The 224,275-nt window shown below is 68.0% G+C and carries 220 protein-coding genes, 6 tRNA genes and 1 pseudogene (2 of these 227 running past the window's edge); 98 read left to right on the plus strand and 129 right to left on the minus strand.

Features of this window, described 5'->3' with window-relative positions; translation table 11 throughout:
• The 6 genes from ACIOTO_RS02975 to ACIOTO_RS03000 form a co-directional block, all read left to right on the plus strand.
• On the plus strand, positions 1–253 hold the 3' end of the coding sequence (locus ACIOTO_RS02975) for a GNAT family N-acetyltransferase (protein ID WP_400856400.1). It extends 263 nt beyond the left edge of the window; the window shows 253 of its 516 coding nt (coding positions 264–516); the start codon falls outside the window, past its left edge; its stop codon occupies positions 251–253.
• Positions 254–472: 219 nt separating this feature from the next.
• Entirely contained in the window at positions 473–1,612 is a 1,140-nt protein-coding gene (locus ACIOTO_RS02980) for an ABC transporter substrate-binding protein (RefSeq protein WP_400856401.1), read from the plus strand.
• Positions 1,609–2,547 (plus strand): ABC transporter permease, encoded by a 939-nt coding sequence (locus ACIOTO_RS02985; protein ID WP_400856402.1) that lies wholly within the window; start codon positions 1,609–1,611, stop codon positions 2,545–2,547. The genes ACIOTO_RS02980 and ACIOTO_RS02985 overlap by 4 nt, the downstream gene beginning before the upstream one ends.
• Positions 2,544–3,335 (plus strand): ABC transporter permease, encoded by a 792-nt coding sequence (locus ACIOTO_RS02990; RefSeq protein ID WP_400856403.1) that lies wholly within the window; start codon positions 2,544–2,546, stop codon positions 3,333–3,335. The genes ACIOTO_RS02985 and ACIOTO_RS02990 overlap by 4 nt, the downstream gene beginning before the upstream one ends.
• Positions 3,332–4,423, plus strand: coding sequence for an ABC transporter ATP-binding protein (locus ACIOTO_RS02995; protein WP_400856404.1), 1,092 nt, complete (start codon positions 3,332–3,334; stop codon positions 4,421–4,423). The genes ACIOTO_RS02990 and ACIOTO_RS02995 overlap by 4 nt, the downstream gene beginning before the upstream one ends.
• A gap of 85 nt (positions 4,424–4,508) precedes the next feature.
• On the plus strand, positions 4,509–4,688 hold the full coding sequence (locus ACIOTO_RS03000; RefSeq protein ID WP_372468491.1) for a YegP family protein: 180 nt from the start codon (positions 4,509–4,511) through the stop codon (positions 4,686–4,688).
• Positions 4,689–4,789: 101 nt separating this feature from the next.
• On the opposite strand, the gene ACIOTO_RS03005 is transcribed toward ACIOTO_RS03000, so the two are convergent.
• The 9 genes from ACIOTO_RS03005 to ACIOTO_RS03045 form a co-directional block, all read right to left on the minus strand.
• Positions 4,790–5,545, minus strand: a complete 756-nt coding sequence (locus ACIOTO_RS03005; protein ID WP_029263861.1) for an amino acid ABC transporter ATP-binding protein — start codon at positions 5,543–5,545, stop codon at positions 4,790–4,792.
• A complete protein-coding gene (locus ACIOTO_RS03010) occupies positions 5,542–6,339 on the minus strand; it encodes an amino acid ABC transporter permease (protein ID WP_029263860.1) in 798 nt (265 codons plus the stop codon). Before ACIOTO_RS03010 ends, ACIOTO_RS03005 begins: the two co-directional genes overlap by 4 nt.
• A 34-nt stretch (positions 6,340–6,373) precedes the next feature.
• On the minus strand, positions 6,374–7,027 hold the full coding sequence (locus ACIOTO_RS03015; RefSeq protein WP_400858069.1) for a basic amino acid ABC transporter substrate-binding protein: 654 nt from the start codon (positions 7,025–7,027) through the stop codon (positions 6,374–6,376).
• 338 nt (positions 7,028–7,365) lie between these two features.
• Entirely contained in the window at positions 7,366–7,668 is a 303-nt protein-coding gene (locus ACIOTO_RS03020; RefSeq protein WP_400856406.1) for a Dabb family protein, read from the minus strand.
• A complete protein-coding gene (locus ACIOTO_RS03025) occupies positions 7,665–7,961 on the minus strand; it encodes a glutaredoxin family protein (RefSeq protein WP_372468483.1) in 297 nt (98 codons plus the stop codon). Before ACIOTO_RS03025 ends, ACIOTO_RS03020 begins: the two co-directional genes overlap by 4 nt.
• Positions 7,958–8,260 carry a rhodanese-like domain-containing protein gene (locus ACIOTO_RS03030; protein WP_136042966.1) on the minus strand — a complete coding sequence of 101 codons (303 nt, stop codon included), beginning with the start codon at positions 8,258–8,260 and terminating at the stop codon, positions 7,958–7,960. The genes ACIOTO_RS03025 and ACIOTO_RS03030 overlap by 4 nt, the downstream gene beginning before the upstream one ends.
• A 78-nt stretch (positions 8,261–8,338) precedes the next feature.
• A complete protein-coding gene (locus tag ACIOTO_RS03035; RefSeq protein WP_003792170.1) occupies positions 8,339–8,437 on the minus strand; it encodes a 30S ribosomal protein bS22 in 99 nt (32 codons plus the stop codon).
• A 113-nt stretch (positions 8,438–8,550) separates the two neighbouring features.
• Positions 8,551–8,742: a helix-turn-helix domain-containing protein gene (locus ACIOTO_RS03040; RefSeq protein ID WP_017204627.1), complete on the minus strand. Its 192-nt coding sequence runs from the start codon at positions 8,740–8,742 to the stop codon at positions 8,551–8,553.
• A gap of 139 nt (positions 8,743–8,881) precedes the next feature.
• A complete protein-coding gene (locus ACIOTO_RS03045) occupies positions 8,882–9,814 on the minus strand; it encodes a TetR/AcrR family transcriptional regulator (RefSeq protein WP_400856407.1) in 933 nt (310 codons plus the stop codon).
• A gap of 102 nt (positions 9,815–9,916) precedes the next feature.
• On the opposite strand from ACIOTO_RS03045, the gene ACIOTO_RS03050 reads away from it, so the two are divergent.
• Positions 9,917–10,810 carry an ATP-binding cassette domain-containing protein gene (locus ACIOTO_RS03050; protein WP_400856408.1) on the plus strand — a complete coding sequence of 298 codons (894 nt, stop codon included), beginning with the start codon at positions 9,917–9,919 and terminating at the stop codon, positions 10,808–10,810.
• A complete protein-coding gene (locus ACIOTO_RS03055; RefSeq protein WP_400856409.1) occupies positions 10,807–11,634 on the plus strand; it encodes an ABC transporter permease in 828 nt (275 codons plus the stop codon). Before ACIOTO_RS03050 ends, ACIOTO_RS03055 begins: the two co-directional genes overlap by 4 nt.
• Before the next feature lie 15 nt (positions 11,635–11,649).
• Here ACIOTO_RS03055 and ACIOTO_RS03060 read toward each other — a convergent pair whose 3' ends face one another.
• Entirely contained in the window at positions 11,650–12,057 is a 408-nt protein-coding gene (locus ACIOTO_RS03060; protein ID WP_029263852.1) for a helix-turn-helix transcriptional regulator, read from the minus strand.
• A 106-nt stretch (positions 12,058–12,163) separates the two neighbouring features.
• Between ACIOTO_RS03060 and ACIOTO_RS03065 the strand changes: the two genes are divergently transcribed.
• The 4 genes from ACIOTO_RS03065 (at position 12,164) to ACIOTO_RS03080 (ending at position 16,686) form a co-directional block, all read left to right on the plus strand.
• On the plus strand, positions 12,164–13,594 hold the full coding sequence (locus ACIOTO_RS03065; RefSeq protein WP_029263851.1) for a TrkH family potassium uptake protein: 1,431 nt from the start codon (positions 12,164–12,166) through the stop codon (positions 13,592–13,594).
• On the plus strand, positions 13,587–14,258 hold the full coding sequence (locus ACIOTO_RS03070; RefSeq protein WP_029263850.1) for a TrkA family potassium uptake protein: 672 nt from the start codon (positions 13,587–13,589) through the stop codon (positions 14,256–14,258). The genes ACIOTO_RS03065 and ACIOTO_RS03070 overlap by 8 nt, the downstream gene beginning before the upstream one ends.
• A gap of 77 nt (positions 14,259–14,335) precedes the next feature.
• Positions 14,336–15,112: an ABC transporter ATP-binding protein gene (locus ACIOTO_RS03075; RefSeq protein WP_029263849.1), complete on the plus strand. Its 777-nt coding sequence runs from the start codon at positions 14,336–14,338 to the stop codon at positions 15,110–15,112.
• Entirely contained in the window at positions 15,094–16,686 is a 1,593-nt protein-coding gene (locus tag ACIOTO_RS03080) for a hypothetical protein (RefSeq protein WP_400856412.1), read from the plus strand. Before ACIOTO_RS03075 ends, ACIOTO_RS03080 begins: the two co-directional genes overlap by 19 nt.
• Positions 16,687–16,701: 15 nt before the next feature.
• On the opposite strand, the gene ACIOTO_RS03085 is transcribed toward ACIOTO_RS03080, so the two are convergent.
• Positions 16,702–16,989, minus strand: a complete 288-nt coding sequence (locus ACIOTO_RS03085) for a DUF1905 domain-containing protein (RefSeq protein WP_029263847.1) — start codon at positions 16,987–16,989, stop codon at positions 16,702–16,704.
• Positions 16,990–16,992: 3 nt separating this feature from the next.
• Positions 16,993–17,832: a pyrroline-5-carboxylate reductase gene (gene proC / locus ACIOTO_RS03090; RefSeq protein ID WP_400856413.1), complete on the minus strand. Its 840-nt coding sequence runs from the start codon at positions 17,830–17,832 to the stop codon at positions 16,993–16,995.
• 59 nt (positions 17,833–17,891) lie between these two features.
• Here proC and ACIOTO_RS03095 point away from each other — a divergent pair, with 59 nt between their 5' ends.
• On the plus strand, positions 17,892–18,863 hold the full coding sequence (locus ACIOTO_RS03095) for a cation diffusion facilitator family transporter (protein WP_400856415.1): 972 nt from the start codon (positions 17,892–17,894) through the stop codon (positions 18,861–18,863).
• Positions 18,864–18,877: 14 nt separating this feature from the next.
• Entirely contained in the window at positions 18,878–19,303 is a 426-nt protein-coding gene (locus ACIOTO_RS03100) for a hypothetical protein (protein ID WP_400856416.1), read from the plus strand.
• A gap of 32 nt (positions 19,304–19,335) precedes the next feature.
• On the opposite strand, the gene ACIOTO_RS03105 is transcribed toward ACIOTO_RS03100, so the two are convergent.
• A complete protein-coding gene (locus ACIOTO_RS03105) occupies positions 19,336–19,791 on the minus strand; it encodes a nucleoside deaminase (protein ID WP_400856418.1) in 456 nt (151 codons plus the stop codon).
• Between the two features lie 81 nt (positions 19,792–19,872).
• Between ACIOTO_RS03105 and upp the strand changes: the two genes are divergently transcribed.
• Complete coding sequence (gene upp, locus ACIOTO_RS03110; protein WP_372468470.1) at positions 19,873–20,505, plus strand: uracil phosphoribosyltransferase; 633 nt, start codon at positions 19,873–19,875, stop codon at positions 20,503–20,505.
• A gap of 59 nt (positions 20,506–20,564) precedes the next feature.
• Here upp and ACIOTO_RS03115 read toward each other — a convergent pair whose 3' ends face one another.
• The gene (locus ACIOTO_RS03115; protein WP_400856420.1) at positions 20,565–24,035 is read right to left on the minus strand and encodes a TM0106 family RecB-like putative nuclease; all 3,471 of its coding nucleotides are present in this window, start codon (positions 24,033–24,035) and stop codon (positions 20,565–20,567) included.
• 82 nt (positions 24,036–24,117) lie between these two features.
• Positions 24,118–24,936, minus strand: coding sequence for an ammonia-dependent NAD(+) synthetase (gene nadE, locus ACIOTO_RS03120; protein WP_400856422.1), 819 nt, complete (start codon positions 24,934–24,936; stop codon positions 24,118–24,120).
• Positions 24,937–25,045: 109 nt separating this feature from the next.
• Between nadE and ACIOTO_RS03125 the strand changes: the two genes are divergently transcribed.
• On the plus strand, positions 25,046–25,603 hold the full coding sequence (locus ACIOTO_RS03125) for a nucleoside phosphorylase (protein ID WP_400856424.1): 558 nt from the start codon (positions 25,046–25,048) through the stop codon (positions 25,601–25,603).
• A gap of 13 nt (positions 25,604–25,616) precedes the next feature.
• Here ACIOTO_RS03125 and ACIOTO_RS03130 read toward each other — a convergent pair whose 3' ends face one another.
• The 7 genes from ACIOTO_RS03130 to ACIOTO_RS03160 all read right to left on the minus strand — a co-directional run bounded on the left by ACIOTO_RS03130 (position 25,617) and on the right by ACIOTO_RS03160 (position 33,825).
• Positions 25,617–25,979 carry a hypothetical protein gene (locus ACIOTO_RS03130; protein ID WP_400856425.1) on the minus strand — a complete coding sequence of 121 codons (363 nt, stop codon included), beginning with the start codon at positions 25,977–25,979 and terminating at the stop codon, positions 25,617–25,619.
• A complete protein-coding gene (locus ACIOTO_RS03135) occupies positions 25,976–26,908 on the minus strand; it encodes a hypothetical protein (RefSeq protein ID WP_400856427.1) in 933 nt (310 codons plus the stop codon). The genes ACIOTO_RS03130 and ACIOTO_RS03135 overlap by 4 nt, the downstream gene beginning before the upstream one ends.
• A 49-nt stretch (positions 26,909–26,957) precedes the next feature.
• Complete coding sequence (locus tag ACIOTO_RS03140) at positions 26,958–29,945, minus strand: AAA family ATPase (protein WP_400856428.1); 2,988 nt, start codon at positions 29,943–29,945, stop codon at positions 26,958–26,960.
• On the minus strand, positions 29,946–31,115 hold the full coding sequence (locus ACIOTO_RS03145) for an exonuclease SbcCD subunit D (protein WP_400856430.1): 1,170 nt from the start codon (positions 31,113–31,115) through the stop codon (positions 29,946–29,948). It lies immediately after the preceding gene.
• A gap of 110 nt (positions 31,116–31,225) precedes the next feature.
• Positions 31,226–32,671 (minus strand): MFS transporter, encoded by a 1,446-nt coding sequence (locus ACIOTO_RS03150; RefSeq protein WP_400856431.1) that lies wholly within the window; start codon positions 32,669–32,671, stop codon positions 31,226–31,228.
• A gap of 310 nt (positions 32,672–32,981) precedes the next feature.
• Positions 32,982–33,464 (minus strand): DIP1984 family protein, encoded by a 483-nt coding sequence (locus tag ACIOTO_RS03155; RefSeq protein ID WP_400856434.1) that lies wholly within the window; start codon positions 33,462–33,464, stop codon positions 32,982–32,984.
• Positions 33,465–33,516: 52 nt separating this feature from the next.
• Positions 33,517–33,825, minus strand: coding sequence for a GNAT family N-acetyltransferase (locus ACIOTO_RS03160; RefSeq protein WP_029263834.1), 309 nt, complete (start codon positions 33,823–33,825; stop codon positions 33,517–33,519).
• 333 nt (positions 33,826–34,158) lie between these two features.
• Here ACIOTO_RS03160 and ACIOTO_RS03165 point away from each other — a divergent pair, with 333 nt between their 5' ends.
• From ACIOTO_RS03165 to ACIOTO_RS03175, 3 genes are read left to right on the plus strand one after another with little or no spacing between them, the layout of a single operon-like run.
• Positions 34,159–34,866 carry a winged helix-turn-helix domain-containing protein gene (locus ACIOTO_RS03165; protein WP_301112181.1) on the plus strand — a complete coding sequence of 236 codons (708 nt, stop codon included), beginning with the start codon at positions 34,159–34,161 and terminating at the stop codon, positions 34,864–34,866.
• A gap of 43 nt (positions 34,867–34,909) precedes the next feature.
• Positions 34,910–35,869 (plus strand): DNA-3-methyladenine glycosylase family protein, encoded by a 960-nt coding sequence (locus tag ACIOTO_RS03170; protein ID WP_400856435.1) that lies wholly within the window; start codon positions 34,910–34,912, stop codon positions 35,867–35,869.
• A gap of 23 nt (positions 35,870–35,892) precedes the next feature.
• Complete coding sequence (locus tag ACIOTO_RS03175) at positions 35,893–36,090, plus strand: hypothetical protein (RefSeq protein ID WP_029263831.1); 198 nt, start codon at positions 35,893–35,895, stop codon at positions 36,088–36,090.
• Positions 36,091–36,115: 25 nt separating this feature from the next.
• Here ACIOTO_RS03175 and ACIOTO_RS03180 read toward each other — a convergent pair whose 3' ends face one another.
• Genes ACIOTO_RS03180 through ACIOTO_RS03195 form a run of 4 tightly spaced genes read right to left on the minus strand, consistent with a single transcriptional unit; the run spans position 36,116 to position 39,931 of the window.
• Positions 36,116–36,871, minus strand: coding sequence for an ABC transporter ATP-binding protein (locus ACIOTO_RS03180; protein ID WP_372468459.1), 756 nt, complete (start codon positions 36,869–36,871; stop codon positions 36,116–36,118).
• Positions 36,868–37,911: an iron chelate uptake ABC transporter family permease subunit gene (locus ACIOTO_RS03185; RefSeq protein ID WP_400856437.1), complete on the minus strand. Its 1,044-nt coding sequence runs from the start codon at positions 37,909–37,911 to the stop codon at positions 36,868–36,870. The genes ACIOTO_RS03180 and ACIOTO_RS03185 overlap by 4 nt, the downstream gene beginning before the upstream one ends.
• Positions 37,904–38,890, minus strand: a complete 987-nt coding sequence (locus ACIOTO_RS03190) for an ABC transporter permease (RefSeq protein ID WP_400856438.1) — start codon at positions 38,888–38,890, stop codon at positions 37,904–37,906. Before ACIOTO_RS03190 ends, ACIOTO_RS03185 begins: the two co-directional genes overlap by 8 nt.
• Positions 38,891–38,938: 48 nt before the next feature.
• A complete protein-coding gene (locus tag ACIOTO_RS03195) occupies positions 38,939–39,931 on the minus strand; it encodes a siderophore ABC transporter substrate-binding protein (protein WP_400856439.1) in 993 nt (330 codons plus the stop codon).
• A 100-nt stretch (positions 39,932–40,031) separates the two neighbouring features.
• Here ACIOTO_RS03195 and ACIOTO_RS03200 point away from each other — a divergent pair, with 100 nt between their 5' ends.
• The 5 genes from ACIOTO_RS03200 (at position 40,032) to ACIOTO_RS03220 (ending at position 43,622) form a co-directional block, all read left to right on the plus strand.
• Positions 40,032–40,799, plus strand: a complete 768-nt coding sequence (locus ACIOTO_RS03200) for a siderophore-interacting protein (RefSeq protein ID WP_400856440.1) — start codon at positions 40,032–40,034, stop codon at positions 40,797–40,799.
• Positions 40,800–40,890: 91 nt separating this feature from the next.
• A complete protein-coding gene (locus ACIOTO_RS03205) occupies positions 40,891–41,277 on the plus strand; it encodes an MmcQ/YjbR family DNA-binding protein (RefSeq protein WP_372468457.1) in 387 nt (128 codons plus the stop codon).
• A 32-nt stretch (positions 41,278–41,309) separates the two neighbouring features.
• Positions 41,310–41,714, plus strand: coding sequence for a VOC family protein (locus ACIOTO_RS03210; RefSeq protein WP_400856441.1), 405 nt, complete (start codon positions 41,310–41,312; stop codon positions 41,712–41,714).
• Positions 41,715–41,989: 275 nt separating this feature from the next.
• Positions 41,990–43,159, plus strand: a complete 1,170-nt coding sequence (locus tag ACIOTO_RS03215) for an RtcB family protein (RefSeq protein ID WP_105711121.1) — start codon at positions 41,990–41,992, stop codon at positions 43,157–43,159.
• 196 nt (positions 43,160–43,355) lie between these two features.
• Positions 43,356–43,622: a hypothetical protein gene (locus ACIOTO_RS03220; protein ID WP_400858070.1), complete on the plus strand. Its 267-nt coding sequence runs from the start codon at positions 43,356–43,358 to the stop codon at positions 43,620–43,622.
• A 12-nt stretch (positions 43,623–43,634) separates the two neighbouring features.
• On the opposite strand, the gene ACIOTO_RS03225 is transcribed toward ACIOTO_RS03220, so the two are convergent.
• The 3 genes from ACIOTO_RS03225 to ACIOTO_RS03235 form a co-directional block, all read right to left on the minus strand.
• On the minus strand, positions 43,635–45,095 hold the full coding sequence (locus ACIOTO_RS03225) for an MFS transporter (RefSeq protein ID WP_091035471.1): 1,461 nt from the start codon (positions 45,093–45,095) through the stop codon (positions 43,635–43,637).
• Between the two features lie 56 nt (positions 45,096–45,151).
• Positions 45,152–46,492 carry a M20/M25/M40 family metallo-hydrolase gene (locus tag ACIOTO_RS03230; RefSeq protein WP_400856442.1) on the minus strand — a complete coding sequence of 447 codons (1,341 nt, stop codon included), beginning with the start codon at positions 46,490–46,492 and terminating at the stop codon, positions 45,152–45,154.
• Positions 46,493–46,560: 68 nt separating this feature from the next.
• Positions 46,561–47,382: a MerR family transcriptional regulator gene (locus ACIOTO_RS03235; RefSeq protein WP_400856444.1), complete on the minus strand. Its 822-nt coding sequence runs from the start codon at positions 47,380–47,382 to the stop codon at positions 46,561–46,563.
• A gap of 152 nt (positions 47,383–47,534) precedes the next feature.
• Between ACIOTO_RS03235 and ACIOTO_RS03240 the strand changes: the two genes are divergently transcribed.
• From ACIOTO_RS03240 to ACIOTO_RS03250, 3 genes are all read left to right on the plus strand, one after another.
• A complete protein-coding gene (locus ACIOTO_RS03240) occupies positions 47,535–48,272 on the plus strand; it encodes an SDR family oxidoreductase (RefSeq protein ID WP_400856446.1) in 738 nt (245 codons plus the stop codon).
• Between the two features lie 69 nt (positions 48,273–48,341).
• Complete coding sequence (locus ACIOTO_RS03245) at positions 48,342–48,608, plus strand: glutaredoxin domain-containing protein (RefSeq protein WP_105711117.1); 267 nt, start codon at positions 48,342–48,344, stop codon at positions 48,606–48,608.
• Positions 48,609–48,708: 100 nt separating this feature from the next.
• Positions 48,709–49,122 (plus strand): VOC family protein, encoded by a 414-nt coding sequence (locus ACIOTO_RS03250; RefSeq protein WP_105711116.1) that lies wholly within the window; start codon positions 48,709–48,711, stop codon positions 49,120–49,122.
• Positions 49,123–49,133: 11 nt separating this feature from the next.
• On the opposite strand, the gene ACIOTO_RS03255 is transcribed toward ACIOTO_RS03250, so the two are convergent.
• From ACIOTO_RS03255 to ACIOTO_RS03305, 11 genes are all read right to left on the minus strand, one after another.
• Positions 49,134–50,648, minus strand: coding sequence for a CdaR family transcriptional regulator (locus ACIOTO_RS03255; RefSeq protein WP_029263815.1), 1,515 nt, complete (start codon positions 50,646–50,648; stop codon positions 49,134–49,136).
• The gene (locus ACIOTO_RS03260) at positions 50,645–51,673 is read right to left on the minus strand and encodes a DUF917 family protein (protein ID WP_400856449.1); all 1,029 of its coding nucleotides are present in this window, start codon (positions 51,671–51,673) and stop codon (positions 50,645–50,647) included. The genes ACIOTO_RS03255 and ACIOTO_RS03260 overlap by 4 nt, the downstream gene beginning before the upstream one ends.
• A 10-nt stretch (positions 51,674–51,683) precedes the next feature.
• Positions 51,684–52,802, minus strand: coding sequence for a DUF917 domain-containing protein (locus ACIOTO_RS03265; protein WP_400856451.1), 1,119 nt, complete (start codon positions 52,800–52,802; stop codon positions 51,684–51,686).
• Positions 52,799–53,899 (minus strand): DUF917 domain-containing protein, encoded by a 1,101-nt coding sequence (locus ACIOTO_RS03270; protein WP_400856453.1) that lies wholly within the window; start codon positions 53,897–53,899, stop codon positions 52,799–52,801. Before ACIOTO_RS03270 ends, ACIOTO_RS03265 begins: the two co-directional genes overlap by 4 nt.
• A gap of 1 nt (position 53,900) precedes the next feature.
• Positions 53,901–55,448, minus strand: a complete 1,548-nt coding sequence (locus tag ACIOTO_RS03275) for a hydantoinase/oxoprolinase N-terminal domain-containing protein (RefSeq protein WP_029263811.1) — start codon at positions 55,446–55,448, stop codon at positions 53,901–53,903.
• Positions 55,449–55,488: 40 nt separating this feature from the next.
• Positions 55,489–56,826, minus strand: coding sequence for a purine-cytosine permease family protein (locus ACIOTO_RS03280; protein ID WP_400856455.1), 1,338 nt, complete (start codon positions 56,824–56,826; stop codon positions 55,489–55,491).
• A 243-nt stretch (positions 56,827–57,069) separates the two neighbouring features.
• Positions 57,070–58,473, minus strand: coding sequence for a threonine synthase (gene thrC / locus ACIOTO_RS03285; RefSeq protein WP_372468441.1), 1,404 nt, complete (start codon positions 58,471–58,473; stop codon positions 57,070–57,072).
• An 89-nt stretch (positions 58,474–58,562) separates the two neighbouring features.
• Positions 58,563–59,069, minus strand: coding sequence for a methylated-DNA--[protein]-cysteine S-methyltransferase (locus ACIOTO_RS03290; RefSeq protein ID WP_029263808.1), 507 nt, complete (start codon positions 59,067–59,069; stop codon positions 58,563–58,565).
• A 91-nt stretch (positions 59,070–59,160) separates the two neighbouring features.
• Positions 59,161–59,925, minus strand: coding sequence for a ribosomal RNA small subunit methyltransferase A (locus ACIOTO_RS03295; protein WP_400856456.1), 765 nt, complete (start codon positions 59,923–59,925; stop codon positions 59,161–59,163).
• A 225-nt stretch (positions 59,926–60,150) separates the two neighbouring features.
• Positions 60,151–60,753 carry a response regulator transcription factor gene (locus ACIOTO_RS03300; protein WP_105711110.1) on the minus strand — a complete coding sequence of 201 codons (603 nt, stop codon included), beginning with the start codon at positions 60,751–60,753 and terminating at the stop codon, positions 60,151–60,153.
• The gene (locus ACIOTO_RS03305; RefSeq protein ID WP_400856457.1) at positions 60,750–61,949 is read right to left on the minus strand and encodes a sensor histidine kinase; all 1,200 of its coding nucleotides are present in this window, start codon (positions 61,947–61,949) and stop codon (positions 60,750–60,752) included. The genes ACIOTO_RS03300 and ACIOTO_RS03305 overlap by 4 nt, the downstream gene beginning before the upstream one ends.
• Before the next feature lie 156 nt (positions 61,950–62,105).
• On the opposite strand from ACIOTO_RS03305, the gene ACIOTO_RS03310 reads away from it, so the two are divergent.
• The 5 genes from ACIOTO_RS03310 (at position 62,106) to ACIOTO_RS03330 (ending at position 65,635) form a co-directional block, all read left to right on the plus strand.
• The gene (locus ACIOTO_RS03310) at positions 62,106–62,648 is read left to right on the plus strand and encodes a small multidrug efflux protein (RefSeq protein ID WP_400856459.1); all 543 of its coding nucleotides are present in this window, start codon (positions 62,106–62,108) and stop codon (positions 62,646–62,648) included.
• A gap of 94 nt (positions 62,649–62,742) precedes the next feature.
• Positions 62,743–63,081: an ArsR/SmtB family transcription factor gene (locus ACIOTO_RS03315; RefSeq protein ID WP_400856460.1), complete on the plus strand. Its 339-nt coding sequence runs from the start codon at positions 62,743–62,745 to the stop codon at positions 63,079–63,081.
• Positions 63,081–63,749, plus strand: coding sequence for a cation transporter (locus ACIOTO_RS03320; RefSeq protein WP_400856462.1), 669 nt, complete (start codon positions 63,081–63,083; stop codon positions 63,747–63,749). The genes ACIOTO_RS03315 and ACIOTO_RS03320 overlap by 1 nt, the downstream gene beginning before the upstream one ends.
• Before the next feature lie 34 nt (positions 63,750–63,783).
• Positions 63,784–64,689 (plus strand): SDR family NAD(P)-dependent oxidoreductase, encoded by a 906-nt coding sequence (locus ACIOTO_RS03325; protein WP_400856464.1) that lies wholly within the window; start codon positions 63,784–63,786, stop codon positions 64,687–64,689.
• 40 nt (positions 64,690–64,729) lie between these two features.
• A complete protein-coding gene (locus tag ACIOTO_RS03330; protein ID WP_400856465.1) occupies positions 64,730–65,635 on the plus strand; it encodes an arginase family protein in 906 nt (301 codons plus the stop codon).
• Between the two features lie 18 nt (positions 65,636–65,653).
• Here the strand turns inward: ACIOTO_RS03330 and ACIOTO_RS03335 are convergent, their stop codons facing one another.
• The 3 genes from ACIOTO_RS03335 to ACIOTO_RS03345 all read right to left on the minus strand — a co-directional run bounded on the left by ACIOTO_RS03335 (position 65,654) and on the right by ACIOTO_RS03345 (position 68,896).
• Positions 65,654–66,934 (minus strand): hemolysin family protein, encoded by a 1,281-nt coding sequence (locus tag ACIOTO_RS03335; protein WP_400856466.1) that lies wholly within the window; start codon positions 66,932–66,934, stop codon positions 65,654–65,656.
• A gap of 91 nt (positions 66,935–67,025) precedes the next feature.
• Positions 67,026–68,048: a TerC family protein gene (locus ACIOTO_RS03340; RefSeq protein WP_400856468.1), complete on the minus strand. Its 1,023-nt coding sequence runs from the start codon at positions 68,046–68,048 to the stop codon at positions 67,026–67,028.
• A gap of 197 nt (positions 68,049–68,245) precedes the next feature.
• A complete protein-coding gene (locus ACIOTO_RS03345; protein WP_029273773.1) occupies positions 68,246–68,896 on the minus strand; it encodes a GntR family transcriptional regulator in 651 nt (216 codons plus the stop codon).
• 289 nt (positions 68,897–69,185) lie between these two features.
• Here ACIOTO_RS03345 and ACIOTO_RS03350 point away from each other — a divergent pair, with 289 nt between their 5' ends.
• The 8 genes from ACIOTO_RS03350 (at position 69,186) to ACIOTO_RS03385 (ending at position 77,039) form a co-directional block, all read left to right on the plus strand.
• The gene (locus ACIOTO_RS03350; RefSeq protein ID WP_400856470.1) at positions 69,186–70,286 is read left to right on the plus strand and encodes a fatty acid desaturase family protein; all 1,101 of its coding nucleotides are present in this window, start codon (positions 69,186–69,188) and stop codon (positions 70,284–70,286) included.
• Between the two features lie 83 nt (positions 70,287–70,369).
• Positions 70,370–71,317, plus strand: coding sequence for an ABC transporter ATP-binding protein (locus ACIOTO_RS03355; RefSeq protein WP_400856472.1), 948 nt, complete (start codon positions 70,370–70,372; stop codon positions 71,315–71,317).
• A complete protein-coding gene (locus ACIOTO_RS03360; protein WP_400856473.1) occupies positions 71,307–72,071 on the plus strand; it encodes an ABC transporter permease in 765 nt (254 codons plus the stop codon). The genes ACIOTO_RS03355 and ACIOTO_RS03360 overlap by 11 nt, the downstream gene beginning before the upstream one ends.
• A complete protein-coding gene (locus tag ACIOTO_RS03365; RefSeq protein WP_400856474.1) occupies positions 72,068–72,742 on the plus strand; it encodes a TetR/AcrR family transcriptional regulator in 675 nt (224 codons plus the stop codon). Before ACIOTO_RS03360 ends, ACIOTO_RS03365 begins: the two co-directional genes overlap by 4 nt.
• Before the next feature lie 53 nt (positions 72,743–72,795).
• On the plus strand, positions 72,796–75,063 hold the full coding sequence (locus ACIOTO_RS03370) for an FtsX-like permease family protein (protein ID WP_400856475.1): 2,268 nt from the start codon (positions 72,796–72,798) through the stop codon (positions 75,061–75,063).
• Between the two features lie 5 nt (positions 75,064–75,068).
• Positions 75,069–75,809 carry an ABC transporter ATP-binding protein gene (locus tag ACIOTO_RS03375; protein WP_400856477.1) on the plus strand — a complete coding sequence of 247 codons (741 nt, stop codon included), beginning with the start codon at positions 75,069–75,071 and terminating at the stop codon, positions 75,807–75,809.
• An 11-nt stretch (positions 75,810–75,820) separates the two neighbouring features.
• A complete protein-coding gene (locus tag ACIOTO_RS03380; protein ID WP_400856478.1) occupies positions 75,821–76,417 on the plus strand; it encodes a DUF1349 domain-containing protein in 597 nt (198 codons plus the stop codon).
• A gap of 97 nt (positions 76,418–76,514) precedes the next feature.
• Positions 76,515–77,039 (plus strand): hypothetical protein, encoded by a 525-nt coding sequence (locus ACIOTO_RS03385; RefSeq protein ID WP_400856479.1) that lies wholly within the window; start codon positions 76,515–76,517, stop codon positions 77,037–77,039.
• A 79-nt stretch (positions 77,040–77,118) separates the two neighbouring features.
• Here the strand turns inward: ACIOTO_RS03385 and ACIOTO_RS03390 are convergent, their stop codons facing one another.
• Both ACIOTO_RS03390 and ACIOTO_RS03395 read right to left on the minus strand, forming a co-directional pair.
• Positions 77,119–77,694: a VanZ family protein gene (locus tag ACIOTO_RS03390; RefSeq protein WP_400856480.1), complete on the minus strand. Its 576-nt coding sequence runs from the start codon at positions 77,692–77,694 to the stop codon at positions 77,119–77,121.
• A gap of 374 nt (positions 77,695–78,068) precedes the next feature.
• Positions 78,069–79,043, minus strand: coding sequence for an NAD(P)-dependent alcohol dehydrogenase (locus ACIOTO_RS03395; protein ID WP_400856481.1), 975 nt, complete (start codon positions 79,041–79,043; stop codon positions 78,069–78,071).
• 128 nt (positions 79,044–79,171) lie between these two features.
• Here ACIOTO_RS03395 and ACIOTO_RS03400 point away from each other — a divergent pair, with 128 nt between their 5' ends.
• The 6 genes from ACIOTO_RS03400 to ACIOTO_RS03425 all read left to right on the plus strand — a co-directional run bounded on the left by ACIOTO_RS03400 (position 79,172) and on the right by ACIOTO_RS03425 (position 84,311).
• Positions 79,172–79,774: a TetR/AcrR family transcriptional regulator gene (locus ACIOTO_RS03400; RefSeq protein WP_400856483.1), complete on the plus strand. Its 603-nt coding sequence runs from the start codon at positions 79,172–79,174 to the stop codon at positions 79,772–79,774.
• Between the two features lie 324 nt (positions 79,775–80,098).
• Positions 80,099–81,016 (plus strand): ATP-binding cassette domain-containing protein, encoded by a 918-nt coding sequence (locus ACIOTO_RS03405; RefSeq protein WP_400856484.1) that lies wholly within the window; start codon positions 80,099–80,101, stop codon positions 81,014–81,016.
• Positions 81,013–81,825 (plus strand): ABC transporter permease, encoded by an 813-nt coding sequence (locus ACIOTO_RS03410; protein ID WP_400856486.1) that lies wholly within the window; start codon positions 81,013–81,015, stop codon positions 81,823–81,825. Before ACIOTO_RS03405 ends, ACIOTO_RS03410 begins: the two co-directional genes overlap by 4 nt.
• Positions 81,826–82,222: 397 nt before the next feature.
• Positions 82,223–83,017, plus strand: coding sequence for a sensor histidine kinase (locus tag ACIOTO_RS03415; RefSeq protein ID WP_400856488.1), 795 nt, complete (start codon positions 82,223–82,225; stop codon positions 83,015–83,017).
• Complete coding sequence (locus ACIOTO_RS03420; RefSeq protein ID WP_400856490.1) at positions 82,998–83,669, plus strand: response regulator; 672 nt, start codon at positions 82,998–83,000, stop codon at positions 83,667–83,669. The genes ACIOTO_RS03415 and ACIOTO_RS03420 overlap by 20 nt, the downstream gene beginning before the upstream one ends.
• Positions 83,670–83,870: 201 nt before the next feature.
• On the plus strand, positions 83,871–84,311 hold the full coding sequence (locus ACIOTO_RS03425; RefSeq protein ID WP_400856491.1) for a hypothetical protein: 441 nt from the start codon (positions 83,871–83,873) through the stop codon (positions 84,309–84,311).
• A gap of 271 nt (positions 84,312–84,582) precedes the next feature.
• Here ACIOTO_RS03425 and ACIOTO_RS03430 read toward each other — a convergent pair whose 3' ends face one another.
• Complete coding sequence (locus tag ACIOTO_RS03430; protein WP_400856492.1) at positions 84,583–86,031, minus strand: MFS transporter; 1,449 nt, start codon at positions 86,029–86,031, stop codon at positions 84,583–84,585.
• A gap of 146 nt (positions 86,032–86,177) precedes the next feature.
• Between ACIOTO_RS03430 and ACIOTO_RS03435 the strand changes: the two genes are divergently transcribed.
• The 3 genes from ACIOTO_RS03435 to ACIOTO_RS03445 all read left to right on the plus strand — a co-directional run bounded on the left by ACIOTO_RS03435 (position 86,178) and on the right by ACIOTO_RS03445 (position 88,647).
• Positions 86,178–86,861 (plus strand): TetR/AcrR family transcriptional regulator, encoded by a 684-nt coding sequence (locus ACIOTO_RS03435; protein WP_363558437.1) that lies wholly within the window; start codon positions 86,178–86,180, stop codon positions 86,859–86,861.
• Positions 86,862–86,998: 137 nt separating this feature from the next.
• Positions 86,999–87,853, plus strand: coding sequence for an enoyl-CoA hydratase/isomerase family protein (locus tag ACIOTO_RS03440; RefSeq protein WP_247955618.1), 855 nt, complete (start codon positions 86,999–87,001; stop codon positions 87,851–87,853).
• A 5-nt stretch (positions 87,854–87,858) separates the two neighbouring features.
• On the plus strand, positions 87,859–88,647 hold the full coding sequence (locus ACIOTO_RS03445; RefSeq protein ID WP_400856493.1) for an alpha/beta fold hydrolase: 789 nt from the start codon (positions 87,859–87,861) through the stop codon (positions 88,645–88,647).
• 10 nt (positions 88,648–88,657) lie between these two features.
• On the opposite strand, the gene ACIOTO_RS03450 is transcribed toward ACIOTO_RS03445, so the two are convergent.
• The 3 genes from ACIOTO_RS03450 to ACIOTO_RS03460 all read right to left on the minus strand — a co-directional run bounded on the left by ACIOTO_RS03450 (position 88,658) and on the right by ACIOTO_RS03460 (position 92,393).
• The gene (locus ACIOTO_RS03450; RefSeq protein WP_400856494.1) at positions 88,658–89,869 is read right to left on the minus strand and encodes an amidohydrolase family protein; all 1,212 of its coding nucleotides are present in this window, start codon (positions 89,867–89,869) and stop codon (positions 88,658–88,660) included.
• 14 nt (positions 89,870–89,883) lie between these two features.
• Positions 89,884–91,287 carry an L-serine ammonia-lyase gene (locus ACIOTO_RS03455; protein ID WP_400856496.1) on the minus strand — a complete coding sequence of 468 codons (1,404 nt, stop codon included), beginning with the start codon at positions 91,285–91,287 and terminating at the stop codon, positions 89,884–89,886.
• 80 nt (positions 91,288–91,367) lie between these two features.
• Complete coding sequence (locus ACIOTO_RS03460) at positions 91,368–92,393, minus strand: Lrp/AsnC family transcriptional regulator (RefSeq protein ID WP_400856497.1); 1,026 nt, start codon at positions 92,391–92,393, stop codon at positions 91,368–91,370.
• Between the two features lie 15 nt (positions 92,394–92,408).
• Between ACIOTO_RS03460 and ACIOTO_RS03465 the strand changes: the two genes are divergently transcribed.
• The 5 genes from ACIOTO_RS03465 (at position 92,409) to hrpB (ending at position 100,542) form a co-directional block, all read left to right on the plus strand.
• Complete coding sequence (locus tag ACIOTO_RS03465; RefSeq protein ID WP_400856498.1) at positions 92,409–93,938, plus strand: MFS transporter; 1,530 nt, start codon at positions 92,409–92,411, stop codon at positions 93,936–93,938.
• 53 nt (positions 93,939–93,991) lie between these two features.
• The gene (locus tag ACIOTO_RS03470) at positions 93,992–95,155 is read left to right on the plus strand and encodes an amidohydrolase (protein ID WP_400856499.1); all 1,164 of its coding nucleotides are present in this window, start codon (positions 93,992–93,994) and stop codon (positions 95,153–95,155) included.
• Between the two features lie 604 nt (positions 95,156–95,759).
• A complete protein-coding gene (locus ACIOTO_RS03475) occupies positions 95,760–96,188 on the plus strand; it encodes a MarR family winged helix-turn-helix transcriptional regulator (RefSeq protein WP_029263791.1) in 429 nt (142 codons plus the stop codon).
• A 112-nt stretch (positions 96,189–96,300) separates the two neighbouring features.
• Positions 96,301–97,902: an SPFH domain-containing protein gene (locus ACIOTO_RS03480; protein WP_105711086.1), complete on the plus strand. Its 1,602-nt coding sequence runs from the start codon at positions 96,301–96,303 to the stop codon at positions 97,900–97,902.
• An 84-nt stretch (positions 97,903–97,986) separates the two neighbouring features.
• Entirely contained in the window at positions 97,987–100,542 is a 2,556-nt protein-coding gene (gene hrpB / locus ACIOTO_RS03485; RefSeq protein ID WP_400856501.1) for an ATP-dependent helicase HrpB, read from the plus strand.
• A 21-nt stretch (positions 100,543–100,563) separates the two neighbouring features.
• On the opposite strand, the gene ACIOTO_RS03490 is transcribed toward hrpB, so the two are convergent.
• From ACIOTO_RS03490 to ACIOTO_RS03505, 4 genes are all read right to left on the minus strand, one after another.
• The gene (locus ACIOTO_RS03490; RefSeq protein ID WP_400856502.1) at positions 100,564–101,298 is read right to left on the minus strand and encodes an ABC transporter permease; all 735 of its coding nucleotides are present in this window, start codon (positions 101,296–101,298) and stop codon (positions 100,564–100,566) included.
• The gene (locus tag ACIOTO_RS03495) at positions 101,295–102,077 is read right to left on the minus strand and encodes an ABC transporter ATP-binding protein (protein ID WP_400856503.1); all 783 of its coding nucleotides are present in this window, start codon (positions 102,075–102,077) and stop codon (positions 101,295–101,297) included. The genes ACIOTO_RS03490 and ACIOTO_RS03495 overlap by 4 nt, the downstream gene beginning before the upstream one ends.
• A 51-nt stretch (positions 102,078–102,128) precedes the next feature.
• Positions 102,129–102,884: an AAA family ATPase gene (locus tag ACIOTO_RS03500; RefSeq protein ID WP_400856505.1), complete on the minus strand. Its 756-nt coding sequence runs from the start codon at positions 102,882–102,884 to the stop codon at positions 102,129–102,131.
• 69 nt (positions 102,885–102,953) lie between these two features.
• Positions 102,954–104,450 (minus strand): L-serine ammonia-lyase, iron-sulfur-dependent, subunit alpha, encoded by a 1,497-nt coding sequence (locus tag ACIOTO_RS03505; RefSeq protein ID WP_105711082.1) that lies wholly within the window; start codon positions 104,448–104,450, stop codon positions 102,954–102,956.
• A gap of 125 nt (positions 104,451–104,575) precedes the next feature.
• On the opposite strand from ACIOTO_RS03505, the gene ACIOTO_RS03510 reads away from it, so the two are divergent.
• Positions 104,576–104,857, plus strand: a complete 282-nt coding sequence (locus ACIOTO_RS03510; protein ID WP_400856507.1) for a hypothetical protein — start codon at positions 104,576–104,578, stop codon at positions 104,855–104,857.
• 93 nt (positions 104,858–104,950) lie between these two features.
• Here the strand turns inward: ACIOTO_RS03510 and ACIOTO_RS03515 are convergent, their stop codons facing one another.
• A complete protein-coding gene (locus ACIOTO_RS03515; protein WP_400856510.1) occupies positions 104,951–106,681 on the minus strand; it encodes an L-aspartate oxidase in 1,731 nt (576 codons plus the stop codon).
• Positions 106,682–106,752: 71 nt separating this feature from the next.
• On the opposite strand from ACIOTO_RS03515, the gene ACIOTO_RS03520 reads away from it, so the two are divergent.
• Positions 106,753–107,688, plus strand: a complete 936-nt coding sequence (locus ACIOTO_RS03520; protein ID WP_400856511.1) for a LysR family transcriptional regulator — start codon at positions 106,753–106,755, stop codon at positions 107,686–107,688.
• Positions 107,689–107,802: 114 nt separating this feature from the next.
• Here the strand turns inward: ACIOTO_RS03520 and ACIOTO_RS03525 are convergent.
• Together ACIOTO_RS03525 and ACIOTO_RS03530 are read right to left on the minus strand one after the other, a co-directional pair.
• Positions 107,803–107,875 (minus strand) — tRNA-Arg (locus tag ACIOTO_RS03525).
• A 64-nt stretch (positions 107,876–107,939) separates the two neighbouring features.
• Positions 107,940–108,524: a hypothetical protein gene (locus ACIOTO_RS03530; protein WP_029263781.1), complete on the minus strand. Its 585-nt coding sequence runs from the start codon at positions 108,522–108,524 to the stop codon at positions 107,940–107,942.
• 131 nt (positions 108,525–108,655) lie between these two features.
• On the opposite strand from ACIOTO_RS03530, the gene ACIOTO_RS03535 reads away from it, so the two are divergent.
• Positions 108,656–109,495 carry an SDR family NAD(P)-dependent oxidoreductase gene (locus tag ACIOTO_RS03535; protein ID WP_400856512.1) on the plus strand — a complete coding sequence of 280 codons (840 nt, stop codon included), beginning with the start codon at positions 108,656–108,658 and terminating at the stop codon, positions 109,493–109,495.
• Between the two features lie 15 nt (positions 109,496–109,510).
• On the opposite strand, the gene ACIOTO_RS03540 is transcribed toward ACIOTO_RS03535, so the two are convergent.
• From ACIOTO_RS03540 to ACIOTO_RS03575, 8 genes are all read right to left on the minus strand, one after another.
• Entirely contained in the window at positions 109,511–110,371 is an 861-nt protein-coding gene (locus tag ACIOTO_RS03540) for a hypothetical protein (RefSeq protein WP_105711176.1), read from the minus strand.
• Entirely contained in the window at positions 110,371–110,616 is a 246-nt protein-coding gene (locus ACIOTO_RS03545; RefSeq protein WP_400856514.1) for a hypothetical protein, read from the minus strand. The genes ACIOTO_RS03540 and ACIOTO_RS03545 overlap by 1 nt, the downstream gene beginning before the upstream one ends.
• Positions 110,617–110,725: 109 nt before the next feature.
• Positions 110,726–111,391, minus strand: a complete 666-nt coding sequence (locus tag ACIOTO_RS03550; protein WP_400856516.1) for a GntR family transcriptional regulator — start codon at positions 111,389–111,391, stop codon at positions 110,726–110,728.
• A 124-nt stretch (positions 111,392–111,515) separates the two neighbouring features.
• Complete coding sequence (locus ACIOTO_RS03555) at positions 111,516–112,157, minus strand: NADPH-dependent F420 reductase (RefSeq protein WP_400856517.1); 642 nt, start codon at positions 112,155–112,157, stop codon at positions 111,516–111,518.
• Between the two features lie 68 nt (positions 112,158–112,225).
• Positions 112,226–113,167, minus strand: coding sequence for a GNAT family N-acetyltransferase (locus ACIOTO_RS03560; protein ID WP_400856519.1), 942 nt, complete (start codon positions 113,165–113,167; stop codon positions 112,226–112,228).
• A 16-nt stretch (positions 113,168–113,183) separates the two neighbouring features.
• Positions 113,184–113,618 (minus strand): Fe-S cluster assembly sulfur transfer protein SufU, encoded by a 435-nt coding sequence (gene sufU, locus ACIOTO_RS03565; protein ID WP_105711074.1) that lies wholly within the window; start codon positions 113,616–113,618, stop codon positions 113,184–113,186.
• Positions 113,615–114,922 carry an aminotransferase class V-fold PLP-dependent enzyme gene (locus ACIOTO_RS03570; protein WP_400856520.1) on the minus strand — a complete coding sequence of 436 codons (1,308 nt, stop codon included), beginning with the start codon at positions 114,920–114,922 and terminating at the stop codon, positions 113,615–113,617. The genes sufU and ACIOTO_RS03570 overlap by 4 nt, the downstream gene beginning before the upstream one ends.
• 42 nt (positions 114,923–114,964) lie before the next feature.
• Positions 114,965–115,345: a helix-turn-helix domain-containing protein gene (locus ACIOTO_RS03575; protein ID WP_029263772.1), complete on the minus strand. Its 381-nt coding sequence runs from the start codon at positions 115,343–115,345 to the stop codon at positions 114,965–114,967.
• 89 nt (positions 115,346–115,434) lie between these two features.
• On the opposite strand from ACIOTO_RS03575, the gene ACIOTO_RS03580 reads away from it, so the two are divergent.
• Both ACIOTO_RS03580 and ACIOTO_RS03585 read left to right on the plus strand, forming a co-directional pair.
• Entirely contained in the window at positions 115,435–115,827 is a 393-nt protein-coding gene (locus ACIOTO_RS03580) for a nuclear transport factor 2 family protein (RefSeq protein WP_400856522.1), read from the plus strand.
• Between the two features lie 56 nt (positions 115,828–115,883).
• Positions 115,884–116,531: a LysE family translocator gene (locus tag ACIOTO_RS03585; protein ID WP_400856524.1), complete on the plus strand. Its 648-nt coding sequence runs from the start codon at positions 115,884–115,886 to the stop codon at positions 116,529–116,531.
• 19 nt (positions 116,532–116,550) lie between these two features.
• On the opposite strand, the gene ACIOTO_RS03590 is transcribed toward ACIOTO_RS03585, so the two are convergent.
• Both ACIOTO_RS03590 and ACIOTO_RS03595 read right to left on the minus strand, forming a co-directional pair.
• On the minus strand, positions 116,551–117,351 hold the full coding sequence (locus ACIOTO_RS03590) for a DUF1206 domain-containing protein (protein ID WP_091035920.1): 801 nt from the start codon (positions 117,349–117,351) through the stop codon (positions 116,551–116,553).
• Positions 117,352–117,415: 64 nt separating this feature from the next.
• Positions 117,416–118,051, minus strand: a complete 636-nt coding sequence (locus ACIOTO_RS03595; RefSeq protein WP_400856526.1) for a GyrI-like domain-containing protein — start codon at positions 118,049–118,051, stop codon at positions 117,416–117,418.
• Positions 118,052–118,358: 307 nt separating this feature from the next.
• Between ACIOTO_RS03595 and chvE the strand changes: the two genes are divergently transcribed.
• The 5 genes from chvE to ACIOTO_RS03620 all read left to right on the plus strand — a co-directional run bounded on the left by chvE (position 118,359) and on the right by ACIOTO_RS03620 (position 124,283).
• A complete protein-coding gene (gene chvE, locus ACIOTO_RS03600) occupies positions 118,359–119,510 on the plus strand; it encodes a multiple monosaccharide ABC transporter substrate-binding protein (protein WP_400856527.1) in 1,152 nt (383 codons plus the stop codon).
• A gap of 64 nt (positions 119,511–119,574) precedes the next feature.
• Positions 119,575–121,116, plus strand: coding sequence for a multiple monosaccharide ABC transporter ATP-binding protein (gene mmsA, locus ACIOTO_RS03605; protein ID WP_105711069.1), 1,542 nt, complete (start codon positions 119,575–119,577; stop codon positions 121,114–121,116).
• A complete protein-coding gene (mmsB, locus tag ACIOTO_RS03610; RefSeq protein WP_105711068.1) occupies positions 121,113–122,291 on the plus strand; it encodes a multiple monosaccharide ABC transporter permease in 1,179 nt (392 codons plus the stop codon). The genes mmsA and mmsB overlap by 4 nt, the downstream gene beginning before the upstream one ends.
• A 37-nt stretch (positions 122,292–122,328) precedes the next feature.
• A complete protein-coding gene (locus ACIOTO_RS03615; protein ID WP_036304176.1) occupies positions 122,329–123,507 on the plus strand; it encodes an ROK family transcriptional regulator in 1,179 nt (392 codons plus the stop codon).
• Positions 123,504–124,283, plus strand: coding sequence for an ATP-binding cassette domain-containing protein (locus ACIOTO_RS03620; RefSeq protein WP_029263763.1), 780 nt, complete (start codon positions 123,504–123,506; stop codon positions 124,281–124,283). The genes ACIOTO_RS03615 and ACIOTO_RS03620 overlap by 4 nt, the downstream gene beginning before the upstream one ends.
• 27 nt (positions 124,284–124,310) lie before the next feature.
• Here ACIOTO_RS03620 and ACIOTO_RS03625 read toward each other — a convergent pair whose 3' ends face one another.
• The 4 genes from ACIOTO_RS03625 to ACIOTO_RS03640 all read right to left on the minus strand — a co-directional run bounded on the left by ACIOTO_RS03625 (position 124,311) and on the right by ACIOTO_RS03640 (position 127,430).
• On the minus strand, positions 124,311–125,174 hold the full coding sequence (locus ACIOTO_RS03625; RefSeq protein ID WP_400856529.1) for a GyrI-like domain-containing protein: 864 nt from the start codon (positions 125,172–125,174) through the stop codon (positions 124,311–124,313).
• Between the two features lie 93 nt (positions 125,175–125,267).
• Positions 125,268–125,402: a methionine/alanine import family NSS transporter small subunit gene (locus tag ACIOTO_RS03630; protein WP_400856530.1), complete on the minus strand. Its 135-nt coding sequence runs from the start codon at positions 125,400–125,402 to the stop codon at positions 125,268–125,270.
• Positions 125,399–127,021: a sodium-dependent transporter gene (locus ACIOTO_RS03635; RefSeq protein ID WP_400856531.1), complete on the minus strand. Its 1,623-nt coding sequence runs from the start codon at positions 127,019–127,021 to the stop codon at positions 125,399–125,401. The genes ACIOTO_RS03630 and ACIOTO_RS03635 overlap by 4 nt, the downstream gene beginning before the upstream one ends.
• A gap of 64 nt (positions 127,022–127,085) precedes the next feature.
• The gene (locus ACIOTO_RS03640) at positions 127,086–127,430 is read right to left on the minus strand and encodes a winged helix-turn-helix transcriptional regulator (protein WP_400856532.1); all 345 of its coding nucleotides are present in this window, start codon (positions 127,428–127,430) and stop codon (positions 127,086–127,088) included.
• Between the two features lie 111 nt (positions 127,431–127,541).
• Between ACIOTO_RS03640 and ACIOTO_RS03645 the strand changes: the two are divergent.
• The 3 genes and pseudogenes from ACIOTO_RS03645 to ACIOTO_RS03655 form a co-directional block, all read left to right on the plus strand.
• Positions 127,542–128,213, plus strand: a pseudogene (locus tag ACIOTO_RS03645) (NADPH-dependent F420 reductase); the annotation flags it as partial.
• 25 nt (positions 128,214–128,238) lie between these two features.
• Complete coding sequence (locus ACIOTO_RS03650) at positions 128,239–129,297, plus strand: LLM class flavin-dependent oxidoreductase (RefSeq protein WP_400856533.1); 1,059 nt, start codon at positions 128,239–128,241, stop codon at positions 129,295–129,297.
• A gap of 108 nt (positions 129,298–129,405) precedes the next feature.
• Positions 129,406–129,921, plus strand: coding sequence for a hypothetical protein (locus ACIOTO_RS03655; RefSeq protein WP_400856534.1), 516 nt, complete (start codon positions 129,406–129,408; stop codon positions 129,919–129,921).
• 16 nt (positions 129,922–129,937) lie between these two features.
• Here ACIOTO_RS03655 and ACIOTO_RS03660 read toward each other — a convergent pair whose 3' ends face one another.
• The 8 genes from ACIOTO_RS03660 to ACIOTO_RS03695 form a co-directional block, all read right to left on the minus strand.
• On the minus strand, positions 129,938–131,065 hold the full coding sequence (locus ACIOTO_RS03660; protein ID WP_400856535.1) for a dienelactone hydrolase family protein: 1,128 nt from the start codon (positions 131,063–131,065) through the stop codon (positions 129,938–129,940).
• 44 nt (positions 131,066–131,109) lie between these two features.
• Entirely contained in the window at positions 131,110–131,811 is a 702-nt protein-coding gene (locus ACIOTO_RS03665; RefSeq protein ID WP_400856536.1) for an RraA family protein, read from the minus strand.
• An 80-nt stretch (positions 131,812–131,891) separates the two neighbouring features.
• A complete protein-coding gene (locus ACIOTO_RS03670) occupies positions 131,892–133,277 on the minus strand; it encodes a sialidase family protein (protein ID WP_400856538.1) in 1,386 nt (461 codons plus the stop codon).
• Between the two features lie 49 nt (positions 133,278–133,326).
• Complete coding sequence (locus ACIOTO_RS03675; RefSeq protein ID WP_400856540.1) at positions 133,327–134,364, minus strand: sialidase family protein; 1,038 nt, start codon at positions 134,362–134,364, stop codon at positions 133,327–133,329.
• Positions 134,364–137,150 carry an FG-GAP repeat domain-containing protein gene (locus ACIOTO_RS03680; RefSeq protein ID WP_400856542.1) on the minus strand — a complete coding sequence of 929 codons (2,787 nt, stop codon included), beginning with the start codon at positions 137,148–137,150 and terminating at the stop codon, positions 134,364–134,366. Before ACIOTO_RS03680 ends, ACIOTO_RS03675 begins: the two co-directional genes overlap by 1 nt.
• Before the next feature lie 84 nt (positions 137,151–137,234).
• Positions 137,235–138,107: an SMP-30/gluconolactonase/LRE family protein gene (locus tag ACIOTO_RS03685; protein ID WP_400856545.1), complete on the minus strand. Its 873-nt coding sequence runs from the start codon at positions 138,105–138,107 to the stop codon at positions 137,235–137,237.
• A 10-nt stretch (positions 138,108–138,117) separates the two neighbouring features.
• Complete coding sequence (locus tag ACIOTO_RS03690; protein ID WP_400856547.1) at positions 138,118–139,056, minus strand: succinylglutamate desuccinylase/aspartoacylase family protein; 939 nt, start codon at positions 139,054–139,056, stop codon at positions 138,118–138,120.
• Positions 139,053–140,000: a dihydrodipicolinate synthase family protein gene (locus tag ACIOTO_RS03695; RefSeq protein ID WP_400858071.1), complete on the minus strand. Its 948-nt coding sequence runs from the start codon at positions 139,998–140,000 to the stop codon at positions 139,053–139,055. Before ACIOTO_RS03695 ends, ACIOTO_RS03690 begins: the two co-directional genes overlap by 4 nt.
• Before the next feature lie 129 nt (positions 140,001–140,129).
• Here ACIOTO_RS03695 and ACIOTO_RS03700 point away from each other — a divergent pair, with 129 nt between their 5' ends.
• On the plus strand, positions 140,130–141,218 hold the full coding sequence (locus ACIOTO_RS03700) for a pyridoxal-phosphate dependent enzyme (protein WP_400856549.1): 1,089 nt from the start codon (positions 140,130–140,132) through the stop codon (positions 141,216–141,218).
• Positions 141,215–141,979: an SDR family NAD(P)-dependent oxidoreductase gene (locus ACIOTO_RS03705; RefSeq protein ID WP_400856551.1), complete on the plus strand. Its 765-nt coding sequence runs from the start codon at positions 141,215–141,217 to the stop codon at positions 141,977–141,979. Before ACIOTO_RS03700 ends, ACIOTO_RS03705 begins: the two co-directional genes overlap by 4 nt.
• 7 nt (positions 141,980–141,986) lie before the next feature.
• Here the strand turns inward: ACIOTO_RS03705 and ACIOTO_RS03710 are convergent, their stop codons facing one another.
• From ACIOTO_RS03710 to ACIOTO_RS03755, 10 genes are all read right to left on the minus strand, one after another.
• Complete coding sequence (locus tag ACIOTO_RS03710) at positions 141,987–142,754, minus strand: IclR family transcriptional regulator (protein ID WP_400856553.1); 768 nt, start codon at positions 142,752–142,754, stop codon at positions 141,987–141,989.
• Positions 142,747–143,160 (minus strand): RidA family protein, encoded by a 414-nt coding sequence (locus ACIOTO_RS03715; protein ID WP_400856555.1) that lies wholly within the window; start codon positions 143,158–143,160, stop codon positions 142,747–142,749. Before ACIOTO_RS03715 ends, ACIOTO_RS03710 begins: the two co-directional genes overlap by 8 nt.
• Positions 143,153–144,655 carry a M81 family metallopeptidase gene (locus ACIOTO_RS03720; RefSeq protein ID WP_400856556.1) on the minus strand — a complete coding sequence of 501 codons (1,503 nt, stop codon included), beginning with the start codon at positions 144,653–144,655 and terminating at the stop codon, positions 143,153–143,155. Before ACIOTO_RS03720 ends, ACIOTO_RS03715 begins: the two co-directional genes overlap by 8 nt.
• Positions 144,652–145,590: an ABC transporter ATP-binding protein gene (locus ACIOTO_RS03725; protein ID WP_400856558.1), complete on the minus strand. Its 939-nt coding sequence runs from the start codon at positions 145,588–145,590 to the stop codon at positions 144,652–144,654. Before ACIOTO_RS03725 ends, ACIOTO_RS03720 begins: the two co-directional genes overlap by 4 nt.
• A 98-nt stretch (positions 145,591–145,688) precedes the next feature.
• Positions 145,689–146,708, minus strand: a complete 1,020-nt coding sequence (locus ACIOTO_RS03730) for an ABC transporter ATP-binding protein (RefSeq protein ID WP_400856560.1) — start codon at positions 146,706–146,708, stop codon at positions 145,689–145,691.
• Positions 146,708–147,619, minus strand: coding sequence for an ABC transporter permease (locus ACIOTO_RS03735; protein WP_400856561.1), 912 nt, complete (start codon positions 147,617–147,619; stop codon positions 146,708–146,710). The genes ACIOTO_RS03730 and ACIOTO_RS03735 overlap by 1 nt, the downstream gene beginning before the upstream one ends.
• A complete protein-coding gene (locus ACIOTO_RS03740) occupies positions 147,616–148,569 on the minus strand; it encodes an ABC transporter permease (protein ID WP_400856562.1) in 954 nt (317 codons plus the stop codon). The genes ACIOTO_RS03735 and ACIOTO_RS03740 overlap by 4 nt, the downstream gene beginning before the upstream one ends.
• 73 nt (positions 148,570–148,642) lie before the next feature.
• A complete protein-coding gene (locus ACIOTO_RS03745; protein WP_400856563.1) occupies positions 148,643–150,277 on the minus strand; it encodes an ABC transporter substrate-binding protein in 1,635 nt (544 codons plus the stop codon).
• Positions 150,278–150,432: 155 nt separating this feature from the next.
• Positions 150,433–151,107, minus strand: a complete 675-nt coding sequence (locus ACIOTO_RS03750) for a haloacid dehalogenase type II (RefSeq protein WP_400856565.1) — start codon at positions 151,105–151,107, stop codon at positions 150,433–150,435.
• A gap of 57 nt (positions 151,108–151,164) precedes the next feature.
• Positions 151,165–151,253, minus strand: a tRNA-Ser gene (locus ACIOTO_RS03755).
• 184 nt (positions 151,254–151,437) lie between these two features.
• Here ACIOTO_RS03755 and ACIOTO_RS03760 point away from each other — a divergent pair.
• The 5 genes from ACIOTO_RS03760 to ACIOTO_RS03780 all read left to right on the plus strand — a co-directional run bounded on the left by ACIOTO_RS03760 (position 151,438) and on the right by ACIOTO_RS03780 (position 158,772).
• Positions 151,438–152,148, plus strand: coding sequence for a potassium channel family protein (locus tag ACIOTO_RS03760; RefSeq protein ID WP_400856566.1), 711 nt, complete (start codon positions 151,438–151,440; stop codon positions 152,146–152,148).
• Positions 152,149–152,336: 188 nt separating this feature from the next.
• On the plus strand, positions 152,337–153,806 hold the full coding sequence (locus ACIOTO_RS03765; RefSeq protein ID WP_400856568.1) for a DUF2252 domain-containing protein: 1,470 nt from the start codon (positions 152,337–152,339) through the stop codon (positions 153,804–153,806).
• Positions 153,803–154,522, plus strand: coding sequence for an ion channel (locus tag ACIOTO_RS03770; RefSeq protein WP_400856569.1), 720 nt, complete (start codon positions 153,803–153,805; stop codon positions 154,520–154,522). The genes ACIOTO_RS03765 and ACIOTO_RS03770 overlap by 4 nt, the downstream gene beginning before the upstream one ends.
• Positions 154,519–156,132 (plus strand): MFS transporter, encoded by a 1,614-nt coding sequence (locus ACIOTO_RS03775; RefSeq protein ID WP_400856571.1) that lies wholly within the window; start codon positions 154,519–154,521, stop codon positions 156,130–156,132. Before ACIOTO_RS03770 ends, ACIOTO_RS03775 begins: the two co-directional genes overlap by 4 nt.
• Before the next feature lie 45 nt (positions 156,133–156,177).
• A complete protein-coding gene (locus tag ACIOTO_RS03780; protein WP_400856572.1) occupies positions 156,178–158,772 on the plus strand; it encodes a family 78 glycoside hydrolase catalytic domain in 2,595 nt (864 codons plus the stop codon).
• Positions 158,773–158,794: 22 nt separating this feature from the next.
• Here ACIOTO_RS03780 and ACIOTO_RS03785 read toward each other — a convergent pair whose 3' ends face one another.
• Positions 158,795–159,802, minus strand: coding sequence for a LacI family DNA-binding transcriptional regulator (locus ACIOTO_RS03785; RefSeq protein ID WP_400856574.1), 1,008 nt, complete (start codon positions 159,800–159,802; stop codon positions 158,795–158,797).
• Between the two features lie 142 nt (positions 159,803–159,944).
• Between ACIOTO_RS03785 and ACIOTO_RS03790 the strand changes: the two genes are divergently transcribed.
• The 6 genes from ACIOTO_RS03790 to ACIOTO_RS03815 all read left to right on the plus strand — a co-directional run bounded on the left by ACIOTO_RS03790 (position 159,945) and on the right by ACIOTO_RS03815 (position 167,392).
• Positions 159,945–160,343, plus strand: coding sequence for an L-rhamnose mutarotase (locus ACIOTO_RS03790; RefSeq protein WP_400856576.1), 399 nt, complete (start codon positions 159,945–159,947; stop codon positions 160,341–160,343).
• Positions 160,340–161,506 (plus strand): L-rhamnose isomerase, encoded by a 1,167-nt coding sequence (gene rhaI / locus ACIOTO_RS03795; RefSeq protein WP_262002198.1) that lies wholly within the window; start codon positions 160,340–160,342, stop codon positions 161,504–161,506. The genes ACIOTO_RS03790 and rhaI overlap by 4 nt, the downstream gene beginning before the upstream one ends.
• A 45-nt stretch (positions 161,507–161,551) precedes the next feature.
• Positions 161,552–162,961, plus strand: a complete 1,410-nt coding sequence (locus tag ACIOTO_RS03800) for a hypothetical protein (RefSeq protein WP_400856577.1) — start codon at positions 161,552–161,554, stop codon at positions 162,959–162,961.
• A 34-nt stretch (positions 162,962–162,995) separates the two neighbouring features.
• Positions 162,996–163,757, plus strand: a complete 762-nt coding sequence (locus tag ACIOTO_RS03805; RefSeq protein ID WP_400856579.1) for a DeoR/GlpR family DNA-binding transcription regulator — start codon at positions 162,996–162,998, stop codon at positions 163,755–163,757.
• A 94-nt stretch (positions 163,758–163,851) separates the two neighbouring features.
• On the plus strand, positions 163,852–165,888 hold the full coding sequence (locus tag ACIOTO_RS03810; RefSeq protein WP_400856580.1) for a bifunctional aldolase/short-chain dehydrogenase: 2,037 nt from the start codon (positions 163,852–163,854) through the stop codon (positions 165,886–165,888).
• A 106-nt stretch (positions 165,889–165,994) separates the two neighbouring features.
• Positions 165,995–167,392 (plus strand): rhamnulokinase family protein, encoded by a 1,398-nt coding sequence (locus tag ACIOTO_RS03815; protein WP_400856582.1) that lies wholly within the window; start codon positions 165,995–165,997, stop codon positions 167,390–167,392.
• 195 nt (positions 167,393–167,587) lie between these two features.
• On the opposite strand, the gene rhaS is transcribed toward ACIOTO_RS03815, so the two are convergent.
• Genes rhaS through ACIOTO_RS03835 form a run of 4 tightly spaced genes read right to left on the minus strand, consistent with a single transcriptional unit; the run spans position 167,588 to position 172,287 of the window.
• Complete coding sequence (rhaS, locus tag ACIOTO_RS03820) at positions 167,588–168,631, minus strand: rhamnose ABC transporter substrate-binding protein (protein WP_091035684.1); 1,044 nt, start codon at positions 168,629–168,631, stop codon at positions 167,588–167,590.
• A gap of 55 nt (positions 168,632–168,686) precedes the next feature.
• Positions 168,687–169,736 (minus strand): ABC transporter permease, encoded by a 1,050-nt coding sequence (locus ACIOTO_RS03825; protein ID WP_029263746.1) that lies wholly within the window; start codon positions 169,734–169,736, stop codon positions 168,687–168,689.
• On the minus strand, positions 169,733–170,761 hold the full coding sequence (locus tag ACIOTO_RS03830; RefSeq protein ID WP_029263745.1) for an ABC transporter permease: 1,029 nt from the start codon (positions 170,759–170,761) through the stop codon (positions 169,733–169,735). Before ACIOTO_RS03830 ends, ACIOTO_RS03825 begins: the two co-directional genes overlap by 4 nt.
• Positions 170,758–172,287: a sugar ABC transporter ATP-binding protein gene (locus ACIOTO_RS03835; RefSeq protein ID WP_029263744.1), complete on the minus strand. Its 1,530-nt coding sequence runs from the start codon at positions 172,285–172,287 to the stop codon at positions 170,758–170,760. Before ACIOTO_RS03835 ends, ACIOTO_RS03830 begins: the two co-directional genes overlap by 4 nt.
• Before the next feature lie 149 nt (positions 172,288–172,436).
• Between ACIOTO_RS03835 and ACIOTO_RS03840 the strand changes: the two genes are divergently transcribed.
• The 3 genes from ACIOTO_RS03840 to ACIOTO_RS03850 all read left to right on the plus strand — a co-directional run bounded on the left by ACIOTO_RS03840 (position 172,437) and on the right by ACIOTO_RS03850 (position 174,956).
• The gene (locus ACIOTO_RS03840) at positions 172,437–173,444 is read left to right on the plus strand and encodes a LacI family DNA-binding transcriptional regulator (RefSeq protein WP_029263743.1); all 1,008 of its coding nucleotides are present in this window, start codon (positions 172,437–172,439) and stop codon (positions 173,442–173,444) included.
• Positions 173,445–173,775: 331 nt separating this feature from the next.
• Entirely contained in the window at positions 173,776–174,738 is a 963-nt protein-coding gene (locus tag ACIOTO_RS03845) for a DUF2599 domain-containing protein (RefSeq protein ID WP_400856585.1), read from the plus strand.
• An 8-nt stretch (positions 174,739–174,746) separates the two neighbouring features.
• On the plus strand, positions 174,747–174,956 hold the full coding sequence (locus tag ACIOTO_RS03850; protein WP_215068034.1) for a hypothetical protein: 210 nt from the start codon (positions 174,747–174,749) through the stop codon (positions 174,954–174,956).
• A gap of 66 nt (positions 174,957–175,022) precedes the next feature.
• On the opposite strand, the gene ACIOTO_RS03855 is transcribed toward ACIOTO_RS03850, so the two are convergent.
• The 9 genes from ACIOTO_RS03855 to serS all read right to left on the minus strand — a co-directional run bounded on the left by ACIOTO_RS03855 (position 175,023) and on the right by serS (position 184,794).
• Positions 175,023–175,970: a carbohydrate ABC transporter permease gene (locus ACIOTO_RS03855; protein WP_400856588.1), complete on the minus strand. Its 948-nt coding sequence runs from the start codon at positions 175,968–175,970 to the stop codon at positions 175,023–175,025.
• Positions 175,967–176,932, minus strand: coding sequence for a carbohydrate ABC transporter permease (locus ACIOTO_RS03860; protein ID WP_400856589.1), 966 nt, complete (start codon positions 176,930–176,932; stop codon positions 175,967–175,969). The genes ACIOTO_RS03855 and ACIOTO_RS03860 overlap by 4 nt, the downstream gene beginning before the upstream one ends.
• 6 nt (positions 176,933–176,938) lie before the next feature.
• The gene (locus ACIOTO_RS03865) at positions 176,939–178,309 is read right to left on the minus strand and encodes an ABC transporter substrate-binding protein (RefSeq protein WP_400856591.1); all 1,371 of its coding nucleotides are present in this window, start codon (positions 178,307–178,309) and stop codon (positions 176,939–176,941) included.
• Between the two features lie 42 nt (positions 178,310–178,351).
• Complete coding sequence (locus ACIOTO_RS03870) at positions 178,352–179,995, minus strand: glycoside hydrolase family 13 protein (protein ID WP_400858072.1); 1,644 nt, start codon at positions 179,993–179,995, stop codon at positions 178,352–178,354.
• A 179-nt stretch (positions 179,996–180,174) separates the two neighbouring features.
• A complete protein-coding gene (locus tag ACIOTO_RS03875; RefSeq protein ID WP_400856593.1) occupies positions 180,175–181,179 on the minus strand; it encodes a LacI family DNA-binding transcriptional regulator in 1,005 nt (334 codons plus the stop codon).
• A 63-nt stretch (positions 181,180–181,242) separates the two neighbouring features.
• Positions 181,243–182,481 (minus strand): LCP family protein, encoded by a 1,239-nt coding sequence (locus tag ACIOTO_RS03880; RefSeq protein WP_400856595.1) that lies wholly within the window; start codon positions 182,479–182,481, stop codon positions 181,243–181,245.
• Positions 182,482–182,531: 50 nt separating this feature from the next.
• Positions 182,532–182,616 (minus strand) — tRNA-Ser (locus ACIOTO_RS03885).
• A 43-nt stretch (positions 182,617–182,659) separates the two neighbouring features.
• On the minus strand, positions 182,660–183,481 hold the full coding sequence (locus ACIOTO_RS03890) for an HAD family hydrolase (RefSeq protein ID WP_029263736.1): 822 nt from the start codon (positions 183,479–183,481) through the stop codon (positions 182,660–182,662).
• A complete protein-coding gene (gene serS / locus ACIOTO_RS03895; protein ID WP_400856597.1) occupies positions 183,478–184,794 on the minus strand; it encodes a serine--tRNA ligase in 1,317 nt (438 codons plus the stop codon). The genes ACIOTO_RS03890 and serS overlap by 4 nt, the downstream gene beginning before the upstream one ends.
• A 111-nt stretch (positions 184,795–184,905) precedes the next feature.
• Here serS and ACIOTO_RS03900 point away from each other — a divergent pair, with 111 nt between their 5' ends.
• Positions 184,906–185,286, plus strand: a complete 381-nt coding sequence (locus tag ACIOTO_RS03900) for a nuclear transport factor 2 family protein (protein WP_029263734.1) — start codon at positions 184,906–184,908, stop codon at positions 185,284–185,286.
• Positions 185,287–185,320: 34 nt separating this feature from the next.
• Here ACIOTO_RS03900 and ACIOTO_RS03905 read toward each other — a convergent pair whose 3' ends face one another.
• A complete protein-coding gene (locus ACIOTO_RS03905) occupies positions 185,321–185,851 on the minus strand; it encodes an RNA polymerase sigma factor (RefSeq protein WP_262002181.1) in 531 nt (176 codons plus the stop codon).
• An 82-nt stretch (positions 185,852–185,933) separates the two neighbouring features.
• Here ACIOTO_RS03905 and ACIOTO_RS03910 point away from each other — a divergent pair, with 82 nt between their 5' ends.
• Positions 185,934–186,932: a diacylglycerol kinase family protein gene (locus ACIOTO_RS03910; RefSeq protein ID WP_372468358.1), complete on the plus strand. Its 999-nt coding sequence runs from the start codon at positions 185,934–185,936 to the stop codon at positions 186,930–186,932.
• A 109-nt stretch (positions 186,933–187,041) separates the two neighbouring features.
• On the opposite strand, the gene ACIOTO_RS03915 is transcribed toward ACIOTO_RS03910, so the two are convergent.
• The 3 genes from ACIOTO_RS03915 to ACIOTO_RS03925 all read right to left on the minus strand — a co-directional run bounded on the left by ACIOTO_RS03915 (position 187,042) and on the right by ACIOTO_RS03925 (position 189,547).
• The gene (locus ACIOTO_RS03915) at positions 187,042–187,770 is read right to left on the minus strand and encodes a hypothetical protein (RefSeq protein ID WP_262002179.1); all 729 of its coding nucleotides are present in this window, start codon (positions 187,768–187,770) and stop codon (positions 187,042–187,044) included.
• A gap of 56 nt (positions 187,771–187,826) precedes the next feature.
• Positions 187,827–189,287 carry a cardiolipin synthase gene (gene cls, locus ACIOTO_RS03920; protein WP_400856601.1) on the minus strand — a complete coding sequence of 487 codons (1,461 nt, stop codon included), beginning with the start codon at positions 189,285–189,287 and terminating at the stop codon, positions 187,827–187,829.
• 86 nt (positions 189,288–189,373) lie between these two features.
• Positions 189,374–189,547, minus strand: a complete 174-nt coding sequence (locus tag ACIOTO_RS03925) for a hypothetical protein (RefSeq protein WP_168380830.1) — start codon at positions 189,545–189,547, stop codon at positions 189,374–189,376.
• A gap of 112 nt (positions 189,548–189,659) precedes the next feature.
• On the opposite strand from ACIOTO_RS03925, the gene ACIOTO_RS03930 reads away from it, so the two are divergent.
• On the plus strand, positions 189,660–190,784 hold the full coding sequence (locus tag ACIOTO_RS03930; RefSeq protein WP_262002178.1) for a DUF4192 domain-containing protein: 1,125 nt from the start codon (positions 189,660–189,662) through the stop codon (positions 190,782–190,784).
• 16 nt (positions 190,785–190,800) lie between these two features.
• Here ACIOTO_RS03930 and lysS read toward each other — a convergent pair whose 3' ends face one another.
• Complete coding sequence (gene lysS / locus ACIOTO_RS03935; protein ID WP_400856602.1) at positions 190,801–192,333, minus strand: lysine--tRNA ligase; 1,533 nt, start codon at positions 192,331–192,333, stop codon at positions 190,801–190,803.
• 80 nt (positions 192,334–192,413) lie between these two features.
• Between lysS and ACIOTO_RS03940 the strand changes: the two genes are divergently transcribed.
• Positions 192,414–194,282 carry a DUF2207 domain-containing protein gene (locus ACIOTO_RS03940; protein WP_400856604.1) on the plus strand — a complete coding sequence of 623 codons (1,869 nt, stop codon included), beginning with the start codon at positions 192,414–192,416 and terminating at the stop codon, positions 194,280–194,282.
• 13 nt (positions 194,283–194,295) lie between these two features.
• Here the strand turns inward: ACIOTO_RS03940 and ACIOTO_RS03945 are convergent, their stop codons facing one another.
• The 14 genes from ACIOTO_RS03945 to ACIOTO_RS04010 all read right to left on the minus strand — a co-directional run bounded on the left by ACIOTO_RS03945 (position 194,296) and on the right by ACIOTO_RS04010 (position 207,096).
• Positions 194,296–194,988 (minus strand): DUF2520 domain-containing protein, encoded by a 693-nt coding sequence (locus ACIOTO_RS03945; protein ID WP_029263726.1) that lies wholly within the window; start codon positions 194,986–194,988, stop codon positions 194,296–194,298.
• Positions 194,989–194,990: 2 nt separating this feature from the next.
• A complete protein-coding gene (locus tag ACIOTO_RS03950) occupies positions 194,991–197,015 on the minus strand; it encodes a PH domain-containing protein (RefSeq protein ID WP_400856606.1) in 2,025 nt (674 codons plus the stop codon).
• Entirely contained in the window at positions 197,012–197,593 is a 582-nt protein-coding gene (locus ACIOTO_RS03955; protein ID WP_091035741.1) for a PH domain-containing protein, read from the minus strand. The genes ACIOTO_RS03950 and ACIOTO_RS03955 overlap by 4 nt, the downstream gene beginning before the upstream one ends.
• Positions 197,544–198,026 carry a DUF3180 domain-containing protein gene (locus ACIOTO_RS03960; protein ID WP_091035744.1) on the minus strand — a complete coding sequence of 161 codons (483 nt, stop codon included), beginning with the start codon at positions 198,024–198,026 and terminating at the stop codon, positions 197,544–197,546. The genes ACIOTO_RS03955 and ACIOTO_RS03960 overlap by 50 nt, the downstream gene beginning before the upstream one ends.
• Positions 198,023–198,562 (minus strand): 2-amino-4-hydroxy-6-hydroxymethyldihydropteridine diphosphokinase, encoded by a 540-nt coding sequence (gene folK / locus ACIOTO_RS03965; protein WP_400856607.1) that lies wholly within the window; start codon positions 198,560–198,562, stop codon positions 198,023–198,025. The genes ACIOTO_RS03960 and folK overlap by 4 nt, the downstream gene beginning before the upstream one ends.
• The gene (gene folB / locus ACIOTO_RS03970; RefSeq protein WP_400856608.1) at positions 198,559–198,954 is read right to left on the minus strand and encodes a dihydroneopterin aldolase; all 396 of its coding nucleotides are present in this window, start codon (positions 198,952–198,954) and stop codon (positions 198,559–198,561) included. Before folB ends, folK begins: the two co-directional genes overlap by 4 nt.
• 44 nt (positions 198,955–198,998) lie before the next feature.
• Positions 198,999–199,808, minus strand: a complete 810-nt coding sequence (gene folP / locus ACIOTO_RS03975; protein ID WP_400856610.1) for a dihydropteroate synthase — start codon at positions 199,806–199,808, stop codon at positions 198,999–199,001.
• Positions 199,808–200,413, minus strand: coding sequence for a GTP cyclohydrolase I (gene folE / locus ACIOTO_RS03980; RefSeq protein WP_105711034.1), 606 nt, complete (start codon positions 200,411–200,413; stop codon positions 199,808–199,810). The genes folP and folE overlap by 1 nt, the downstream gene beginning before the upstream one ends.
• 1 nt (position 200,414) lies before the next feature.
• Positions 200,415–202,415 (minus strand): ATP-dependent zinc metalloprotease FtsH, encoded by a 2,001-nt coding sequence (ftsH, locus tag ACIOTO_RS03985; RefSeq protein ID WP_400856612.1) that lies wholly within the window; start codon positions 202,413–202,415, stop codon positions 200,415–200,417.
• Between the two features lie 71 nt (positions 202,416–202,486).
• Entirely contained in the window at positions 202,487–203,038 is a 552-nt protein-coding gene (gene hpt, locus ACIOTO_RS03990) for a hypoxanthine phosphoribosyltransferase (RefSeq protein ID WP_029262844.1), read from the minus strand.
• A 55-nt stretch (positions 203,039–203,093) separates the two neighbouring features.
• Positions 203,094–203,606: a hypothetical protein gene (locus ACIOTO_RS03995; RefSeq protein WP_400856614.1), complete on the minus strand. Its 513-nt coding sequence runs from the start codon at positions 203,604–203,606 to the stop codon at positions 203,094–203,096.
• An 819-nt stretch (positions 203,607–204,425) separates the two neighbouring features.
• The gene (locus tag ACIOTO_RS04000) at positions 204,426–204,878 is read right to left on the minus strand and encodes a hypothetical protein (protein ID WP_400856616.1); all 453 of its coding nucleotides are present in this window, start codon (positions 204,876–204,878) and stop codon (positions 204,426–204,428) included.
• 62 nt (positions 204,879–204,940) lie between these two features.
• The gene (locus ACIOTO_RS04005) at positions 204,941–206,830 is read right to left on the minus strand and encodes an alpha/beta hydrolase (RefSeq protein ID WP_400856617.1); all 1,890 of its coding nucleotides are present in this window, start codon (positions 206,828–206,830) and stop codon (positions 204,941–204,943) included.
• Positions 206,827–207,096 (minus strand): hypothetical protein, encoded by a 270-nt coding sequence (locus ACIOTO_RS04010; RefSeq protein WP_400856620.1) that lies wholly within the window; start codon positions 207,094–207,096, stop codon positions 206,827–206,829. Before ACIOTO_RS04010 ends, ACIOTO_RS04005 begins: the two co-directional genes overlap by 4 nt.
• A gap of 138 nt (positions 207,097–207,234) precedes the next feature.
• On the opposite strand from ACIOTO_RS04010, the gene ACIOTO_RS04015 reads away from it, so the two are divergent.
• On the plus strand, positions 207,235–207,837 hold the full coding sequence (locus ACIOTO_RS04015) for a DUF937 domain-containing protein (RefSeq protein WP_400856623.1): 603 nt from the start codon (positions 207,235–207,237) through the stop codon (positions 207,835–207,837).
• Between the two features lie 51 nt (positions 207,838–207,888).
• On the opposite strand, the gene tilS is transcribed toward ACIOTO_RS04015, so the two are convergent.
• Positions 207,889–208,890: a tRNA lysidine(34) synthetase TilS gene (tilS, locus tag ACIOTO_RS04020; protein ID WP_400856625.1), complete on the minus strand. Its 1,002-nt coding sequence runs from the start codon at positions 208,888–208,890 to the stop codon at positions 207,889–207,891.
• Positions 208,891–208,955: 65 nt separating this feature from the next.
• On the opposite strand from tilS, the gene ACIOTO_RS04025 reads away from it, so the two are divergent.
• Both ACIOTO_RS04025 and ACIOTO_RS04030 read left to right on the plus strand, forming a co-directional pair.
• Positions 208,956–209,603: a TMEM175 family protein gene (locus ACIOTO_RS04025; protein WP_400856628.1), complete on the plus strand. Its 648-nt coding sequence runs from the start codon at positions 208,956–208,958 to the stop codon at positions 209,601–209,603.
• Positions 209,604–209,643: 40 nt separating this feature from the next.
• Entirely contained in the window at positions 209,644–210,135 is a 492-nt protein-coding gene (locus ACIOTO_RS04030; RefSeq protein WP_400856630.1) for an inorganic diphosphatase, read from the plus strand.
• Between the two features lie 79 nt (positions 210,136–210,214).
• On the opposite strand, the gene ACIOTO_RS04035 is transcribed toward ACIOTO_RS04030, so the two are convergent.
• Positions 210,215–211,594, minus strand: coding sequence for a peptidoglycan DD-metalloendopeptidase family protein (locus ACIOTO_RS04035; protein WP_400856632.1), 1,380 nt, complete (start codon positions 211,592–211,594; stop codon positions 210,215–210,217).
• Between the two features lie 210 nt (positions 211,595–211,804).
• On the opposite strand from ACIOTO_RS04035, the gene ACIOTO_RS04040 reads away from it, so the two are divergent.
• The 4 genes from ACIOTO_RS04040 (at position 211,805) to ACIOTO_RS04055 (ending at position 212,544) form a co-directional block, all read left to right on the plus strand.
• Positions 211,805–211,877, plus strand: a tRNA-Glu gene (locus ACIOTO_RS04040).
• Between the two features lie 29 nt (positions 211,878–211,906).
• A tRNA-Asp gene (locus ACIOTO_RS04045) sits at positions 211,907–211,980 on the plus strand.
• Positions 211,981–212,049: 69 nt separating this feature from the next.
• A tRNA-Phe gene (locus tag ACIOTO_RS04050) sits at positions 212,050–212,122 on the plus strand.
• An 89-nt stretch (positions 212,123–212,211) separates the two neighbouring features.
• Entirely contained in the window at positions 212,212–212,544 is a 333-nt protein-coding gene (locus ACIOTO_RS04055; protein ID WP_231481841.1) for a hypothetical protein, read from the plus strand.
• 18 nt (positions 212,545–212,562) lie between these two features.
• On the opposite strand, the gene ACIOTO_RS04060 is transcribed toward ACIOTO_RS04055, so the two are convergent.
• Positions 212,563–213,408, minus strand: coding sequence for a transposase (locus ACIOTO_RS04060; protein WP_400856635.1), 846 nt, complete (start codon positions 213,406–213,408; stop codon positions 212,563–212,565).
• 64 nt (positions 213,409–213,472) lie between these two features.
• A complete protein-coding gene (locus tag ACIOTO_RS04065; RefSeq protein ID WP_400856637.1) occupies positions 213,473–214,798 on the minus strand; it encodes an FG-GAP-like repeat-containing protein in 1,326 nt (441 codons plus the stop codon).
• 330 nt (positions 214,799–215,128) lie between these two features.
• On the opposite strand from ACIOTO_RS04065, the gene ACIOTO_RS04070 reads away from it, so the two are divergent.
• Positions 215,129–216,520, plus strand: coding sequence for a cell division initiation protein (locus ACIOTO_RS04070; protein ID WP_400856639.1), 1,392 nt, complete (start codon positions 215,129–215,131; stop codon positions 216,518–216,520).
• Positions 216,521–216,606: 86 nt separating this feature from the next.
• On the opposite strand, the gene ACIOTO_RS04075 is transcribed toward ACIOTO_RS04070, so the two are convergent.
• The 4 genes from ACIOTO_RS04075 to ACIOTO_RS04090 form a co-directional block, all read right to left on the minus strand.
• Complete coding sequence (locus tag ACIOTO_RS04075; protein ID WP_400856641.1) at positions 216,607–217,779, minus strand: fatty acid desaturase family protein; 1,173 nt, start codon at positions 217,777–217,779, stop codon at positions 216,607–216,609.
• Positions 217,780–217,873: 94 nt separating this feature from the next.
• Positions 217,874–218,158 carry a hypothetical protein gene (locus tag ACIOTO_RS04080; RefSeq protein WP_400856643.1) on the minus strand — a complete coding sequence of 95 codons (285 nt, stop codon included), beginning with the start codon at positions 218,156–218,158 and terminating at the stop codon, positions 217,874–217,876.
• 201 nt (positions 218,159–218,359) lie between these two features.
• Positions 218,360–219,328: an intradiol ring-cleavage dioxygenase gene (locus ACIOTO_RS04085; RefSeq protein ID WP_400856644.1), complete on the minus strand. Its 969-nt coding sequence runs from the start codon at positions 219,326–219,328 to the stop codon at positions 218,360–218,362.
• A gap of 79 nt (positions 219,329–219,407) precedes the next feature.
• Entirely contained in the window at positions 219,408–220,550 is a 1,143-nt protein-coding gene (locus ACIOTO_RS04090) for a low temperature requirement protein A (protein ID WP_400858073.1), read from the minus strand.
• A 351-nt stretch (positions 220,551–220,901) separates the two neighbouring features.
• Here ACIOTO_RS04090 and ACIOTO_RS04095 point away from each other — a divergent pair, with 351 nt between their 5' ends.
• The 3 genes in view from ACIOTO_RS04095 to ACIOTO_RS04105 are tightly spaced (at most 4 nt apart) and all read left to right on the plus strand, a layout consistent with a single transcriptional unit that may run on beyond the window.
• Entirely contained in the window at positions 220,902–222,428 is a 1,527-nt protein-coding gene (locus ACIOTO_RS04095; protein ID WP_105711021.1) for a sugar transferase, read from the plus strand.
• A 4-nt stretch (positions 222,429–222,432) separates the two neighbouring features.
• A complete protein-coding gene (locus tag ACIOTO_RS04100; protein WP_400856645.1) occupies positions 222,433–223,629 on the plus strand; it encodes a DUF1972 domain-containing protein in 1,197 nt (398 codons plus the stop codon).
• Positions 223,626–224,275: the 5' portion of a glycosyltransferase gene (locus ACIOTO_RS04105; RefSeq protein ID WP_400856646.1), read on the plus strand. Its footprint extends 487 nt past the window's final position; the window shows 650 of its 1,137 coding nt (coding positions 1–650); its start codon is at positions 223,626–223,628; its stop codon lies beyond the right edge, outside the window. Before ACIOTO_RS04100 ends, ACIOTO_RS04105 begins: the two co-directional genes overlap by 4 nt.

Raw genomic sequence — 224,275 nt, forward strand, 5'->3', positions numbered from 1 at the left:
GATCCCCGGGATGTCCCGCCGTGGTGCACGGCGGCTGCTGGTCGAGGCGGTACGGGTGCACAGCGGGCTGCGGTCGTCGGGCATCGGTTCCGCGGTGATGCGCTGGGTGGGAGAAGCGGCCGCCCCCGCGGTCGGCGCGTCGATGGTGCAGCTCACCTCGGATGCCGCCCGCACCGACGCACACCGCTTCTACGAGCGCCTCGGCTACGTGGGCTCACACCGCGGCTTCAAGTACAACGTCCCGCAGGTCTGACCGTCCCGTTCGCGCGGCCGATCGCAGCGTCCTCGGCCTGATTCTCGGATTCAGGCCGAGCGAAGCGCGGAAGGCCGAGCGAACCGCACCCCGCATCCGTCCCGCCACCGCAACGACACTCGCTGTTCACCCGACCCGGGACGGTCGGCAACCTGCGCCTCATAGTGTCCTCTCGCAACCCGAAACCGGCGCACCCCGCCGGACACCGAGAGGACACTCATGGCTCGCTTCACCCGCCGCGCGCGCATCGGCGCCGGCATCGCCCTGGCCACCACGGCCGCACTCGCGCTGACCTCCTGCGCGTCCGCCACCGACGCGCCGGCGTCGAGCAGCGAGACGGTCGATGCCGCCGCGGCCACGTCCGTGGAGGACTTCGGCACGTTCGCCGATCTCGAGGCCGCTGCCAAGGAGGAGGGGTCGCTCAACGTCATCGCCCTTCCCCGCGACTGGGCGAACTACGGCGAGATCCTCGACCTGTTCACCGAGAAGTACCCCGAGATCACGATCAACGAGGCCTCGCCCGACGTCTCCAGCGCCGAGGAGATCCAGGCCGCCGAGACCAACAAGGGCCTCGACACCGCGCCCGACGTGTTCGACCTCGGACTGACCGTCGCACTGCAGAACACCGACGCGTTCGCTCCCTACAAAGTGCAGACGTGGGACGAGATCCCCGACGAGCTCAAGGAGCCGACCGGACTCTTCGTCGGCGACTACGGCGGATACATGTCGATCGGGTACGACTCGTCGAAGTTCGACGCGCCGTCCGAGCTCGCCGACCTGCTGTCGGCCGACTACAAGGGCGCCGTCGCGATCAACGGCGACCCGACCCAAGCCGGCGCCGCGTTCGCCGCCGTGGGCCTCGCGACCGTGCAGTCCGACGGCACGCTCGACGACTTCCAGCCCGGCATCGACTTCTTCTCGGACATGCAGACGGCCGGAAACCTGCTCAAGGTGGATGTCACCACGGCGACCATCGCGAGCGGCGAGACCCCGGTCGTCTTCGACTGGGACTACCTGAACGCCTCGCACACGGCCGACAACGAGGACTGGAAGGTCGTCGTGCTCGACGGCACCGGATACGCCGGCTACTACAACCAGGCCATCAACGTCGACGCCCCGAACCCGGCGGCGGCCCGCCTGTGGCAGGAGTTCCTCTACAGCGACGAGGTGCAGAACCTCTGGCTGAAGGGTGGCGCGCGTCCGGTGCGCATGGAGGCCATGACCGAGGCGGGCACGATCGACGCCGACCTCGCGGCCGCGCTCCCCGAGGCTCCCGAGGAGACCGTGGTGCCGACCGAGGAGCAGTCGACGAACGCCGGCACGCTGCTCGGTGAGAAGTGGGCCGCGGCCGTCCAGTGACGACCATCTCCGCACCGGGGGTGGATGCTGCGGCATCCGCCCCCGCCACGGCCGCCGGGCCTTCGCAGCATGCGAGGGCCCGGCGGTCCGGCCCGTCCCCCGCGTGGCTCGGGCTCGTCCCGTTCGCGGCCTACGTCCTGCTGTTCCTCGCCGTGCCGACCATCCTCGCGATCGGCTCCGGCTTCTTCGACGGCGACGGCGCCTTCACCTGGACGAATGTCGCGGCACTCGGCGACCCGGTCGTGCTGAACACCTTCGCGAACTCCGCCTGGCTCTCCCTGCTCACGGCCGTCGTCGGTGCGGTCGTCGGCGCCCTCGTCTGCTACGCCCTCCTCGGCATGAATCCCGACGGGGTGATGCGGCAGTCGGTGGATGCCGCGGCCGGAGTGCTCGCCCAGTTCGGCGGGGTCATGCTGGCGTTCGCCTTCATCGCCACGATCGGCATCCAGGGTGTCGTCACCCTGTTCCTCCAGGACACGTTCGGGATCGACATCTTCGCGAACGGCGCCTGGTTGTACGAGCTGCCCGGGCTGATCCTCCCGTACATCTACTTCCAGATCCCGCTCATGGTCATCACGTTCATGCCCGCTCTCGCCGCGCTCAAGCCGCAGTGGACCGAGGCCAACCTCACGCTCGGCGGTAGCCGCTCCAGCTTCTGGCTGCGCATCGGCTTCCCCGTGCTCGCCCCCTCGTTCCTCGCCAGCCTGTTGCTGCTGTTCGCCAACGCGTTCTCCTCTTATGCGACGGCCGCCGCTCTCGCGAGCCAGGGTTCGCAGATCGTGCCGCTGCAGATCCGCACCGCCCTCACGAGCGAGACGCTGCTCGGGCGGGAGAACCTCGCCGGAGCCCTCGCACTCGGCATGATCGTCGTGGTGGCGGTCGTGATGTCCCTGTACTCGCTCATCCAGCGCCGCGCCGCCCGGTGGCAGTCATGAGTCGCCTCGGTCCCTCTCGCACGACCCGCTGGGTCATCGGCATCATCGTCGGCGCGTTCTTCGCCATCCCCCTCGCCTCGACCTTCCTGTTCACGCTCCGCGGGAAGGAGGGACCGACTCTCGAACACTGGGCCGCCCTCTTCGATCCGGCCGCCTCCGCCGCCATCAAGCCGATCTGGACGGGCCTGGGCAACTCGCTCATCCTCGCGGTCGTCACGGTCGTGATCGTGCTGCTCCTGTTGGCGCCGACCATGATCCTGGTCAACCTGCGCTTCCCGAAGCTCAAGCCCGCATTCGAGTTCGCGGCGCTGCTGCCGATCTCGATCCCCGCGATCGTACTCGTCGTCGGGCTCGCGCCCCTCTATCTGCAGATCGGGCGGACGCTGGGCACGGGCACCTGGACCCTCGCGTTCGCCTACGGCATCACGGTTCTCCCCTACGCCTCCCGATCGATCCAGGCCTCGATCGATGCCGCCGACCTGCGCACCCTCTCCGAAGCCGCACGCTCACTCGGCGCGAGCTGGCCGACCGTGGTCCTGAAGGTGCTCGCCCCGAATCTCCGGCAAGGGCTCCTCGCGGCATCGCTGATCTCGATCGCCGTCGTGCTGGGCGAGTTCACGATCGCCTCGCTCCTGAACCGCCCGGTGTTCCAGACCGCCATGGTCGTCGTGCAGAAGCAGGATCCCTACGCGCCGGCGATCTTCACCCTGCTGGCGCTGGCGTTCGTCTTCCTTCTGCTCCTCCTCATCGGCCGCGTCGCCCGCGGCACCGGAAAGGCCCGCTCATGACCCTCGATCAGGCGCTGCCGCGCACCAAGGACAACCTGCTCCTGGCACGAGCCGGTGAGGGGACCCGCGTCGAACTGCAGGGCATCGTGAAGAGCTACGCCGGCACGCGCGTGCTGCACGGGGTGGACCTCGACATCGCGCCCGGCGAGTTCGTCTCGCTGCTCGGCCCCTCGGGATGCGGCAAGACGACGCTGCTCCGGGTGCTCGCCGGACTCGAGGACGCCGACGAGGGTGCGGTGCTGCTCGGGGGCGGTGACGTGTCGCGTGTGCCGACGAACAGACGCGACATCGGCATGGTCTTCCAGTCGTACTCGCTGTTCCCGCATCTGCGGGTGGTCGACAACACGGCATTCGGTCTGCGGCGGCGCGGCGTCGGCAGGCAGGAGGCGCAGAAGCGCGCGCTCGATGCCCTCGCGCTGGTCGGCCTGGCGGACTTCGCCGACCGCTTCCCGCACCAGCTCTCCGGCGGGCAGCAGCAGCGGGTCGCGCTCGCGCGGGCTCTCGTCACCGAGCCCAAGGTGCTTCTGCTCGACGAGCCGCTGTCGGCACTGGACGCCAAGGTGCGCGTGCAGCTGCGCGATGAGATCCGCCGCATTCAGCTGCGCCTCGGCATCACGACGGTCTTCGTCACGCACGACCAGGAGGAGGCGCTGGCCGTCTCCGACCGGATCGCTGTGATGAACGCGGGGCGGATCGAGCAGATCGGCTCTCCCGAGCAGTTGTACACGACCCCTTCGACGGCGGGGGTCGCGGCCTTCGTGGGGCTCTCCAGCGTCGTCTCCGGCGTCGCCGAGGGCGACCACGTGCTGGTGTGGGGGCAGCGCCTCCCGCTGCAGTCGCCGGCAGACGGCCCGGTCGATGTGTACCTACGACCGGAGAACGTCCACTTCGCGTCGGAGGCGGATGCCGCCACCGACGCCCTGGTCGAGGAGAGCACGTTCCTCGGCAGCATGCGCCGCACCCTCGTCCGCACGGAGTCGGGCGAGCTCGTCCGGGTGCAGCATGCCCCCGGCATCCATCCCTCATTCGGCGACCGGGTGCGCATCGCCGTCGCCCCGGAGCCGGTCGCGGTGCACCCGCGCGGGTGAAGCCGCCCTTCCCACCGATATACCGGGACCGCTAGCGTGAGCCGCGAGGGCGGGTTCCCTCCATCCGAAAGAGAAAGGACGCCTCATGGCAGGCACGTTCGAGCTGTACACCGACAAGTCCGGTGAGTACCGGTTCCGTCTGAAGGCCGGCAACGGCGAGGTCATCGCGATCAGCGAGGGCTACTCGTCGAAGTCCGGCGCGCTGAACGGCATCGACGCCGTCCGCCGCAACGCCGCCGACGCCGAGGTCGTCGAGGTCGACTAGCTCGACACCGCCACTTCACGACGAGACCCCCTGGTGCAGACGTCTGCAACAGGGGGTCTCGTCGTGAAGGCGGGGTCTCGGCGGACCCTGCCGCCGCAACCTCAGAGCACGCGCGCCAGGAAGTCCTTCGTGCGCGGATGCTGCGGGTTCGCCAGCACTTCGCGCGGGTCTCCTTCTTCGACGATGTGTCCGCCGTCCATGAAGATCAGGCGCGAGCCGACCTCCCGCGCGAAGCCCATCTCGTGCGTGACGACGAGCATCGTCATCCCCTCGTCGGCCAGTGAGCGCATGACCTGCAGCACCTCGCCGACCAGCTCGGGGTCCAGTGCCGAGGTCGGCTCGTCGAACAGCATCATGTCCGGGTTCATGCACAGCGCACGCGCGATCGCGACGCGCTGCTGCTGCCCGCCGGACAGGTGTCCGGGGTAGGCATCCGACTTCTCGGACAGTCCCACGCGCTCCAGCATGGCGCGCGCGATCAGCTCGGCTTCCTTCTTCGAGCGCTTCTTCACCCGCTGCTGGGCGACCGTCAGGTTGCCGAGCACATCCAGATGTGGGAAGAGGTTGAAGCTCTGGAACACCATGCCGATGCGCGTGCGCACACCGTCGATGTCGACGTCGGGATCGGTGATGTCGATCCCCTCGATCAGCACCTTGCCGGCGGTCGGCTCCTCGAGCAGGTTGACCGACCGCAGCAACGTCGACTTGCCGGAGCCCGATGGTCCGATCACGCAGACGACCTCGCCTCGGGTGACGGTGAGGTCGATGCCCTTGAGCACCTCGTTGTCGCCGAACGACTTCACGAGCCCCTGCACATCGATCGCGGGGGCATGCACATCGATCAGTTCGGTGATCATCGCTGCCTCGCCATCCGACGCTCCAGCCACGCGCTGAAGCGCGTGAGCGGGATCGTCACGATCAGGTACAGGATCGCCGCCATGATCAGCGGCGTTCCGTTCGCGTTCTGGGTGCTCGCGTCACGCGCGAAGTTCGTGAGCTCTTTCGACCAGATGAAGGACCCGGCGATGAACAGCAGCGAGGTGTCCTTCAGCAGCAGCACGAACTCGTTGGTCAGCGGCGGGATGATGATCCGGAACCCCTGCGGCACGACGATCCAGAAGGTCGTCTTCATGGGCGACATACCCAGCGACCGCGCAGCCTCCGTCTGTCCCTTGGGGACCGCCTGGATGCCGGCGCGGATCGTCTCGGCCATGTACGCCGAGGCGACGAGGATGAGACCGATGAGTCCGAGCACGACCGGTCCGCCGAGCTTCGTCCCGGGAACGCCCACGGCGATCGGCAGGATGAAGGCGATGGCGAAGATCGTGAGGATCGCGGGGAGCCCCCGGAACAGCTCGATCCAGCACGTCGCGATCCAGCGGAACGGCGCGATGACCGACAGCTTCATCAGGGCCAGCAGCACACCGAGCAGCAGGCCGCCGACGAATGCCACGGCCGTGAACCACAGGGTGTTCACGAGTGCGGTCGTGATGATCCCGGGGAACATCTTCGCCGCGATCTCGGGGTTGAAGAACAGCGGTCCGATCTTCGCCCAGTCGGTGGTCACGATCGCCCAGACGGCGATCGCGATCAGCACCGCATAGACCGAATACCGATACAGCTTGCCCTTGGTGGTACGCCTCAACGCCATCGTCGAGGTCCTCCCGCTCTACCGACGCCGCCGGTCACTTGGCCGCGAGGTACTCGTCGTAGATCTCCTGGTACGTGCCGTCGTCCTGGAGCTCCTTGAGCGCCTCGTTGATGGCTTCACGGAGCTCGTCCTTCTCGCCCTTGGCGAAGGCGAAGCCGTACGACTCGTCGGTCGGGTAGGTCTCGACGATCTTGTACGCGGGGTCGTCCTGCTCGTGCACGTAGTTGACGGGCTGGTCCTGCAGGATCGCGTCGATCTGCCCGGCCTGCATCGCCGGCCACAGCTCACCGTCCGACGGGTACTGGACGAGCTGTGCGCCCTTGGCGTTCTCGGTCGCGTAGGACTCGCCGGTGGTGCCCTGCTGCACGCCGACGTTCTTGCCGTCGAGGTCGTCGATGGACTTGATGTCCGAGTCGGCGCGGACCAGCAGCGACTGCAGCGAGTCGACGTACGGGTCGGAGAAGTCGATGTTGGCCTTGCGCTCCTCGGTGATCGTCATGGCCGAGGCGCCGATGTCGCACTGACCCGAGACGAGGATCGCACCCGACTGCAGCGGGTCGAAGCCCACGTCCTGCACGGAGACCTTGAGGTCGAGCTTCTCGGCGATCGCGGCGAGCAGGTCGATGTCGAACCCGGAGTACTCGATGTCGCTGGACGGGTCCTCGACCTCGAACGGCGGGTAGGGCACGTCGGAGCAGACCGTGAGCGTGCCGGCCTCGATCAGGCCGTACTCCTCGCCCGCGGCGGGAGCGTCGCTGCTGCCCGCATCGGACGAACCGGTCGCGCAGCCGGCGAGCGCGAGAGTGGCGGTCGCCATGAGGGCGAGACCGGCGATGAGGTTACGACGAGTCATGTCGGCTCCTGTAAGACGAGGGCGGGGTGTGCCCACGGACGGGTAGGAGAACATCTAAACATGCGGCTCGTCGCGTGACCAATGACATCAGTCGGTCGACGTATCACGTTTGCGTTGCAAGTGCACGTCAGCGGCGACGTGAAATCAAGTGCCGCACCGTGTGCGACGCGGTCTCAGACCTCGAAGTCGACCGCTGCGCGCGAAGAGACCACCGAGCGGATGTAGCCGGCGACCTCCTCGTGCGCGGGATGCACCTGGTACGCGTCGATGTCGGCGACCGAGTCGAAGTCGGCCACGAGCGTCACGTCCCAGTTGGTCTCCGGGTAGGCCGCGTTGGCACCGGCGGAGATCGTGAGCAGCTGCGGCACGACACCCTCCAGGGCGTTGAGGCGACGAGCGACCTCGGCCGCCTGCTCTGCGCGCACGGCGGCGTCCTCGGCCGCGAGCTTCCACATCACGACATGGCGGATGGTCACAGGGATTCCTTCGTCTCGGTTCGCGCCTCACCGCGGACCGCGGTCTCCAGCGCCTCACGCAGTCGTTCGGGCGATACGCGCCAGTGCGCGTGCAGATCGCCGTCGATCAGGACGACGGGGATCTTCTCCCACCACAGCTCATACAGTGCGGGGTCGTCCTGGATGGACGCCTCGACGATCTCGATCTGCTCCGCGGCGGCGTCGGGCAGCTCGGCGACGACAGCGTCGATCACGTCGGAGGCCACCTCGCACAGATGGCAGTCGGGCTTGCGGATCAGGGTCAGCGTGGTCACGCCGACGGCACCTCGACAGCGCGCCCCTGGGAGATCCACTCCCCCGTGCCGCCCTCGACGTTGGTGGCATCGAAGCCGCGGGACTCCAGCGCCTCGACGACGCGGGCGGAGCGACCGCCGGCCTGGCAGATGACGTCGAACGACTCCGCCGGCAGCTCATCGAGCCGGTTGCCGATCTCGGACATGGGGATGTTGACGGCGCCGGGCACATGGCCTGCAGCGAACTCGTCCACCTCCCGCACGTCGATGAGCGGAACACCCGACCGCTCGGCGAGTTCGGTGACGGTGATCGACTTCATGACATCCTCTCGGCGGTACGGAACTGCGGGCAGAGACACAAAGCGCCCGTCCGAAGACAGGCGCTCGTGTCTGGTCGCTTACTTCTTGTTGCGACGCTGGTGGCGAGTCTTACGAAGCAGCTTGCGGTGCTTCTTCTTCGCCATGCGCTTGCGGCGCTTCTTGATGACAGAACCCACGGAAACCTCACTAAGTCAGTGGCTGGGTGTCGCCGAAATCGGACACCCGGGTACGGGCACGGAAAATGCCTCGGGTCAGTCTAGCAAACCCGACGGGCTCCGCCGCGCGCGCCTCAACCGACGTCGGCGATGGGCCGCTGCAGCGCATCGGCCACGGCGGACTCGGGCACGCGATAGCTGCGGCCGAAGCGAACGGCCGGCAGCTCCCCGGCGTGAACCAGCCGGTACACGGTCATCTTGGACACGCGCATCAGCTCGGCGACCTCGGCCACCGTGAGGAATCGGACATCTGGAACCTCGGGCATCCCACGTACCCCTTTCTCGATGTGCACACTCTATGGGGTAGCTGGGACGCATGTAAACCCATGTGGCCCGTGTGATCAACGGGACGAATGCGCGGTCACTGACCCGCGACGACGGTACGCACTGAACCCGGGACGCGGGTCAGGCCGGCTTCTTCGCCTTGGCCAGTCGTTCGCGCGCCTCGCGAAGCGCCTGCCGCTCGATCTTGTGGGCCGCACGCAGAGCCTTCTCCGCGTCACGCACCGCCCTTTGCGCCTCCTTCAGGCGGCGGTCCCCCGCGAACTCTGCGGGCTCGAGGTCGACCCAGTCGGTCGCAGTGGAATGCTCCTCCCCGCGGTCGAGTCCGGCGATATAGGCAGCCACACCGTCGAGGGTCCGCTCGACCCCGAAGCGGAACGGGTCGGAGACGGAGAGGAACACGTCGTCCTGGATCGCGCGACGCAAAGCCGGGAACTCCTCGGCGGTGATCACCCGATCGAAGAGTGCCGCCTCGCGAGCGGAGACCTCGTCCGGAGTCAGCCCGCTACCACGAGCCTGCTCCGTGTAGCCGGCCTGAACGATTCCGCACCAGCGAGCATGCCCCGTCATGGCGAGCGCGACGGCCAGCCGCTCCTCGGCGGTCAGCGGGGTCTCTTCGAGCGCGGCGAGGCCTGCATCGAGCCAGGCGGAGCTGTTCGGAGTGATCGGCGATCCGGTGATCGGCAGCGAGAGCATCCAGGGGTGGCGCAGGTAGAGCATGATCTGCGCCTCGTACAGCGCCAGCAATCGTGCGCGCCATCCGTCGACCTCGAGGTGGCTCGCCGGCGGAAGCCCTGTCGCCTCCTCCTGCATGAGCAGCAGCAGATCGTCCTTGGCGGTCACGTAGCGATAGAGGGACATGGGCGTGAAGCCGAGCTTCGCCGCCACCGCCGCCATCGACACGGCGCCGATCCCCTCGGCATCGGCCAGCTCGACGGCGGCGTCGACGATCTTCTCGACGCTCATCTCCCGCTTGGGTCCGCGCTGCGGGTTCGCGGCGACACCCCAGGCGAGCGCGATCCCCCGTGGCAGCTCCGGCGGCTCGGTCTCAGTCATGCGCTCATCCTACTTCTGTTTATTTCATAAACAGTGTGTTACGGTCATACACAGTTGCGTTGCTCATACACAGTTTCCTTCATGCACAGAAAGGATCACCTGATGGACACAGCCATCGAGGTGCGCGGCCTGCACAAGGCCTTCGCCCAGAAGACCGTCGTCGACGGCCTGGACTTCACCGTCGGACGCGGAGAGGTCTTCGCCCTGCTCGGACCAAACGGGGCGGGAAAGACGACCACGATCAACATCCTCACCACACTCACCCGTGCCGACGCCGGTGCGGTGGCCGTCGCCGGGTGGGATGTGCACACCCACGCGGTCGAAGTGCAACGCCGCATCAGCCTCACCGGTCAAGCGGCCGCCGTCGACGACGCCCTGACGGCGACGGAGAACGTGGTCATGTTCGCCCGGCTCGCCGGGCTCGGCCGCGCAGCCGCCGCGCGTCGTGCGAGCGAACTGATCACCCAGTTCGATCTGACCGACGCCGCCGCCCGCACCGTGCGCACGTTCTCCGGGGGGATGCGCCGTCGACTCGACCTCGCCCTGAGCTTCGTCGTGACCCCCGAGGTGCTCTTCCTCGACGAACCGACGACCGGCCTCGACACCCGGAGCCGCCGCGACCTGTGGGACATCATCCGGACGCTCGCGGCGTCAGGCACCACGGTGTTCCTCACGACGCAGTACCTGGAGGAGGCCGATCAGCTCGCCGACCGGATCGCCGTGCTGCACGACGGCCGCATCGCCGCGCTCGGCACACCGGCGGAGCTGAAGGCGCGCATCGGCGGAGACACGGTCGAGCTCCATGACAGCGACGGCGCACTCAGCCGACAGATCCCCACCGACGGCACGGTCGCCGACCTGCGGCGAGCGCTCGACCTGCTCGACGAGGAGGGCGCCGACGGTGTCATCACGCTGCGACGCCCCACCCTCGACGACGTCTTCCTCGCCGTCACCTCGCCCACCTCGACTTCTCGCCCCGTGAAGGAGAACGCATGAACGCCACCCTGGCCACGCCTCGACCGACGGCATCCACCCCCTCCGCGCCCTCTCCGCGTCCGAGGCTGCGCGGGTTCGCCGCCGAGGCCGTCTTCGTCGGACGGAGCCTGCGCCATTCCGTGCGCGACGGCGAATCGCTGCTGATGGCGATCATGCTGCCGGTGATGCTCATGCTGATGTTCACGTGGGTCTTCGGCGGCGCCATCGGCCCTTCGGGCGCATACGTCGACTACGTCGTGCCAGGCATCATCCTGACGTGCGCCGGCTTCGGAGCATCGTCCACCGCCGTGTATGTCGCGAACGACATGCGCACCGGCATCATCGATCGGATCCGCACCATGCCCCTGCGTGCAGGCGCCGTGCTCACCGGGCACGTCGTCGCCAGTGTGCTGCGGAACCTGGTCGCCACCGCGATCGTGATCGGCGTCGGCGTGCTGGTCGGGTTCCGACCCACCGCGAACCTCGGGGAATGGATCGCGCTGGCGGGCCTCATCACCCTGTACATCCTCGCCATCACCTACCTGTTCGCGGCGATCGGTCTCGCCGCAGGAAGCCCGGAGGGCGCGAACGGCTACGGTTTCGTCCTGCTGTTCCTGCCCTATCTCTCCAGCGCGTTCGTGCCCGTCGCGAGCATGCCGGAGTGGCTGCAGCCGATCGCGGGCAACCAGCCGATCACGCCCATCGTCGAGACGATCCGCGCCCTCCTGATGGATACGCCCCTGCAGGGCGAAGCCTGGTGGGCGATCGGCTGGTGCCTGGTCATCCTGCTGATCGCGGTGACGTGGGGCGCGTGGCTCTTCCGCCGCAAGGCGGGACGTCGCTGAGGATGCCTGGACGTCTCAGGCGCCGAGGCGCTTGAGTGCGTTGGCGACGGCATGCTTCGCGGAGGCCGCGGCGCGACCGACGACCTCCGCGGCGTGCGCGGCGCTGTCGTTCACGGGGTAGTCGATGTCGGGGGCCTCGTCGCCGTACGCATCGACGAGGAAGGGGACCAGCCAGTCGTCGACGACCTCGAGCGGCTCGACGGCGAGACTGTAGAAACGACGCTGTCCGTCTTCGCGCACCGAGACCAGCTCGGCATCGCGCAGCACCTTCAGGTGCTTCGACACGGTGGGCTGGCTGATGCCGAGGTCGGCGACGATCTGGCTGACGCTGGTGCCTGTCTCTCCTTCTTCCGTGCGTCGCAGCAGGAGCTGGAGGATGTCGCGCCTCGTACCGTCTGCGATCACGTCGAAGATGTCCGTCATGTGATCAGGGTAGTCGGCTCCGGCACGGAGTACCATGACGAAGGCTCGGCGACAGGCGCCGCGTGTCCGCAGCGCGCGGGCAAGAGAGAATCACGAGGGGGCAGCGATGTCGGGCATCGTTTCGGCGTCGTCCCCACGACAGGCCCTCAAAGGCGCCGCCGGACGGGTGAAGCACCTCGTCACGTCCTCGCCCTCCCGCTTCGCAATCGTCGTGTTCGCGCTCCTGATCCTCGTGTTCACGGTGCTGCTGTCGCTGCCGATCGCCTCCGCGAGCGGCACGGTCACACCGCTGAGCGATGCGCTCTTCACCGCCGTGTCGACGATCTGCGTCACCGGCCTCGCCACCGTCGACATGGCCAACCACTGGTCACCCTTCGGCCACGTCCTGATCTTCCTCGGGGTGAACATCGGCGCCCTCGGCGTCCTCACGCTCGCGTCTCTCATGGGGATGCTGATCTCCAAGCGGCTCGGGCTGCGGGCCAAGCTGCTGGCAGCGGGCGACACCAATCCCCTCCGCGCGCACGGCGGCGTGGTGAACGAGAGCCAGACCGTGCGACTCGGAGAGGTCGGCCAGCTGCTGACCACGGTCGCCGTGTCGGCCCTCATCATCGAGGCATCGCTGGCAGCCCTGCTGTACCCGGCGCTGGTGATGGCGAAGGTCGACCCCATCGCCGCGCTCTGGGAGGCGCCCTACTTCGCGGCCATGGCGTTCACGAACACCGGTTTCGCTCCGAACGACGGCGGCGTCGCCGTGTTCGCGGACGACTACCTGGTGCTGTTCCTCCTCATGGTGGGCGTGTTCCTCGGCAGCATCGGCTTCCCCGTCATCTACACCCTCGCGAAGCACGTCTGGCACGTGAAGCGGTGGTCGCTGCACACCAAGCTGACGCTCGTCACCACGGTGCTTCTGTTCATCCTGGGCGCCGCCGTCTTCGTCGTCCTCGAGTTCAACAACCCGAAGACGTTCGGGTCGATGGATGCGGCCGACACCACCTTCCAAGCCTTCTTCCTCTCCGCCATGACCAGATCCGGCGGGTTCAACGTGATCGAGATGGACGATCTGAACGGCTCATCCCTGCTGGCCGCCAGCATGCTGATGTTCGTCGGCGGCGGCTCCGCCTCGACCGCCGGCGGCATCAAGGTCACCACTCTGGCCGTGCTCGCGATCGCCGTCTGGTCCGAGGCCAAGGGCCGCCAGTCGGTCGAGGCCTTCGGCCGCCGCATCCCCAGCGACGTGCAGCGCGTGGCACTCAGCGTCGTCGCGTGGGGCGCGACCATCGTCGCGCTCTCGACCATCACGATCTCCCAGATCACGAAGGATGACATCAGTCACGTGCTGTTCGACGTCATCTCGGCGTTCGGCACCGTCGGCCTGTCCACGGGGCTCACGGCAGAGCTCCCTGATTCGGCCTCGTACGTCATGGCCGCGACCATCTTCATGGGGCGCGTTGGTACAGTGACACTCGCCGCGGCGGTCGCCGCGACATCGCGAACGCAGTACTACTCACTGCCCGTGGAAAGGCCGATCGTTGGTTGAAGTCCTCCGGGGCGACGCTCCCGTCCTCGTCATCGGTCTCGGTCGGTTCGGCGCTGCCTGCGCCGGCGAGCTCGACCGCCTCGACCGCGAGGTTCTCGCGATCGACGACAACCTCGAACTCGTGCAGAAGTGGTCCGACCGCGTCACCCACACGGTGCAGGCCGACGCGAAGAACATCGACGCCCTCCGCCAGGTCGGCGCCCAGGACTTCCAGGTCGCCGTCGTCGCGGTCGGGTCCTCGATCGAGGCGTCCGTGCTGATCACCGCGAACCTCGTCGACCTGAAGGTCCCGCAGATCTGGGCCAAGGCGGTCTCGCAGTCCCACGGCAAGATCCTCGCCCGTGTCGGTGCGAACCACGTCATCTACCCCGAGCGCGAGGCCGGCGAGCGCGTGGCGCACCTCGTGAGCGGGCGGATGCTCGATTTCATCCGCTTCGACGACGACTTCGTCCTCGCCAAGATGTACCCGCCGAAGTTCATCCGCGGCGTCGGCCTGAACGAGTCGGGCGTGCGCTCGAAGTACAAGGTCACGGTCGTCGGTGTGAAGAGTCCCGGCAAGCCGTTCCGCTACGCCGAGGCGAACACCATCGTCACGAACCACGACCTCATCATCGTGTCCGGCACCAACAGCGACATCGAACGCTTCGCCGGCCTCGACCGCTGACCTCGGACACATCCGATCCCTCGACTCCCCCTCACGGCGGATGCATCGTCGTGCACGGCCGTGGTGGGATGGGATGCATGACCGACAACGCAGCGGCCCCTCCCGTCCTCGCCCTCCGCGGGCTCCGCAAGCAATTCGGGCAGAAGATCGCGGTCGATGACCTCTCCCTCGATGTGCCGGCCGGATCCATGCTCGGGCTCCTCGGCCCCAACGGCGCGGGCAAGACCACGACACTCGCCATGACCACGGGTCTGCTGCGGCCGGATGCCGGCGCCGCGTGGGTGCTGGGCGCGGACGTATGGCAGAACCCCGCCGACGCGAAGGCCCGGATGGGCGTGCTCCCCGACGGCATCCGCATGCTCGACCGCCTCACCGGTGCCGAGCTGCTGCGCTACACCGGGTTGCTGCGCGGCATGGCCGAAGCCGAGGTGGTCTCGCGTAGTGACGAACTCCTCGCCGCGCTGGGCCTCACCGATGCTCGGGACCGGCTCGTGGTCGACTACTCGGCGGGCATGCGCAAGAAGATCGGCCTGGCGTGCGCGCTGATCCATGCACCTCGTCTGCTGATCCTCGACGAGCCGCTGGAAGCCGTCGACCCGGTGTCCGGCGAGACGATCCGGCAGATCCTCCGGGCGTTCGTCGACGGCGGCGGCACCGTGGTGCTGTCCAGCCACGTGATGGAGCTCGTCGAGTCGATGTGCGATCGGGTCGCGATCGTCGCCGAGGGACGCCTGCTCGCGAACGGCACTCTCGACGAGGTGCGCGCCGGACTGTCGCTGCAGCAGCGGTTCCTCGCCCTGGTGGGGGCGCATGACCTCGGGACGGAGACGCTCGCATGGTTGCGCTCCTCGTAAGCCTGCGCTGGCGCCAGCTGCGCCACCAGTTGTCGCGCAATCCCTGGATGGTCGTCACCCTGATCATCACCGGACTGATCGCCCTCGGATTCCTCGCCGCACTGACGGCGGGACTCGTGGCGCTGCGGTTCGCCGCCCCTGACGCCGCCGTCACCGCGATCGTGCTGGCGGGCACCGTCATCGTCCTCGGCTGGTGGGTCGGGTCGATCCTGGTCAGTGCCGATGACTCGCTCGCGCCGGAACGGTTCGCGCTGCTCCCCCTGACCGCAAGCTCCCTGCTGCCGGGCTTCGTCGTCGCGGGGGCGACGACGGTGGGCGGCATCGGCACCACCGTCGCACTCCTGCTCATGCTCCTCGGCTGGTCGGTGAGCCTGCCTGCGCTGCTGACCGCCCTGATCATGATCCCCGTCGCCGTGGCCACCTGCGTGCTGGGCGCCCGCGTCGTGAGCGGTGTGCTGGCCGGCTGGCTGGCCCGCCGCAGCGCGCGCGACCTGGTGGTGATCGTCGGCGTGGTGCTCCTCTCCTCGTCCGGTGTCTTGCTCAACGTGGGGATCGGCGCGCTGGTCCGGGTGAACGATGTCGGCGGAGCCTTCACGACCATCGCCGACATCGCCGCCTGGACTCCGATGGGCGCCGTCTTCGGCGTCTCCGGATCCGTGGCTCAGGGCGACTTCCTCACGGCGGCGCTCCGGCTGCTCATCGCTCTCGCCACAGTCTCAGCCCTGTGGTTCGCGGCACAGGGCCTGCTCGCTGCGCGCCTGGTCGCCCCCATCCAGGACGCCGGCGGCGGACGCGTGCGCTCGGCCGGGCTGCTCGACCGGATACTGCCGGCCAGCCCGGTCGGGGCGATCGCCGCCCGCACGCTGCGATACTTCCGGCGCGACCCCCGGCAGATCGTGAACGTCGTGATGCTCCTGCTGCTGCCCGCGATCTTCATCGGGCTCTCCCTGATGAACGGGCTGCAGGACGAGTCCATCGGGTTCGGTCCGGCCATCATCCTCATCCCGACGATCAACGCGCTCCTCACCGGCACGATCGTGCAGATGGCGATCGCCTACGACAACGACGCGGTCGCGGCCCACATCCTGAACGGCGTCAGCGGCGCCGCGGATCGGGCAGGGCGACTGCTCGGATTCGGGCTGATCGCGATTCCCGTGACGCTGCTGCTGTGCGCGGCCACCTGCCTGATCGCCGGCCGATGGGACCTGCTCCCCGCAAGCATCGGGTCGGCCTTCGGCCTGACGGCGATCTCGGCAGGCGCCGGGGCCTGGGTGGGCAGCTTCCTTCCTGGCCGCGCGCCCGCACCCGAGGCGAACCCCCTCGGCCGCGGCTCGTCCGGTGGCGTGCAGTCGCTGCTGGCGATGATCATCATCGGGCCGATCACTCTCGTGCTCGGGGCGCCGGCGCTCGGTTTCGCCATCGCCGGCATCTGGAATCCTGCGCTCGGCTGGGTGAGCCTCGGCTGCGGCGTCGTGCTCGGCGCCGCGGCCCTGTGGGGCGGGGCGGTGCTGGGCGGCAGCATCCTGAACCGGCGCTGGCCGGAAGTTCTCGCCGAGGTCTCCAGCGAGAGCTGAGCGGAGGTCGGGCGGTCAGGCGTCGATGTCGAGGACGAGTTCGACCACGTCATCGACGCCCAGACCCTCGCGGTCCTGGAGAACCTTCTTGATCGGAACGATGTAGCCGCCGTCCTTCGGCCAGAGGGCCGTGGTCACGGTGGTGGAACCGATGGTGACGGATGCGGGGATCATCCCCCACCCGTACGTGACGATCGAGGCGACCTCGTGGATCAGCTCGCTCTCGGCAGGCGGCACGGTGACGAAGTGGAACGGCGCCGGCCCGCGCCAGTACCAGATGACTCCCTCGATCCGCAGCTGCATGGCTCAGGCCCCGGCGGCGAGTTCCTTCGCCCGCGCGAGGGCTGCGTCCGCGGCATCCGCGAAGGTGCGGTCGAGCTGCGCGTCCTGCAGAACGGCGACCGCACGCTCGGTGGTTCCCTTGGGGCTCGTGACACGACGACGCAGCTCGGCGGGGTCCTCCCCCGACGCGTCGAGCAGCGCGGTCGCGCCGATGAAGGTCTGCTGCACCATCAGCCGGGCGTCGGGCTCGGCGAAGCCCATGCCGACAGCGGCCTTCGTGAACTCCTCGATCAGCAGGTACACGTAGGCGGGTCCGGAGCCCGAGATCGTGGACAGCGCGTCGATCTGCGACTCCGGAACCTCGACGACCGCGCCGACGGTCTCGAACAGCCGTCGGACGAGGGCGAGATCCTCGGCTGTGGCGGCGGAACCGGCAGCGAGACCCGTGACGCCCTTGCGCACGGTCGACGGCGTGTTCGGCATCGAGCGGATGACGCGGGCGTCGGCGCCGAGCACGTCCGCGAAGGTCTGGAGCGTGACGCCGGCGGCGACACTCACCACGATCGCGTCGTCCGTCAGGTGCGGAGCGATCTCGCGCAGCAGGTCGGGCACCATCGCGGGCTTGACGCCGACCAGCACGATCCGCGCGCTTGCGGCGGCCTCGGCGTTGCCGTCCGGCCGTTCGGCGAGCGCGATACTCGTGACCCCGTCGAGGCCGGCGAACGCCTCGGCCTTCTCCGCAGTACGGTTCGTCGCGGTGATCCCGCCGTCGATCCGGATGCCGGAGGCGACCACACCCCGGAGGATCGCACCGCCCATCGAACCGGCACCGAGAAAAGCGAGAGAAGGAAGCGAGTGAGCCATGTCGTCATCCTACGGCGGGCACTCCCGCAACCTCGGGCGGGCGGTTCTAGACTCGTCCCATGAGTGCATCCGGAGGCAACAAGGCCATCGTCGCGGCGTTCCTGGCGAACCTGGGTATCGCCATCGCGAAGTTCATCGCCTGGGCCCTCTCCGGCTCCGCCTCGATGCTCGCCGAGGCCATCCACTCCGTCGCCGACTCGGGCAACCAGCTGCTCCTGATGCTCGGCGGACGCAAGGCCAAGCAGGAGGCCGACCGCGCACACCCGTTCGGCTACGGCCGGGAACGCTACGTGTACGCGTTCGTCGTCTCGATCATCCTGTTCTCGGTCGGTGGCCTGTTCGCGATCTACGAGGGCATCGACAAGCTCACGAACCCGCACGAGCTGGACAAGACCTGGTGGTGGCTGCCCCTGGTCGTGCTCGTCGTCGCGATCGGGCTGGAGTCGTTCTCCCTGCGCACGGCCGTGCGCGAGAGCAACCTCGTGCGGGAGAAGGGGCAGTCGTGGGTGTCGTTCGTGCGCCGTTCGAAGGCCCCCGAGCTGCCGGTCGTGCTGCTCGAAGATGTGGGCGCTCTGACCGGTCTCACCTTCGCCCTGCTCGGCGTCGGGCTCACACTGCTCACCGGAAACCCCGTGTTCGACGCACTCGGCACCGTGATGATCGGTGTGCTGCTGGTGCTGATCGCCATCGTGCTGGGCATCGAGACCAAGAGCCTGCTGGTCGGTGAGGGCGCGACCCAGGCCGACCACGACCGGATCGTCGATGCCATCAACGCGGGCGACGAGATCGAGAAGATCATCCACATGAAGACCCTCTACCTCGGACCGGACGAGCTGATGGTCGCCGCGAAGATCGCCCTCAACGCCGACAAGCCGCTGCGCGAGGCCGCCGATGACATCAACGCGATCGAGGCCCGTATCCGCGACGCCGTGCCGGTCGCGCGCATCGTGTACATCGAGCCGGATGTGTACCGCCCGGCGATCGACCCCGAGCCATCGACCGACGTCTTCGTGCTGAAGTCGTCGGACTGATCGCGGAGTCCGACATGATGCAGGCGAGAAAACTCGTCGGTCTCCTGGGCGCGGCCGGTCTGGCCGTCCTGCTCTCCGGTTGCTCCCTGAACACGATGCTCTGGGGCGATGACGGAGCTGGGGTGATCGAGACGACCGAGGGCCTGATCGACGCAGCGACGGAAGGCGAAGCCGACTCGTACATGTGCGAGGGTCACGACCCGGAGCTTCGCGAACCGGCGGACTGGGAAGGGCTGTCCGCGGAGGAGCCCGAACGCTTCGTGGCGGACTACTGGCCGGATCAGGTTCCCCTGGAGCCACGCTGGAACATCGGCCTCTCCCTGCCTACGGAGCGCGTGGCCGGTGGCGTGGAATTCCCCGGCTACGTCTTCTACCAGGAGACCGACGACGGGCTGTGCGTCGTCGACGTCACCTGGTGGACCGTCGAATCCGAGGGCTGACGAGCCCGACGCGCGCGAGCTGCGGCGGCGGCTCAGCGCCGCTGCTCGAAGAACGTCCGCAGCAGTGCCGTCGCCGCCTCCGCCTCGATTCCGCCGATCACCTCTGCCCGATAGGGCAGCCGCCGATCACGCAGCACGTCGTACATGGAACCGGCCGCACCCGCCTTGTCATCCCAGGCACCGAAGACCACCCGACCGACGCGTGCCTGCAGGATCGCACCGGCGCACATGATGCACGGCTCGAGGGTCACGACCAGCGTGTGCCCCTCGAGATTCCAGGACCCGACGGATGCCGCCGCATGCCGCAGCGCCTCGATCTCGGCATGCCCGGTCGGATCGTTCGTCGCCTCGCGGGTGTTGCGCCCCTCGGCGATGATCATCCCGGCGGGGTCCAGGAGCACGGCGCCGACGGGGATCTCCGACGCTGCCGCGGCCTCGGCAGCGAGCTCGAGCGCACGCCCCATCGCGAGGTCGTCGGCAGCGGTCATGCGTCGAGCCTACGACAGCCGCCGGCCGCCGCCGGTGCCCTCGATGTCGTTCCCGGAGGCGCGGCGCATTACCCTGTATCCATGCGCGTTCACGTGGCCGACCACCCTCTCATCACTCACAAGCTCTCGGTGCTGCGCGACGTGCGCACCCCTTCGCCGGTGTTCCGGCAGCTGACGGAGGAGCTCGTCACGCTGCTCGCGTACGAGGCGACCCGCAACGTGAAGGTGAGCCCGGTCGAGATCACCACGCCGGTGACGACGACGATGGGCGTCAAGATCTCCGAGCCGCGACCGATCGTGGTGCCGATCCTGCGCGCCGGCCTCGGCATGCTCGAGGGCCTCGTCAAGCTGCTCCCGACCGCCGAGGTCGGGTTCCTCGGCATGGTCCGCGACGAGACGACGTTCGAGCCGACGACCTACGCCGAGCGCCTCCCCGACGACCTCAGCGACCGCCAGTGCTTCGCGATCGACCCGATGCTGGCCACCGGCGGCTCGCTCGCCGCGGCGATCCAGTTCCTGTTCGACCGCGGCGCGAAGGACGTCACCGCGATCTGCCTGCTGGGCACACCGGAGGGCGTCGCCGCGATCGAGGCCATGGCCGGTGACCGCGATGTGACCCTCGTGCTGGGTGCGCTCGATGAGCGTCTCGACGAGAAGGGGTACATCGTGCCCGGGCTCGGCGACGCCGGCGATCGGCTCTACGGCACGGTCTGACCCAGCCGACTGCACCCCGCGATGCGGTCGTCTCACAGAGCCCGTCGAAGCGGGGGCACTCAGTCCGCCGCGCCGACCAGACGGGCGAACGCGCTGAGGCGAGCGACTCCCTCCGGGGTGTACGGCAGATCGTCGAGCAGTGCGGGCGAGTGGATCAGGTAGGCGACAACCTGCGCGCGGGAGATCGCCACGTTCAGTCGGTTCTGCAGCAGAAGGAACTCCGGGCCGCGCGGAGCGTCCCGCCCGCTGGAGGCCGCGAGCGAGGTGATCGAGACGACCGCCTCCTTGCCCTGGAAGTTGTCGACCGTGCCGACCGGGACGTCGTGATAGCCCGCCGTCGCGAGTGCATCGAGCACGAGCTGACGCTGTGCGTTGTAAGGCGTGACCACGATGATGTCGGCGGGCACGAGCGGCCGGGTGGACCGGGACTCGTCGTTGTCGGTGAAGGAGCGACCGACCAGGTCACGGACCAGCCGGACGACCTCGGCTGCCTCCTCGGGCGACTGCGTGGAGTTGCCGCGGTGCCGCAGTGGGATGACGTGCAGACCAGGTTCGATCCCCTGGACCGCCCGCAGCTCGGTACCGGGGGCTGACGCCAACTGTCCCGCGTAGGCCAGCGTGGATACCGGTGCCGCGACGAAGGGATGCATCCGCCAGGAGCGCGCGAGGAAGTAGCCGTACTCCGGCCGCACGACCGGGTCGCCATCCATCACCCAGCCGAGCGCGGAGGCGTCGACCGGTTCGGGGTGGGCGCCCTGACTCACCTGCGGAAGCTGCTGCGGATCGCCGAGGAGCAGGAGCCGCTTCGCCCCGGCGGCGACCGCGATGGTCGAGGCAAGCGAGAACTGCCCCGCCTCGTCGATCACGAGCAGGTCGAGCCCGTCGCGGTCGACCCGCTGGGTGTTGCTGAAGTCCCAGGCGGTCCCGCCCACGACGGCACCCTCGGAGGCGTGCTCGGCGAGGAAGGCCGCCATCCCGGGCTTCGGGATGGTCGTATACGAGTGTGCCGCATCCGGATCCTTCGGAGCCTTGGCGACCTGAGCCGGTGCAACACCATCGGCCACGACCCGCTCGAGCAGCGTCTCGATGATCGCGTGCGACTGCGCCACGACGCCGACCTTGAAGCCGTGCTCGTTCACGAGCCGCGCGATCACCCGGGACCCGGTGTAGGTCTTGCCCGTTCCCGGAGGGCCCTGCACCGCGAGATAGCTGCGGTCGAGGCCGAGCACCGCCGACACGATCGCGCCGACGGTGTCGTCGCCGGCAGCGGGGAGAGGTTTCCCCGACAGGGTGCGCGGAGGAATCCGGCGCAGGATGTCGGTCGCGGCGTCGTCCGGGAACCCCGGAGCTGCGGCGTGCACCGCATCGGCCCACTCGTCGATCGCTCCCTGGAGGGAGACGACACGCGGTGGTGCGGCCGGGGTGAGGGCGAGCGGCAACTCGTCCCACGTCTGTCCCTGGACCGCCGACTCGGTGATGAGGTAGCCGTCGTCGAGCACCTCCGCCACCGTGACCGTGTGCGGCACATGCACCGCACGCGACGGGACCTCGGTGTCGAACGGCGCCGGAACTCCGTAGAGTGCGAACGGCTGCGACCCGGCGCCGAGCGTCGTGCCGGGCGAAACCTCGCCGCGGATCTCGACGTCGCGGGACATCACCCGACGCCCCTCACCGATGCTCCAGTCGCGACGGACGGTCGAGGACGGACGGTCGACCCGCACCACATCGCGCGTGCCGTCCCACATGGTCACCGGTTCGCGCAGCCGCTGGAAATGCGACACCCAGAAGCTCTTCGCCTCGCGCGGGAAATAGTCGATCGCGGCGGCCGCGAGTCGATGGACGAGCCCGTCGTCACCCGCCTCGACCGCGCGCTCGGCATCTGCGAGCAGTGCGACCGAGCGCGGGGACGGCTCGTAGATGACCTCGTCGGCTGCGTCGGGCGGAGCCGGGGTGACGCCCTCTTTGCGAGCGATGTCGATCAGCCAGTTGCGCAGACGCCTGGTCGACACGCAGTCGTAGCGGTTGTAGTCGGCGAGGTCCGCCAGGACCGCGTCGGCCCCGGCCTGCTCCCCCGCAGCGGCGAGCTCACGAGCCGCGACGTACTGCACGATCGAGTCGTCGCCCTTCTGCACGTCGCTGGTTCGCACGTCGTCGCCCATGTACAGCGGCTCGAGCTTCTTGATCGAGTACGAGCGCGAACCGACGCGCACCGTCCGCAGCACGAGCGGGTACAGGTCGACGAACACGCCCTCGCGCAGCAGCCGATCGACCTCCCCCTCGCGCACGCCGTGCCGCGCCGCCATCGCCACCAGGTGCGAGGTCTCATAGGGCGCGTAGTGATAGATGTGCATGCCGGGGTGCGCGGTCCTGCGCGCATTCACGAAGTCGAGGAACGTCTCGAGCGCCCGCTTCTCGTCGGCGAAGGTGTGCGCCCACAGCGCCGAGTACTGGTCGGCGTTGTCGACCCACCCGAAGAGGTAGTCGATCCCCCAATGCCCCTCGCCGTCGGCGGCAGGCTCCGTGTAGAGCGGGTCGCCCTCGAAGTCGAAGAAGATGTCGCCATGGCTGGGCAGCGGGAGGGTATGGATCGCCGGCGCGTAGTGCACGTCGTAGGTGGGCCGCCCCTCGGCATCGGCGTGCAGCTGCAGTCGCGCCTGGGCGCGAAGCGTCTCGAACGTGTCGATGTTCATGCCCGGCGGCGGCACCGATGCCTCTGCCAGCGCATCGATCGTCTCGATGCCGGATGCCCGCAGTCGCGCACGCTGCACCGGGCGCATCCGCGCGACCATCAGGAGATCGCGGTGGGCGAGCACCTGCTCCTCGCAGGTCGCGCACCGCCCGCAGGCCACGATCTGCAGGTCGCCGCGATCGTCTCCCCAGGCGAGCGGCGCACCCGCCGCCCCATCGGCGATGCGCCGGTCGGCGATGAGCGCCCGCAGCCGAGCGCGCCGCACCTGGAAGAGCGGAAGGAGATCATCCACCTGATGGGTGCTGAGCGTGCCGTCGCCGAGGATCAGGTCGACCTCGTCGGACCGGGGGATGCCGAGGCGGTCGAGCTGGTCGACGTATGCCGCGAGCTGCATGAGGGCAGTGACTCGCGCCTTGCGCGCGAGCTTGGAGTCCTGCACGCGCCACCGGCCGTCGTCGTCCTTGCGGAGGAAGTCGGCGAATCCGACGAACTCGTCGGTGGAGAAAGCCGCTTGGAACACCACGAGCGCATCGGAGCGCAGCGCCGCGACCGTCTCGTCGATCGCCTCCGCCAGCGCCTCGGCATCGACCGACGAGACCTTCTCGATGCGGTGGACACTCGCATCGCCCAGATCGTCGATGTACCGGGCGAGCACGTTCTGCTCGTGCACGTCGCCGAGCTCGGCGGCACGCTTCAGAGTCGCGTCTTCGGGCTCTTCGACAGCAGGGACCCGCCCCAGCTTCGCGTCGATCGCCCGACACCACGCGAACTCGCACTCGGCGGCCGCCTTGAGGTCGCTCGCGCTCCAGATGACGCGCTGCGCCTGAGTGTCGATCCGCACGATGCTCCCGTTCTGTCGGATGCTTCGACACTATCCGCGGCATCCGACACCCGCGAAGCGGGAGCCTCGAGTGAGAGCGCGGTCAGCGCCACCAGGTGTCGTCCGGGGTCACCGGGAGGTGCCGCTTGTGCTGCGTGGCGAGGTATCGCGCCTCGATGCGGCCGGCGACCTCGGGGTCGACCGGGCGCCCCTCCAGGAAGTCGTCGATCTGCTCGTAGGTGAGACCGAGTTCGTCCTCGTCGGCACGACCGGGCTGGCCGTCGAGCAGGTCGGCGGTGGGCACCTTGAACGCGAGACGATCCGGAGCATCCAGGAACTGCAGGAGCGAGCGTCCCTGGCGCTTGGTGAGACCGGACAGCGGGAGGATGTCGGCCGCGCCGTCGCCGAACTTCGTGTAGAAGCCGGTGACCGCTTCGGCGGCGTGGTCGGTGCCGATCACGAGGAGCCCGTCGTGACCTGCGAGCGCGTACTGCGTGACCATGCGGAGGCGGGCCTTGATGTTGCCGCGGTTGAAGTCGCTGATGTCGCTCGTGACCGCGAACTCGATGTCTTCCTCGACGCCGTCGACGCCGTTCTGGATGTTGACCTCGACGGAGGAGTCGGGCGCGATGAACTCCAGGGCGGCCTGGGCGTCATCGGCATCGTGCTGCACGCGGTAGGGCAGACGCACGGCGAGGAACTTCGCCTCGCCGCCCTCGGCGCGCACCCGCTCGACGGCGAGCTGGGCGAGGCGCCCGGCGAGCGTCGAGTCCTGCCCGCCCGAGATGCCGAGCACATAGCCCCTCGCTCCGGTCGTGCGCAGGTAGTCGGCGAGGAAACCGATGCGACGCTCGGTCTCGGCTTCAGGGTCGATCTGCGACCTGACACCGAGGTCCTCAGAGATCTGCTGCTGCAACGACATGTGATCCTCCGCTCGTTTCCTCGAATCAGTATCCCGCTTCCGTGTTACGTCGGGGTGACGTCGCGGCGTTCGGATGCTCCTGCCAGTCACGACCTGAGAGAATGGGGCAGTGAAACTCCTCGTCGCCGCGCTCGCATCCGAACTGTCCGCCTTCCCCGAGGAACTCGAGGGCTTCGACCGTCTCGTGACCGGCCCGGGCAAGCTGCAGGCGACGTACGCCCTGACGCGTGCGCTCGACGCCGACGTCTACGACGAGATCGTGGTCGTCGGCACGGCCGGCGCGATCGATCCCGACCTCGAAGCGACCGTCCACGAGGTCGGCACCGCGTTCCAGCACGACGTCACCGACCTCGACGGCGTCGCCGGCCAGCACGTCTCGCTGCCGGCACGGGTCGCCACCGGACGCGACGGCGTGCTGATCGCGACGGGCGACCACTTCGTCGAGGATGCCGAGGTCACCGCCGTGATCCGTCCTTCCGGAGCGGCGCTGGTCGACATGGAGACCTACGCGTACATCTGGGTCGCAGGACAGTTCGGCGTGCCCATCCGCGTGTTCCGTGCCGTGTCCGATCAGGCTGAAGACGGCGCTCTGACCGACTGGCGCGAGGCGGTCGCCCGCTGCAGCGTGCAGCTTCGCGATTTCATCCGCGCCGAGTACGGCGTCTGACGAGGGGCCAGGGTCACGGGAGCCTGGCGTACACCTCGCCCACCGTCCCGCACACGCTCGCAACCGGAGTGCCGCCCTCGGCATTCAGCTCGGAGTACATCGTCGCGACACCGCGTGCGTCGAGACCCGCTTCCTTCGCGTGGAGGATGAACGTCCAATACGCAGAGCATCCCGCTTCGCCCGCGAAAGGCAGGAGCGATGCGCTGACAGTCTCCAGCGCATTCCAGCCCACGACGGCGGCCACGATCATGAACAGCAGCGCGATGCTGGAAGTAAGAGCCCACACCCACATCACGACGCGCCTGATCGGTGACGGACGGTAATTCTCGGGGAGCACGGGAACGGAGGCTTCCACGAGCGACATCTCGGGGTTCATGAGGCGGTCCTTTCGCGGGTGTGACTGCCGGCTCTCGGCCGGTGAATCCGGAAGACGGCCACACTGAGAGAGATCACGACCGCGACCAGAAAGGTCGCCGGCCACGACCAGCCGAGGACTGTCGGCGCGAATGAGGCTCCGATGACGGCGAGCCCCCACGCGATCTCCACCGCGATACGCCGCGTCTGGTCGATCACGGAGGCAATCGCGGTGTCCGACGCCTCGGCCACTGCGTAGCCATATAGCCGCACGTGGGCGACTGCGATGAGCGCGCCGGCGAAGGAGAAGCACACGAGTTGCCCGTACGCCTGGGTCTCGTCGGCGATCACCGGGAGCCGCACCGCCAGCACGAGAAACAGAAAGGCGCCGAGACCCATGGCGAACTGCATCACGCGCCGACGCGTGTTAGTACGAGGCAGCGCGTTTGCGATCAGCACGTTCGCGCGGACGCCGAGTCCGTCCGAGAACGCCAAGGTGACACCGGCGACGATGACCCACAACGCGGCCATCCAGACCGGACTCGCGCCTTCGCGGATCCCGAAGTGCCAGAGTACGAAGACGGCAGCGAGGGAGATGAGCAGATTCCGCGCTCTCAAGATCCATCTCCCGAACCCGAGCCACGAAGAACCGCCGACCGCGTATGCGAATGTGTTCAATTCTCCCCGGTACCGCTGGGCAGCGAGGCCGAGTCCGCCCGCGAGAGCGACTGGGACCCCGATGCCCAGTGTCACTGCGGGAATCAGGTTCACCGCACCGACGGGGCCGCCGACGTGGGCAAAGGCGCCTACGACGAATCCCGCGACGAGAAAGGTGACGACGACCCCAGAGACCACCGACATCCACAGACGCGTGGCGAGAGCGGCCGAGAAGTAGGCCCCCGCGCTCAGCATGACCGAGATCGCCACGGCCTCGCTCATGGAAATGATCATGTTGCGAAGATAACAACGACCCCCGACATCTTCGCCCGGGGCCACCCCATCAGCGGGCCTCGATGATGCTCGGACCGTTCGGCAGCGCCCGCACCGTGAGCTGCGCCGGGATCTGCTCCTGCATGGCCTCGACATGGCTGATGACTCCGACCGTCCTGCCGCCCTGTCGCAGCTCGTCGAGCGTGCGCATGGCCACATCGAGCGTGTCACCGTCGAGCGAGCCGAATCCCTCGTCGATGAACAGCGTGTCGAGGCGGATGCCGCCGGCCCGGGCCGTGACCACCTCGGCGAGACCGAGTGCGAGTGCGAGTGAGGTGAGGAAGGTCTCGCCGCCCGACAACGACTGCGGCGGCCGCGTCTGCCCGGTGAAGGCATCGGAGACCACGATCCCGAGTCCGGATGCTGCCCCTCGAGCCGCGAGCGCGTCGGAGTGCTGCAGCTGGTAGCGGCCCGTCGACATGTCGTGCAGGCGCCGGTTCGCCGCGTCGACGATCTCTTCCAGCTCGGCCGCGAGGACGAACGTCTCCAGGGTCATCTTTCGGGTGTTCGCACCTCGCCCGGCGATCGTGTCGGCGAGGTTCTGCAGCACCTCGAATTCGGCCGCATCGGCGGCGGTGCGGGCATGCTCGGCGGTGGCGGAATCGATCAGTCCCCCGAGCCGTTCGGCCGTGCCCGTCGCCCGAGCCGCCGCGTCGACCGCCTCGGTCCAGGTCGCTCGGGCAGCCGCCGAGGCCTCTTCGACGGGCGCGAGATCGATCGGCTCTTCGGGGAGCGTCCGCAACTCCAGGTCGAACAGGATCGCCCGTTCCTTCTCCCGCTGCACGGCATGCTCGGCGATGCGCGCGTCCAGTGCCTCCTGCGTCGCCACGGAGCGGAGGGCGTGTTCAGCGGCGGTCACATCGTCGAACGGCGAGTCGGCGATCGCCCCATCCCGCTCAGCCTCCGCCTCGGCCAGCGCCTGCGTCCTGCGCAGACGTTCTGCCATCGCCTGGGCGACCGCGCGGGCGGCGGAGATCCTGGCGGCCATGTCGTCGAGACGCTCGGCGACCGTGTCGAAGGAGCCGCGGGCCTCGGCGATCAGTGTGTGGGCCTCCGTGCTCCGCTGCTGCAGCAGAGCGTGCTGCTCCCGCGCCCGAGCGAGCGCCGCCATGCCCTCGGTCTTCTCGGCCTCGAGCTGATCGACCCGGTCGACGAGGTCGCTCCGTTGCACGTCGAGCACCGTCAGCTCATCGGCTGCGGCCAGGCTGAGCGCGTGGGCTGCGGCGGCTGCTTCGTACTCCGTCTCGGCCTGGTCGACGCTCCGCCCGTCCGCGCGGGCGGAGACAGCAGCGAGTTCAGCCCGCAGGCTCGAAGACGCCGAGGAGAGTTCACGCTCCCGCTGCGCCGCGACGTCGCGGGCCTTCTCCGCTTCAGCGATGTCGTCTGTCGAGACGGGATCGGCGTGCGTGGCCGGAGCCGGATGCTCGAGTGAGCCACAAACCGGACACGGATGCTCGGGGCGCAGGCTCGACGCGAGTTCGCCGGACATCCCGTCGATGCGGCGCTGCCGCAGCTGTGCGAGGTTCGTCTGCGCGGCGGCGTGCACAGCAGTGGCGTCGGCGAGTTCGAGCTCGGTCGAGGCCTGCGTCTTCTGCAGCCGCTCCGCCTCGCGAGCCGCTGTGCGTCGAGCGCCTGCCTCTTCCTGGGCCGCTCGGGCATCGCCCACGCGGTCGGCCAGACGACGTTTCTCGTCGCGTTCCGCTGTCAGCGCGGCGATCGCGGCGGGGAGGGCGCCGCGTTCCGCTTCCCCGGCTTCGAGGCGCGCGGTCGCCGCCGCAACGGCCTCGTCGGCGGACTGCAGCTCGGCCTCGAGCGCCGGCGCCTGGCCCTCGAGCTCCCGCGCGCGCTCCCAGGAACCGCTTTCCCTGGTGCGCGCAGCAACCCAGCCGTCGAGGTCGCCATCGACGGTGACCTCGAACGCGTCCCACACCGCCCGTGACCGCTGCTCGTCTTCGGCCGCCACGGTGACCGCCGCCTGCGCTCGGGCTGCGGCAGTGATCGTCGACCGCACCGCCTCGGCGGCACGCGCGGCTGAGAGCTCGGCGCGGGCCTCGTCGATCGACGGCGCATCGGCATCCAGCCGCTCGAGCGCTGTCCGCGCGCGATCACGTTCCCGCTGGGCATGCTTCTCTTCGCGAGCGGTGGCGAGCGCCGCATCGGCATCGGCCGCACGCTTCTCCGCCTCCACCCGCTCCGAGGCGCGGCGCTCCGCCCGATAGTCGGCACGCGCCCTCGCTCGTCGGAGTGCCTCGAGACGCCCTTCTATCGGCGGGGGGCCGGACACCGCCGCGTCCTCGGTCGGCGCTGTCACGTCGTCGGAGAGCCCGCTGGTGATCACGAGCTGCTCGGCCTCGTCGATACGCGCATTCACCGTCGCGAGCCGAGCGCCGAGTGTCTGTTCCGCCTCCCGGCGCCGCTCGTCGAACCGTGCCTGCACGTCTTCGAACCGCTGTGTGCCGAACAGCCGCCGCAGCAGTGCCTGGCGGTCTCTGCTGCCCGCGAGCAGGAACTCGGAGAATCGGTTCTGCGCGAGCAGGATCACCTGGAGGAACTGCTCGCGGCTGAGCTGGAGGATCTCATCGAGCTCGCCTGCGACATCGACGGCGCGAGCGGCGCGACCCACCCAGCCGGCATCGGTCCACTCGTCGAGGGCGACGGCCGAGGCCTGCTTGGTCATGCCGCCGCCACGTTTGGCGGGACGCAGGTACTCCGGTGAACGGGTCACACGGAAACGGCCCGCCGGAGTGCTGAACTCGACCACCACCTCCGACGGATCGTCGGGCTCGCAGTGATCGCTGCGCAAGCGCTTCTCACCGCCGTCATAACGCGGCACTCCGCCGTAGAGTCCGAAGCACACGGCGTCGAGGATGCTCGATTTACCTGCCCCCGTGCGGCCGGCGATGAGGAAGATGCCGTCGTCGGCGAACGCGTCGAAATCGACGACCTGCCGCGAACGGAAGGGACCGAAGCCCTCGACCTCCAGGCGATGGAGACGCATCTAGACGAGTGCCTCCGCGCGCACGCGCTCATCGAGCACCGCACGGATCAGCTCGTGCTCGACCTCGGTGGGCCCGTGACCTGCCCGCACATGCTCGAGGAACGCCTCGATGCGGTCGGCATCGGTGACGGCGGAGCGCAGCCGCTGCACGTACGACTTCTCCTCCACCTCTGCGACAGCTGCGGGCTGGTGCTGAACCATCGCGCAGTGGGGATAGCTCTCTCGCAGACGCCGCATCGGCTCGGACTGCGGCACCGCATCCGTGTAGACGGCGCAGACCCAGTCGTCGGCGTGTGCGGCGACGGTGTCGGCTGCGAGGATCTCCTCGAGCGAGCCCGTGAGCGTGACGAGCCGACGCGGAACCGGCAGCTCGAGCCACTCGACCGTGGCGAGGCCCTCGGCGTCGAGCTCGACCAGCCAGGATCCGCGCGGCTTGTCCTGCTCGCCGAAGCTGTAGTGCAGCGGAGCACCCGCGTACCGGACGCGCTCGCTGATCTGCTGTCGCCCGTGGATGTGGCCGAGCGCGACGTAATCGGGGCCGTCGAAGACGCTCAGCGGCACGACGTCGAGTCCGCCCTGACGCACCTCGCGTTCGAGCCCGACGGTCGCGTCGACGCCGGCCGCGAAGCAGTGCGCGATCGCCACCGAGCGCCCCTCGTGCTCGCGCATGCCGGCGCGGACCAGATCCATCGCATGGGCCATGGTCTGCGCCTGCGTGCGCAACTGCCGCCCCGAGCTGTCGCCCTCGGGCCAGTACTGACGGACGATCGCCGGTTCGAGATAGGGGATGCCGAAGAAATGGACGGGCCCCTCGGGGTCGGCGATGGTGACCGGCACGCCGACCGCGAGCGGATCGGTCAGCACGTGGATGCCCTCGCGGAGCAGCCGGGCCTGGAAACCGAGTCGCGCGGCCGAGTCGTGGTTGCCGCTCGTGACGATGACGCGGGCGCCCGTCTCGTGCAGTGACACCAGAGCATCGCCGAGCAGCGTGTACGCGGCGCCCGACGGCGTCGCGGAGTCGAAGACGTCGCCCGCGACGACGACGACGTCGACCGCGTTCTCGCGAACCTGCTCCGTGAGCGCGCCGAGCACCTCGGCCAGCGCGTCCATGGTCGAGTTGCCATGGAACGTCCGGCCGATGTGCCAGTCGGAGGTGTGCAGGATTCGCATACTCACACGGTACGAACACCCTCGGACATTACGTTCGAGGCGTGCCGCGGCATCCGTTCCCGGGGCGGGAATCAGGCGATCTACGCCGAGACGGATGCCGCGACCACGGCTCAGTGCGCGGCGAGGGCCCGCTCGCCCTGCGTGGGCATCAGCTCCTCCTTGGTGCCGCGCACCAGGAACATCGCGATCACGGAGGCGGCGACCATGAAGATCGCGGCGGCGATGAACGTCCAGCCGTATGCGTCGGTCAACTGCGACGGCGTGACGTCGGCCTGAGCGTGACCGCCCACGGAAGCCGCGTACACGGCGGTGAACACCGACAGCCCGATCGATCCGCCGATCTGCATCGCCGAGTTCGCCATGGCGGACGCGACACCGGCATCGTGCGGGGCCACCCCCGACAGCGCCAGGTTCTGCAGCGGGATGAAGATGAAAGCCATGCCAACACCGAGCACCACCAGCGCAGGGGCGACCTGCAGGAGGTACGCGCCGTCCGGCGTGATCCCCGAGAGGTAGACCATCCCCGCCGCCGCGAGCAGCGGTCCGACGATGAGCATCGGCCGCGGTCCGATTACCGGCAGCAGCCGGGTCGCGATCGGTGCGATGATCATCGTCGCGATCGGCAGGGGCAGCGTGGCGAGCCCTGCCGGGAACGCCCCCATCCCGAGCACGAACTGCAGGTGGAAAGTGAGGTACATCGTGGCGCCGATCATGATGGCGCCGGCGACGCCCTGGATGAGGAACGCCCCACCCCGGACGCGGTCGGCCACGATCCGCAACGGCAGCAGCGGCTGCGCGACCCGGCTCTCGATCCAGACGAAGACCGCGAGCAGGACGACACCGAGCACCAGGAACGTGATCGTCAGTGGATCGCCCCAGCCGTGCTCGGCGAGGCTGAACCCGTAGACGAGTGCCCCGAGCCCGAGGGTCACCGTGATGGTCCCCCAGACGTCGTACCGGTTCTCACCCTCGGCCTTGCTCTCGGTGAGGAAGAGGGCGCCGCCGATGAGCCCGACCACGACGAAGAAGATATTCACGAAGAGGCACCAGCGCCAGTCGGCGAATTCGGTCAGCAGCCCGCCGAGCAGGAGGCCGACCGCTGCCCCCGTTCCCGCGACGGTGCCGAACACGGCGAAGGCGGTGTTGCGCTCACGGCCGGAGGGGAACGTCACCGTCAGCAGGGCCAGTGCCGCCGGTGCGAGCAGCGCCGCGAAGACGCCCTGGAGTCCGCGCGCGAGGATGAGCTCCCACCCCTGCTGCGCGAATCCGCCGTACAGCGATGCCGCGCCGAATCCGATCATGCCGATCATGAAGATGCGCTTGCGGCCGATGTAGTCGGCGAGGCGTCCGCCGAAGAGGAGGAGCGCACCGAACGCGAGGGCGTAAGCCGTGACGACCCACTGCCGCTGTCCGTCGGTGAGACCGAGAGCGGCCTGTGCACGCGGCAGCGCGATGCTCACGATGGTGCCGTCGAGCACCACGACGAGCTGGGTGAGGGAGATGACGATGAGTGCCCACCACCGGGAATGTGGACGGGCGCGCAGGGATGAAGACATGGAAAAACCTCCGGTGTCTGATGAGGATGCCGGAGGTTTCGAGCCTCGGATCAGCACGCCTCTCGGCGCCTGACCACCTCAGCCAACGGGGCTGAGCAGAACTCCATTCTATCGCATGATGTTCGAGGGGGAAGCGGAAGGTCCCCTGACCCACCCTCGTCGCGACGATCGGCACGCGGTGATGCGAGATGCGCTGTGCACCTTCACCTGTGCGGCGTGCGGGGCTGCGCGATGCGATATCAGGGCTGCCCTCCACCCGACAGGTGCCGGCTTGCCCCGCCGGCTGAGGGTTGTGCCCGCTTCGTCGTGACTACCGACTTCCGCTCTCCTCCTCGAGGTCGTTCGACCAGTTCGCCTGCTGGATCCGGTTGTCGAGCTCCCGCAGCTCCTGCGCGACGGCGTCGGCCCTCGATCGCAGCTGCGCGACCGGCAGCGCCGAGACCTGCCGCAGCTCCGACCGCATCTGGCGCAGGTACTGGTCGTTGGATCCGGATGCCGCGGCGGCCGCCTCCGTCAGCACGGAATGGCGCAGACGCAGCACGTCGCGGGCGGCGAGCGCATCCGTCATAGTGCCGTCCGCGCCCAACTCGAGCCGCGCGTTGGTCGCGTTGATGCGACGGATCAGGTCGCGCAGCTGGGTCAGGGCGGCGTCCGCTTCGACGATGAGGGCCGCGGCATCCTCAGCCGGCTCCTCGCCCTCCTGGAAGCGGGCGTTCGCGACGATGCGGGCACGCAGCTGCTCGATGCGGCGCTGCAGATCGGCTCGTGCGGTGAGGGCCTCAGCGAGTTTCATGGGCCCATCCTCGCAGCAGGCGGCCGTAACACGGCGTCATACAGCAGGCGAGTCAGCGCGAACGCAGCAGCGGGGCGTGCTCGGGGTTCGCTGCGAACCAGTCCGCGACGTACCAGCAGACGGCGTCGACTTTGCGGTCTCCGCGCTCCTCGATGTCGGCGACGGCCCCCTCGACGACCTTTCCGGCATAGCCGTTGCCGCGGAAAGTCGGGACCGTGAAGGCTCGCGTCAGAGCGATCGTGTGTCCGTCGTCGCGGTAGTCGAGAACGCTCACGAGCTTTCCGTCGCGCATGAGCGTGTAGCGCGACGCGTCCTTCTCGTCGGTCAGGATGAAGCCGCCGACAGTGTGCGAGATCGTCATCCGCACAACGTTACGCCCGCTCGCCGACGCCCGGGCGTTTTGACATGAGCGGTCACGATCGGACATAATCCCCCCATGACCACCAACGCAAGCCCTTTGTCCGCCCAGGAGGCGAACAGGACTGCCGGGATGATGATGCCCGGTCGCGTTGGCATGTGTTGCCGAATGTGTCGCTGAACGAACAGCCACCCCGCCTGACCTGACTCCTCGACATCTGCGAGGTCAGAGTCACCGAGCATCCACCCTTTGCTCGCTTCCCGGCTCCGCCGGTCATTCATGCAACGCATCAGAGCCCCGCTCGATCCGGGCTCACGTCCTGAGGACTTCATCATCATGTCGAACACCGCACTTCTCGAGCGTCCCGCCACCACCGCCGCGATCCGCACGCAGCCCGAGGCCGCTGCCCCGCTGGCCGCTGCCGGAGCAGATCTGCCCGCTGTCCGCTCGCCCCGCGGCTTCGCCCTCTACGTCGGACTCGACGAGATCAAGGCGGCCGAAGCCGGAGTCAGCCTCCCCCTCCTCGTCGACGCCCTGCGTCGCACGCTCGCCGAGCTCGCACCGGGAGCCGAGACGCACGCCACGGTCGCTCTCGCACCGCACGGCTCCGGGGGCCGCGACCTCGACGTCGTCCGCCTCGCCCTGCAGGAGCCGGGTGCCATCGCCCGCACCAAGGCCGCCGCCGAAGAGGACACCGTGGAAGAGGAGACCGGCGTCACCGTCGACATCTCCCGCAAGCGCGTGCTCATCGACGGAGAATCCGCGGCTTTCACCTACAAGGAGTTCGAGCTGCTGCAGTACCTCGTGCTCCGCGAGGGACGCACCATCGAGCGCAGCGAGCTGGTCTCCGCGCTATGGCAGGCACAGGACGACGAGACGCCCGGCGAGCGCACGATCGACGTGCATGTCCGCCGCCTTCGCGCCAAGCTCGGCCGCTACGAGGACATCGTCCGCACCGTGCGCGGCATCGGGTACCGGTTCGACCGCCACGCCGACGTCGTCATCCGCTACGGCCACGGAACCCCCTCGCCCGACCGCTTCTGAGTCACCTCGGGTCGGTGTCAGGACCGGCGCGTAGGGTGGGTGCATGACCCTGATCGAGCACCCTGCAGCGGCCGACGCCGCGCCCGCGGATGCTCGATGGGAGACCGTCTACCGGCCGCCGCATCCGCTCGATCTTCGCCGCACCGTCGGCATGCTCCGCCGCGGCGGCACCGATCCGACGATGATCGTCGACGGCGGCCTCATCTGGCGTGCCGTGCGCACTCCGCTCGGCCCCGCGACACTCGCCCTGCGCATGTCGGGCGACGAGGTCAGGGTCTCGGCCTGGGGTTCCGGAGCCGAGCACGCTCTCGACGGCGTTCCCGCACTCTGCGGCGCACACGACGAGCCCGGCGACTTCGACGCGTCGCTGCATCCGCTCATCGCAGAGTCCGCCCGGCGCACCCCCGGGCTGCGGCTCGCCCGCACCGACGCGGTGTTCGACGCTCTCGCGTGCGCGATCATCGAGCAGAAGGTCACCGGCATGCAGGCCTTCGGCGCCTGGCGCTGGCTCGTCTCCCGCTTCGGCGAGCGTGCGCCCGGCCCCACGCCGCGACCCATGTTCACCGCGCCGACAGCTGCGCAGTGGTTCCGCATCCCCTCGTGGGCCTGGCACCGCGCGGGAGTGGAGCCACCGCAGTCCCGCACGATCGTGCGCGCGGCCGAGCGCGGCGACCGCATCGCCCGTGCCGTGAGCGCGGCGACGACCGGCGCCGACCGCGACCGCGTGCTCACCAGCCTGCCGGGCGTCGGCGTCTGGACGTCGGCCGAGACCCGCATCCGCGCGCTGGGAGACCCCGATGCCGTCAGCGTCGGCGACTACCACCTGGCGCACGAGGTGGGACATGCGCTCACCGGGAAGCGCACCGACGACGACGGGATGCTCGAGCTCCTCGAACCCTGGGCCGGTCAGCGGCAGCGCGTCATCCGCCTCATCTTCGCCAGCGGGGTCCAGGAACCGCGCCGCGGCCCCCGCCTCGCTCCCGAGGACCATCGCGGCCGCTGACTCCGTCGGCCTATGCTGGGGCCATGTCCCGTAGAGCGATGCGCATCTCCATCACCGTCGGCCTGCTGATCGTCGGCGTGGTGGTCGGGCTGATCTTCCAGAACGTTTGGCTCGGTGTGCTCCTCGCTGCGATCGTCTGGCTGGGATGGTTCCTCGGCTACGAGTCGCGCCGCGGCAACAACGCCGGGGTCAACGACGAGGACCACGGCATCGAGCTCTGAGGCCCCTGGCACCGCATCCGTCCGCTCAGTAGTAGACGGCGAGCGGCCCCGACGGACCGTCGACGACGCGCACCGGGGTGTCGAACACCCGGGTGAGCACCTCGTCGGTCATGATCTCGGCCGGGGAGCCGAACTCCACCACCGCTCCGTCCTTCATGGCGCAGATGTGGTCGGAGTAGTGCCCGGCGAAGTTGATGTCGTGCAGCACGATGACGATCGTGCGTCCGAGTTCCTCCGCAGCCCGGCGCAGGTGTTTCATCATCTGCACCGCGTGCCGCATGTCGAGGTTGTTCAGCGGCTCGTCCAACAGCACGAACTCGGTGTCCTGCGCCAAGACCATCGCGACGTAGGCGCGCTGGCGTTGCCCGCCGGAGAGCTCGTCGAGATAGCGCCCCTCGAGAGGCCCGAGATCGAGGAAGTCGATCGCCCGGCTGATGATCTCCTCGTCCGCCCGGGTCAGCCGCCCCTTCGAGTGCGGGAAGCGTCCGAAGCCGACCAGCTGCCGCACGGTGAGCCGGGTGACGAAGTGGTTCTCCTGGCGCAGGATCGACACGACCTTCGCGAGGTCCTTCGATTTGGTGGAGGCGACGTCGAGCCCGGCGATCTCGATCGCACCGGCGTCCATGCCGTTCAAGCGACCGATCATCGTCAGCAGCGTCGACTTGCCGGCGCCGTTAGGGCCGATGAGCGCGGTGATGCCGCCGGCGGGGATCTCGAGATCGACGGGGCCGATCGCGACCTCGCTGCTGTAGTCACGGCGGACGCCGTCGAGTGCGATCACAGTCTGCCCTTTCTGAGGATGACGATGAGGAACACGGTGCCGCCGACGAGCTCGATCAGGATCGACACCATCCCCTGCGCGTAGAAGACGTTCTTCATCACGAAGTACGCGCCCGCGAGGATGGTGAACGCCGTGAGCACCGCGACGGGAAAGATGAGCCGATGGTCGTGCGTGTCGGCGAACTGATACGCCAGCGTCGCCACCAGGAATCCGAGGAACGTCATCGGACCGACGAGCGCGGTCGAGGTCGCCATCAGCACGGCCACCAGGAAGAGCACGATGAAGAGCTCGCGGCGATGGTCGACGCCGAGGGAGCGCGCGGCATCCGGACCCAAGGCCATCAGGTTCAGCCGGCGGGACCGCAGCCAGAGCAGCGCGGATGCCGCGATGACGAGCGGGACCGCCAACGGGAGGTAGGAGGGATCGGCGTTGGAGACGTTGCCGAACAGCCGGGCGGCGAGCACGTCGAACTCGCTCGGGGCGAGCAGTCGCTGCATGAACGTGGCGATCGCGCCCAGTCCCCCACCGATCACGATGCCCACCAGGAGCATGATCTGCAGGTTGCCGTAGCGCCCGGAAAGCAACCAGCCGTAGAGCGCGACCGCGAGCCCGACCATGATCGCGACCTGGATCGCGAACTGCCCGACTCCCTGGATCGCCACGAGCCCCGCTACCCCGAACAGGTAGACGGTCGAGGTCTGCACGACGCGATACAGCGACTCGAAGCCCATGATCGACGGGGTGATGATGCGGTTGTTGGTGACAGTCTGGAAGCTCACGGTGGCGATGGCCTGCGCGACCGCGACGAGCGCCATCACCGTCACATCGGTCGCGCGATGCTGGGCGATGCGCCAGAACCCCGTCGAGCCGACGGGCATGGGGTTCCCCCACGCGAGGAGGCCGAATCCGGATCCCGCTGCCAGGACGATGAGGATGCCCAGCACGATCAGGTAGCGCCGACGCGCACGCGGGGTCGTGAACGAGCCGGCCGAGCGCGTCGCCGGGGTCGTCGTCAACTGCTCCCCCACGCCGCTAACCACGTCGACGCTGCCTCAGCAGAAGCAGCACGAACACCACGGCGCCGACGACGCCGAGGATCAGCGACACCGGTACCTCGAACGGCATGATGATCGTGCGCCCGATGATGTCGCACACCGTGACGATCGCGATGCCGAGCAGGCACACCCAGGGCAGGTTGCTGCGCAGGTCGTCGCCGCGCACCATCGAGACGATGTTCGGCACGATCAGTCCGAGGAAGGGCAGGTTGCCGACGACGACCGTGACCACACCCGTGGTGATCGCGATGAGGACGGTGCCGAGCAGGATGATCCGGTTGTAGTTCACGCCGACGTTCGTGGCCACCTCTTCGCCGAGTCCGGCGATGGTCAGCCGATCGGCGACGAGGAAGACGATCACGCCGATGATCGCCACGATCCACAGCATCTCGTACTGGCCGCGCATCACCGAGGTGAAGCTGCCGGCGAACCACACGCCCAGGATCTGCAGCGAGTTGGTGGCGAGCGCGAGATAGGTCGACAGGGCGCCGACGACCGCGCCGAGCATGATGCCGACGATCGGGACGATGAGCGAGGACTTGAGGGCGACGCGGCGCAGGAAGGCGAAGAACACCATCGTGCCGACGAACGCCGCGAGCACTGCTCCCGCCATCCGCAGCGGGAGCGACGGCTGCGGGACGAGGATCATGACCATGAGGAGTCCGAGCCCCGCCCACTCGGTGGTTCCGGTCGTCGTCGGCTCGACGAAGCGGTTCTGGGTGAGCAGCTGCATCACGAGGCCTGCCATCGCCATCGCCGCGCCCGAGAGGACGAGGGCTATCGTGCGGGGCACGCGCGTGATCTGGAACATCTCCGCGCCGTCGTCGGCTCCGGCGATGTCGTACACGCCGGTGAACAGCGAGATGACGAGGAGCACGCCGACGACGAGCACGCCGAGGAGCAGCGTGCCGTCGAAGAGCCGCCCGGTGTACCGGGGCGGCGGGGTGATGTCGGTGGAGACCATGATGACGGTGCGGCGGCACCCGAATCATCCGGATGCCGCCGCGTTACCTCAGTTCTTCGCGGCCTCGAGGGCGTCGGCGAAGTCCTCGAGGAACGTCGTGTACGTCTGGATTCCCTCGTTCAAGTAGGTGTCGGTGGGCATGTAGACGATCTGCTCGTCCTTCACCGCCGTGACGCCGGCGAGCGCCTCGGAACTCTCCAGGATCTCGGCCGCCTGCACGTAGTCGGGGGTCTCCGCAGCGAACACGGCGTCGCGGTCGAGCACGAGGATCCAGTCGGGGTTCGAAGCCGCGATCGCCTCGACCGAGATGTCGTCGCCCTGGTGATCGTCGGTCGCGTCCTCGACCTCGAGCGCCGGCGTGAGTCCGAGGATGTCGTAGATCGGGCCGAGCGAGCGGCCGACGGTCGGGGCGAGGTACCCGATCTCACCGCCGGAGGTGTTCACAGCCATGACGGTGTCGGCGTCATCGTAGGCGGCCTGGGCGCGCTCGACGGCGGCGTCGAAGTCATCCACCAGCTTCTGCGCCTCGTCCTGCTTGCCGAAGATCTCGCCCAGCGCGGTGACCTGGCGCTTGAGCTCCTCGTCGAAGGGCTCGCCCTCACGCGGCTCGAGGTCGATGATCGTGGCTTCGGGCACGAGATCGGCGATGGCCGCGTTGTGCTGGGTGAAGCGCTGACCGCTGATGATGAGGTCGGGTTCGACCGCGACGACGGCCTCGAGGTCGGGTTCGCTGTGCAGGCCGATGTCGACGATGGCGTCGTCCTTCACGTACGACACGGTCTCGGGCATGAGCGCGACGGCGCCGGCCGAGAGCTCGACTCCCCAGTCGGAGAGCGTCTGGAAGGTGCGGTTGTCGAGGGCGACGACGGAAGCCGGAGGGGTCGCGATCTCGTGCGTGCCGGTGTTGTCCTCGATCGTGACGGATGCCGCCGCAGGTGCGTCCTTCGCAGGTTCCGCCGTGCTGCCGGAAGCGCAGCCGGCGAGGGCGAGGAGGCCGACGAGCGCGACGCTCGTGGCGGTGAGGGTTCTGGGCACGGACATGGAGAGACTCCTGTTCTGCGGGATCTGTGCGCACACGGTGGCGCCGGGAGGTCGAGGTTAGGGTGCCCTTCCCTCGACATATTTAGGTTAGCCTTACTTCATGAGCGATACGAAATCCGGCTTCTCGATCGAGCGTCGCGGCCTCGAGCTGCGCTTCCGCACCGTGACTCTGAGCGCCCGCGAATGGCTGGCTCCGGACTTCGTGCGGGTGCGACTCACCGGCTCCGACCTCGCCGGCTTCGAGTCGCTGGGTTCCGACGACCACATGCGGCTGTTCTTCCCGGCGGGGCCGGTCGGCTCCGTCGAGGAGCTGCGTGCTTCTCCGAGCCGTGAGTACACGCCGCTCGCCTGGGGCGACGACTGGCTCGACGTCGAGTTCGCCGTGCACGGCGATCAGGGTGTCGCCGCGCCGTGGGCGGCGACCGCGCCGCTCGGTTCATCCATCGGCGTCGGTGGCCCCCGCGGGTCGGCCGTGCTGGTCGGCGAACCCGACGGATGGCTGCTCGTCGGCGACGAGACGGCGATCCCCGCGATCCGCCGCTTCGCCGCACTGATCCCCGAGGGAACCCCGGCACGCATCGTGGTGGAGACCGTCAATCAGGGCCGCGAGTTCGACATCGAAGCGCCGGTCGAGGTCGAGTGGCTGCACCGCGGCGATGCTCCTTCCGGCTCCGAACTCATCGCCTTCCTCGAGCGCCTGACAGCCGAAGATGCCGTGGGCTCCGACCCGTTCGTCTTCATCGCCGCCGAGCAGTCGATCGTCAAGCCGGGCCGGGCGCTCCTCGGCCGATGGGGCGTCGACACCGCGAACGCCATCGTGAAGGGCTACTGGAAGCGCGGCGAAGCCGAGTACCACGCACCGCACTGAGCCCGTGCCGGCTCCGTGGCCTCCACTGTCGGCGGGAGGCCGTACGGTGGTGCGTACCGTCGTTTGGCACCGTTTCGGAAGAGGAGTGCTCATGAAAGGTGACCGCCTGCAGCAGTGTGCGCGGGACCGCGCCGATGAACTGCCGGGGTCTCGACTCGAGCATCCTTTCGGCCCCGAATGGGATGTGTTCAAGGTGCGCGACAAGGTGTTCATGCTGCTCACTTCGGCCACGGGCGAGGCCATGGTGACCCTCAAGGCGGCGCCCGAAGACGGCGACGCGCTCCGCCGCCAGTTCGATGACATCATCCCCGGCTATCACATGAACAAGAAGCACTGGATCTCGCTCCGCCCCGGTGGCAAGCTGCCCCAGGACCTCGTCCGGGAGCTGGTGACCGAGTCGTACCTCCTCGTCGTGGAGAACCTCCCTCGTCGCCAACGGCCCGTCGACCCCGCCACATTCGGGAAGATCGCTCCCTGACGCCGTCGGGCGTTTCTGGAAGACTGGGCCGCATGGCACTTCTGGATCATCTGGGCATCACCGTCGACGACCTCGAGCGCGGCCGAGCGCAGTTCCATCCGGTCCTCACCGCCCTGGGCTATCAGAGCGGCGGCGAAGACGACCATTCGATCTCTTGGAACAACGGCGACGAGACCGAGATCATCCTGTACACCTGGGACGAGGACTCCGCCCCGCACCGGCACGGCAGGATCGGCTGGCAGCACATCGCTTTCGCCGTTCCGACGCGCGATGAGGTCGAACGCCTGCACGCGATCGCGTTGGATGCGGGCTGGACCGCCGTGCGTGACCCCAAGGAGTATCCCCGTTACTCCGAGAGCTATTACGCCTCGTTCGTCGAGGACGCCGACGGCATCCGCATCGAGTTCATGTACAACCCGCCGCGCGAGACGGCTTGACTCCCGGGCGTGTCGCCCCCTAGTGTGGCAAAGCTGTGCCGATCGGCCCAGCACGCCAGCCGAGGAGTCGACGGATGACCGCCCAGCGGAACCTTCCCATCGGAGCGGTGTTGCAGCTTCAGTCGAAGCGCAATGACCGCAACGAGTCGTACCCTCCGGCGCGCGCCGTGTGACAGCATCCGCTCTCGCAACGCCCCGCACCGTCAGGTCCGGGGCGTTTTCCGTTCGGAGAGCACCCTGACCTGTGGCTGACCACCACCACAAGGAAAGGAATCATGGAGAGGCTCTCCGCACGGCTGCTGTCGTGGGCGTCGCTGATCGACGAGAAGACACTCGCTCAGGCGCACACCACGGCCCGCATGCCGTTCATCCACCCGCACCTGGCGCTGATGCCGGATGCGCACCTCGGCAAGGGGGCGACGGTCGGCTCGGTCATCCCGACGCTCGGCGCGATCATCCCCGCGGCCGTCGGCGTCGACATCGGCTGCGGCATGATCGCCGTCCGCACCCAGTTCACGAGGAACGACCTCGAAGGTCGCGACCTCGCCGAGCTTCGGGAGCAGATCGAACGCGCCATCCCGTTGTCGGCAGGTCGGTACAACCGCAAGGTCGTCACGACCGCCGAGCCGCGCATCGCCGAGCTCGAGCAGCTCGCCGAGAAGAACGGCTTCGACCCCGCGAGCTACGCCGGCAACTGGCGCCTGCAGCTGGGCACGCTCGGCTCCGGCAACCACTTCATCGAGGTGTCGGTCGACGAGCTCGACCGGGTGTGGCTGTTCCTGCACTCGGGCTCCCGGGGTGTCGGCAACAAGATCGCCATGAAGCACATCTCGGTCGCGCAACGGCTATGCAAGCAGTGGTGGATCGACCTCCCCGACCCCGACCTGGCGTACCTGGTCGAAGGCACCGAGGAGTTCACGCGGTACATCCGAGAGCTGCGGTGGGCCCAGCAGTTCGCCCTGCTGAACCGGGAGGAGATGATGGACCGGGTCGTGCGGCAGGTGTCCGAGTTCCTCGGCACCGCGGTCGACGAGCAGGAGCGCATCAACTGCCACCACAACTTCACCGAGTCGGAGAAGCACTACGGCAAGCAGGTATGGGTGTCCCGGAAGGGCGCGATCCAGGCGGACGCCGGTCGTCCGGGACTCATCCCCGGATCGATGGGCACCGCGTCCTACGTGGTCGAAGGGCTCGGCGACCCGCAGTCACTGAACTCCTCACCGCACGGCGCGGGTCGAGAGTACTCCCGGTCGGCCGCGAGGCGGGCGTTCACACACGACCAGCTGCGGGAGGCGATGACGGGCATCGAGTTCCGTGACACCGACGCCTTCGTCGACGAGATCCCGCAGGCGTACAAGCCGATCGACCAGGTGATGGCGGATGCCGCGAGCCTCGTGTCGATCCGGCACACGCTGCGGCAGCTCGTCAACGTGAAGGGCGATTGAGACAAGGAGCCGGGCGGCGGAGATCGCGCCGCCCGGCTCCGGCGGCATCCTCGTCGCCCTCGTCAGAGCGGCTCGACTACTCCTCCCCGGGCACGCTCGAAAACGTCTTGTCCCCACCTCCCGGGTCACCGATATCTTCGCTGCCCGCGGCCTGGCAAGCTTGCGGAATCGATGCGACGATGACGGGGTGGAATTCATGAATGACGCGCAGATCTGGACCATGATCGGGGCGTTCAGCGCGCTGATGTTCAGCACTCTCACCGTGGTCTCCACGCTGTTCATCCACGTCGTCCGCAGTGAGATCGGCGGACTCCGCAACGAGATGAACGCCCGATTCGACGCGGTGAACACGCGCTTCGACGCCGTGGACACGCGGTTCGATGCGGTGAACGCGCGCATCGACGGTCTCGACGGCGACGTGCAGGCCATCGTGAAGCGGACGTTCGGCCTCGATCGGGAATGATCAGACCCGACCTCAGACGACCGGGGCGACCTCCGCGTCGACCGATCGGTCGGTGAATGCGGTCTTCGGCACGAACACGAGGATGACGGCTGCGACGAGCGCGGTGACACCGCAGACGATCCAGACGGTGAAGTACCCCGCGAGCGAACCCGCGGTCCCCTCGGTCGCGCCGGCGGTCGTGGCGACACCGTGCAGCAGCGCGATGCCGAAGACGCACGAGGCGATCGCCCCGCCCACGGTCTTCACCGAGTTGGTGAGCCCCGTCGCGACACCGGTCTGCGTGGCGGGCGCGGCCGATGCGGCGGCAGCGGGAAGAGCGGCGACCAGCGCGCCGGAACCGAGGCCCACGACGACCATGTTCGTGATGACCTGACCATAGGTGTCATGGAACGGCAGGAACAACAGGAAGCCGAGCCCCACCAGCACCGAAGCGCCCATCAGCGTGACCCGTGGAGTCGCCCATCGTGCGATGGTCGGGAACAGCAGCGCACCCGCGATCATCGCCACGAGGTACACGCCGATGATGAGCGAGGTCGCGAACCCGCTCGTGCCGAGACCGTAGCCGTAGATCGACGGGTCGGTGCGCGCGAACGTCGACAGTGGAGCCTGTGCACCGAGCACGCTGACGCCGAAGAGGCCCGCGGTGAGGAACACCGGTCCGAGCGCGGGCGAGCGGAACATGCGCACGTCGATGAGCGGGTCGTCGCAGCGCAGCTCCCAGAGCACGAACGGGATCACCAGCAGCACGCCGAAGACGACCACGGCCCAGGACCACGGATTCACGAGACCGCCCTCGAGGCGGAGCAGGCTGAGTCCGCCGGTGAAGCAGACGAGGGCCAGGGAGATCAGCACGAGGCCGACCGTGTCGAAGATGCCGCCGGTCGGCTCGGGAGATTCCTTGACTCCGAACAGGATCACGAAGAAGCACACGACGATGAGCACGGCCGGAACCAGGAGGACGACCGTGAGGGGCAGGACGTCGATCAGCGCGCCGCCGACGAGAGCGCCGATGATCGCACCGCCTTCGAGGGCGGCGACCAGGAGACCTGCCGCCTTGGCCGTGATGGAGGAGCGTCCTTCCATGCGGCGCGACCGCGACCAGATCAGGGCGATCTCGAGCGGGAGCCACACGACGTAGAAACCCATGAGCGCCCAGGCCGCGAGGAACACGCCGAAGGAGTCCGTGAACGGCAGCACCAGGGCCGCCGCCGCGGTGACGGCGGTGGAGATCAGCAGCATCCGCTTGTGCCCGACCATGTCGCCGAGCTTCGCGAACGCCGGGACGACGAGCGCCGACAGCATGAGCTGCGCGCCCTCGAGCCAGTTCACGTCGGCGTCGTGGATGCCGAGGTGCCGGGCGATGTCGCTGAGCATGGGCGTGTAGTAGCCCTGCAGCACACCGCTCGTGAACTCCACGAACGCGAGGAAGCCGACGACGACGGCGAGGGTGCCCAGAGTGCGGGTGCGCGTCATCGCGTCTCCTGCTTCTTGTTTCGGGTGCTCCCGCTCGGGGCGGGAGGAGGGTGAGATCACCCTAGCCGTTCGAGAAGCGCGCGATGGAATCGCTCTCCGCGCTCCAGCGCCGCGATCTCGACGCTCTCGTCGACGCCATGGATCGAGGCGCGCTGCGCGTTCGACATGTCCAACGGAGCGAAGCGGTAGACCGCCGGCGAGAAGCGGTGGAAGTGCCGGGAGTCGGTGGCGGCCATCATCACGTAGGGCACTGCCGGAGCCCCGGGATGCGAGACCTCGAGCGCGGCCGCAAGCAGCGCGAACTGCGCGTTGTCGGTGGGCGATTCCGGCGAGGGCTCGCTGGCCTCGACCACCTCGACGGACACGAGCGGATCGCGGATGCGGCGGCGCACCCGGAACACGGTCTGCTGCGTCGTCTCCCCCAGCGCGATGCGGAGGTTGACGGTCGCGGAGGCCTGGGAGGGCAGCACATTCGCCGCCGTCCCGCCGGACTGCATCGTCGGGGCGACCGTCGTGCGCACGAGCGCCGCCGGTTCACCGCCGAGCGCCGCGAACACCTGACCGGTGACGAGCGGCGCCGCTCCGAGGAACCGCAGCAGGTGGCGAGCCGGACCGGGTGTCTGGGCGGCCAGCTGCGACAGCATCCGCAGGACCGCTTTCGAGGCGCGAGGGCGGAAGGTGGCGGGTCCGAGACGGTCGACGGCCCTCGCGATGCGTCGCACGGCGGTGAGTGATGGCGGGGCCGAGGCATGACCGCCCTCGCCGCGCGCCGACAGCCGGAGCGTCATCACGCCCTTCTCGCCGACGCCGATCATCGCCGCCCGACCGGGGACGAACGGCAGGGGCGCGTCGACGACGGCACCGCCCTCGTCGACCACGAGCCAGGGCACGATGCCTCGTTCACGCAGCACCCGCGCGATCTCTTCGGCCGCCTTCCCGTAGGTCTCCTCATTGCCTCCGAACGAGAGGTACACGTCGCGGGGCGGAACGAACCCGTCGGCGAGCAGATTCTCGACCGCTTCGAGCACGACGACGAGCGGACCCTTGTCGTCCAAGGCGCCGCGGCCGAACACCGAACCATCGGCGATCACGCCGTCGAAGGGCGGATGGGTCCAGGCGTCGCTCTCATCGACCGGGACGACGTCGTAGTGCGCCATCAGCACGACCGGTCCACCCGATGCCGCGCCCGTGCCCTCCCAGTGGAACAGCAGCCCGAAGTCGGTGTGCCGCTCGAGGCGCAGCTTCGCGTGCGTCAGGGGATAGAGCTCGGCGATCAGTGCGACGAACTCCTCGAACGGCGCGGCACCGCGCTCGTCGAGCTCAGCCGAGACCGTCGGGATCCGGATCATCTGCGAAAGCCGCTCGGCGATGCCGGGGCGCACGGTCGATGTGGTCACAGTCGCCATCGTACCGAGCGCCCCGGCTCCGCCTGCATCCACCCGGACGCAGTGCCGCCCGGCGTCGCTTACGCGTAGTGCCAGAGCACCGTCATGCGCGCCGGACGCGTCTCGTCCCACGGAAGCACATGCCAGATCTCCCGCGGCGGCCCCACCCTGGTCGCCTTCTGCTCATCGATCCACTCGCAGCCGCGATCGTAGGCGGCGAGGATCGCGGGGAACGCCGTGTCGTCGCCTTCGACCGTGACGGCGACGGCCGCACCGCCGCCGAGTCGATGGCTCCGGATTCCCTCCGGGGTGTCCCGGATGACGCGGTCGACCGGAAGGCACACCTCGATGGGGCCGTCGCTGTCGGCGGTGATCAGGGCGTGGAAGATGCCGAACGCGTCTGAGGGGACGGTGAGACCGCGCTCGGCCGCCAGCGCGCTCAACCGCTCGTGCGCCTCTCGGATGCGTTCGTCGAGCTCGCCGACGTACGTCGTGACGAGCAGACTGAGCACCGCCTGCTCGGGGCGGATGTCGGTCGTGAGGGACTTCGTATTCATCGGTGATCCTCTGAAATGGCCACGCGCCTGGTCGAGGAGCGTGGCGGTCGAGGCTGCGGACGTCCGTACCTGCTCCCGGAACGCGTCCAGAGCCGCGACCGCGTCGCCGTCGGGCAGCGCGAGCACCTCCTGGATCGCATCGAGGCTCATGCCCGCCGTCCGCAGCAGGGAGATGAGCCGTCCCGTCCTCGCCTGCTCGATCCGATAGAAGCGGTACCCGTTGTCCGGGTCCACCGCATGCGGCACCAGGAGCCCGCGCTTCTCGTAGAGGCGCAGGGCCTTCGGCGAGAGCAGGGCGGCCTCGGAGAAGGGACCGATGCTGAGGAGGTCGATGGAGTGGCTCACAGGGTTCACGATGCTCTCTGCCCTCGGGACAAGGTCAAGCGGTCACCCGCTCTGGGGAATCGTAGCGAGCAGTTTCTGCCGACGTCTCACATTTCGTGCACCTGTCCGGTCAGCCATGGAGAAGGATGTACCGAAAAGACGAAGGAGCACGCATGAGAATCGCCGTCGCAGGAGGAACCGGGACCGTGGGCCGGCACACCGTGGAGGCGGTGCGGGCCGCAGGACATGAGGCGGTCGTGCTCAGCCGGTCGCAGGGAGTCGACCTGGTGACCGGGCAGGGTCTGGATGCTGCCCTGGCCGGTGCGGACGCGGTGATCGATGTGGCGAGCATCCAGACGCTCAAGGCGAGCGCGGCGATCGAGTTCTTCACCGCCGCGACCGGGAACCTGCTGTCGGCGGCATCGGATGCAGGGGTTTCGCACGCCGTGCTGCTGTCGATCGTCGGGATCGATCGCATCCCCTACGACTACTACGCGGGAAAGGTCGCACAGGAGAAGGTCGTCGAGGCCTCACGCGTGCCGTGGACGATCCTCCGCGCGACGCAGTTCCATGAGTTCGCGGGCCAGATGTTCGAGAACGCGAAGGTGGGCCCGCTGCACCTCGCCCCGAACGCGCGGACGCAGCCCGTGGCTGCCGCCGAAGTGGGCGCACGCCTCGCCGCACTCGCTGCCGGGTCGCCGCAGGGCCGCGTGCGCGACTTCGCCGGCCCGCGCGAGGAGAGCCTCGCGACCATGATCCGCGCCTTCGCCCGCCGCGAGGGATACCGCGGGTGGATTCCGGCTGTGAACGTGCCGGGCCCCCAGATGGCGGGGATGCGCGCGGGGCATGCGCTGCCCGGCCCCGATGCGGACCTGGGTGTCCAGACGTTCGACGAGTGGCTCGCGTCCTAGCTCCGGGAACAGGCCGGCACGGTCGTCGGTTGCATCCGGGAGAAGCATCGCGGATCCGAGGAGGCGGGGATGGAGCTGACCCTGGTGTCATCGTCGTTCTGCGGCGCCTGCGCACGCACTCGGTCGGTGTTGGCCGACGCCGCTCGATTCCTGCCGGATGCGACGGTGACCGAGATCGATGTCGCTCAGGATCCGGACGCCGCGGAGGCACTCGACATCGACCACACGCCGACCGTGATCATCCGCGACGCATCGGGAGTCGAGGTGTTCCGAGCCACGGGGGTGCCGACGGTTCCGCAGGTGCTCACCGCAGCGGTCAAGGCTCTCCCGGCCTGAGCCCGCCCGTCCGCGTCGGATCTCTTGCGGAGGCAGGGCCCGGGGCGCAGACTGAGCGTCAGCGGTGCCGTAGTCTCACCTCTCACCTCCTGGAGTCCTCATGCCTGCCCTCAACCCGTATCTCTCGTTCCGCACCGAAGCCCGCGAGGCGATGGAGTTCTATCAGGGGGTGCTCGGTGGTGAGCTCGTGATCAACACCTTCGGAGAGTTCCCCGACATGGTGCAGGATCCGAGCCAGAAGGATCTCGTCATGCATGCCCAGCTCGATGCACCCGGTGGACTCGTCCTCATGGCATCCGATTCTCCCGACGGCATGCCCTACGAGAAGCCGCAGGGCTTCTCGGTCTCGCTCAGCGGCAACTCGCAGGACGCGACCCGTGCGGTGTGGGAGAAGCTGGCCGACGGGGCCACGATCACGATGCCCCTGGACGTGCCGCCGTGGGGCGGCCTCTTCGGGATGCTCGTCGACCGCTTCGGCATCCCGTGGATGCTGCACGGCGATCCGGAGGAGTGAGCGGGTACTGCTCAGCGCGGCTGCACGGCGCGACACGCGAGGTGCAGGGCCAGCCGCGCCTCGGGGTCGGTCATGTCGATACCGAGGAGTTCCTGCACGCGCCGGATCCGGACCATGACCGTGTTGCGGTGCAGGCCGAGCGCACTCGCCGTCGCCGCGATGCCGGACTCGTGATCGAGGTAGGCGGAGAGCGTGGTGAGCAGCTCCCCACCGCCGTCGCGCAACGGCGCCAACAGCGATTCCGCCGCCGGGACGAAGGTGTCGTTCCCGGTCCAGGCGAGCAGCAGCTGCTCCAGGCCGAGGCTGTCGACACGCACGAACCACCCGGTCGCGGAGCGCGATGCGGCGATGCGCGCCGCGTCGCCGGCCTCGTCCAGGGTCGTGGCCAGACCTTCCGCCCCGGCCTGCAGCGACCCGACACCGGTCGCCACCGCGAAATCGCGCAGCACGGCGAGGTGGAGTTCCCGCAGTGAGGCGACGGCGCGCTCCACCCGATCCGGATGCGGGGCTTCCGGGAACGACAGCCATCCGCTGAGTCCGCGTCCCGCCGTGGTCGCATGCGCCTCGCCGTCGATCGCGGAGAGACCGGCGCTCACCGAACGCAGCAGCGAGAAGGAATCGAGTCGTCCCCTCGCCACCACACGGAAGCCGATGTGGTGCCCGCCCGTGCGCCAGCCGCGCTCCGCCATGCGACGCTCGACGTCGGCATCGGCGGCCCCGTGCAGGTCGACGAAGTCCCGAAGCAGACCTGACGACACGGCGACGTCGTTCACGGCGGCCACCTCGTCGATCAGGATGCGCGCCGCGACTGCGGGCATCGCGATCTCTGCCGCGACCGAGAGCGACTGCACCTGCGCCTCTCCGAGCCCGCGACCGAAGAGCACGAGCCGCAGGCCGCTGCGCCCTGGACTGTCGACGCGCACCGAAGCCGCCGCGGAGTCGCCGGCCTTCGCCTGATCGAGCCAGGAATCGAAGCCGATCGCGGCATGCAGGTGTTCGTCGAGGTGGGCTCCTGCCTCCTGGAGAACCCCGGACGAGTCGATCAATGCGGCCCCGACACCGAGGTTCGCCGCGATGTGCCCCAGCAGGTCGGCGAGGTCGTCGGCGGCGTACTCGAAGGACTGGGCGACCTTGCGCACCTGGCTGAGCGTCAGCGCGTCACGGGCCTCGAGCAGCATCCAGCAGGCCTTCGCGAGCTGCACAGGGCGCTCGACGTCGAGCAGACACAGGCCGATGCGGTCGGCGAGCCGGAACGCGCCCGCATCGAAGCCGGCCGCGCCGGGGAGGGCGAGCCCCGTGAAACCGCGGTCCCGCAGTCGTCGCAGCAGCGCGTCCTGCTGCCAGGTCGCGCTCGGAGCCGTCGAGGTGACGATCGCCAGGCGGTCCGCACCGCTGTCCGTCAGCTCCGCCTCCCCCGCTCCGACAGCGACCGCCTCCCAGGCGGTATCCGCAGGACCGGCGATTCGCCGAAGCCCGCCGTTCTCCGCATGGGCGAGCAATGCGCTCAACCGCAGCCGCTCGATCACGCTGCGTCCAGATCGTCGAGGCCGTACGCCGACGGCACCACCTGGGACCGCCGGTCGGGCCGCGCGTTCCACCACTCGGGCGCGGGGATGGCGAAGACCGCCACGTTCCGGGCGAGACCCAGCTCGGTGACCTCGAGGATCTCCCGGGACACCGCATCGACGATCACGATGATGGTGGGGGCCGAGGCGACGAGGAGTCCGTCGGTGAGCACGGCCAGCGCCTCGGATCGGGTGACCACGCGGTGCACCGCGCCGCCGAGACCGCTGATCTCGACCGCGTTCACGTGCGGGTCCTGGAGCGAGGGCGCGACCGAGACGATACGTCCTTCGGCGAGCAGCTCGGCCCCCAGTGCGTCGGCGAGGAGGGGAAGCGGAGCAGCGGCGGCGGCGAGGTAGGCCCTGCCGAGCTTGAGCGCGTACGCGAGGTGGCCTCCGATCGCGTGCTCCCGCAGATCGCCGACGGTGAAGCCGCCGAGCACCGCACAGCCGACACCGCCGGCCTGGATGATCGCCGACCGCACGACGCGCTCGGCGTCGATGGCCCGATGCGCCTCGACGAGCGCGACTCCGTCGGCACCCGTGTCGCAGGCGAAGACGAGCCCCGGCACGCTGTCGACGAAGAGCGACATCTGGTCCAGCCCCGGCACGGCGCGGCCGGTGCAGTCCGCGTCGAGCACGACGTGCGATCCGGCGAGCGTCAGTGGTGCGAGCCCGTTCATCCCCCCGCCTTCGAGCGAGCAGACTGCGGGAACCGGATGCCCGACCCAGCGCTCGACCGCGTCGAGGAGGCGGGCGAACGGCTCCTCCCCCGGAAGCCGCTCCCCGAGCAGCATCGTCGACCCCACGAACGCGACCCCGAGACAAGGTGTGGCGGGGTCGAGCGAGGAGACCGGGGAGACCTCGATGGGCCAGTCCGTCGCCCGCGCGAGCATGAGTTCGAGCATGGTGGTCGAGCCGCCGCCGCCCGAGCCGAGCAGCGCATAGCCGCGGGCGAGCGCCGTGAGGTCGTCGCGCTGCAGCATCATGCGCTCCAGCCTAGGGAGAAACGCCCTCGCCTGCGGACAGCGTCTCCACCGGGACGAACTCCGCCGAGAGCCCGAATGCGGACGGGCCGAACGCGGCGAGCGCATCGGGAGTGCGCATCATCTCGGGAGTGGAGATTCCCAGCACCCGCACGCGCTGTCCGTACCGGAGCCCCTCGGTCGTGATCGGCTCGGCGGTCTCGTGGTCGACGACGCAGATGAGGTCGGGCACGATCGCCACGAGCGTCTCTCCACGGTGGGCGATGAGGTTCTCGTTCTGGAAGGAGATCTCGAACGTGTCGCCCTCCTCCGCCCCGAGCGGTGCGATGACCGCCCGCCCCTTGGCGAAGCCCTCTGTCGTGCGGCGTTCCACGTCGATGACCTTGCCGACGCAGAGCTCACGCAGGTGCGGGTAGAGAGTCGTCGAGAGGGTGTCGGCGATCGCCTCGAACGGCGAACGGTGCTCCTCTCGGGCGACCCGGATGGCGCGGCCGAGCGCGAGTGCCATCGAGATCGTGCGGGGCACGGCCGTTCGCCGGACGTCGGCTCCGGTCATCGCGTACTCCGCGATGTGACCGACGCCACCGAGGCGGATGGTGATGCCGCGGGCGAGCCACTCCATCTGCCGGTCGTCGTCGCCGGTCTCGATCACGACCTTCTCCCCGCGTTCCCCGGCGAGCGCGAGCGGCGACCCGTGCACGCCGTACACGGCGAAGGTCTCCATGGACAGCTCGGGGAACGCGCGGCCCATGCCGTCGGCGTCCACCACCGGGAGCCCGGTCTCGGCCGCGACGATGAGCGGGATCATCGAGTTGATGCCGCCGCACTCGATCGGCATGGTCGCGTCCGCGGTCCGTCCGAGGTGCTCCTCGAGCGTGCGCAGGGCGAGCGTGGGCTCCGTCCCGGCCGGGATCTTCTCGATCATCACGGTCGGGGCGCCCATCTGCGCCGTCGGGATCACGAACAGGTCGTCGGCGAGCTCGTCCGGGTCGAGGATCGTGATGCTCCCCTTCCCCAGCACCCGCTCGACCAGCATCTTGCCGATGTAGGGGTCGCCGCCTCCGCCCGTGCCGAGGAGCGTCGCGCCGCGGGCCAGATCGGGGAGGTCGGCAGCCGTGAGCTGCCAGCTCATGCCGCGGCTCCCGCCGACGCCGATCCGGTCGAGATGCTGCCGTCGAAGCGGTGCGCCGCCATGTCGTACCCGAAGTAGCCGGGGCCCACCATCGCGAGGGCGGCCTCCGAATGCCAGCGCTCATCCGCCGGAGCCGCGATCACCCGCACCCGCTGCCCGTAGCGCAGGCCCTCGGTCGTGATCGGCTCGCCGGACTCGCCGTCGAGCACCATGATCAGGTCGGGAGTGGTCGCGAGAACCGCCCCGTCGGCCTCGGCCACGAGGTGCTCGTTCTGGAACTGGAGAGTCAGCGTCGCACCGGCGTCACCGTCGATGCGTGCGCGCCCGCGCGCGAAGCCGGTCGTGGTGGCCCGGTGCACGTCGACGACCTTGCCGTCGAACAGCTCGCGGCCGCCCAGGAGGTCGACGACCGCGTCGACCGGGTCGGTCTTCTCGTCGCGGGCCGTGGCGATGCGCTGCCCGATCTCGATGCAGCGCGACAGTGATCCGGAGACGAGCGACCCCCGCGCGGCCGTGCCGGACATGGAGAACCCGGAGATCATGACCGAGCAGCCCATCTCGACGCAGGCCACGCGGGCGATGCGCTCGGTCCAGGAGTTGTCCGCCGTCTGCAGCACGCCGGTGTTGCCCTTCTCGTCGCTGAACGCGAGGGGCGATGCCGTGACGCCGTACAGGGTCGGGAGCACCATCTGCAGCTCGGGGAAAGCGCGCCCCATGCCGTCGGCGTCGACCAGCGGCAACCCGAGCGCGGCGGCCGCGGCGATCGGGATGGTCGAGTTGACACCGCCGACCTCCGCGCACGCGATGTGTGTGACGGGCCGACCGAGATGGATGGCGAGCGCCTTGACGGGCTCCACGACCTCGGCCAGGCTCGGGAGCTTCTCGACCATGACGGTCGGCGCGCCCATCATCGCGACGAACAGCACCAGCGCGTCGTCGGGCACCTCGTCGAGACCGACGACGGTGACGTCGCCGGACGTCAGCGCCTGACGGGCGAGGAGCGCGCCGATGTAGGGGTCTCCTCCCCCACCGGTGCCGAGAACCGCAGCGCCGCGGGCGAGTCCGTCGATGTGTGCGGGAGTGATGGTCCAGCTCATGTCACGCCCCCATGTCGAGGTCGCCGACGGCTTTCACGCGGATGCGCGTCGCGTTGCCGGGGAGGTACGGGATGGGCACCTCGTCGAAGTCGATGATCGACACGGTCGAGGGTTTGGCGCCGGCGGCGATGGCCTTGTCGACGGCCTCGGCCCGCACCTCGGCGAGCGTCTCCTCGCGGCGACCGGGCTCGATCGCGTAGACCTTGTCGATCTCGCCGCCGACCTGTGCGATCGAGGCGCCGATGGCGTTCGCGACCGCGTAGTTCTCCGGCCGGTGCACCGTGCCGAACAGCGGAAGCTCGTCGGGGAGCAGGATGGATCCGCCGCCGACCGCGACCACCGCGATGGGCTCGGGCGAGGTGCGCATGCGGTCGACGGCCTCGGACACGCGCTCGGCGATGCGCGCGAGCACCCGCTCGACGAACGCCGGGTCGAGGTGCGCGACCTTGCTCGCATCCCCGACCTGCGCGCGACCGGCCGCGACGGCGATGTCGGTGGCGGTCAGAGTCGATCCGCCGAAGACCAGTGCCTCCGTGGTCAGCTTGTAACCGACGGAAGCCGGGCCGACCTCGGCCGTCTCCTCGTCGACGATGCTGCCGCCGCCGATGCCGAGCGAGAGCACATCGGGCATCCGGAAGTTGGTGCGGATGCCGGCGACCTTGACCTCGTTCGCCGTCTCGCGTGGGAAGCCGTTGATCAGCAACCCGATGTCGGCGGTGGTGCCGCCCACGTCGATCACGGCGCAGTCGTCGAGGCCGCTGGTGGCCGCTGCCCCGCGCATCGAGTTGGTCGGGCCGGACGCGAAGGTCGCGACCGGGTAGCGGCGCACGTACTCCTCGTCCATCAGCGTGCCGTCGTTCTGGCTGAGGAAGATCGGCGCCTCGATGCCCTGGGCGCGAACGGCCGAGGTGAGCCCGTCGACGATCTCGGAGGCGAGCTCGCGCAGCGCGGCGTTGATGATCGTCGCGTTCTCGCGCTCCAGGAGCCCGATGCGTCCGATCTCGTGCGACAGCGAGATGGCGGCATCCGCCCCCAGCACCTCCGCGACGATCTCGGCCGCCCGCACCTCGAGGTCGTGGTTCACGGGGCTGAACACCGAGGAGATGGCGACCGAGCGGATGCCGTGCGCCTTCATGTCCTCGGCGTGCGCCCGGATCTCGTCGGGGTCGAGCGGTGAGATCGGTCGGCCGTCGAACTCGTAGCCGCCGTGCGCGAGGTAGCTGCGGGCCTGGGTCGCTTCGACCAGCACCTCGGGCCAATCGATCAGGGGCGGCAGCGCACGGGTGGCGGGCAGCCCGAGCCGGAGGGCCGCGACCGGTGCGAGACGGCTCGCCTGCACGAGCGCGTTGATGAAGTGCGTCGTGCCGATCATGACGGCATCGATGTCGGCGCCCTCGAACGAGTGTCCGGCCCGCAGGTCCTCGATCGCCTGGATGATGCCGCTGGTGACGTCGGGGGTGGTCGAGTGCTTCACCCCCGCCAGGGTGCGGGTGCCGTCCATGAGGACTGCGTCGGTGTTGGTGCCGCCGACGTCGATGCCGATGTGCATGATGCTCGCTTTCCTGTGAGGGTTGTCTATCTGTAGCGGCTCAGGCCGCTGCTGTCTGTTCGACCGGTGCGGCCTGCCGTGTGGTGGCCACGCCGACGCCGCGCACCCAGCCGAGCTTGCCCGCGACGATGTAGAGGGCCATCGAGAGGAAAAGGCTGAGAAGCGACGGGATGCCCCACGTCACGAAGTAGCCGACCAGCGCGGAGACCAGCCAGACGACGATCGTCGCGGGGACGATGCGCGGGGCGGTCGCCGGGAGGGTGCCTTCGTCGCGCGTCGCGTCGAGGTCGGGACGCCAGCGACGCACGATGTAGTACTCGGCGACCATGATGCCGGCGATCGGGGGGAACGCGACGCTCAGCACGATCAGGAACTCGGTGAACTGTCCGAGGATGCCGACCGCGGCGAGCACGGATCCGACGACGCCCAGCACGATGGTCGTGGTGACGCGGTGCAGGTTCTTCCCGAACGCGGTCGAGATGAAGTTCACCAGGCCCAGTGTGGAGGAGTACAGGTTCCAGTCGTTGATCTTCAGGGTGCCGGTGAGCACGATGAACAGGCCGATGAACCCGACCGACGAGGTGACGATCGCGACGATGTCCCCCGTGGCCGCGGCGTGCGCCAGCAGCACGCCGGCGAGGCCGATCACGAACTCGCCGAGGGAGACGCCGACCACGGTCTGCTTGATGACGTCGGCGCGCGAGCGGTTGAAGCGGGTCATGTCGCCCGTGATGATCGCGCCGACGATGAGGCCACCCGCGACGATGCCGGTTCCGGCCCACACGCTCATCGTGGGTCCGGGCGCGGGGCCCGTGAGCAGTTCGCCGATGTCGTGACGGCTCAGCTCGGAGATGACCGACCAGCCGATGAGGATGAGGAACAGCGGCACGGTGATGTTCGCGAGCCACTGCATCCCGACGAAGCCGAAGGCCACGATCGCGGTGACCGCGAGGCCGAAGATGAGGCTCCAGGCCCAGACCGGCAGAGCGCCGGGCATGAGGGCATCGAGCGACTGCGCCGAGATCGCGGACTGGATGCCGAACCAGCCGATCAGGCTGATGCCGATCGCGAGCCCGACCAGGGAGGCGCCGATTTCGCCGAAGCCGGTCCAGCGTGCGAGGAGGGCGGTGTTGAGGCCCTCGCGCTGGCCGATGAAGCCGACCACGCACATGATCACCTCGAGGATGAGCGAGCCGAAGAGGAAGGCGAGGACAGCCTCGCCGAAAGTCATGCTGTAGCCGAGGGTCGCGCCGAGGAGGAACTGAGAGAGGGCCGAGACCTGTCCGAATCGCTGCACGGCGATGCCGAACCAGGGTTTGCGGGCCTCGGGAGTCACCCGGGAGAGCGCGAAGTCGTCTGCGTGCGCCGTGCGTGCCATGAGGATCCTTCGGGAGGAGGAGGGGAACGGGTTGTGCGCCACAGTAGCCACGCTCGGACACCGCACGACATGTGCATATCGCACGAGAATCGAACCCGGATGTGCGCATCGCACGTACCCGCTCTGCGTCACGCCCGCGACAGCTCGCGTGGAGACCCCCGGAAACACCGAAACCCCCTCCTGCCGACAGCGGCACGAGGGGGTCTCGACGTGAAGTGGGGGTCTCGACGACCGCCGCGAAGATCAGTGCAGCGCGTTCGTCTCGATGAAGGCGCGCAGCGCGTGCTCGTCGTCACCCATCTCGGTCACGTGCTGGGGAGCGTCGAGCATCTCCTGGAGCTCGGGCGCATAGCCGAGCTCGACACCGATGGCCTCGTGGATCGTCTCGGCGAACTTCTCCGGCTTGGCCGTCTCGAGCACGAGCATCGGAACACCCGGTTCGACATACTCGCGCGCGACCTTGACGCCGTCGGCCGTGTGCGGGTCGATGACCTCACCCGTCGTCTCGTACACCGAGCGGATCGTCGCCAGCCGGTCAGCGTGCGTCGAGGTGCCGCTGACGATGCCGAACTCCTCGAGGAAGCGCTCCTGATCGGCCGAGAAGTCGAAGTACCCCTGGGCCTCGAGGTCGTCCCAGGCCCCCACGACGCGGGCGGGGTCACGGCCGACGAGTTCGAAGATGAACCGCTCGAGGTTCGACGCCTTGGAGATGTCCATCGAGGGGCTCGAGGTCGCGAGCGTCTGAGCGGCGCTGCGCGGGCGGTAGACGCCGGAGCGGAAGAACTCGTCGAGGACGTTGTTCTCGTTCGCGGCGAGTACCAGGCGACGGATCGGGAGACCCATCTGCTTGGCGAAGAAGCCGGAGAGGATGTTGCCGAAGTTACCGGAGGGCACCGTGAAGGACAGCTCGGTCCAGCCACCGGCATCCGTCGCCCGCAGCCACGCCCAGAAGTAGTAGACGGTCTGCGCCGTGATGCGCGCGAGGTTGATCGAGTTCACCGCGCCCAGGTGCTGTGCGCGCTTGAAGTCCAGATCGCCGGCGAGCTTCTTCACGAGGTTCTGGCAGTCGTCGAAGACGCCCTCGACCGCGATGTTGTGCACGTTCGCGTCGTCGAGAGAGAACATCTGCGCCCGCTGGAACGCACTCATGCGGCCCTGCGGCGACAGCATGAACACCGCGACGCGCTCCTTGCCGCGGAGGGCGTGCTCGGCCGCAGAACCGGTGTCGCCCGAGGTCGCGCCGAGGATGTTGAGCACGGCGTCGTTGCGCTCCAGCGTGTACTCGAGCACCTGTCCGAGGAACTGCATCGCCATGTCCTTGAACGCGAGCGTCGGCCCCTCGGAGAGTCCGACGAGCGTCAGCTCGTCATCGATGGCCCGCAGCGGCACGACGCCGTCGGGGAAGCCGGCGTATGCCGCATCGGTCATCCGCGCGAGATCCGCGCGCGGGATGTCGGTCGCGAACAGCCCGAGCACCTCGGTCGCCAGCTGCGGGTACGTCAGCGCACGCCAGCGCTCGAGCGTTTCGCCGTCGACGGTCGGCATGACCTCGGGCACCGCCAGTCCGCCGTCGGGCGCGAGGCCCTCCAACAGCGTCTCGCTGAACGACTGCGGCTGCATGCCGCCGCGGGTGGAGATGAACTGCACGTTGGCTCCTCGGCTCGGGACTCGGCACGTCCATTCTCGCAGGGTGTTCGTCGGTGAGATGACGGGATGACGGATGCCGCCGCCGCTGTTCAGAACAGCGAGGTCGGCAGAGACCCCTCGTGCTCCAGCAGCCAGCGCTTGGTCTCGAGCCCGCGACCTTCGTCACCGCCCGAGTATCCGCCGAGGCCGTCGCCGGCCACCACCCGATGGCAGGGGACGATCAGGGGGACGGGGTTCGCGCCCATGATCGAACCGATCCCCCGGGCCGGGACGTCGGTACCGCTGCGGGCGGCGAGGCCTCCGTAGGTGATCGTCTCGCCGTGCCCGACCGTCTCGTGGAGGGCTGTGAGCACTGCTCTGGTCGCCACGGTCTGCACGCCGAGGTCGACCGGCACGTCGAAGCGGCGCAGGCTGCCCGCGAAGTAGGCGGCGAGCTGCGCGAGTGCCTCGGCGAGCAGCGGATCAGCAGTCGGGCTGGCCGGGAGCGCGCTGCCCTCAGGCGGAGTGGACCGCCACGTGACGCGGGTGATCGCCACGCTGTCGCTGACCACCCCGATCACCCCGACCGGGGTCGCGAGCGTGGCGAAGGCGGACATGCGTCGAGGCTACCCGGATGCTCCGACATCGGGCTCACGACGACGAGACCGGGCCGTCACGCAGAGGCGTCTGCGAGACGGCCCGGCCTTGTCAGCCGCGGGAGAGGTGCCGCCAGAGCGCGGCCCAGTGCTCCGGACGGAGGTCACGGGGAAGACGCCGGTCGTCGGCGCCGGCCGCCGCGACGGATCGACGCGCACGGGACACGGGCACTCGCGCCGCGGTCGCCACCACCGCAGCGAGGTTCGATCCTCGCCCCGTGAACATCGCCCGCACGAACGCCTCGTACTCCCGGCGGTCGGATGCCGGGACGAGCGGTGAGCCGCGACGGGTGATGGCCAGCACCCCGCCGTCGACGCTCGGCTGCGGCGAGAAGCCCCAGGCCGGAACGCGCCCTTCGAGGGAGAACTCGAACCATGGCGCCGACTGGGCGGTCATCATGGTGCCGCCACCGACACCTGCCCGCTTGCGGGCCACCTCCCACTGCGTCAGCAGGACCGCCTGACTCCACCGACCGCTGGACAGCAGTCGCCGGAGGATGGGTGTCGTTACATGGAACGGGATGTTGCCGACGACCACCTCGGCGTCGAGCGGATGGCGAGTCGCATCCGCTATCTCGATGCGCACGCCGGGCAGCGCCTTTCGCAGACGATGCACCCGATGCTCATCGACGTCGATCGCCGCGAGGGGTCGCTCCAACCTTGCGAGCGAGCGGGTGAGTGCGCCGTCACCGCACCCGAGCTCGAGGATCGAGCCCGAGGTGCGCCCGACGAGGTCGGTGATGCGGGCGAGGGTCGGACGGTGGGTGAGGAAGTTCTGGCCGAGTTCGTGTCGGCCGCCATGGATTGAACGAGGCATGAGTGCGCTCCAGAAGAAGAATCGGAGCACCTCGAAGGAGGGGAGGACGCGAAGAGGCGTCAGAGAGGACTGCCCGTCCCGAGGTGCGATGACATCTCGGTGGACGGCGCGCAGATGCGTGCGGAGAGCGAGCGCGCCGTCAGGCGCGGCGGTCGCGGATCGCGTAGATGCGCCCCATCATGGGCGCAGCGCATATTGTTCCCATGCCTGACAGCATATCGGCCGTCAGATCCATCCGCGCTCCTCGGCGATGAGCACGGCCTGCTGGCGGGTGCCGACGGAGAGCTTTCCGAGGATGACCGAGATGTGGTTGCGCACGGTGCCCGGCGCGAGCGCGAGTGCCCGCGCGATCTGACCGGTCGTCTCGCCCCGGCGTCCGGCGCGCAGCACGTCGAGTTCCCGGTCGGTGAGCGGCGAGCGCTCGTCGCTCAAGGCGTCGGCGGCGATCTCGGGATCCACGTAGCGAGCGCCCGCGGCGACCCGGCGGATGACGGCGGCGACCTCGTCGGCACCGCGGGACTTCGGCAGGAAACCCGAGACGCCGGAGGCGAGCGCGCGACGGAGCACACCGGGTCGCGCATGACGGGTGACGACCACGCAGCGCGTCGCGATCGCCCTGTGCAGCTTCTCGGCGACCTGCACCCCGTCGAGTCCCGGCATCTCGAGGTCGAGCAGGCACACGTCCGGCTGCAGGCGCAGGGCTTCGGCGACGGCCTGCTCGCCGTCGGCGCACTCGGCGACCACCTCGATGTCGGGTTCCAGGCGCAGCAGCGCTGCGAGAGCGGAGCGGATCATCGCCTCGTCATCGGCGAGCAGCACGCGGATCATCGAGCGCCCTCACCCTGCGTCGGCACCGTCACGACCACCACGAACTCGTCGGCGTCACGTCGCACCTCGAGGGAGCCGTGTGCCTCCTCGATCCTGCGGCGCACACCTTCCAGCCCGGAGCCGTCGTGCTCGACCTCGACGCCGGGGACCACATCGTTCGCGATCTCGTACCGCCACGCATCCGCGGTCCTGCGGAGCGCCAGCCGCGCCCGCGCTCCCCCGCCGTGCCGCAGCACGTTCGTCGTCGTCTCCCTGATCACGGGGCCCAGCGCGGATGCCGGAGCGGAATCGGCATCCGCGTCGATGGCGGACTCCACCTCGAGCCCGGCCGCGGTGAGAAGGTCGCGCGCGTTGGCCAGCTCATCCCCCAACGGCACCGAACGGAAGCGGGTCGCGAGGTCCCTGGTCCCCTGGCGCGCCTCATCGACGCTCACCCGGGCGGCACGGAGCTGCTCCATCCCCGCGTCGGGGTCGGTCGGCAGCAGACGCTCCGCGAGTTCCAGCTGCAGCGCGATGACCTGCAGGTGGTGCCCCTGCAGGTCGTGCACATCGGTGGCGACCCGCAGCCGCTCCTGCGTGGCGGCGAGCCTCGCCTCGGATGCGCGGGCGCGGTCGAGCGTGATCAGCACGTCCCACCACCACAGCGAGCTGACCAGCATCACCGGGAAGAAGACGGTGTACACGGCGGGGATCAGGAACGGGTTGTCGTCGGCGACGTCGAGAGCGGAATCCGCGATGCCGAGGAGGATGAGCGCGATCGTCGCCGTGATCACCACCTTGTACCGCACCCCGCGCGGCCAGTTCAGCAGGACGAGCGTCAGCACGAGGGGCATCACTGCGAGCTGCCAACTGCCGACGACGACGCCGGCGACGACCCCGTAGACCAGGGCGACGAGCAACGGCAGCAGCAGACGCATCCAGCGCACGCCCGGTTCGGCGTCCAGTCGGTGCCGGTAGTCGAGCAGCAACGGGATCGTGGACGCGCACCAGAGGATGCCGCCGACGCCGACCACGAGGCCGACGAAACCCTCGAGGTCGTCAGCGAGGGACGTGAGCGTCCACGAAGCGATCAGGGCGAGCTCGAACGCGATCACGGCGGTCACGGTGTACCACCACGTGGCCGTGACGCCGCGGGACAGCTGTCGCGCCCCCGGACTCGGCTCGACGGGGGCGAGGGGCTCGGCGCGGCTGCTCACGCTCCCACGATAGGGCCGTGACAGTTGTCACGGATGCCGCGTGCGATCCACCCGGGAAGCGGTGACGGCCCGACACTGCCGCCACGCCCTCGCGTCGAGTGGACTGGGGTCATCGCAGCGGAGAAACCGTTCGCACCGACATCAGGGAGCACCCCCATGAACCTCATCGAGACCTTCCAGGACCTGGTCGCCCAGGTTCCCGAGCTCGTGCAGCCCCTCATCGTCGCCCTCGCCGGCGCGATCCCCTTCATCGAGGGTGAGGGGGCGGTGAGCATCGGCATCATCGGCGGCATCCCACCCGTGGTCGCCGCGATCGCCGCGATCGTGGGCAACTTCCTGTGCGTCCTGGTGGTGGTGCTGGTGAGTTCGGGGGCCCGGCAGGCCGTCGTGAACCGCTCGCGAGCCAAGGCGGTCGCCCTCGCCGGCGGCGGCACGACGGAAGAGGGTGCGGTGGGCACCGCGGACATCGTGCACAGCACCCCGCGTCGCGAGAAGTTCCAGCGCGCGTTCGAGCGCTACGGCGTCCCGGGAGTCAGCCTGCTCGGCCCTCTCCTGCTGCCGACGCAGTTCACGGCGACGATGCTCGCCGCCTCCGGCGTCGGCAAGGCCCGCATCCTCTTCTGGCAGGCGCTCGCGATCATCGGTTGGACGACCATCGTCGCCGTCATCGTCGGCAGCGCGGTGTACGCGATCCGCTGAGCAGGTCAGGGTGCGGGGGCGTGACATCTCGTCGCGTCCCCGCATTTTTGAGTTCAGCCTGTTCTGAATTCATTGTCTTCTGTACAGTGGTCACGTGACCACCGCCCTCGCCTCCTCCTCCACGCACACGGCCGCCGTTGCTCGCCTCGGGCACGCACTCTCCGACCCCACACGCGCCGGTGTCCTGCTCGCCCTGCGGGAGGGCGCCGCCTATCCCGCCGACCTCGCCGAAGCGCTCGGTGTCTCGCGCCAGGCCATGTCGAACCATCTCGCGTGCCTCCGTGGATGCGGCCTCGTCGAGAGCGTGCCGGACGGCCGCCGCAGCAGCTATCGCCTGGCAGACCGGCACCTCGCACCCGCGCTCGACATGCTCATGCGGGTGACGCTCATCGTGGAGCCGGACTGCTGCTCCGGTGAAGGCTGCACCTGCTGATGACCGCGACACTCACCCTTCCCCGTCGCGAGACTCTGCATCGCCGCATCCGCCTCATCGTCGGCATCACGATCGCCTACAACCTGATCGAGGCGGTCGTCGCGATCGCCGCCGGATCCGTCGCCTCCTCGGCCGCGCTCATCGGGTTCGGCCTGGACTCCACGATCGAGGTCCTGTCTGCGGGCGCGGTCGCCTGGCAGTTCACCCGCCGTGATCCGGAGCGCTGGGAGAAGCCGACCCTGCGCGTCATCGCGGTCGCCTTCTTCGCCCTCGCGGCCTACGTCACCGCGACCTCGGTGGCAGCGCTGGTCATGGTCGAACGTCCGGAGCACAGCACCGTCGGCATCGTCCTGACCGCCGTCAGCGTCGCGGTCATGCCCTTCCTGTCGTTCGCGGAGCGCCGTGCGGGTCGCGAGCTCGGCTCCGCCACCGCCGTCGCGGACTCGAAGCAGACGCTCATCTGCACGTACCTCTCGGCCGCGGTGCTGATCGGGCTGGTCGCGAACTCCCTGCTCGGGTGGTGGTGGGCGGATGCCGTCGCCGGACTGGTCATCGCGGCCTTCGCCGTGCGCGAGGGAATCGAGGCGTGGAGGGGCGACGCCTGCGCGACGTCGGTCGGCATGCTCCTCGAAGACGAAGATGACGAGCACCACGACCACGATCACTGAGGCAGGAGACATCCGCGCGGCCTAGGTTGGGGGAATGGATGCCGCCCCTCCTCTCCCCCGCGACCTCTTCGGGCGCACCATGCTCGTCACCGGCGCGAACGCGGGAATCGGGTACTGGTGCGCAGAGCAGCTCGCCGCGAGGGGTGCGCGGGTTCTGCTCGGATGCCGTTCGCTCGAGCGCGCGGCGACAGCGGTCACGGCGATCCGCGCACAGGTGCCCGACGCCGACCTGCGCGTGCTGCCACTCGACCTCGGCTCCCTCGACAGCGTGACCGAAGCGGCAGCCGACATCGGCGAACGGCTCGACGCGGTCATCTGCAATGCCGGGGTCAAGGCGGCCGACCGCTCGGCCCGCACGAGCGACGGTTTCGACCTCATGGTCGGCACCAACTTCCTCGGTCACTTCGCCCTCGTGGCGCAGCTCGAGTCGAGCCTCGGGCCGGACGCCCGTGTCGTCGCGGTGGGCTCGATCGCCCACCGCTTCGCGACCCTCGACGCGGCGACCCTCGACGCCCCGTGGACCGGCGCTTCGCTCCGGCAATACGGGCGGTCGAAGGCGGCGCTGATGGCCTTCGCGTTCGAACTGTCCCGACGGTGGTCGGACTCCTCCCGCTCGGTTGTCTGTGCACACCCGGGCTATGCGGTCGACCCGCTCACGCCTGCGCGTCCCGGTCTCGCCGAGGTGTCCGGCGTCGTCCGCGCCCTGTCCGCGCCGACCCGCCTGCTCGTGCAGGGCAAGGACGGCGGCGCGCTGCCCGTCGTCCACGCGGCCACGGCCGCAGACGTGAGGAACGGCGACTACTGGGGCCCCGGCGGTCTGCTCGAGTTCCGTGGGGCGCCGGCGCGGGTTGCCGCATCGGACGAGGTGCGCTCCGCGGCGATCGGGTCCGCAGTGTGGGCGGCTGCGGAGCGCATCACCGGGGTGCGCTTCCCTGCCTGATCCCCGCGCGAATGTCCGACCCCCGGTTCAGGATGCAGGCATGATCACGATGCTGTCGGCTCCGTCCAATCTCGGCCTGCGTCCGCCCGAGCCGGGCAGCGTCCCCGGCGCAGCGAAGGCACCGGAGGCTCTGCGCGAGGCTGGCCTGTTCGCCCGGTTCGCCGAGCTCGGGGCGACCGACTCCGGCGTCGTCCTGGCCGGCCGCTACGTCGACGACGATGCCACGAGACCGCCGGGACACGTGCGCAACGAGGGCGCCACGATCGACCATTCGCGGCGTCTGGCGGCACGCATCGGCGCAGCGCTCGACAGGGGCGAGGCTCCGCTCGTGATCGGCGGCGACTGCGCGATCCTGCTCGGCGCAGGTCTCGCGACCGTGCGCCGTGGCGGCATCGGACTGGTGCATGTCGACGGTCACACCGACTTCCGGCATCCGGGCAACAGCGACGAGTGCGCGAGCGTGGCCGGAGAGGCTCTCGCCGCGGCGATCGGCAGGCACTGGCCCGCCGTCGCCGACATCGACGGGCTCGGTCCGTCCTTCGCGGCCGAGCACACGGCGCACATCGGCCACCGCGACGATGACGAAGATCTGCCGGAGGTGCGTGGCGTCCTGGGCGGTGTCTTCTCTTCCGCCGACGTCCTTTCCCTCGGCGCCACCCACGTCGGCGCGAAGGCCGCCGCCGTCGCGGGCTCCGCCTACTGGCTCCAAGTCGACGTCGACGTGCTCGATGCCGCGATCATGCCCGCCGTCGACAGCCCCGACCCCGGCGGGATCGGGGCGGCAGAGCTCACGGCTCTGCTGCGCGAACTCGCACCGGGCGCGGTCGGTGCGTCGATCACGGTGTTCGACCCCGACCTCGATCCCGACGGACGCTATGCCCGCCTGCTGGTCGAGATCCTCACCGAAGGCCTCAGCGAACTCGGCAGCCGCGTGCAGCAGTACTGAGCCCGGACGATCTCGCGGTCAGACCTGCGGCTCCACGACCGGCTCGAGCGTGACCCGCACACGCGAGATCCGACGTCGATCGAGCTCCGCCACCTGGATCGTCGCGCCCGGAACCTCGACCGTGTCGCCGACGACGGCGAGTCGCCCCAGCTGCTCCGTCACGAATCCGGCGATGGTGTCGGAAGAGCCGCGGGGCATTGCCAGGCCTGTGGCCTCCTCGAAGTCCTGCAGGTTGAGTCGCCCGTCGAGTCCGTCGTCGGCGGAGATGAACACCTCGGCGTCGTACTCGTCGAAGATCTCGCCGACCACCTCCTCCACGAGGTCTTCCAGGGTGACGAGGCCGTCGGTGCCGCCGTACTCGTCGACCACGACGGCGATGTGGTGCCCTTCCGCACGCATCCGGGTCAGGGTCGGCAGCACACGCGCGGATGAGGGGATGTACGGGATCTCGCGCATGAGCGCGCGCAGCGGCCGCGTCGGATCGTCGGACGCGGCCTCGAACAGATCACGGACGTGCACGAACCCGGTGATGTCGTCGATCGAGGTCTCCGAGACGGGGTAGCGCGAGAACGGAAGATCACGCACCTGCGCCATCACCTCGCCGACGCTCGCGGCCTCGTCGAGGGCGACGACCTCCGGGCGCGGGCGCATGACCTCGCTGACCTGCCGCCCCCGCAGGGAGAGCACGTCGTCGAGGATGCGTCGCTCGTCATCCGGCAGCCCCTGATGGCTGGCCACGATGTCGCGCACCTCCTCATCGGTCATCTCGTCGCTCGTCTTGTGCGGGTCTCCGCCGAGCAGCCGGACGAGGGCGTTCGTCGACACCGAGAGCAGCCAGATCACCGGACGCATGACCGTGGCGAAGCCGTTGAGAGCGGGCGCGACCGCGTAGGCGAACTGCGCGTTGCGCTGGATCGCGAGGCGCTTGGGCACGAGCTCTCCGAGCACGAGCGACAGGTAGGCGATCACGAGCGTGAGCACGAGTGTCGCGACCGTGAGCGCGAGCGCGGGGGCCAGCCCCCACGACTCGAGCACGGGCGCCAGGGACGGCGCGATCGATGTCGCACCGTACGCCGCCGAGGCGAACCCGGCGACGGTCACACCGATCTGCACCGCCGAGAGGAAGGTGTTGGGGTTGCGGGCGAGGGCCGCGACCTTCGCCCCGCGGCGCCCGCGTTGACCGATCGCGTTGATCTGGCTCTCGCGCAGCGTGACGAGTGCCATCTCGGTGGCGGCGAAGACACCGCCGATGAGCACGAACGCGAAGACGAGGGCGATGTTCCAGAGGAGGTCGCCCATCAGCGGGCCGCCTCGTCTGTGGTGGGGTGAGCGCCCGGGATGAACCGGGCGCTCGTACTGTCGGAGTCCGAAGAGTCAGAACAGTGCGCGCTCAAGAATGCTCCTTGTGGGTGATGGCGGGGGTGGTGTCGGTAGAAGCGGTGACGGCATCCGGGGCACGACGGGTCTTGATGAGGCTCGCCGCCGTGGCCACCGCGATGGTCAGGCCGATGAACAGCAGCGAGAACCAGATCGGGATCTCGGGTGCCCACTCGACGCCCTGGCCGCCGTTGATGAACGGCAGCTCGTTGACGTGCAGCGCGTGCAGGACGAGCTTGACGCCGATGAACCCGAGGATGATCGCGAGCCCCTGGGCCAGGTAGACGAGCCGCTCGAGCAGGCCGCCGATGAGGAAGTAGAGCTGTCGGAGGCCCATGAGCGCGAAGGCGTTGGCGGTGAAGACGATGTACGCCTGGTCAGTGAGACCGTAGATCGCGGGGATCGAGTCGACGGCGAACACCAGGTCGATGAACCCGATCGCGATGATCGTGAGCAGCATCGGCGTGACGAAGCGCTTGCCGTTCTTGACGACGGTCAGCTTGTCGCCGTTGTACTCGTCGCTGACGGGCAGGTGTCGACGGACGAACGTCATGAAGCGCCCGTTCGCGGGGTTGCTCTCGTGGTTGCTGAACGCCTGACGGTAGGCGAGCACGAGGAGCAGTGCGCCGAACAGGTAGAAGATCCACGAGAAGTTCTCGATGAGAGTCGCGCCGACGGCGATGAAGATGCCGCGCAGGATCAGCGCGATCACGATGCCGATCATCAGAACCTTCTGCTGATAGATCTTCGGCACGGCGAAGCCGGTCATCACGATGAGGAAGACGAACAGGTTGTCGATCGACAGCGCCTTCTCAGTCAGATAACCGGCGAAGTACTCACCGCCGAACGTCCAGCCGGAGAAGACGCCGATGCCGACGCCGAACAGCAGCGCGAGGCTGATGTAGAAGATCGACCAGCGCGCCGACTCCGCGATCGTCGGCTCGTGAGGTGTGCGCACGTGCGCGAAGAACTCATAGACGAAGAACGCGATCGTGACCGCGATCGTGATGATCCAGATCAGGGGGGTGATGTCCAAACGGGCTCCAGACTTCGGGGTACGACTGCACCGCCAAAGTCTTCTCCATTCCTGAACAGGAACCGGTGGCCCGGGATGCGACGTGCATCCGTAATGACGACCCGACCGTATCGGAGTACTCCCCTTGGGATCTCCAGGCTAGAAGACGACCCTTTGCGATTCCTGTGGGTTCGCCTGGAATGCCGGCACCGGTGGACTCAGTCCTCGTCGATGATGTCCACACCCGCGACTTCGGCACGGTCGATCGTCGCGGGGAGCACGTCGTCGAAGAGCGTGACGAGCACTGCTCGGGTCTGGACCGCATCGCGCGCGTTGATCGCTTCGCGCATGGCGACGGTGAAGGCCTCGATCTTGTCCCACTCGAAAGCGTCCCGCGAGTGCTCGCCGAAGCGCCGGATCTGCGGTCCGAGACGTTCGATGATGACCGCTCGCGCAGCGTTGCCCTCGATGCGGGCGAAGCCGGTGGCGATGGCGCGCAGCGCAGTCCCGAAGCCCGTCACGTCACGTGACTTCACCGACCGCGACATGTCGTCGGCGAGATCCGTGAGGTACGCGACGTCGTCATCCTGGATCACCGGCATGACGTGGCGTACGGAGCCGATCCAGATGTCGCCGAAGAGGTCGACGGCGTTGCGGACCCGATCGAGGTCGATCGGCGCGACTCGCGTGTAGCGGTTGCGCTGCATCTCGACCAGGCCGTGATCGGCCAAGCGGTCCAGCGCGTGGCGGATCGGCGTCTTCGAGGTGCCGAGACGCTCCGCGAGCTCGTAGTCCCGCAGACGCTCACCGGGGCGCAGCTCGCCGCTGATGATCGCTTCCTGCAACCGGGCATATGCCTCGTCACTCATGGATCTGCGCTCGAGGGGTCCACCTGAGAGTGCCAATTTTCCTCCACTCGAACGGAAAGCGACGTAGAGCCTGAAGTTCTACCTACCATGCAATGTATCGCATCCCAGAGGCCGACGACCGTGGAAACCGCCGTGAGGGGCGTCCGCCGTCTGAGAACGCACGCAGGTTCGCGGCGTAGCCTGGCGTCGAACCCACCAGCGAGGGCCGCTTCCGACGACGACCGGGGATCGCTGAGGCTCGGGTCGCAGAACGCGCCGCCGCAGAGGTCGGCGTGGAGAAGAGGTCATCATGGACGGCATCCGTCCGACCATCCGCACTCGCCCGCCCGACGGCGCTCCACGCACATCGAGCGCGTTCACCGAACTCGCGCAGCAGGTCCGCGGACGCGGACTGCTCCACCGTCGGTACGGCTACTACTGGACCAAGCTCATCGCCGCGCCGCTCGTCCTGGGCGTCTGCCTCCTCGCCTTCGTCTGGATCGGCGACACCTGGTGGCAGCTGTTCACAGCCGCCGTTCTGGCGATCGTGTTCACGCAGATCGCCTTCCTCGGGCACGACGCGGCACATCGGCAGATCTTCGTGTCCGGGCGCTGGAACGACTGGATCAGCCTGATCCTCGGCGACCTCCTCGTCGGCATGAGTTACGGGTGGTGGCAGCACAAGCACACCCGCCATCACGCGAACCCGAACAAGCTGGGGTCCGACCCCGACATCGAGCTCCCGGTCATCGCCGTCTCCCCCGAGGCCGCAGCCCGGCACAACGGACCGGTCATCACCTGGCTGCGCGGACACCAGGGGGTGCTGTTCTTCCCGATCCTGCTACTGGAGGGTCTGTCGCTGCACGCCTCGAGCGTGCGGCGCATGTTCGCGCGCGGGCGACTGGAACGGCGGTGGGCGGAGATCGCCTTCCTGAGCATCCGCATGATCGGCTACCTGGTGCTGGTTTTCCTCGTGCTCTCCCCCGGCATCGCGTTCGTCTTCCTCGCGGTGCAGCTGGGGCTGTTTGGCTTCTACATGGGCATCGCCTTCGCGCCCAATCACAAGGGGATGCCGGTGGTACCGAGGGAGATGACCCTCGACTTCCTCCGCCGGCAGGTGCTGATGAGTCGCAACGTCCGCGGCAGCCGCTTCCTCGACATCGCGATGGGCGGCCTGAACTATCAGGTCGAGCACCACCTGTTCCCGTCGATGCCGCGCCCACACCTTCGGCGCGCCGCACCCCTCATCGCCGAGTACTGCCGGGCCCACGGAGTGCCCTACACCCAGGTGGGCCTCTTCGCCTCGTACGCGATCGTGGTGCGCTACATCAACCGCGTCGGACTCGGCGAGCGCGACGTGTTCGCCTGCCCGCTCGTGGAGCAGCGCAGTCTCGGGGCGGCGGTCGGGTGATTCGCTGACCCTGCCCGCGTTCGACGCGTCCGCTCCCACCCCTTCGTCAGTTAGTCTACGATGTAGATCTACGAAGGGGAATCATGAGCGACACACGATTGCGGTTGAACGGCATCCGGCGATCCTTCGGCGAGCGTGCGGTGCTCTCCGGCGTCGATCTCGTCCTGCCCGCGGGTGAGATCCTCGGCCTCCTCGGCCCCAACGGCGCAGGCAAGTCCACCCTGATCGCCATCGCCAACGGGTCGCTGGCACCCGATTCCGGGTCGGTCACCGTCGACGGCATCGACCTCGCCTCCCGCCGGGAGGCCGCCGCCGCCCTGATCGGCAGCGCGCCGCAACGTCTCGGCATCTACCCCTCCCTCACCGTGCGCGAGAACGTCGCGGGGTTCGCTCGCCTTCACGGCGTGCGCGGGCGTGAGCTGCGCGCACGATGCGCGGCGGTGATCGAGGGACTGGGGCTGACGAAGAGCACCGGCATCCGCGCCGAGCAGCTCAGCGGCGGCCAGCAGCGCAGACTGCACCTCGCGATGGCGCTCACGCACTCCCCGCGCCTGTTGTTCCTCGACGAGCCGACCGTCGGTGCCGACGTGGGATCGCGCCAGCAGATCCTCGATCTGGTGCGCCGCATCGCCGACGACGGAGCATCCGTGCTCTACACCACCCACTACCTCACCGAGCTCGAGCAGCTCCCGTCACGGCTCACTCTCCTGCACGACGGCGTGCTGCGAGACCTCGGAGAGGTCAGCGAGGTGGTGAGGTCGCAGGGCGACGGCGTGCGCGTGCGCCTGCAGCCGAGTACTCAGCCGCCGGCCGGTTGGGTGCGCGAGGGCGACTGGCTCGTGAGCGGATCGACGGGCACCAGCGCGGGTGAGCTGCTCGCCGAGCTGATCGCGCGTCTCGGCGTGAGCGCGAGCGCGATCATCGATGTGCGGTTCCCTCGCCCGACCCTCGAAAGCGCGTACGTGCGCCTGCTCCGCGAGCAGGCGACGCCGACACTCGACGACGCGGAGGTGCACGGTGTTGCGGCATAGTCTCGCCGTCGCAGCGATCGACGCACGGATCCTGTGGCGCGACCCGTCTCCGGTCGTGGTCATGACGGTGATCCCGCTCGTGTTCGTCCCGTTCTTCGTTCCCGGTGCGCGGGGGCAGCTCGCCGCCGCCGGTTACGCCTCCGCGTCCGGTGTCGAGTACGCCGTCCCCGGCCTGGCCGTGCTGTTCGCCCTCCTGTGCGTCCAGCAGGTCGTCACGGCGTTCTTCCGTGATCATCAGTGGGGCACGTGGGACCGGCTGCGGACATCACCGGCCCGCAGCGTCGACCTCCTCCTCGGCAAGTCATTGACGGCATTCGCCGCGCAGCTGCTGCAGTTCGTCGCGGTGCTCCTCGGCGGCGCGCTCCTCTTCGGATACCGCCCCAACGGCTCCGTACTCGGACTGGTCCTGGTGCTCGTGGCGTTCTCCTCGGCGATGATCGGCTTCGGACTGCTCCTGGTGTCGGCATCCCGATCCCTCGAGCTCGCACTGGTCATCGGCAACGTGCTCGCCATGCTCATGGCGGGGATCGGCGGCGCGTTCGGGCCGGTCGAGTCGCTGCCGACCTGGATGCAGACCATCGCTCCGGCGTCGCCCGCATACTGGGCACTGCAGGCCATGCGGTCGCTCACCCTGGATCATGCCGGAGCGCTCGACGCGCTCGGCCCGTCGATGGCACTCTTCGGCTTCGCTGCGGGCTTCGTCCTGCTCGCCGTCGCACTGCTCGCCCTGCGCAGGCGGAAAGGAATCTCATGATGACACCTCGACCGGAGCGGATCTCCCGCGCCGACGTACTGTCGGCAGCGCTCGAGTTGATCGACGCCGACGGTCTGGATCAGCTCACCATGCGCCGCCTGGGCACCGCGCTCGGGGCGGACCCGATGACCGCCTATCGGCACTTCGCCGGGAAGTCGGACCTCGCCGCCGCGCTCGCCGACGAGTTCTGGACAGGACTCTCGCTTCCCTCCACCTCCGGGGTGCCCGACTGGCGCGCCTACGCGCACGAACTGATGCGGGCCATCCGCGCCGAGCTCGCCGCGCATTCCGGACTCATCCCGATCGTCGCGACGCATCCGATCACCTCACCGGCGGCGCTCGCCGTGGCCGACGAGGCCATCGGCATCCTGCTCGACCTCGGGGCTCCGGTCGACCCGGCCCTCGGCGACCTCGTCAACGTGCTCGTGATGATCACCGTCGCCTCGGCGATGGGAGAGTTCAGCGCTCCTGCGGGGTCGGAGTCCACCGCTGCGGAGACGGCCGAGGCGGAGGGCGAGCACGACGACACCGAGGCAGCACTGCTCTCGCGGCTGCCCCACCTCGGCCGGATCATCGCCGCTGGGTGGGCCCCGTCGGCCGAACGGCAGTTCGAGGCGGGCATCGGCGCCATCCTGCACGGCTGGCCGTTCGCCCTCCCCCCGGCATCGTGAGGGCGGCCTCGACCGCGTGGCGGATGGCATTCGCACGCATCCGTGGGAATCCCGTGAGCAGCGTCTCGCTGATCCTGCTGATGGCGATCAGCTCCGCCACCGCCGGCGCGGGTGTCGCCACCCTCGTCTCGACGATCGGGGCGACGGAGCGGCTCTTCGCGCTCGCGGAAGCGCCGGACGCCGTGCAGATGCACGTCGGTCCGCTGGAGACCTCATCGCTGGATTCCTTCGCCGCGACGCAGCAGGACATCGTCGACGACCACCAGGTGCAGGATGCGCTCCAGCTCGACAATCAGGACCTTCGGATGCACGGGATGTCGGATGCCGCGCGCGACGGTGTGATGGACCTCCTGCTGGTCACGCAGAGCCCTCGATTCGACTTCCTCCTCGGACCCGATGGCACGCCGACGAACGTCCGCGACGGCGAGATCGCCGTGCCCGGCTACTACGCCGACGCCTACGACCTCGTGCGCGGTGACACGGTCGAGGTCGCTGCGCAGGGCGACGTGCAGACGTTCACGGTCGCCGACATCGTCAGCGACGCCCAGATGGGGCCGAGTCTGGTCAACTCGAAGCGGTTCGTGGTGTCCGAAGGGGATTGGAACGACCTCGCCGAACGGCTCCCCGTGGAGCACATCCTCACCTTCCGCCTGGTCGACGACGCAGGAGATCGATTCGCGGAGGCCTACCGTCTGGCCGGACTCCCGGCCAACGGTGCTGCCGTCGACGGGAGCCTGCTGCGTCTGATCGCCGCGCTGACCGATGGTCTGGTCGCCATTCTCACCATCCTGGTGAGCATCGTCCTGCTCGCCATCACGCTGCTGTGTCTGCGGATCATGGTCCTCACCGCCCTCGAACAGGACGCCCGTCGGATCGGTGTGATGCGGGCGATCGGCTTCTCGCACCGCGAGGTCTCCTCGACCCTGCTCCTCGGATACGCCGTGCAGTCGGGTGTCGCGGTGCTGGTCGCCCTGCTCCTGGTCTTCCCTGCATCCGCGCTTCTGCGGGGCGGCGACGTCGCCCTTTCGAGCGGGCACGGGAGCACCGGGACGATCGTGATGCTGGTGGCCGTCGTGGTCGCGTCCGCGATCCCGACCGCGCTCGCGGCGCAGCTGATGCGCCGGGTGCGGCGCATCAGCCCGCTGCTCGCCCTGAACAGGCCCGGAGTGTCGGTGCAGAACCGACGTCGTCCGCGTGCGCTGCGTGGGGATCTTCCGATTCCGGTCAGCATCCGCCTCGCCATCCGCGGCCTCACCACGCGGGGCACCACCGCCGTGCTGCTGATCGTCATGGTCGGCTTCGCGGTCGCGCTGGCGGCCCTGCCCCAGCGCGTGACCCAGACGATCGCGGCGCCCGACTTCATCACCACCATGGGCGTCGGCCAGAGCGACCTCCGTGCCTTCGTCCGCGAGGGTGCGGAAGCCGGCGCGGGCGACGCGCTCGAGCGCTCTCTGCACGACGACCCCGACATCGCGCGGTTCGCGAAGGTGACCAGTTTCCGGGTCGCGCTCATCGGCGCTGACCACACCGATGACGTCGCCCTGGAAGTGGGCGATACCGCGGCCTTTCCCCTCGCCTATGCCCGTGGCGAAGCGCCCGCAGGGCCCGGGGAGCTGGCGCTGTCGACCCTCGCTGCGCAGACGGCCGGAGTGGATGTCGGCCAGTCCGTCCAGGTGGATTCGGCCGGTTCGACCCATCGATACCGCATCACAGGCCTGTATCACGACATCACCAACGGTGGCCGATCGGGGAAAGCCGTCGAGCTGCCCGGTGGTGACGGCATCCCCCTGTGGCAGACGTTCATGGTCGACCTCCGAGACGGCGTCGACCAGGGCGGGAAAGCCTCGGCACTCGCGCTCGACCACCCGTCGGCGTCGTTCACCGAGCTGGACCGGTTCGTCCACTACACGCTCGGCGACACGGTCGAGCGACTGAAGACGGCATCGATGATCGCCGGGGCGGCCGCCGCAGTGGTGATGCTCCTGGTGTTCGCTCTCCGCGGGCGACTCGAGGCGACGCGCGACGAGTCCGATCTGCGTCTGCTGCGGCTCCTCGGATGGTCTCGCGGCGAACTGCGCATGATCACCCTGTTCCGGGCGATGAGCGTCGCCGGGGCGGGTCTTCTCCTCGGGTGGATCGCGACGGAGTCGCTCGGGCCGGGAGTTCTCGGTGCCACCCTCTCCTCGTTCGGCGGAGGCGCCACCGACCTCGTCGCAGCCAACGGCTGGAGCCTGATCACCGGCCCCGTGGTGGCGGCTGCCGCCGTGGTCGGCGGCCTCATCGCCTCAGCCCACAGCCCCGCACTCCTCAACGAAAGCTGACCGACATGCCCCCATCGCCCGCACTCATCACGGCGCGCGCAGTCACCCGACGCTTCGAGTCGGCCGCCGGCGACTTCGCGACCGTACTCGAGGGGATCGACCTCGACGTCGCCGAAGGCGACTACCTGGCTCTCACCGGCCCCAGCGGGTCCGGCAAGACGACTCTGCTCTCGTGCCTGAGCGGCCTGGACCAGCCGTCATCGGGGTCGGTGCGCATCGGCGACGACGATCTCTCCGCGCTCGACGACAAGGCCCTCGCACACATCCGTCGCACCACGCTCGGCTTCGTGTTCCAGCGCACCGATCTCCTCGACGAGCTGGCGGTGATCGACAACATCCTCCTCCCGGCGGTGCGACGACGCGGCCGAGTGGCGGCAGATACTCTGGCGGACACCGCGCAGCTCATGGATCGGCTCGGGATCGGACACCTCGGCACCCGCGCACCGCACGAACTCTCCGGCGGCCAGCGGCAGCGGGTCGGCATCTGCCGCGCACTCGTGAATCGCCCGCCGATCCTCATCGCGGACGAGCCGACCGGTGCCCTGCACCGGGAGGCCACCGACGACGTGCTCGACGTGTTCGACGAACTGAACGCCTCGGGCATGACCATCATCGTCGTCACGCACGACGATGTGGTCGCCCAGCGGGCGCGGTCCCGCCGTCATCTCGTCGACGGCCGGATGGTCGACGCCGTCCATCTCACCGACGGGCCCAAGCCGCACGATATGTTGACGTCATCACACTGAGGAGAACGACCATGCAGATACCCGCCCTGCCGACACTCGAATGGACCAACGGCGAACTGGATGCCAGCTACGACAGCGATACCGGCGAGCTCACCCTCCATGCGGCACCGGGAGGAGATTGGACCAACGACTCGCTCGGCGGTCCCACTCAGCACGGCGCGAGCTTGCTGGGCTTTCGGACCGATGGCGACTTCACGCTGAGTGCCAGGGTTCGCGTCGTCGGAGAGCGGACGACGTTCGACGCCGCCGTGCTGGGACTGTGGTGCGATGAGCAGTACTGGGCCAAGCTCTGCTTCGAGTATTCGCCCGACGGACGGGCGATGGTCGTCAGCGTCGTGACCAACGAGTTCTCCGACGACTGCAACTCCACGGTCGTCGAGAGCGACTTCGTGTATCTCCGCGTCTCCCGCGTCGGAGACGCGTTCGCCTTCCACGCCTCCGACGACGGCGACCGGTGGGAGTTCGTCCGGGTGTTCCGCCTGAAGACCGACCTCCCCGTGACGGTGGGCTTCATGTCACAGGCGCCGATGGGAGAGGACTGCGACTCGCGATTCGACCGGATCCGTTTCTCGGCGGGAGCTCCGGCCGACCTGCGCGACGGTTCCTGACTCTCCCTTCTCATGAAGGCTCCCGGTCGGCGAGAAGCGAGGCAGCAGCCATGAGTACAGCGGCTGTTTGAACTGTTCGGCGCCATATCCTGACGGTGTGATCCCGCGCCCCCTGCGACCAGACCTCGAAACCGCTGAAGCGCGGTACGACGCTGTGCTGCACGAGCTGCACGCGTACGTGCGATTCGTCGATGAGCACGGCGACGAGGACGGATCCGCGTACGAGTCGATGTCGGCCCGGATCCGACAGCTGACAGGAAAAGACACCAGCTCCTTCAACCTCGCGGAATGGTGGGAAGGCGAAGGCGCCGAAGTGCTGGCCTTCCGGCTATCGCTTCCGGCACCCCCGACCGTCACACTCGGAAGCGACGATATCCGCGCCGTCGTGCAGTGGCTGAAGACGCCCCGGCTGCCGCGCTCCGGTTCCTTCGCCGACGAGTTCGAGATCTATCTCGATGACTACTACTACGAACTTCTCCGCAAGAACTGCAGCCACTATGACCATCGGGTGCTGTTCGGCTCTCGGCGGAGCCCCGACGGTACGAGAACCGAGATGACGGTGGAAGAAGCGGTCGAATGGTTGACGGCATCCGGGAAGCCGGTCCGTCGTCAGAGGAGTTGACAGCGCGTGAGACGCCTGAGCGCGAGAACCTCACGGAACGGGGATCAGGCCCGGCCGCGGGCGGCCCGGCCTCTGGGTTTCAGGCCGGCTGGCTGCTCGCGCGCTCACGCGTCGGCCACCGAAACCGTTGGACGAATCCGGCGATCGTCTTCGAGCGCGTCGCAAGGACGAACAGTCCGTACCCGATGATCCCGCCCAGGATGTTCGTCAGCCAATCGTTGATGTCCGCGAGGTGTCCGCTGAGGGCGAGCCGCGAGGCGGCCATCTGCGTCAGCTCGATGGCGAGGCTCGCACCGGCGACGATCGCCAGCACCTTCCACCAGCTCGGACGCGCGGTGAGCAACGGGACGAGCACGCCGAGCGGGACGAACACGGCGACGTTGATGAGAGCGTCCTCGAACCCGTAGTCGACGAACGGCACGAGGTAGAGCGACAACGGGCGCGGCCCGTCATAGAAGCCCGTCCCGACGCGAAGGAAGATCGGGAACACCGTGTTGGCGAGCACTCCGCCCGCGTAGACCGCGAGGACGGCCGCGACGCTCGCCCGGGCAAGCGTGACGCGCCCACGGGAGCGAAGGACCCGGATCAGCACGAGGAAGATCACGACTCCGAAGGGGATCACGATCGGGAGCATGGGGACTTCGACGAACTTCATTCACTGCTTCCGGTGATGCCATGGTGCGGTGCAAAAGCACCGCACTGATCGTACAAGCACCGGGACCTGCGACGATCGTCGCCGACCTCGACCGACGCGTCCGATCTCACGAGAGTTGTCATGAGATGAGACTCAGAACCCGCGAGTTTCCGGGATTGCTTTGGCCGGCACATGGAGCGATTTATCTCATGACACTTGTCAGAATTTCGACCACGAAGACGATCGACAACGCTTACTTGCTCAAGATCCCTTGGAGCCAGTCACCTGTGGCAGTGTGGATTGCCGCTGCGCGGGAGATGGCCATGGCTGTGGATCGCGAGGCTTGGTGGCGTGCTTTTGTGAGCGTTCACTGGACGTCGGAGCGTGCGCGGCTCTCAGGCGGAGGTCGTGATGACGAGTTTGCCCTGAACTCCACGGGCTTCCAGCGTGGTGTGGGCGTCGGCGGCGCGAGACAACGAGAATGTCCGGTCTAGTACGGGCCGGAGCTCGCCACGCTCGACTCGAGCGGTGAGGCGTTCGACGTCGAGCCGACCAGGGTTGCCACGGAAGAAGCGGATTCGCCTGGAGCCGAAGACCCCGCTGGCGGCGATCACGAGGAGGCTACGCATCGGGGTGTCCACGTCGACCGCGATCGAGACCATCCTGCCCCCCGGCGCTAAGAGACGTCGGAAGGAGAAGAGATTGCTTCCATGCGCATCGAAGACGATGTCGAACGTACCCAGCTGTGCTGGTGATGTTGCCCGGTAGTCGATCACCGCGTCAGCCCCCAGGTTGCGGACGAACTCCATACTCGAAGCGCTGGCGAGTGCGGTTACCGTAGCTCCGAGAGACTTCGCGAGCTGCACTGCCACACTCCCCACACCCCCCGCCGCACCGCGCACGAGCACCCGCTCGCCGGGTTGCACCCGGGCGTGATCGACCAGCGCAGTGTGGGCAGTGGTGCCGCCCGCGATGAGCGTCACCGCCTCCTCCGCAGTCAGGTTGCTGGGTGCCCGGGCGACCTGGGTTGCAGGTATGCTCACCCATTCGGCAAGCGAGCGAGGACCTCGTCTGGGGTCCACTGCCCCCCACACTCGGTCGCCGATCGACAGACCTCCAACATTGGCAGCCGCACCAGCCTCGACCAGGGTTCCGACGAAGTCGATACCGAGCTGCTTGGGAAAGCGTCGGCCGGTGACGAGCGCAAGCCTGCCCGACCTGAGCATCAGGTCGGCCCCGTTGACCGATGTGGCCTCGACCCGTACGACGACGTCGCCCGCTTGCGCCACCGGCATCGCCACACGTCTCTCGTGCAGCACCTCCGCGCCGCCATAGCGGTCGAACACGACTGCGCGCATGCTCTCTTCCATCCGGTCCTCCTCATCGCACGCATAAACGGTGTGGCCTCTCCACTTAGAGCACGGTAGCATGAACTGGGGAGGACTCACCACTTCATGGCATCGGGCCGCTGACGTCGCGACGAGAGAGAGGGAGTGGCATGGCACGTGCGCCTCGCCGCCTGCGGGCGGATGCAACACGGAACCGGGCACTGATCCTCGCCGCCGCGCGCGAGGCGTTCGTCGAAGACGGACTCAACGTCTCCATGGCCGAGATCGCGCGGAGGGCGGGGGTCGGATTCGCGACGGCGCAACGTCGTTTCCCCACGAAGGCGGACCTCGTCCGCGAGATCGTCGCCGACGAACTTGCCGAGCTGCGCAATACCGCAACCAATCCCGATGCGGCAACCCACCCGGGGGAGGCCTTCACCGAGGCGATTCGCGCATGCGCGGCGCACCAGGCCACGCAGCCCGGACTTGCCGGCGCGATTGCCGACGCGGTGAGTGAAGCGGCCCACACAGATGCCACCGGAGGTATCAGCTCGATTTTCGCGGCCGTCACGCAGCACGCACCTGACTCCGGCGTCCTGAGTCCAGACATCACCCTGGACGACGTCTTGGCGATCTTGTACGCGAACGCCGGGGTGATCGCTCACTCGCCGGGTTCGGAACACACGGCGTCTGCTCGCTTCGTCGAAGTGGCGCTGCGGGGCATCCGTGCCGCACCGGGGCAGAACGTGACGCCCCTGGCGGCGCCGTCGTAGACAAGCACTCGGCGTGAACGCGTCGAGACCTTACCCCTCCAGCTCGTCGACGCCGCTAGCGAAGCCCTCCTCGTCGGCCCCTGACTCGGCGAAGATGGGTCAGGATGGCGACGACGCCGAACTCGTAGCGTGCGTCGAAGTCTGCAGAGAACACCTCTGAGCGGCTATTCCTCCGTGCCTATGGGGCGCGTTGACTCGCGCACCTTCGTGCCCAGCGAGCCTCAGTCCACTGTGAAGTGAGGATGTCGGAGGGGTACCGCGGGAGGTAGTGCGCGGTACCACAGTGAGATGTCGGGCGAAGAGGCAGAGAACAGGATTGATGGCATGATCACCAGTCACCACCTCACCAAAAGGTACGGCGAGAAGACCGTCGTCGATAACCTCACCTTCACCGTTCGTCCGGGCGTCGTCACGGGCTTCCTCGGGCCCAACGGGGCGGGCAAATCTACCACCATGCGCATGCTCGTCGGTCTCGACCGACCCACAGATGGTCGCATCACCGTCGACGGACGCCGGTATCAAGACCTTCCCGACCCGATTCGCCACCTTGGCGTGATGCTCGACGCGAGGGCGGTGAATCCCGGGCGCACCGCCCTCAACCACCTCCTCGTCGTCGCCGAGACACACAACATCGCCCGCGCCAGGGCTCTCGAGGTCCTCGAGATGGTGGGTCTAGGAGCCGTCGCAGACAAACGAGCGGGTGGGTTCTCGCTGGGCATGAGCCAACGGCTCGGCATCGCCACGGCCCTTCTCGGGGACCCGGCCGCTCTCGTGCTCGACGAGCCGGTGAATGGCCTCGATCCAGATGGAGTGCTCTGGCTCCGTCGCCTCCTGGTGCGCCTTGCCGCTGAGGGGCGAACCGTGTTCCTTTCCTCACATCTAATGAGCGAGCTCTCCCTGATCGCGAAGGACCTCGTCGTGATCGGCCAAGGCCGCCTGCTCGCGGCGGGAACCGTCGAAGATGTCATCGAGTCGGTGGCGCCGGCGACCACACGCGTCGTGAGCCCTGATGCGTCGCGTCTCGCTGATGTGATCCAACGATCCGGGGTCGAGGTTCGACGATCAGGCGAGGACACTCTCTTCATCAGCGGCTTCTCGGCTCGCGAAGTTGGCCATATCGCGGCAGGTCAGGGAGCCACGCTGTACGCCCTCTCCGCAGAAAGGGCGTCACTCGAGGAGGCCTTTATGCAGATCACCCGAAACGCGGTCGAGTACTCGTCCCAGGGGGAGGCCGCAGCATGATGACCGCAGTCACGGTCCCAACCTTTTCCGCAGCGCGTGACCGCGAGCGCATCACCGGCGTCGGATTGCTGCGGTCTGAATGGCGCAAACTGTGGACAATTCGATCGCTCTGGGTGACGTTGGCGGCCGCCTTCGCGCTGACGATCGGGCTCTGTTCCTACATGATCATCGACGGCACGACGCTGGGAGGTGCCGACGCAGGACACATTCCGTTCGGCTGGACAGGTATCTATCCGGCCGGAATGCTTGTGCTTGTCGTTTTTGGCGTACTCAGCGTTACCACCGAGTATGCAAGCGGCTCGATCCGCACGAGTCTGACCGCTGCGCCCCGCCGCACAGGTGTGATGCTTGCGAAAGCTGCAGTTGTCACCGGGATCTCCACGATCCTCGCCTTCGCCACCACCGTCCTCCTCTATCTGCTGCTCCAGGCGATGGGGACGGTTCCATCGGCCGTGGGGATGTCTCTCTTCGCTCCGGAGATGTGGTGGGGAGTGCTTGGCGGCACGCTCATGTTGCCTTACGGGGCTCTGTTCGGCGTGCTGCTGGGGTGGCTGCTGCGCAACGCTGCGGGAGCGATCTGCCTGTACTTCGGCCTGTTCCAAATGGGACCCCAAATCCTGCCGGCGTTCCTCCCCGAGCCCTTGTCCAGCATTACCGACTACATGCCGCTTGCAGCGATCAACATCATGCGATCCGGTGGGATGAGCACGGAACCGTACGGGGCCGCTACGGCGATCATCATCCTCTTGACGTGGTTGACTGCCCTCGGCGGCCTGGCATGGTGGCGCTTGAAGAAGTTCGACGGCTAAGCGGAGGGTGAGCGTGACACGACGAGAGGGACTACGTGCCTTCGACGCTGCGCATCCTCTGGTTTGGGACGCTGCGCTCACCATCCTGATTGCCCTCGCATGTACGAGCGCCTCGGCGGGTCTGTCACCCGTCGGGGCGCCGTTCCTGTTCGCCGCCTGCGGCGCTGTCGCTTTTCGTCGCCGGGCTCCGTGTGCCGCCCTCGTCGTGGCAACCGCCGCGCTCACCATTGGCGGCGTGGCGAGTGCACTCATCGGGGAGCCTTCGCCCTGGGGGTACCTCGCGATCTGGGTCCTCCTGTACCACGTAGGGCTAAGGCGGTCTGGCGCGCTCGCGGCTAGCGCGGCGCTGATCGGTATCTTGGCTCTCGTCGCGTTCGCGGGCGCAGCCTCGCCCGGGATGCTCGCGCTCGGTGAACGGGGTGCGGCAATGCTGCCAGTTGTCGCGATGAGCGCGGCCGCGCTCCTTGCGGGAAGGCAGTTGCGCAGTACCCGGGAGGCGCAACAGCGGCGCCGCGCTGACGTCGCGCGAGAAGCCGCGGCAGAAGAACGGTCGCGGATCTCTCGCGAGATGCACGACCTCATCGGGCACGACCTATCTGTCATCGCGTCTTTGGCCGCGGGTGGACAGAACGTCTTGCGGTCGTCGCCAAACGAAGCGGAACGCGCCTTCGCCGCCATAGGCCAGGTGAGCCGGGCATCAGTCAGTCAACTACGGCAGGTCCTTCGGCTTCTGCGCTCAGGCGATGGTGATGCTCCCGCCCCACTGTCGCCTCAGCCGGACCTATCGCGCCTGAGCGCCTTGATCGACACGGTGCGAAGCGCAGGTCTCCAAATCGATGACGAACGTCGCGGCAACCTCCATGGGTTGCCGCGAGCTCACCAGTTGGCGGTGTATCGCATCATCCAAGAGGCGCTCACGAACTCGCTGCGTCACGGTGGAGAAGGCACCGCCGTCACGGTGCGTGTCGTCGTTAGCGCCCAAGAAGTGGTTGTATCGATCGCGGACCGCGGCGCCGTGCCTGGCGCAGGTCAACCCACGGTGTCGACCGATGGCCATGGTCTCGTCGGCATGAGGGAACGTGTCGACGCGCTCGGGGGTGTGTTCCACGCAGGTGCGACCGCCGCCGGCTGGCTGGTCAGAGCGGTGATCCCGAACGAGGGCGGTGAATTCGATGAAAGTGCTTCTCGTTGATGACCAAGCGCTGCACCGGATGGGCATGCGGATGTTCCTCACCGGGCAAGACGGGCTCGAGGTCGTGGGTGAGGCGGTGGATGGTGCGGATGCGGTCCGCCAAGCGCTCCGTCTGCGCCCCGACATTGTCGTCATGGACGTACGGATGCCCGGTATGGATGGGATCCAGGCGACCAGACAGATTGTCGCGGATGTTCCCGAGGCCCGGGTGCTTCTCCTAACGACCTTCGATCTCGACGAGTATGTGATCGAGGGGCTGGAAGCCGGAGCGAGCGGATTCCTGACGAAAGACTCGGAGCCTGGCGATATCCTTTCGGCCATCCGCTCCGTAGCGGCAGGTGATGCCGTGATCGCACCGAGCGCGACAAGGCGCCTGCTCTCGCGCTTGGCGGGTGGGCTATCCCAACAGGAGCCACAGAACTTGTCAGCAAAAGCCGCCACTACGCGGCTGAGCGCCCGTGAGCATGAGATCTTCGTCGAGATCGCGCGCGGAGCTACGAACTCCGAGATCGCTGCGACGCTGCACCTCGCGGAATCGACCGTGAAGAGCAACGTAGGACGGATTTTCAACAAGATCGGCGCCCGCGACCGCGTCCAGGCGGTGATTCTGGCGTTTCACGCGGGGCTCGCACCTGGCTCCGCTAAGCACTAGCCCGCATCCTCGTCTCCGCCGCGAGTACGTGACCCATCCCAGAAAGGAACTATCCACATGCGATTCCGTCCTCGCGACAGGCAGAACGATATCCACGGTCGAGACCGCAAGCATCACCGAGATCGTCGCCAGCGAACAAATATCCCGGTAGGGCGGGCACGTGAATGGCTCTCGTCTTATGTGTACGGGAACATCACCGTTTTGAGCGCCGCCATCGCAGTGGGTCCCGAGCAGATTCGCCATGGGGCAGCAGTTGGTGCGGTGCTGGCCACCGGCTTTCTGACATTCCTTGCTCACGTACTCGCACACGTCGTCTCCCACGGTCTCGGGCAGGGTGTCGACGAATCGGAGCATCCAGCTAGTCGCGAAGTCGTGCGCGAGGTACTCACGACGGCCCGCCCGATTGCGACGGCAGCACTGATCCCAGCCGCGCTTTACCTTGTGGCGTGGCTGGGATGGGTGCCACCTGTATGGGTGCAGACATCCGCGATCCTCATCCTCGCCGTACGCATCGGGTTCGTCGGACTGTTCATGCAGCGGTTCAGCGGTGTCGCTCTCACACTTAGGGCTCTCTGGGCTGGCGTGGCTCTGGCTCTTGTTGCACTAGCAATAGGCATCGTGAAGGTGCTACTTACGCACTAGTTGCCGGTGAGATTCCTGAATGGATCTCAGCACGTGCTTTGCTTTCGAGTCCCCGCCGCAGACACCATCCAGGACGCCGCGATCGCCCAGCTGGGGTTGGAAGAGCATCGCTCCCGGTCCTCGACCCCTTTCGGGGACAAGGACCGGGTTGCGTAGCGATACTCTGTTCGGATCTCGGATAGATCGCGCTGTTCGCGTTGCCGACAAGTATGGATGCGACGCCGCGTTCCTAGAGCTGAACAGCGCCGCACGAAGAACCCGGGTGCTGGACTCAGTGAGAGCTGTCCGTCCGGGTCGTCCAGCGGATGTGTCGAGACAGCCCCACGGCGATCGCGGTTGCGACAGCGAACGCGCCAAGCATCACAATGATGTACATGTTCACCCCGGCTGCCGACGGTCCCGAGCTGTCAGGAATCGTGGTGGCGCTCAGGATACTCCCGCCGACGATGTTCATCACGACAGACCCGACGCCGAGCATCACCTGCACGAGGGAGGCGACGACGCCCTGTCTCTCCTCCGGCACGAGCGTGGTCGCGAGGTTGAAGCCGGAGGTGACGAGCGCTCCGGCAGTTAGTCCGAGCAGGCCGGCGCAGATGGCCGCGGGGAGGAAGGACCCAGTGGACAAGAGGAGGCCGAAACCCGATCCCAGGCCGATGAAGGCACCGCCGGCGAGCGTGCGTGCAGGGCCGATGCGGGCGCCGAGCCAGCCGGCAAAGATTCCTCCGATCGCCGCGCCCAGTGCGGGGAGCGCGAACATGAGACCGAGTGAGCTCGATTCTCCTGCGAGACCGTAGCCGAGGCCGGCCTCGGGCGGCGTTTGTCCGATCAGGCCCATCAGCTGCAGCAGCGCTTGGTATGCCCCGGTGCCGAGCACGACGACCAAGAGCATCGCAACCATCGGCCGCGTCAGCCGGCGCAGATCGACCACAGGTTGTGGGGTGCGCAGTGCGGAGAACACCCAGGCCGTCAGAAGCGTGACGCCGATCAGAAGTATGACCACCAGTCCGGCGTTCGTCCATCCTGCGGTGGGCCCCAGGCTGATGTAGGCCAGAACACCTGCGAGACCCAACCCGAGCAGTATGGCGCCAAGCACATCGAGTCGACTGCGAGCATGAACGGGCGATTCGGGCAGGAACACGCGCACCGAGATCGCCGCTACGAACGCGAGGGTAGCGGACACGACGAACACCGCGCGGAAGTCGAATGCCTTGACGACCGCTTCGAAGAGGAAGGGCGACGCGATTCCAAGGATCGCCGAGCCGGAGGTGACGATACCGACGGACGTCATGCCGACCCGGGTGGGGAACATTTGTCGGATGTAAACGACGGTGATGAAGACCGAGCCCACCGCCGTGCCCTGGATGACACGACCGAGCAAAAAGATCCCGATGTTGGGGGCGACGAGGCAGATGAGAGCGCCGACACCGCCGGCGAGCAGCGCGAGCACGAGGACGCGGCGCTTGCCGTAGATATCGGCGCTTTTACCCAAGAGCGGTGCCCACATCGCCCCCGCCAGAACGGCGCTCGCGTTGAGCCAGGCGCTCTGATCCGTGCCGAAGAACTCGGCCATCTGCGGCAGCACGAGCAAGGGAGCGACGATCACGGTGTCGACAAGGGTGTTCGCGACGATGAGGATCGCGACCCACCAGACGAGGCGTCCGCTCCATCCGTCGTGTTCTCGTTCGTTGAGGCGTATCGCACTGGCGGGATTCTGTGTCATGGCTCACTCCGGGAGTAGGCGCGACAGGGCGTCGCGAATGTTCTGGACATTGTGGGAGTGCGATGTTGCCACCGGTAGGCGACGCAGGAAACAGTCGTACGAAGCCTGGTTGTTGAAGGAATGTTCGCTCAAGGAGCCGATGATGAATGAAACGACTAACATCGGCTGATGTCGCTCGGCGGCTGCAGCTCGCGGTTGCGCTGAGGGGCATCGGAAGACAAGGTGGCCTCATGACGGTTGATGACTTGCGTGCGCGGCGCCCCGGAGGGCGCACTCGACTTGTCACGGAGCGGTTGCGAGCGGCGGCGCTCGAGATCGTCGCCGAGAGCGGTATCGACGGTCTCCAATACGAGGAACTTGCTTCCCGCGCACAGGTCGGGCGCGCGACGGTCTATCGACGATGGCCGAACCGCGACGATCTCTTCCGCGACGTACTTACACACTTCGCCGAGACAACTGTGCAGATCGAGAACACCGGCGATATCGTCCGTGACCTCACGACCTTCCTGCAATCCTTCGCCGAGGCGTCCATCACGCCTGCCGGTCGCGCGGTGCTCCAGATCCTCCTGCGCCGCACCGATGGGAACGATGGGCTTCACCATGTGGGAGTAGAACTCCTGGATCGCCGCACCGGCGAACTGCAGCGACGCCTCGACCGGGCGACAGAGGCTGGACAGCTGCCCCCCGCGGAGGCCCCCTTTGTCAATATGATGCTCATCGGTCCCGTGCAGTGGTTCGTCCTGCGCCGAGAGCGCCCTTTCCTCCCTGAGGATGCGCAGGCGATCGTGGAACTCGTCGTCGCCGGTTTGTGGCGCGACCACGTCGATTGAGCGTTTGAACCTTCGCGAAGCTCGTCGAAGCGGACGGTTCCCGGCGATTTGCGCGATACCCGATCAACTCCCGGCTTATCGAGATAAAGTGTCTCATTAACGGGCGGGGTTGGCTCGCTCCGACGAAGGGACTCACCATGGTTGACACCGCGAGCTTCGGTTGGGACGGTCACGTCGCGCCCACACCGTTGGAGGAGTATTCGAAGCGCTACGCCGATTTCTTCGAGATGCGTCGAGAGGATGGCATCCTCGAACTGCGCCTCCACACCGACGGCGGCGAGTACGTGCACAACTGGGCAGCGCACAACGCGTGGAATCGGGTGTGGCAGGACGTCGGCAACGACCCCGAGAACCACGTTCTGATCATCACGGGAACCGGGGAGGCCTGGTTCCGGGGAGATCCCCGTCAGACCTGGCCCAAGCCGCTGGTCGACGAGACTCCGGACTACATCTTCCAGCAGACGATCGATGCGTGGAAGCTGATCGAGAACTTCGTGAACAACATCGACATCCCCACCATCGCGGTCGTGAACGGGCCGGGCATCCACACGGAGTTCGCGCTGATGTGCGACGTGACCCTCGCCGCCGAGGATGCAGACTTCATGGACCCGCATTTCATGGTCGGAACCTCGCCCGGCGACGGGCTCGCTCTCGCCCTGCAGCACTTGATGGGCACCAAGCGGGCAGCCTACGCCGTCTATGGCGGGACGAGCATCCCGGCCCGCAAGGCTCTGGAGTATGGTCTCGTCAGCGACGTGCTGCCTCGCGAGGACCTGCTCCCCAAGGCCTGGCAGCTCGCCCGCGACATCATGAAGCGGCCGCGGTTCGCGCGCTGGTCGACGCACAACATCCTGAACCGGCCGTGGCGCAAGCTCGTGACCGAGGACTTCGGGTTCCACTTCTCGCAGCAGTCGCTGGCCACGGTCGCGGCGAAGACGCTCATTCCTGACCCCGAGCTGGTCGCGGATGCGCGCGAGCGTAAGATCTGGTGATTTGGATGGCGGGGGCTAGGGAAGCTGTCATCCGGACTGGCGCGGGAGTCACGTCGTTCCGTGTCGACGGTGCCGGGCCCCCGCTGTTCCTCCTCCATGGGCTCCAGGTAGGGCAGGAATTGTTCGACGAGCTTCGGGTGCACCTGAGATCAGCGTTCACGGTCATCACTTACGATCAGCGAGATCGTGGTGACACCGAGTTCGAACCGTCGACGTACACGACCGATGATCTCGCCGATGACCTCGCTGCGCTTGTCCAGGCACTCGGATATCCGCGCGCGCACGTTCTGGGCACATCGTTCGGGGGGATGGTGGCTCAGGCCTTCGCTCTCCGTCACGCAGACCTCTTGGGTGGGCTCGTGCTCGGCGCGACCTCTCAGGCCCCGTTCCGCGCCAAGCGCACCGCTGGCCCTGTCGCCGATCTGCTCCTCGCGCTCGAGCGTGGCGACGAGGCGCACGCCAGGGCCACCCTCGCGCACCTGGTGCCTGCCGCGACCTCTGCCGCGCCGACGGACGGGGCGCCGGTACGAGCGGATCGTGGTGATCGGTTGATGCGACGTTTCGCTGCCACGCGCGGGTTCGATACACGCGGCCGACTGGACGAGATCGATGCCCGCACGCTGGTCATCCATGGACGTGAAGACGCCGCGGTGCCCATGGCGGATGCCCTGTCGATGGTCGACGAGATCCGTCGGGCGGATGCACTGGTGCTTGCCGGCTGCGGGCACGCGTGGGAGAACGAGCATCCTGCTCGTGCCGCGTCGGCCATCACGGCCTTCCTCGGCGCTGCGTGAGGCCTAACGGTTAGCGCACGCGTCGTCCGCCGAGGATGACGGATCGGATGCGCCCGCGCAGCCCGCGGAGATCGTCGACTTCGCCGTTCACGACGACGAGGTCGGCGATCTTTCCCGGTGCGAGCGCACCGAGGTCGTCCTGCCGCAGCAATGCTGCAGAGTTCGCCGTGGCTGCGCGCCACGCATCCGCCGGCGTCATCGCAGACGCCTGTGTCATCAGCAACAGTTCGTCGAGGTTGCTGTCGGAGGGGTGGCCGTACGGCGGCGAATCTGTCCCCATGGCGACCTTGACGCCTGCGTCGACGGCTCGAGCGAAGCTCGCCCGGTGGGCGCCGACAGCCTCTCGGGCAAGGGCCTGACTTTCGGCGGGGATCGGCACGCCGCGGTCGGCGGCGTCCACGATCGCTTGGGTGGCGGACAGCGTCGGTACGAGCCACGCCCCGGTGCGGAGCAGGAGGTCGATCGCCTCGTCATCGAGGTGATACCCATGTTCGATCGACCGTGCTCCATGTCGCAAGGCGGCCTTGATCCCCTCCGTGCCCTGGGCGTGGGCGAAGAAGTATGTTCCCGCCGCGGCGACCTCTTCCGCAATCACGGCGAGCTCGTCATCGCGGAAGTGTGCGTGGCGGGGATCGTCGCCTGTCGACATGACTCCACCGGTGGTCGCCACCTTGATTGCGTCGGCACCGGCGCGCAGGATTTCCCGCACGCCGCGGCGTACGTCATCCACTCCATCGCGGACCGAGCGCGGCCGTCCCGGGTGTGGCATCATCATCGCCATCGAACGGCTGCCGCCGGAGGGGAGATGCAGGTCGCCGTGACCGCCGGTCTGGGAAAGCATCACGATTGCGGTCTGCAGTCGTGGTCCTTCGATGAGGTTCTTCGCGATCGCGCGCTTCACGCCGGCATCAGCTCCGGCCGCGTCGCGCGCTGAGGTGATGCCCTGATCGAGGAGGAGCGAAAGGTTGCGCACCGCCTCGTAATAGGGGAGGGAGAAGGGCTCCTGTTCGCTCCGGGCCACGTCGAAGTCGCTCGCCATGATGTGGACATGGCAGTCGAAGAGTCCGGGGACGATGAAGGCTCCCGTGCAGTCGACCGCCTCATCGCCGTCAAGCCCTATCCCGACATCCACGATGCGGTCCCCGTGAATGGCCACATCGGCCTGCGCGGTCGTGACGCCGTCGAAGACGCGCCCTCCGGTGAAGACGGTACGTGTGTGCATGACTGCTGTTCCTCTCAACACTCGACAACGTTGACGGCGAGGCCGCCCAGCGCAGTCTCTTTGTACTTGTCGCTCATGTCCGCGCCGGTGTCGCGCATCGTCGCGATCACCTGGTCGAGCGAAACGCGGTGCTCTCCGTCGCCCCACAGCGCCATCCGTGCGGCATTGATGGCCTTCGATGCCGCGATCGCATTGCGTTCGATGCAGGGAACCTGCACCAGCCCGCCGATTGGGTCGCAGGTGAGGCCGAGGTTGTGCTCCATGGCGATCTCGGCGGCATTCTCCACCTGACGTGGCGTGCCGCCGAGAATCTCGGCCAGCCCCGCCGCGGCCATCGACGACGCCGACCCGACCTCGCCTTGGCATCCGACCTCGGCGCCGGAGATCGAGGCGTTCGTCTTATAGAGCGAGCCGACCGCGGCCGCAGTGAGCAGGAATCTCTCGATCACGTCCTCGCGCACCCCTTCGCCGTCGGACGCCGCGGCGGGGGTGTAGTGCAGGGCGTAGTACAGCACCGCCGGAACAATGCCTGCCGCGCCGTTCGTCGGTGCCGTCACCACGCGCCCACCGCTCGCGTTTTCCTCGTTGACGGCGAGTGCGATGAGGTTCACACGCTGCTGCCAGTGTTCGTGACCGTGATCGGGATCCTCCGCGGCCAGACGCGCCGCCCACGCACCCGCCCGCCGCCGAACCTTCAGGCCGCCGGGGAGCACGCCGTCGCGCCCGATCGATGACCGCACGCTCGACTCCATCACGTCCCAGATGTGACGCAGGCCCGCACGGATTTCATCGTCAGGCCGCCGAGCGCGCTCGTTCTCACGCATCACCTCGCTTACGGCGAGTCCTGTCTCCTCGCACCTGGCCAGGAGTTCTGCCCCGGAAGAAAACGGCAACGGGAGGACGTCTCCCGCAGTCGACGCCGAGCCCGGTTCCTCGCCTTCGCGGACGATGAACCCGCCACCCACCGAGAAGTAGGTTTCTGTCGCGAGCGCGGTACCGGTCGCATCGACCGCGGTGAACGACAACGCATTGGTGTGGCGGGGGTGAACAGTCAAGGGGCGGAGGACGAAGTCTTCGACTGCGCAAGGAACGGGATGCTGTCCGCCGAGCGCGACAGTTCCGGTACGTGTAATTTCGTCGAGCCGTGCCGCGACCTCGTCGGGGGTGATCTCGTCGGAGCGCGCTCCCGTCAGTCCCAGCAGCACGGCGGTGAAGGTGCCGTGCCCGGCGCCAGTTGCGGCAAGTGAGCCAAAGATATCGACGCGCACTGTCGACACGCGTGGGAGCAGGTCCCGGACCTCGAGCGACGCGGCGAAGTCGGCGGCGGCCTTCATCGGGCCGACGGTGTGTGAACTCGAGGGCCCGATCCCGACCGTGAAGAGGTCGAAGACTCCGACAGTCGGCTGCGTATGCGTCATACGACATACGCTAGGCAGCTGGTACGGCAGCCGCCTTGATTAGAGGCTTCCCTGCGAAACCAATGATTCTCACGCAGAATCTAGATCAGCATGGGAATCATGGTGTCAGTTGCAAGCCCGCCGGTACCGAGGTAGCGGCCCTCTTTCTTGAGGCTCTGCAAGACCACCGATCGGTCGGCGATCGACACACCAGGCACCCCTTCCTCGATTGCCACCTCGAGTCGTTGCACGTCGGCGAGTGCGCGCATCCACACCGACAGCACCAGGTTGTACGGGCCGATCGTCGATGCCGCCATGCGTACTTCTCCGAGCCTCGTCATGGCAGAGCCCACGCGCTCGGCGACGCCCGCCGGGACCCGTAGGAAGTACCACGCGTGCACCGGCCAGCCGGAGTGAGCGCGAGCAACTTCGGTGCGAACCACCAGGCGCCCCTGTGTGCTGAGGGTAGTGAGCGCTTCGCGTACGCGTCGTTGCCCGACCCCTAGCTCTCTAGCAATGTTCGTCACTGTGGCGCGCCCGTCCTGCCCGAGCGCGTGCAGGAGGGCGTTTTCCAGTTGCGGGTCGACCTCGCCTCGCGCGGCGGTCGGCACATCGAGGGTGCGCTCGACGGCAGACGTCTCATCGGTTGACAGGGAACGCAGCCGCCATTGCCCGGCGTCTGTGAACGGGGAGGACAGGAGCAATGTGCGTGTCGCGCGCACGCCCGAGAGCCGACGCATCCTCCCCATGATGTATTCGCTCAGCGAGTCGAGATCGCTCGCGCCGACGATGGCCAGCAGGTCTCGCCCTCCTGCGGTGTGGTCGATCGTGAAGGCCTCGCGGTCGGCGGCGAGGGAGTGTGCGATCTCGAGAGTGGCGCCAGGTTCGGCTTCAATTTCGAGGATCGCTGACGGCCCCCGTGTTCCGGGGCCTGGATGGCCGGCCACCCAGGCGAGTCCGTGATCGGACAGTCGTTCCCAGCGGCGGGCCAACGTTACCGAGTCGACGCCGATGATGGGCGCGAGGGAAGCCCATCGGGCGCGGGGGTTGATCTGCAGTGCTTGGATCAGTCTCTTATCGGTCTCGTCGAGACTCGCTAACTGCGTAGAACGGTCAACCTTGTTCATAAAGCTGCATTCTACGTGCCTTCCTCGTCCTCGTGGGTGAACATAACCCATCGCATCGGATCGACAAAGGAGCAATTCGTGTCGCAGAGTCTCGTTCGTGGGCGCCCGGCAATAGGTGTCGTCGGGTTTCTCGTCGTCATGGAATTTGGCAGCGGCGCGCTGCAGGGTTGGTTCTCGCCCTTGCTCGCTGCGATCGGCCAGCAGTTCTGGGTCGGCGCCGGTGCACTGAACTGGGTGAGCGCGATGTACATGCTCATGACCGTCGCCTGCGTTCCCATCCTGGCCAAACTCGGCGATATGTTCGGGCATAAGCGGTTGTTGGTCATTGCAACGGGGCTCGTCGCCGTGGGATCTATCGTCGTTGCCTTCGCACCCACATTCGAGGTATTCCTCCTCGGGCGAGCGCTACAGGCACCGCTGGCGGCCTTCCTACCCCTGGAGTTCGCGATCGTCCGCGCCAGAGACGAGCGATCAGCGAGCCGAAGTATCGGAGTGCTCGTCGGCGCGCTCACCCTCGGCGCCGCGATCGGCTCCCTCATGTCCGGCCTGCTCTTCGGCGCGACCGGCGAACTCACGATCGTATTGTTGGTTCCCGCGGTGTTCATCGCCCTGTGCGTACCTGTTGTTGTGTTCCTCGTGCCCGAGACCACTGTGCGAAAGCGCGGGCGCGTCGACATCGTCGGAGCCGTCCTGCTGACAATTGGGCTGCTCGCGATACTGACAGGAGTGTCGAACGCCAGCACCTGGGGATGGGGAGACGCGCGTACCCTCGCCCTGGCCCTCGGCGGCGCGGCGGTACTGGCGATTTGGGTCGTCGTGGAACGCCGGATCACCGATCCGCTGGTCGATCTCACGATGCTCACACGCGGGGGCATCGGACTGCCGATCATCGCCTCGCTGCTCTTCGGCGCTCAGACCTACGGCGGTCAAACAGCGAGCTTCCTCTGGCTCCTCGGCGACAGCGAGCGCGACGGCTACGGCCTCGGTATCCCACCCGCCGCCGCCGGTGCGATCATCGTGCTCTATGCGCTGGCCGCCTTTGTTGGCACGCTCCTCGGGGATCGGCTCGTGCGACGGATCTCCGCTCACCGCGCGATCGCTCTCGCTGGAGCGACCGCTGCCGTTAGTTTCGCTCTCATGATCGTCTTCGCCGGGGCGGCCGCGCTGTTTATCGCGTCAATGGCGCTCGGGGGCGTCTCCGCCGGTGTCCTACTTGCGGTTCTTCCCGCGGTTGTGGTTCGCAACGCTCCTGCGGACTCCGTGGGAATCGCCTCGGCCCTCTTCAACACCGCGCGCACTGCGGCAGGAGCAGCTGCCGGGGCGGTGTTCGCGCTCGTTATGACGCTATTCGTTGCTACAGCTTCCGATAGTGGGGCGACCGTCTCCCGCTCCACCCCGACGTCCTTCGTCGCGGTTTGGGCGATCTGCCTGGTGATCTCGCTCGCTCTTGCCGTTATCGGGCTGCGTGTCCGGGTCGCCCGCTCCGCAGGCCCGATCGACGACGCTTCCCACTCAGATGCCCCCGAACCGATTGAGGAACGATGACAGCTCTCCCATTTCTCCCTTTGCCCGCCGCGACTTCCGATGTGCGGGGGGCGGTGATCGCCTCCCGCACGAGTTGGGAAGCAGACGTCCTGGCGCTGAGTGCGCAGATCCATACGCATCCGGAGCTCGCTTTCGCTGAACACCGGGCGGCCTCGTGGGTGGCTGAGACGATGCGTGCAGCCGGGTTCGAGGTTTGGGAGGGCGCGTTCGGCCTCGACACCGCCGTAGAGGCCACGATCGGACAGGGAGATATCACCGTCGCGATCTGCGCGGAGTACGACGCGCTCCCCGGCATGGGCCACGCCTGTGGTCACAACATCATCGCCGCCGCCGGCGTCGGTGCGGCCATCGCGCTGGCCGAGGTCGCTGACGACCTCGGCATCCGCGTGAAGCTGCTCGGAACGCCGGCAGAGGAGCACGGCGGGGGAAAGATCCTCATGCTGGAGGCTGGTGCGTGGGATGACGTCGACTTCTCCCTTATGGTGCACGGTGGGCCCGGCGACGATCTGCGCTGTGCCGACTTGCGCACGCAGGCGGTGGCCCGATTCGACGTGTCCTTCCGGGGGCAGGCCGGTCATGCGGGGGGGCCGAGCCCCGATGGGGTGAACGCGGCGAATGCAGCGACAATCGGACTCGTCGCGCTGGGCCTTCTCCGCCAGCACCTCCCCGACGGAGTCCGTGCTAATGCTTTCATTGACCACGGCGGTGAGGCAACGAACATCATCCCCTCGTCGACGCGAGTGCGAGCCGAGGTGCGCGCGGACACACTCGACGCGCTCGAGAGCACGCAGCGCAGGATCCTTGCCTGCTTCGAGGGTGGGGCGACCGCGACTGGGTGCTCATGGGCGTGGGAGCCTGCCGAACCCACCTATGCCGAACTAGTGCAGAACCCGGTGCTGGCCGAGGCCTGGGACCGCAATATCGCCTCGCTCGGGCGCACGCCGCACCCCTACGCGGCGTCGCCGGGAGGGTCGACCGACATGGGCAATGTGTCGCACGTCGTTCCATCCATCCATCCGCTCATCGCGATCGAGGGATGCTCCTCTGCTCCGCACACACCTGAGTTCGCCGGTGACGCGATCGGCCATGCAGCCGACGCCGCGGTCGTTGACGGCGCACTCGCGATGGCACTCACCGCTGTCGATGTCGTGGCGCTTTTACAGGCGGGGCACCAGCTGACCAGCGCCGAGGCGTCCGCTGCGGCATCGAACCGATGACCCGCAGCCACAAGCTCGCGAGGCGGCGCGTCCGGTAGACGGGCTGCGCGGCTGTCTGTAGACACCGCGGTGCCGCTGGCAGCTAGGACGGGGAGGCAGTACCCAACCTTCGTCCCCGGAGGACCCACGACCCGCGAGGGCGGGAGCTAGAGACAAACCCATGGCTGAGTGATCTCGACATCCCGCCCTCGCGTTTGCCCCCGGCCGTCAGAGTCACTGCGGACTCCGTCGGGGCGCCGGTGTCCGCGGAGGTCTTCCGCGGTGCGGGTCCCAACTTGACGTGAAGCCACCCCGTTGTCGGGCGCGGCACCGACGCCACGCCGCTGAGCGACAACTCCGATGAGAAACTGCAACTCCGGTGAGACGATCTGCAGGTAGGTGAGATTTCGGCAGATCCGGTGAGGCAGCGCACGAACCGGGCACATCAGAAAGTTCCGTGACCAAACCGTTGCATTCGTTATCTCGCCGTTATACAGTGATCACACGGTGAATGTTTGCTGTGGCATACACCGCATGTGATTGCAGGACACTCTTGGTGCAAGGGACAAGGGCCGGTCGGGAGCCTCTCCGACCGGCCCTTTACTGTTCCCACTATTCTGTGAACATGACCGATCGCAAGCTCGCCCTGGAGGCCTGGGAGAGCCTGTTCCGCGCGCAGCACGAGTTGTTCACCGAGATGATGTCGGACTTCGAGCACAGCGACCTGGGTCAGGCCGAGTACGACGTGCTGCTCACCGTCACCCGCTCCCCCGGCATGACCGCGCGGCTGCGCGACATCACCGCGAACATGCTGATCAGCCAGCCGAGCGTCTCGCGCCTGGTCGACCGCATGGTCACGCGCGGGCTCGTGGCCAAGTGTGCCGACCCCGACGACGGACGCGGTGCGCTGATCCGCGCGACCGACGAAGGGGCACGGGCGTTCCGCTCACTCGCCACCGTCCACGGTCGCTCGATCGCCGACCGGATGTCGCGCCTCGGCGACGACGAGCTGCGCACGCTGCGCGACCTCGCAGAGAAGCTCCGCACCCGCTGACCCGCGGCCGCGAGAACGGCCCGCTTCCGTTTCTGGCAGGGTGGGGTGCGTACGCCCGCTGTGTCGCGGGCACGTCAGACCGCCCCCTCGGGGGGAACCAGGGAGGTCATCCATGGAGATCGCCGGAATCGTCGGCATCCTCGTCATCGTCGGTATCGCAGTCGTCGTCGCCGTCGTCCTGCTGCTCATCCTGCTGCTGTTCGCACGCAGCTGGATCAAGGTCGCCCGAGCCGACGAGGCCCTCGTCATCTCGGGCCGCAAGCAGAAGGTGCAGACCGCGGTCATCGCGACCGACGGGTCGAGCCGCTCCGAGATGTCGGAGTCGCCCGTCACCGTCATCGTCAACGGCAAGTCGCTCGTCAACCCGATCACACAGCGCCACGAGATCATCTCGCTGCGCTCGCGTCAGGTCTCGCTCAACGCCGAGGCGCAGTCGCTCGACAGCGTCACCCTGAACGTCGACGGTGTCGCGATCGTGAAGATCGGCTCCGACCCGATCCTGGTCCGCCGTGCCGCCGAGCGCTTCGCCTCCCAGGACAAGGCCATCGAGCAGTTCACCACCGAGCAGCTCGAAGGTGCACTCCGTGGAATCGTCGCGACGCTGTCGGTCGTCGAGCTGATGCGCGAGCGGAAGAAGTTCTCCGACCAGATCGCCGCCGACGTCTCGCAGGAACTCGCCGAGCAGGGCCTCATCCTGGACTCGTTCCAGATCAAGGGCATCACCGACAAGGTCGGGTACATCCAGTCGCTCGGCGCCCCCGAGATCCAGGCGAAGCGTCAGTCCGCAGAGATCTCGCAGACCAACGCCGACCGCGCGATCAACCAGAAGAACATCGCGAACCAGGAAGCCAACCTGATCGAGCAGACCGCGCTCGACACGAACACCGCCAACTCGAACGCCGGCATCGGTCGTGCGCGCGCCGAGGCGGAGCAGGCCGAGAACCTCGCCCGCGAGCAGGCGCAGCAGGCGGTGCTGCAGCAGCAGGCCGAGAACAAGCAGGCCCAGCTCGACGCCGACGTCAAGCGCGTCGCCGACGCGCAGCGGTACGAGGCCGAGACCCGCGCTCAGGCCGAGCTCTACACCCGCGAGCGGGCGGCCGAGGCCGCCGCGATCGAGCAGGTCAAGCAGGCCGAGGCCCGCACCCGCATCGCCGAGCAGCAGGCAGAGGCCGACAAGGCCCGCGCCGCCGGTGAGGCCGCGGCTGCCGTCGCGAGCGCCACCGGTGAGGCCGACGCGCTGCGCTCGAAGGCCGAGGCCGAGGCTCACGCCCGACGCCTGCAGGCTGCTGCCGAAGCCGAGGCGATCCGCGCCGAGGGTGACGCGCGCGCCGCAGCTCTCGAGGCCGAGGCCAAGGCCATCGCCTCGAACCAGGACGCCTTCCTCTCGCAGCGCGTGCTCGAGGTGCTGCCGTCGATCATGGCCGAGTTCTCGAAGGGGTACGCGGCGATCGGCAACGTGTCGATCATCGGCGGCTCAGGCCAGGACGGCGCATCGGACGTCGTCGGTGCCGACAACGCCAAGGCCCTGGCCTCGGTGTTCGAGAGCGTCCACTCGGCCACCGGGCTCGACCTCGCCGGCATCATCCAGGGTCAGGCCGTCGGCCGCGGCTTCGGAGCCGGTGTCGCGGAAGCTACGCCTGCCGCGCCCGCACCGCGCGTCTCGACGCCGACCACCCCGCCGCCGCCCGCACCGCCGGCTCCGGCAGCGGACTAGTCACACCTTCACGACAGCGGATGCCGCGACCTCTCCGGTCGCGGCATCCGCTGTTTCGTCTCTGCGACCGGGCAGACTGGACGGATGATGTCCGCCGCCTTCGACCTCGCCGCCATCGGCGCGGGGCTGTCGTTCGCGGCCGCGCTCGACGAGCTGTCCTCGGCACTCGATGCGAGCGGATCGGTGGTCGTCACCGCCCCACCCGGCACGGGCAAGACCACCCTCGTGCCCCCGCTCCTCGCCTCGCGGAGCACCGGTCGCGTGATCGTCACCCAGCCCCGCCGCGTCGCCGTCCGCGCCGCCGCCCGACGCCTCGCCCACCTCGACGGGTCGCCCCTCGGTTCACGCGTGGGATTCACCGTCCGCGGCGAGCGCTCGGCAGGGCCCGAGACGCAGGTCGAGTTCGTCACGGCCGGAGTCCTGCTTCGACGGATGCTCGATGACCCGGGACTCGACGGTGTGGATGCCGTGATCCTCGACGAGGTACACGAACGCGCGCTCGAGACCGACCTCCTGATCGGGCTGCTCTCGGAGGTGCGCGAGCTGCGGGATGATCTGGTGGTGATCGCCATGTCCGCCACCCTCGACGCGGCGCGCATCGCCGCCGTCATCGGCACGGACGACTCCCCCGCGCCGATCGTCGACCACGATGTCCCCGCCTTCCCCCTCACCGTGCAGTGGGCTCCGAGCCCCGTGCCACGTCTCGACGAGCGCGGAGTCACGTGGGGATTCCTCGACCACATCGCGGCCGTCACGGCAGCCGGGGCCCGGGACCTGGTGCGCGAAGACCCGAAGGCGGACGTGCTGGTCTTCGCGCCAGGGGCCCGCGAGGTGTCGGAGATCGCCCGCCGCGTCCGCGCTGCGAGCGATGCCTTCGATGTACGGGAGCTGCACGGCCAGATCCCGCCGGCCGAGCAGGATGCCGTGATCCGCGGCCGCGCGCCGGCCGACCGTCCGCGCATCATCGTCACGACATCGCTCGCGGAGTCCTCGCTCACCGTGCCGGGGGTGCGCCTCGTCGTGGACAGCTGCCTGTCGCGGCATCCGCAGCGCGACGCCGGCCGCGGCATGACGGGCCTCGTCACCACCGCCGCATCGCGCTCGTCGTGCGTGCAACGCGCGGGGCGCGGCACCCGTCAGGGCCCCGGCACGGTCATCCGCTGCGTCGACGAACGCACCTACGCGGCGGCGCCCGCCCGTCCCGTGCCCGAGATCGCGGTGATCGACCTCGCGGACGCCGCGCTGCTTCTCGCCTGCTGGGGTGCCCCGGGCGGCATCGGACTGCGGATGATCGACCCGCTGCCGGCCGAGAACCTGGCCGATGCGATCGCGGTGCTTCGGGGGCTCGGCGCTATCGATGACGACGGTCGCGCCACCGCGGAGGGCCGCGTCCTCGCACGGATTCCGACCGATCCTCGACTCGCCCGCGCACTTCGCGACGGCAGCCCGGTCGTCGGAAGCCGACTCGCGGCCGAGGTCGTCGCGTTGGTGGGTGGCGAGCTGCGCATCTCGGATGCCGACATCGCGCAGGCCCTCACCGCGCTGCGCGGCGGTCGGAGCCCGGAATCCCGCCGATGGCGCGACGATGCGAACCGCCTCGAACGCATGGTCCGGGAGACGCCGGGCATCCGCTCGGACCTCGACGGAGTGGGCCTCGTGATCGCGCTGGCGTTCCCCGAGCGCATCGCGCATCGCGTCGAGCGCACTGCCGAAGGAGCGACATTCCTGCTGGCCTCCGGAACCCGGGCCGGGGTGCGGGGTCCGCTCGCAGCGGTGGAGTGGATCGCCGTCGCCGACGTCGCGCGTGCCACCGCACGCGCCGCGGCCGGGTCCGGCGCGATCATCCGCTCCGCCGCTGTGATCACCGAAGCGCAGATGGAGCGGGCCGCGAACCACCTGCTGACCGACCGCGTCGAGGCGGAGTTCGTCGGAGGTCGCGTCCAGGCCCGACGCGAGCGGCGCATCGGCGCCATCCCGCGGTCCTCTGCGCCCGTGAAGGCATCGGCACAGGAGGGCCGCGACGCCGTGCGCCGAGCTCTCCGCCGTGACGGGCTCGGCATGTTCACCTGGTCCGACACCGCAGATGCGCTGCGCCGGAGACTCGCACTGCTGCGACGCGAGCTCGGCTCCCCCTGGCCCGATGTCTCGGATGCCGGGCTGGTCGACTCCCTCGACGCGTGGCTGGCGCCCGAGCTCGATCGCCTCGCGTCCGGCACCCCCGCGGCACGGCTGGAGCTGTCGTCACCGCTTCGGCGTCTGCTGCCGTGGCCCGAGGCCGTGCGCCTCGATGAGCTCGTACCGGAACGACTCGAGGTGCCCAGCGGATCCCGCGTCCGGATCACCTACCCGGAGCCGGACGGTGACCCGCACGCACGGCCGGTCGTCGCCGTGAAGCTGCAGGAGTGCTTCGGGTGGGCCGAGACTCCGCGCCTCGTCGATGGACGGGTGCCGGTCCTGTTCCACCTGCTGTCCCCCGCGGGGCGTCCGCTCGCGGTCACCGACGACCTCGCCTCGTTCTGGTCCGGCCCCTACAGCCAGGTGCGCGCCGAGATGCGCGGACGCTACCCTCGGCATCCGTGGCCCGAAGACCCGTGGGCCGCCGTGCCGACCAAGCACACGAAGAACCGCGCCGCGCGCTGAGCAGCGGCCGGAGTCGGAGCCTCAGCGCGTGCGCCGCCGCAGCGTCAGCGACGCGAGCACGAGGGCGCCCACCGCGAAGGCCACGACGATGAGCAGCGGGCCGAACACGTCCCAGCCCTCGTCGCCCGCGGCCACCGCGTTGATCGTGTCGATCGCGTAGCTGAGCGGGAGCCAGTCCGAGATGGCGTAGAGCACATCCGGCATCTGGTCGCGGGGCATGAGCAGGCCGCCGAGGATGATCTGCGGGAACACGAGCAACGGCATGAACTGCACCGCCTGGAACTCGGTCTGTGCGAACGCGCTGGCGAGGAGCCCGAGGGCCGTGCCGAGCAGCGCATCGACGACCGCGACGAGTCCGAGCTGCCACAGCGGCCCGTCGACATCGAGGCCGCAGACCCCGACCGCGAAAGAGACCGTGATCACCGCCTGCAGCAGGGCCATCAGACCGAAGGCGAGCGCGTAGCCGAGGATGAAGTCGGCCTTCTCGAGCGGCGTCGTCATGAGACGCTCGAGGGTTCCCGAACGACGCTCGCGCAGGGTGGTGATCGACGTGATGAGGAACATCACGATGAACGGGAACAGCGCCAGGATCGCCCCGCCGAACTGGTCGAAGACGCCCTCCTGGTCGCTGAACAGCCAGGCGAAGAGACCGACCAGCAGGCTCGGCGCGACGAGCATCAGGGCGATCGACCGCGGATCGTGCCGCAGCTGGGCGAGCACGCGCCCGGCGGTGGCGAGCATCCGGCGGCCGTTCATTCTCCGGCCTCCTCACGGTGCTCCCGCGCTTCACGGCGTGATCGAGGGACGTCGGCATCGCCGCTGCGGTCCCGCTCGATCAGCGCCAGGAATGCGGACTCGGCGTCGGTCGTACCGGTGTCGGCGAGGAGCGACGACGGCGTGGTGTCGGCGATGATCCGCCCCTCCCGCATCAGCAGCAGCCGGTCGCAGCGCACCGCCTCATCCATCACGTGACTCGACACGATGAGGGTCACACCGCGGTCGGCGAGCCCCCGGAACAATGCCCACAGCTCGGCGCGCAGCACGGGGTCAAGTCCGACCGTCGGCTCGTCGAGCACGACCAGCTCGGGGGAGCCGATGAGCGCGACCGCGAGCGACACCCGCGTCGCCTGGCCGCCGCTGAGCGCGTCGACGCGCTGCCCCGCCTGGGCCCGCAGCCCGACTTCGTCGATCACCCTGTCCACATCGCCCTTCGGCGCCTTGAGCAGCGAGGCGAAGTACGAGAGGTTCTGGCGCACGCTGAGGTCGCCGTACACCGCAGCGCCCTGTGTGCCGTAGGCGACGCGGTGGCGGAGCTGTCGCGATCCGCCCGTCTCGCCGAGGACGGTGACATCACCCCCGGCGATCCGCTGCACACCGACGATCGAGCGCATCAGGGTGGTCTTGCCGCATCCCGACGGTCCGAGCAGCCCCGTGACCTGTCCGCGCGGGATCGTGAGGTCGATCCCGTCGAAGACCTGCACTGCCCCGCGATGCACGCGTAGCTGCGCGATCTCGACGGCCGAGTCATTCATCATGTGATGAATTATGCGCCTGCGCCTCGAGCACGCAGAAGAGGTCGGCCTTCCTCAGTCGAGCAGGTGGCGGAGGTAGCGTGTCGGATGCTCGAGGAACGAGCGCCAGTGGTTCACGATCTCGAGGTCGCCCCATTCGGCGGGACGGACTCCCCACTCCCCCACTTCGAGGATCTTCGCGCCGGGCAGCGCCGCGAGCACCGGCGAGTGCGTGGCGCACAGCACCTGCCCGCCGTCGTCGGCGATGCGCCGCAGCACGGCGATGAGCGCCAGGGTCGAGTTGAACGACAGGGCGGCCTCCGGCTCATCGAGGCAGTAGAAGCCCGGCTCGTCGAAGCGGCTCTCCAGCAGCGCGAGGAACGACTCGCCGTGGCTCATCTCGTGGAACGGCACATCGGCGCCGGCGGTCGACGGGTTGTCTTCGAGATAGGTGTAGAACGAGTGCATCGTCTCGGCCCGCAGGAAGAAGCCCCAGCGGTTGGCTCCCACGCCGCGCTGCAGCCGGATCCACTCCGACAACGGCGACTCGGTCGCTCGGGTGCTGTGCCGCGCCTGACGCGAACCGCCCTCGGGCGAGAGGCCGTAGGCGAGTGCGACGCCTTCGACCAGGGTCGACTTGCCGCTGCCGTTCTCGCCCACGAGGAACGTCACCCCGGGGTCGAGATCGATCCCCTCCCGCAGCACCTGGGCGACCGCGGGAATGCTCGTCGGCCACTCCCCATCCGGCGTCGGGGCGTCGTCGTTCGGGCGCATGGCGACGACCGGCTGCTGCCGCCGTCGGCGAGAGCTCGGCTCCCAGAACGCCTCCATCGTGCTCCCTCCGCGTGGTGTCTCGTGGAGGCTACCGGCATCCGCGGACATGGAGTCGCGCGGGCGCGATCAGCACTCGATGACGTTGACCGCGAGGCCGCCCTCGCTGGTCTCCTTGTACTTGGTCGACATGTCGGCACCCGTCTGACGCATCGTCTCGACGACCGCATCCAGTGAGACATAGTGGCTGCCGTCGCCGCGCAGTGCGAGACGAGCCGCCGTGACCGCCGTCGACGCCGCGATCGCGTTGCGCTCGATGCACGGGATCTGCACGAGTCCGCCGATCGGGTCGCAGGTGAGCCCCAGGTGGTGCTCCATCGCGATCTCGGCGGCGTTCTCGATCTGACGGTTCGTGCCACCCATCACCGCGGTGAGGCCGCCGGCCGCCATGGCGCACGCGGAGCCGACCTCGGCCTGGCATCCGCCCTCGGCTCCGGAGATCGACGCGTTCGCCTTGAACAGCGACCCGAGTGCGGTCGCGGTCAGCAGGAAGCGACGGATGCCGCGGCGACGGTTGGCCTCTGCCGTCAGCTCCTCGTCGAGGTCGCTCGCGGTGTCCAGCGCCCGGACGTCCGGCTCGAAGCCCAGCAGCGCGCTGCCGACCAGCTCACCGTAGGGAGTCACGGCGTTGCCCGCGCCGAGCCCCGAGTCGGCGAGGAACCGCCACCAATACATGGCGACGGCGGGGAGGATGCCGGCGGCACCGTTCGTCGGTGCGGTCACGACCCGGCCGCCCGCCGCATTCTCCTCGTTGACGGCCAGCGCGAAAGCGCCGAGCCACTCGCCCGGCAGTTCTCGATGCCCGTCGGCCTCGACCGCTTCGAGCTGGCCGCGGATCACTCCGGCCCGCCGCTTGACCTTGAGGATGCCGGGCAGCGTGCCGTCGGCGTGGAGGCCGGCATCGACGCACCCCGACATCGCATCCCAGATCGCGTCGAGCCCGGCCGCGACCTCCTCCTCGCCGCGCAGCGAGGTCTCGTTGAGCCGCGCGACCTCGGCGATCGACAGTCCGTTCTCGTCGCACAGGGCGAGCAGCGACGCGGCATCCGCATACGAATAGGGGAACCCCGCGGTCGTGAGTTTCGCGTCCTCTCCGTCCCGGCGGATGAAGCCGCCGCCGACCGAGTAATAGGTCTCCTCGGCGACGACCTGCTCCGCGGCATCCCACGCGGTGATCGTCATGGCGTTCGGATGACCGGGCAGCCGGGTGCGCGGCGCGAAGACGATGTCATCCTTCGCGAACGGGACGTCATGGATGCCGTCGATCGACAGCGCGCCGCCCACGGGGAAGTCCGTCCAGGCCGACCTCACGTCGGCGGGGTCGCACGTCTCCGGCGCGAGTCCGCGGAGCCCGGCGACCACGGCATCCGGAGTCCCGTGCCCGATCCCGGTGGCACCGAGGGAGCCGTACAGCGTGCTGCCGACGCGCGCCACGCGCGGGAGGGCGCCCGTCGCGGAGAGCCGACGCGCGAAGTCGAGGGCGGCCCGCATCGGTCCGACCGTATGGGAGCTCGAAGGCCCCACTCCGATGGAGAAGAGGTCGAAGGCCGAGACGTACGCAGTCACCCCTCCAGGCTACGCCGCATCCGCGCCTTCGGTTCACCCCGGTTAACTCGGCGCCGCGTCAAGCCCCTTCAGCCGCGCGTGCTTCCGAGGCATCCTGATCGGACGACACCAGGAAAGGGGCCATCATGACGAACAGCACTCCCGAGCCGGATCCTGCCGAGGCGCAGACGCCCACTCCCACGCCGGCCTCCGACACGAGCCAGGGCGAGGCGACCACACCCGCCGAGGCCGAATCGCCCGAAGACGCCGACCCGAGCGAGGTGCCGAGCACCGAAGACCTCGAAGAGCCGAGCACCGAGAAGGACCCGGGCGAGGAGCCCCAGGCTCCGAAGCGCGAAGAACCCGAGCCCGACCACGAGGCCGTGGGGATCGGGGTCGTCGACACGGAAGAGCCGCAGGCCGGCTGAGCAACTCGCTGAGACACCGGGTTACCGCCGAGACCCCGCCCTGCAGACATCAGCAGGGCGGGGTCTCGGCGCGGACGCGGGGTCTCGGGCGACCTACTCGACGAGCTTGCCCGCGGTGTCGACCTCGCGCATGAGCTCGGCGATCTCGGGCGAGACCTCCGGGATCTCCTCGCGGGTGACGCCCGCGGTCGGCGACCACACCAGGTTCACCTGCAGGGTCGGGTCGGTGTCGGGGAAGTCGCTGCGGTTGTGGCATCCGCGCGTCTCCCGGCGCTCCAGCGCGGCCTCGAGCGTGGCACGAGCGGCGAGCGCCGAGGCCTTGAGGTCGAACGCGTGCGCGAGGTCCTGGAAACCGGCGATGTCGGGGTGGATTCCCACGTCCTCCATGCGCCCCTCGATCATGTCGAGGTCGGCGAGGCCGGCACGCAGCCCGTCTTCCGAACGGACGACGCCTGCGTACTCGGTCATGAGGTTGCGGATGGCGCGCTGCAGGGCGCGCACGTTCTCGCGCCCCTCCGCGGCCAGCAGGTCGTCGATCTCGGCCCGTGCTGCCGCGACGGCCGTCGCCGACCGGCGCTGCGCGTCGAGCCCGGCCGCGTGCTCCATCGCGGCCTGCCCGACGATGCGCCCGTAGACCAGCAGCTCGATGAGCGAGTTGCCGCCGAGCCGGTTCGCGCCGTGCAGTCCGCTGGAGGCCTCGCCGATCGCGTAGAGCCCCTCGACGTCGGTCTGGTGGTCCTCCGGGCGCACCCAGACCCCACCCATCGAGTAGTGCGCGGTGGGGGCGATCTCGATCGGATCGGTCGTGATGTCGAGCATCTGCAGCTCCATCATCGTCTGGTAGACGCGCGGCAGCCGGGTCATGATCGTCTCGCGCGGCAGGTGCGACACGTCGAGCCAGACGCCGCCGTTCTCGGTGCCGCGTCCTTCCTTGATCTCGGTGTACGCGGCGAGCGCGACGCGGTCGCGGGTCGACAGCTCCATGCGCTCGGGGTCGTACTTCTCCATGAACCGCTCACCGAGGGCGTTGCGGAGGATGCCGCCCTCCCCGCGTGCGGCCTCGGAGATCAGTGTTCCCGCGGCACTCTCCGGCTCGATGATGCCGGACGGGTGGAACTGCACGAGTTCCGGGTCGCGCAGGCGCGCTCCGGCGTCGACCGCGAGACGAAAGGAGTCGCCCGTGTTCTCGTCGCGACGCGACGAGGTGCGGCGCCAGATGCGGTTGTGCCCGCCGGCTGCGAGGATCACGGCATCCGCGTGGATCAGGTAGCGGGTGCCGTCGGCCTGGTCGAAGCCGTAGGCGCCGAACACGACGTTGTCGCGAACGAGCAGACGGGTGATGTAGACGTGGTCGAGGATCGGGACCTCGAGCTGCTCGGCCTTGCGCACGAGCGTGCGCTGGATCTCGAGTCCGGTGTAGTCGCCCGCGAAGGCGGTGCGGCGGAAGGTGTGCGCGCCGAAGAAGCGCTGCGAGATGCGGCCGTCGTCTTCGCGGGCGAAGTCCATGCCCCACCGCTCGAGGTCGCGGATGCCGCGCTCGGCGCCCTGGGTGACGATCTCGACCGTGTGCGGGTTGGCGAGCAGGTAGCTCTCCTTGATGGTGTCGGCCGCGTGCTGCTGCCAGCTGTCCTCGGCGTCCATGGTGCCGAGTGCCGCGTTGATGCCGCCGGCCGCGAGGGAAGTGTGCGCATCCTGACGCGGGCGCTTGCCGACGGCGAGGACATCGACTCCGTGTTCGGCGATCTCGATCGCCGCGCGCAGGCCGGAGCCACCGGTGCCGATGACGAGGACAGTGGTGGATATCTGACGTTCGGGGGTAGACATACGCTTCACGCTAGTTAGGAGACCCTAATAACTCCAATGCATAGTTCGAGTGGAAACCATGCGGGTAGGCTATGGCCATGAACCTCGAGCAGCTCCGCGGGTTCGTCGAGGTCGCACGCCTCGGACACTTCACCCGCGCCTCCGAGCACCTGCACCTGGCACAGCCGTCGCTGAGCCGACAGATCTCCACGCTCGAACGCGAGCTCGGCGCCGAACTGTTCCACCGCGCACGCGGCCACATCGCGCTCACCGCAGCGGGAGAGACGCTCCTCCCCCGCGCGCAGCGCATGCTCGCCGAAGCCGACGCCATCCGCGATGAGATGGGCGAGCTGGCCGGTCTCCGCCGTGGACGCGTACGACTGGGCGCGCCGCCCACGCTCTGCATCAGCCTCGTCGCCGAGGCGATCAGCGTGTTCCACGCCAGCCATCCGGGCGTCGATCTGCATCTGACCGAGAGCGGCTCCCGACGGCTCGTCGAGCAGTTGGCCGTGGGCGCCGTCGACATCGCCCTCATCACCGAATCCGACGGTCCACCACCGTCGGGCTTCAGCCTCACGCGCATGCCACTGCTCGCCGAAGAGCTCGTCGTCATCTCCGCCGCGACGGAGCCACCGGTCTCGACCATGCCCGCGATGAGCCTCTCCCACCTGGCCACCCTCCCGCTCATCGCCCTCGACGAGACGTACGAGCTGCGAGCGACCACCGACGCCGCCTTCCGCGCGGAGGGCCTGGTGCCCACTCACGTGCTCGAAGGGGCCGAGATGGATGCCGTGCTGCGCTTCGTCGAACGCGGTGTCGGTGTGGCGGTGGTCCCGGCGATGGTGCTGCTCGATCGCCCCGCACTGCGCTCGGTTCGGCTGACGCATCCGATGATGACCCGCACCGTGAGCCTCGCCCACCGAGCGGACGTCACTCCTGCGGTCGCGGTCGCCGCGATCCGCGAGGTCATCGTCGCCACGGCCGCGGAGGTCGCGCGCCGCGACCCCGCGATCACGAGCCTCCTCTGAGCTGCCTGCGGTCAACCCGAGAGCGCACCATCAGCCGTCGCGACACAACGGCCCGGATACAGCAGAATCCCCGCCGCTTTCACGACGGGGATTCTGTACTGTCTCAACACAGTGTGCGCCCGAAGGGACTCGAACCCCTAACCTTCTGATCCGTAGTCAGATGCTCTATCCATTGAGCTACGGGCGCCCAGCCCGCTCAGCGGGCCGTGGAACAGCCTACAACAGTCCTGACGCGAAAGCGAAACGAGGCCTCAGTCGCTCGCCGCCTCGGCTTTCTGCTGCTTCTTGCGCCGCTTGGCCCGCGCGCGCTGCTCGGAGGAGAGCGCCTGCAGGTCGACGAGACGCAGCGCCTGCATGCGTGCCTCGCGCATGCGCCCGTAGTCGGGATCTTGATCCGGTCGCATGCCCTCGACCCGCAATCGGCGGTCGAGATTGTGGCGCACGTCGGCCCAGGCGGCGTCCCGCGCCTCTTCGACGATCTGCGCCAGACGTTCCCGGTCTTCCATCATCTCGCGCAGGCGCTGGCCGACCCCGGTGGACTGCTTGGCCCGGCGGCGCAGGTTTCGCACATCGCGGTCGCGGTAGTCGTGCGTGCCCACCGGATCAGAGTGCCGACCCCTGGCCCTCTTGCGCAGAGCGGTCACGTTGGCGGCCGCCTCTTCCGACTCCTCGGCCATCGCCCGCAGCGCCTCCCGCGCATCGTCGATGTACTTCTCCATGTCGAAGACTCCGTCTTCAGCGATGGTGCCGATGAGGATGTGATTCTTCACGGCGAGGCGCGCGGCAGCCGTCGCGATCGCGACGCCTTCGGCGATGGCATCCGCTGTCCGTCCCACCGGTACCTCCTCTCCACGAGCGTACCGGTATCACTGGGGCCCGGTGTCGGCCAGAATGGTTCCGGATCAGCATGCCCCACCCCTCCGACATCCACCGCCACGGCCCCCGGATCGCGCACCGCAGGAGACTCATGAAACACCTCGATCTCGCCGGCAGCACCACCGTGATCACGGGCGCCGCGAACGGCATGGGCGCCGACATCGCCCGCCTGCTGGCAGCCCGCGGCACGCACCTCGCGCTGATCGACCACGACAGCGCCGCCCTGGCGACCATCGCCGCGGAACTGAGCGGGTCGACGGTGACCACGCACGTGGTCGATCTCCGCGACGACGACGCCGTGTTCGCCGCAGCCGACGAGATCACTTCGACGCACCCGAGGGTCAACGCCCTGATCACCTGCGCCGGATCGTCGATGCTCGGAAACCTCGACCAGCTCACGATGGAGGAGATGCGCTGGCTCACCGACGTGAACCTCTGGGGCACGGTGTCGATCACCAAGGCGCTGCTGCCCGCCCTCCGCGCCGCGCCGGCCGCGCACATCACCCACTTCGCGAGCGTGTATGCGCTCGCCGCTCCAGCCGGACGCATCCCGTACGCGCTGAGCAAGTTCGCCGTGCGGGGCTTCTCCGAGGCACTGCGGCACGAGCTGGAGGGCACCACGGTCAGCGTCGGCGCCGTCTATCCGGCCGGCGTCCGCACCGGAATCATCCTGCACGGGCGCTACGCCGCCGCGATCGATCCGGAAATCGCCGCTCGTGCCGCCGCCGCACAGGCCGCGATGTACCACACCGACCCGGCGGACGCTGCGGCCCGCATCGTCCGAGCGACCGAGCGAAGGGCTGCCCGCACGATGGTCGGACGGGAGGCACGGCTGATCGACGTGCTCACGCGCATCGCCCCGTCGTCGTACTGGCGCGTGATGCGACGACCGCTGCGCGCGGCGATCGACACGACGACGCCGGTCGCCTGACCGCACCGGGCCGGGTCAGCGGACCGCGCCCACCCAGATCCCCGAGGCCCAGGCCTGCTGATCGCCGTTGCAGCCGACCGAGCCGGGGTAGCCGCGGACGACGGCCATGCAGTTGGCGAGGAACTCCGGGTCGTTGCCGAACATCGAGGCGTACGCGCCGGAAGACGTGAGCGCGCCCCAGACCCGGAACTGGTAGATGTGCGCGAGCTCGTGCGCCATGGCCCAGTTCAACCGGCCCGCACTCCAGTTCGCGATGTCGCCGCGGTACTTGATGTAGCCGTTGCTGTTGGCGCAGGCCGGTGCGTTCCCGCCCGCGCACGACGACGACTCGTACAGCCCGACGCCGCCTCCGCCGACGAGGTCGAGCGCCGCCCGCACCCGCGCGTACCCGTCCGGCCCACTCGATGTCCAGGCCGGGCCACCCGGTCCTGCGCTCTGCGCGGCCTGCACCGAGGCGACCTGGGTGCCGACCTTCTCGGCGAGCGCATGCACCGTGGCCGTGGCCGCCGTGACCGTGGCGGGGTCCCTCGACTCGGCCAGCACGGTCTGCTGGGCCGACAGCGCGGCAGCCCGATGAGAGGCGGTGTCGACCATCCCCTGTGCATTGTCGAAGACGCGGCTCAGGGCCGTGATCTCGGCGACGAACGCCGGCCGCACCGCGAGCACCGCCGCGCGGTCGGCCGTGTCCTGCTCCGCCTGCGCGATCGTCGCCTCGAGATACTCGGTGCGCTGCCTGGCCTCGTGGTATTCCTGCGACAGGCTGCCGAATTCCGCCACGACCGCGACGCGCTCCCGATCGAGGGCATCCGCCCGCGCGAGCACTCCGGCGGACAGCACGACTGCCGCCGCGAGCGTGACCGCCAGCACCCGGCGCATCACTGCAGGAACCCCGTGGTGTCGCCGATCTCGGCATCCTGCTCAGCGATCTGCGACCGCAGTGCGGTGAGCTTCTGCGCGAGCTCGAGGTTCTCCCCGTGGGATTCCTCCAGGGCGCGCTCGACACGGACGATCTCCGCTTTGACGGCGGTGAGGGCTGCCACCCGCTCCTGATCGGCGATCGCGACCAGCGCGACTCCTCCGAGAAGCAGCAGGCACCCAGCCGCGACAGCAAGACTCCGCATCTCGCTCCCCAGAACAGCGCAACGTTTCCGGACCGACTCCGATCGGACCAATATACAACTGGACCCGTCGTCGGTGTTCCCGAATGTGCGCGAGCGGGACGGCGGCGGTTCAGACCAACAGGTCGCTACCGTCGGCGAGACGACGCTCGGCTGCCGACTGGCCGCTGGCGAGGTGAGCGGGCACGATACGGCGGAGCGCCTCCGTGTCGCGGGCGGCCATCGCCTCGAGGATGATGCGGTGCTCTTCGGCCATGGCGAGCAGATCGTCGTGCTGCCCGAACAGCCACCGCAGCCGGGTGAGGAACACGGCGATGAGCTCCCCGAGCATCTCGTTCCCGGCGAGTTCGACCGCGACCTCGTGGAATTCGGCCGCCGCGATCCGCGCAGCCTCCGAGTCCTGGGCCGTGGCCGCCGCGAGCTCGCGCTCGTAGGCGGCTCTGATCCGGGCGATACCCGCCTCATCGTGACGCTCGGCCGCGAAGACGAAGATGAGCGTCTCGATGGCCTCGCGGACCTCCGCGAAATCCTGGATGTCTCGGCGGGTGAACTCGCGCACGACCGCCCAGGTGCGGGGGCGTGCGACGACGACCCCTTCGGCCACGAGGGTGCGGATGGCCTCGCGGACCGGGAGGCGGGAGACGCTCAGCTCGGCCGCGATGTCGCGCTCGACCAGACGTGACCCGGGCGCACGGCGGCCCAGCACGATGTCGTCGCGCAGGATGCGCGTGACCCTGACCGATTCGAGTTCGCCGCTTGTCCCCATAGCCCCCGCCATCTGGGCATTCTCGCATCACGAGCCGGGTTACTCAACTTTTGGTATCCCAACACGCCCGGGATGCCTCGGTCCGGGACGAGCGTGCGAGACGCGGAAGGTCTCCGTCGCGCTCGTCCCGCCGGGCTCAGGGGAGGCGGTTGGCGATCGCGATGTTCGCGGTCAGCTCCTGGGCGTTCTGTCGCACGACGTACGCGGGACGATCACGCTCGACCCGCCACGACTCGCTCAGCGGCCCGACGTTGACCGTGTCGAAGCCGGCCTCGTCGTAGAAGCCGGTGACGAACGCGACGGCCTCGGCGTCGTCGCCGGCGGTGGCCAGCGCGCGACGGTCCGGGTCCCCGGCCGGCTTGCCGTCGGTCGTGATGTCGGCTGCGAGGATCTGGTTGAACGCCTTCGCGATCTTCGAATCCGGCAGCGCGCGCTGTACCAGCTCCGACGTCGTCGTCTCGCCCTTGTCCAGGGCCTCGATGTGACCGTCGCGCTCGAAGTAGTAGTTGTTCGTGTCGAGCACGATCTTGCCGGCGAGCTGTGCGGCGGGGAGCGCGTCGATCGCCCCGAGAGGAACGGTCACGACCGCGACGTCCGCAGCTGCCGCGGCGTCTTCCGCCGTGGCGGCCTTCGCGCGGGGCCCGAGCTCCTCCACGAGGTCCGCGAGCGTCTCCGGACCGCGGGAGTTGGCGATCACGACGTCGTAGCCGTTCGCCACCGCGACCCGCGCGACCTGGCTGCCGATGTGTCCTGCACCGATGATTCCGAGAGTAGTCATGCTGGGGGCAACGTCGAGCAGAGCGGACTATTCCCTTCGAGTCGGGCTGTGTAGTCCCGTGACCGGCGTCACAGTTCGCGCAGCAGCGTCTGCTCGGTCCGCCGGTAGCCGAGGCTCTCGTACAGCTCGACGGCGGCGGCGTTGAAGCCGAACACGTGCAACCCGATCGAGTCGGCGCCGAGCCGACGGGCCTCGCGTTCGGCGGCGTGCATCAGCTCGCGCCCGTAGCCCTTGCGGCGCTGATCCGCGGCCACCTCGATGTCGAGCACGAACGCATGCGCGCGCCCATCGCGCTGACGCATGCCGAGCCAGAGGATGCCGACCTCGACACCGTCGACCGTGGCCGTGAAGAGCTCCTGCCCCGGGGTGGCGAGTCCGTCCGGCAACTCCTCGACCAGCTGACGGTGCGACTCCGCCGCGGCGTCCTCCGGGGAGAACCGACCGGATGCCACGAGGTCCTGGGCGAATCCCTCTTCCGAAGCCGTGACGAAACGGGGGAACCTCTCCGCGGTCATCGGCACCACCTCCACGTGTGCGGCGACATCGCGTGAGGGCAGCGGCTCGAGCACCATCTGGATCGACGCGACCGTGAAGCCGCGACCGTCGACCAGCGCGCGACCCGCCGCATCCTGCGGGAGCAGCGGCACACTGATCTGCGTGGCGCCCATGTCGTGTGCGATGGTGAGGATCCGCGCGACCAGCTCGTCGTTCTGAGTGCCGGTCAGCTCGGTCTCGACGGCGAGGTCGAGGAGGAACAGCTTCGTGCCGGCGAGCACCAGCCACAGGGTGCCGAGCTCGCGCCGACCCTCGTCGAGGATCCGCATGACCCGTGCCGTCGGCGTCGCCGCCCCGTGCGGCAGCAGCTCGTCGAAATACTCATCGGCGAACGCGACCGCATCATCCCGGACACGCCTCCCCGATGCGCGGTTGCCGTCGATGAGGCGCTGTCTGGCCGCGCCTCGCCACTCGTCGAAGCGTCCAGCGGGCAGGGGCTTCAGATGCACGGGCATGCGTCCATCCTGCACCTCAGCTGCGGGTGAGCGCGTCCTCGGCGGCGACCCAGGCCAGCATGGCGCACTTGACCCGCGCCACGTACTTCGACACCCCGCCGAGGGCCGCGGCATCGCCGAGCAGCTCCTCGTCGGGCTCGATCTTGCCGCGGGAGCGCATCGCCTCGCGGAACGCCGCGATACGCACCTCGAGGTCTTCGACGCTGAGTCCTTCGGCGAGCTCGGCGAGGAGCGAGGCGGAGGCCTGCGAGATCGCGCATCCATGGCCCTCCCACGCGATCGCCTCGACGCCCCCGTCGGGACCACGGTGCACCTGCAGCGTGATCTCGTCGCCGCAGGTCGGGTTGAGCTGGTGCGACTGCGCCGGGATCTCGTCACGCAGCCCGTAGCCGTGCGGGGTGCGCGAGTGATCCAGGATCAGCTCCTGATACAGGTTCTGCAGGTCGCTCATGCGCCCCTCCGGAAGAAGTCGATCGCTCCGGCGACACCCTCGATCACGGCGTCCACCTCGGCCTCTGTCGTGTACAGGTAGGCGCTCGCCCTGGTGGACGAGGTGACGCCGAGGCGTCGGTGCAACGGCTGGGCGCAGTGGTGTCCGACGCGCACGGCGATGCCGAGGTCGTCGAGGAACTGCCCGACGTCGTGCGAGTGGATGCCGGCGACGTCGAAGCTCGCGAGCCCCACGCGCGGCAGGTCGATCCCGGCACCGAGCACGCGGACCCCGTCGATCGCGCTGAGCCCGTCGACGAGCCGACGTCCGAAGGCGGCCTCATGCGCGGCGATGCGCGGCATCCCCACCTCGGTCAGATAGTCCACGGCCGCGGCGAGCGCGATGGCCTGCGATACCCGCTGCGTGCCGGCCTCGAACCGCTGCGGCGGCGGCAAGTACTCGGCTTCGGTCGTGGTGACGGTGGTGATCATCGAGCCGCCGGTGAGGAACGGGGGCATCGCGGCCAAGACCTCGCGGCGACCGTAGAGCACCCCGATGCCGGTGGGACCGAGCATCTTGTGGCCGGACAGCACGGCGAAGTCGACGCCGAGGGCTCGCACGTCGAGCGGCAGATGCGGTGCCGACTGGCAGGCGTCGAGCAGCGTCAGGGCGCCGACCTCGCGGGCGAGCGCGACCAGGCGCTCGACCGGATTGATCACGCCGAGCACGTTGGAGACGTGCGTGAACGCCACGAGCTTCGTCCGCGCGGTGATGAGCTCGGCGGCGGCGTCGAGGCGCAAGGCACCGTCGTCGTCGAGCGGGATCACCTTCAGCGTCGCGCCGGTGCGGGCCGCGAGCTCCTGCCACGGGATGAGGTTCGCGTGGTGCTCCATCTCGGTCGTGACGATCTCGTCGCCCTCGCGCAACCGGAGCCGCTGAGCAGCCGCTCCCCCGCGACCGAGCGACGCGTTCGACAGCGAGTAGGCGACGAGGTTGATCGCCTCGGTCGCGTTCGAGGTCCAGACGACCTCGTCGTCGTCGGCCCCGATGAAGCGGGCGAGCGTGCTTCGAGCGTCTTCGAACAGCTCGGTGGCCTCGGCGGCCAGCGTGTGCGCCCCACGGTGCACGGCCGAGTTCATGGTGATCGAGAACTCGCGCTCGGCATCCAGCACGGCCGACGGACGCTGCGAGGTCGCGCCCGAGTCGAGGTACACGAGCGGATGCCCCTGCACCTGCGTGTGCAGGATCGGGAAGTCCTCGCGGATACGCCGCACCTCAGCCTCGCTCAGAGGGGCGATCACGTCGACACCGGAAGAAACGCTCATCGTTCCAGTTTCCCACCTGCGAGCCCGGGGTGGGCCCGCGGGTCAGCGCCCGTCGAGCGTCTTCGCGTCGGCGACCTCGTCGTAGCGGTCCTGCGCGTCGAGCACGTCCTCCACGTGGGACTCCGCCCAGACCTGCAGCGCCTGCAGCGGTTCATGCAGGCTTCGGCCGAGCGGGGTGAGCAGGTAGCGCGAATGGCCGTCGTCGCCGACCGCTCGCTCCAGCATGCCGTCGCGTTCGAGGGCACGGAGCGTGTCGACGAGCACCTTCTTCGTGATCCCATCCATCCGGTGGTGCAGCTCGCCGAAGCGCAGCGGCTGCTCGTGCAGGAGGACCACGATCATCGCGGTCCACTTGTTCGCGATGCGGGCGAGCGACGCCCGAGACGGACAGCTGGCGGAGAACACCGTCCACGTGCGCGACATGCGCTGCTCCTCCCGGTGACGTTGAAGTAACCGCGCCCTCGGCGAGACGCTGGATGCTCCAGAGTACCGACCACACGAGAAGGAGCATCATGTCGGCGATCGACGTTGTAGGACAGTACGGTGCGGCCCTGGCCGCGGGAGACATGGGGGCACTGGCGGCCACCTTCCATCCGGATGCCGTGTGGCACCAGCCCGGCGCCAACCAGGCATCCGGCGACCACGTCGGCCCCGACGCGATCCTCGCCCACCTCGGCCGCTTCATGGAGCTCAGCGGCGGCACGTTCGTGCTCGAGACCGACTCGGCGACCGAGGCCGGCGATCTCGTCTCCGCCACCGTGCGCTTCCGCGCGCAGCGTGCGGGACACGACGACCTCGACCAGCACGGCGTCGACGTCTTCCGCATCGCCGGCGACCGCATCGCTGAGGTCTGGCTCATCAGCGAGGACCAGGAGGCGGAGGACCGCTTCTGGGGTCAGGCCTGATCTACCGGCGTCGGGCGGTCGCACTCTCGACCGCCTGACACCCCTAGGCTCGACCCATGATCGCCCCGGACACGCTGCTCGCCTTCGTCGTCGCGGCGTTCGTCATGGTCGTGATCCCCGGTCCGACCGTGCTGTTCACGATCGGCCGGGCCATGGCTCTCGGGCGGATGGGCGGATTTCTCAGCATCCTCGGCACGGCGATCGGCTCGATCGTGCTGGTCGTCGCGGTCGCGCTCGGCGTCGGCACGATCATCGCCCAGTCGGTCGTGCTGTTCACCGTCGTCAAGGTGCTCGGCGCCGGCTACCTGATCTTCCTCGGTATCCAGGCCATCCGGCACCGGAAGGACGCGGCGCGCGCCATGGTCGCCGCGCCGGCGCGGCGATCGGGGTGGCGCCTGCTCACCGAGGGCTTCGTCGTGGGAGTCACCAATCCGAAGTCCATCGCTTTCTTCCTCGCGATCCTGCCGCAGTTCGTCGATCTGCACGCGGGTTCCGTCCCCGCGCAGCTCTTCCTGCTCGGAGTGATCGTCGTCGTCATCGGCGTGACGTGCGATGCCGTCTGGGTGCTCCTCGCCAGCGCCGCCCGCGACTGGTTCGGCCGCTCACCTCGCCGCATCGAGGCGATGGGTGCCACCGGCGGCGGACTCATGATCGCGCTCGGGGCGTTCCTGCTGGTCTGGAGCGAGAAGCCCGCGACCGCGTGAGCGCCCGGCGCGACCCTGCTCACATGCGGGCGAAGCGCGCCCGGGCGATGCAGAAGACCCCGTAGATCGCGAAGCCCGCGCCGACCGCTCCCAGGACGAGTCCGCCGAGAGGCAGCTCCAGCAGACTGTGGAGCGCGGCATCGAGCCCCGCGCCCTTCTCCGGATCCTGCGTGACCGCGGCGACCACGAACAGCACGCCGGTCACGCCCACCGCGATGCCCTTGCCGAAGTAGCCGATCACCCCGAGCGTCACGATGCCACCGCGTGCGACTCCCGTCGGCAGATCGAGCAGCTTCTCGAAGCCGCGCGTGAAGCCGCCCACGACGAAGCCGATCCCCACGCCGACCACCGACAGTCCGATGACGACGAGCAGGGCGACGCCGCCCGGAGCGGAAAGCACCACGGAGCTGAGGGTCTTCGACGCCGTCTCCGAGTCGGCGTTGCCACCCAGCGCGTAGATGAGGGCCATGCCCGCGACCACGAGGTAGGCGAGGGCGATGCCGAAGAGCTTGACGCGCTGCCCCCACTTCTTCGTCTCGGCGGGGTCGGCGGCGAGGAACGCACTCGCGATCTGCCACACGGCCAGAGCGATCAGCCCCGTGGCGACGAGCACGAGCAGCAATCCGCCGACCGGGTTGTTCCGGATCTGCTCCATCGCCCCGTCCTGGTCGGCGTCGCCCGAGGCCCCCGCGGCGATGGTGATGGCGATCGCGCCGATGATGACGTGGATCAGGCCGAGGACGACGAACCCGACACGGGCGATGCGGCGGAAGGCGGTGGACCCCTTGGCGACGCGCGCAGCGTGCTTGACCGTGCTCATCATTGAAGGGTATCGCCGAGGACCCACCCGGCGGAGGGGCTTGCTTTCCCGGCGCCCCTCGGCATCAGGCGCTCGACGATACGGGCTGCCGGAGGATGGTGCGCAGCTTCGCCGGATCGGTGCGACGCAGGTCGCTCAGGTAGATCTCGTGATGCAGCCCGGTCATCGTCAGGCCGTGCTCGGGGATGAAGCGGTGATGCAGGTCGTCGAGGACCGGCCCCTCATCGTCGAACGGACCGACGTGCAGAGTCTGCACGCTCATCCCCTCGTCGAGGGTCTCCAGCCGCACGGAGCCGAGTGCGGGCACCGGCTCCTTCTTCTTCGCCGCTCTCCGCGCCACGGACTCCACCGCGTCGGCGAACATCGAAGATGTGATGTGGTCGCCGACCATGATCATCAGCGTCCACTGCCAGGCGGACTTGTCGCGATGAGTGGTGAACGACTCCATGTCCGATGCGTGCCAGAGCCCTTCGAGGGGCATCACGACCGTGTCGATGCCGAGCTCGTCGCGGCTCGCGAACTTGAGGGTGTAGGCCAGGGGGAACAGAGCCGAGACGGCCTCCGCATAGGCCGGGGAGGTGTTCGGGTCTCCGGCGCCGTCGATCATCAGGTACTGCATCGGCGGCACCTCGAGGATGCGGAACTGACCGCGCTTCGCCCGATACGCGTCGAGCGTCTTCTTGGGATCGATCGCCGCCATGACGTGCCTTCCTGGTTCGTGCGCCCAGTGTGACACGGAGCGCAGACACCGGCTATCGCCCGCCCGAGTTAGCTTCGAGTCTCGAAGGTAACTCCCGGATTTCCCACCTTGCGACGACAAAACTCCGGCCATCGGAGAAGAAATCCCCGCTCGATGAGGCCTAGTCTCAATCATCACGAAACGATCACGTTCGCTTGACTTCGAGTCTCGAACTCAAGAAAGTGATCCGAGGCGGATCCCGAATGGCCGGGACGCCCACCCTCCGGACTTCGGCCGGAGGACGCATTGCACAGCAAAGGAGCTCGGAATGAAGAAGAAGTACGCACTCGCGGCCCTCGGTCTCGCGGGAGTCCTCGCCCTCGCCGGTTGCGGCGGCGGAGGAGCCGGCTCCGCGGGCGGCGGCGAGAAGGCTTCCGGCGACAAGGGCAACCTGCTGATCGGCGTGTCCATGCCGACGCAGACCTCCGAGCGCTGGATCGCCGACGGCACCGCCGTGCAGGAGGGGCTGGAGAAGGCCGGCTACCAGGTCGAACTGCAGTACGCCGGCGACGACATCCCGACGCAGGGCCAGCAGATCGACCAGATGATCACCAAGGGGGCGGACCTCCTGGTCATCGCCGCGATCGACGGCACCGCCCTGTCATCGCAGCTCGACGCCGCTGCGGCAGCGAAAATCCCGGTCATCTCCTACGACCGCCTCATCCGCGACAGCGAGAACGTCGACTTCTACGTGACGTTCGACAACTACAAGGTCGGCGTGCAGCAGGCCACCTCACTGCTGGTCGGCCTCGGCGTGCTCGATCAGGACGGCAAGGACACCGGAGAGAAGGGCCCGTTCAACATCGAGCTCTTCGCCGGCTCTCTCGACGACAACAACGCCCACTTCTTCTGGCAGGGGGCGATGGACACGCTGCAGCCCTACATCGACGAGGGCGTGCTGACGGTGCCGTCGGGGCAGACCGATATCGAGCAGGCGGCGATCCTGCGCTGGCAGCAGGAGACCGCGCAGAAGCGCATGGAGGATCTGCTCACCTCGACGTACGGCGGCGGCACGAAGCTCGACGGCGTGCTCTCCCCCTACGACGGGATCTCCCGCGGCATCATCACGGCACTCCAGGGCACCGGCGGTCTCGGCGCCACCATCGCCGACGGTCTCCCGATCGTCACCGGACAGGATGCGGAGATCGGCTCCATCAGCCTGATCGACCAGGGCGTGCAGTTCTCGTCCATCTTCAAGGACACGCGCAAGCTCGCCGAGCAGTCGGTCGTCGTCGCGGAGGACATGCTCGAGGGCGAGGAGCCCGAGGCGAACGACACGGAGACCTACGACAACGGCGTGAAGGTCGTGCCGTCGTACCTCCTGCAGTCGGACATCGTCTACAAGGACAACATCACCTCGCTGCTGGTCGACTCGGGCTACTGGACCCAGGCCGAGGTCGACGCCGGCGTCGCCGAGTAGTCATCGCTCCGGGGCGTGACGTCGACACGGCGTCACGCCCCTCTCGACGGAAAGGAGCCGGTTCATGACGACACCGGTACTGCAGATGCGGGAGATCGAGAAGAGCTTTCCCGGCGTCAAGGCGCTCCAGGGCGTCGACCTCGATGTCCGCCGCGGCGAGATCCACGCGATCTGCGGCGAGAACGGCGCGGGGAAGTCCACTCTCATGAAGGTGCTGTCGGGTGTCTACCCGCACGGGGCGTACGAGGGCGAGATCGTCTACGAGGGCGAAGAGGCGAAGTTCGGATCCATCAGCGACTCCGAGCACGTCGGCATCGTGATCATCCATCAGGAGCTCGCGCTGATCCCCTACCTCAGCGTCGCGGAGAACATCTTCCTCGGCAACGAGCGTCGGGGAGCGGGCGGACTCATCGACTGGGACCGCGCGAACTCCGAGGCCTCGCAACTGCTCGCCCAGGTCGGTCTCGACGAGAACCCCGCCACGCCGGTCGGCCAGCTCGGCGTGGGCAAGCAGCAGCTCGTCGAGATCGCGAAGGCACTGTCGAAGAACGTGCGCCTGCTCATCCTCGACGAGCCGACCGCCGCGCTCAACGACACCGACTCGGCCCACCTGCTCGACCTGCTCCGGCGCCTGCGCGACGGCGGGATGACGTCGATCATCATCTCGCACAAGCTCAACGAGATCGACGCGATCGCCGACCGCACGACGATCCTCCGCGACGGTCGGTCCATCGAGACGCTCGACATGAGCGATCCGGCCTCGACGCAGGACCGGATCATCCGCGGCATGGTCGGACGCGACCTCGCCCATCGTTTCCCCGAGCGCGTGCCGGAGCTCGGAGAGGAGGTGCTGCGGATCGAGAACTGGACCGTGCATCACCCGACCCAGCCCGGACGGGTCATGGTCGACGATGCCTCCCTCACCGTGCGTGCAGGAGAGGTCGTGGGCATCGCCGGGCTGATGGGCGCCGGACGCACGGAACTCGCCATGAGCGTGTTCGGCCGCACCTACGGGCGCAACGCGAAGGGGCGAGTCCTCGTCCGCGGCAAAGAGGTCGACACGTCGACCACGAGCGCCGCCATCCGCGCCGGAATCGCGTACGCGACCGAGGACCGGAAGAAGTTCGGGCTCAACCTCATCGACGACATCCGCCACAACATCACCCTCGCGTCGCTGCGGATGATCAGCCCCGGCGGCTGGATCGACGCGAACCGGGAACTCCGGATCGCAGAGCAGTACCGCGCCGAGATGAACATCAAGACGCCCAGTGTGCTCCAGCTCGTGGGCAACCTCTCCGGCGGCAACCAGCAGAAGGTCGTGCTGAGCAAGTGGATCCAGACGGAGCCCGACGTGCTGATCCTCGATGAGCCCACGCGCGGCATCGACATCGGCGCCAAGTACGAGATCTACACGATCATCAACCGCCTGGTCGCGGCGGGGAAGGGCGTACTCGTCATCTCCTCCGAGCTGCCCGAGTTGCTGGGCATCTGCGACCGCATCTACACCCTGGCCTTCGGCAGGATCACCGGCGAGCTGCCGGCCGCCGAGGCCACCCAGGAGAACCTCATGCAACTCATGACTGTCGAAAGGACGGCCGAACGATGACCGGCGTCACCAACCTGTTGAGCCTCGCCACGCGCAACCTGCGTCAGAGCGGCATCCTCGTCGCCTTCGTCGCGATCGTGGCCTTCTTCGCCATCCTGAACCCGACGTTCCTCTCCCCGGGGAACCTCACGAACATCGTGCTGCAGTACTCCTACATCCTGATCCTCGCGATCGGCATGGTGATCGTCATCATCGCCGGTCACATCGACCTCTCCGTCGGCTCGGTCGTCGCCCTCACCGGTGCCACCGCCGCGGTCCTCGTGATCCGGATGCAGCTGCCCTGGTGGGTCGGCGTCATCGCCGCGCTGGTGGTCGGCCTCCTGGTCGGCGCGTGGCAGGGGTTCTGGGTGGCATTCGTCGGCATCCCGGCGTTCATCGTGACGCTCGCCGGCATGCTGCTCTTCCGCGGCCTGACCTTCATCGTGCTGGGCAACGTCTCGCTCTCGCCCTTCGGCGGCACCTACTACTCGATAGCCAACGGATTCTTCAACGGACTCTTCGGCGGCTACGGGGTCGACGTGTTCACGCTCGTGATCTTCGCCATCGGGGTGGGCGGCTATGCGGTGTGGCAGGTGCGCAGCCGACGCTCGAAGGTCGCGCACCAGCAGTCGGTCGAGGCGCTGGGCTGGTTCATCCTGAAGATCGCCCTGATCGCGGCCGTCGTGATGTGGTTCGGCTACCAGTTGTCCACCAGCCGCGGTCTCCCCTTCGTGCTGATCCTCCTCGCGGTGCTGATCATCGCCTACTCGGTCATCACTCAGAAGAGCGTGTTCGGGCGTCACGTCTACGCGATCGGCGGCAACCTGCACGCCGCACTGCTGAGCGGCGTGAACGTGCGGCGGGTCAACTTCTGGATCTTCGTGAACATGGGACTGCTCGCCGGTGTCGCCGGCGTCGTCTTCTCCTCGCGCACGAACGGCGCGCAGCCGGGAGCGGGGAACATGTTCGAGCTCGACGCGATCGCCGCCTGCTTCATCGGGGGCGCCGCGGTCACCGGTGGCGTGGGGCGCGTCGGCGGGGCGATCGTCGGCGGTCTGATCATGGCGGTGATGAGCAACGGCATGCAGCTCATGGGCCTCGACCAGGCGACACAGCAGGTCGTGAAGGGCCTGGTGCTCCTGATCGCCGTGGCCTTCGACGTCTGGAACAAGCGTCGGGCGGGTGCCGCCCGCTGACCCCGGCGGTGCCGATCCCACGCGATATGCTCCCGCTATGAGCAGATGGTCGAGCGGTTCCCAGTCGGGATTGCGCGAGGCCAACACGGCCAAGATCGTCGACGCGGTCAAGCGCTTCGGCGGGCTCACCCAGGTCGAGCTCGCCGAAGCGACCACCCTGTCGACGGCGACGGTGTCGGCGATCGTGAAGGAGCTGTCGCTCTCGGGTCTGGTGGAGACCCATCCGACCTCGCGGAGTGGCCGTCGCGCACAGCTCGTCACCATCGCCCGGCGTGCCGGGCTGGTGGCCGCCGTGCACATCGGAAGCCGCAGCATGCGGGTGCGTCTCAACGACGTCGGGCAGTCCGTGCTCGCCGACCGGTCGATGCCGCTGCCGGCCGACCACGCCGAGGACACGGTGCTCGATCGCATCACGCTCCTCATCATCGAGATGCTGGACATGATCGCGGCGCAGGCCGACGAGCTGATCGGCCTCTGCATCGCGATTCCGGCCCCGATCGACCCCGACACCGGTCTGGTCGCCTATCCGGGCGTCATGAGGCGGTGGGAATCGCAGCCCATCGCCGCGGTCGTCGAACAGCGCCTCGGATGCCCGGTGCTGGTCGAGAAGGACGCCAACCTCGCCGCGCTCGCCGAGGCGACGCTCGGCACGGCACGGGACGTCGCGGACAGCCTGTTCATCAACGCCTCGTACACGACGAGTGCCGGCGTGATCATCGATTCGCGGCTCTACCGCGGACGCGGGGGCACGGCGGGTGAGATCGGACACGTGCAGGTCGACCCCGCCGGATCCATCTGCCCCTGCGGGCAGCGCGGTTGCCTCGAGACCGTCGTCGGAGCCGAGGCCGTCACGGCACCGCTGCGGGCCGCCTACGGCCAGGTCACGTTCAAGGACGTCATCGCCCGTGCCGCCGCCGGCGACCCCGGCTGCGCGCGGGTCGTCTCCGATGCGGGCGCGACGCTCGGCCGTGTGGTCGCGGGTGTCTGTCAGACGCTCGACCCCGAGATCATCACGATCGGCGGCGAGCTCACCGACGCCGGCCCGGTCTTCCTGCTGCCGTTCGGCGCCGCCCTGCGCGAGCACGCGCCGCAGCGCCGCGCTCCTCGCCGCGAACCGATCCCCGCGTCGTTCGGCAAGGACACGGTGCTCGTCGGCGCGACCATCCACATCCTGCAGTCGACCGATCCGTCCCAGCTTCTCGAGGGCCGCTCATGACTCTCTCGGCGTCGCAGGCGGAGCCGCTGCTCACCCTGCGCGGCATCACGAAGCGCTTCGGAGCCGTCGAGGCGCTCACCGACGTCGACTTCACGGTGAACGCGCGCGAGGTGGTCGGCCTCGTCGGCGACAACGCCGCCGGCAAGTCGACGCTGGCGAAGGTCATCGCGGGTGCTCTCACCCCGACCTCCGGCGAGATCCGCATCAACGGCGAACGCGTCGACATCTCCTCCCCCGCCGAGGCGAACCGACTCGGCATCGCGACGGTCTTCCAGGACCTCGCCGTCTGCGAGAACCTCGACGTGACGGCCAACGTCTTCCTCGGACGCGAGCTGCGCACCTCCAAAGGCATGCTGCGCGAGGGCGAGATGGAGAACGCGACGCGGCAGGCGCTGACCGATCTGGCCGCCAACATCCCGTCGACCCGCACGCCGCTCAACTCCCTGTCCGGTGGCCAACGACAGGCCGTGGCGATCGCACGCACCCTCATCAGCCAGCCCCGGCTGGTCGTGCTCGATGAGCCGACCGCTTCGCTCAGCGTCGCGCAGACCGCCGACGTGCTCACCCACATCGAGCAGCTCCGCGAGCTCGGGCTGGGCGTGGTGTTCATCAGTCACAACATCGCCGACGTGCAGGCGGTGTCCGACCGTGTCGAGGTGCTGCGGCACGGCCGCAACAACGGCAGCTTCTCCAGCCAGGACGCCGCCTACTCCGATCTCATCGCCGCGATCATCGGCACCTATCGCCCGCCCAGGAAGGGCGATGCCCCGCGCTGATCGACGTCGACGCGGAGCATCGGGTGTTCAGCCCTGCTCGACGGGCAGCCAGAGCTCGCACGACGCGAAGTCGCCGGTGAACTCGAGGTAGCGCACGATCGAGGGGCCGGGCCGCAGCCGCCACGGGTTCGAGGGGAACCACTCGGTCGCCGTGGCCGCCCACAGGTTCTGCAGCGTCGCCGGGAACGGACCCCGCGCGGCGAAGACCGCCCAGGATCCTTCGTCGAGGCGCAGGGAATCGAGATCGTCGGGCACCGCGGTGGTGTCCTGCAGCGCGACGCCGTGCAGGTATGTGAGCAGCGTGCCCTCCGCAGCATCCGGCTCGATGTCGGCGGTGATCGCGAGGATCCCGGCCGGTTCGGCGTCGGCGAGTGCCTTGAGGCGCGCGTGCTCCTCAGGCGGGATCGCGGCGATGTGCGCCTGGATGTGCGGGTTGACGCCCTCGTGGATGAGCGGGACCTCAGCGGCGTGACCGGCGAGGACGAACGCGGGACGGTGGGTGATGGTGACGTCCATCGGGGTGCTCCCTTCGACGCTCAGGCGGAACCGGAGCGTGGGTTGTGTACGGAGAGGACCCCCGTCTCGGCGCGCGTCGGCCGGTCCGATACCGTGCACCGCACGGAAGGCGCGACCGAAAGCCTCGACCGAGCCGTAGCCGTGGCGCACCGCCACATCGAGCAGGCTCGAGGCGCCGGCTGCGAGTTCCGCGCCGGCGAGCGTCATGCGACGGCGCCGTACGTACTCCGACAGCGGCATGCCGGCCAGCGCCGAGAACATCCGCCGCAGGTGGTATTCGGTCGTGCCGTGCTCGCGTGCGAACCCGGCGACGTCGATCTCGTCGGAGCGAGTGGCTTCGACGAGATCGACCAGGGCGTTGAGCGTTCCGATCATGAGGTCCTCCTTTCCCCACCATCGTCGCCGCGCCCGGGCCGCCGGCACCCGACTTCTCAGGTCGGATGCGATCGGCTCGCCGTCAGCGCGCGGTCACAGCTCGACGGGCGGTGCCGGCTCGTTCTCCGCGGCCTCGGGGTGCCGGGCGAGGTTCACGATCGCGGCGATCAGGCCACCCCAGACCGTGACCATGGCGATGATCATCATGACGATCGCTGTCGTGGTCATGCGCGTGCCCCCTTCTCCGACGCGCTTGCGATCGGGATGGCCGATGTCTCCGCATCGGGTTCGTATTCCTCTTCGGAGAGGAACTCGTCGTACTCGGGATCGTCTTTGGCGTGCGAACGTCCGCTCCACGGCAGTGCCGAGAGCAGCAGCGCGAGCACCACGAGGGCGACGACCATGCCCCAACCGAAGATCGCGAGGAACCAGGCGGGGTAGCCGCTGTACGGCTCGGAGATCTTCGAGATGAGCTCGCTGACGAACAGGTAGCCGAGGACGACCGGTGCGAGGACGCCGACGAGCAGCTTCCACAGCAGCCCCACCCGGAAGCTGGAGCGCCGGTTGAGGTGCTCGACCAGGACCGGGAGCTTGTGGAGCAGCCAGGCCACGATGATCACGGCGACCAGCGTGACCGCCATGATGCCGAAGGCATTGACGAAGGCATCCGCGGTGTCGAGCACCGAGAGCGCCGTGGTCGTCGAGAACAACGCCATCGAGACGATCGCGAGCGGGATCGAGACCGTGAGCGTCGTGCGCACACGCGCCCAGCCCAGCTTGTCCTGCAGCGCGGCGACGATCACTTCGAGGATCGAGATCAGCGAGGTGATCCCGGCGAACACGAGCGCCCCGAAGAACAGGACGCCGATGATCGAGCCACCGGTCGCCTGCGAGACGATCGTCGGGAAGGCCACGAACGCGAGGCCGATGCCCGAGGTCGCCACACCGGCGACCTCGGTGCCCTGCGCCTGCGCCATGAATCCGAGGGCGGCGAACACGCCGATCCCGGCGAGGATCTCGAAGCCGGAGTTCGCGAACGCCACGACCAGCCCCGAGCCCGTGAGGTCGGTCTTGCGCTTGAGATAAGAGGAGTAGGTCACCATGATGCCGAAGGCGACCGAGAGCGAGAAGAAGATGTGGCCGTAGGCGGATGCCCAGACGCCCGGGTCGGCCAGCGCCTCCCAGTTCGGGGTGAAGAACGCGTTCAGGCCGTCCATCGCCCCCGGCAGGAACAGCGACTGCACCACGAGGATCGCGAACATGATCGTGAGCAGCGGCATCAGGATCATGTTCGCCGTGCCGATGCCGCGCTTCACGCCCAGCGCCATGATGACGATCACGATCAGCCACACGACGGTGAGCGGGATGCCGACCTGCGGGACGAACTCGGTGGACACCCCGACCTTCGCGACATCCGCCGATTGCAGGAAGTCACCGGAGAAGAAGGAATCCTCGTTCCCGGGACCCCACGTGAGCTGGGCCGAGAACCACGTGTACATGGCCGCCCACGCGATGATCACCGCGTAGTAGACCGCGATCACGACGCAGATCAGCACCTGCCACCAGCCGAGGGGCTCGGCCGCCCGGTGCATGCGGCGGAACGCCAGCGGCGCTGAACCGCGGAACCGGTGCCCGATTGCGTAGTCGAAGAACAGCAGCGGGATGCCCGCCGTCAGCAGCGCACAGAGGTACGGGATCAGGAACGCGCCGCCGCCGCCCTCGTAGGCGACATAGGGGAAGCGCCAGATGTTCCCGAGACCGACCGCCGATCCGATCGCCGAGAGGATGAACACGTTCCGCGATCCGAAAGCCTCGCGTCTAGGGGTCTGCGTCGTTGCGGTGGCCATGCGGGCGAGACTACCGGAGGGCCACGACGAACGCAGCACACCTCGTCGGCGTCGCGGAATGGTGCTATCGCGCGACCGTCTCGCGTGCGTCGTGGGCGCGACTCCAGTTCACCAGCGGGTGCAGCAGCGAGATCAGGCGATGCCCCGATTGGGTGAGCGCGTAGCTGATGGTCACGGGAGTGGTCGGCTGCACGTCGCGGACGACGAGCCCCTCGCGCTCGAGCTCCTTGAGCCTCGCGGAGAGCAGTCGGTCGGAGATGCCATCGATGAGGGAGTGATACTCCGAGAAGCGTCGGGCGCCACGCGCCCCGGCGAGCAGGATCGCCGCGTTCCACTTGCGCCCCGCGAGCTCCGCCGACGCCTGGAATCGACGGCATTCCTCCTCGTCGATGTGCACGATCTCTTCCACAGTCCGACTCCTAACTATTAGTAAGCAGCTTACCGTGCGCTCGTAAGACGGGGGCGACTCTTCGAAGCTGAATCCAGACGCACGAGCGTCGGCGGATCGGAAGGCGGAGGACGCACGGTGAACAGGATCGGCATACTCGGGGCAGGACGAGTGGGGACAGCGATCGCACGCTCCGCGATCGCGGCGGGGTATGACGTCGCGATCGCGGCCTCCGGCCCCGCATCCGACATCGAGCTCCTCGTCGAAGTGGTGGCGCCCGGCGCGCGGGCCGTGTCGGCGGAAGACGCCGCCGCCCACGGCGAGATCGTCGTCGTGGCCGTGCCGCTGCACCGGTTCCGGTCCATCCCGTCGGCCCCGCTCGACGGCAAGGTCGTCATCGACACCATGAACCACTGGGAACCGACCGACAGCCGCCTCGACGACTTCGCTTCCGCCCCGTACGGGACCAGCGTGCTCGTGCAGGAGCATTTCGCGGGCGCGCGGGTCGTGAAGACCCTGAACCACATCGGATACCACTTCCTCGAGGTCGATGGCCGCCCCGGCGGACACCCGGATCGCCGAGCCCTCGGCATCGCCGGCGACGACGACACGGCGGTGCGCGCGGTCGCCGAGCTGATCGATCGCATCGGCTTCGACCCCGTCGCCACCGGTCTCCTGCGCACCGGTGCGGCGCTCCAGCCGGGCACCGCGATCTTCGGCGGGCATCACGACGCGGCCGACCTCGCCGCCGAGACCGCACGGCGCCTCCGTACCTCAACCCTCACCGGCGCCACCCGCGCCTGACCACCCACCTCAGACAGGAGTCCCCATGCAGATCGGCGCCTACAGTTTCGGCGACACCCCCCTGAACGACGACGGCAGCCCGCGTACGACCGCAGAGGCCATCCGCAACCTGCACGAGGCGATCGTGCACGCCGACCGGGTCGGCCTCGACTACTTCGCCGTCGGCGAGCACCACACCGTCAGCATGCCGGCGTCCTCCCCCGGCACGGTCATCGCGTCCGCGGCCGCCGCGACGAAGCGGATCGTCCTCGGCAGCGGTGCGAGCATCATCGGCACCGACGACCCGGTGCGCGTGTTCCAGCAGTTCGCGATCGCGGATGCCGTCTCCGGCGGCGGTCGGGTGGAGATCACCGCGGGGCGCGGGTCCTCGGTCGAGACCTTCCCGCTGTTCGGCTACGACCTGCGAGATTACGACGACCTCTACGCACAGAAGCTCGACCTGCTGATGACCATCAACGAGAGCACGAGCGAGGAGATCACCTGGTCCGGCACCGTGCGCCCGGCGCTCGACGCCCTGGCCGTGGTGCCGCGGCCGGTGCGCGGCCGACTGCCCCTGTGGCTCGCGACGGGCGGCAACGCAGCCTCCTCCGTGCGCGCCGGACGCCTGGGCCTGCCGATCGCGTACGGGATCATCGGCGGCGAACCCCACCGGTTCGCTCCGCTCGCCGATCTCTACCGCCGCTCGGCCGCGCAGGCCGGCCGCTCCGGAGATGACATCAAGGTGTCGGTCGGTACTCTCGGCCTGATCGCCCCCACCAAACAGGAGGCGATGGAACGGTTCTACCCCGGCTGGCACAACCTGAACGTCGAGATGGGGCGACTGCGCGGCTGGGCACCACCCGAGCGGAGAGCCTTCGAGGCCCAGGCACAGCCGGGTGGTGCGTACTACGTCGGCGATCCGGACGAGATCGCACAGCGCATCGTGCACCTGCAGCAGCACATGGGACACATGCGACACTTCCTCCAGATGGACATCGGCGGCCTCCCCCAGGAGCACTTCCTCGAATCGCTCACTCTGCTCGCCACCGAGGTCGCGCCCCGCGTCGAGCGACTGCTCGCAGGAAAGACCGCCGACATCGCCTGAGCCCTGGCTCCCCCTCCCGAGCCCCGTTCACATGCGGCACTCAGTATTTGTGAACCGCGGTCACATATCGTCGACACGTCGGGGGATCTCTGGGGAGAGCGATTAGGCATGAACGTGAACGACCTGCTCATCGGCGTACGCGGCGAGCTTCCGGCGCTCCCCGACGAGGAGAATCCGTTCCTGAGCACGGATGCTCTCGTCGGCGCACAGATCACCCGCATCCTCGTCGATGTGCTCGGCGGAGCGGTGGGAGTCCTGCTCGAGCTACGGCAGTCGTCTCGCCTCCGCGGCACCACCGCCCTGTTGCGGGTGACCGGCGTGGTGCAGCAGAACTGGCTCAGCACGCGAACCGCGAACGAGTTCACCGCCTGGTCGATCACCGGAGCCGCCGTGCACCGGGGAGAGAAGGAGTTCCAGCTCGTGGTCGACTGCCTCCCGGTCGGGACGCTGCGCGTGGTGGGCTCCGCGGCCGACTTCACCCTCCTCAAAGCCAGCGCGCTCGACATCGCACCGCCCGACTACCGGTCCGATCCGCGCGCGCTGGTCCGCGTCGGCATCGCGAACGAGTCGACGGAGGTCGAACCCATCGGCGTCGCCCGCTCGGCGGGCAGCTGCTGCTGCTGAGACGGAGATCGATGCGTCACGCGATCGTCGGCGTCGGCACGACGAGGCTCGTAGAAACACGGACGCCACTGGCATCCTCTACCTCGAGATATGCGGCGGTCCATCCGGCGGGTAGCCGGGCGGAGACGACTTCGCCGTCGAGGTTCGTGGCGAGGCTTTCCCAGGCCTTGATCTCCCAGGCGTCTGTGCTGGTCGCATAGCGAAGGGTTCCACTTCGGAGGGGCAGCTCGAAGCGCACTCCCGAGGCGAGCCGACCGTCGACAATCGTTGGCGGTGAAAGCGCCGGTAGCGCCGGGCCTTCCTGCGCACCTTCGGCAAAGAAGGCCGCGACTTCAAGGGGTGACCATCCGTCTTCGTGGCTGTGGCCGAGTGAAGGGGAGACGCGACGGGTCACCGGCGCGGAAACCAAGCGGGCGCTTCGGTCGAAGAGATCGAGTCGATAGTGCGGGTCATTGACGCCGGTGATCCACAACGTCGGAGCGGCGATCTGCGGCAGGTAGTGCTTCTGATCAAACATCCGCGACCAGAGGGCGGCGTCCTCATGGGGGAGCTCCGAAAGGTACGCGGACGTGTAGGAGTTCTCGGAGTGGAAACCCGCTCCGTACACGAAGGCGGCGCGGCGCACCCGCGCATCGATCGAGGTGACGAGTTGCCCCACGTGTGAGCCCCATGAGATTCCGGTCAGGTAGAGCTGTGATGCGTCGACATCGGGGAGGGCGCCCAACACCGACAGCGCGTGCCGAGCAGCGGAGACGGCGTGGACCATCCAGGTGTGCTCCACGCCGTCTCGGATGCTCCCGAACTTGCCCTCCGCGCCCTGCGCGGGCCCTGCTGTGTCGGCGGGGCCCAGTGACTGTGCGTCACCGCTCAAGTCGATGGCGAGTGCGACGTAGCCGCGCTGCGCCCACATGGTCGCCCACTCCGGAAACGCTCGTCCTCCTCCACCGTGGATGAGAACGACCCCGGGAAGTTGCCTGGCGTCTCTTCTTGGCGGTTGCGCGAGGTAGCCAAATACCGACGTCGCCGACCGCGATTCCGACTCGACCTTGAAGCGTAGGGCCGACATCGTCGGTCGCCGCCACAGGTAGTCCACCACGACATCGCGGCGAGGCGGGCGGGTCAACGAAACGAGGGAAACAGGCATCTCAGGCACTCGGTCACGGAGTCCGCACCTCACGGTGCCACGACTCAGAGAACGCCGAACTCCTGGAAGGCTGTGGCCACGCCCATTCCATCCTTCAGCGCTGCGCGCATCTGCGACTCGCGAGTCAGCTTCTTCGCTGCGAGATCCAACACCTGTTCGAGGTGCTCAGCCGGGACGACGACGAGCCCGTCGGAGTCGCACAGGACGAAGTCTCCGGGGCGGACCGTAACGCCCCCGATCGAGACCGGGCCGCCCGTCTCGACGACCTCGTCGCGGCCGAAGCTGTCGAGAGGACTCGATCCTCGGAAGGCAGTCGGCACTCCGATACGGCGGACTTCATCGGCGTCACGAATGTAGCCATCGATCAGCGCACCGGCACCGCCGGCCTGAGCCACTGCGGTTGCCAGGAGGCCTCCGAACAACGAACTCGTGGACGATTCTGGAGCCGAGAGCACCAGAACTTCCGCAGGCGAGAGGCTGTCGATCGCTCCGAGCAGTTTCGCGTACGGCTCCCGCGGCGGGGTGCTCACCGGAACCGCTCGCGCCGTGGCGGCGAGCCCGATGATCCTCGTGTCAGGATCCACATGCTTGAACTGTTGCGTAGACGCTTGCCCAAACACACCCAGCTCGTCGAGGATGTCGCTGAGGACACCAGAGAACAACCCGGACCACTCGGTTCGATTAATAGACATTGCACTTCCCGTTCCTCTTGATGAAACGAGCTTACCACTAGATGGAACGCTCACCACTAGCCCCTCCTGTAAAAGTTCCCGTCAGGCAGCGAGCGAGACGGGCGGAGCAGGCACACTCCACCCGTCTCGTTCGGTTACGGGAATGTGATCGTGCGGGTCATCAGCCGCCACTCCGCTGGCATCACTGCGGGCGACGGATTCCCCGCTCGCGAGGCCATCTCGAAGTAACGCGGCAGCGAGTCGTAGACCAGCACGAAGGTCTTCGCGGCGGTCTTGAAGATCGTCGGGGTGCCGGTGGTGTAAGCGTCGTCGCCACCGGTCACGGTGAGCGGCGAACTCCAGGTCGTCCCCAGATCCTCGGACCACTGGACAGCAACGTCCTTGCGCGGATACGTCTGCCCGCCATACGCGACGACGAGCAGATTGTTGGCGCTGTCGTACGCCAGATTGCCATCGATCCCGCCATTGTCGGCGATGATCTTGTGCGTCCAGCTGGTGCCACCGTTAGAAGTGATCGAAACCATCATCGGTGGGATCTTCACGGTGTTCTTCGGCGCGTAGTATTTACCCTTTTCGAGTGCCTGCTGATAGACGCCCGGCGCGACGTAGCCACCATAGAAGCGCGAGCGTTGCGAATCCTGGCTCGACTGGGCGGCGTTGAAGACTTTGGTTGCGTCGAGCTTCCTCGTCGAATCATCGTCATCCGCGCTCGACCTGGTGATGCAGACGATCTTCGTCCCATCCGTGGGGATGCACCGCGGGCCGACGGAGTAATAAAGCGGGAGGTCGTAGGGCCCGTAACCTGCTGCCGTCAGCGCCGTCTGGTATGCCGCCTTGTTCGCGATTCCGCCGATGTATTGAAAAGACGTCGGTGTGGACAGACTTGCCCGAACCATCCACGTGTCGCCGATCTTGGCATTGGGAACGGTGGTGGGAGTGCCCGCCACAGTCCAGGTCTCGCTGCCCGTCGTGAGCCGGTACAACGACATGTAGATGTATCCACCGTCGATGAAGACGGAATACGGCTGCCAGTACCCATTCGAGTTTCCGGGGAGCGCGCTGATGGTGAACTCACTGGACCCCACCGATGAGCCGGTCGGAGAGGCGAACTTCAGGAAAGTGCCTGTCCACTTGGACTGAGCCGAATCGAAGGAGATGTTGTCGGTCGTGAGATCGACTGCCCACATCTCTCCGCTCGGCATTCCGACGGTGACATGGGTGGATCCGTCGACGTATGTCCCGGCCGTACGCGTGATGGGAGTGAAAGCTCCCCCCGAGTAACTGAACGACTGTTTCGTATCCATGCCGTGCGAGTCGACGATGAACGAATTCGCGGCGTAGGTCTGCCCGAGTGGAGTCCGTGTCGCCCAACCCAGCGTCGTCGATGCACTGACGGTCGGTGAACCGATCGCGGCTTCGGCCTTCGGCGCGTTCGCGAGCACGCCGCCCCCGACGGCCAGCCCAAAGACTGCTACCGCGGCCACTGTCAGGCGGCCGATCTTTGCCCTTGCAATAGTCATCTACAGCTCCTTTCGTTCACTTTCGATCGCCGGGAGATCCCGGACGCCTTTAGATCCGAATCGAGGCCCAGCGAACACCGCATGATCCGGCTTCCACCGACCAGTAGGTGAGGAGCGCGGACTCGTGGTCGCGTAGCAGGAGGAGGGGAAATCCGAACTGGAAGTCGAGCATCTCCTCGGCGAGCGACTCCCCCGTACGAGCCGGCCGCTGGATGCGGGGGTCGTACCCGAGGATCTCTTGCTCGACCTCCCAGGTGAGGCCGTTCAGCTGCGCGAGCGCCAGCACGACCCCTTGCTCCCCATAGCGTCGGTTGTACGCGAGCAGGAACCTGTCATCCGGGAGCTGAACCGCGCTCAATGTCTGCCCGAAGATCTCCATGCTGTGAGGCGTGCTCCACGTCTCACCTTCATCATCGGAGATCGCGAAATGGTTGCTCCGGTCCGAAGCATCGGCAAGGCTGACCGCCCAGGCCGTCGCGAGTATGCGCCCGTCGTTCAGCTGGGTGAGCTTTTGCTCCAGGAATCCGAGCTCACCATCTGGATCGACGAGCGCGGTCGCGTGGCGGGCCCACGTCAGGCCATCGTCATCCGAGATCGCCACGAGGACCCGTTCGCCCAGCCGCCCTTCCTCGATCGTCGCCGCCGGGGCGAGGAGGCGACCAGAGCGGAGGGCGAGCACACCGTGAGAAATCTCGAGAGCATGGGTGGGAAAGGGAACGGGCGCCGGTGGTGACCACGTCGATCCGTCGTCGACGGAGCGGCACAGGATCGCGTCATACCGACGGTCGTCGAAGACGACGTCTTCAGGCTGCTGCTGGCGAGCACCGTATGCGAACACCGTGCGGGTTCGTGACGATACGGATGCCTTCAGGAAGTTGGTCGTTCGCGGATTCGCAATCGCACCGAGAAGCGTCTCGCGCGGACTCCACGTGCGCCCGTCGCGTGAACGAGAGAGGCTGGTGCCGCCTGTCGCGAACTGCCCGCCCGCGTCGCTGAAGGCGGCGAGCAAGGTGCCGTCCTCAAGGGCGGCGGTTTGTGCGAACGCGGAGTCTGCACCGTCGATGGTTCCTCGCTCGATGATGAGCACTAGCTGGCCTTTCCCATAGCGACCGGGATGTCCTCGAGGTCGCGGATCCGCAGTTCAACCGCCGTCACTCTCGGCGTGGCGACGCTGTTGGTGGCACCGAATGCAAGGCGGTACTGGACGAATCCCTCGAGGGGAAGCTCTGTCTCCTCCTCGCTCTCCAGCCACCCATCCCCGGCTTCTCCGGCTCGCCATGGACGCGCCGTGAGTTCCGACTCCACCGCAGCTGTACGCACTTGCCACCGCACCCATGTCTTTGCAGGGATACTTCCTTCCACGACGATGCTCTGCAGCACCCCGCCGGAGCGGAACACACGCGACTCGAAGAACTCCTCCGGCCCGCGGTCATAGACATTGCCGAAGTCGAGATGGCTGAGTCCGTGCGCACCTCCGGTCGGCAGGCTGGTTCGATTCGATTCGCTGAACCCGTCGGGACCGTTGTGCCAGACGTATGAATCGCACTCGTGATTGCCGTAGTACCGATGGTTTGCGACGGCGAGATCGATGTAGCCGTCTTCGTTGAAATCAGCGGCCAGGATGCCGCACGCGGAGTGATGGAACAGGCGCGTCACTCGATGCGGGTGATACTCCCCGTTCTCGTCTCCCCAGTAGATGTAGCTGTCGATGTCGCGGGTCTGATGCGCCACATAGTTCGCGACGATGATGTCCAGGACTCCGTCGTTGTTGAGGTCGGCGACGCCGACGTCTGCGGCGAAGAAGGAAGGAAGCTGGGCTCGCCTGGAGTTCGAATACCCATCGGGCCCTCCCCAATAGATGTACGCGAACGAGTTGTGCGCGTTCGTGGGGTCATCCCCCTTGTACCCGCCGACGACGAGGTCCAGCCAACCGTCCTTGTTGAGATCGGCGACGCGGGTCGAGACGACCTTGCCGCATTCCAACAGGGATGATCGAGCGCCATCGAATCCGTCCGGCCCGCCCCAGAGGATGAGGAGTCCGCCACGCCCGAGGTCGGGAACGACGAGATCGAGCCAGCCGTCCTGGTTGAGGTCAGCGACACTCATGAACCTGGCATCCGCGTACGTGTTGCCCTCGACGACCAGATCGATACGCTCCGGTTCCGTGAGCCCCTCCGGTCCCCCTCGGAAAAGCTGAAGGTAGGACTGCTCCCAACTACTCGTGATGAGATCGAGATAGCCAGAACGAGAGAAGTCGGCGACGACCCCCGACATGTTGTGGGTCGTGGCGAGTTCGATTCGCTCCTCGAGCGGGAAGGCGTCGCTGCGCCGCACGTAAATGAATGAGCCCTTGTCCGTTTCGAGCCAGTTCTCGTTCGAGTTGGCCATGAAGATATCGGGCGCACCCCGGTCCCAGAAGTCGACGAACTTCAGCTCCGTCGCCGCCCATCCAGGAAACTCGAGGCGTCGATCGGGGTCGAATCCGTCGGCGCCTCCGAGATATACGAAAGTATTCACGTCGCCGCGCACCGTGTTGCTCAGGTGGTTGATGAACACGGGCTTGGGCAGACCGTCCGCGGGCCACCGGACCACCAGGACATCTTGCGCGCAGTGGGTCGGCAGCCGGTTGGGTATGCCCGTGAACCCCGCGTCGGAGCTGGGGAAGACGAGAGCCTCGGTCGTGTAATGATCCGGCCTTTGACCCTGGCAGACGATGACGTCCGAATACCCATTGCCATTCAGATCTGCGATCACGACGTCGTTGGCGTAGGCCGTCTCGAACGCGATCGGCGTGCCGAGCTCTGCCCCTTCGGCGCCACGCGGATAGAGGCGGGATACCTGTCCTTGCCCTTCGTCCTGATGCGTCACGAGCACCAGGTCAGATCTCCCCGCCCCCAGCACGGGCCCCGACGCGGCGCTGATCACGGGCCCGGTGGAGAGGGCCGCAGAGAGGTGAGCGTTGCGTGACGCGTCGAACCTGACGAAGTACGTGGTCGACTCGGGGCAGAGGAAGATGCTCGGCTGGCCCAGGAAGTCGATGACCTTGAGACGGACTTCCGTCTGAGGGGTCTGGACATACTTGGTGGCGCTATCGACAGTGCCGCCGCCGCCGCCCATCGCGGCCAGGTCGTAGAGTGCCTCCAATCGCCGCGTCCCGGTGCACTCCGCGGGGACGCGTGTACTGCGCTCCGCAGACAAGCCTTCGTCGCCGCCCCAGAAGACGATGACAGCACTGTCCGCGCAGCGGACGACGAGATCATCGAATCCATCCCCGTCCAGGTCCGCCGCAACGATCGACTCGATCTCGAGATCGATCGTCAGGTCGCGATAGCGGTGGGACGCGAACCCGTCAGCGCCCTGTTCGAACACCCGCAGACGCTCGCGTGACAGCAGGATGATCGCGGGACGCTCCCTCGAGGTGAACCGCCCGATGACCACGTCTTTACTCGAGGGAGCCCACAGCTGCTGCATCCGGCTCCGCGAGTAACCGTCCGGACCCGCGTAGTAGATCTGGGCGTGCAGCTCGTTCGTGACGCCATCGAACTGATTCGCGATGACGATGTCGTCCAGCCCGTTGCCGTTGAGGTCAGCGGTCGCGCCGGCGTAGGCCCCCAAGGAATCGAGTTCCACCCGATCAGCATCGACGAGGGGCGAGACATAGACGTAGGCCGGGAGAACCGGCCCGTCGTCGTGCGAATTCGCGAAGGGCAGGTCGACGTAGCCAGATCCGGAGATGCTCGAGTAGGAGATCCGTTGCAACACCCCTGCCTTCGACAGGTAGATGTTCTGGCCCCCATTGCCCAGAGTTCCGAGGCGGAAGTCTTCGAACGAGTAGTCGCCGATCTTGCTCACCGGCTGGTTGCGTCGTGTCATAACCTTGTTTCATTAGGTGGAATCACGTTTTCATTAACCGTAGAGCGGGTAAGGACGCATTGTCAACGCTCGATTGGATCTCGATCAGTCGAGGTCGGCGTGAAACAGTCGACCAGCGAGTGGGTCGAGAGCGGAGCCGCTGGGGATACCCTCTCGCGCGGTCGTGATGAGCAGCGCGCCGCCGTCGTCTCCGCCTCGGGCGACGCTCGTGACCTGAGCGGTACCCACCTCGATGGTTCCCTGTCGAGTCCCGCCCGAGTCGAAATGTTGAACGACGCCCGCCCCATACATCGCCACCCAAATCCCTCCGAACCCATCGCCGCAGATACCGTCCGGCATGCCTTCGTCTTCGTCGAACTCGGCAAACTGCTCGCTCCGGTGAATCGAGCCAGCCCGAAAGGTGTGCGCCCAGATCTTGCGTGTCCCTGAGTCGGCGTGCAGGAGCAGATCGCTGCTCGACCAGGCCATTCCGTTGCTCATCGAAAACGGACCTGCGATACGGGACACCCGGCCTCGGGCACCCACCGACCACAGCCATCCGTCTGCACGCCGCCTCGGCCCCACCGATCCGATCACGAGCGTGCCGTCCTCGTTCAGCGCCCCGTCGTTCAGGACCTCACCGGCCGATACCGGGACGCTCCCGCGCTTTCGCGCGCCCGTGAGCTGTGGACCGAGCTCGACGATGTCGGCCCCGTCGGCGACCAACAGCCCCGATTCCTGAAGCGGTTGCACATAGGAGACCCGGCGCCCCAGGGCAAACACTTGCTTCGCCGATTCCTGGTGAGTTGGCGAGGGTGATGCGAGGTTCCAGATATCGCCGACTTCGACGTCGACCCACCACCAGCCCTCCTCCGACCAGCGTGGACTCTCCCCGAGGGTGCAGCGGGGAGCTGCCGACAGCACTCGTGCGCGTTTCGGCGACGTGGGACCACTCATTCTTCGCGCCTTCGACTTCACTCACTGATGGTTACGGACCGACACCTTGCAACGGGGCAAGCATGGCGATGAAATCGCCGCGAACGACAGGTGCGTCTCTGCGCAAGGCCATCACGAGCGAGGCGAACGGGGCAGCCATGGATTCTCGCAGCCGACCATCCGCATCCCGCACCTCGGCGAGCGTCGTGCCAGCGGCGACTTCTTGCCCGACATCGACGAACAACACAGCCAAGCCGGCTTCGCTGCACGAAATGGATGCGTCGAGATTGCCATCGCCGCCGCGCACGATGCGTGGGAAGGCATCCTCTACGACTGAGCCCTCGATCATACCGAGCGCGACGGCGACCCGACGCACACCCTCGACCAAGTGCTCCAGTTCCGCACGCCGGACCGTGCCCCCGCCCGAACACTCCACGTAGAGGGCGGCGATGCCGCGGTCAGCTGCTGCGCTGATACTCCGGCCCGGGCCGATCGCGTCGTGCTCCCAGACGATCGGAACGCCGAAGGCTGCGGCGATCGGAGCGCACCGCAAGGCGTCGGCGGCGTCATATCCGATCATCAGCGGCATCTTCAGCGCGCGCCCGGCGGAATGCAGGTCGATGAGCACATCCGACCCATCGATCGCCGATTCGGTCAGCGCTCGCGCGATGCGTTCGGTGGTCGTGCCATCCGGATCACCGGGAAAGCACCGCGCAAGGTTCTTGTCATCGTCGGGGGTGTGACGCGTCTGGCCTACTGCTGCGAGCGGATTCGCGCGTGGGATGACTCGCAGCTCTCCCGTCTCGATCTGCGGTCCAACCCCCGCTGCGATGAGCGCTGCGGCAAGTTGCCCTTCGAACTCGTCGCCGTGGATTCCGCCGAGGACCGTCAGCGTCGGCCCCGGCGCATCACCCCGAGAGACGTGCATCATGATTCCCGGCGAGCCCCCGACGGGGATAACGACGTCGGAGCCGTTGTTCGGTGAGCTCATGCGGCGCCTACGAGATGTGCTGCATCGATGTTCGCGAGAGTTCGACGCGCGTGGTCATCCATTCCGGGCTGCTCGCGCATGGGATAGCTCAGGGTCGACCCTGCGATCAGGTCGATGCGGGTGAGTGCAGCCTTCAGTGCCCCGATGGCCCGGGATGTCCGACCTGCTCCTTCGTCGGGGGTCTCGTAAAGGGCAACGTATGCGCTCAAGACAGAATCGAGACGACGAGCGGTCTCGAGGTCAGAGGCAGCCAGTGCCGCCACGAGCGCCGCGTGGACCGGCGCCACGATGTTCGACAGGCCCGGCACGAAGGTCGTGAATCCCGCCGCATAGGCCGTGACGAGGTCGGTCTCGCTGCCCGACATACGCACGAAGCCATCGACTTCTCTGGTGGCCTCGGCGAAGGCCGCATGACTCTCCAACGACCCTGAACTGTCTTTGACCCCCGCGATGACTCCGTCATGGGCGAGCCGCGCCAGGGTTTCCGATGTGATGGATGAGGGAGCACGACTCGGCACTTGGTACGCGATGAGCGGGGAAGTGATCGCCCGTGAGATCGCCCGGAAGTGCTCTTCGAGTTCAGATGCGGAAAGGTCGAACGCGAAGGTCGGCGCGGAGAGAATCGCATCAGCGCCGAGGTCAGTGAACGTGACAGCCATGCGCTCGGCCTGCCGCGTATGGAGCGCGGGGACCGTGGCTACCAGGATGAGATCGGGTTCAGCCGAGCGCGCAACGCGCACGACGTGCTGCTGCTCCTCGAAGGTCAAGTGCCCACCTTCACCCGTCGATCCGAGAACGAGGATCCCGTCTGCGCCGGATCCAGCGATTGACTGCACGAGACGAGTGAGACTGTCCGCGTCGATGCTGTGATCGGTGTCGAGCGGCGTCACAATCGGAGTGACGACGCCGCCGTGAACGGAGAGGTTACGGACTGAATCGGGCATTCGTTGAGATCCTCTGCATAGGTCGAGACCGGACGAGATGATGCTATATTGAAATCGCAGTTTCACGCAATGGAATTATCGCGGATGATGATTCCCGAACCTCTGTCCGAAGGGACCTGAAGGGTGATGATGGCGGGTATCTGGCGGTGGGCAACCCACCTCCCTCAGCTCGAGGATGTGAACCGAGTCTCTCTGGGAGAAGGGGACACTCCCCTCATTGACGTGTCAGCAAGCTTCAGCGACAGGTTCAACGGTGCTCGAGTCCTTCTGAAGTGTGAGCATCTCAACCCCAGCGGCTCATTCAAGGACCGTGTCGCGGCGGTCGCCGCTTCGCTCGTGCTCGAGCGCGGCCTCGCCGGGGCGATCGGAACCTCCTCGGGAAACGGCGGCGCCGCTCTCGCTGCCTACGCTGCGGCGGCCGGGTTCCCCGCCATCTTGCTGACCCTTCCGGATGCGCCTCACGGCAAGCTTCGGCAGATCACGGCAACGGGCGGGCGGGTCCAACCGTTCGAGGGACTCGGTCACGATGCCGCCGGCACTCTGGCCGTGGCTCAAACGATCACGTCGATCGCCGCGGAGCGCCGGTGGCTCGCCTTTCTCACCGGCGCACGATTCTCTCCGGAGATCATGCGGGGGGCGGAGACGATCGCGTTCGAGCTGGCCGAGCAATCGGCAGAAGCGACCGCCGTATACGCGCCGGTCGGAGGCGGTGGTCTGGTTGCCTCGCTCTCCCGGGGTTACGGTCGCCTCGACAGCAGACGGCCGGCGCTCAGGGCCGTGCAGCCGGCCGGAAACCCGACGGTGAGAGCGTCGCTCGACGACGCCGGAAGCTCGTCCGTGGACAAGTCCTCGACCGCGTTGTCCGGGTTGCAGGTAGCTGTTCTCTTCGACGATGTCCGAACCGCGCTCGCTGAGCCCCGAGATGGGCTCGTGGAGATCGAGGACGACGACGCGCGGCAGGCGCAAGCCGATCTCGCCCGCGTCGGGATCCTCGTGGAACCTGCCGGTGCGTGCGCGCTCGCAGGTGCGCTGCGCGAGGCGGATCTGTACGACGACGGGGATACCGTCGTGCTCATCGCGACGGGAGCCGGTTGGAAAACCCCCGACGATTTCGATTCGAGTCACCACGTCGAGTCGCCGCCGCTCAGGTCCGTCGGCGAAGTGGGCGCGCTCTTGGACGCCGTTTCACCCCGCGGCACCGCGAGGAGGACGAGATGACGTCCACGGCGCCCCGCGTCGCGCTCATCACCGGCGCCTCCAGCGGTATCGGCGCCGCAGCGGCGCGCGCATTCAATGCGGCAGGGTACAGAGTCGCTCTCGCCCGAGAAGCCACCGATGACGCACGCGAACTCGCGGCCGCGGTCGTCGCGACCCTGCCTCGACCCGAGGTCGAGTGGTTGGACGTCGAAGCGGATCTCATGGACCCCGCGGGGGCCGTCCACTTGGCGAAGTCCGTGGCGGAGCGGTGGGGACGAATCGATGTCGTCGTGGCAAACGCAGCGCGGACCTTTCGTGGACCATTCTTCGAGACGGACTTGACCGAATGGGACGCGATCTCGCACGTGAACGTTCGGAGTACGTGGTTGCTGGCGAAGGAATCGAGAGCCCATCTCGTGAAGACGAGAGGCTCGTTCATCGCGGTCTCGTCCGTACTGGCCACCCTGGGGTCTGCCGATGCTCTGGCGTACACGACGTCGAAGGCCGCCATCGCCGGGATGATTCGCTCGCTCGCGAGGGAACTGGGCCCCTTCGAGGTCCGGGCGAACTGTGTTTCTCCCGGCGCGATCCAGACCGAACGCGAAGCAACCCTGCACGGTACAGGCACAGAACTCGACGAATCGATCACCGCTCACCAGGCGATCAAGCGCCGGGGACAAGCTTCCGACGTGGCGGCAGCGATACTCTTCCTCGCCGGCGATGACGCGACCTTCATCACCGGCCAGGATCTCGTGGTCGATGGCGGATGGCTGATGCGCTGAGAGCGAGCTAGCGGGGCTCGACTTGCTCTGCGATCTGGGTCGCCGCCGCCTGGAGAGCCTGCACGACCCCCGCCACTTTTCCCCGCGGCAATCGCTCGATGGGTGCACTGACGCTGATGCCGCAATGGAGACCACCGATGGGGATCACCACGGCAACGCAGCGCCCCCCATCCTGATTCTCTGCGTCGTCCTCACCGAATCCAGATGCACGTACCTTCTCGAGTTCCTTCAGGTAGCGGCCTTCGTCAGTGATCGTCCTCGCTGTGAAAGGCTCCATCCCCTTGGCGCGGAGGATCGCGACGACCCGATCTTCCGGCAGCTGAGCGCAGATAGCTTTCCCGAGTGCAGTGCTGTGAACGAAGCCGCGATCTCCGACGCGCGCTGCCAGCCGCATCATCTGAGGGGATTCGGCGACGAGTTCGTGGACGACGAATCCCCCGTCCAGCACACCGAGGTTCGTCGTCTCGCCGCAGTCGTCGCGGAGCGCCTCGATGATCGGCTCGGCCGCATCGAGGAGGCGCTCGCGCCCGCGCGGGTCGGTGGCACGAAATGCCAATCCGAGCCGGTAGGTCGATGTGACTGGATCTCGCTCGAGGTACTGACGCGCTTCGAGCGCCGCGAGATAGCGGAAGGCCGTGCTCTTGGGAATGGATGCGCCTTGCGCAGCGTCGCTGAGCGAGAGTCCGGACGGAGAGTCCGCGGCGAGATCGAGCAGGTCGCACACGCGATCGACCGCGCGAATCGAGTATGAACCGTCTACAGCGGGCTCAGCCATGCTCTTCCTCTCCCTGCTCGAGGCGGCTCTCCGGGGACTTGGACCGATAAGCCACAGCGTCGAGTTCGAATTTGAGGTTTGCGATCCCGCACACGATGCTCGTCCGCGCAGGATAGGGTACCGCGAATGTCCCACGATAGAGGGCGTTGTACTCGGCGCGGTCCGACTCGTCCGCCAGGTACGCGGTCACCTGGACGACGTCGTCCATGCTGAGTCCCGCCCAGGAGAGGATTTCCTGCAGCTTGGCGATGGACCGGCGGAACTCGCCCTCGAATGTGTCCTCGACATATACCCCCGACTCATCGACGGAGGCCTGGCCAGACACGAAGAGCAGGTCCCCTGCCCAGACTGCCGTCGAGAAGGGAAGTGCGGCTTCGCTTTGCGGAGTCGATAGTGCGTTACGCATCGGTACGCCTTTCAGTGTCGAATTCGGTGTGCTCGAATGGGTACATCGGTGAGGCGCGGCGACGGTACGGGAGACCCTCGATCGAGAGCCTCGTGATGCCGGGGGTGTCAACGACCACATGACCTCGAGTGTGCGACGCGAAGCCGGCGCGTGGGCCGTTCACGCCCTTGGCGACGATCCCGCGGAGTGCGGCGGGATCGATCCCGTGCGAGGTCAACTGCATCATGCTGACTGGCTGTACCAGCTTCGATGTGACGACGATGACGAGACCATCGAGGGTCTTGACCGCAACGCTCGTCCCCGTGTCGAAGTGCCGCAACCCGCCGTGAGCGACGACGGGCTCTTCATAGATGCCGTCCGTCGCGGAGATGAGTTCTCCGACGAGCTCGACAGGTTCACCAGCTTGCACGCTCGACCACCCGCCCACCGGCACACTCACGTGGGAGCCGATGTCAGCCGTGGCGAGGCGGAGAGCCGCCACCGGGTCTTGGATGGTGAAGACGAGGTCCCGTGAGCCGCGAGCGATCGCGGCCGCAAGCAGGTGCGTGGTGTCCCCCGGCCCGCCACCGCCGACATTGTCTCCGACGTCGAGGAGGAGTACCGGGTCACCCGGTCGCCGAGAGTCCGACTCATCCAGCGCCGTTTGGATTCCCATGCCCACGCCCTGAAGTTCTCGTCTCGCTCGCCAGACAGCTTCCGCCATCGATCTGGCCGCCCGCTGCGCCGCGCCGAGTCCCGACGGATGAGTGACAGACACAGACATCCCCATCTGCTTCACGTCCGCGTAAGGGAAGCCCTCCAGGATGCTCACATCCAAGGCTCCCTCCCGAGAGGCGATCGACTTCGCCTGCGCGAGCAGTCCGCGCATCGGCTCTTCACCCGTGTCCTGTTTCACGATGTTGACGACGAGCGGAATGCTCTCAATGTGCACGGCCGGCCTCGGCTTGCCGTCCAAGATCCTGAGTACCTCATTGCGGCAGGCAAGCCCGCGCTTCGCGGGATCGACGTGGGGGTTGGTCTGGTACGGCATCAGCACATCGACCAGCTCGGCGATACCTGGTGACAGATTGGCGTGCATGTCGACGACCAAGCCGATGGGCGCGCCGCCGGACAGCGCGTGGACAGCTTGGCAGATCCGCAGGTCCGCCTCTTCGACGTGTTCCGCAACAGCAGCGCCATGCAGGTTGAGGAGGATCGCGTCCCAATCGCCGCGCGACTCGAGCAGCGAGGTCATCTCCGACAGGAGGCTGTCGAAGGCGCGCGTCTGTATCCGCCCGCGAGGGTTCGTCCATGCCGCCAGGAGGGGGACGAGTTCGACGTCGGACCGTGCCAAAGGAGCGAGAAAGCCGGCATACGTCGACTGGGACTGGGAATGCACCTCGATGATCTCGTCGCCTCGTTGAATCCCGCCGTCGGCGTACAGCGACTCGGTCGCCAGGTCATTCGAGAAGGTATTGGTCTCGTGTCCCAGCCCGAGGACGGCGATCCGCTTCACCGGTCGACCGCCGGGAACCCGGGGGCGACAGCCGCGCTCTCGGCGACGCCAGCTTTCTCGGAGAGGGGGAAATAGCAGGCCACATCCGGTGCGCCCGCGACGATCGTCCTCAGCGGAGGCGCGTGACCGGAACAGGTGTCTTCTGCCCGCACGCACCGCGTACGAAAAACGCATCCTGAGGGAGGATTCATCGGGTCAGGCAGTTCGCCGATGGCCGTGGGCCTGTGCGGCCCCTCCCTGAGGTCGGGGTCGGTCACCGGTACGGAACCCAGCAGCATGTCGGTGTACGGATGCTGGGGACGCTCGAACACGTCGTCGACTGCCCCGATCTCGACGACCTTGCCGAGGTACATCACTGCGACGCGATGGGCGAGATGACGAACGACAGCGAGGTCATGGGAGATGAAGAGATAGGCGAGCGACAACTCGTCCTGGAGTCGCATGAGCAGGTTGATGACCTGCGCCTGCACAGACACGTCGAGCGCAGAGACAGGCTCATCGAGAATGAGCACTTCCGGTTCCAGCGCGAGCGCGCGTGCGAGTCCCACCCGTTGACGTTGGCCACCCGAGAATTCGTGCGGATAACGTGTCGAGAGGTCCGGCCTGAGGCCGACCAAACCGAGCAACTCCTGTGCGCGTGCGCGCCGGGAGCTGGCTGATCCGATTCCGTGGATGACGAGTGGTTCGCTGATGATCTCCTCGATGGTCATACGAGAGGGAAGGGACGCATAGGGATCCTGGAACATGTATTGCAGATCTTGTCGCGCTCGGCGCAGCTCTCGCCGATTCATCGCGGCCAGGTCGCGGCCGTTGAGGAGAATCTCACCGGAGGTCACGGGGAGGAACTGCATGATGCTCTTACCCACCGTGGATTTACCGCACCCGGATTCGCCGACCAGCGCGAGGGTCTCCCCCCGTGCGATCGTGAACGACACGTCCGTCACGGCGTGCACGGCTCGCCGAGGATGCCACGGGGCGGACCGCGCGACGGGGTACTCCTTGCTCAGCCCGTGCACTTCGAGGACGGTGTCGTTCATACGTTCGCTCCCTGCAGCGGCGCCAGCTCGTCGGAGAAGAAGCAAGCCGCCGCGTGAGCTGGTCCGACCTCGTTCAACGGAGGACGGTCGGTTCGGCAGATTTCCCGCGATCCCGCGATGTGGCATCGGGGACGATAGGCGCATCCTGTCGGGAGCAGTCGGAGATCAGGCGGCTGTCCGGGGATGGTGGGCAACTCTTGACGCTCGCCCGTCGTGAGTGTCAGTCGGGACTGGAGGAGTCCTACCGTGTAGGGATGCGACGGTCGGTGAAAGACATCACGGACGGTCCCTGTTTCGACGACGGTCCCGGCGTACATCACGGTGGCATGGTCCGCGACCTCGGCAATCACTCCGAGATCATGAGTGATGAGCACGAGCGCAGCATCTGATTCACGCTGAACCTCGAGCAGAAGGCGCAGAATCTGAGCCTGCACGGTGACGTCGAGGGCGGTCGTCGGTTCGTCGGCCAGAATGAGCCGTGGATTGTTGGCCATCGCAATCGCGATCATCACTCTTTGGCGCATGCCTCCGGAGAGTTCGTGCGGGTGCTGATTCACCCGCTGATCGGGCCTGGGGATGCGGACCATATCGAGCAGTTCCAGAATCCGCTTGTGTCGGCTCCTCCTGTTGAGGTCAGGGGAATGCCGCCTGAGGCTCTCGTCGATCTGCTGACCGATCGACATGATCGGGTTCAATGCGGTCATCGGGTCCTGGAAGATCATTCCGATCTCTCCGCCTCGAACGCTCTGCATTCTGCGCTCCGAGAGTTCGAGCAGGTCCTGTCCCATGAAATGAGCCGTGCCGGCGGTCACCCGACCCGCTTTCGGCAGGAGACCCAGAAGCGACATGACGGTGACGCTCTTGCCTGATCCTGATTCGCCGACGATTCCCATCGTCCGTCCCGCCTCGACGCGCAGCGAGACTCCCCGAATCACCTCCAGGGAATCTCGGGGGTCGCCGAACTCGACGTGTAGATCGTCCACTTGGAGCAGAGGGGTATGCAGCTCCATGTTCATCAGCTCTCCTGCCTCGGATCGACCGCATTGCGAAGACCATCGCCGACGAAATTGACACTCAGGACGGTCAGTGTGATGGCGATTCCCGGCGGTAGCCACAGCCATGGCGCCGTCTGCAGAATCTGCAAGGACTGGGCCTCGCTCAGCATGCTTCCCCAGCTCGCCGTGGGCGGAGGTACGCCCAGACCCAAGAAGGAGAGCCCGGCCTCGGTCAGAATGACTCCGGCCGTGAGAAGTGTCGCGACGACGGTGGCGGGGCCGAGCACGGACGGCACGACGTGCTTCGAGATGACGCGCCAGTTCGTCGCCCCCAACCCGGTCACCGCTTGAATCGCATCGCGCTCCCGGAGCGAAAGTGTGAGGCCACGAACCACTCGGTAGGCCCCTGTCCATTCCATGAGCGCCATCGACACGATGAGCAGGCCGAAGCTCGGGCCGAGGAATGCCGCGAGTGTGATGATGACGATCAGAGTGGGGAACGCCTGAACGACATCCGTGATCCGACTGAGGAGGGCGTCGGTGCGGCCCCGGAAGAACCCGGCAAGTGCACCCAGGAGAACTCCGATGAACGTCGCGGCGATCGCGGCGACGAGTCCGATGAGAAGAGACACCCGCCCGCCGTGAAGAAGCCTCGCGAGCACATCGCGGCCTGCCGAGTCAGTGCCGAGCAGATGCTCGGAGCTGGGCGGATTGCGGTACAGGATCGGATCAACGGCATTCGGATCGATCGTGTAGACAAGGGGTCCGATCACGCACACGGCGACGAGAAGGACGAGAACGATCAGGCTGGGGAAGGCGAGCCGGTACGCCGTGAATCGTGACCAGGGGGTGTTCGCGCGTGAGCGGGGCCGCCTCGGCGGATCATTGATCTCGCCGACGGTGTCGAAGTCCTCGCGGATGACATCGGTCATAGCTTGATCCTCGGATCGATCGCGGCGTATGCGACGTCGGCGATGAGATTGCAGAGCAGGACGAGCACGGTCGTCAGCAAGACGAAGCTGATGATCACGGGGTAGTCCTGGTTGGTGAGCGCTTCGACGGCCAGACGGCCGGTGCCGGGCCAAGCGAAGATCGTCTCGATGATGACCGCTCCGCCCAGAAGACTCGGGATACTGGTGGCGATCACCGTGACCAGCGGGATCATCGCGTTTGGCAGTCCGTGCCGCATCGTGATGTAGCTCTGCCGCAGGCCCTTCGATTTCGCGGTGACCATGTACTCCTGGTTGAGGACGTCGAGCATGCTCGATCGAGCCCAGCGAATGTAGCCGGCGGACGCAGCGAGGCCGAGGATTCCGGCCGGAAGGACAAGATATCTGAGCGAGTCGGCCCAGCCGCCGCCGGGAGAGCCCATTCCTGCGGTGGGTAGCCAGTGCAGCGTCAGTCCGAAGATGAAGATGCCGAGAAGGGCAAAGAAGAATGTGGGGATGGAGATGAGCGCAAGGCTCGCGAACGAAACCGCGTAGTCCCAGACGGAGTTCTTCCGCAGCGCAGCGAGGATGCCACCACCGACTCCGACCAGGATGGCGATGAGTGTGCTGACACCCATCAGGTAGAGAGTGGCGGGGAGACGGCTCAGGATGAGCTCACTGGCCGGGCGACCCGATCGAATCGAGATGCCCAGATTTCCTTGGAGCGCTTCGCGGAGCCAGGCGAAGTACTGCATCGGGAGCGGGTCGTTGAGGCCGAGTTCCTCCCTTTTGGCTGCGATGGCTGCGTCGCGGTCGCCGACGAAGTTCAACGGGTCGAAATACATGCTGACCGGGTCGCCGGGAATCATCCGGGTCAGCGCGAAGATGAGGACGCTGGCGACGAGGAGGACCACCAGGGACGAGACAGTCCGTCTCGCGATAAATAAGAACAACCCTCACCTCTTCCGATACGCGACTTGCAGGAGCCACCTGCTCTCCCCGCCGTTGCGGGGAGAGCAGGTGGTCTCAGCCGGCGATGTTCCAGTGCTGTGCCGCGTTGAGCGTGCCCACTGCGGGATCGAAGCCTGTCACACGCTTGGCTGATCCGTAGGCCGGCTGCTCCACGTAAAGGGGCATTGCCGGTTGATCGACGTTGAGGATGCGGTTCGCCTCTTGATAGATCGGCTCACGCACGCTCTGATCGTCGGTCTTGACGCCCTCGAGAAGCAATGCGTCGAGTTCCGGATTGCAGTACCCGGAGATGTTCGAAGACGCGTCACACATGAACCGTCGGTTGATGTTCCCGGGCTCCGAGCCGACCAGACCCATAATCGAGATGAGCAGATCGAACTCTCTGTTCTCCACGAGCTCGGTGAGTTGAGCCGGCTGAGAGGCTCGAAGCTGTGCGTCGATCCCCACAGCAGCGAGCTGGCCCTGCACGACGTTCATGACCGCGTCGCGGTCCGGCTGGCCCGGAATGATGTCCAGGTAGACGACCGTGCTGGCGTCCCATGCGGCCTCAGCCAGCAACGTCTTCGCCTTCTCGGGATCGAAATCGTAGTCGGTCAGATCATCAGGAGTGGCCCACTCCGGCGTGTAGAGCATCGACTGGGGCACGCTCCCGTTCCCGTTGAGAACGTTGTCGACGATCGCCTGACGGTCGATAGCGTACAAGATCGCCTGCCGAACGCGGGCGTCGGCCAGTTTTCCGTTGTCGAGAGCAGTGTAAAGCGACATGACACCGATTCCCGGACCGACCTGGACATCCACCACGTCTTCCTGCCGCACCGTTTCGACATCTGCCGAAGCCAGCTGAGCGATGTCGATCTCACCGGTCTGGAGCTGGGCTCGCGCAACGTCGCCCGTGAGGTACTGCGCGTAGATGTGATCCAACGGGTGGTCTTCGTTGCTTTCGGGGTTCGGAACGAACTCGATCTGGTCGTCGTCCACCCACCGCGAGAAAATGTAGGGTCCGATGCCCACTGTGGGGCTGCGGAACTCTTCGCTCCCCGCGAAGTCGGCGGAGTCGAGCTCCCCGTAGATGTGCTGGGGAATGACCTTCAGGTAGAGCAGATTGGAAAGGAAGACGACGCTCGGTTCTTTCAGGTCGATCTGCACCGTCGACTCATCGAGGGCCGTGATTCCCGACACGCTCGGCGCGTCCCCCGCCACGAACTCGTCATAGCCGACGACCCCCGCGAGCTCGCCACCGTGCAGTGATTCCGTTGCCGGATCAGCCCACGTTTCCAGGCTGTAGACCACGTCTGCCGAGGTGAACGGTTTACCGTCGCTCCAGTTCGTCTCAGCCAGGGTGAACGTCACCGACTTGGCGTCGGGTGTGAACTCCCAGGAGCTGGCAAGCGAGGGGACGAACTCCTGGCTTTCATTGGCAACGAGGCTACGGAAGTGCAGTCCGACGATCTCGCCGTCGGCAGCGCCCTCTGCGTGGAACGGGTCGAAGCTGGTGGGCGCTTGGAAAAGCTGGAATCGGATATCTTTCGTGCCTGTACCGGGCTCGGGGCTAGAGCAAGCGGCTAGCATTGCTGTCGCGACGACTGCCGCAGTCACTCCCGCGATAACGCGGCCAAGTGCGTGACTTCTCATCGAACTTCCTTCCAGGGTGATCGGGTTGTCTCTGACTACCAGCGTCTGAGATTTCATTCAATGGAAACTGTGTTTCATTTTGACATCATCGGTTCCAATACGGCGCCGTGTCAAGCATGTAAATGAAACTCGTCCGAATCGTGACCCGAGCGGCTGAGCACCGAGTTCGATGGCGAGTCGACGGAGGTCGAGCCCCGCGAAGTCCGCCGCCACTAGATGAGCGCGGCGGCTAACTGGTGCAGTCCGTCGAACCGACCATCGAACGTGTCTGATGGAGTCGGCGGGTCCCCCACCGGGCGTCGCACATACGCGGTGCGCATTCCCACCGCTTGCGCACCCCGCAGATCCCAGGCATGGGCCGCGACCATCAGCACTCGCGACGGATCGCCGCCCGCCGCTTCCACGGCCAGACCGTAAACCTCGGGGGCCGGCTTGTAGGCACGGACGGCATCGGCCGAGAGCGCCAGATCCCATTCCAGACCGGCGTGCGCTCCCAGCCGATGCAGCGTCTTCGTCGTCGCATTCGACAGCCCGAACACGCGGAACCTCTGCGCGAGTCGCGCGACACCGTCGGCGGAGTCATCCCAGGGTGGAAGCCGCTCGGCCGCGGAGGCCAGCCGGTCGAGGAGTGCCTGTCCCTCGACTCCTGCAGCCTCAGCCACCCGCAGAGCCGCCTCGCGATCGAGGGCCTCGGTGTCGGCGTAGTCGCGTTCGCCCCGCCCGATGCGGGTCTGTTCGCGTTCGATGTGCCCCTGCCAGATGCCGAGCAGCTCCTCGGAGTCGCAGCCCGGGCCTCCCACCTCGGCGATGGCGGTGCGGAGACCGCGGGGCTCGTCGACGAGGGTGCCGAGCACGTCGAAGACGACGGTCGTGATGTCGCGGAACATGCTCTCGAGTCTGCCGTGAACGACAGACGACCGGGGCCGCGAATGAAAAGAACACTGCGGAGACGAGGGGATTTGAACCCCTGGTCCCCGTGAGGGGACTCCACCTTAGCAGGGTGGTGCACTCGGCCGGACTATGCGACGTCTCCGTGGATCCGACCCGAAGATCGGATGCACTCAGCCATCATAACGGGTTCGGCGGGCAGTCTCGAACCGGAGCCGCGGTTCCCCTCCCGGCCGACGCGCACGCCATTGAGAGGGGATGCACTCCGGCGCTGGGATACTGGCCGCACATCGTGGACGACGCGTCCACCGCACCGAAGTGGAGTCGACATGCCCCGGACAGAAGCGGTGGACGAACAGCACCTGCGAGGTCGGCTCGGCCGCCGGTGGGATGACCGCGCTCTCGGGTACGGGATCGTGCTCGTCCTGCTCATCGTTTCATACGGCCTGTGTGCGATACAGCCCAGCACCGACCCGAGCCCCTGGGCCTTCCTCCCCATGCTTGCGACGGTCGCCATGGTCTTCCATGTGACCAGGGCCCGACGCCTGGTGCAGCGGGTCTCCTGGGTCGTGCTCTCCGTCGCCGGGATCACCGCCGTCGTCGCCGATCTCTTCGGGCTCAACGGGCCGCTGCTGGCCATCCCGCTCTCGGCCGCGTCGATGATCGCGCTGCTTGTCGCCCCCTGGGCCATCATCGCCCACCAGGTGACCCGGCACGGCCTCAACCTGGAGGCGCTGCTGGCGGCGATCACCGCCTACATCCTCGTCGGCATGTTCTTCGCCTTCGTGTACAACCTGATGTCGCAGATCTCGGCGGATCCACTGTTCGGCGAGAAGAGTCTCGACTCGCTCGGCAACCAACTGTTCTTCTCCTTCACCGCGCTCACCACGACCGGTTACGGAAATCTGGTGCCGGTCGGCACCGGCGGTCAGGCGGTCGCCATCGCCGAGGGCATCACCGGTCAGCTGTTCCTGATCACGGCGGTCGCGCGGATCATGCGGGGCGCGAGCGCGAAGCGCGCCACGACCAGCGACGTCTGAGGGCGAGGCGGTCCGCCCCACGCCCTCGCCCTCGCCCGCGCCCCTCGCCCGAAAAGGGTGACGTGCACCACGTCGAGTCCGTCATGCACTGCCACGATGAGCGATGCGACGCCGCCCGCACCCGACCCCGGGGATCCGCCCCGGTCACCCGGATCCCGCGCCGTCATCACACGGGTGCGAGGTGCGACATGGCCGGTGACCGAAACGCCGACGGGCGCGACGACGTCGCGGCGCCGGATGCGGTGGCGCCCGAGTTCGTCCTCAGACGCAACCGGGGACGCGACGCGCGCACCCGCGCGCCCCGCTCGCGGCAGGGCCCCTGGCACCCGTCTGCTGACCGCCCCGACCCGGTCGCGCTTCTCGAGGGGCAGGCCGCGACCCGGGATCTCGACATCGTGCCGCTGCGATACGAGCGGATGTCCGCGTCGCCCTTCGCCTTCTTCCGCGGGTCCGCATTGCTCATGGCGTCCGACCTCGCCACCGCCGCGCACACCGGCATCACCGTGCAGCTGTGCGGCGACGCGCATCTGTCGAACTTCGGCCTGTTCGGCACCCCGGAGCGTCGACTGATCTTCGACATGAACGACTTCGACGAGACGTTCCCGGGGCCGTTCGAGTGGGATCTCAAACGGCTGGCGACGAGCTTCGCGGTGGCCGGGCGGCAGCGCGGCTTCTCGACGGAGGAGATCGACGCCTGCGTCCGCGCGTCGATCGTCGGATACCGGAAGGCGATGCGGCGGGCCGCCGATGCCCACGTCCTCGACGCCTGGTACGACCGGTTCGACGCCGACAGCGCACGCCGTCGGATCCGGGCGGAGCGCGACCGCGGAAGAGCCGAGGACGAGACCGTCGCGCGGCTCGATGCCGCCATCAAGAAGGCGCGCAAGCGCGACCGGATGAGATCGTTCGCGAAACTCGTGCACGTGCAGCACGGACAGCTGCGGATCATCCCGAACCCACCACTGGTGACGCCCGTCGAAGATCTCCTCCCCGGAGCCGTTCAGGATCTCGACGAGGTCGGTATCATGCGCGATCTCCTCGCGGCGTATCAGGACACGCTGCCGGGCGATCGGCATCCGATCTCCGAGTACCGCTACCGGCACATGGCCAGGACCGTCGGCGGGATCGGCAGCGTCGGCACGCGGGCATGGGTGATCCTGCTCAGCGGGAGAGACGACACAGATCCCGTGCTGCTGCAGGCGAAGACCGCACAGCCGTCGGTGCTCGAACGGTTCCTCGGCCCGGGCACCCACGACAGCGAGGGAGAACGGGTCGTGCGCGGGCAACGGCTCATGCAGGCAGCCAGCGACCTCTTTCTCGGCTGGCAGCGGGTGACCGGCACCGACGGCGTCACGCGCGACTTCTATGTGCGCCAGCTCCACGACTGGAAGGGCGGAATCGATCCGGAGACGATGACCCCGAGAGGGGCTGCGCTCTACGCGCGCATCTGCGGCGAGACCCTCGCACGCGGGCACGCTCGGAGCGGGGATCGCCTCGAGGTCGCCGGCTACCTCGGCCGGGGCCGGGCGTTCGAGGACGCCATCTGCGCCTTCGCCGACTCCTATGCCGATCAGAACGAGGAGGACTACGCGGCGCTCCTCGCCGCCCGCGCCTCCGGGCGACTGCCGACGATGGGTTCCGGGGAGCCGGGACGGTGAGCGCCTCCGCACGGACAGCGAGGTCCCGCATCGAGGAGCGGCGCCCCGATCTGCTCTTCAGCGGGGCATCCGGGTATGCGGTCGTCGCCGCGCTGGTCGTCGTCTCGTATGCGCTGTGCGCCGCGCAGCGTGGCCTGAACCCGAACCCGTGGGCCTTTCTGGTGACCCTCATGACGGTCGCCGTGGTCTTCCGGGTCACCGCCGCACCCCGCGTGGTGCAGCACGTGGCGTGGGTGATCCTGTCGGCCGCCGGGGTGGCCGCGATCGTCGCGACACTCGTCGGTGCCAGCGGGCACATCCTCGACATCGCGTTCTCCGCGGCGACGATGATCGCGCTGCTCGCGTCCCCCGTAGCAATCATCGGGGACCAGGTGAAGCGCCGCGGGCTCAATGCCGAGGCTCTGCTGGCGGCCGTCACCGCCTATGTGCTGGTCGGCCTGTTCTTCACCTTCGTCTTCAATCTGCTCGCCCTCGTCTCCCCCGAGCCGATGTTCGGCGGCCCGGACGAGGATTCACTCGCCAACCAGCTCTTCTTCTCGTTCACCACCCTCACCACGACCGGCTACGGCAACCTCGTTCCCGCGAATGCGACGTCTCAGGCGGTCGCGGTCGCGGAGGCGATCACCGGTCAGCTGTTCCTCATCACCGCCGTCGCGCGGATCATGCGCGGCGCCGGCGCGATCGCCACCGCTGCACCGTCGAAGGAGTCGTCATGAAGAAGTGGGGCGTCATCGCCGTCCTCGGGTCCGCGCAGTTCGTGATGGTGCTCGACGGCACCGTGATGAACGTGTCGATCTCGACCGTGGTGTCCGACCTCGACACCACCGTCGCCGCGATGCAGGGGGCCATCACCTTCTACACGCTCACGATGGCCGCGTTCATGCTGCTGGGGGCGAAGCTCGGCGATGTGTGGGGGCGTCGCAGAGCGTTCGTGATCGGGTCGTGCGTCTACGCCGCCGGCTCACTGATCACGGCACTCAGTCCGAACATGCAGTTCCTGTTCCTCGGTTGGTCGATCATCGAAGGACTCGGTGCCGTGCTGGTCATCCCGGCGATCGCGGCGCTCGTCGCGGACAACTACGGCGGTCGCGAGCGGATCACGGCGTTCGCGATCATCGGCGCCGTGTCGGGCGCGGCCGTCGCGGCCGGACCCCTGATCGGTGGATTCGTGACGACGTACCTCGACTGGCGCTATGTCTTCGTTGCTGAGGTCTTCATCATGATCGGCGTCGTGCTGTGCGCACGGATCGTCACGGATCCGACCCCGAGGCAGAGTGTGCGCATCGACATCCTCAGCGTCGCGCTGTCGTCCGTCGGACTCGTCACGGTCGTGTTCGGGATGCTGCAGAGCAAGACCTGGGGGTGGGTCCTGCCGCTCAACCCTCCCGAGATCGGCGGAGTCTCCGTCGCTCCGCTCGGCATCTCCCCCGCCGCCTGGCTCATCGTGCTCGGGCTCGTGCTGCTCGCACTGTTCCTCTCCCGGCAGCGGAGCCTCGAGCGCGCGGGGCGGGCGCCCCTCGTGCACGTGGGGATGTTCTCGATCACCGCCCTCCGCAGCGGACTGTCGGTGCTCGGCGCGCAATACGCGGTGACGGCCGGCCTGTTCTTCATGGTGCCGGTGTACCTTCAGATGACGCTCGGTCTCGACGCATTGGAGACCGGCATCCGGATCTTCCCGCTGTCGATCGCCCTCGTGCTGTTCTCCATCGTCGGCACCCGGCTCTCGCGCATGCTGTCGCCGCGGACGATCGTGCGGATCGGTCAATTGGTGCTCGTCGTCAGCGCGCTCATCCTGCTCGGTTCCGCCACCAGCGATCTGCGCAGCGGATTCTTCGCCACCGGGATGTTCCTCGCCGGCGCGGCACTCGGGCTGCTCGCCTCGCAGCTCGGCAACGTCAACATGTCGAGTGTGACCGAGAAGGAGACGAGCGAGGTCGGAGGCCTCCAGGGCGTGTTCCAGAACCTCGGCTCATCGCTGGGAACAGCGCTCATCGGCTCGATCCTCATCGGCGCACTGTCGACGTCGTTCGCCTCGGGCGTCGCGGCGAGCGATCTGCCCGACGCCACGAAGACGACCGTGGCGGCCTCCACTCAGCACGGTGTGACGATCGTGCCCGCCGCCGACGTCGCCGCCATCGCCGAGAAAGCCGGCCTGAGCGATGAGGATGCCGACACCCTCGCGACGGTCTACCGCGACTCGCAGCTGTCGTCGCTGCGCATCGCGTTCTTCGGGCTGATCCTGATCAGCCTCCTGTCCCTCCTGTTCTCGAGGGGTATACCGAGTGCGAAGGACGTGCATCGACCCCGTCGAGAGACGACGGCCTGAGGCCTGAGCGGCCGCGAGGCGGGGCCATCCGCAAGGATGAACACCATGACAACCGTCTCCGCGCCGCGCATCGAACACCACCGAGAACCACTCGGCATCGGCGAATCGCGCCCGCGACTGAGCTGGACGCTCAGCAATGCTCCCGCCGACTGGAAACAGCAGTCCTATGCGGTGACTGTTGTCCACGCCGAGGGCGACGAGACCGTCGAGGTCGCCTCCGCCGAGCAGGTCCTGGTGCCCTGGCCGAGCCGCGCGCTCAACTCCCGCGAACGCGTCGCCGTGCGCGTCGCGGTGCAGGGCGATGACGGCGGCTGGTCCGATCCGAGTCCGGAGACCTGGCTGGAGACGGGTCTGCTGCACCCGGAGGACTGGTCCGCGAGGCCGGTCGGGCTGGAGTTCGACGAGAACCCGGAGAGCGATGCCCGCCGGGCGACGCTGGTGCGGCGGGTTTTCCGCGTCGACGGCGAGATCACCCGCGCGCGGCTATACGCCACCGCGCACGGCCTGTACGAGGCCGAGATCAACGGCATCCGCGTCGGCTCCGACACGCTCTCACCGGGCTGGACGGCCTATCGCGAGCGACTCCGGTACTACACGTACGACGTGACGGACCTGCTCCGCGACGGCGAGAACGCTCTCGGCGTCTGGCTCGGCGACGGCTGGTATCGAGGTCGGCTCGGCTGGCGCGGCGGTCACCGCAACGTCTTCGGGCGGGACCTGTCGTTCCTCGGCCAGCTGGAGATCACCTACACCGACGGAACACGTCAGACCCTCTCGACGGACGACGCCTGGAAGGGCGCGCCCTCCCCCATCCTCCGTTCCGGCATCTACGACGGGGAGGACCACGACGCGCGACAGGAGGTGCCGGCCTGGTCGACCGCCGCCTTCGACGACAGTGGCTGGATGGCGGTCACCGTGCGCGATCGCGACCCGCGCACGCTCGTGGCGCCGACCGGACCGCCCGTCCGAGTGACCGAAGACGTCGCGCCCCTCGCCGTGCTCACCTCACCGAGCGGGGCACGCATCCTCGACTTCGGTCAGAACCTGGTCGGGCGGGTGCGTATCCGCGTCACGGGACCGCGGGGTTCGACCGTCACGCTCCGCACATCCGAGGTGCTGCAGGAGGGCGAGATCTACACGCGTCCTCTGCGCAGCGCCCGCTCCACCGACCACTACACGCTGGCCGGGCGCCCCGACGGCGAGGAGTGGGAGCCGCGCTTCACGTTCCACGGCTTCCGCTACGTCGAGATCGACGGCTGGCCGGGCGACCTCGATGCGGATGCCGCCGCCGGCGCGCTCACCGCGCGCGTGCTGCACACCGACCTCGAGCGCACCGGCTGGTTCGCCTGCTCGGATCCGTTGGTCGAGCAGCTGCACCGCAATGTCGTCTGGGGCATGCGGGGGAACTTCGTCGACATCCCGACCGACTGCCCGCAGCGCGACGAGCGCGTGGGGTGGACGGGCGACATCCAGGTGTTCGGCCCGACCGCGTCGACACTGTTCGACGTCTCGGGGATGCTCTCCGGCTGGCTCCGCGATGTGGAGGCGGACCAGTTGCCCGACGGCACCGTCCCCTGGTTCGTCCCCGTCATCCCCACGCACAGGGTGTGGGATCCGATCCGGCCCGGCGCCGCCTGGGGTGACGTCGCGACGCTGCTGCCCTGGACGCTCCATCAGCGATTCGGCGACGTCGGCGTGCTCGCCGCCCAGTTCGAGAGTGCCCGGCGATGGGTCGACAAGGTGGAGTCCACAGCCGGTCCTGATCGGCTGTGGAACGAAGGCTTCCAGCTGGGCGATTGGCTCGACCCCGCAGCTCCTCCGCAGGATCCGGGCGCGGGGCGTACGGACCGCTACCTGGTGGCGACCGCCTATTTCGCTCGCTCAGCGCGGGCCGTCGCGGACATGGCCCGGGTGCTCGACCGCTCAGCGGAGGCGGAGCGCTACGCCGCTCTCGCCGGGGAGGTCGCGGCAGCCTTCCGTGCCGCGTACGTGAAGCCCGACGGCACGATGACCTCGGATGCTCAGACCGCGTACGCCCTCGCGATCGCGTTCGATCTGCTCCCTGACCCTGCCCAGCGCGCGAAAGCGGGTGACCGTCTCGCCGAACTCGTCCATGCCGACGGCAACCGCATCGCGACGGGCTTCGTCGGCACTCCCCTCGTCTGCGACGCCCTCACCCTCACCGGCCACGTCGACACCGCGTACGACCTACTGCTCGAGAAGGACTGCCCGTCATGGTTGTATCAGGTCGTGCACGGCGCGACGACGATCTGGGAGAGGTGGGATGCCCTGCTTCCGGACGGCACCGTCAACCCGGGGAGCATGACCTCGTTCAATCACTACGCGCTGGGCGCGGTGGCCGACTGGCTCCACCGCAGTGTCGCCGGGCTCGCCCCGGCCGCGCCCGGCTACCGCCGCATCCGGTTCGCGCCTCGGCCGGGCGGCGGGCTGACGCATGCCTCAGCGACGCAGCGCACGCCATACGGCGAAGCATCCATCTCCTGGCGCATCGCGCAGGACGAGCTCCAGGTCGACCTCGTCGTTCCCGTCGGAGCGACCGCCGAACTCGACCTTCCGGGCCAGGACACGGAGAAGCTCGGGCACGGAGCACACACGCGCTCGGTGCCGCTGCCGGGGTGACCGCCGGTCGCCGACAGGCGGGTCAGCCGGCGGTCGACTGCCGCACGATCAGCTCGGGGCGGAACCGCACCCGGCGTTCGTAGTCGCCATCGGGGTCACTGATCGACCGCAGCAGGAGCTCGACCGCCGTTCGCCCGATCAGCTGGGCAGGCTGGCGCACCGACGTCAACGGCACGACGGTGGCCGTCGCGAAGTCGATGTCGTCATAGCCGACCAGTGCGATGTCATCCGGCACTCGCAGCGAGTGGAACATCGTCAGGGCCTGGAGCAGGCCCACAGCGAGCAGATCGTTCGCGGCGAAGATCGCGTCCGGTCGATCCACCTCCCGGCGCGCGGCGATCTCCTCGCCGGCCGCGCGCCCATGCAGCACTGTGAGCGCCGGCATCCGGAGCACTTCGAGCGTCGCGTCGGACACCTCGTCGACGGCGCGCTGCGCACCCCGGAGGCGATTCATCACCTGCGCGATCGACTCCGGTCCCCCCACGAATGCCAGACGTCGCCGTCCGATCCGCAGCAGATGCTGCGCGGCCAGGAAGCCACCCTCGTCGTCGTCGACCGACACCGAGCAGAACACCGCTCCAGGCGCCTCATGGTCGACGAGCACCACGGGCGTGCCCGCCGCCTGCACGCGCAGCAGCTTGTCGATGTCGTCGGATGCCGGTGTGATGAGCACCCCGTTGACCCGCTGTTCGCGGAACAGATCGAGGTAGTTGTCCTCCCGCGAGGGGTTCTCATCGCTGTTGCCGAGCAGCACGGCGAGCGCGTCTTCGTCCGCGCGCGCCTCGGCGCCACGGGCGACGTCGGCGAAGAACGGGTTGCCCGCGTCGGGCACGACCAGGCCGATGCTCCGGCTGCGACCGGCACGGAGTTGACGGGCGGCGTCGTTGCGCACGAAGCCGAGTTCGGCGATCACTGCCTGCACCCGCTCGACCGTCATCGCCGCGACCTTGTCCGGCTGGTTCAGGACGTTCGACACCGTACCGACCGACACTCCTGCCGCCGCTGCGACGTCCCGCACACTCACTGCCACTGCTGCTCCTCGCCGCTTCGGATGCTGTGCGAGAGTGTACGGCAATCGTTCGAGCCGCCCTCCGCTTGACGGGTGTCATCGGCTCGGCCTACGATGATGATTGAAACGATTCAGAAACTACGTCACTCGGCAGAGGAGCCCCATGACGCGCGTCGCCTTCCAGCTCCAGATCCGTGCCGAGCTGCTCGACGAGTACCTCGCACGGCATTCCCCGGTGTGGCCGGAGATGCTCGCCGAGATCGCCGCCGCCGGACGCCGCAACTACACGCTGTTCCTCGGCGACCACGGCACCCTCGTCGGCTACTACGAGACCGATGACGATGCCGCCGCTCAGGCGTACCTCGCAGCCTCTCCGGTCGCTGCGCGTTGGGAGGCCGAGATGAGCCGGTTCTTCCACGGCCTCGACGGTCGGCCCGACCAGGCCGCCACTGCGCTCACCGAGGTCTTCCACCTCGAAGACCAGCTCGCCGCCGCCGGCGGGCACGCAGCATCCGACGACGACTCCAGATCCGGCAACGACTCAGAAAGCAGTGCATCGTGAGCATCCTCTCCCCCGACCACCTCGCAACCCTCGAGAAGCAGGGCATCGAGCTGCCCAGCTGGGCGTTCGGCAACTCCGGCACCCGGTTCAAGGTGTTCGGCACCCCCGGCACCCCGCGCGACCCGTTCGAGAAGATCGCCGATGCGGCGCAGGTCCACAAGTACACCGCTCTCGCCCCCTCGGTCGCACTGCACATCCCGTGGGACCTCGTCGACTCGTACGACGATCTGCGCAAGCACGCCGAAGACCTGGGCGTCACGCTCGGCACCATCAACTCCAACACCTTCCAGGACGACGACTACAAGTTCGGCGCCCTCACGCACGAAGACGCAGGTGTCCGCCAGAAGGCCATCGACCACCACCTCGCCTGCATCGACGTGATGGACGCCACCGGCAGCCGTGACCTCAAGATCTGGCTGGCCGAGGGCTCGAACTACCCGGGCCAGGCAGACCTCCGCGGCCGGCAGGACCGCCTGCAGGAGTCGCTGCAGAAGATCTACGCGCGCCTCGGCGACGACCAGCGCCTCGTGCTCGAGTACAAGTTCTTCGAGCCGGCGTTCTACCACACCGACGTTCCCGACTGGGGCACGTCCTACGCCCAGGTCAGCGCCCTCGGCGAGAAGGCCATGGTCTGCCTCGACACCGGTCACCACGCCCCCGGAACCAACATCGAGTTCATCGTGATGCAGCTGCTGCGCCTCGGCAAGCTCGGCTCGTTCGACTTCAACTCGCGCTTCTACGCCGACGACGACCTGATCGTCGGCGCGGCCGATCCGTTCCAGCTGTTCCGCATCCTGTTCGAGGTGATCCGCGGTGGTGGCCTCAACAATCCCGACGTGGCATTCATGCTCGACCAGTGCCACAACGTCGAGGACAAGATCCCCGGCCAGATCCGCTCCGTGCTCAACGTGCAGGAGATGACCGCCCGCGCGCTGCTCGTCGACCACGATGCGCTCACCGCCGCGCAGAAGTCGGGCGACGTGCTCGCCGCGAACGCGGTCTTCATGGATGCGTTCTACACCGACGTGCGCCCGGCCCTGGCCGAGTGGCGCGAGTCGCGCGGTCTGGCCGCCGACCCGATGGCCGCCTACGCCGCATCCGGCTACCAGCAGAAGATCGCCGCCGACCGCGTCGGCGGCGTGCAGGCCGGCTGGGGCGCCTGACCGCAACCCATCGACAGCGGGGGGCCCGGGGCGTACCTTCAAGACATGCCGGCCCTTCGCAGGTCACGCGTGCGTCGGTCGCTCCCCCTCGTGGGAGCGACCGCAGCGCTCGGCGTGATCATCGCGTCGGGCGCCCCGTCTGCTGCTGCCGCACCGGGGTCGCCTGGCGTCATGGCAGCGCCGACCGTGGTGCTGTACGAGGGATTCGAGGGCCCCGTTCCTCCGGCGACGCCGGAGTTCGTGCAGACGATCGCGGACTACGACGACGGTGTCGCCCCACCGGTGCCGGGATACGTCGGACGCGGCGGCGAGCGCTACAGCGCCGAGCCCGCATGGAACGGGCAGTTCTGCAACGGGCTCATCGTCGCCGGGGATGACGTCTCGACCGTTCCCACCGCCTCCCAGGCGGCGGACTGCCTGCAGGACGGCTGGAACCAGTCTCGCAGCCTCGCGAGGACCCTGGGCTCCTGGGCCGCCGAGCCCGACTACCCGTATCCGTCCGTGCCCCGCGCCGAGCCCACCGCGAATCACGCGGTGAGTTCCTACACCCAGGGAGACTCGCCCGCCGGAGTGATGGCCGCGACCGCGGTGCCGGTGATCGCCGGGCACTACTACACCGCGACGGTCGATGTGGCCCAGGCGAACTGCTGGACCACGAACCCCGTCGACCTGGCGGTGCAGCTCGACGACGGCGTTTCCCCTCCGGTCGCCGCCTTTCCCGGACCGATCGCCGCGTGCGACCTGCCCGTCCACCAGATCAACGGGAACAACGTGGGCACCTTCCGAGGATTCACGTCGCTGCTGGCGCAGTCGCCGAGCGTCGAGGTCGCGCTGCTCAACAACCTGGGTGGGGGCGGTGGCGACGACAACGCCTTCGACAATCTCGCCCTCATCGACACGACTCCGCAACTCGATGCGGTGATCGCGGCTCCCCCGAGCGGCGACTCCTACGCCTCCGACCAGCCGGCCCGATTCCTTCTCACCGTCACCAACACGCACCTCGCGGGATCGCCGGCGGTGCCCAGCGGCGCGAAGCCGGAATGGAGCTTCGACCTCGCTCTGCCCGCCGGTCTCGTTCCCGCCGAGAGCCCGGCCATCGAAACGGATTGCCCGAACGGCGCGCTCGACGTGACGTCGGCGGGCATCGTCGGTCGCGGGAGCCTCGGACCGACGGACGTCTCGTGCTCGCTCGCGCTGGACCTCGTCTCGTCCGGAGGCGAGTACGTCCTCGATCCGGCCGCATACGAACTCACCGGGCTCCTCGCGCCCGCAGCGACATCGGCTCGCTTCGCCTTCGCGCCCGGGCCGCCCGAACCGTCGCCGGGGAGCGGCCCGGTTCTGGCGGACAGCGGGTCCGCCCCCCTCCCGGTGCTGCTCACCGGCGTGCTCGCGGTGGTGCTCGGAGGCGTCCTCATCCAGCTCTCCGTCGCGGCTCGTCGACGACGCACCCGATAGCGTCGGCCTCGCGCGCACCGGATAGATTCCTCCCATGGCTCTTTCCGGCAATCTCGAGGCGCAGCGCCGCAGAGACGAACTCGTCGAACTCGCGAACGGCCCCCAGGGCGTCATGATCGAGGCGGCCGCCGATCTCTTCTCCGTGTCGTCGATGACGATCCGGCGCGACCTGCTCGAGCTCGAGGCGGAGGGGCGCGTGCGTCGCGTGCGCGGCGGGGCGACCGCGGCTCCGCGAGCCCGCCCGTTCGATGCGCGGCGGGCCATCCGGGCGAGCGCGAAGCGGACGATCGCCGAGAAGGCGCTCCGGCTCGTCCCAGACCAGGGCAGCATCGCGCTCGACGCCTCCTCGACGGTCAACATGCTCGCCTCGATCGTCGGCCCGAGAACGGGACTCACGGCGTACACGAACTCGTTCGAGTCGTTCCAACTGCTGCAGCCGCTCGACGGCGTCACGGCGGTGATCTCCGGCGGGACCGCCGAGCCGACCACGGGCAGCCTGGTCGGACCGATCGCGCGCCGGAGCATGCGGTCGGTGTACTTCGACATCTTCTTCTCGTCGGCGGATGCCCTCGACAGCGCGGACGGCACCTCGGAGGTGTCTGTCGACGAGGCGGAGCTGAAGCAGGCGATGGCCGCGAACGCCGGCACCACCGTGGTGTGCGTCGACTCCAGCAAGCTCGAGCGACGCTCCGTGGCGCGGGCGCTGGAACGGGAGGAGATCTCGGTGCTCATCACGGAACTCGACCCGGGAGACGAGCGGTTGAGCCCCTTCCGGCAGACCGCCGACATCCTCTGAGCGCTTCCCGCAAACGTGGTTTCATGTTATCTTTCACAAGAAGTAACAGCATGAGTGCACATGGTCGTGTGCATCGCCCCTGTCTTGGAGAGTCATGACGAACCCCACCGCCGCCGCCCTGATCGCCCGGTCGAACCGCCTCGGCGCCGACCCGAAGAACACGAACTACGCCGGCGGGAACACCTCCGCCAAGGGCACCGAGACCGACCCCGTGACGGGGCAGCCGGTCGAGCTGATGTGGGTCAAGGGCTCCGGCGGCGACCTCGGCACCCTCAAGGAGAGCGGCCTCGCCGTGCTGCGCCTCGACCGCATGCGCGCGCTCGTCGACGTGTACCCCGGCATCGACCGCGAAGACGAGATGGTCGCCGCCTTCGACTACTGCCTGCACGGCAAGGGCGGAGCGGCCCCCTCGATCGACACCGCCATGCACGGGCTCGTGGATGCTGCGCACGTCGACCACCTGCACCCCGACTCCGGCATCGCGATCGCCACGGCCGCCGACGGCGAGGCGCTGACGGCGACCATCTTCGGCGACAAGGTCGTGTGGGTTCCCTGGCGTCGCCCCGGCTTCCAGCTCGGTCTCGACATCGCCGCGATCAAGGCCCAGAACCCGCAGGCGATCGGCACGATCCTCGGCGGCCACGGCATCACGGCCTGGGGCGACACCTCGGAGGAGGCCGAGGCGAACTCGCTGTGGATCATCGACACCGCCGCCGAGTACATCGCCGCACATGGCAAGGACCAGCCGTTCGGCGGCGTCCGCGCCGGATTCGAGGCCCTGGCCGCGGACGAGCGCCGGGAGCGTGCAGCCGCCCTCGCCGGGACCGTCCGCGGCATCGCATCGACTGACAAGCCGATGGTCGGACACTTCACCGACGCCGATGTGGTCCTCGACTTCCTGGCATCCGAGAAGGCGCCCGAGCTGGCAGCCCTCGGCACCAGCTGCCCCGATCACTTCCTGCGCACCAAGGTCAAGCCGCTGATCCTCGATCTGCCGGCCACGGCTTCCGCCGAGGAGCAGATCGCCCGACTGCATGAGCTGCACGAGCAGTATCGCGCCGACTACCAGGCCTACTACGACGTGCACGCCACCGCCGAGTCGCCCGCGATCCGCGGAGCCGACCCGCTCATCGTGCTGATCCCCGGTGTGGGCATGTTCTCCTACGGCGCGAACAAGCAGACCGCCCGCGTCGCCGGCGAGTTCTACGTCAACGCGATCAACGTGATGCGCGGCGCCGAGGCGCTGTCGACCTATGCGCCGATCTCGGACGCCGAGAAGTTCCGCATCGAGTACTGGGCGCTGGAAGAGGCCAAGCTGCAGCGCCTGCCGAAGCCGAAAACGCACCAGGGTCGCATCGCATTCGTCACCGGCGCCGCCTCCGGCATCGGCAAGGCCATCGCCACCCGTCTCGCCGCCGAGGGCGCCTGCGTCGTGATCGCCGACCTCGACCTCGAGAAGGCCCAGGCCGCCGCCGCGGAACTCGGGAACACGGATGTCGCGATCGGTGTCGCCGCGAACGTCGCGGATGCCGATGCCGTGCAGGCCGCGCTGAACGAGGCGGTGCTCGCGTTCGGCGGTATCGACCTCGTCGTGAACAACGCCGGGCTCTCGCTCTCGAAGCCGCTCCTGGAGACCACCGAGAAGGACTGGGATCTGCAGCACGACGTCATGGCCAAGGGCTCGTTCCTCGTTTCGAAGGCCGCCGCGCGCGTGCTCATCGATCAGAAGCTCGGCGGCGACATCATCTACATCTCCTCGAAGAACTCGGTCTTCGCCGGCCCGAACAACATCGCCTACTCCGCGACCAAGGCCGACCAGGCCCACCAGGTGCGACTGCTCGCGGTCGAGCTCGGCGAGTTCGGCATCCGCGTGAACGGCATCAACCCCGACGGCGTCGTGCGCGGCTCCGGCATCTTCGCCTCGGGCTGGGGCGCCAACCGCGCCGCGACCTACGGTGTCGCCGAAGAGGACCTCGGCCAGTTCTACGCCAACCGCACGATCCTCAAGCGCGAGGTCGTCCCCGAGAACGTCGCAGACGCGGTCTATGTGCTCACAGGCCCCGAGCTCAGCCGCACCACGGGCCTGCACATCCCCGTCGACTCCGGCGTCGCCGCGGCGTTCCTGCGATGACTCCCATCCGTCGAATGCACGGCTTCGCGCCGAGTGCACGCCCTGTTCACGTCGACCGGCCGTGCACTCGGGCGGATGCCGTGCACTCGACGAACGGAGAACCCCGATGAGCGTCCGCGCGGTCGCGGCGGTCGACCTCGGCGCGACCAGCGGGCGCGTGATGATCGGGCGCATCGGCGACGGACAGCTTGACCTCGAGCTCGTGTCGCGGTTCCCGAACGGTCCGGTCGCGCGCGCAGACGGACTGCACTGGGACTTCGCCGCCCTGTACGAGCACGTCGTGGCAGGGCTCGCCGAGGCCGTGCGCCGGGAGCCGCGCATCGAGAGCATCGGCATCGACTCGTGGGCCGTCGACTACGGCCTGCTGAAAGACGGCGAGCTGCTCGCCGAGCCTTTCCACTACCGCGATGAGCGCTCCGCTCGTGGCGTCGACGAGGTGCACGCGATCGCGCCGTTCTCCGAGCTGTATCAGCGCAACGGCCTGCAGTTCCTGCCGTTCAACACGCTGTACCAGTACCGCGTCGACGAACGCCTCGCCGAGGCCGATACCGCGCTCCTGATCCCCGACCTCATCGCATTCCTGCTCACCGGTGTCGCGGTGGCCGAGCGCACGAACGCCTCGACCACCGGGCTACTGGGCGTCGAATCCGGCGACTGGGACGACGAGCTGGCCGATCGCCTCGGCATCCCGTCCCGCATCCTGCCGCCGCTCGTCGATCCCGGCACGACCATCGGCCGCCTTCGGCCCGAGCTCGTGGCGACCATCGGCATCGACCTGCCCGTGATCGCGGTCGGCTCGCACGACACCGCATCGGCCGTCGTCGCCGCTCCCCTGTCGACACCGCACTCCGCGTACATCTCCTGCGGAACGTGGGGCCTGGTCGGCGTGGAACTCGCGCAACCGGTGCTGACGGATGCCGCTCGCACCGCGAACTTCACCCACGAACTCGGCGTGGATGGTCGCTATCGGTTCCTGCACAACGTCACGGGGCTCTGGCTCCTCAGCGAGACCGTGCGCGCCTGGGAGGCCGAAGACGGTGCACGCATCGATCTGCCGGGGCTGCTCGCTGCGGCATCCGCGGTCACCGGCGAGGTGCCCGTGTTCGATGCGAACGACTCGTCGTTGAGCGCACCCGGCGACATGCCGGGACGGATCGCGGCGCTCCTCGGCGACCGTGCCCCGAGCTCCCGACCGGCGTTCACCCGTTCGATCGTGGAGTCGATCGCCGCGGCCTTCGCGGACGCCGTGCAAACGGCCGCGGATCTCTCCGGCCGCGAGCTCGACAGCATCCATCTCGTGGGCGGCGGATCGCTCAACCGACTCCTGTGCCAGGCCACGGCCGACCGCACGGGGTTGCCCGTGCTCGCGGGTCCGGTCGAGGCGACGGCTCTCGGCAACGTGCTCGTCCAGGCCCGGGCACTCGGCGCCGCACCGGCGACACTCGAGGAGCTGCGCGCCGTGGTCGCCGCGACTCACGCTCCGACGCGCTTCGACCCGCGCTGATCCGCGCCGACCCGCGCTCGCGCGTCGCGGGGTCCACGCCTCAGGCGGAGTTCTCGCGTCGGGCGGACGATCGCGGGACAGGCATCCGCCCATCGCCGAGGAGCCCGCCCCACGCCGAGGCGTGCGCGCAGAGACCCCGAGGCGTACGCGAGAGGGCGCCGGAGCCGAAGCCCCGACGCCCTCTCGCGAGGCGACTCAGAAGTCGAAGTCGCCGATGTTGTCCGCGTTGAACACGAACGGGTCTCCCAGCAGGACCACGCCGTCGGCGCCGACCTCGTACTCGCCGAGGTCACCCGCCTCGAAGGTGTCGCCCTCCTTGCCGGTGATGTCGCCCTCGACGAGCGCCTTGGCCGCGAAGGCCGAGAGGTAGCCGAGGTCGGCCGGGTTCCACAGCGCGAACGAGGTGACGGTGCCGTCCTCCACGTACTCGCGCATCTGGTTCGGCGTGCCGAGGCCGGTCAGTGCGACCTTGCCCTTGTAGTCCGACGTGGAGAGGTAGCGCGCCGCTGCCGCGATACCGACCGTGGTCGGCGAGACGATGCCCTTCAGCTCGGGGTGGCTCTGCAGCAGGGCCGCCGTCTTGTCGAACGAGGTCTGGTCTTCGTCGTCGCCGTAGACGGTCTCGACGATCGTGATGTCGGGGTAGTCGCTCGCGACGTACTCCTTCATCAGCTCGATCCAGGCGTTCTGGTTCGTGGCGTTGGCCGATGCCGACAGCACGGCGATCTCGCCTGCTCCGCCGATCTGCTCGGCGATCTGATCGATCTGCACCTTGGCGATTCCCTCGGAGTCGGCCTGGTTGATGAACAGGTCGCGGCACTCGGGGTTGGTGTCGGAGTCGAAGGTGACGACCTTCACACCGGCGTCCCGCGCCTCGTTGAGTGCGTCGCAGATGGCCTTCGGGTCGTTCGCCGAGACGACGAGCGCGCCGACCGCCTGCTGCGTGGCGGTGTTGATGTAGCTCACCTGGGCGTCGGGCGTGGCCTCGGCCGGGCCGACCTCGGCGAACGTGCCGCCGAACTCTTCGACGGCCTTCTTGCCGCCCTCGCTGGAGGTGTCGAAGTAGGGGTTGCCGAGGTTCTTGGGCAGGAACGTGATCGACAGGTTGTCGGATCCGCCGCCCTCGCCGGAGCCTGCGTCGCCCGACCCGCTGCCGGTGTCGGCGCAGCCGGTCAGCACGAGCGCTGCGGCGACGGCCACGGCGGCGAACGCCGAGACCCTCTTGCGTGCAAACGTCATTGTTCTTCCTTTCGTGATGATCACCGCGGGCGGATGCCGACGGCGAGAGGCTGCCTCATGGTGCGGGAGAGGCTGCGACGCGGAGCGGTGGCCCGGCCTTGGCACGGACGCGCTGCGCCCAGGCGAGGATGCTGGCTGCGACGACCGAGAAGATCAGCAGGCCACCGGTGATGATGTTGATGACGTCAGAGGTGACGCCGGCGAGACGGAGCCCGCTGCCGAGCACCCCGATCAGGAGCACGGCGGCGACGACGCCGTGCAGGTGCCCGCGCCCGCCGAACACCGACACCCCGCCGAGGACCACGGCCGCGATGACCTGGAGCTCGAGCCCGGTGGCGTTGTCGCCGCGGGCACTGCCGAAGCGGAGCGTGTAGAAGATGCCGGCGAACGCGGCGACCACCCCCGACAGCATGAAGAGGATGAACTTCGTCCGCTCGACGTTCACGCCCGAGAACCGGGCGGCGTCTTTCGAGAGCCCGATCGCGTAGATGCCGCGACCGAACGGGGTGAAATGCAGCACCACGACGAAGATAGCGAGCAGGATCAGGAACGGGATCACGATGTAGGGGATGGTGGTGCCGGCGATCTTCGCCTTCGCCAGTGCCGTCCACATCTCCGGGAAATCGGTCACCGCAGTGGTCCCGAGCAGGCCGACCGCGAGTCCGCGGAACAGCGCCAGCGTTCCGATCGTGACGGCGAGCGACGGCAGCCCGACGACCGTGACGAGGAAGCCGTTGAACGCTCCGCCGATGACACCGACCGCGAGGGCGGCCAGGGCGGCGACCTCGAACGGCGCACCCGACTCGGTGAGCACCCCCGTGACGACGCTCGCGAGACCCACCATCGAACCGACCGAGAGGTCGATCTCGCCGGTGATCATGACGAGGGTCATCGGCAGGGCGATCAGCAGGATCGGGGCGACGTCGAGCAGCAGGTAGTTGACGGTGATGGGCTGTGCGAACCCGCGGATCGACACGGCGGACACGATCACGACCAGCACGAGCAGGCCGATGATCGCGAACTCGCGGTTGATGAGGATGCGCCGCCACAGCGGCTGGTCGTAGTCCCGGATCACCCGGACCCCGGAGGTGGTGGTCGTGGTCATGATTCGTCCCTTGCCTCGATGAGCTGCCGTCTCTGTCGTACGGCGAGCAGCCGGTCGAGCACGATCGCGCCGATGATGAGCACACCGACCACGGCGCGCTGCCAGAAGTCCGGGATGCCGAGGATGGGCAGGGCCCGGTTGATGGTCATCAGCAGCATCGCGCCGATGGCCGCGCCCCACACGGAGCCGACGCCGCCGGTGATCGCGATGCCGCCGATGACGGCCGCGCCCACGGCATCCAGCTCCCAGCCCGAGCCGACCTGCGAGCTCACGGACCCGTACCGCGTTACGTAGAACACACCGGCGAGGCCGGCCAGAGCGCCGGAGAGCACGAACGCACTGAGCACCCGGCGGGTGGTCTTGAGGCCGTAGAGCTCGGCGGCTCCCGGGTCGGAGCCGATCGCGTAGTACTCGCGGCCGCCCCTCGTGTTGCGCATGTACCAGGCGGCGAGTGCCAGCACGATGATCGCGACGATGGAGAGCACCGGGATCGTGAGGATCTGCTGGGTTCCCAGGCGCAGGAAGTCTTTCGGGAGATCGGAGGGGTGCACCTGGTCGCTGCCGGTCCAGAGCACGTTGATGCCGCGGTAGGCATACAGCGTGCCCAGCGTGATCACCATCGCCGGCACCTTGGCGAAGGCCACCAGTGCGCCGTTCACCAACCCCAGGAGAGCGCCGAAGATCACGGCGGCGATCACCACGATCGGGATCGGGATACCGGGGACATCGATGAAGAGCCGCCCCGTCAGGAAGGCGGTGAGCCCCATGACCGAGCCGACCGAGAGGTCGACGTTGCGGGTGATGATGACGATCGCCTGGCCGACGGCTACGAGCACGAGGATCGACGGGGTCAGCAGCAGGTCGCGCCACCCGTCGGCGCTGAACAGGAAGTTCGGGTTCTTCACGGTGGCCGCGACGACCACCAGGACGAGGGCGGCGAAGATGCCGAGTTCGCGTGCACGGCCGATGCCGCCGGGCTTCTTCGCGAAGGCGGGGGCAGGTGTCGCCAGTGCCGTGGTGCTCATGCGTGCTGCTCCGATGCGTGCGTGGCGGCGAACATGACGTTCTCGCTGGTGGCGTCCTCACGGTCGAGCTCGGCGGTGATCCGGCCCTCACGCATGACGAGCACGCGGTCGGCCATTCCGAGCACCTCGGGGAGCTCGGACGAGATCATCAGGATCCCCATCCCCTCGCCCGCCAGCTGCGAGAGCAGGCGGTGCACCTCGGACTTGGTGCCGACGTCGATCCCTCGGGTCGGCTCGTCGATGATGAGCACTCGCGGGTCGGTGGCAAGCCATTTCGCCAGCACGACCTTCTGCTGGTTGCCGCCGGAGAGGGTGGCCGCCACGGTGTCGAGCGCGTGCGTCTTGACCTCGAGGCGAGACGCCCAGATCTTTGCCGCACGGTTCTCCATGCCGGTGGTGATCAGGCCCCACTTGGCGAGGGTGCGACGGATGGCGAGGGTGATGTTGCCGCCGACGCTCGCGTCGATCACGAGGCCCTGCTTGCGACGGTCCTCCGGCACGAGGGCGAGGCCGTGGCGCATGGCGGCGGTGGGGTTGCGGCGCGGCACACCGGCGCCGAGCATCCGCACTTCGCCCTCGCGGTAGCCGTCCACACCGAACACGGCGCGCGCGACCTCGCTGCGGCCGGCGCCGACGAGTCCGGCGAGTGCGACGATCTCGCCCGCGCGGACGGTGAAGGAGATGTCGTGGAAGACACCGGGGCTGGTGAGTCCGCGCACCTCGAGGAGCGGGTCGCCGATCTCGGCCGCCTGCTTCGGGAAGAGCTCGGTGACGTCACGGCCGACCATCTGCCGTACGAGGTCGTCGACCGTGGTCTCGGCGATGGGCGTCGTGTCGATGTAGGCACCGTCGCGCATCACGGTGACCGTGTCGCACAGGTCGAACACCTCGTCGAAGCGGTGCGAGATGAACAGGATCGCGCGACCCTCGTCGCGCAGGCTCCGTGCGACCGCGAACAGCCGATCGACCTCGACGCCGCTGAGCGCCGCGGTCGGCTCATCCATGATCAGCACACTGGCGTCGAGCGAGATGGCCTTGGCGATCTCGATGATCTGCTGGTCGGCGATCGAGAGGCCCTCGGTGATGCGGTCGGGATCGAGTGCGACCCCGAGGCGACGGAAGATCTGATCGACCTCGGTGCGCATGGCCTTGCGGTCGATGCGGCCGAGAGCACCCGTGGGCTGCCGCCCCATGAAGATGTTCTCGGTGACCGAGAGGTCGGGGAAGAGCGTCGGCTCCTGGTAGATCACCGCGATGCCCGCGGCCTTCGACTGGGCGGTGCTCGTGAAGTCGACGTCTTCGCCGTGCAGACGGAAGTCGCCCGAGTCACGCCGGTAGAGCCCGGCCATGATCTTCACGAGCGTCGACTTGCCGGCGCCGTTCTCGCCGATGAGGGCGTGGATGGACCGCGACTGCAGCGTGAGGCTTCCGGAGCGCAGCGCGATGACGGGCCCGAAGGACTTCACGACACGGTGCAGCTCGAGCGCGGTGGGGGGAGCACTGCGGGCGGGTGCTTCATCGACCACGGGCTTTCCTCTCCGTTGAGGGGGATGATTGTGCGGAATGAATCTACCTGAATCGATTCAGGCGGGTTTCAGGCTAGTGTATGTGATGCGGGCCGCAGGTCAACCCCTGATGCCCGAACCGTGATCCGCCCGACGTCGAGAGGAGAGCCGTGCCGGTCAGCATCCGTGATGTCGCCCTCCGCGCCGGGGTGTCGGTCGGGACCGTCTCGAACGTCCTCAACCGTCCGGAAGAGGTCTCCAGCGATTCGGTGGCGCGAGTGAGCCGGGCCATCGAGGAACTCGGGTACGTGCGCAACGACGCCGCCCGCAAACTGCGCGCCGGCATCAGCACGACGGTCGGCTTCGTGGTCCTCGACGGGCAGAACCCCTTCTACAGCGATGTGGTGCGCGGCGCCGAAGACGAAGCCTCCAGTCACGGCATCGCGATCCTCTACGGCAACACCGACGACGACCCCTCCCGCGAGAAGGTGTACCTCGACCTCTTCCGCGAGCAGCAGGTGCGCGGCCTTCTGATCGCCCCGTACGGCGACGTCATGACGCAGCTGCGCCGATTCCGGGCCAGCGGCATCGCCACCGTGCTCGTCGACAGGTTCAGCGCCGACAGTGGTTTCTCCTCGGTCTCCGTCGACAGCGTCGCGGGCGGACGTCTCGCGGTCGAGCACCTCATCGAGGCGGGGCGACGACGCATCGCCTTCGTCGGCGGCCCGTTCGACATGCGCCAGGTCACCGATCGGCTCGCCGGTGCGCGCGCCGCCGCCGAGAACGCCTCGGTGCACGTCGACCTCGAAGTCGTCCCCACCTCGGCCATGACGGTGGAGGAGGGAGCCACCGCGGGCGCGAAGCTGCTCACCCGGCCGCGCCGAGAGTGGCCCGACGCCCTGTTCGCCGCGAACGACCTGCTGGCGCTCGGTCTGCTGCAGTCACTCGTCGCCGGGGGACGGGTGCTCGTCCCGGACGAGATCGCGCTGATCGGGTTCGACGACATCCCCTTCGCCGCCGCCGCCGCGGTGCCGCTCTCATCGATCCGACAGCCCAGCCGGATGATCGGGCGCACGGCCCTGCGCATCGTGCTCGAAGAGGCCTCCGACCCCGAGAGCATCCCCCGGCAGACCGTGTTCCCGCCCGAACTGATCGTGCGGCGCTCGACCACCGGCTGACCCGAGACCCCGCAATCATCTTCGCCGGTTGGTCCTTGAGGGCAGGGCCACGCTTGCAGCGGCGGACCGAGGTGGACGGTCGCTTCTGTACCCCGCTCGGCAAGAAGAGAATGCCGATATGTAGCGCACAGCGGCGGAGCTTCGGGATCGAGCCGCGCGAGGATCCGAAAACACGGGGAATCCGCACGAATTGGGCCCCCGCGGCCGCATGCTCCACATCTGAGGATCGACGCTTGTCCCCCATGCGGCCTACAGACGACGGGGAACCGGCGTGCGAGTGTCCCGGTTCAGGGCGCGAATCTTGCGCGTCGTCGACTGAGAAGAGAAATCCATGTTGAAGCTCAAACCCCTTGCCCGGATGTGTGTCGCCACGGTCGTCACCGCAGCTATGTACATCGGTGCGGCCTCACCGCCAGTAGCGGCTGACCCCGGCGACGAAACAAGCGCCCTCGAGGTAATTGAAGCGGCCACTCCTGGAGCTGATCACGCGGCTGTGCTCACCGCACAAGAAAGCACGAGCACCGAAGAGTACGTCTCACATGTTCCCCTCATGGACACCGTCATCACCATCCCGATGGACGCGTCCGCCGGGGTTCTCCTCGACCAAGGTAGCGACGTCGTGACGATTGGACTTCCCAACGCAGCAGAAGCATCGGCTGGCGTTGCTGACGAGGACGGTCTCGTGCACTACGACAATGCGGACGGGTCCACCACTGTCCCACTGGTGCGTGAGGATGGAGCTGTACAGATCACGACCCTGATAAACGATTCGTCCGCGCCGACGCGCTACGAGTACCCGATTGTCGTTGCCGATGGCGGCCAGCTAATCGATGTGGGAGAGGGCTTCTTCGCCATCCTTGACGCGACCGGCCAGCCGACGGCCATGATCGCCCCTGCTTGGGCCACGGACGCGAGCGGTCGTGACGTGCCCACCCGATACGGACAGGTAGGGGATACCTTGGTTCAGGTCGTTGAGCACAGCGCCGATTATGCGTATCCGATCGTTGCTGATCCTGCTGTGAGGGGGAACCTCATCACAGCCGTCGGCTTCAAGCAGAGCAGCTCCGGTATAACGGTAAGCGTCACGCCGCGCTCTGGCTGGGCGATCACGCCGTTCTCTAACTGGTGGGCCGAGTACAAGCTTTGGGTCGCCTCGTGGTACGAGGGCAACAAGTTCTACAACCAGCTGCGATGCCACGTCGACATCGCGCCGTTCAAGTCACCGTGGAACCTCGACGCTTGGCGGCCTGACGTAAGCTACAGCAACGTCTTGGCCGCAGCCTGCAACCCCTAGGAGCGATCATGAAACAGCACACCCGATGGGTGATGATCGGTATCGGGTTCGTCGGGGTCGCAGTCATCGTCCTCGCCTGTGTCCTGGCGATTGCTGAGGGCTATGTCTCGGACGCAACACACGCAACCGGAAACCTCGCCTCGGCTGCTCTCACGTTCCTTCTCGGCGCATGTCTCATGTTCATAGGATTCGGCAGCATTCTCTTCCGTAGGCAGTGAACTGATATCGGCGGTGCCACGTCCGGCTGTGGCACCGCAGATATGCACCACCAACCATTTCGCCGACTACCCCTTCACCGCACCCCCGAGTCCGGCCGAGCGCAGGAACACCGACTGGAAGATCAGGAACATCGCGATCGGGATGAGCGTCGCGATCGCGAGCGCAGCGAGAAACACGTCGAGCTCGGTCTGCGACTGCACGGCGGGAAGCCGCACCGACAGCGGCTGCACCGACGGGTCGGGGAGCACGAGCATCGGCCAGAGGTAGTCCTTCCACGCGGCGATGATCGCGAACACCGAGACCACACCGAGGATCGGCTTCGACATCGGCAGCACGATCGACCAGAACAGCCGGAAGGGACCGGCGCCGTCGGTGCGCGCGGCCTCGAACACCTCACGGGGCAGACTGTCGAAGAACCGCTTGACCAGCAGGATGTTGAACGCGTTCGCCCCCATCGGCAGCCACACGGCGAGGTAGTTGTTGAGCAGGCTCACATCCCCCAGCAGCGGCGGATGCACGATCGTCAGGTACAGCGGCACGAGCAGCACGATGCCGGGGATGAACAGCGTCGCCAGCACCAGCGCGTTCAGGATCGGCGCGTACTTCGGCTGCAACACCGAGAGCGCATAGCCCGCGGTCGTCGCGATGAACAGCTGCACGAACCAGGCGCCGAGCGCGATGATCACCGTGTTGAAGAAGTACTGGTCGATGTGGATGTCGTTCCACGCGGTCGACAGGTTCTCCCAGTCCATGCCGTTCGGCCACAGCGCGAACGGCTGCTGCAGGGTGTCCTGCGTCGGCGTGATGGCCGACTTCGCGAGCCACAGGATCGGGCCGAGGCCGGCGACGACCAGCCCGACGGTAAGGAACACATGCGTGATCGACATCCCGACGCGGATGCCGGGGCGCCGGCGCTCGGAGTCGGAGATGACCGTGCGATCTCCGACGCGGTCAGCGGCCTTCTCTGCCGCCTTCTCCGCGACACGGGTCGACAGGCGGGTGGTGAGGCTCACGTCGTGCTCCAACGGTCGGTCAGCTTGAAGTACAGCCAGGAGAGGAGGGCGAGAACGATCGCGAGCAGCACCGAGACGGCCGTCGCCTCGCCGTAGTCGCCACCGAGGCTGTTCCGGAAGGCCTTGTCGTAGATGTACAGCAGCACGGTCTTGGTCGCTCCGGCGGGGCCACCGCCGGTGAACAGGAACGGTTCGAGGAAGACCTGCGCGGTGGCGATCACCTGCAGGATCAGCATGATGAAGAGGATGCCGCGCAGCTGCGGCAGCGTGACGTGCCAGATCTTCTTCCAGATGCCGGCGCCGTCGACCTCGGCCGCGTCATACAGCTCGGGCGGCACGCCCAGGAGCGCAGCCAGGTAGATGATGATCGAACCTCCGGCGCCTGCCCACGTCGCCTCGAGCACGAGCGAGGGCATGGCCTGCACGGCGTCCTGGATCCACGGCTGCGGAGGGATGCCGACGAACCCGAGCACGGTGTTGAACACACCGGACGGGTCGGCGCTGTAGAAGAACTTCCACAGCAGCACCGCCACCACGGGCGGGATCACGACGGGGAGATACGCGAGCGCCGAGTAGATGCCCTTGCCGCGGCGCACCTCGCTCATCAGCACGGCCATGAGCAGCGGCAGAGGGAAGCCGAAGAGCAGAGCGAGCACGGCGAACCACAGGGTGTTGATCACGGCCCGACCGAGTTCGGGGTCGCCGATCACGGCGAGGTAGTTGTCGATTCCGACCCACTCGGAGACGATCAGGTTCGTCTTCTGCAGGCTCATGATCACCGACTGCACGATCGGCGACCACGAGAAGAAGATGAACACGAACAGCATCGGGAGCACGAACAGGAGGTTCGCGAGCCCGCCGCCGCGGAACCACGTGAGCGGTGAGCGGCGGCGGGAACGGCGCACAGCGGGCGGCGGAGAGTCCTCCACCGCCGCCCGCTGCTCGGAGAGCGTCATCGTCATGGAGCGTTACTCGTCGAGCTTCGCCTGCGCATCGGCCTGCACCTGGGCGAGCAGCGCGTCGATGTCGGCGTTCTGATCGGTCAGGACGGTCTGCACCGCGGTGTCGAGAAGCGCGTAGACCTCCTGCGTCTTCACCTTCGGCTCACCGACCGGCGTCTGGTCCCAGATGCGGTCGCTGAACGGCGCCATCTGGTCGACCGGCACGTTGATGTAGTCGGCGATCCACTCCTGCGACTCGTCGTACAGCTCGCGGCTCAGCACCGGCAGCAGCGGCGTGCCGACGGCCTGACCGGACTCGTTCAGGGTCTTCGCGTCGAGGACAGCCGCGTCCTCGTCCATGAGCTTCTGCATGTAGTACCAGTCGATCCAGGTCACCGCTGCGGCCTTCGTCGTGTCGTCGACCGTAGGGCTGATCACGGCGATGTCGCCGCCGCCGAGAGTACCGGGGTCATCGCCCTCCATCGGCACGACCGTCATGCCGTAGATCGCCGAGTCCATGCCGAAGTCCCGCACGAGCGCGGTGTAGATGTCGGAACCCGAGGTGTACATGCCGATGTTGCCGGCCGCGAACTCCTGGTTGATGGTTCCCCAGTCGAGGTCGACCTTGGAACCGAAGGCCTTGTCCTCCCACTTCACGTCGTGCAGGAACTGCAGCGCCGCCTTGGTGGCGTCGTTGTCGATCGTCGACTCCGCCGTGCCGTCGCCGTTGTCGGTCTGCGTCCGACCGCCGCGCGCCACCGTCTGCGAGGTCAGCTGCCAGCCTCCGGTGTTGTTGATCGCCATCTGCGCGTAGCCGGCCTTGCCCGTGGCATCCGTGATGGCCTTGGCGGCCTCGCGGATCTCGTCCCACGTCTCCGGCGGGTTGTCGGGGTCGAGCCCGGCCTGCGTGAACAGGTCGCGGTTGTAGTGCAGTGCGGCCGCATAGGCCTGGCGCGGGAAGCCGTAGATCTTGCCGTCGTCGCCCGTCACGACGTCGAGGATGATCGGGTTGAACTTGTCGGTGTAGCCGAGCTCGTCGATGGCGTCGGTGACGTCCATCAGCTGGCCGTTCTCGAGCAGCGTCTTGGAGTCGGTGAACGGCACGGTGAAGACGTCGGGCAGGCTTCCGCCGGCGAGCTGCACGGCGAAGGTCGGCCCCTCCCACTCGTACTCGACACCCACGATGTCGATGTCGGGATGCTCCTTCTCGAACTGCTTCTCCTGTTCGGCAAACGCCTCATAGGCGGCAGCATCCGCTCCCGGGGGGAACGTCGCGACCCGCAGCTCGGTCTTGCCGTCGGCACTGTCGTCGCCCCCGCTCGACGTGCAGCCGGCGAGCGCGCCGACCGTCGTGAGCACGGCGACGCCGGCGACGAGGGCTTTCATCGGTGACTTCATTGTCTGTGTCCTTCCATGTGGTGCTGATCGGGTGGTGCAGGGCTAGTCGGTCGCTCGCGACGAGCGCCCGGGGACGGCTCGGAGCGCGAGCCAGGCGGTGGAATCCGGGGGCAGCTCACCGTCGAGCGGGGCGCTGGCGAGAAGCACCTCGTGATGCGCGGGGAGAGGCACCGGCACGGCACCCAGGTTCGTGATGCTGACGGTGCCGTCGCCGCGGCGGAACGCGAGGATGTCTGCTCCGAGCTCCAACCACTCCAGGTCGCTGCCGGCGAGATCCGCGATCCGCTTCCGCAGGGCGATCGCCGCGCGGTACAGGTTCAGGGTCGAGGCGGGGTCGGCGTCCTGCGTCTCGACGGTGAGCGTCGCCCAGTCGTCCGGCTGCGGAAGCCACGGGGTGCCCCCGAAGCCGTAAGGGGTCACCGTCCCCGCCCAGGGCAGCGGAACCCGGCATCCATCGCGTCCCGGATCGACACCCCCGGAACGGAAGTGCATGGGGTCCTCGATCGCGTCGAGCGGCAGCTCCACCTCGGGCAGACCGAGCTCGTCGCCCTGGTAGATGTAGAGACTGCCGGGGAGCGCGGCGACGAGCAGCGATGCCGCGCGGGCCCGACGCGCGCCTCGAACCGCGTCCGTCGGGGTGCCGAACCTCTTGCGCTCGAACGCGAACGACGAATCGGCCTGCCCGTAGCGGGTGACCGGCCGCGTGACGTCGTGATTCGAGAGCACCCAGGTCGCGGGGGCACCGACGGGCGCGTGCTCGGCGAGGGTGCGCGTGATGGAGTCACGCATCGCCTGAGCGTTCCACGGCTGCGTCATGAACCCGAAGTTGAAGGCGGTGTGCATCTCGCCAGGGCGCAGGTAACGGGCGAAGCGCTCCGCGTCGTCGAGCCAGACCTCTCCGACGAGCACGCGCTCGCCGTCGTATTCGTCGGCGACGGCACGCCAGTCGCGGTAGATGTCGTGCAGTTCGTCGCGGTCGATGTGCGGATGCCCCGAGGCCGGTGCCGTGCCGGCGGGGAGGTCCGGCAGCGCCGGGTCCTTGACCGGGAGGGCCGCCGAGTCGATGCGCACCCCGGCGACTCCGCGGTCGAACCAGAAGCGCAGGACGTCTTCGTGCTCGCGCCGCACATCGGGGTGGTTCCAGTTGAGATCGGGCTGCTGCGGTGTGAACAGGTGCAGGTACCACTCCCCTGGGGTGCCGTCGGGGTTCCGCGTGCGCGTCCACGTCTCGCCCTGAAAGCTCGACACCCAGTTCGTCGGCATCTCCGCACCGTCCGCGCCTCGACCGGGATGGAACCAGAAGCGCTGGCGCTCCGGGCTCCCCGGCTGCGCCGCCAGCGCCTGCTGGAACCACTCATGCCGGTCGGAGATGTGGTTCGGCACGATGTCGACGATGGTGCGGATGCCGTACTCGAGCGCTTCGGCGATCAGCTGCTCCGCCTCCTCGAGCGTGCCGAAGCGCGGGTCGATGAGCCGGTAGTCCTGCACGTCGTAGCCGCCGTCGGCGAGCGGGCTCCGGTACCACGGCGTGAACCACAGGGCGTCGACGCCGAGGCTCTTCAGGTAGGGCAGCCGTGAGCGCACGCCGGCGAGGTCGCCGATCCCATCGCCGTTGCCGTCGGCGAAGCTGCGCACGTACACCTGGTAGATCACCGCAGTGCGCCACCATCCCTCGCCCGCGGGCATGGTCAGCGTGCGTGCGGGTGCGGCCGTGCGCAGAACGTCGGTGTCCACGGAACTCCTCGTCGTCGGTGGCGATGAGTCGAATGTAGCTTTCTCTAACGTTCCACGCAAGAACTAAACAGATTGTTGGAATTTTGCAATGCCTTGCAGGCGCACAGAAGACCGCACCTTCCGGGTGTCGGTCAGACCAGTGGCCCCGTCGAAGCGCGCAGCACCAGCTCGGGTTCGAACAGCAACTCGTCGCTCGGCTGGGAGGTGCCGGCGATCTGCGCGAGCAGCAGCGCGATGATCGCGCGCCCCATCGACTCGATCGGCTGCCGCACCGTGGTCAGCGGCGGTTCCGTGCAGCTCATCAGCGCCGAGTCGTCGAACCCGACGATGCTCACCTCTCCCGGCACCGACAGTCCCGCGCGCCGTGCGGCACGCACGGCCCCGAGTGCCATCGGATCGCTCGCGCACACGATGGCCGTGGCGCCGGCGGCGAAGAGTCGCGCCGCCCCGGCCTGCCCCGACTCGAGCGAGTACATGCCGCGCACGACGAGGTCGTCCGAGAGCGGCGCTCCGAGCTTCTCGAGCAGACGGCGCGCGGAGTCGAGCTTGCGCTGCGACGGCACATGGTCCTCCGGCCCCAGCAGCAACCCGATGCGGCGATGCCCCAGCTGGTGCACGTGCAGGACCGCCTGCTCGGCCGCAGCCGCATCGTCGGTGGAGACGGTCGCGAACTGCAGCTCGGGGACGCGGGCGTTGACGAGCACGGTCGGCAGGTTCACCTGGCGCAGCCGCTCGTAGTGCTGGTGGGCGGCATCCGCCTGCGTGTAGTTGCCACCGAGGAAGATCACCCCGGACACCTGCTGCGCGAGGAGCAGGTCGACGTAGTCCGATTCGGTCACCCCGCCGGCGTTCTGCGTGCACAGCAGCGGGGTGTACCCGTTCTGCGTGAGTGCACCTCCGACGATCTCGGCGAACGCGGGGAAGATCGGGTTCTGCAGCTCAGGCAGCACCAGGCCGACCAGGCGCGCGCGCTCGCCGCGCAGCTTCGTCGGGCGCTCATAGCCGAGCACGTCGAGGGCGGTCAGCACCGCCTGCCGGGTGGCATCCGAAACGCCCGGCTTGTCGTTGAGCACACGGCTGACCGTGGCTTCACTCACTCCGACCTTGCGCGCCACCTCGGCGAGTCGCTTCGACATGGGGTCAGTGTACGCAAGTTCTTGCAAGAACGCGCAAACGGGTTGCGCTGATGCAGTCGCGACTCAGCGGACGTTGCCGTTGGAGCAGGTCTCCTGAGCCGCAGAATTGCCCTTGATCGAGTCCGGCAGCGCCACGACGTTGTCCGGGGTCGCAGAGGGGTCCGGCGTCGCCTCTTCGACCGGCGCCGTCGGCTCCTGCACGACGACACCGTCGTTGCTGTTGTTCTGGTGGGTGATCTGCAGCTGCGCGTTCGCCTCGATCGCATCCCAGAGCGCCGCGGCCGCTTCCTCGTTGGGCACGACCTTGTTCGGGTCGGCATAGTCGGCACCGGTCGGGTACTGCACGAAGACGATGTCCTCGAACGGGACCGACTTCACGGCGAGCGCGATCTGGACGAGCGTCATCGGGTTGTTCGCCAACGACGTGCTGGCCTCGAGGTTGCTCAGCGCCGTGTTCGCCAGCTTGAGCATGACGGGCACGTTGCCCAGCACCTCGCCGCTGATCATCTTGCGGGCGAGGCTCGACATGTACTGCTGCTGGTTGCCGATGCGGCCGAGGTCGCTGCCATCACCGACACCGTGTCGGGTGCGAAGGAACTGCAGCGCCTGAAGGCCCTCCACGGTGTGCGTTCCCGCGGCCATGTCCAGACCGGTGTAGCGGTCCTTGATCGGGTTCGCCAGGCACACGTCGACGCCGCCGATGGCGTTGGTGATCTCGATCACGCCGCCGAAGGTCACGGATGCCGCGAACTGGACCTCTTGGTCGGTGAGTTGGGAGATCGTCTGGACGACACAGTTCAGGCCGCCGTCCGTGTAGGCCGTGTTGAGAGGCTGCTTGCTCATCGCCGAGTGCACGTTGCCGTCTTCGTCCGTGCACTCCGGGATGGGGAGCATCAGATCGCGCGGGAAGCTGACGACGGTGATCCGGCGGGGCTCCTGCGACACGTGCACCAGAAGGTTCACGTCGTTGAGTGTGCCCTCGGCGTCTCCCCCGGTGCACCGGTCACCGAACAGATCTTTGTACTTCTCTTCACAGGTGTCGACACCTGTGAGGACGAGATTGAAGCCGCTCTCGTACTCGCCGATGTCCGGCGGGATGACTTCCTGGCCGTCCAGGTCGACGGCGTTCGCCGCGACGGTGCTCGAGAAGTCGTACGCGATGTAAGTGGCGACACCGAAACCGCTGACGAGCACCACGGCCAGACCGATCGCGATGAACTTCAGCAGCTGGCTGAGCGAACTCGGCGTCTCGAGTTGACCGTGTCGTGCGATGGTGCGGCGGCGGCGGGTGTTCTCGCTCACACGGGCCCTTTCGGATTCAGCACCGGTGCGGGGTCACCGTGCTCACTATGCGGAGGGTGTGGGATTCGAACCCACGAGACATCTCTGCCCACTGGTTTTCAAGACCAGCTCCATCGGCCGCTCGGACAACCCTCCTCGACAGACGTATCTGTCGACAAGGCGTGAGTCTAGCCGAGTTCTATTCTCCCGCGCTGACCTGGGCGGGCGCTGGAAGCGTGTCGAGCGCCTGCGCCAGCCCGCCGTCCTCGACGTCGGCGGTGACCTCGCTCGCGGCTTCCTTCACCTCGTCCGGAGCCTGCCCCATCGCCACGGCCCGTCCCTCGAGGGAGCGTGCCCAGCCGAACATGCCGATGTCGTTGCGCCCGTCGCCGGCCACCAGGATGCGTCCGCCGTCGAGCCCGAGCTCGGTGCGCACCTGCTCCAGCGCGGTGCCCTTGTCCACGCCCTGCGGGGCGATGTCCAACCACGCGGTCCACCCGATCGCGTAGGAGACCTCGTTGAGGCCGGCATCCGCCACCAGGCGATGGAAGTCGTCTTCGTCATGCCCGGGAGAGACGACCACGATGCGGGAGACCGGCAGCGCGCCGAGTTCGTCGAAGTCGACCTGTCGGCCGCCGTCGAGCGTCCAGTCGTCGAGCTGCTCGGTGAACAACCTCTGCCCCGAGGCGAGTTCGACCATGTACCGGGCGTCCGGAAGACGGTCGCGCAGCAGTCCGAGCACGGGAGTCGGGTCGAAGGTCTCGACGTTCCAACGCTCCCAGTCGTCACCGTCGCGGCGCATCGTCACGGCACCGTTGGAGCACACGACGTAGTCGGCGGTGAGACCGAGCTCCTCGACATAGCGGCGCGTGGCCATCCAGCTGCGTCCGGTCGCGATGGTCACCACGTGTCCGGCATCGCGCACGCGCGCGACCGCCTCGGGCACACCGGGGCTCATGGTCTCGTCCTGCAGCAGGATGGTGCCGTCGACGTCGAGTCCGACCAGCCAGTGCCCCGTCATCGAGCAGCCCGCCCGTCACCGAGCGGCAGGATCACTTCGAGCCCGCCAAGGTAGGGGCGCAGCACCTCGGGCACACGCACCGATCCGTCGGCCTGCTGATGCGTCTCGAGCAGGGCGACGATCCAGCGCGTGGTGGCGAGCGTGCCGTTGAGGGTGGCCACGTGCTGCGTCTTCGCCGCACCTGGAGCGGCAGTATCCGTCACATCGACGACCGGACGGTGCCGGACGTCGAGTCGGCGTGCCTGGAAGGTCGTGCAGTTCGACGTCGACGTGAGCTCGCGGAACGCTCCCTGCGTCGGCACCCACGCCTCGATGTCGTACTTGCGCGCCGCGCTCGAACCGAGATCGCCCGCGGCGACATCGATCACACGGTAGGAGAGCCCGAGGGAGGTGAGCATCTCCTCCTGCAGCGCGACGAGGCGCAGGTGCTCCGCCTCGGACTCCTCTGCGGTCGTGTAGACGAACATCTCGAGCTTGTTGAACTGATGCACCCTGATGATGCCGCGGGTGTCCTTGCCGTGCGAACCCGCTTCGCGGCGGTAGCAGGTCGACCAGCCCGCATAGCGGAGGGCGCCGTCGGCGAGGTCGACGATCTCATCCTTGTGGTACCCGGCGAGCGCGACCTCGCTGGTGCCGACGAGGTACAGGTCGTCGTCCTTGTCGAGGTGGTAGACCTCGTCGGCGTGCTCGCCGAGGAACCCGGTGCCCTGCATGATCTCGGGGCGCACGAGGGTGGGCGTGATCAGCGGCACGAACCCGTTCTGCAGAGCCTTGTCGAGAGCGAGGTTCATGAGGGCGATCTCGAGGCGAGCCCCGATGCCGCGCAGGAAGTAGAAGCGCGCGCCGGAGACCTTCGCTCCGCGCTCCATGTCGATCGCGCCGAGGAGCTCACCGAGCTCGAGGTGGTCGCGCGGTTCGAAGTCGAATGCGGGCACCTCGCCCACCCGACGCAGTTCGACGAAGTCGGCCTCGCCGCCGGCGGGGACGCCGTCGATGACGACGTTCTCGATCCGGGCGAGTGCGGCGGCGGCGGCATCCGCAGCCTCGTTCGCCGCATGCTGCGCCTGCTTCACACGGTCGGCGAGGTCCTTGGCCTGCGCGACGAGCGCGGCCTTCTCCTCTTTGGGGGCCTTCGCGACCTGCTTGCCGAACGCGTTCTGCTCGGCGCGCAGTTCCTCGAAGGCGGAGAGTGCGGCCCGGCGCGATCGATCGGCCTCGAGTGCGACGTCGACGGTGCTCTGGTCGTTGCCACGGGCAGCCTGTGAACGGCGGACGATCTCCGGGTTTTCGCGGAGGAGTGCGAGGTCGATCATCTCCCAAGTCTACGGTGCCGTACCGACGGCGAATCCGGATGTCACACCCTCGCCGCTGCGTCGTCTTCCTTTGCAGAGGTCGGCATTCGGTCGACCCAGGAAAGGAACCCCATGACCATCCCCGTGACCTCCCTCGACCAGCTGAACCTGGCGTTCGCCGACCGGTTCAACGCCCGCGACCTCGACGGCCTGATGGCCTTGAACACGTCGGACGTCGTCTTCGTCCCTGCGCCGGGAACGGCCGTCACGGGCACGGCCGCCGTGCGCGGCGCGCTCGAGCAGTTCCTCGGGCTGAACCTGCCCATCTCGATGCGTGTCCGTCACGTCTTCGAGAGTGCCGGTACCGGACTCGCGATCGCGGACTGGACCATCACCGGCACCGGTCCCGACGGTTCCGAGATCGCCCTCGCGGGCACCACGGCCGATGTCGCGGTGCACGACGAGGTGCACGGCTGGCGGTACGCCGTCGACAACCCCTTCGGCACGGCCTGAACCTTTCGGGGGAGGTCCGACGATCGGGCCTCCCTCAGCCGTCACCCATGCCTGTCGTGCGGCAGGCCCGCAGCGCCTTGCGTGCCCGCGAGATCCGTTGCCGCGCGGCTGCGGGCTCGATCCCGAGGCGTGCTGCCACCTCGTCCGCGGAGAGACCGTCGACGACGGCCAGCAGCAGGGGCTCACGGATGGTCTCCGGCAGCGAATGCAGAGCCTCGAGCGCGCCGTCGAGGAACACGCGGATCTCCACCGCGGCATCCACGCCCGTCTGCTCGCCGGCGGTGTCGTCGTCGAGAACGGCCTCCGGCCGGCGCGCACGCTGCCGGGCCAGGTCGATGGCGACGTTCCGCGCGATGGCGTCGAGCCAGGAACATACGCGGCCGGGTTCCGGCGTCTCGAGATGCGCGACCGAGCGCCAGGCGCGCAGCAGGGAGGTCTGCGCAGCGTCTTCGGCATCCGCAGCGGGTACCCCCAACGAGATGCTGCGGCGACGGAGTCGGTCGGGTTCCGCCGTGATCAGTCCGGAGAGCACCGCGCGGGTCGCGTCGTCGGAACCATCGTGCATCCGGATGCTCCTCGTCCTCGCGACCGGAATGGCGCGGTCCGTTTGTGACCGACCCGGGCGCGTCCCGGTTTAGAGTAGCGCCATGACCACCAGCGCCCCCGTTCAACGACAGGCGGCGCTCATCTACAACCCGATCAAGGTCGACGGCAAGCATCTGCGTGCGACGGTGCGTGATATGTCACGCGAGGCCGGATGGGATCACCCCGCCTTCTACCCGACGACCATCGAGGATGCCGGGCAGGGTGCGACGGCTCATGCGCTCGCACGCAACGTGGATGTCGTGCTGGTCGCCGGCGGCGACGGCACCGTGCGTGCGGTCTCGGAGGCGATCGCGAACTCAGGAGTCGCCCTGGCGATCCTGCCGAGCGGCACGGGCAACCTGCTCGCGCGCAATCTCGGCCTGCCGCTCGCCGATCCGGCGGAGATGATCCGTGCGGCGCTCGGCGACTTCCGCCATCCGATCGACATCGGCCGGGCGCGACTGACCCGTGAGAACGGCGACGAGGAGGAGCACGCGTTCGTGGTGCTGGCCGGCATGGGGCTGGACGCCGACATGATCGCCAACACCCGCTCGGATCTGAAGAAGTCCGTGGGGTGGATCGCCTACGTCGACGGAGCAGCACGCTCCCTCCCCCGCGCGAAGCCCTTCCGCGCCGTGTACCAGGTCGATGAGGGGCGGCTGCATTCGCACCGCGCGTACAGTCTGCTCTTCGCCAACTGCGGCACGCTTCCGGCCGGCATCGCCCTCATCCCGGACGCGTCGATCACGGATGCCGCCCTCGACATCGCCGTCATCCAGCCCACCGGAGTGCTCGGCTGGTTCGCCGTGTGGCGCAAGATCTGGTGGGACAACTCCGTACTGCGGCGCTTCCGCGCGGGGCGCCGTGTGCTCGAACGTCGCGGCAAGAACGCGTCGGTGCACTTCTTCCACGGGGCCGCGGCCGAAGCCGCCGCTCCGACTCCGATTCCGATCGAGCTCGACGGCGACGAGTTCGGCGCCGCCGTGCGCATCACGTGCTGGGCCGACCCCGGTGCGCTGCTGCTCGCGCTGCCGCCCGGCCACCCGGTTCACATGCTCTGAGGCGGAGCGGCACCCGTCAGCGCTTGCGTCGCTTGTTCACGATGATCACGCTGATCCCGGCCAAGAAGACGAGCGTGGCCCAGAAGATTTCCACGGTTACCCGTAGGGGTCAGCGGACCTCGACCGTGCCGTCGAGTCCACCGCCGACCAGCGTCAGCGTGAAGGTGCCGTCGTCGTCAACCGTGTCCTCCCCGAACGCGAGCAAGGTCGCTCGGGGTGCCATGTCCATCGTGCAGACCTGGTTCTCGTCGGTCACGAAGTACGCGGTTCCGGTGTTTCCCGCGCCCTCGAGAGACTCGATCTGCGGCAGGCAGCTCGACGATCCCCAGGTGAGCAGCACGAGGCCGTCGTCGTCGAGCCAAGCGGCGGACGGCTGGAACTCGGTCGTGCTTCCCGGTGTGCCGGTGGCGGCCGGGTCACCGTCGATGTCGACGTCGTCGGTGAGGTCACCGTAGGTCACGTTCAGGGTGATGTCCGACTTCGGGTCGACGCCCTCCGGCAGTGCGCCGAGGCTCGCCCGTGGAGCGAGATCCTTCGTGCACGGCTTCGGCGATTCCCCCTCGGGGTCGACGAGCGTCACGGTGACGGTCTGACCCTCGGCCGCGACCTGATCGACCTGCGGCACGCACGTCGATGAGCCCACCGTGATCACGGCGAACATGCGTCCATCGTCGAGCAGGGCGCCCTCGAAGTCGTTCTGGTCATCCACGTCTCCCGTGCCCGGAGCCGGCGAACTCGACGGGGCGTCGGAACCGGGGCCGGCGGTGCATCCCGCGACGAGAAGTGCTGCGGCGACGAGGCCGACGACAGAAGCGAGGGGACGAAGCGCAGAGGTCATGCTCACAGGGTAGCCCGCGGGCAGATCCCCCGGAAAGCCCGGATGGCCTGCGACGACTACTGCAGGGCGGAGGTCAGGCGGGCGAGGTTGTCGAGCACGGTCGAGCGCAGCGGCTGCTGCATCCACTCCTCGAGTGTCAGCTCACGGCTGAGGGAGCGGTACTTGTCCTCGACCTCGCGCATCTCCGTGACGAACTCCTCGCCGCGCACCAGCATCGAGACCTCGAGGTTCAGACCGAACGAGCGCATGTCCATGTTGCTGGAGCCGATGACGGCGACCTCGTCGTCGATGGTGAGCGTCTTGGTGTGCAGGATGTACGGCTTGCGGTACATCCAGATGCGGACACCGGCCTTGAGCAGCACCTCGTAGTAACTCCGCTGGGCGTGGTAGACCATCGCCTGATCGCCCTCTTCCGAGACGAAGAGCTCGACGTTGACGCCACGATCGACGGCCGCGGTCACGGCGAGCAGCAGCGCCTCGTCGGGGACGAAGTAGGGGCTGACGATCATGATCTTCTTCTTCGCGGCATACAGCAGCCCGAGGAAGAGGCGCAGGTTGTTCTCGACCTCGAACCCGGGGCCCGACGGCACGACCTGGCAGTCGAGGTCGCCGGAGCCGATGTTCGCGTGGGCGATGTCGATCCCCTCGAGCACCGTGTCGGTCTCGCTGTACCAGTCGGCGACGAAGATCGCGTTCACGCTCAGCACCACCGGCCCGTCGAGGCGGACCATGAGATCGACCCAGTGCAGCCCGCGCTTGATGTTCTTCGGCAGGTTGTATGTCGAATCCGTGATGTTCTGCGACCCGAGGAACGCGATGTTGCCGTCGACGACGAGGAGCTTGCGGTGATTGCGCAGATCAGGGCGCTGCATCTTGCCCTTGAGTGGCTGCACCGGCAACATCAGGTGCCAGTCCGCCCCCATCGCGTTGAGTCGGGCGATCGTCTGCCGATACCGGGGCTTGCCCTGGTTGGCCCAGTGATCGAGAAGCACCCGCACCTCTACGCCACGGGCGCACACCTCTTCGAGTGCGCGGAAGAAGTTGTCCGTCGCCGTGTCCGACTGGAGGATGTAGAACTCGACATGCACGTATTCCTCTGCGGTGCGGATGGCCTCGGCCATCTCGTCGAGCGACTCCTGGTAATCGGAGATCAGGTGCGCGCCGTTGTCACCGGAGAGCGGCAGCGCTCCGAGCTTCTGATTCATCTGGACGATCGGACCGAACCACGCGGGAGCGTTCGGGCGCAGTGTTCCGAAGTGCAGGTGCTCGCTCGTCTCGGCGATGTACTCGTTGATCTGGTCCTGCTTGCGCCGACGTGCGCGCGGTAGGCGCGGGTTTCCGATCAGCAGGAAGAGGAAGACTCCGACGAACGGGATGAAGAACACCGCGAGGAGCCAGGCCATCGCGGCGGTCGGACGCCGATTGCGCGGGATGACGATGATCGCCGTGACACGGATCGCGATGTCGAGCACCAGCAGGAAGGCGGCGATCCACCAGCCCCAGGTCTCCGCGGTCATCGTGCACCTTCCCCACCGCGGTGACGATCACCTCGGGTGCGCGCCGAGGTCGGCGCGCTGGCTTCACAGTAGCGGATGGGTGGGACTCAGACGCGCGGCGGAAGGCCCCGTGCCGCGCGCTCCTCCGCCTCGATCTGCGCGTGGACCTTGCGCTCCGTGCGGTCGAAGCGGAGGATGCCGCGGAGCACGAAGACGAACACGATGCTCACTCCGATGGTCGGCAGAAGCGACCATGCCGCGGCGAGCCAGAAGTTGTCCATCACCCCATGGTACGCGAGCCACTCCTCGTGCACACCGCTGCGCATTCAGGTTCCGCGTCCACAACCCGGCTTTTCCGCCCCCGTGAGATCGCTGCTCCGAAACACTCTCGACATGACAACACTGCTGCGCGCCACCGATTCCGCCGCCTTCCTCGGCATCGTCCCCACTCTCGCGGGCTTCACCCCTCGTCGAAGCATCGTGCTGCTGCCCTTCCGCGGCACACGCACCGACGGGGCCATGCGACTCGATCTGCCCTCTGACGGGACCGACCTCGCGTTGTACGCCGACGCTGCGGTCGGCCTCGTCGCCCGCGTCCAAGGGACCGATGCCGTCGCCGTGGTCGTGTACACGGACGAGCCTTCGCACGCTACCCGCGACGGCCTCGTCCTCCCCCATGCCGTGGCCGTCGACGAACTTCTCGGCTGCGCGGAGGACGCGGGACTCCGCGTCGTCGATGCGCTCTGCGTGACCCCCTCCGGGTGGTCGAGCTATGTGGAGAGCGACCCCGACCTCCACTCGCTGGCAGAGATCTGCAGTCCCACCGAGGGACCGACCGCGCCTGGCGTCTCGGAGGACCAGGCTGCGGGGGCTCGACTGCCCGAGGTGGATCTTGCCGAGAAGGAACGAGTGGGGAGAGCGGCACTCGAACTCGCGGCACTGCTCGATGGAGAGGGCAACGGAAAGGGCCGGCTGACCGGACGGGAGAATCCGCAGCTGATCGCCGCGCTCGTGCTGCTCGAAGACGTGCCGGCGTTCTTCGAATCGGTGCTCGCGGCCCCCGATGCTCTTCCGTCGTACGCGACCGCGACGCTGCTGTGGTGCCTGGAACGACCGCTGCTCCGAGATGTCGCGATCGCGCAGTGGGCGAGCGACCTCGCGGGAGGCGTCCGCGCGCTCGACGCGCAGACCGCGTTCGCGAAGTCCGGCGAGATGGTCCCCGACGAGCTCGGACGGTTGTTCCTGGGGCAGGGGCCCGCCCCGGACCTCGATCGGCTCCGCCTCGCACTGTCCGTCGTACGCGAGGCAGCAGCGCGGGCACCCCGAGAGGCCCGACCAGCACCTCTCACCGCGGCGGCCTGGCTGTCGTGGGCGCTGGGGCGAGCCACCCACGCCGCCCGCTATCTGGAACTGGTCCGCGAGATCGACCCGCGATACTCGCTGGCCGCCCTGCTGGAGACCATGATCGCCGGCGCGATGCTTCCGGAATGGGCGTTCCGTCGACGCTCGGCGGCATGACCGCCGGCTTCGGGGACTACTTGACGAGCGGGAAGAGAATCGTCTCGCGGATGCCGAGGCCGGTGATCGCCATCAGCAGACGATCGATCCCCATGCCCATACCGCCGGACGGCGGCATGCCGTGCTCGAGTGCCCGCAGGAACTCTTCGTCGACCGGCATCGCCTCCACGTCGCCGCGCGCGGCGAGCTTGGCCTGCGCCTCGAACCGTTCGCGCTGGATCACCGGGTCGACGAGCTCGGAGTATCCGGTCGCCAGCTCGAACCCCCGGATGTACAGGTCCCATTTCTCCACGACGCCGGCGATCGAGCGGTGCTCGCGCACGAGGGGCGACGTGTCGACCGGGAAGTCCATCACGAAGGTCGGGCGCACCAGGTCGCCCTTCACGAAGTGCTCCCACAGCTCTTCGACGAGCTTGCCGTGGGTGGCCTGCGGAGGAAGATCGACGTCGTTCGCCTCCGCGAAGGCGATGAGGTCTTCGACCGAGTCCTGCGGTGTGACCGTGCGACCGGATGCCGCCGAGAGCGACTCGTACATCGAGATGCGGTCCCAGTCCCCGCCGAGGTCGTACTCGGTGCCGTCGGCCCAGGTCACGGTCGTCGAACCGGCAACCGCGATCGCCGCCTTCTGCACGAGCTCCTGCGTGAGCGCGGCCATCTGGCTGTAGTCGCCGTACGCCTGGTAGGCCTCGAGCATCGCGAACTCGGGGCTGTGCGTGGAGTCGGCTCCCTCGTTGCGGAAGTTCCGGTTGATCTCGTACACACGCTCGATACCGCCGACGACCGCACGCTTCAGGTAGAGCTCGGGCGCGATGCGCAGGTACAACTCGGTGTCGAACGCGTTCGAGTGCGTGATGAAAGGACGAGCAGAGGCGCCGCCGTGCTGCACCTGCAGCATCGGGGTCTCGACCTCGAGGTACTCGTGGCTCGTGAACGTCGCGCGCAGGCTCGCATTCACCGCGGCGCGCGCACGCACGGTCGTCCGTGCCTGCTCGCGGACGATGAGGTCGAGGTAGCGGCTGCGCACACGCCCTTCCTCGCTGAGCTCGGAGTACGCATTGGGGAGCGGGAGGATCGCCTTGGAAGCGATCGCCCAGCCATCGGCCATGACCGACAGCTCTCCACGGCGGCTGGAGATGACTTCGCCATGCACGAAGACGTGGTCGCCCAGGTCGACGTATTCCTTCCAGTCCGCGAGCGACTCCTCGCCGACGTTCGCGAGCGAGATCATCGCCTGGATGCGCGAGCCGTCACCGGCCTGCAGGGTGGCGAAGCAGAGCTTGCCCGTGTTGCGGCTGAACACGACGCGACCCGCGACACCGACGACGACACCCGTCTCGGCGCCCGCCTCGAGCTCGCCGTACTCGGCGCGCAGCGCGGGAATCGTGTGCGTGACCGGCACGCCGACCGGGAACGCTCCCCCACCGGCATCCGTGCGCTTCTCGATCAGGCGCTCACGCTTGGCGAGGCGCACGGCCTTCTGCTCATGAACGTCCTCTTCGAGAGAAGGTTCGGTCGAGGCCGATTCGGGCGCGGCAGACGCGTCAGTCATGTGGGGGGCTCCTTGGAAGTCCCTCCCAGTTTACCGAGGCGGCGTGCCGGCTCAGGGCGCATGCTGGGTAGCCTCGAAGAATGGCCCTTCCACGGATCCTCCGCGCGTTCGCCGTCCTCTCGCTCGCGGTCGCTGCGATCGCCGCTCCCGCCGCAGCCGCTGCCGCCGACGGACCTGGACTCGCACCGCAGGTACGCGCCGCGGAGCCAGGCGACGTGGGCGACTTCTCGTATGCATCGTGGGATGCCGTGTACGAGGTGGGACTCGACGATGAGGGCCGCGCGCGGATGCACGTGACCGAGACCTTGGTCGCCCGCTTCCCCGAGACGGACCAGAATCTCGGCATCGTCCGCGGGCTCGCGACCTCGTACGAGGGGGCGAGCACCGAGACGCGGGTGCTTTCCGTGACCGATGACGACGGTCAGGAGGTGCCGTACGAGACCGACGAGGAGGACGGGCTGCTGTACGTGCTCACCGGCGACGACGACACCTACGTGCACGGCCTCACCACATACGTGATCGAGTACGAGATGCGCGACACGGTTCTTGCGACGAAGCCGGCCGCAGGGTCTTCGACGCCGGCAGTGGACGAGCTCTACTGGAACCTCCTGCCGCTCGACAGCACGCAGCCCATCGAGCGGTTCCGCACCGACATCGTGCTCGATCCCGAGCTGGCGGCCGCGCTCACGGGATCCACGCGCTGCTACACGGGGCCACCGGGATCGACCGACGAGTGCGATCTGCAGGGGCCGACCACCGACGGTGACGCAGCGACGTTCCATGTCGAGTCCGGAGAGCGGCCTGCCGGCGACGGGGTCACCGTGGCCATCGGGTTCGAGCCGGGAACGGTCGCGCAGCCGCTCGCACGCACACCCGACCCGGTGGGCGACGTCGCCCCCTTCGTCGCGGCCGCGGGTGCTGCGGGATTGTCGGTCGGCAGCTGGTTCGCCGTCTGGGCGTTCGCTCGCCGGCGTCGCGTGGCCACCGGTATCGTCGTGGCCCAGTACGACGTGCCGGATTCCCTGCCCCCGCTCATCGCGGCGAAGGCCATCACCGGCGCGAAGGACGTGATCCCCGCAGAGATCGTGCACCTCGCCGTACGGGGAACTCTGCGCATCGAAGAAGGCGTGGAGGCGGAAGAGCCGCGCCTGCGCCGCCTCCCGGGGGTGGCGGCACCGGACGAGCTGGATGCGGAGGCACTGGACGCGCTGTTCCTCGACGCCGACTCGGCCGGAGTGGTGGAGCTGCCCGCCACCGATGAGGCATTCGCCGCCCGCATGACCGCGCTCCAGCAGAGTGGGACGACCGCAGCGGCATCCCGCGGCTTCACCGAGAGGACGCGCAGCCGTGGCGCTGTGCTCCTGCAGTGGTGCGCGATCGGCGTGGCGCTGATCGGATTGGGCCTGGGGATCTGGGCAGCCACCAGCGGCCGCCTCTCCGCGATCCCCGCGCTCGTCGTGATGTCGTTCGTGGCCTTCCTCGTATTCCTGTCGAGCGTGTACGCGTTCTCGAAGCACACGGTCCTCACGGCGGAAGGAGCGCGCGCCTCCGAGTATCTGCAGGGGGTGAAGGAGTTCATCCGCGTCGCAGATGCCGACCGCCTCCGTATGCTGCAGTCCTACAGCGGTGCTGAGCGCCGACAGGACGGCACGGCGGACGTCATCCACGTGTACGAACGGCTCCTCCCCTACGCGATCCTCTTCGGCATGGAGGACGAGTGGGGCGACGTGCTCGAACGTGCCTACGCGCACGAGCAGCGAGGAGCGTCCTGGATCGGCGACCCGACCTCGTTCGCCCTTCGCATGCAGCTGGCGTCGTTCATGGCGTCGTCGCAATCGGCGGCGACATACTCCGCACCGTCAACCGGCGCCTCGTCGAGTGCCGGCGGATCGTTCGGCGGCGGGTTCTCCGGTAGTGGCGGAGGCGGAGGGTTCTCGGGCGGACGATGAGCCGCCGGCACCGTCAGATCAGTGGCGGGGCGTCGGATGCTTCGCGCAGCGCACGCTCGACCGTCGACTGCACCAACGCCGACAGGTAGCCGCCCGGGTTCTCCACGCCGAGCTCGCGCAACCGGGCCGTCGACTGGCCGATGATCGACCGCGAGAACTCGGTGGCCGTCGCGATCGCATCCGCGTAGGCCGGTCGGTCTGCCTCCGCGATCACGACCGGCTCGCATCCGATCTCCACCGCGAGCGCCTGGGCGATCGGCAGCACCGCGGCCGGAGCTGTCACCGCGGCGAACCCCGCCTGCAGTTGACGCAGGTCGATCGAGGTCCCCGTGAACGTGATGGCGGGGTGCACGGCGAGCGGGATCGCGCCGCGCTCGGCGGCCGGCCGCAGCACGTCGATGCCGTACGCGGGATCGGTGTGCAGCACGAGCTGCCCGATCTGCCAGCCCCCGACCTCGGCGATGCCGGCGACCAGCGACGGCAGCTGCTCGGAGGGAACCGCGATGACCACGAGCTCGGCTCGACGCACGACCTCCAGCGCGTCGAGCACGGGCACATCCGGGAGCACGGCCGAAGCGCGCTCGTCATCGGACCCGCTCGTGATCCCGATCACCGCGTGCCCCGCTCCGCCGAGCGCCGCACCGATCACCGGACCGACACGTCCCGCGCCGATGATGCCGACGCCGAGACGCCCGTCCCGCGCCACGGTCACTCCTCCGACTGATCCGACGGTGCGGGCGGCGGCGGCGTCCTCCGCCGCCGCAGCTGCGGCTCGGCGGGAGGCGCAGCCGGCGCAGCGGGAGGCGCCGGCGGCGCGGCAGCAGGGGCGGGCGGTACCGCAGGTGCGGCCGGCGGCGCGGCAGCCGGAGCTGCCGGGGCGGGCGGTGCCGCAGCAGGCGGCGTGAATGCCGGCGGCGCGTACGATGCCGGCGGGGCGAACGGCGCCGGTCGCGCCCCCGGCGCCGGGGGCGCGAGGTTCGGCACGAATGGCGGCGGCGGAGTCACGGACGGCGGACCTGCGTACGCGGGCGGCCCCACGGGCTGCGCCTCGGATGCGGCGGCCGCATGCTCGCTCCAGCGGTGGGTCGTGTCGCGCGATGCGGCCTCGGCGGCCGCCCGGCTGACGTCGTCGAGCAGCGCCAGGGCATCGGCGCGCTCGAGGCCGGAGAGGTAGCCGGTGATGGGTCCCGGAACCGAATGCACCTGTGCGCCCGAGACCCGCTGCGACCGGTCGATCGGCCCCTGACTGAGCGAGACGCCCTGCAGGCGCGCGAGCGGGAACACGGCGAGCTTGCGCCAGACGATGCCTCGACGCAGCAGCAGGCCGAACTCCTCGACGAGGTAGCCGTGGCGCTTCCACGAGAACGGACGCCGCCACCACGCGCGCCGCGGCATCGAGCGGTACGTGTCGCCTTCGATCGGGCCGACAACACCCTGCTCCCAGAGGGAGTGGATGCTCTCGGCGGGAACATCGGGCAGCACCAGCGCGAGCACGCGCTCGACGTCGGCGCGCTTGCCGACCGGCAGCACCACGTTGAACTGCTGTCCACTGCCCGAGGACTGCTGAGCGGCGCTCTTGCCGCTCATCCGGTTGATCTTGATCGTCCACCAGCCGAACGGGCGCCAGAGCAGCGACTGCGTCACCTCGACGGCGAAGATGCGCCCCGGCGGGAGCGTCTCGGTCACGGTCGTGAGGAGCCCGTACGTGATGCGCACGCCGTCGGGGGTGGGGGCGATCGAGTAGCGCAACGACTTCGAGATCTGCGCCCAGGTGATACCGACCACGGCGATCACCAGCGGTACTCCCATGCCGAAGCCCAGGCCGAGCAGCACGACGCCGCCGTCGGTGTCGCCGTCGATCAGCAGGCCGATCAGCGCGCTGCCGAACGCGATCGCGAAGATCGCGCCGAAGAACACCACCCACAGCAGGCCCGAGATCAACTGCGATCCGACGAGGCGTCCGGTCGGGATCTTGACGACACTCTCGGGGACGACGTCGGCGAGGTCGACACCCGCGAGGAGGTCGTTGACTCCGGAATTCACCGATCCGACCAGCTGCGCGCGCGCGGATCCCGGCGCGGTCGCAGCCGGGGCCGGGGCGGAACCCGGGTTCAGCGCCGCGTTGCGGGCCGCCCTGGCGCCCGATGCCAGGCGCAGGATGTCCGACCTCACGGACTCGGCGCGCGATGTCGCGAGATACTCGAGCTCGACGTTCGCATCGTTTCCGGCGCCCACGACCTCCAGCTTCGCGAGTCCGATGATGCGCGCCGGGAAGGGACGGGTCAGGTTGACACCCTGCACGCGATCGAGCGGAGCCCGTCGGTGCGAGCGGAAGATGAACCCCTTGCGCACCTCGACGTGGTCGCCGGTGATCCGGAACTGATGGAAGCGCCAGACGAACCAGAAGATCAGCACGAGAACGATGACGAGCCCGAGCACGCTGAGCAGCGCGACGAGGATCAGGTTGTTGGAGAGCACCCAGTCGACGGGATCGCCGCCGGAGTAGTCGCCGACGTGCGCCTCCTCCGGCGCGAAGAGTGCGACGGCCCACGTGATGAGACGATCGCGCATGTTCGTGATCACGATGCCGGCGACGATGATCAGCACCAGCCCGCCCTTGAAGAGCGGCGTGAGCGGATGCATGCGGTGCCACTCGCCGTTGGCGAGGGTGGTCGACGAGTCGCCGACGGCCGCCGCCGCGCTCGGGGACGGAGGGAGCTGCGGCTCGCTCACAGGCCGGTCCGGCGGGTCTCGGCGACGTGGATGAGGGTGTCGCGCAGCGCCTCCGCAGCCTCCTGAGTGAGACCGGGGATCTGCACGCCGGTCGTCGCGGCGGCCGTCACCATCTTGAGCTGCGCGATGCCGAAGCCGCGGTCGAGCGGGCCCTGGGTGATGTCCACCAGCTGCATGCGGCCGTAGGGCACAGCGATCATGCGCTGCCAGAGGATGCCCTTGCGGAAGACGATGTCGTCGGCGCGCAGCATGTACCCGATCGCCTTCGCCTGGCGCGGAAGGATGATGAGCGCGATCACCGTGATGAGGAGGACGATGCCGGCGGGGATCCACACCCACTGCTGGTGCAGCACGAGGCTGAGCACGAGCGCCGCGGCGGCGACGATCACGAGGAAGATCACGTTCTGCACGATCTGCGAGACCACGTAGCGCGGCGAGATCTGGTGCCACGCGCCGTCGAGCTCCAGGCGGGCCTCGTTCCGAGCCGTCCGCAGCTCGGAGTACGTGCCCTGGTCGAGGGCGGCGAGGTCAGTGCCCTCCGCCGGGTTCAGGGGCGCGGTCTCTGGGTTCTGAGTCATCAGGATCCTTCGGCAGGGTGCAGAACTGTTCGGCGACGAGCGCGGCGATCGTGAGGACGATCGCACTACCGACGAGGGCCAGCATGGCCACAGTCGACCCTACCTGTGGATCGACCGGCCGTGAGAGGAGGAACACCAGCAGCCCCGCTCCGAAGCCCGCCATGATGGCGCCGAGCAGGCTGGAGGCACGGGCGAGCGTCGCCGCTCTCAGCGCGCGGAACGGGTCTATGCGCACACCCGAGCGCACGCTGCGACGCACCGGCCAGGCGACGCCCAGGGAGGCCGCAGCGATCAGCAGGAGCAGCACCGGGAGCAGCAGCGACGGCGTGAAAGTGACGCGGCCGGACGCCGTGAGCAGATGATCGAGCAGGAACCCGCCGCCGGCCGCGAGCAGCGCGAGGAGGAGCAGGAGCCCCGCAGACGTGCGCCTCATCCTTCGCCCCGACCGTGCAGCTCGGCCGCGAGGTCGGCCACGCGTCCTCGTCCGAGAAGCACCGCATCCGGGTCCACGTCGAGCCAGGGGTCGAGCACGAACAGCCGTTCCGCGGCGCGCGGGTGCGGCAGCTGCAGACGCGGCTCGTCCGAGACGACGTCACCGTAGGCGATGAGGTCGAGGTCGAGCGTGCGGTCGCCCCACCGCTCGCGGCGCTCCCGACCGTTCTCGTCCTCGATGGCGTGCAGCATCCCGAGGAGGATCTCCGGGGCGAGACGCGTGGTGACCAGGGCGACCGCGTTCACGTACCCCGGCGCCTCAGGATCCGGTCCGTCGAGGCGGAGTGCGACGGTCTCGAACAGGTCGGAGAGCCGCACGTCGCTCACGAGCGGCAGCCGCGCGATCCGCTGGGCCGCCGCACGGATCGTCTCATGCCGATCTCCGAGATTCGCGCCGAGAGCGACGACCGCCACGGTCTCCGGGCGGGCAGGGCGGGGGTCGGGCCGCTCGGGCGCCCTCGCGAGGTCCCGGCTCATATCGTGATGTCCTCGAGCGCCTGCGGCGGGCGGCTGCGGTTCACGGTGACCGCCACGTCGGCGAAGTTCAGTGCGATCGGAGCGTGCGGCTTGTGCACGGTCACCGTCACGTTCTGCACTCGCTCGTCTTCGAGGGCCACCGAGGCGATGCGCTCCGCGAGCGTCTCGATCAGGTTCACCGGTTCGCCCGCGACGACCGCCGCCACTTTCTCGGCGAGGTCCCCGTAGTGCACGGTGTCGGCCACGTCGTCGGAGGCCGCGGCCTGATCCAGCGACAAGCGCAGGCGGAGGTCGATCGTGAAGTCCTGGCCCTCTTCCCGCTCGTGCGTGTAGACGCCGTGGCGGCCGAAGACGGTCAGACCGGTGAGGACGATCTCATCGAGGAAATCCATGACTCTAGCGTACGGGGGACCCACCCCCTCGGCTGGGTGGGGGTTCAGCCTGCCCAGGCGTGCGTGATCGCGAGCGCATCGCGGGTGCCGGCCACGTCGTGCACGCGCACCGCCCACACCCCGGCGCGGGCCGCCAGGGCGCTGGTGACGGCCGTCGCGAGATCGCGGCGTGGCTCGGAGACCTCGTCGTCCGCGCCGGCTTGCTGACGCAGCGCCTCCGCCAGGAAGCGCTTGCGCGAGGTGCCGATGAGCACGCGAGGACCCAGAGCGACGATCTCGTCGAGTCCGCGCAGCACGTCCCAGTTCTGCGCGCCGGCTTTCGCGAACCCGATACCCGGATCGAGGATCAGTCGCGACGGTGCGATCCCGGATGCCGCGGCCTCGCCCATGCGCTCCTGCAGCTCTCCCGCCACCTCGCGCGCGACGCGACGGTACTCGGCGTTCGCATACATGTCGGAGGAGAATCCGCGCCAGTGGCCGATCGCGTAGTCTGCCCCGGATTCCGCGACGGCTGCCCGCATGTCGGGGTCTGCAAGCCCTCCGGAGACGTCGTTCACGATGCGCGCGCCTGCCCGCACGGCTGCGGCGGCGGTGGCCGCATTGAGTGTGTCGATGCTGACGGGCACGCCCGCCGCGGCGAGCTGCTCGATCACCGGGATCACGCGCTGTTGCTCGATATCGGTGCCGACGCGTTCGGCGCCGGGCCGGGTCGACTCGCCGCCGACATCGAGCACCGCGGCGCCTTCGGCCCGCAAGCGCAGACCGTGGGCGACCGCCCGATCGACGTCGAGGTAACGACCGCCGTCGCTGAAGGAGTCGGGGGTCACATTGACGATGCCCCAGATGCTCGTCATCAGCGCGTTGCTCCGGATCCCGCCGACGCGCCGATCAGCGTGATGAGCTCGGTCCTGGCGACGGCATCCGTGTACTCCCCGCGCGCCGCGATCGTGAGGGTGGACGCCTCACTCTGGCGTCCGCCGCGCATCGTGACGCAGCCGTGCGAGGCGTCGAGCACGACGAGCACTCCCCGGGTGTCGAGGTGCTCCGCGATCGTGTCGGCGATCTGCTCGCCGAGGCGTTCCTGCACCTGCGGACGGGCGGCGAGGATCTCGACCACGCGCACGAGCGCCCCGAGACCGACGACCTGCTCGCCCGGGAGATACGCGATGTGAGCGTGCCCGGCGAACGGCAGCAGGTGGTGCTCGCACACCGAACGGAAGCGGATGTCCCGCAGCAGCACGGCCCCGGAAGGCAGGGTGTCGGGAGCGGGTCCGCGCGAGACGCTGATGGTGCGTGCGAGCGGTTCGGCGGGATCCTCCCCGACCCCCGCGAAGAACTCGGAGTACAGCTCGGCCATGCGCGACGGCGTCTGCTTCAGCCCCGGTCGATCAGGATCTTCGCCGATGGCCTCGAGCAGCTCGCGGGTGAGTCGCTCGACACGGTGCCTGTCGACGGTCACGTCACGCCGTCGCGGGTCGCGGGTTCCCGGCTCCCGCCGAGCCCTGCTGCGCGCGGGGTGCGGTGGCGGGTGCCTCGACGGATGCCGCGAGCGAGACGTCCTTCTTGGGCACCTCGATCGGGGGCCGCTCCGACACCGGACGGTCTTCACTCGACAGCCACAGCGGACGCTCCGGAAGCTTCTTCACCTCGGTGAAGATCTCGGCGATCTGGTTGTGGTCGAGGGTCTCCTCCTCGAGGAGCGCCAGGGCGAGCTTGTCGAGGATGTCGCGGTTCGCGCTGATGACCTCGTACGCCTCGTTGTGCGCCTGCTCGATGAGCGCGCGCACTTCGGCATCCACCCGCTCGGCGACGCGCTCGGAGTATTCGCGGCCACGGCCCATGTCGCGACCGGCGAAGGGTTCGCCGCCCTCGCTGCCGAGCTTGACCGGTCCGACCTGCGTGGTCATGCCGTACTCGAGCACCATCTTGCGGGCGATCGACGTCGCCTTCTCGATGTCGTTCGATGCACCGGTGGTCGGGTCGTGGAAGATGATCTCCTCAGCGACGCGACCGCCCATGGCGTAGGTCAGCTGGTCCTGCAGCTCGTTGCGGGTGACCGAGTACTTGTCGTCCAGCGGCAGCACCATCGTGTATCCGAGGGCCTTGCCGCGGGGCAGGATCGTGATCTTGGTGACCGGGTCGGTGTAGTTCATCGCCGCCGCCGCGAGTGCGTGTCCGCCCTCGTGGTAGGCGGTGATCAGCTTCTCCTTGTCGCGCATCACGCGGGTGCGGCGCTGCGGTCCGGCGATCACACGGTCGATGGCCTCGTCGAGGGCGCGGTTGTCGACCAGCTGCGCGTTCGAGCGGGCGGTGAGCAGCGCGGCCTCGTTGAGGACGTTCGCCAGATCGGCACCGGTGAACCCGGGAGTCTTGCGGGCGACGACCTCGAGGTCGACGTTCTTCGAGAGCGGCTTGCCCTTGCTGTGCACCTCGAGGATCCGCTGGCGGCCCTTGAGGTCGGGGGCGTCGACGCCGATCTGGCGGTCGAAGCGGCCGGGGCGCAGCAGTGCCGGGTCAAGGATGTCGGGGCGGTTGGTCGCGGCGATCACGATGACGTTCGCGTTCGGGTCGAAGCCGTCCATCTCGACCAGCATCTGGTTGAGGGTCTGCTCGCGCTCGTCGTTTCCGCCGCCCATGCCGGCACCGCGGTGGCGGCCGACGGCGTCGATCTCGTCGATGAAGATGATGGCGGGGGCGTTCTCCTTGGCCTGGCCGAAGAGGTCGCGCACACGGGAGGCACCGACACCGACGAACATCTCGACGAAGTCCGATCCGGAGATCGAGTAGAACGGGGCGCCTGCCTCGCCGGCGACGGCCCGGGCGAGGAGCGTCTTGCCGGTTCCGGGAGGGCCGTACAGGAGCACGCCCTTCGGGATGCGGGCGCCGATGGCCTGGAACTTCGCGGGATCCTGCAGGAACTCCTTGATCTCGTGGAGCTCTTCGATGGCCTCGTCGGCACCGGCGACGTCGGCGAAGGTGACGGTCGGCGTCTCCTTGTTGACGAGCTTGGCCTTGGACTTGCCGAACTGCATGACCTTGCCGCCGCCGCCCTGCATCGACGACAGCAGCCACCAGAACAGGAGGCCCAGCAGCACGAGAGGGAGGAGGAGCGAGAGGAAGCCGTCGAACCAGGTCGCACGCGGCACGGCGTCGTTGAAGCCGTCCTTCGGAGCGGCTTCGTTGATCGCGGTGACCACCTCGTCGGCGCGGGCGTCGACGTAGTAGAACTGCACGTTCTCGGAGCCCTCGAACGCCTTGGAGAGGGTCATGTCGACGCGCTGGTCGCCGTCGGTGTTGACGACCTCGGTGACCGTGGTGCCGGAGAGGAGCTTGAGCCCCTCCTGCGTCGTGATCTGCTTGGGCGCACCCAGATTCGAGATCAGCAGGAAGCCGCCGAACAGCAGCAGGCCGATCAGCGCGACGTAGATCAGCGGATTCCGGGTGAGCTTCTTCACATCCATGATCGGATCAGCGTATCGCGCGCGCCCTAGGGGGTCGCTGTACGTTCACCCACGGCGTAGCGTGCCGCGCGTCAGGAGTAGACGTGCGGGGCGAGCACCGCGACGTCGCGCAGGTTGCGGTAGCGCTCGTCGTAGTCGAGGCCGTATCCGACGACGAAGTCGGTGGGGATGTCGAAGCCGACGTACTTGCAGTCGATGTGGACCTTCGCGGCCTCGGGCTTGCGCAGCAGGGCAAGCACCTCGATCGACTCGGCGCCGCGGGATCCGAAGTTCTCGAGCAGCCAGCTGAGGGTCAGACCCGAGTCGATGATGTCCTCGACGATCAGGACGTGCTTGCCGTTGAGGTCGGTATCGAGGTCTTTGCGAATCTGCACGACACCGCTCGACTTGGTGCTGGCGCCGTAGCTCGAGACCGCCATCCAGTCCATCGGGGCGTGGAACGGCAGAGCGCGGGCGAAGTCGGCCATGACCATGACGGCCCCCTTGAGCACGCCGACGAGGACCAGGTCCTTGCCCTCGTAGTCCTGGGCGACCTGCGTCGCCAGCTCATCGAGCTTGGCGAGGATCTCCTCCTCTGTGACGAGGATCTGAGCAAGGTCGTCCTGGATCTCCGCGGCGCGCATGGATCGATTTTAGGTGACGGAACCGGGTGCTCCGGTTCAGGGTTCGCCGTTGCGATCAGGAATGGATCTCGTCATGGTCACCGCGGGTCGTCTCGGGGCTGAGCACACCGATCTCGATGGTCTCGTACTTGCCCTCCTCGGAGCGGACCCAGGTCACCTCGACATACCAGTCGTCCTTACCGTAGGCGTCGGCGGTGCGCCGCCCCTCCGACGTCTCACGAGCGTCCCTGTGCTCCCACCCGTCTGCGAGCAACTGCGCCGCCATCGCCTTCGCGGCCTCTTCAGAAGCCCCGTCGCGCTGAACCGGCTCAACATAGGTGTCGACCTGCCACCAGACAGAGTCCTCGGCAGACGGTTCGGCAGATACCGGGTTCTGAAGCATCTGCCCGCGGGACTCGACGTCGGGAGTCGTCGACGGCGCAAGGTCCGCCGGGATCATCCCCACGATCTCCTCTGCCAGCGCTTCCGCCTTGACCTGATACTCATCGAGTCGACTCTCCGCGGCGGCGCAACCGCTCAGCACGAAGGCGACAGCAAGAACGCCTATCACTGCCCAGAAACGCCTCATGTTCAGGAGCGGATCTCGTCGTGATCGCCGCGCACCGTCTTGGGACTGAGCACTCGGATATCGATCGCCTCGTGAAGCCCCGACGCGGCGGTCACCCAAACGACCTCCGCAACCCGCTCCTCAGCGTCAATCCTGTAGTCGTCGAGACGGCTCTCACTTACGCTCACCGAACATCCCCCAGCGCGAACACGGCGACCATCGTCAGCGAAACCCCAATAGATTCCATCCGCAGGCGAACCATACGTGACTCCGCTCAGGAGTACACGTCTTCGTGATCGCCTCGAACCGTGTCCGGGCTGACTACGAGAACCCGCAAGCTCTCCACCGTGCCGGGCTCTGACCGAATCCATCCAACAGCCACGTACCAACCATCGCGCCGATACTCATCCGACTTGTAGACCGGATCAGAAGACCCACGCTCTTCAGCTTTGACCCACCCGTCATCGACGAGTGCAGACCCGACCGCCGTCGCTGCAGTCTCAGACGCCGCAGGCTCATTGACAATGTTCACCGACGTATTCACCTCCCACCACGCCGGCGTCCGAGGCGTTTGCCCCATACTCGGAGCCAACCTCCCCTTGGACTCGGTGCGCGGGCTGCCCTCCGCGATCACTTCCACGGGGACCGCCTCCACGATCTGCTGCGAGATCGCCTCACCTTCGGCTTGAAACTCATCCAACCGACTATCAGCCGACACGGCACACCCTCCGATCAGCCCCACCGACGCGAGCAAAGCAACGATTCCCCACCATCTCCGCATTCGCGGACGGTCACGCGCCGTGGACCAGAACACACGCGGTCCCGACACGAAAATCACGCTCATGAGTAGATGTCGTCGTGGTCCCCGCGCACGGTATTCGGACTCACGACCGAGATGTCGAAACGCTCCACATGCCCGGGGACAGAGCGCGTCCACGCGATCTCCATGTACCACTCACCGCGACGGAAACCGTCGGTGACGGTCTCCCCGCCGTCCGTCTCACGCACACGCTCGATCGACCAGCCGTCTGCCTCAAGGGCATCGCTCACGGCCTCGATCGCCTCGGCAGCCGCATTCTCCCGCGCGACGAGGTGAACATCGGCGCGTGTCTGCCACCAGGCCACATCTTGGGGCCTTCGCTCCGACGTGACCCCGTTCAGCGGTGCCGTACCTTCTGATCTCAAGTCTCCATCCATCACCGGCTGCAACTCCTCAGGAATGAGCCCCACCACACTCATCGCAAGAGCGTCTGCCTTCTCCTGGTACTCGTCCAGCCGACTCTCCGGCGTCATTCCACATCCCCCTAGGGCCAACACGCCTACAACAGCGAGGACTACTCCCAACAGACGTCTCATCATTCGATTGTGATGTACTCCGGCTCATACGCCGGCATATCGATCCCGTCATGACGGACACTGACACGCGGCGTGCGGACGAAGTCATCCGGCGCCCACACAACCGCGTTTCCTCCTGTGATCACCGCCACCATGTTGTTGAAAGCCGTGGAGTCCATTTTGTAGATGGTGCTGTGCGCATCGATGGCCGCCGGGAACTCAGTATCGGGGTCGTCGTAGTCCTCCAGATCCACGCTCTCGAGATCGCCGTCGACGATCCAGCCGGTCTCAAGCCGCGTGACGCCTTCGGCATCGACAGCAGATTGCCCGTGCATCCAGCTCATCGCGTCAGGCTGGATGGCACCGACGACGCTGTCGTTGCGCACCATCATCGCGTAGTGCGGCACGTCACCCGTGTTCGGGAAGTCCTCAAGACCTGATACTCCATGTCCCATCCCGGCAGCAGCCACGTACAGAACCCGATCAGCATCGACGCCCGCCGCTTCCGCAAGTCCCACGGTCGCCCCACCGTAACTGTGACCGAGCACAGTGAGCACGGAGCCAGCCGGACTCGCTATCGCTCCGACGAAGTCGCGGAGCTTCGGAGCGAGATTCTCGGAGTAGCCCCACGTCATCGCCTCTGGGATGCTTCCCGGGAATGTTCCGCCTGCCCATTGGAACACCGCACTCGTCCGACCTGCCGATTCTTGCAGGAGCCGAGCATCATCGTTCGCGAAGGCAGACATCGTCGCGCCTGTGCCTGGCACCGAGACGGCCACGTTGTCGACCCATGCTGGAATGTCACCGGTAGCATCATCGAGAGGTCCGTGATATGTCGCGATGGCATCCAGTGACGGATCAAAGACCACGACACGCACACCTGTCCCATAGCGCTTCGCGCCCTCGGCATCCACCCAGCTGATCTTCTGTTCGAGCAGATCCTTCCACGCACCGATCGGCTCCCGCAGCTCGGCGATCTCGTCGCTCAGGCTCTTCCGTCGCTGGGCGCTCCAGTGGTTCCGCGCCGTCATCCCGTCGAGCTTCTCCTGGAGCCGGGCGATCTCCGCTTCCCGCCGCGCGATCTCGGCGCGCATGTTTGTGTGGTTCGCGGTGACCCGGTCACGGATCGGGATGCCGTTGAGGTTCCCGAGGATCACCGGGGATGCGGCAAGCAGCGCATCCCGCGTCGCCTGATCCATCGTGTTCCACGTCTCACGGATGATGTCCGGATCCCCGAGACCGGCCAGGGACTCGGCCGTGATCGCATTGACGTTCCCCGCCCACGCGAGACTGGCTGCCGCGAACCCCGCACCGCCGACCTTCCCGCCCTGCGTGACGGCGGAGATGAGCGGTACGGCGGCGATCGCGTTCACGGCACGCTGGTCGATCGCAGTGCGCTCCTCCGCCAGCGCGTTGTACGACGCCCGCGCCGTGTAATAGTCGTCGATCGCATCCTGCCAGCGACGCAGGTAGCTCGGGTCGTCGACGTACATCCACGACGGCAGCACCGCGTCCCACGGCAGCGCCCAGCCCGTGACGAACTCGCTCGCCGCGCTCAACGCCTCGGCCCGACGCACGAAGATGTGGTCGTACGCATTCTGCGCGGCCCGCAGCCGACGGGCAGCCTCGCTCTTCAGCCCCTCAAGGGCGGTCGCATACGCCGACACCGCGGTCGAGATGCCGTCCAGCCCCTCAGCCGCCTCGCCCATGCGCTGCGACAGGAGCACCACGCGCGCACCGAGTGCGTCCGCCGCAGACGCCGTCATCGACGTGATGCTCGCCAGCGCCGCATCCGCATCACCCTTGCGCTCTCGCGACGACGCCGCCCGCGTGGAGAACGTGGTCGCGTACCCGCTCACGGCGCCCGCATCTCCGCGAGCCGGATCGTCGATCAGGCCCGGCAGACTCATAGCGCCGCCTGCTGCGCGAGCGCCTCGTCGTTGGCGGTGAAGGTCGATGCAACGGATGCCGCATCGGTCGCAGAGTTGGTCGCCGTCTGCGCGAGGGCCGACAGGATCTGCGTCACCAGCGACTCGGCCTCGCCCAGCGCAGCTTCGACCGAAGACGACCCGGTGCCTCCGAACGACAGGCACGACGTGATGATCGGCGCGGCCCCCGCAGTGAGCCGTGCCTGCGCTGCATCGAGCGCTTCTTTCTGAACATCGAGATCGGTCACCGATGCCCCTTTCCCCCCGGACGCGTCTACCCTACGTCACGCGTCCGACGCTGCCGACGGCAGATCTCCCCATGCCCAGCGCATCCGCACTACTGTGAGCGGTGATGTGGGCGGACGCCCCGGACGGAAGGATTCACCATGGCTCTTGACGACATCCTCAAGCATGCTCCGATCGACGACATCGCCGAGAAATTGGGTGTCTCGCGGGACGAGGCGAAGGTCGCTGTCGAGCAGGGCGGCGCCGTGCTGCTGGGCGGGCTCGCGAAGAACGCAGAGACCGACGAGGGCTCCGCGGCCATCCAGAACGCGCTGAAGAAGCACGAGGGCACGGCCGGCGCTTCGAAGGTCGACGACATCGATCAGGCCGACGGCGACAAGATCGTCGCGCACATCCTCGGCTCCAAGAAGACGGAGGTCACGAAGGAGCTCACCGAGTCGAAGGCGACTCCCGGCATCGACTTCGGCAAGCTCCTCCCGATCCTCGCCCCCATCGTGATGGGCCTCATCGCGAACGCGACGAAGGACAAGACGGCGAAGTCGGATGCCGGAGCCGAGAGCTCGGGCGGCATCGGCGACGTCATCGGCGGGATCCTCGGCGGTGGCAACAGCGGCGGCTCGGCGGGCGGAGGCGGAATCGGCGACGTGATCGGGGGACTGCTCGGCGGTGGCCAGAGCGGCGGCTCCGGCGGAGGCATCGACCTCGGCGGCATCCTCGGCGGACTCTTCGGCGGCAAGAAGTAGTCACACCCCGCACTTCCGGTCGCGAGGCGAAGGCGCTTCGGCGGAGTGTCCTCAGCGACCGGATGCGGTGAAGACGATGCGGCCGCCCTGGCGCACAGCCGCGCACCCGGGCAGGTCGATCGGCCCCTGACCGCGCCAATCGGTGACGAGCCGCGCGACCTCGATGGTCTGCGTCCTCGTGAGGCTCACCCCGAACTCGCTGTCGACGACCAGGCGGATGATGCGGTTGCGCAGTGCTGCGGGGTTGGCGGCGAGCGCCGCGACGCTCACCGAGATCCCCGCCTCCGCATGCTCGACGATGTCCTCGATCGTCTCGTGGATCATCTCGTCGAAGGCCTCGGCGTCCTCCCGCAGCTGCTCCGCGGTGCGGACGAGGGCCTCGGCGATGCCCGGGCCGAGCTCGGCCTCGAGCACCGGCAGCACGCGCTCCCGCACCCGCACCCGCGCGTAACGGTCGTCGAAGTTGTGGGGGTCGTCCCAGACCTCGAGATCGGATGCCACGCAGAACGCCCGCGTCGTCGCCCGCCGCACGCCGAGCAGCGGACGGACCCAGCGGAGCCCGTCGTCGTCTTCCCGCGAGGGCGCCATGCCCTTCAGGCTGGTGGCGCCCGAGCCGCGCGCGAGACCCAGGAGCACGGTCTCGGCCTGATCGTCGAGAGTGTGGCCGAGCAGCACGGCGGCCGCGCCTTCCGCACGTGCGATTGCGGCGAGTACCGCGTAGCGGGCATCGCGAGCGGCGGCCTCGATCCCTGAGCCGGACGAGCTGTCGACCTCGACGCGGGTCTGCAGCGCGTCGTCGACTCCGATTTCTTCCGCCGCGACCGCCGCCGTGCTGGCGATGAGGGACGATCCCTCCTGCAGGTCGTGGTCGACGGTCAGGCTGAGCACTTCGATCCCCCGGCTGCGAGCCTCGAAGACGGTCGCGGCGGTGAGCGCGAGCGAGTCAGCGCCGCCGGAGAGCGCGACGATCACGGTCGACCCTTGGGGGATATCGACGAGCGCGGTGCGCACGGCCAGGCGGATCTCGGCGATGGCGGGAGAGAGTGATGGCACGGTTCCACGGTAGGGCACGGTCGCACCCCATGCGGGCGGCACGACCACGGGTCTATCCTGACGCCGTGACCGATATCCCGCGCACGCGGCCGTTCCGGACCGAGCGGTTCAAGGCGTTCGTCGACGCCGTGGTGGCGATCGCCATGACGCTGCTCATACTCCCCCTGATGGAGTCGGTGTCCGAAGCCGCATCCGGCCACATCAGCACCGCCGAGTTCTTGCACGAGCACTCCGGTCAGCTGCTGAGCTTCGGGCTGAGCTTCCTCCTGATCGCGACGTTCTGGATGGGGCACCACCGCCAGTACCGCGACGTGGAGTTCGTCACCGGTCCCCTGCTGTGGATCAACGTCGCGTGGATGGCGACCATCGTGTGGCTACCGGTTCCGACCGCGATGATCGGGCAGATGGACACCGACCCGCTGCAGGCGGTGGTGTACATCGGCACGCTGATCATGACGCAGGTGACGACGCTCGCCGGATGGCTCTACCTGGCGCGTCATCCGGAGCTCGGCACGGTGTCGAACGAGACCGTCCGACGGGGGGCGATCGGCGACATCGCCGCGATCATCCTGTTCGCCGCGGCGCTCGCGATCGCCGTCGCGAGTTCGCCGAACGGATACGCGGGACTGTTCCTGCTGCTGCTGAGCGACCCGATGAGCCGTCTGCTGAATCGTCTCCTCCGAAAGCGCCGGAGCGAGCCGCAGGTAGGCTAGTCCGCGGCATCCAACCGAACTTTTCCTGAGGAGCACACGCATGGGCGCACACGACGCCGTCATCGAAATCCCGCGCGGCAGCCGCGTGAAGTACGAGGTCGACCACGAGACCGGACGAGTGCACCTCGACCGCGTGCTCTACACGACCTTCGGCTACCCGGCCGACTACGGCTACTTCGACAACACGCTCGGTGAGGACGGCGACCCGCTCGACGTGCTCGTGCTTCTCGACCAGGCCATCTACCCCGGTGTCGTCGTCGAGGTCCGCCCCGTGGCCGTGCTGAAGATGAGCGACGAGGCCGGCGGAGACGACAAGCTCGTCGCCGTGCTGTCGAAGGACCCGCGCTGGGCGCACATCCAGGACATCGACGACGTGGCCGACTACACGAAGAAGGAGATCGAGCACTTCTTCGAGCACTACAAGGACCTCGAGCCCAACAAGTGGGTCAAGGTCGACGAGTGGGGTAACGCCGCCGAGGCGCAGCGCATCCTCGACGAGGCGATCGTCCGCTTCGGCGAGCAGGGTCACTGACCCGCTGCATCGCCAGACACGAAAGGCCCCCGGTCCCGCAGAAGCGGCCGGGGGTCTTTCGGTTGCTGTGACCCTGAGCTCAGGCGGAGACGCCGTGTCGGGCGAGGAACTGCACCGGGTTGACGGCGTTGCCGTTCTGGTAGACCTCGAAGTGCAGGTGGCATCCGAACGAGCGACCCGTGTTGCCGGCGTAGGCGATGACCTGCCCAGAGCGGACCCACTGGCCGGACCTGACGATGATGCCGCCGTTGCGGATGTGTGCGTAGCCGGTGCCGATCCCGCCGCCGTGCTGGATGCGGATGTAGTTGCCGTAACCGCCGTTGTAGCCCGCGTAGTCGACGGTGCCGGACTGTGCGGCGTAGATCGCGGCGCCGCAGCCGTTTGCGAAGTCGGTGCCGTAGTGGAAGCTCGAGGAGCAGCCCTGCGGACCGCACTGCTGCGATCGGGGACCGTAGCCCGAACTCTTGCCCCCGCCGTGCGGGCGGCACCAGCCGCCGCTGCCCTGGGATCCTCCACCGCCTCCGCCTCCGCCGCCACCGCCTCCGCCGTTACCGGCGGCAGCCGCTGCGGCCTCGCGGGCCTCGCGTTCCTTGCGCTTCTTCTCCTCGAGGGCGACGCCGGCCTTGTAGCCTTCGACGGTCTTCGCCGTCGCGTCCTTGAGGGCTGCGAGCTGCGCCTGCATGGTGGCGAGGTTGGCGGACTGCTCGTCGAGCGCGGCCTGAGCGGCGTCGGCAGCCTGCTGCGCCACGACCATCTTCTCTTCGGCGATCTTCTGCAGCCGATCGCGCTCGTCGCGAGCGACCACGGCCTGGTCGCTCATCGACTGCGCGGAGTTCCGGGCAGCGACCGCATCGTCGTACACCGACTGGTTGTACTCGAAGAGCTTGTCCATCGTGCCGAGCCGCGCGAGCAACTCGTCTGCGTTGTCGGCAGAACCTGTGAAGAGGAGTTCGAGCGAGGTGTCGTCACCGCCGTTGCGGTACAGCTGCGCGGCAACCTGCCCGGCCTTCTTCGCGGACTCGTCGGCCTTCGCCGACTGCTCGTCGGCCTTTGCCTGCAGGGAATCGGCTTCGGTGGCTGCAGCGAAGTACTTCTGCTGCGCATCGTAGAACTCGTCTGCGGTGGCCTTCGCGACTGCCTGCGTCTCGGCGACCTTCTGGGTCAGCGACTGGATGAGGCCCTCGATGCGGGTGACCTCGGCTGCCTTGGCGGCTTCGCTGTTCTTCGCGCGCTGCACGTCGTCCCAGCTCGGGTACGAGGCAGCGTAGGCGGCGGAGACCCCGTTGGAGATTCCGAAGGCGCTGAGCGCCACGACGCTGAGCACGCCGAGACCGAGTGCACCACGGCGGCTGAGGCCGTCTTTGCTGAACGCACGGCGTTCGGTCGGGCTGGGCGCGCAGCCGCAATCATCTGAAGCCGCGGCAACCGCAGCGTCCAGAGTGTTCTGGTCGTCGTTCACACGGCCCCTTCCGCCGGTTTCACAAATGCCACACTAACAACAACCTTCACACCTGCACCAGGCCGAGCGTGGGGTCGCCAGCGCACACCTGACGGGTCCATCGTCCTCCGGAAACACGCCCGGGGGAAGGCGCCGCGCCCTCGATTCGCGATTTGCCCAGAACATCCCTTATGCTTGAGCGTCGGCAAGGAAGTCCCCCGGGACTGACTCGGCCCCATCGTTTAGCGGCCTAGGACGCCGCCCTTTCACGGCGGTAGCACGGGTTCGAATCCCGTTGGGGTCACACCTTCCGATACAATTGAAAACAAGTATGGCCCTGTAGCGCAGTTGGTTAGCGTGCCGCCCTGTCACGGCGGAGGTCGCGGGTTCAAGTCCCGTCAGGGTCGCTCCGTGCGTTGAGCTCTTTCTTCGGAGAGGGCTCTTCGTCTAGGACGCGACAGGTTCGCCGGTCGCGCGGCTCTGTAGCTCAGTTGGTAGAGCGTTCGACTGAAAATCGAGAGGTCACGGGATCGACGCCCGTCGGAGCCACACGAGTGATCATTACAATCACTCCAGAAACCCTCGCCTAGCTTCTACATGGCGGGGGTTTTGCCTTTCCCAGCTAGGCTTCGGTCATCATGGATGACTCCGCCCGACCTGCGCCCGAGCGACAGACCGGGATGAACAGCCGCCGGATCGAGCTCACGATGCGACGCCCGCGGTTCACGCTCTATGCGGGGATCAAGCCGACTCTCGTCATCGGCGAGCGTGGGCAGCCCACGCAGTGGGGTCGAGGTACGTGGCAGGTTCCGTCCGACCAGCCGGTCGCCATCGGCGTCTACCTCTTCAACCGCGTGTGGCGCTTCGGCCGAGCGGAGGCCACCCTCGATCCGGAGGATGGCGCCGCGTGGGAGTACCGGGCGCCGATGCTGCCTTTCCTGCCCGGGCGCCTCGGCCACAGCCGCGGCTGACCGGGCCGCCCGATCGCCCTACAGCTCCTCCAGCGCTTTCTGGGCGCGCGTGACGGCGCCCGCCGCAGCCTCCGACTGCTGCCTCGCATCGGTCTGTCGGTCCTTCGCCTGCTGCAGGTCCTTATCCACGCGCTCCGCCTCCGCGCGGGTGCGCGCGAGCTGACCCTCGAGCTCCGCCACGCCCTTGGCGAGCTCCGTCACTCTGCTCTGCAGATCCTCCAGAGCCGCGTCTTGCTTGGCGAGCGCGCGCTCCGCAGTCTTGTGCTCCTTCTCCGCGCTCGCAAGCAGGCGCTCCGCGTCGCGGCGGAGGCGTCGCGCCTGCAGCTCATCCGGCGGCCGCTGCGGCACCGACTCCAGCTCCGGGATCTCCCCCACCACGGCATCCCGGATGTCGTCGGACGATGCCGAGGCCTCGATCGCCCGCATCAGCCGCCCGGAGGCGACGGCGCCCGCCGCCGCGGGGTCGAAGAAGGCGGCCGAGATGCTGCCCTCCACTGCCTCCCGTGTCGCAGACGTGATCTTCTCACCACGGGATCCCGCCAACTCGGCCGCCATCTCCGCGAGCCGCCTCGTGAGTGCTCGGCGCTCCCTGCCGAGCTTCGCCAGCGCCGACGCATCCAGGTCGTCCTGCGCTTCGCGGAGCTCTGCGGCCAGCTGCAGCGCCTCCCCCAGCTGCCCGGCGCGCTCCTGCGCGAACACGTTCACCACCCAGGCCGCGACCGACGGCTTTCGCAGCGCGCGGATACGGGACGCGAACTCGGGGTCGGCGACACCGTCCGCCTGGGCCTTCCGCGACGCCACGAACGCTTCCGGCGCACCGGCGTAGAGGGCGGCGGCGATCTCTTCGAACGTCGGGTCGGCCATGCGCCAACGATACGCCGCGCCCGCCGCGAGGCGGCGGGAGAGGTCGCCTCTATTCGAGCCGCCGCTATTCGATCGCCAGGTGGTCCGCCCAGTCGGCGCTGACCAGCGTACGCCCGCCGAACGTGCCGTTTCCGAGTCCGGGATACAGATAGAGCTGTCCTGACGCCGTGCGGGCGAGCAGGTCGGCATGACCGTCGCCGTTGTAGTCGACTCCTCCGGTCAGGGCGGTGAACTCGCCCCATCCGGTCCCGACCACCCGCATCGCACGGAATCCCCCGGGCACCCCCGAATAGAACCGGAGCGCGCCGTCCACGTCGACCGCGATGATGTCCCCGCTGCCGTCGTTGTCGAAGTCGCCGCCGACGAGGAAGTGAAACCCCTGCCACCCTCCGCCGAGGGAGATGTGCGATCCGCCGAAGCCACCGGTGCCGTTTCCCCGGTAGATCGTGAGCAGACCGGTTGCCGAGACCCCGAGCACGTCCTGCTTGCCGTCTCCGGTGTAGTCGGCGCCCGACGCCACGTGAAGAAGGCTGTACCAGAACTTGCCGATGCCAGCGGCCGGTGCGAACCCCCCTGCGCCGTTGCCCGCGTAGAACTCCAGCCCGCCGTCGGATCTGGTGACGAGGATGTCCGCCTTACCGTCGTTGTTGAAGTCCGTATGGGTGAGGTGCCTGCGGGATCCGCCCCACCCGCCGAACACGGTCTTCGCCGCCGAGAAGCCGCCGGAACCATTCCCCGCGCGCACGCGCAGGTCGCCATTGCCGGAGATCGTCAGCAGATCCGCCTTCTTGTCGCCGGAGTAGTCGGCCGAAGCGACGCCCGGCGCCTGTCCGGAACCGAGCCCGGGGAAGTACAGCGGGAGAACGCCGCCGCGGGCGACGTTCGACAGGCAGGTGAACCCGTTGTTGATCGCCGTGTACACCGCACCGTTCAGCCGCACCTCGAAGTGCAGGTGGTACGCGGGAGAGTTCCCGGTGTTGCCGACGACACCGATCTGCTGCCCGCGGGCGACCCGGGTGCCGGGCGCGTACATGCCGGGCGAGGCCATGTGTGCATACCGCGTGACGTAACCGCCGGGATGCTCGACATCGGTGTAGTTGCCGTAGCCGCTGTTGGCGGTCCGGGACTTGATCACTCCGCCGTAGGAGGCCACGATCGGCGTGCCGCCCCCGCCGCCGATGTCGATGCCGTCGTGCGCACGGTAGTTTCCCCGACAGCCGTCGCCGACCTTCGATTGGATGTTGCCCGAGGACGGATACACCATCTGATCGTTGACGGCAGCAGTCGCGGAGGTAGTCGCCGACAGGGACGGTGCCACTGCTCCGATCACAACCGCGAGCACGGTGGCGATCCCGATGCGGGCGAGGCGCACGCGGGACGGTCGCTTCATCTCGAAGTTCTCTCTTGCTCGGCGGCCCCAAGGACGTGATGCCCTCCGCCGTCACCGTACCAGGGCTGCGCGATCCTTCCGCAAACGCCGCCGAGGAACCGGCGGATCCGTCTTCACCCACGGGGCACCGTGCAGCTGCCCGCTGAAACCGCACACCCAACATTCGGCCTCCGCAACTAGGCTGGGAGGCACGCCCCGCCCTGCCGGACCTCCGCCGGGTCACGGTCGTGGCGTGAGCCCAGACGACCTCCTCCTCCGGTCGCACGATCCCGTCCATCGGGATGGAGCCGCAGCTCCGCCGTGTGGCCACGCCAGAAAGGCATGAACCTCATGAGCGAATCCTCCGGAACCGCCGACCGCGACGGCGAGCGCTCGCCGGACTTCTTCGACCAGCTGATCGAGACCCCGCCCCGTGACCAGCAGGGCGCGTTCACCGTGGGCTTCCGCGGCTACGACAAGGGAGAGGTCGACGCCGCGCTCGCAGCCCTTCGCAACCAGCTCAAGCAGGCCGCCGCCGACGTCGCCGAGGCACAGGCCCGCGAAGAGGAAGCCGTCGAAGCGGTGCGCGAAGAGGAGCGCAAAGCCCGCGAAGCTCTCGAGAGCGAGCTGACGGCGGCGAACGCAAAGGCATCCGATGCCGAGCAGCAGGTCGCGACTCTCACGTCCGAACTCGTCGACGCACCGCAGCCCGACGGCGAAGAGGCTCCGTCGCGCCAGCAGTTCGAGGCGATCCTGCGGGTCGCCGAGGAGCAGGCGAACGTGCTCATCCAGAACGCCGCCGTGCAGGCCGACCGTCTGATGACCTCCGCCCGCGAGGAGGTGACCGCGCAGCGTGCCGAGGCCGAGGCCGACGCCGAGCGGATCACCGCCCAGGCGCAGCGCGACGCCGACCAGGTGCGCCTGAAGATGGACACCGAGTACACGGCACACGAGGCCCGCATCGAACGCGAAGCCGCCCATGCCGCAGAAAAGGTCAACCAGGCCGCTCAGGAGGCCACCGCGATCCGCACCGAGGCCGAGAAGGGCGCAGCCGCCCTGCGCTCCCTCGTCACCCGCGAGACCACTCAGCTGCGCGCCGACGCCGAGCGCGACGTCCGCGACATGAACGCCCGCGTGCTGGAGTTCGAGGAGACGCTCACCCGCCGCCAGGACGACGCGCAGCAGGAGTTCCTCGTGCTGCACAACCAGGCCGTGGCGCACGCCGAGCGGATCACCAACGACGCGAACGAGCAGGTCTCGGCATCGCTCGAGCACGCCCAGCGCATCTCCGCTCGGGCCGAGGACTACGAGCGCCTGACCCGCTCGCAGGCACAGGCCATCGAAGCCGAAGCCCAGGTCCGTGCCCGCGAGACCCTCGAACGCGCCCGCGCGAAGGCCCAGAAGATCGTCGACTCGGTCACCGGACACACCACCGCGGTGTTGCACGACGCCGAGGACCGCACCCGTCAGCTCCGGTGGCAGCAGCAGCAGCTGTCGAGCTTCATGGCCGAGGTCAAGGAGCTCATCCGACCCGACGGCATCTTCTCCGACGACTCCCTGCCCCCGGAGATCACCGGAGCGGATGCACCTGCCGCCCCGACCCCCGCGGAGGCTGCCGCAGACGAGACGCCGGAGGCTACCTTCCTCGGCGATGAGGTTCTCGAAGACGAACTCGACGACGACCGCCCGCTCGAGAAGATCACGATCGACGTCGTGGAGACCAAGAAGAAGTCTTCCAAGTAGACGCACGAACGACAGAGGCGCGAGCAGGGATTCCCGCTCGCGCCTCTGTCGTTGCCGGACTGATCAGGCCCGGTGATGTCTGAGGGCTACGGCCGCCCGAACTGCGCCACTGCAGGGCAGTCGAAGGGGTCTGCGCCGGCGGAGAGTCCGACACGGTTCAGGTACTCGATCACGATCATGTACGAGCGGCCGAGGCTGGTCTCCGTGTACGGCACGTCGTTCGCCGCGCAGTAGTCCCGCACGATCTCGCGCGCCTTCGCCAGGTGCGGTCGCGGCATGCTCGGGAAGAGGTGGTGCTCGACCTGGTAGTTGAGGCCGCCCATGAGCCAGGTCGTCCACCATCCACCGCTGATGTTGCGGGAGGTGCGGACCTGCTTGGTGAAGAAGTCGAGACGGGCGCCGGGCTCGATGATCGGCATGCCCTTGTGGTTCGGTGCGAACGCGGCTCCCATGTAGACGCCGAAGACGGCCATCTGCACGCCCATGAAGGCGAATGCCATACCGAGCGGAAGCATCATGAACACGGGAACGAGGATGAGGGCGAATCGCAGCGTGATGATGCTGAGCTCGGTCCAGCGACCCTTCACGTTCTTCGTGGTGAGGAGGTACTTCAGGCCGAGGAAGTGGAGGTTCAGTCCCTCCAGCGTGAGCAGCGGGAAGAAGAGCCAGCCCTGCTTGCGGGTGATCAGCTTGATCAGGCCCTTCGCCTTCGCGGCGTCCTCTTCGAGGAACGAGATCGTGTCGACCTCGATGTCGGGGTCCTTGCCGACCTGGTTCGGGTTTCCGTGGTGCTTGGTGTGCTTCGAGTCCCACCACGAGTAGCTCATGCCGATGCTGGCGATGACGATGCGGGCGAGCTTGAAGTTCGCCGGCCCTGTGGTGAGGATCTGACGGTGCGCGGCCTCATGTCCGAGGAACGCGATCTGCGTCAGGACGATGCCGAGTCCCGCGGCGATGAGCAGCTGGAACCAGCTGTCGCCGAGCAGGATGAAGCCCGTGATGAGGCCACCGAGGGCGACGGCGAGCCCGGCGGCGACGAAGACGTAGAACCACTGCGTGCGGCCGAGGAGTCCCGTCTCCTTGACGACCTGGGACACCTGCTTGTATGCCTTGGCCATCGGGGGGAAGTCCGCGTTGCCGGAGTACGTCTGACGAATCGGACCCAGCGTTGCCGCGGTCGGTTCGATCTGTGTGATGGAGATGATCTTCTCCTGACGATCGGAGCCCTTGAGCTGTGGAAGCCCAAGGCAGTTGCCCAACGCTTACCTCACAGTAGCCCTGCCCGCATGCGCCTTCGGGAATACATCCGCACCCCTTGACGGACCGCTTTCAGTGTGCGTGAAGCCCTTGATTTCAGGCGCGAGCGCGGCGCGTCTTGCGCCGCCATGCCCGCGGAAGGATCGGGGCGAAGGCGGATCCATGCCGCGTGGGCGCGTGCGCGTCCTCGAGTGCGCGGAACGCATCCTCGAGGGCCTCGAAGGCACCGAGATCGGCACCGTGGTTGTCGCGTACGAGGTGCGTGGTGCCGTCGAACTCGACGAAGCCGGCGAATTCGCCGGCACGCGTCGCGACGTGCACATCGGTGTCGGCCTGCTTCCAGGTCAACGGATCTGATGGGGGAAAGGTGGTCGTGCTCATGGTGATGCTCATTGCTGTGTGGCGGACACGCGTCGGCGCTCCGCAAGATGTGAGATCGAGGCGGATACCGCACGCATCGATGTGCGCGGTCCTTTACGGCCCTGATCAGTGGCGACGTGGCGGCCGAGAGGGGCGAAGCACACACGTTGCATGAACAGCATAGCAGACCATCCTCCGGCCTCGAACCTGCCCGTGTCGCGGTCAGTTCGCCGGGGGCTCCCCGCCGCCTCCCGGTCCTCCCTCGCTGCCGCCGGGCGCGGCGCCGGCAGTGGGTGTCGTCGTCGTGTCGACGCCGACCACCAGGGAGGCGGCGTAGCCCGCCGAAACGCTCCCGCTGACCGTCGCGACCTGGAGGGCACCGGAGTCGTCACCGAACACGTTGTCGCTCGCGAGCGTGATCTGCGCGAGGTTCCGTGCAGATCCGTCGTACGCCGACTCGGCGTACACGGCCGAGCAGGCGGCCTGTGGAAGGGCCAGCTGCGACGTGGCGATCGCCGTCGTCGAGTCGGTGATCGACGCGACGTCCGGGTAGATCTCGAAGTGGATGTGCGGCCAGCGACCGGAGTAGCAGCCGGGGAAGACGGAGGTGAACGACACCGTGCCGTCGGCGTCGGCCACCTGCACCCCACGCAGGTACGTGACGTCTTCCAGGCCGGAGGAGTACATCGAGTATTCGCCCTGAGCAGTGCAGTGCCACGCGTAGACCGCTACCCCGGCGAAGGGAACGCCCCCGTTCGCGAGATCGAGGATCTGCAGCTCGAAGACGAGCGGCACGCCGTCGGCGGTCGCCGCTCCGTCGATCGACGAGCGGATGTCCTGCCGGACGATGCCCGAGTCCTCGAGCACGTCGGGGCCGTTCGACCCGTCGCCCGGATAGGGCCCCGCCGTCTCGTCGGGGATCTCGGTCACGCTCGCCGAGCCCGCATCACCGCCGGAGGAAGCAGTCGGTGCGGGGGTGCTCGACGCGCCGCCAGACGCCGCCGGCGCGCAGGCCGCGAGCACGACGGCCCCCAGGCCGAGACCGGCGAGCCCCAGGACGCCCCGCCTGCTCATCAGCGTGCGGATGTCGAATGCGGCGCCCTGGTCGACGACCTCTTCATCGACGCGGTCGAGCAGTCGCCCCTCGTATGCGGGGCCGTCGGGGGTCTGGGTGGGTTCGGGAATGCTCATTATCTGGCTCCTCTCGGGCGGACAGGTGATGGTGGGTCACCATGGTCCCCGAGCACCTGATCAGAGCCCTTTGCTCGGCCTATGCCTTGTCTATGCGCTCCCGCGCCACCGGCGGACGGACCACGAGCACCACGACGATGCCGACGAGGATCAAGGCGGTCAGCGTCACCGGGATCGGGAGCACGGGGTCGAGCAGCACCAGTGCCGCGCCCACTGGGACGACGGTGTTCACGACGCGGTCCGCGTTCTCTCGAATCGCGATCCACCAGATGCCGATGAGGAAGATCGCGATCGGAATGGTGACAGTGAAGGAAGCGGCCACGTTGGACAGATGGCTCTCCCCTGTCAGCACGTCGATCTCCACTTCGATCCCCGCGGAGAAGGCCGCGGCAGCCGCGAACACGAAGTAGTGCGTGTAGCCGTAGCGGAGCGACCGGCGGAAGGTCGTGATCGCGCGGTGATGAGGAGGCCAGAAGTAGATCCACCAGAGCGACGCCGTGACCACGAGGGTGAGCACCGCGATCGCGATCAGCGGGCCGAGGGACTCGACCTCGTCGAGCGCATCGATGATGGCATTCGCCGACGCGAGCAGGCTCTCGCCGAGGACGATCAGAGTGAACAGCCCGTACCGCTCCGTGATGTGATGCGGATGCCACGGAGTCTGCCGGCGGTACTCGGCGAACACCGGGACACCGATCTCGATGAGAGCGAAAACCACGAATGCGGTCAACTGCAGGGGTCCGGTCGGGATGAGAAGGAAGAGGATCCACAGCACCTGCACTGCCGCGATGCCGAACGCGTAGCGTCGCGTCGCCGAACGCAGTGTTCCGGCGGAGCGCGAGGCGCGCAGCCACTGCGCGACCATCGCGACCCGCATCACGACGTAGCCGAGCACCGGAACCGTGAAGTCCCCCTCGACGAACGCGCCCGGGATGCCGGCGGCGAGAACGAGGACTCCACCCATCTGGACGAACGTCGTCACACGGTAGAGCCAGTCATCGGTGTCGAACGAGGTGGCGAACCACGTGAAGTTCATCCACGCCCACCAGATCGCGAAGAACACCATCGCGTAAGACGTGACGCCGTGCAGGAAGTCCCCGTGACCGAGCGAGTGATGCAGCTGCGCGGAGGCGATGCTCACCGCCACGACGAACACCAGATCGAAGAACAGCTCGAGGGTGCTCGCGGTGCGATGCGGCTGTGCGGGATCGCGTGGCGACATCGTGCGGAGCCGGAAGCGCGAGGCGGTGGATTCGGCGGTCACCGCCACAGAATAGCGCTCGCCCGACACCCGTTCGGAGGCCGGTTTCATCCATTCGTAAGAAATACTTCCGATTCATAGGGAGGTTCCGCTACAGTAAGAAAGTCTGCAGTGCCTGCTGTCAGCGATCACCGTGTGGGACGGTGAAAACGCCCTCCGTGATGTGGGAATCACAGAGAGTTTCAGCAGGACCCGAGGGGTCGGGACGCAGACGAATGCCGTGAACGTGGGGTTCATGGTCTGGGGAAATCTGGGGAATCAAATGACGCAATGGGGAATTCTGCGTACATTCACGGCTCAAGGGGCCTCGGCATGACTTCCGTCGAGGATGCTCTGAGCATCGCTCGTACGGGCTTCGTGCCGGTCGCGGCTCCGCGAGCCACCAAGTCGGTGACGCGCACGGTGGTCACACCGCGCACTTCGGCGACCTTGGAGAGGCGCCGACAGTGGGAACGTCGCTACCGGATCCGGCTGCGGCTGACGGATGCAGCCGTCATCCTGTTCGCCGTCGGTCTGGCGGCAGCAGTCCAGCTGTCCATCGGCGTCTCGGCGATCGAGGTGCTGAGCGGCGCCGTTCCGCTCGCCGCTCTGTGGTACCTCATGCTGAGCGGGCTGCACACGCGGGACGCCGCGCTGTTCCGCGCGAGTGCCACCGAGTACCGAGGCGTGGTCCACGCCAGCGGGCTCGCCTTCGGGATCATCGCCATCGTCGCGGTGCTGCTCGCATGGGAGTCGATGCAACCGATGCTGCTGCTGGGGCTGCCCATCGGTGTGTTGACTCTTCTCGTGACCCGGTGGATGTGGCGCCACTGGCTGCAGACGCAGCGTTCGCACGGGCGGTTCGCCTCCCGGACGCTCGTCGTGGGCAACCGGGACGACGTCGAGTACGTGGTGCGCACGCTGCACCCGATCGGCGCCTCCGGTTACCAGGTGGTGGGTGCGACGCTGCTCGACGGCAACGCGCGTGACATCGAGGTCGGCGACACGAGGTTCCCGGTTCTGGGGAACGTGAACTCCGTGTCGTCGGTTGCCGCCGAGGTCGGTGCGGACACGATCATCGTGGCGAGCCGCCCCGAAGGCGAGCCCGAGTTCGTGAAGCAGCTGAGCTGGCAGCTCGAAGGGACCGCCGCCGAACTCGTGCTGTCGAGCCGACTCACCGATGTGGCTGGTCCGCGCATCTCCTTCGCCCCCGTCGAAGGACTGCCCCTCATCCAGGTGCAGATCCCGCGGTACGAAGGAGGCCAGCACCTGCTCAAGCGCGCGCTGGACGCGGCAGTGGCGACTGTGGCGCTCATCCCGATCGCTCTGCTCGCCCCGGTGCTGGCGCTGCTGATCAAGCTCGACTCGCCGGGACCGGTCTTCTTCTTCCAGGAGCGGGTCGGCCGTGACGGACGCCGCTTCAAGATGGTCAAGTTCCGCTCGATGAAGACCGACGCCGAGCAGCAGCTCGCCGCGCTCAAGGCACAGAACGAGGGCGCCGGCCTTCTCTTCAAGATGAAGGACGACCCGCGCGTCACCCGTGTGGGACGAGTGCTGCGCAAGCTCTCGCTCGACGAACTGCCGCAGTTCTGGAACGTCCTCGTGGGCGACATGAGCGTCGTCGGGCCCCGCCCGCCGCTGCCGAGCGAGGTCACCGCATACGACGGCACGGTCTTCCGCCGCCTCTACATCAAGCCCGGGATCACCGGTCTGTGGCAGGTCTCCGGGCGCAGCGATCTCTCCTGGGACGAGAGTGTGCGACTCGACCTGCGGTATGTCGAGAACTGGTCCGTGATGAACGATCTGCAGATCATGTGGCGCACCGCCAAGGTCATGGTGCAGCCCAGCGGGGCATACTGATCGGATGAGCAATTCGAACCGCCTCACCATCGCGATGGTGGGGACCCGAGGAGTGCCCGCGGCTTACGGCGGATTCGAGACGGCGGTCGAGGAAGTCGGCCGCCGTCTCGCGGACCGCGGTCACGACGTCGTCGTCTACACCCGCGGATCGGAGCGACGGGAGAAGGAGTACCTCGGCATGAGGGTCGTACACCTTCCTGCCGTTCCCGTGAAGCAGATCGAGACGCTCAGCCACACCGGGCTCTCGGCGCTGCACCTCGTCTTCCGGCGCCGTCCTGATGCGACCTTCGTCTTCAATGCCGCCAACTCGCCCTTTCTCCCGCTCCTCCGCCTGCGTCGCGCCCCCGTCGCCCTGCACATGGACGGACTCGAGTGGAGGCGGTCGAAATGGGGCCCGCGCGGCAGGGCCTACTATCGCTGGGCAGAGCAGTTCGGCGTCCGCACCGCCGACGCCCTGATCGCGGATGCGCCGGGGATCGCCGACTACTATCGCCATCAGTTCGACGTCCCGACGGAGATGATCCGCTACGGCGCCCCGATCCTCGAAGAGCTACCCGAACGCGGTGTCGCCGAGATGGGAGTCACGCCGGGCGGCTATCACCTGGTCGTGGCCAGGTTCGAGCCCGAGAACCATGTGCTCGAGATCGTCGAGGGGTACCGCGACAGCGACGCGACGCTGCCGCTCGTCGTCGTCGGGTCGGCGCCGTACAGCGCCGGATACACCCAGGAGATCCAGCGCGTGGCGGACGGCGACGACCGGATCAGGCTCGTCGGCGGCGTATACGACCAGGAGTTGCTCGACGCCCTGTACGCGAATGCGCTGACGTACCTGCACGGCCACTCGGTGGGTGGCACGAACCCTTCCCTCCTGCGCGCCATGGGTGCCGGAACGGCAGTGATCGGCTTCGATGTTCCCTTCAACCGCGAAGTGCTCGACGGCAACGGGTGGTTCTTCACCGACGCCGCCGACGTCGCAGCTCAGGTCGTCGCGGCGGAGGCCGCCCCGGACCTGACCGCCTCACACGGGAAGGCCGTGCAGGAGATCGCGCGCACCCGGTTCCGTTGGGACGATGTCGCGGACGAATACGAAGCGCTCGCGCGCAGGCTCGCGGAGGGATCGAGCATCCACTCCTCAGCTCGACAGGCACGTCGGCGCACCACCGATTGGTCGCCCACTCCAGCGGATCCGGCGACGCGATGAGCGGCGACGGAGACCAGCGCACGGTCCTTCTCGTACACCCCGGCGCCGAGCTGTTCGGCTCGGACCGCATGTTGCTCGAGAGCGCGATCGGCCTCATCGAGGCGGGCGCACGGGTCGTGGTCGCACTGCCGAGCTCGGGGCTTCTCGTCCCGGAGCTGCGCGCGGCCGGTGCCGAAGTCGTCATCCTCCCGATGCTCGTCCTGCGCAAGGTCCTGCTGACCCCGCGCGGACTGCCCCGCCTCTTCCGCGACACCTTCCGGGGTCTCGGAGCAGCCTGGCGCCTTATCGGCCGGCTGCGCCCCGACGTCGTGTACGTCTCGACGATCATCATCCCCCAGTGGCCGCTGGTCGCCCGGCTGAGGCGGACCCGCTCGGTGAGCCATGTGCACGAGGCCGAGGCGTCGGGCAACAAGCTGGTGAACGGCATCCTCTACTCCCCCCACCTGGCCTCTGAGCGCACGATCGTGAACAGCCGGTTCAGTCTCGACACGATCCGCACCGCGCTGCCCGCTCTCGCCCGCCGCTCACACGTGGTCTACAACGGCGTCGCCTCGCCTCCGCAACCGATCTCACCCCGTCCACGCATCGAGCGGGCCCTCCGTGTGCTCTACATCGGTCGGCTGTCTCCGCGTAAGGGTCCGGACCT

Origin of the sequence: Microbacterium sp. NPDC087592, assembly GCF_044743585.1 — a bacterium.
GTDB lineage: Bacteria > Actinomycetota > Actinomycetes > Actinomycetales > Microbacteriaceae > Microbacterium.

Bases quoted from the DNA above. Each gene is read 5' to 3' on its own strand.
- ACIOTO_RS02980 (WP_400856401.1), top strand. From the start codon at position 473: ATGGCTCGCTTCACCCGCCGCGCGCGCATCGGCGCCGGCATCGCCCTG.
- ACIOTO_RS02990 (WP_400856403.1), top strand. From the start codon at position 2,544: ATGAGTCGCCTCGGTCCCTCTCGCACGACCCGCTGGGTCATCGGCATC.
- ACIOTO_RS02995 (WP_400856404.1), top strand. From the start codon at position 3,332: ATGACCCTCGATCAGGCGCTGCCGCGCACCAAGGACAACCTGCTCCTG.
- ACIOTO_RS03000 (WP_372468491.1), top strand. From the start codon at position 4,509: ATGGCAGGCACGTTCGAGCTGTACACCGACAAGTCCGGTGAGTACCGG.
- ACIOTO_RS03005 (WP_029263861.1), bottom strand. From the start codon at position 5,545: ATGATCACCGAACTGATCGATGTGCATGCCCCCGCGATCGATGTGCAG.
- ACIOTO_RS03010 (WP_029263860.1), bottom strand. From the start codon at position 6,339: ATGGCGTTGAGGCGTACCACCAAGGGCAAGCTGTATCGGTATTCGGTC.
- ACIOTO_RS03030 (WP_136042966.1), bottom strand. From the start codon at position 8,260: ATGAAGTCGATCACCGTCACCGAACTCGCCGAGCGGTCGGGTGTTCCG.
- ACIOTO_RS03040 (WP_017204627.1), bottom strand. From the start codon at position 8,742: ATGCCCGAGGTTCCAGATGTCCGATTCCTCACGGTGGCCGAGGTCGCC.
- ACIOTO_RS03045 (WP_400856407.1), bottom strand. From the start codon at position 9,814: ATGACTGAGACCGAGCCGCCGGAGCTGCCACGGGGGATCGCGCTCGCC.
- ACIOTO_RS03050 (WP_400856408.1), top strand. From the start codon at position 9,917: ATGGACACAGCCATCGAGGTGCGCGGCCTGCACAAGGCCTTCGCCCAG.
- ACIOTO_RS03055 (WP_400856409.1), top strand. From the start codon at position 10,807: ATGAACGCCACCCTGGCCACGCCTCGACCGACGGCATCCACCCCCTCC.
- ACIOTO_RS03060 (WP_029263852.1), bottom strand. From the start codon at position 12,057: ATGACGGACATCTTCGACGTGATCGCAGACGGTACGAGGCGCGACATC.
- ACIOTO_RS03065 (WP_029263851.1), top strand. From the start codon at position 12,164: ATGTCGGGCATCGTTTCGGCGTCGTCCCCACGACAGGCCCTCAAAGGC.
- ACIOTO_RS03075 (WP_029263849.1), top strand. From the start codon at position 14,336: ATGACCGACAACGCAGCGGCCCCTCCCGTCCTCGCCCTCCGCGGGCTC.
- ACIOTO_RS03080 (WP_400856412.1), top strand. From the start codon at position 15,094: ATGGTTGCGCTCCTCGTAAGCCTGCGCTGGCGCCAGCTGCGCCACCAG.
- ACIOTO_RS03085 (WP_029263847.1), bottom strand. From the start codon at position 16,989: ATGCAGCTGCGGATCGAGGGAGTCATCTGGTACTGGCGCGGGCCGGCG.
- proC (WP_400856413.1), bottom strand. From the start codon at position 17,832: ATGGCTCACTCGCTTCCTTCTCTCGCTTTTCTCGGTGCCGGTTCGATG.
- ACIOTO_RS03095 (WP_400856415.1), top strand. From the start codon at position 17,892: ATGAGTGCATCCGGAGGCAACAAGGCCATCGTCGCGGCGTTCCTGGCG.
- ACIOTO_RS03100 (WP_400856416.1), top strand. From the start codon at position 18,878: ATGATGCAGGCGAGAAAACTCGTCGGTCTCCTGGGCGCGGCCGGTCTG.
- ACIOTO_RS03105 (WP_400856418.1), bottom strand. From the start codon at position 19,791: ATGACCGCTGCCGACGACCTCGCGATGGGGCGTGCGCTCGAGCTCGCT.
- upp (WP_372468470.1), top strand. From the start codon at position 19,873: ATGCGCGTTCACGTGGCCGACCACCCTCTCATCACTCACAAGCTCTCG.
- nadE (WP_400856422.1), bottom strand. From the start codon at position 24,936: ATGTCGTTGCAGCAGCAGATCTCTGAGGACCTCGGTGTCAGGTCGCAG.
- ACIOTO_RS03130 (WP_400856425.1), bottom strand. From the start codon at position 25,979: ATGAACCCCGAGATGTCGCTCGTGGAAGCCTCCGTTCCCGTGCTCCCC.
- ACIOTO_RS03135 (WP_400856427.1), bottom strand. From the start codon at position 26,908: ATGATCATTTCCATGAGCGAGGCCGTGGCGATCTCGGTCATGCTGAGC.
- ACIOTO_RS03140 (WP_400856428.1), bottom strand. From the start codon at position 29,945: ATGCGTCTCCATCGCCTGGAGGTCGAGGGCTTCGGTCCCTTCCGTTCG.
- ACIOTO_RS03145 (WP_400856430.1), bottom strand. From the start codon at position 31,115: ATGCGAATCCTGCACACCTCCGACTGGCACATCGGCCGGACGTTCCAT.
- ACIOTO_RS03150 (WP_400856431.1), bottom strand. From the start codon at position 32,671: ATGTCTTCATCCCTGCGCGCCCGTCCACATTCCCGGTGGTGGGCACTC.
- ACIOTO_RS03155 (WP_400856434.1), bottom strand. From the start codon at position 33,464: ATGAAACTCGCTGAGGCCCTCACCGCACGAGCCGATCTGCAGCGCCGC.
- ACIOTO_RS03160 (WP_029263834.1), bottom strand. From the start codon at position 33,825: ATGACGATCTCGCACACTGTCGGCGGCTTCATCCTGACCGACGAGAAG.
- ACIOTO_RS03165 (WP_301112181.1), top strand. From the start codon at position 34,159: ATGTCGAACACCGCACTTCTCGAGCGTCCCGCCACCACCGCCGCGATC.
- ACIOTO_RS03170 (WP_400856435.1), top strand. From the start codon at position 34,910: ATGACCCTGATCGAGCACCCTGCAGCGGCCGACGCCGCGCCCGCGGAT.
- ACIOTO_RS03175 (WP_029263831.1), top strand. From the start codon at position 35,893: ATGTCCCGTAGAGCGATGCGCATCTCCATCACCGTCGGCCTGCTGATC.
- ACIOTO_RS03190 (WP_400856438.1), bottom strand. From the start codon at position 38,890: ATGGTCTCCACCGACATCACCCCGCCGCCCCGGTACACCGGGCGGCTC.
- ACIOTO_RS03195 (WP_400856439.1), bottom strand. From the start codon at position 39,931: ATGTCCGTGCCCAGAACCCTCACCGCCACGAGCGTCGCGCTCGTCGGC.
- ACIOTO_RS03200 (WP_400856440.1), top strand. From the start codon at position 40,032: ATGAGCGATACGAAATCCGGCTTCTCGATCGAGCGTCGCGGCCTCGAG.
- ACIOTO_RS03205 (WP_372468457.1), top strand. From the start codon at position 40,891: ATGAAAGGTGACCGCCTGCAGCAGTGTGCGCGGGACCGCGCCGATGAA.
- ACIOTO_RS03210 (WP_400856441.1), top strand. From the start codon at position 41,310: ATGGCACTTCTGGATCATCTGGGCATCACCGTCGACGACCTCGAGCGC.
- ACIOTO_RS03215 (WP_105711121.1), top strand. From the start codon at position 41,990: ATGGAGAGGCTCTCCGCACGGCTGCTGTCGTGGGCGTCGCTGATCGAC.
- ACIOTO_RS03220 (WP_400858070.1), top strand. From the start codon at position 43,356: ATGAATGACGCGCAGATCTGGACCATGATCGGGGCGTTCAGCGCGCTG.
- ACIOTO_RS03225 (WP_091035471.1), bottom strand. From the start codon at position 45,095: ATGACGCGCACCCGCACTCTGGGCACCCTCGCCGTCGTCGTCGGCTTC.
- ACIOTO_RS03240 (WP_400856446.1), top strand. From the start codon at position 47,535: ATGAGAATCGCCGTCGCAGGAGGAACCGGGACCGTGGGCCGGCACACC.
- ACIOTO_RS03245 (WP_105711117.1), top strand. From the start codon at position 48,342: ATGGAGCTGACCCTGGTGTCATCGTCGTTCTGCGGCGCCTGCGCACGC.
- ACIOTO_RS03250 (WP_105711116.1), top strand. From the start codon at position 48,709: ATGCCTGCCCTCAACCCGTATCTCTCGTTCCGCACCGAAGCCCGCGAG.
- ACIOTO_RS03260 (WP_400856449.1), bottom strand. From the start codon at position 51,673: ATGATGCTGCAGCGCGACGACCTCACGGCGCTCGCCCGCGGCTATGCG.
- ACIOTO_RS03265 (WP_400856451.1), bottom strand. From the start codon at position 52,802: ATGAGCTGGCAGCTCACGGCTGCCGACCTCCCCGATCTGGCCCGCGGC.
- ACIOTO_RS03270 (WP_400856453.1), bottom strand. From the start codon at position 53,899: ATGAGCTGGACCATCACTCCCGCACACATCGACGGACTCGCCCGCGGC.
- ACIOTO_RS03275 (WP_029263811.1), bottom strand. From the start codon at position 55,448: ATGCACATCGGCATCGACGTCGGCGGCACCAACACCGACGCAGTCCTC.
- ACIOTO_RS03280 (WP_400856455.1), bottom strand. From the start codon at position 56,826: ATGGCACGCACGGCGCACGCAGACGACTTCGCGCTCTCCCGGGTGACT.
- ACIOTO_RS03290 (WP_029263808.1), bottom strand. From the start codon at position 59,069: ATGTCCGCCTTCGCCACGCTCGCGACCCCGGTCGGGGTGATCGGGGTG.
- ACIOTO_RS03295 (WP_400856456.1), bottom strand. From the start codon at position 59,925: ATGCCTCGTTCAATCCATGGCGGCCGACACGAACTCGGCCAGAACTTC.
- ACIOTO_RS03300 (WP_105711110.1), bottom strand. From the start codon at position 60,753: ATGATCCGCGTGCTGCTCGCCGATGACGAGGCGATGATCCGCTCCGCT.
- ACIOTO_RS03310 (WP_400856459.1), top strand. From the start codon at position 62,106: ATGAACCTCATCGAGACCTTCCAGGACCTGGTCGCCCAGGTTCCCGAG.
- ACIOTO_RS03320 (WP_400856462.1), top strand. From the start codon at position 63,081: ATGACCGCGACACTCACCCTTCCCCGTCGCGAGACTCTGCATCGCCGC.
- ACIOTO_RS03325 (WP_400856464.1), top strand. From the start codon at position 63,784: ATGGATGCCGCCCCTCCTCTCCCCCGCGACCTCTTCGGGCGCACCATG.
- ACIOTO_RS03330 (WP_400856465.1), top strand. From the start codon at position 64,730: ATGATCACGATGCTGTCGGCTCCGTCCAATCTCGGCCTGCGTCCGCCC.
- ACIOTO_RS03335 (WP_400856466.1), bottom strand. From the start codon at position 66,934: ATGGGCGACCTCCTCTGGAACATCGCCCTCGTCTTCGCGTTCGTGCTC.
- ACIOTO_RS03345 (WP_029273773.1), bottom strand. From the start codon at position 68,896: ATGAGTGACGAGGCATATGCCCGGTTGCAGGAAGCGATCATCAGCGGC.
- ACIOTO_RS03350 (WP_400856470.1), top strand. From the start codon at position 69,186: ATGGACGGCATCCGTCCGACCATCCGCACTCGCCCGCCCGACGGCGCT.
- ACIOTO_RS03355 (WP_400856472.1), top strand. From the start codon at position 70,370: ATGAGCGACACACGATTGCGGTTGAACGGCATCCGGCGATCCTTCGGC.
- ACIOTO_RS03365 (WP_400856474.1), top strand. From the start codon at position 72,068: ATGATGACACCTCGACCGGAGCGGATCTCCCGCGCCGACGTACTGTCG.
- ACIOTO_RS03375 (WP_400856477.1), top strand. From the start codon at position 75,069: ATGCCCCCATCGCCCGCACTCATCACGGCGCGCGCAGTCACCCGACGC.
- ACIOTO_RS03380 (WP_400856478.1), top strand. From the start codon at position 75,821: ATGCAGATACCCGCCCTGCCGACACTCGAATGGACCAACGGCGAACTG.
- ACIOTO_RS03390 (WP_400856480.1), bottom strand. From the start codon at position 77,694: ATGAAGTTCGTCGAAGTCCCCATGCTCCCGATCGTGATCCCCTTCGGA.
- ACIOTO_RS03395 (WP_400856481.1), bottom strand. From the start codon at position 79,043: ATGGAAGAGAGCATGCGCGCAGTCGTGTTCGACCGCTATGGCGGCGCG.
- ACIOTO_RS03400 (WP_400856483.1), top strand. From the start codon at position 79,172: ATGGCACGTGCGCCTCGCCGCCTGCGGGCGGATGCAACACGGAACCGG.
- ACIOTO_RS03405 (WP_400856484.1), top strand. From the start codon at position 80,099: ATGATCACCAGTCACCACCTCACCAAAAGGTACGGCGAGAAGACCGTC.
- ACIOTO_RS03410 (WP_400856486.1), top strand. From the start codon at position 81,013: ATGATGACCGCAGTCACGGTCCCAACCTTTTCCGCAGCGCGTGACCGC.
- ACIOTO_RS03415 (WP_400856488.1), top strand. From the start codon at position 82,223: ATGCTCGCGCTCGGTGAACGGGGTGCGGCAATGCTGCCAGTTGTCGCG.
- ACIOTO_RS03420 (WP_400856490.1), top strand. From the start codon at position 82,998: ATGAAAGTGCTTCTCGTTGATGACCAAGCGCTGCACCGGATGGGCATG.
- ACIOTO_RS03430 (WP_400856492.1), bottom strand. From the start codon at position 86,031: ATGACACAGAATCCCGCCAGTGCGATACGCCTCAACGAACGAGAACAC.
- ACIOTO_RS03435 (WP_363558437.1), top strand. From the start codon at position 86,178: ATGAAACGACTAACATCGGCTGATGTCGCTCGGCGGCTGCAGCTCGCG.
- ACIOTO_RS03440 (WP_247955618.1), top strand. From the start codon at position 86,999: ATGGTTGACACCGCGAGCTTCGGTTGGGACGGTCACGTCGCGCCCACA.
- ACIOTO_RS03445 (WP_400856493.1), top strand. From the start codon at position 87,859: ATGGCGGGGGCTAGGGAAGCTGTCATCCGGACTGGCGCGGGAGTCACG.
- ACIOTO_RS03450 (WP_400856494.1), bottom strand. From the start codon at position 89,869: ATGCACACACGTACCGTCTTCACCGGAGGGCGCGTCTTCGACGGCGTC.
- ACIOTO_RS03455 (WP_400856496.1), bottom strand. From the start codon at position 91,287: ATGACGCATACGCAGCCGACTGTCGGAGTCTTCGACCTCTTCACGGTC.
- ACIOTO_RS03460 (WP_400856497.1), bottom strand. From the start codon at position 92,393: ATGAACAAGGTTGACCGTTCTACGCAGTTAGCGAGTCTCGACGAGACC.
- ACIOTO_RS03475 (WP_029263791.1), top strand. From the start codon at position 95,760: ATGACCGATCGCAAGCTCGCCCTGGAGGCCTGGGAGAGCCTGTTCCGC.
- ACIOTO_RS03480 (WP_105711086.1), top strand. From the start codon at position 96,301: ATGGAGATCGCCGGAATCGTCGGCATCCTCGTCATCGTCGGTATCGCA.
- hrpB (WP_400856501.1), top strand. From the start codon at position 97,987: ATGATGTCCGCCGCCTTCGACCTCGCCGCCATCGGCGCGGGGCTGTCG.
- ACIOTO_RS03490 (WP_400856502.1), bottom strand. From the start codon at position 101,298: ATGAACGGCCGCCGGATGCTCGCCACCGCCGGGCGCGTGCTCGCCCAG.
- ACIOTO_RS03495 (WP_400856503.1), bottom strand. From the start codon at position 102,077: ATGATGAATGACTCGGCCGTCGAGATCGCGCAGCTACGCGTGCATCGC.
- ACIOTO_RS03500 (WP_400856505.1), bottom strand. From the start codon at position 102,884: ATGGAGGCGTTCTGGGAGCCGAGCTCTCGCCGACGGCGGCAGCAGCCG.
- ACIOTO_RS03510 (WP_400856507.1), top strand. From the start codon at position 104,576: ATGACGAACAGCACTCCCGAGCCGGATCCTGCCGAGGCGCAGACGCCC.
- ACIOTO_RS03515 (WP_400856510.1), bottom strand. From the start codon at position 106,681: ATGTCTACCCCCGAACGTCAGATATCCACCACTGTCCTCGTCATCGGC.
- ACIOTO_RS03520 (WP_400856511.1), top strand. From the start codon at position 106,753: ATGGCCATGAACCTCGAGCAGCTCCGCGGGTTCGTCGAGGTCGCACGC.
- ACIOTO_RS03535 (WP_400856512.1), top strand. From the start codon at position 108,656: ATGAAACACCTCGATCTCGCCGGCAGCACCACCGTGATCACGGGCGCC.
- ACIOTO_RS03540 (WP_105711176.1), bottom strand. From the start codon at position 110,371: ATGCGCCGGGTGCTGGCGGTCACGCTCGCGGCGGCAGTCGTGCTGTCC.
- ACIOTO_RS03545 (WP_400856514.1), bottom strand. From the start codon at position 110,616: ATGCGGAGTCTTGCTGTCGCGGCTGGGTGCCTGCTGCTTCTCGGAGGA.
- ACIOTO_RS03550 (WP_400856516.1), bottom strand. From the start codon at position 111,391: ATGGCGGGGGCTATGGGGACAAGCGGCGAACTCGAATCGGTCAGGGTC.
- ACIOTO_RS03555 (WP_400856517.1), bottom strand. From the start codon at position 112,157: ATGACTACTCTCGGAATCATCGGTGCAGGACACATCGGCAGCCAGGTC.
- ACIOTO_RS03560 (WP_400856519.1), bottom strand. From the start codon at position 113,167: ATGCCCGTGCATCTGAAGCCCCTGCCCGCTGGACGCTTCGACGAGTGG.
- sufU (WP_105711074.1), bottom strand. From the start codon at position 113,618: ATGAGCGACCTGCAGAACCTGTATCAGGAGCTGATCCTGGATCACTCG.
- ACIOTO_RS03570 (WP_400856520.1), bottom strand. From the start codon at position 114,922: ATGAGCGTTTCTTCCGGTGTCGACGTGATCGCCCCTCTGAGCGAGGCT.
- ACIOTO_RS03575 (WP_029263772.1), bottom strand. From the start codon at position 115,345: ATGTCGCGCACGTGGACGGTGTTCTCCGCCAGCTGTCCGTCTCGGGCG.
- ACIOTO_RS03580 (WP_400856522.1), top strand. From the start codon at position 115,435: ATGTCGGCGATCGACGTTGTAGGACAGTACGGTGCGGCCCTGGCCGCG.
- ACIOTO_RS03585 (WP_400856524.1), top strand. From the start codon at position 115,884: ATGATCGCCCCGGACACGCTGCTCGCCTTCGTCGTCGCGGCGTTCGTC.
- ACIOTO_RS03590 (WP_091035920.1), bottom strand. From the start codon at position 117,351: ATGAGCACGGTCAAGCACGCTGCGCGCGTCGCCAAGGGGTCCACCGCC.
- ACIOTO_RS03595 (WP_400856526.1), bottom strand. From the start codon at position 118,051: ATGGCGGCGATCGATCCCAAGAAGACGCTCGACGCGTATCGGGCGAAG.
- chvE (WP_400856527.1), top strand. From the start codon at position 118,359: ATGAAGAAGAAGTACGCACTCGCGGCCCTCGGTCTCGCGGGAGTCCTC.
- mmsA (WP_105711069.1), top strand. From the start codon at position 119,575: ATGACGACACCGGTACTGCAGATGCGGGAGATCGAGAAGAGCTTTCCC.
- mmsB (WP_105711068.1), top strand. From the start codon at position 121,113: ATGACCGGCGTCACCAACCTGTTGAGCCTCGCCACGCGCAACCTGCGT.
- ACIOTO_RS03615 (WP_036304176.1), top strand. From the start codon at position 122,329: ATGAGCAGATGGTCGAGCGGTTCCCAGTCGGGATTGCGCGAGGCCAAC.
- ACIOTO_RS03620 (WP_029263763.1), top strand. From the start codon at position 123,504: ATGACTCTCTCGGCGTCGCAGGCGGAGCCGCTGCTCACCCTGCGCGGC.
- ACIOTO_RS03625 (WP_400856529.1), bottom strand. From the start codon at position 125,174: ATGATCGGAACGCTCAACGCCCTGGTCGATCTCGTCGAAGCCACTCGC.
- ACIOTO_RS03630 (WP_400856530.1), bottom strand. From the start codon at position 125,402: ATGACCACGACAGCGATCGTCATGATGATCATCGCCATGGTCACGGTC.
- ACIOTO_RS03635 (WP_400856531.1), bottom strand. From the start codon at position 127,021: ATGGCCACCGCAACGACGCAGACCCCTAGACGCGAGGCTTTCGGATCG.
- ACIOTO_RS03650 (WP_400856533.1), top strand. From the start codon at position 128,239: ATGCAGATCGGCGCCTACAGTTTCGGCGACACCCCCCTGAACGACGAC.
- ACIOTO_RS03655 (WP_400856534.1), top strand. From the start codon at position 129,406: ATGAACGTGAACGACCTGCTCATCGGCGTACGCGGCGAGCTTCCGGCG.
- ACIOTO_RS03660 (WP_400856535.1), bottom strand. From the start codon at position 131,065: ATGCCTGTTTCCCTCGTTTCGTTGACCCGCCCGCCTCGCCGCGATGTC.
- ACIOTO_RS03670 (WP_400856538.1), bottom strand. From the start codon at position 133,277: ATGACTATTGCAAGGGCAAAGATCGGCCGCCTGACAGTGGCCGCGGTA.
- ACIOTO_RS03680 (WP_400856542.1), bottom strand. From the start codon at position 137,150: ATGACACGACGCAACCAGCCGGTGAGCAAGATCGGCGACTACTCGTTC.
- ACIOTO_RS03690 (WP_400856547.1), bottom strand. From the start codon at position 139,056: ATGAGCTCACCGAACAACGGCTCCGACGTCGTTATCCCCGTCGGGGGC.
- ACIOTO_RS03695 (WP_400858071.1), bottom strand. From the start codon at position 140,000: ATGCCCGATTCAGTCCGTAACCTCTCCGTTCACGGCGGCGTCGTCACT.
- ACIOTO_RS03700 (WP_400856549.1), top strand. From the start codon at position 140,130: ATGGCGGGTATCTGGCGGTGGGCAACCCACCTCCCTCAGCTCGAGGAT.
- ACIOTO_RS03705 (WP_400856551.1), top strand. From the start codon at position 141,215: ATGACGTCCACGGCGCCCCGCGTCGCGCTCATCACCGGCGCCTCCAGC.
- ACIOTO_RS03710 (WP_400856553.1), bottom strand. From the start codon at position 142,754: ATGGCTGAGCCCGCTGTAGACGGTTCATACTCGATTCGCGCGGTCGAT.
- ACIOTO_RS03715 (WP_400856555.1), bottom strand. From the start codon at position 143,160: ATGCGTAACGCACTATCGACTCCGCAAAGCGAAGCCGCACTTCCCTTC.
- ACIOTO_RS03730 (WP_400856560.1), bottom strand. From the start codon at position 146,708: ATGAACATGGAGCTGCATACCCCTCTGCTCCAAGTGGACGATCTACAC.
- ACIOTO_RS03735 (WP_400856561.1), bottom strand. From the start codon at position 147,619: ATGACCGATGTCATCCGCGAGGACTTCGACACCGTCGGCGAGATCAAT.
- ACIOTO_RS03745 (WP_400856563.1), bottom strand. From the start codon at position 150,277: ATGAAATCTCAGACGCTGGTAGTCAGAGACAACCCGATCACCCTGGAA.
- ACIOTO_RS03750 (WP_400856565.1), bottom strand. From the start codon at position 151,107: ATGTTCCGCGACATCACGACCGTCGTCTTCGACGTGCTCGGCACCCTC.
- ACIOTO_RS03760 (WP_400856566.1), top strand. From the start codon at position 151,438: ATGCCCCGGACAGAAGCGGTGGACGAACAGCACCTGCGAGGTCGGCTC.
- ACIOTO_RS03765 (WP_400856568.1), top strand. From the start codon at position 152,337: ATGGCCGGTGACCGAAACGCCGACGGGCGCGACGACGTCGCGGCGCCG.
- ACIOTO_RS03775 (WP_400856571.1), top strand. From the start codon at position 154,519: ATGAAGAAGTGGGGCGTCATCGCCGTCCTCGGGTCCGCGCAGTTCGTG.
- ACIOTO_RS03780 (WP_400856572.1), top strand. From the start codon at position 156,178: ATGACAACCGTCTCCGCGCCGCGCATCGAACACCACCGAGAACCACTC.
- ACIOTO_RS03790 (WP_400856576.1), top strand. From the start codon at position 159,945: ATGACGCGCGTCGCCTTCCAGCTCCAGATCCGTGCCGAGCTGCTCGAC.
- ACIOTO_RS03800 (WP_400856577.1), top strand. From the start codon at position 161,552: ATGCCGGCCCTTCGCAGGTCACGCGTGCGTCGGTCGCTCCCCCTCGTG.
- ACIOTO_RS03805 (WP_400856579.1), top strand. From the start codon at position 162,996: ATGGCTCTTTCCGGCAATCTCGAGGCGCAGCGCCGCAGAGACGAACTC.
- ACIOTO_RS03810 (WP_400856580.1), top strand. From the start codon at position 163,852: ATGACGAACCCCACCGCCGCCGCCCTGATCGCCCGGTCGAACCGCCTC.
- ACIOTO_RS03815 (WP_400856582.1), top strand. From the start codon at position 165,995: ATGAGCGTCCGCGCGGTCGCGGCGGTCGACCTCGGCGCGACCAGCGGG.
- rhaS (WP_091035684.1), bottom strand. From the start codon at position 168,631: ATGACGTTTGCACGCAAGAGGGTCTCGGCGTTCGCCGCCGTGGCCGTC.
- ACIOTO_RS03825 (WP_029263746.1), bottom strand. From the start codon at position 169,736: ATGACCACGACCACCACCTCCGGGGTCCGGGTGATCCGGGACTACGAC.
- ACIOTO_RS03830 (WP_029263745.1), bottom strand. From the start codon at position 170,761: ATGAGCACCACGGCACTGGCGACACCTGCCCCCGCCTTCGCGAAGAAG.
- ACIOTO_RS03845 (WP_400856585.1), top strand. From the start codon at position 173,776: ATGTTGAAGCTCAAACCCCTTGCCCGGATGTGTGTCGCCACGGTCGTC.
- ACIOTO_RS03850 (WP_215068034.1), top strand. From the start codon at position 174,747: ATGAAACAGCACACCCGATGGGTGATGATCGGTATCGGGTTCGTCGGG.
- ACIOTO_RS03860 (WP_400856589.1), bottom strand. From the start codon at position 176,932: ATGACGATGACGCTCTCCGAGCAGCGGGCGGCGGTGGAGGACTCTCCG.
- ACIOTO_RS03865 (WP_400856591.1), bottom strand. From the start codon at position 178,309: ATGAAGTCACCGATGAAAGCCCTCGTCGCCGGCGTCGCCGTGCTCACG.
- ACIOTO_RS03870 (WP_400858072.1), bottom strand. From the start codon at position 179,995: ATGCCCGCGGGCGAGGGATGGTGGCGCACTGCGGTGATCTACCAGGTG.
- ACIOTO_RS03875 (WP_400856593.1), bottom strand. From the start codon at position 181,179: ATGTCGAAGCGACTCGCCGAGGTGGCGCGCAAGGTCGGAGTGAGTGAA.
- ACIOTO_RS03890 (WP_029263736.1), bottom strand. From the start codon at position 183,481: ATGACGGGGCACTGGCTGGTCGGACTCGACGTCGACGGCACCATCCTG.
- serS (WP_400856597.1), bottom strand. From the start codon at position 184,794: ATGATCGACCTCGCACTCCTCCGCGAAAACCCGGAGATCGTCCGCCGT.
- ACIOTO_RS03900 (WP_029263734.1), top strand. From the start codon at position 184,906: ATGACCATCCCCGTGACCTCCCTCGACCAGCTGAACCTGGCGTTCGCC.
- ACIOTO_RS03905 (WP_262002181.1), bottom strand. From the start codon at position 185,851: ATGCACGATGGTTCCGACGACGCGACCCGCGCGGTGCTCTCCGGACTG.
- ACIOTO_RS03910 (WP_372468358.1), top strand. From the start codon at position 185,934: ATGACCACCAGCGCCCCCGTTCAACGACAGGCGGCGCTCATCTACAAC.
- ACIOTO_RS03915 (WP_262002179.1), bottom strand. From the start codon at position 187,770: ATGACCTCTGCGCTTCGTCCCCTCGCTTCTGTCGTCGGCCTCGTCGCC.
- cls (WP_400856601.1), bottom strand. From the start codon at position 189,287: ATGACCGCGGAGACCTGGGGCTGGTGGATCGCCGCCTTCCTGCTGGTG.
- ACIOTO_RS03925 (WP_168380830.1), bottom strand. From the start codon at position 189,547: ATGGACAACTTCTGGCTCGCCGCGGCATGGTCGCTTCTGCCGACCATC.
- ACIOTO_RS03930 (WP_262002178.1), top strand. From the start codon at position 189,660: ATGACAACACTGCTGCGCGCCACCGATTCCGCCGCCTTCCTCGGCATC.
- lysS (WP_400856602.1), bottom strand. From the start codon at position 192,333: ATGACTGACGCGTCTGCCGCGCCCGAATCGGCCTCGACCGAACCTTCT.
- ACIOTO_RS03940 (WP_400856604.1), top strand. From the start codon at position 192,414: ATGGCCCTTCCACGGATCCTCCGCGCGTTCGCCGTCCTCTCGCTCGCG.
- ACIOTO_RS03955 (WP_091035741.1), bottom strand. From the start codon at position 197,593: ATGACTCAGAACCCAGAGACCGCGCCCCTGAACCCGGCGGAGGGCACT.
- ACIOTO_RS03960 (WP_091035744.1), bottom strand. From the start codon at position 198,026: ATGAGGCGCACGTCTGCGGGGCTCCTGCTCCTCCTCGCGCTGCTCGCG.
- folK (WP_400856607.1), bottom strand. From the start codon at position 198,562: ATGAGCCGGGACCTCGCGAGGGCGCCCGAGCGGCCCGACCCCCGCCCT.
- folB (WP_400856608.1), bottom strand. From the start codon at position 198,954: ATGGATTTCCTCGATGAGATCGTCCTCACCGGTCTGACCGTCTTCGGC.
- folP (WP_400856610.1), bottom strand. From the start codon at position 199,808: ATGACGAGCATCTGGGGCATCGTCAATGTGACCCCCGACTCCTTCAGC.
- ftsH (WP_400856612.1), bottom strand. From the start codon at position 202,415: ATGGATGTGAAGAAGCTCACCCGGAATCCGCTGATCTACGTCGCGCTG.
- hpt (WP_029262844.1), bottom strand. From the start codon at position 203,038: ATGCGCGCCGCGGAGATCCAGGACGACCTTGCTCAGATCCTCGTCACA.
- ACIOTO_RS03995 (WP_400856614.1), bottom strand. From the start codon at position 203,606: ATGAGGCGTTTCTGGGCAGTGATAGGCGTTCTTGCTGTCGCCTTCGTG.
- ACIOTO_RS04000 (WP_400856616.1), bottom strand. From the start codon at position 204,878: ATGACGCCGGAGAGTCGGCTGGACGAGTACCAGGAGAAGGCAGACGCT.
- ACIOTO_RS04005 (WP_400856617.1), bottom strand. From the start codon at position 206,830: ATGAGTCTGCCGGGCCTGATCGACGATCCGGCTCGCGGAGATGCGGGC.
- ACIOTO_RS04015 (WP_400856623.1), top strand. From the start codon at position 207,235: ATGGCTCTTGACGACATCCTCAAGCATGCTCCGATCGACGACATCGCC.
- ACIOTO_RS04030 (WP_400856630.1), top strand. From the start codon at position 209,644: ATGGGCGCACACGACGCCGTCATCGAAATCCCGCGCGGCAGCCGCGTG.
- ACIOTO_RS04055 (WP_231481841.1), top strand. From the start codon at position 212,212: ATGGATGACTCCGCCCGACCTGCGCCCGAGCGACAGACCGGGATGAAC.
- ACIOTO_RS04060 (WP_400856635.1), bottom strand. From the start codon at position 213,408: ATGGCCGACCCGACGTTCGAAGAGATCGCCGCCGCCCTCTACGCCGGT.
- ACIOTO_RS04065 (WP_400856637.1), bottom strand. From the start codon at position 214,798: ATGAAGCGACCGTCCCGCGTGCGCCTCGCCCGCATCGGGATCGCCACC.
- ACIOTO_RS04070 (WP_400856639.1), top strand. From the start codon at position 215,129: ATGAGCGAATCCTCCGGAACCGCCGACCGCGACGGCGAGCGCTCGCCG.
- ACIOTO_RS04080 (WP_400856643.1), bottom strand. From the start codon at position 218,158: ATGAGCACGACCACCTTTCCCCCATCAGATCCGTTGACCTGGAAGCAG.
- ACIOTO_RS04085 (WP_400856644.1), bottom strand. From the start codon at position 219,328: ATGAGCATTCCCGAACCCACCCAGACCCCCGACGGCCCCGCATACGAG.
- ACIOTO_RS04090 (WP_400858073.1), bottom strand. From the start codon at position 220,550: ATGTCGCCACGCGATCCCGCACAGCCGCATCGCACCGCGAGCACCCTC.
- ACIOTO_RS04095 (WP_105711021.1), top strand. From the start codon at position 220,902: ATGACTTCCGTCGAGGATGCTCTGAGCATCGCTCGTACGGGCTTCGTG.
- ACIOTO_RS04100 (WP_400856645.1), top strand. From the start codon at position 222,433: ATGAGCAATTCGAACCGCCTCACCATCGCGATGGTGGGGACCCGAGGA.